The sequence below is a fragment of the Roseateles chitinivorans genome (assembly GCF_050632235.1).
GTDB lineage: Bacteria > Pseudomonadota > Gammaproteobacteria > Burkholderiales > Burkholderiaceae_C > Roseateles > Roseateles chitinivorans_A.
This window is the reverse complement of the sequence record NZ_CP192584.1, coordinates 3,052,694-3,277,937: the sequence shown is the minus strand read 5'-3', so window position 1 is coordinate 3,277,937 and position 225,244 is coordinate 3,052,694. Positions and strand designations below refer to the sequence as shown.

At 68.7% G+C, this 225,244-nt stretch carries 197 protein-coding genes, 1 tRNA gene, 1 other RNA gene, 3 pseudogenes and 2 riboswitches (2 of these 204 cut by a window edge); of the genes and pseudogenes, 82 read left to right on the top strand and 120 right to left on the bottom strand.

The window, feature by feature from the left end; genetic code table 11:
* The 32 genes and pseudogenes from nuoN to ACQ859_RS14775 form a co-directional block, all read right to left on the bottom strand.
* On the bottom strand, positions 1-815 hold the 5' portion of the coding sequence (nuoN, locus tag ACQ859_RS14930; protein WP_431266424.1) for an NADH-quinone oxidoreductase subunit NuoN. The gene continues 667 nt to the left of window position 1, outside the view; the window shows 815 of its 1,482 coding nt (coding positions 1-815); its start codon is at positions 813-815; its stop codon lies beyond the left edge, outside the window.
* Between the two features lie 12 nt (positions 816-827).
* Positions 828-2,297: an NADH-quinone oxidoreductase subunit M gene (locus ACQ859_RS14925; RefSeq protein ID WP_431266423.1), complete on the bottom strand. Its 1,470-nt coding sequence runs from the start codon at positions 2,295-2,297 to the stop codon at positions 828-830.
* 18 nt (positions 2,298-2,315) lie between these two features.
* Complete coding sequence (gene nuoL / locus ACQ859_RS14920) at positions 2,316-4,370, bottom strand: NADH-quinone oxidoreductase subunit L (protein WP_431266422.1); 2,055 nt, start codon at positions 4,368-4,370, stop codon at positions 2,316-2,318.
* 20 nt (positions 4,371-4,390) lie between these two features.
* Positions 4,391-4,702: an NADH-quinone oxidoreductase subunit NuoK gene (nuoK, locus tag ACQ859_RS14915; protein WP_067273420.1), complete on the bottom strand. Its 312-nt coding sequence runs from the start codon at positions 4,700-4,702 to the stop codon at positions 4,391-4,393.
* The gene (locus ACQ859_RS14910; RefSeq protein ID WP_431266421.1) at positions 4,702-5,343 is read right to left on the bottom strand and encodes an NADH-quinone oxidoreductase subunit J; all 642 of its coding nucleotides are present in this window, start codon (positions 5,341-5,343) and stop codon (positions 4,702-4,704) included. The genes nuoK and ACQ859_RS14910 overlap by 1 nt, the downstream gene beginning before the upstream one ends.
* A 79-nt stretch (positions 5,344-5,422) precedes the next feature.
* Complete coding sequence (gene nuoI / locus ACQ859_RS14905; protein ID WP_431257859.1) at positions 5,423-5,905, bottom strand: NADH-quinone oxidoreductase subunit NuoI; 483 nt, start codon at positions 5,903-5,905, stop codon at positions 5,423-5,425.
* A gap of 15 nt (positions 5,906-5,920) precedes the next feature.
* Positions 5,921-7,018 carry an NADH-quinone oxidoreductase subunit NuoH gene (gene nuoH / locus ACQ859_RS14900; RefSeq protein ID WP_431257860.1) on the bottom strand — a complete coding sequence of 366 codons (1,098 nt, stop codon included), beginning with the start codon at positions 7,016-7,018 and terminating at the stop codon, positions 5,921-5,923.
* A gap of 13 nt (positions 7,019-7,031) precedes the next feature.
* On the bottom strand, positions 7,032-9,377 hold the full coding sequence (nuoG, locus tag ACQ859_RS14895) for an NADH-quinone oxidoreductase subunit NuoG (RefSeq protein WP_431266420.1): 2,346 nt from the start codon (positions 9,375-9,377) through the stop codon (positions 7,032-7,034).
* Between the two features lie 21 nt (positions 9,378-9,398).
* Positions 9,399-10,796 carry an NADH-quinone oxidoreductase subunit NuoF gene (nuoF, locus tag ACQ859_RS14890; protein ID WP_431266419.1) on the bottom strand — a complete coding sequence of 466 codons (1,398 nt, stop codon included), beginning with the start codon at positions 10,794-10,796 and terminating at the stop codon, positions 9,399-9,401.
* 12 nt (positions 10,797-10,808) lie between these two features.
* Positions 10,809-11,339 carry an NADH-quinone oxidoreductase subunit NuoE gene (nuoE, locus tag ACQ859_RS14885; RefSeq protein WP_431266418.1) on the bottom strand — a complete coding sequence of 177 codons (531 nt, stop codon included), beginning with the start codon at positions 11,337-11,339 and terminating at the stop codon, positions 10,809-10,811.
* Between the two features lie 11 nt (positions 11,340-11,350).
* Complete coding sequence (locus tag ACQ859_RS14880; RefSeq protein ID WP_431266417.1) at positions 11,351-12,607, bottom strand: NADH-quinone oxidoreductase subunit D; 1,257 nt, start codon at positions 12,605-12,607, stop codon at positions 11,351-11,353.
* Positions 12,608-12,609: 2 nt separating this feature from the next.
* Complete coding sequence (locus ACQ859_RS14875) at positions 12,610-13,206, bottom strand: NADH-quinone oxidoreductase subunit C (protein WP_431266416.1); 597 nt, start codon at positions 13,204-13,206, stop codon at positions 12,610-12,612.
* Between the two features lie 20 nt (positions 13,207-13,226).
* On the bottom strand, positions 13,227-13,703 hold the full coding sequence (locus ACQ859_RS14870; protein WP_067067101.1) for a NuoB/complex I 20 kDa subunit family protein: 477 nt from the start codon (positions 13,701-13,703) through the stop codon (positions 13,227-13,229).
* 181 nt (positions 13,704-13,884) lie between these two features.
* Positions 13,885-14,244: an NADH-quinone oxidoreductase subunit A gene (locus ACQ859_RS14865; protein ID WP_088407453.1), complete on the bottom strand. Its 360-nt coding sequence runs from the start codon at positions 14,242-14,244 to the stop codon at positions 13,885-13,887.
* Between the two features lie 264 nt (positions 14,245-14,508).
* Positions 14,509-14,593: transfer RNA gene (locus tag ACQ859_RS14860), tRNA-Leu, on the bottom strand.
* A 134-nt stretch (positions 14,594-14,727) separates the two neighbouring features.
* Positions 14,728-15,120 carry a preprotein translocase subunit SecG gene (gene secG / locus ACQ859_RS14855; RefSeq protein ID WP_431266415.1) on the bottom strand — a complete coding sequence of 131 codons (393 nt, stop codon included), beginning with the start codon at positions 15,118-15,120 and terminating at the stop codon, positions 14,728-14,730.
* A 34-nt stretch (positions 15,121-15,154) separates the two neighbouring features.
* Complete coding sequence (gene tpiA / locus ACQ859_RS14850; RefSeq protein WP_431266414.1) at positions 15,155-15,895, bottom strand: triose-phosphate isomerase; 741 nt, start codon at positions 15,893-15,895, stop codon at positions 15,155-15,157.
* 49 nt (positions 15,896-15,944) lie between these two features.
* Positions 15,945-16,931: an NAD(P)H-quinone oxidoreductase gene (locus tag ACQ859_RS14845; RefSeq protein ID WP_431266413.1), complete on the bottom strand. Its 987-nt coding sequence runs from the start codon at positions 16,929-16,931 to the stop codon at positions 15,945-15,947.
* 37 nt (positions 16,932-16,968) lie between these two features.
* Positions 16,969-19,107, bottom strand: coding sequence for a polyribonucleotide nucleotidyltransferase (gene pnp / locus ACQ859_RS14840; RefSeq protein WP_431266412.1), 2,139 nt, complete (start codon positions 19,105-19,107; stop codon positions 16,969-16,971).
* A 280-nt stretch (positions 19,108-19,387) separates the two neighbouring features.
* Positions 19,388-19,657: a 30S ribosomal protein S15 gene (gene rpsO, locus ACQ859_RS14835; protein WP_088407458.1), complete on the bottom strand. Its 270-nt coding sequence runs from the start codon at positions 19,655-19,657 to the stop codon at positions 19,388-19,390.
* Positions 19,658-19,901: 244 nt separating this feature from the next.
* Positions 19,902-21,203 (bottom strand): branched-chain amino acid ABC transporter substrate-binding protein, encoded by a 1,302-nt coding sequence (locus ACQ859_RS14830; RefSeq protein WP_431266411.1) that lies wholly within the window; start codon positions 21,201-21,203, stop codon positions 19,902-19,904.
* Between the two features lie 41 nt (positions 21,204-21,244).
* Complete coding sequence (gene tsaD / locus ACQ859_RS14825; protein WP_431266410.1) at positions 21,245-22,303, bottom strand: tRNA (adenosine(37)-N6)-threonylcarbamoyltransferase complex transferase subunit TsaD; 1,059 nt, start codon at positions 22,301-22,303, stop codon at positions 21,245-21,247.
* A 33-nt stretch (positions 22,304-22,336) separates the two neighbouring features.
* Positions 22,337-22,675, bottom strand: coding sequence for an ISC system 2Fe-2S type ferredoxin (gene fdx / locus ACQ859_RS14820; RefSeq protein ID WP_067273474.1), 339 nt, complete (start codon positions 22,673-22,675; stop codon positions 22,337-22,339).
* A 58-nt stretch (positions 22,676-22,733) separates the two neighbouring features.
* On the bottom strand, positions 22,734-24,602 hold the full coding sequence (gene hscA, locus ACQ859_RS14815; RefSeq protein ID WP_431266409.1) for a Fe-S protein assembly chaperone HscA: 1,869 nt from the start codon (positions 24,600-24,602) through the stop codon (positions 22,734-22,736).
* 64 nt (positions 24,603-24,666) lie between these two features.
* The gene (hscB, locus tag ACQ859_RS14810; protein ID WP_431266408.1) at positions 24,667-25,188 is read right to left on the bottom strand and encodes a Fe-S protein assembly co-chaperone HscB; all 522 of its coding nucleotides are present in this window, start codon (positions 25,186-25,188) and stop codon (positions 24,667-24,669) included.
* A gap of 84 nt (positions 25,189-25,272) precedes the next feature.
* Positions 25,273-25,596: an iron-sulfur cluster assembly protein IscA gene (gene iscA / locus ACQ859_RS14805; RefSeq protein WP_067282339.1), complete on the bottom strand. Its 324-nt coding sequence runs from the start codon at positions 25,594-25,596 to the stop codon at positions 25,273-25,275.
* A gap of 8 nt (positions 25,597-25,604) precedes the next feature.
* Positions 25,605-26,021 (bottom strand): Fe-S cluster assembly scaffold IscU, encoded by a 417-nt coding sequence (gene iscU / locus ACQ859_RS14800; protein ID WP_088407462.1) that lies wholly within the window; start codon positions 26,019-26,021, stop codon positions 25,605-25,607.
* 63 nt (positions 26,022-26,084) lie between these two features.
* Positions 26,085-27,305 (bottom strand): IscS subfamily cysteine desulfurase, encoded by a 1,221-nt coding sequence (locus tag ACQ859_RS14795; protein ID WP_431266407.1) that lies wholly within the window; start codon positions 27,303-27,305, stop codon positions 26,085-26,087.
* Between the two features lie 55 nt (positions 27,306-27,360).
* Positions 27,361-27,894, bottom strand: a complete 534-nt coding sequence (locus ACQ859_RS14790; RefSeq protein ID WP_067273486.1) for a Fe-S cluster assembly transcription factor — start codon at positions 27,892-27,894, stop codon at positions 27,361-27,363.
* Between the two features lie 170 nt (positions 27,895-28,064).
* A pseudogene (locus ACQ859_RS14785) lies at positions 28,065-28,528 on the bottom strand (low molecular weight protein-tyrosine-phosphatase).
* Positions 28,529-28,702: 174 nt separating this feature from the next.
* Positions 28,703-29,803: an NADH:flavin oxidoreductase gene (locus ACQ859_RS14780; RefSeq protein ID WP_431266406.1), complete on the bottom strand. Its 1,101-nt coding sequence runs from the start codon at positions 29,801-29,803 to the stop codon at positions 28,703-28,705.
* Between the two features lies 1 nt (position 29,804).
* Positions 29,805-30,218, bottom strand: coding sequence for a RidA family protein (locus ACQ859_RS14775; protein ID WP_431266405.1), 414 nt, complete (start codon positions 30,216-30,218; stop codon positions 29,805-29,807).
* A gap of 132 nt (positions 30,219-30,350) precedes the next feature.
* Between ACQ859_RS14775 and ACQ859_RS14770 the strand changes: the two genes are divergently transcribed.
* The 3 genes from ACQ859_RS14770 (at position 30,351) to ACQ859_RS14760 (ending at position 34,079) form a co-directional block, all read left to right on the top strand.
* Positions 30,351-31,238 (top strand): LysR substrate-binding domain-containing protein, encoded by an 888-nt coding sequence (locus tag ACQ859_RS14770; protein ID WP_431266404.1) that lies wholly within the window; start codon positions 30,351-30,353, stop codon positions 31,236-31,238.
* A gap of 107 nt (positions 31,239-31,345) precedes the next feature.
* On the top strand, positions 31,346-32,323 hold the full coding sequence (locus ACQ859_RS14765) for an aliphatic sulfonate ABC transporter substrate-binding protein (protein WP_431266403.1): 978 nt from the start codon (positions 31,346-31,348) through the stop codon (positions 32,321-32,323).
* A gap of 49 nt (positions 32,324-32,372) precedes the next feature.
* Positions 32,373-34,079 carry a rhodanese-like domain-containing protein gene (locus tag ACQ859_RS14760; RefSeq protein WP_431266402.1) on the top strand — a complete coding sequence of 569 codons (1,707 nt, stop codon included), beginning with the start codon at positions 32,373-32,375 and terminating at the stop codon, positions 34,077-34,079.
* A gap of 117 nt (positions 34,080-34,196) precedes the next feature.
* Here the strand turns inward: ACQ859_RS14760 and uvrB are convergent, their stop codons facing one another.
* Positions 34,197-36,362 (bottom strand): excinuclease ABC subunit UvrB, encoded by a 2,166-nt coding sequence (gene uvrB / locus ACQ859_RS14755; RefSeq protein ID WP_431266401.1) that lies wholly within the window; start codon positions 36,360-36,362, stop codon positions 34,197-34,199.
* 133 nt (positions 36,363-36,495) lie between these two features.
* Between uvrB and ACQ859_RS14750 the strand changes: the two genes are divergently transcribed.
* The 8 genes from ACQ859_RS14750 to ACQ859_RS14715 all read left to right on the top strand — a co-directional run bounded on the left by ACQ859_RS14750 (position 36,496) and on the right by ACQ859_RS14715 (position 42,064).
* Positions 36,496-37,698, top strand: a complete 1,203-nt coding sequence (locus ACQ859_RS14750; protein ID WP_431266400.1) for an amino acid aminotransferase — start codon at positions 36,496-36,498, stop codon at positions 37,696-37,698.
* Between the two features lie 251 nt (positions 37,699-37,949).
* Positions 37,950-39,272: a polyhydroxyalkanoate depolymerase gene (locus ACQ859_RS14745; protein ID WP_431266399.1), complete on the top strand. Its 1,323-nt coding sequence runs from the start codon at positions 37,950-37,952 to the stop codon at positions 39,270-39,272.
* Complete coding sequence (rsxB, locus tag ACQ859_RS14740) at positions 39,269-39,967, top strand: electron transport complex subunit RsxB (protein ID WP_431266398.1); 699 nt, start codon at positions 39,269-39,271, stop codon at positions 39,965-39,967. The genes ACQ859_RS14745 and rsxB overlap by 4 nt, the downstream gene beginning before the upstream one ends.
* 48 nt (positions 39,968-40,015) lie before the next feature.
* Entirely contained in the window at positions 40,016-40,654 is a 639-nt protein-coding gene (gene nth, locus ACQ859_RS14735) for an endonuclease III (RefSeq protein WP_431266397.1), read from the top strand.
* A gap of 47 nt (positions 40,655-40,701) precedes the next feature.
* The gene (gene zapB / locus ACQ859_RS14730) at positions 40,702-40,956 is read left to right on the top strand and encodes a cell division protein ZapB (RefSeq protein WP_431266396.1); all 255 of its coding nucleotides are present in this window, start codon (positions 40,702-40,704) and stop codon (positions 40,954-40,956) included.
* On the top strand, positions 40,953-41,294 hold the full coding sequence (locus ACQ859_RS14725) for a cell division protein ZapA (protein ID WP_431266395.1): 342 nt from the start codon (positions 40,953-40,955) through the stop codon (positions 41,292-41,294). The genes zapB and ACQ859_RS14725 overlap by 4 nt, the downstream gene beginning before the upstream one ends.
* 29 nt (positions 41,295-41,323) lie before the next feature.
* A non-coding RNA gene (ssrS, locus tag ACQ859_RS14720) (6S RNA) lies at positions 41,324-41,504 on the top strand.
* Positions 41,505-41,626: 122 nt separating this feature from the next.
* Positions 41,627-42,064, top strand: a complete 438-nt coding sequence (locus ACQ859_RS14715; RefSeq protein WP_431266557.1) for an EVE domain-containing protein — start codon at positions 41,627-41,629, stop codon at positions 42,062-42,064.
* Between the two features lie 33 nt (positions 42,065-42,097).
* Here the strand turns inward: ACQ859_RS14715 and ACQ859_RS14710 are convergent, their stop codons facing one another.
* A complete protein-coding gene (locus ACQ859_RS14710; RefSeq protein WP_431266394.1) occupies positions 42,098-43,117 on the bottom strand; it encodes a GGDEF domain-containing protein in 1,020 nt (339 codons plus the stop codon).
* Positions 43,118-43,576: 459 nt separating this feature from the next.
* Between ACQ859_RS14710 and rpsU the strand changes: the two genes are divergently transcribed.
* From rpsU to ACQ859_RS14685, 5 genes are all read left to right on the top strand, one after another.
* Positions 43,577-43,789, top strand: coding sequence for a 30S ribosomal protein S21 (gene rpsU, locus ACQ859_RS14705; protein WP_012346814.1), 213 nt, complete (start codon positions 43,577-43,579; stop codon positions 43,787-43,789).
* 175 nt (positions 43,790-43,964) lie between these two features.
* The gene (locus tag ACQ859_RS14700) at positions 43,965-44,411 is read left to right on the top strand and encodes a GatB/YqeY domain-containing protein (RefSeq protein WP_431266393.1); all 447 of its coding nucleotides are present in this window, start codon (positions 43,965-43,967) and stop codon (positions 44,409-44,411) included.
* A 38-nt stretch (positions 44,412-44,449) separates the two neighbouring features.
* Entirely contained in the window at positions 44,450-44,791 is a 342-nt protein-coding gene (locus ACQ859_RS14695; RefSeq protein ID WP_088407477.1) for a TIGR01244 family sulfur transferase, read from the top strand.
* Between the two features lie 279 nt (positions 44,792-45,070).
* Entirely contained in the window at positions 45,071-45,679 is a 609-nt protein-coding gene (locus ACQ859_RS14690; protein ID WP_431266392.1) for a TRAP transporter small permease subunit, read from the top strand.
* A 25-nt stretch (positions 45,680-45,704) separates the two neighbouring features.
* Positions 45,705-47,210 carry a TRAP transporter large permease gene (locus ACQ859_RS14685; RefSeq protein WP_431266391.1) on the top strand — a complete coding sequence of 502 codons (1,506 nt, stop codon included), beginning with the start codon at positions 45,705-45,707 and terminating at the stop codon, positions 47,208-47,210.
* Here the strand turns inward: ACQ859_RS14685 and ACQ859_RS14680 are convergent.
* Positions 47,207-47,527 (bottom strand): hypothetical protein, encoded by a 321-nt coding sequence (locus tag ACQ859_RS14680; RefSeq protein WP_431266390.1) that lies wholly within the window; start codon positions 47,525-47,527, stop codon positions 47,207-47,209. The two genes, ACQ859_RS14685 and ACQ859_RS14680, sit on opposite strands and share 4 nt — an antisense overlap.
* Before the next feature lie 139 nt (positions 47,528-47,666).
* Between ACQ859_RS14680 and ACQ859_RS14675 the strand changes: the two genes are divergently transcribed.
* Positions 47,667-48,719, top strand: coding sequence for a hypothetical protein (locus ACQ859_RS14675; RefSeq protein WP_431266389.1), 1,053 nt, complete (start codon positions 47,667-47,669; stop codon positions 48,717-48,719).
* A gap of 231 nt (positions 48,720-48,950) precedes the next feature.
* Positions 48,951-49,589, top strand: coding sequence for a hypothetical protein (locus ACQ859_RS14670; RefSeq protein WP_431266388.1), 639 nt, complete (start codon positions 48,951-48,953; stop codon positions 49,587-49,589).
* Positions 49,590-49,641: 52 nt separating this feature from the next.
* Here ACQ859_RS14670 and sugE read toward each other — a convergent pair whose 3' ends face one another.
* Positions 49,642-49,962, bottom strand: coding sequence for a quaternary ammonium compound efflux SMR transporter SugE (sugE, locus tag ACQ859_RS14665; protein ID WP_431266387.1), 321 nt, complete (start codon positions 49,960-49,962; stop codon positions 49,642-49,644).
* A 136-nt stretch (positions 49,963-50,098) separates the two neighbouring features.
* On the opposite strand from sugE, the gene ACQ859_RS14660 reads away from it, so the two are divergent.
* Entirely contained in the window at positions 50,099-51,130 is a 1,032-nt protein-coding gene (locus ACQ859_RS14660) for a LysR family transcriptional regulator (RefSeq protein ID WP_431266386.1), read from the top strand.
* Here the strand turns inward: ACQ859_RS14660 and ACQ859_RS14655 are convergent.
* The 5 genes from ACQ859_RS14655 to ACQ859_RS14635 form a co-directional block, all read right to left on the bottom strand.
* Positions 51,045-52,034 (bottom strand): amino acid ABC transporter substrate-binding protein, encoded by a 990-nt coding sequence (locus ACQ859_RS14655; protein ID WP_431266385.1) that lies wholly within the window; start codon positions 52,032-52,034, stop codon positions 51,045-51,047. The genes ACQ859_RS14660 and ACQ859_RS14655 overlap by 86 nt on opposite strands.
* Before the next feature lie 3 nt (positions 52,035-52,037).
* On the bottom strand, positions 52,038-53,435 hold the full coding sequence (locus ACQ859_RS14650; protein WP_431266384.1) for a replication-associated recombination protein A: 1,398 nt from the start codon (positions 53,433-53,435) through the stop codon (positions 52,038-52,040).
* Between the two features lie 15 nt (positions 53,436-53,450).
* The gene (gene lolA, locus ACQ859_RS14645; RefSeq protein ID WP_431266383.1) at positions 53,451-54,071 is read right to left on the bottom strand and encodes an outer membrane lipoprotein chaperone LolA; all 621 of its coding nucleotides are present in this window, start codon (positions 54,069-54,071) and stop codon (positions 53,451-53,453) included.
* Positions 54,072-54,164: 93 nt separating this feature from the next.
* Positions 54,165-56,357: a DNA translocase FtsK gene (locus tag ACQ859_RS14640; RefSeq protein ID WP_431266556.1), complete on the bottom strand. Its 2,193-nt coding sequence runs from the start codon at positions 56,355-56,357 to the stop codon at positions 54,165-54,167.
* Between the two features lie 306 nt (positions 56,358-56,663).
* Positions 56,664-57,332 (bottom strand): Crp/Fnr family transcriptional regulator, encoded by a 669-nt coding sequence (locus ACQ859_RS14635; RefSeq protein ID WP_088383470.1) that lies wholly within the window; start codon positions 57,330-57,332, stop codon positions 56,664-56,666.
* A gap of 204 nt (positions 57,333-57,536) precedes the next feature.
* On the opposite strand from ACQ859_RS14635, the gene trxB reads away from it, so the two are divergent.
* From trxB to rpmG, 3 genes are all read left to right on the top strand, one after another.
* Complete coding sequence (gene trxB, locus ACQ859_RS14630) at positions 57,537-58,496, top strand: thioredoxin-disulfide reductase (protein ID WP_431266382.1); 960 nt, start codon at positions 57,537-57,539, stop codon at positions 58,494-58,496.
* Between the two features lie 252 nt (positions 58,497-58,748).
* A complete protein-coding gene (rpmB, locus tag ACQ859_RS14625) occupies positions 58,749-58,982 on the top strand; it encodes a 50S ribosomal protein L28 (RefSeq protein ID WP_088407487.1) in 234 nt (77 codons plus the stop codon).
* A 22-nt stretch (positions 58,983-59,004) separates the two neighbouring features.
* Complete coding sequence (gene rpmG / locus ACQ859_RS14620; protein WP_067273562.1) at positions 59,005-59,175, top strand: 50S ribosomal protein L33; 171 nt, start codon at positions 59,005-59,007, stop codon at positions 59,173-59,175.
* A gap of 104 nt (positions 59,176-59,279) precedes the next feature.
* Here the strand turns inward: rpmG and ACQ859_RS14615 are convergent, their stop codons facing one another.
* From ACQ859_RS14615 to ACQ859_RS14605, 3 genes are all read right to left on the bottom strand, one after another.
* Positions 59,280-59,798, bottom strand: coding sequence for a DUF3016 domain-containing protein (locus ACQ859_RS14615; protein WP_431266381.1), 519 nt, complete (start codon positions 59,796-59,798; stop codon positions 59,280-59,282).
* A 161-nt stretch (positions 59,799-59,959) separates the two neighbouring features.
* Positions 59,960-61,171, bottom strand: a complete 1,212-nt coding sequence (locus tag ACQ859_RS14610) for a DesA family fatty acid desaturase (RefSeq protein ID WP_431266380.1) — start codon at positions 61,169-61,171, stop codon at positions 59,960-59,962.
* A gap of 238 nt (positions 61,172-61,409) precedes the next feature.
* Positions 61,410-62,678 (bottom strand): RsmB/NOP family class I SAM-dependent RNA methyltransferase, encoded by a 1,269-nt coding sequence (locus ACQ859_RS14605; RefSeq protein ID WP_431266379.1) that lies wholly within the window; start codon positions 62,676-62,678, stop codon positions 61,410-61,412.
* Positions 62,679-62,749: 71 nt separating this feature from the next.
* Between ACQ859_RS14605 and ACQ859_RS14600 the strand changes: the two genes are divergently transcribed.
* On the top strand, positions 62,750-63,028 hold the full coding sequence (locus ACQ859_RS14600) for a DUF1653 domain-containing protein (protein WP_431266378.1): 279 nt from the start codon (positions 62,750-62,752) through the stop codon (positions 63,026-63,028).
* Positions 63,029-63,056: 28 nt separating this feature from the next.
* Positions 63,057-63,707 (top strand): DUF1345 domain-containing protein, encoded by a 651-nt coding sequence (locus tag ACQ859_RS14595; RefSeq protein WP_088407492.1) that lies wholly within the window; start codon positions 63,057-63,059, stop codon positions 63,705-63,707.
* 42 nt (positions 63,708-63,749) lie between these two features.
* Here the strand turns inward: ACQ859_RS14595 and purN are convergent, their stop codons facing one another.
* Entirely contained in the window at positions 63,750-64,388 is a 639-nt protein-coding gene (purN, locus tag ACQ859_RS14590) for a phosphoribosylglycinamide formyltransferase (protein WP_431266377.1), read from the bottom strand.
* A 157-nt stretch (positions 64,389-64,545) separates the two neighbouring features.
* On the opposite strand from purN, the gene trpS reads away from it, so the two are divergent.
* Genes trpS through ACQ859_RS14575 form a run of 3 tightly spaced genes read left to right on the top strand, consistent with a single transcriptional unit; the run spans position 64,546 to position 67,464 of the window.
* Complete coding sequence (trpS, locus tag ACQ859_RS14585; protein WP_431046814.1) at positions 64,546-65,562, top strand: tryptophan--tRNA ligase; 1,017 nt, start codon at positions 64,546-64,548, stop codon at positions 65,560-65,562.
* A gap of 37 nt (positions 65,563-65,599) precedes the next feature.
* Positions 65,600-66,064, top strand: coding sequence for a DUF3717 domain-containing protein (locus tag ACQ859_RS14580; protein ID WP_431266376.1), 465 nt, complete (start codon positions 65,600-65,602; stop codon positions 66,062-66,064).
* Entirely contained in the window at positions 66,061-67,464 is a 1,404-nt protein-coding gene (locus ACQ859_RS14575) for an MATE family efflux transporter (protein WP_431266375.1), read from the top strand. The genes ACQ859_RS14580 and ACQ859_RS14575 overlap by 4 nt, the downstream gene beginning before the upstream one ends.
* Positions 67,465-67,568: 104 nt before the next feature.
* Here the strand turns inward: ACQ859_RS14575 and ACQ859_RS14570 are convergent, their stop codons facing one another.
* From ACQ859_RS14570 to ettA, 5 genes are all read right to left on the bottom strand, one after another.
* Entirely contained in the window at positions 67,569-68,045 is a 477-nt protein-coding gene (locus ACQ859_RS14570; protein WP_431266374.1) for a sensor histidine kinase, read from the bottom strand.
* On the bottom strand, positions 68,003-69,082 hold the full coding sequence (locus ACQ859_RS14565; protein WP_431266373.1) for a HAMP domain-containing protein: 1,080 nt from the start codon (positions 69,080-69,082) through the stop codon (positions 68,003-68,005). Before ACQ859_RS14565 ends, ACQ859_RS14570 begins: the two co-directional genes overlap by 43 nt.
* Before the next feature lie 13 nt (positions 69,083-69,095).
* A complete protein-coding gene (locus tag ACQ859_RS14560) occupies positions 69,096-69,809 on the bottom strand; it encodes a response regulator (RefSeq protein WP_088407529.1) in 714 nt (237 codons plus the stop codon).
* Between the two features lie 94 nt (positions 69,810-69,903).
* On the bottom strand, positions 69,904-70,500 hold the full coding sequence (locus ACQ859_RS14555; RefSeq protein ID WP_431266372.1) for a Spy/CpxP family protein refolding chaperone: 597 nt from the start codon (positions 70,498-70,500) through the stop codon (positions 69,904-69,906).
* A 198-nt stretch (positions 70,501-70,698) separates the two neighbouring features.
* Positions 70,699-72,363 carry an energy-dependent translational throttle protein EttA gene (gene ettA, locus ACQ859_RS14550; RefSeq protein ID WP_088407498.1) on the bottom strand — a complete coding sequence of 555 codons (1,665 nt, stop codon included), beginning with the start codon at positions 72,361-72,363 and terminating at the stop codon, positions 70,699-70,701.
* Positions 72,364-72,538: 175 nt separating this feature from the next.
* Between ettA and ACQ859_RS14545 the strand changes: the two genes are divergently transcribed.
* On the top strand, positions 72,539-74,164 hold the full coding sequence (locus ACQ859_RS14545; protein WP_431266371.1) for an ABC transporter substrate-binding protein: 1,626 nt from the start codon (positions 72,539-72,541) through the stop codon (positions 74,162-74,164).
* 72 nt (positions 74,165-74,236) lie between these two features.
* Here ACQ859_RS14545 and ACQ859_RS14540 read toward each other — a convergent pair whose 3' ends face one another.
* Entirely contained in the window at positions 74,237-74,944 is a 708-nt protein-coding gene (locus ACQ859_RS14540; RefSeq protein WP_088408908.1) for a winged helix-turn-helix domain-containing protein, read from the bottom strand.
* A 447-nt stretch (positions 74,945-75,391) separates the two neighbouring features.
* Here ACQ859_RS14540 and ACQ859_RS14535 point away from each other — a divergent pair, with 447 nt between their 5' ends.
* The 3 genes from ACQ859_RS14535 (at position 75,392) to mnmC (ending at position 79,021) form a co-directional block, all read left to right on the top strand.
* Positions 75,392-76,966: a DEAD/DEAH box helicase gene (locus ACQ859_RS14535; protein ID WP_431266370.1), complete on the top strand. Its 1,575-nt coding sequence runs from the start codon at positions 75,392-75,394 to the stop codon at positions 76,964-76,966.
* A 119-nt stretch (positions 76,967-77,085) separates the two neighbouring features.
* A complete protein-coding gene (gene mnmD, locus ACQ859_RS14530; protein ID WP_431266369.1) occupies positions 77,086-78,186 on the top strand; it encodes a tRNA (5-methylaminomethyl-2-thiouridine)(34)-methyltransferase MnmD in 1,101 nt (366 codons plus the stop codon).
* Positions 78,086-79,021 carry an FAD-dependent 5-carboxymethylaminomethyl-2-thiouridine(34) oxidoreductase MnmC gene (gene mnmC / locus ACQ859_RS14525; RefSeq protein WP_431266368.1) on the top strand — a complete coding sequence of 312 codons (936 nt, stop codon included), beginning with the start codon at positions 78,086-78,088 and terminating at the stop codon, positions 79,019-79,021. Before mnmD ends, mnmC begins: the two co-directional genes overlap by 101 nt.
* Before the next feature lie 21 nt (positions 79,022-79,042).
* Here the strand turns inward: mnmC and ACQ859_RS14520 are convergent, their stop codons facing one another.
* Positions 79,043-79,414, bottom strand: coding sequence for a putative quinol monooxygenase (locus tag ACQ859_RS14520; protein ID WP_431266367.1), 372 nt, complete (start codon positions 79,412-79,414; stop codon positions 79,043-79,045).
* A gap of 196 nt (positions 79,415-79,610) precedes the next feature.
* Between ACQ859_RS14520 and ACQ859_RS14515 the strand changes: the two genes are divergently transcribed.
* Positions 79,611-81,161, top strand: a complete 1,551-nt coding sequence (locus ACQ859_RS14515) for a methyl-accepting chemotaxis protein (protein ID WP_431266366.1) — start codon at positions 79,611-79,613, stop codon at positions 81,159-81,161.
* A 66-nt stretch (positions 81,162-81,227) separates the two neighbouring features.
* Here the strand turns inward: ACQ859_RS14515 and rpiA are convergent, their stop codons facing one another.
* From rpiA to ACQ859_RS14490, 5 genes are all read right to left on the bottom strand, one after another.
* Complete coding sequence (rpiA, locus tag ACQ859_RS14510) at positions 81,228-81,887, bottom strand: ribose-5-phosphate isomerase RpiA (protein ID WP_377155518.1); 660 nt, start codon at positions 81,885-81,887, stop codon at positions 81,228-81,230.
* A 74-nt stretch (positions 81,888-81,961) separates the two neighbouring features.
* On the bottom strand, positions 81,962-82,390 hold the full coding sequence (locus ACQ859_RS14505) for a DUF6152 family protein (protein ID WP_431266365.1): 429 nt from the start codon (positions 82,388-82,390) through the stop codon (positions 81,962-81,964).
* A 90-nt stretch (positions 82,391-82,480) separates the two neighbouring features.
* Entirely contained in the window at positions 82,481-82,909 is a 429-nt protein-coding gene (locus ACQ859_RS14500) for a hypothetical protein (protein ID WP_431266364.1), read from the bottom strand.
* A 92-nt stretch (positions 82,910-83,001) separates the two neighbouring features.
* On the bottom strand, positions 83,002-84,135 hold the full coding sequence (locus tag ACQ859_RS14495; protein WP_431266363.1) for a 3-deoxy-7-phosphoheptulonate synthase: 1,134 nt from the start codon (positions 84,133-84,135) through the stop codon (positions 83,002-83,004).
* 52 nt (positions 84,136-84,187) lie between these two features.
* Positions 84,188-85,144 carry a DMT family transporter gene (locus ACQ859_RS14490; protein WP_431266362.1) on the bottom strand — a complete coding sequence of 319 codons (957 nt, stop codon included), beginning with the start codon at positions 85,142-85,144 and terminating at the stop codon, positions 84,188-84,190.
* 115 nt (positions 85,145-85,259) lie between these two features.
* On the opposite strand from ACQ859_RS14490, the gene ACQ859_RS14485 reads away from it, so the two are divergent.
* The 5 genes and pseudogenes from ACQ859_RS14485 to ACQ859_RS14465 all read left to right on the top strand — a co-directional run bounded on the left by ACQ859_RS14485 (position 85,260) and on the right by ACQ859_RS14465 (position 89,914).
* A complete protein-coding gene (locus ACQ859_RS14485) occupies positions 85,260-86,210 on the top strand; it encodes a LysR family transcriptional regulator (RefSeq protein WP_431266361.1) in 951 nt (316 codons plus the stop codon).
* 154 nt (positions 86,211-86,364) lie between these two features.
* On the top strand, positions 86,365-87,405 hold the full coding sequence (locus tag ACQ859_RS14480) for a quinone-dependent dihydroorotate dehydrogenase (protein ID WP_431266360.1): 1,041 nt from the start codon (positions 86,365-86,367) through the stop codon (positions 87,403-87,405).
* 174 nt (positions 87,406-87,579) lie between these two features.
* A complete protein-coding gene (locus ACQ859_RS14475) occupies positions 87,580-87,906 on the top strand; it encodes an iron uptake protein (RefSeq protein WP_431266359.1) in 327 nt (108 codons plus the stop codon).
* A 17-nt stretch (positions 87,907-87,923) separates the two neighbouring features.
* Positions 87,924-89,610, top strand: a pseudogene (locus ACQ859_RS14470) (PepSY-associated TM helix domain-containing protein).
* Positions 89,603-89,914 carry a DUF3325 domain-containing protein gene (locus tag ACQ859_RS14465; RefSeq protein ID WP_431266358.1) on the top strand — a complete coding sequence of 104 codons (312 nt, stop codon included), beginning with the start codon at positions 89,603-89,605 and terminating at the stop codon, positions 89,912-89,914. Before ACQ859_RS14470 ends, ACQ859_RS14465 begins: the two are co-directional and overlap by 8 nt.
* Positions 89,915-90,067: 153 nt before the next feature.
* Here ACQ859_RS14465 and ACQ859_RS14460 read toward each other — a convergent pair whose 3' ends face one another.
* The 5 genes from ACQ859_RS14460 to ACQ859_RS14440 form a co-directional block, all read right to left on the bottom strand.
* A complete protein-coding gene (locus tag ACQ859_RS14460) occupies positions 90,068-90,565 on the bottom strand; it encodes an FxDxF family PEP-CTERM protein (RefSeq protein WP_431266357.1) in 498 nt (165 codons plus the stop codon).
* 210 nt (positions 90,566-90,775) lie between these two features.
* Entirely contained in the window at positions 90,776-93,139 is a 2,364-nt protein-coding gene (parC, locus tag ACQ859_RS14455) for a DNA topoisomerase IV subunit A (protein ID WP_431266356.1), read from the bottom strand.
* A 90-nt stretch (positions 93,140-93,229) separates the two neighbouring features.
* Positions 93,230-93,958 carry a lytic transglycosylase domain-containing protein gene (locus tag ACQ859_RS14450; protein ID WP_431266355.1) on the bottom strand — a complete coding sequence of 243 codons (729 nt, stop codon included), beginning with the start codon at positions 93,956-93,958 and terminating at the stop codon, positions 93,230-93,232.
* Complete coding sequence (locus ACQ859_RS14445; protein ID WP_431266354.1) at positions 93,955-94,524, bottom strand: GNAT family N-acetyltransferase; 570 nt, start codon at positions 94,522-94,524, stop codon at positions 93,955-93,957. The genes ACQ859_RS14450 and ACQ859_RS14445 overlap by 4 nt, the downstream gene beginning before the upstream one ends.
* Positions 94,525-94,557: 33 nt before the next feature.
* The gene (locus tag ACQ859_RS14440) at positions 94,558-96,558 is read right to left on the bottom strand and encodes a DNA topoisomerase IV subunit B (protein WP_431266353.1); all 2,001 of its coding nucleotides are present in this window, start codon (positions 96,556-96,558) and stop codon (positions 94,558-94,560) included.
* Between the two features lie 287 nt (positions 96,559-96,845).
* Between ACQ859_RS14440 and ACQ859_RS14435 the strand changes: the two genes are divergently transcribed.
* The 7 genes from ACQ859_RS14435 (at position 96,846) to bamC (ending at position 103,371) form a co-directional block, all read left to right on the top strand.
* Positions 96,846-98,234: an amidohydrolase family protein gene (locus ACQ859_RS14435; RefSeq protein WP_431266352.1), complete on the top strand. Its 1,389-nt coding sequence runs from the start codon at positions 96,846-96,848 to the stop codon at positions 98,232-98,234.
* Between the two features lie 29 nt (positions 98,235-98,263).
* On the top strand, positions 98,264-99,499 hold the full coding sequence (locus tag ACQ859_RS14430; RefSeq protein WP_431266351.1) for an MFS transporter: 1,236 nt from the start codon (positions 98,264-98,266) through the stop codon (positions 99,497-99,499).
* A 22-nt stretch (positions 99,500-99,521) separates the two neighbouring features.
* A complete protein-coding gene (locus ACQ859_RS14425; protein WP_431266350.1) occupies positions 99,522-99,656 on the top strand; it encodes a hypothetical protein in 135 nt (44 codons plus the stop codon).
* A 91-nt stretch (positions 99,657-99,747) separates the two neighbouring features.
* The gene (locus tag ACQ859_RS14420) at positions 99,748-100,551 is read left to right on the top strand and encodes an SDR family oxidoreductase (RefSeq protein ID WP_431266349.1); all 804 of its coding nucleotides are present in this window, start codon (positions 99,748-99,750) and stop codon (positions 100,549-100,551) included.
* Complete coding sequence (locus ACQ859_RS14415; protein WP_431266348.1) at positions 100,548-101,183, top strand: class I SAM-dependent methyltransferase; 636 nt, start codon at positions 100,548-100,550, stop codon at positions 101,181-101,183. The genes ACQ859_RS14420 and ACQ859_RS14415 overlap by 4 nt, the downstream gene beginning before the upstream one ends.
* Before the next feature lie 62 nt (positions 101,184-101,245).
* Positions 101,246-102,127 carry a 4-hydroxy-tetrahydrodipicolinate synthase gene (dapA, locus tag ACQ859_RS14410; protein WP_431266347.1) on the top strand — a complete coding sequence of 294 codons (882 nt, stop codon included), beginning with the start codon at positions 101,246-101,248 and terminating at the stop codon, positions 102,125-102,127.
* An 83-nt stretch (positions 102,128-102,210) separates the two neighbouring features.
* A complete protein-coding gene (gene bamC / locus ACQ859_RS14405) occupies positions 102,211-103,371 on the top strand; it encodes an outer membrane protein assembly factor BamC (protein WP_431266346.1) in 1,161 nt (386 codons plus the stop codon).
* A gap of 258 nt (positions 103,372-103,629) precedes the next feature.
* Here the strand turns inward: bamC and ACQ859_RS14400 are convergent, their stop codons facing one another.
* The 3 genes from ACQ859_RS14400 to ACQ859_RS14390 form a co-directional block, all read right to left on the bottom strand.
* Positions 103,630-103,830, bottom strand: coding sequence for a hypothetical protein (locus tag ACQ859_RS14400; protein WP_331612821.1), 201 nt, complete (start codon positions 103,828-103,830; stop codon positions 103,630-103,632).
* 156 nt (positions 103,831-103,986) lie between these two features.
* Entirely contained in the window at positions 103,987-104,511 is a 525-nt protein-coding gene (locus tag ACQ859_RS14395; protein ID WP_431266345.1) for a hypothetical protein, read from the bottom strand.
* 50 nt (positions 104,512-104,561) lie between these two features.
* Positions 104,562-105,689: a JmjC domain-containing protein gene (locus tag ACQ859_RS14390; protein WP_431266555.1), complete on the bottom strand. Its 1,128-nt coding sequence runs from the start codon at positions 105,687-105,689 to the stop codon at positions 104,562-104,564.
* A 106-nt stretch (positions 105,690-105,795) separates the two neighbouring features.
* Here ACQ859_RS14390 and ACQ859_RS14385 point away from each other — a divergent pair, with 106 nt between their 5' ends.
* Entirely contained in the window at positions 105,796-106,329 is a 534-nt protein-coding gene (locus ACQ859_RS14385; RefSeq protein WP_431257933.1) for an FKBP-type peptidyl-prolyl cis-trans isomerase, read from the top strand.
* Between the two features lie 93 nt (positions 106,330-106,422).
* Here ACQ859_RS14385 and ACQ859_RS14380 read toward each other — a convergent pair whose 3' ends face one another.
* The 16 genes and pseudogenes from ACQ859_RS14380 to ACQ859_RS14305 all read right to left on the bottom strand — a co-directional run bounded on the left by ACQ859_RS14380 (position 106,423) and on the right by ACQ859_RS14305 (position 123,092).
* Positions 106,423-107,535, bottom strand: coding sequence for a hypothetical protein (locus ACQ859_RS14380; RefSeq protein WP_431266344.1), 1,113 nt, complete (start codon positions 107,533-107,535; stop codon positions 106,423-106,425).
* A 78-nt stretch (positions 107,536-107,613) separates the two neighbouring features.
* Positions 107,614-109,749 (bottom strand): ATP-binding protein, encoded by a 2,136-nt coding sequence (locus ACQ859_RS14375; RefSeq protein ID WP_431266343.1) that lies wholly within the window; start codon positions 109,747-109,749, stop codon positions 107,614-107,616.
* Positions 109,742-110,410 (bottom strand): response regulator, encoded by a 669-nt coding sequence (locus ACQ859_RS14370; protein ID WP_431266342.1) that lies wholly within the window; start codon positions 110,408-110,410, stop codon positions 109,742-109,744. The genes ACQ859_RS14375 and ACQ859_RS14370 overlap by 8 nt, the downstream gene beginning before the upstream one ends.
* Before the next feature lie 116 nt (positions 110,411-110,526).
* On the bottom strand, positions 110,527-110,796 hold the full coding sequence (locus ACQ859_RS14365) for a hypothetical protein (protein ID WP_431266341.1): 270 nt from the start codon (positions 110,794-110,796) through the stop codon (positions 110,527-110,529).
* 274 nt (positions 110,797-111,070) lie between these two features.
* Positions 111,071-112,219: an ABC transporter substrate-binding protein gene (locus tag ACQ859_RS14360; RefSeq protein ID WP_431266340.1), complete on the bottom strand. Its 1,149-nt coding sequence runs from the start codon at positions 112,217-112,219 to the stop codon at positions 111,071-111,073.
* A 108-nt stretch (positions 112,220-112,327) separates the two neighbouring features.
* A complete protein-coding gene (locus ACQ859_RS14355; protein ID WP_431266339.1) occupies positions 112,328-113,650 on the bottom strand; it encodes a TRZ/ATZ family hydrolase in 1,323 nt (440 codons plus the stop codon).
* A 104-nt stretch (positions 113,651-113,754) separates the two neighbouring features.
* On the bottom strand, positions 113,755-114,735 hold the full coding sequence (locus tag ACQ859_RS14350; protein ID WP_431266338.1) for a nucleoside hydrolase: 981 nt from the start codon (positions 114,733-114,735) through the stop codon (positions 113,755-113,757).
* A 19-nt stretch (positions 114,736-114,754) separates the two neighbouring features.
* Positions 114,755-115,756 carry a ribokinase gene (locus ACQ859_RS14345; protein ID WP_431266337.1) on the bottom strand — a complete coding sequence of 334 codons (1,002 nt, stop codon included), beginning with the start codon at positions 115,754-115,756 and terminating at the stop codon, positions 114,755-114,757.
* Complete coding sequence (locus tag ACQ859_RS14340) at positions 115,753-116,769, bottom strand: LacI family DNA-binding transcriptional regulator (RefSeq protein ID WP_431266336.1); 1,017 nt, start codon at positions 116,767-116,769, stop codon at positions 115,753-115,755. The genes ACQ859_RS14345 and ACQ859_RS14340 overlap by 4 nt, the downstream gene beginning before the upstream one ends.
* Positions 116,770-117,105: 336 nt before the next feature.
* Positions 117,106-118,416, bottom strand: a complete 1,311-nt coding sequence (gene gltA / locus ACQ859_RS14335) for a citrate synthase (protein WP_088408872.1) — start codon at positions 118,414-118,416, stop codon at positions 117,106-117,108.
* A 30-nt stretch (positions 118,417-118,446) separates the two neighbouring features.
* Positions 118,447-118,728 (bottom strand): succinate dehydrogenase assembly factor 2, encoded by a 282-nt coding sequence (locus ACQ859_RS14330; protein WP_377155548.1) that lies wholly within the window; start codon positions 118,726-118,728, stop codon positions 118,447-118,449.
* A gap of 40 nt (positions 118,729-118,768) precedes the next feature.
* Positions 118,769-119,473 carry a succinate dehydrogenase iron-sulfur subunit gene (locus ACQ859_RS14325; RefSeq protein ID WP_067273709.1) on the bottom strand — a complete coding sequence of 235 codons (705 nt, stop codon included), beginning with the start codon at positions 119,471-119,473 and terminating at the stop codon, positions 118,769-118,771.
* Positions 119,474-119,495: 22 nt separating this feature from the next.
* Positions 119,496-121,304: a succinate dehydrogenase flavoprotein subunit gene (gene sdhA / locus ACQ859_RS14320; RefSeq protein ID WP_431266335.1), complete on the bottom strand. Its 1,809-nt coding sequence runs from the start codon at positions 121,302-121,304 to the stop codon at positions 119,496-119,498.
* 3 nt (positions 121,305-121,307) lie between these two features.
* A complete protein-coding gene (gene sdhD / locus ACQ859_RS14315) occupies positions 121,308-121,670 on the bottom strand; it encodes a succinate dehydrogenase, hydrophobic membrane anchor protein (RefSeq protein WP_331614721.1) in 363 nt (120 codons plus the stop codon).
* Positions 121,671-121,743: 73 nt separating this feature from the next.
* Entirely contained in the window at positions 121,744-122,184 is a 441-nt protein-coding gene (gene sdhC, locus ACQ859_RS14310; protein ID WP_431257945.1) for a succinate dehydrogenase, cytochrome b556 subunit, read from the bottom strand.
* Between the two features lie 126 nt (positions 122,185-122,310).
* Positions 122,311-123,092, bottom strand: a pseudogene (locus ACQ859_RS14305) (GntR family transcriptional regulator).
* 255 nt (positions 123,093-123,347) lie between these two features.
* Between ACQ859_RS14305 and ACQ859_RS14300 the strand changes: the two are divergent.
* The 6 genes from ACQ859_RS14300 (at position 123,348) to acnB (ending at position 129,854) form a co-directional block, all read left to right on the top strand.
* The gene (locus ACQ859_RS14300; protein WP_431266334.1) at positions 123,348-124,334 is read left to right on the top strand and encodes a malate dehydrogenase; all 987 of its coding nucleotides are present in this window, start codon (positions 123,348-123,350) and stop codon (positions 124,332-124,334) included.
* Positions 124,335-124,514: 180 nt separating this feature from the next.
* Positions 124,515-125,525: an HpcH/HpaI aldolase/citrate lyase family protein gene (locus ACQ859_RS14295; RefSeq protein ID WP_431266333.1), complete on the top strand. Its 1,011-nt coding sequence runs from the start codon at positions 124,515-124,517 to the stop codon at positions 125,523-125,525.
* A gap of 180 nt (positions 125,526-125,705) precedes the next feature.
* Entirely contained in the window at positions 125,706-126,272 is a 567-nt protein-coding gene (locus ACQ859_RS14290) for a hypothetical protein (protein WP_431266332.1), read from the top strand.
* Between the two features lie 249 nt (positions 126,273-126,521).
* Positions 126,522-126,791, top strand: coding sequence for an AbrB/MazE/SpoVT family DNA-binding domain-containing protein (locus tag ACQ859_RS14285; protein ID WP_431266331.1), 270 nt, complete (start codon positions 126,522-126,524; stop codon positions 126,789-126,791).
* A 4-nt stretch (positions 126,792-126,795) separates the two neighbouring features.
* Positions 126,796-127,218, top strand: a complete 423-nt coding sequence (locus tag ACQ859_RS14280; RefSeq protein WP_431266330.1) for a type II toxin-antitoxin system VapC family toxin — start codon at positions 126,796-126,798, stop codon at positions 127,216-127,218.
* 47 nt (positions 127,219-127,265) lie between these two features.
* Positions 127,266-129,854, top strand: coding sequence for a bifunctional aconitate hydratase 2/2-methylisocitrate dehydratase (acnB, locus tag ACQ859_RS14275; protein ID WP_431266329.1), 2,589 nt, complete (start codon positions 127,266-127,268; stop codon positions 129,852-129,854).
* Positions 129,855-130,025: 171 nt separating this feature from the next.
* On the opposite strand, the gene sodC is transcribed toward acnB, so the two are convergent.
* The 5 genes from sodC to ACQ859_RS14250 form a co-directional block, all read right to left on the bottom strand.
* Positions 130,026-130,562, bottom strand: a complete 537-nt coding sequence (gene sodC, locus ACQ859_RS14270; RefSeq protein WP_431266328.1) for a superoxide dismutase [Cu-Zn] SodC — start codon at positions 130,560-130,562, stop codon at positions 130,026-130,028.
* Positions 130,563-130,643: 81 nt separating this feature from the next.
* On the bottom strand, positions 130,644-131,147 hold the full coding sequence (locus tag ACQ859_RS14265; RefSeq protein WP_431266327.1) for a tetratricopeptide repeat protein: 504 nt from the start codon (positions 131,145-131,147) through the stop codon (positions 130,644-130,646).
* Positions 131,148-131,386: 239 nt separating this feature from the next.
* Complete coding sequence (locus tag ACQ859_RS14260) at positions 131,387-131,983, bottom strand: DUF3455 domain-containing protein (RefSeq protein ID WP_431266326.1); 597 nt, start codon at positions 131,981-131,983, stop codon at positions 131,387-131,389.
* Positions 131,984-132,130: 147 nt separating this feature from the next.
* A complete protein-coding gene (locus ACQ859_RS14255; protein ID WP_431266325.1) occupies positions 132,131-133,015 on the bottom strand; it encodes a YbgC/FadM family acyl-CoA thioesterase in 885 nt (294 codons plus the stop codon).
* A complete protein-coding gene (locus ACQ859_RS14250; protein WP_431266554.1) occupies positions 133,012-134,031 on the bottom strand; it encodes an alpha/beta hydrolase in 1,020 nt (339 codons plus the stop codon). Before ACQ859_RS14250 ends, ACQ859_RS14255 begins: the two co-directional genes overlap by 4 nt.
* A 142-nt stretch (positions 134,032-134,173) precedes the next feature.
* On the opposite strand from ACQ859_RS14250, the gene ACQ859_RS14245 reads away from it, so the two are divergent.
* Together ACQ859_RS14245 and ACQ859_RS14240 are read left to right on the top strand one after the other, a co-directional pair.
* On the top strand, positions 134,174-135,334 hold the full coding sequence (locus ACQ859_RS14245) for an iron-containing alcohol dehydrogenase (protein WP_431266324.1): 1,161 nt from the start codon (positions 134,174-134,176) through the stop codon (positions 135,332-135,334).
* Positions 135,335-135,408: 74 nt separating this feature from the next.
* A complete protein-coding gene (locus ACQ859_RS14240) occupies positions 135,409-135,996 on the top strand; it encodes a TetR/AcrR family transcriptional regulator (protein ID WP_431266323.1) in 588 nt (195 codons plus the stop codon).
* A gap of 245 nt (positions 135,997-136,241) precedes the next feature.
* Here the strand turns inward: ACQ859_RS14240 and ACQ859_RS14235 are convergent, their stop codons facing one another.
* Together ACQ859_RS14235 and ACQ859_RS14230 are read right to left on the bottom strand one after the other, a co-directional pair.
* The gene (locus ACQ859_RS14235; RefSeq protein WP_431266322.1) at positions 136,242-137,969 is read right to left on the bottom strand and encodes an IlvD/Edd family dehydratase; all 1,728 of its coding nucleotides are present in this window, start codon (positions 137,967-137,969) and stop codon (positions 136,242-136,244) included.
* A 7-nt stretch (positions 137,970-137,976) separates the two neighbouring features.
* Positions 137,977-139,008 (bottom strand): Bug family tripartite tricarboxylate transporter substrate binding protein, encoded by a 1,032-nt coding sequence (locus tag ACQ859_RS14230; RefSeq protein WP_431266321.1) that lies wholly within the window; start codon positions 139,006-139,008, stop codon positions 137,977-137,979.
* A gap of 160 nt (positions 139,009-139,168) precedes the next feature.
* Between ACQ859_RS14230 and ACQ859_RS14225 the strand changes: the two genes are divergently transcribed.
* The 3 genes from ACQ859_RS14225 to ACQ859_RS14215 all read left to right on the top strand — a co-directional run bounded on the left by ACQ859_RS14225 (position 139,169) and on the right by ACQ859_RS14215 (position 142,325).
* Positions 139,169-140,089 (top strand): LysR family transcriptional regulator, encoded by a 921-nt coding sequence (locus tag ACQ859_RS14225; RefSeq protein WP_431266320.1) that lies wholly within the window; start codon positions 139,169-139,171, stop codon positions 140,087-140,089.
* A gap of 120 nt (positions 140,090-140,209) precedes the next feature.
* A complete protein-coding gene (locus ACQ859_RS14220; protein WP_431266319.1) occupies positions 140,210-141,175 on the top strand; it encodes a tripartite tricarboxylate transporter substrate-binding protein in 966 nt (321 codons plus the stop codon).
* A 133-nt stretch (positions 141,176-141,308) separates the two neighbouring features.
* On the top strand, positions 141,309-142,325 hold the full coding sequence (locus ACQ859_RS14215; protein ID WP_431266318.1) for a Bug family tripartite tricarboxylate transporter substrate binding protein: 1,017 nt from the start codon (positions 141,309-141,311) through the stop codon (positions 142,323-142,325).
* Positions 142,326-142,401: 76 nt separating this feature from the next.
* Here the strand turns inward: ACQ859_RS14215 and ACQ859_RS14210 are convergent, their stop codons facing one another.
* Positions 142,402-144,228 (bottom strand): M66 family metalloprotease, encoded by a 1,827-nt coding sequence (locus ACQ859_RS14210; protein ID WP_431266317.1) that lies wholly within the window; start codon positions 144,226-144,228, stop codon positions 142,402-142,404.
* Positions 144,229-144,941: 713 nt separating this feature from the next.
* A complete protein-coding gene (locus ACQ859_RS14205; RefSeq protein WP_431266316.1) occupies positions 144,942-147,347 on the bottom strand; it encodes a M66 family metalloprotease in 2,406 nt (801 codons plus the stop codon).
* Positions 147,348-147,490: 143 nt separating this feature from the next.
* Between ACQ859_RS14205 and ACQ859_RS14200 the strand changes: the two genes are divergently transcribed.
* The gene (locus ACQ859_RS14200; RefSeq protein ID WP_431266315.1) at positions 147,491-149,035 is read left to right on the top strand and encodes an alkaline phosphatase D family protein; all 1,545 of its coding nucleotides are present in this window, start codon (positions 147,491-147,493) and stop codon (positions 149,033-149,035) included.
* A 198-nt stretch (positions 149,036-149,233) separates the two neighbouring features.
* Here ACQ859_RS14200 and ACQ859_RS14195 read toward each other — a convergent pair whose 3' ends face one another.
* From ACQ859_RS14195 to ACQ859_RS14175, 5 genes are all read right to left on the bottom strand, one after another.
* Positions 149,234-149,593 carry a response regulator gene (locus ACQ859_RS14195; protein WP_431266553.1) on the bottom strand — a complete coding sequence of 120 codons (360 nt, stop codon included), beginning with the start codon at positions 149,591-149,593 and terminating at the stop codon, positions 149,234-149,236.
* Positions 149,594-149,661: 68 nt separating this feature from the next.
* Positions 149,662-151,989 carry a GAF domain-containing protein gene (locus ACQ859_RS14190; protein WP_431266314.1) on the bottom strand — a complete coding sequence of 776 codons (2,328 nt, stop codon included), beginning with the start codon at positions 151,987-151,989 and terminating at the stop codon, positions 149,662-149,664.
* 168 nt (positions 151,990-152,157) lie between these two features.
* Positions 152,158-152,940, bottom strand: a complete 783-nt coding sequence (locus tag ACQ859_RS14185) for a M15 family metallopeptidase (protein ID WP_431266313.1) — start codon at positions 152,938-152,940, stop codon at positions 152,158-152,160.
* A gap of 101 nt (positions 152,941-153,041) precedes the next feature.
* Complete coding sequence (locus ACQ859_RS14180; protein ID WP_431266312.1) at positions 153,042-153,689, bottom strand: GAF domain-containing protein; 648 nt, start codon at positions 153,687-153,689, stop codon at positions 153,042-153,044.
* 98 nt (positions 153,690-153,787) lie between these two features.
* Positions 153,788-154,759 (bottom strand): bifunctional helix-turn-helix transcriptional regulator/GNAT family N-acetyltransferase, encoded by a 972-nt coding sequence (locus ACQ859_RS14175; RefSeq protein ID WP_431266311.1) that lies wholly within the window; start codon positions 154,757-154,759, stop codon positions 153,788-153,790.
* Between the two features lie 292 nt (positions 154,760-155,051).
* Between ACQ859_RS14175 and ACQ859_RS14170 the strand changes: the two genes are divergently transcribed.
* Positions 155,052-156,011, top strand: a complete 960-nt coding sequence (locus ACQ859_RS14170) for a hypothetical protein (RefSeq protein WP_431266310.1) — start codon at positions 155,052-155,054, stop codon at positions 156,009-156,011.
* Positions 156,012-156,062: 51 nt separating this feature from the next.
* Here the strand turns inward: ACQ859_RS14170 and ACQ859_RS14165 are convergent, their stop codons facing one another.
* Positions 156,063-156,506 carry a response regulator gene (locus ACQ859_RS14165; RefSeq protein ID WP_431266309.1) on the bottom strand — a complete coding sequence of 148 codons (444 nt, stop codon included), beginning with the start codon at positions 156,504-156,506 and terminating at the stop codon, positions 156,063-156,065.
* A 258-nt stretch (positions 156,507-156,764) separates the two neighbouring features.
* Here ACQ859_RS14165 and ACQ859_RS14160 point away from each other — a divergent pair, with 258 nt between their 5' ends.
* Together ACQ859_RS14160 and ACQ859_RS14155 are read left to right on the top strand one after the other, a co-directional pair.
* Complete coding sequence (locus tag ACQ859_RS14160) at positions 156,765-161,954, top strand: HAMP domain-containing protein (protein WP_431266308.1); 5,190 nt, start codon at positions 156,765-156,767, stop codon at positions 161,952-161,954.
* Positions 161,945-164,353 (top strand): response regulator, encoded by a 2,409-nt coding sequence (locus ACQ859_RS14155; protein ID WP_431266307.1) that lies wholly within the window; start codon positions 161,945-161,947, stop codon positions 164,351-164,353. Before ACQ859_RS14160 ends, ACQ859_RS14155 begins: the two co-directional genes overlap by 10 nt.
* A gap of 128 nt (positions 164,354-164,481) precedes the next feature.
* On the opposite strand, the gene aceA is transcribed toward ACQ859_RS14155, so the two are convergent.
* The 4 genes from aceA to ACQ859_RS14135 all read right to left on the bottom strand — a co-directional run bounded on the left by aceA (position 164,482) and on the right by ACQ859_RS14135 (position 169,012).
* Entirely contained in the window at positions 164,482-165,780 is a 1,299-nt protein-coding gene (aceA, locus tag ACQ859_RS14150) for an isocitrate lyase (protein WP_431257980.1), read from the bottom strand.
* 329 nt (positions 165,781-166,109) lie between these two features.
* Complete coding sequence (locus ACQ859_RS14145) at positions 166,110-167,087, bottom strand: tripartite tricarboxylate transporter substrate binding protein BugE (RefSeq protein WP_431257981.1); 978 nt, start codon at positions 167,085-167,087, stop codon at positions 166,110-166,112.
* 188 nt (positions 167,088-167,275) lie between these two features.
* Positions 167,276-168,052, bottom strand: a complete 777-nt coding sequence (locus ACQ859_RS14140) for an aspartate/glutamate racemase family protein (RefSeq protein WP_431266306.1) — start codon at positions 168,050-168,052, stop codon at positions 167,276-167,278.
* Positions 168,053-168,070: 18 nt separating this feature from the next.
* The gene (locus ACQ859_RS14135; protein WP_431266552.1) at positions 168,071-169,012 is read right to left on the bottom strand and encodes an amino acid ABC transporter substrate-binding protein; all 942 of its coding nucleotides are present in this window, start codon (positions 169,010-169,012) and stop codon (positions 168,071-168,073) included.
* Positions 169,013-169,146: 134 nt separating this feature from the next.
* Here ACQ859_RS14135 and ACQ859_RS14130 point away from each other — a divergent pair, with 134 nt between their 5' ends.
* On the top strand, positions 169,147-170,028 hold the full coding sequence (locus ACQ859_RS14130; protein ID WP_431266305.1) for a LysR family transcriptional regulator: 882 nt from the start codon (positions 169,147-169,149) through the stop codon (positions 170,026-170,028).
* Here ACQ859_RS14130 and queG read toward each other — a convergent pair.
* The gene (gene queG / locus ACQ859_RS14125; RefSeq protein ID WP_431266551.1) at positions 170,006-171,121 is read right to left on the bottom strand and encodes a tRNA epoxyqueuosine(34) reductase QueG; all 1,116 of its coding nucleotides are present in this window, start codon (positions 171,119-171,121) and stop codon (positions 170,006-170,008) included. The two genes, ACQ859_RS14130 and queG, sit on opposite strands and share 23 nt — an antisense overlap.
* A gap of 95 nt (positions 171,122-171,216) precedes the next feature.
* Here queG and tsaE point away from each other — a divergent pair, with 95 nt between their 5' ends.
* A complete protein-coding gene (gene tsaE / locus ACQ859_RS14120) occupies positions 171,217-171,726 on the top strand; it encodes a tRNA (adenosine(37)-N6)-threonylcarbamoyltransferase complex ATPase subunit type 1 TsaE (protein ID WP_431266304.1) in 510 nt (169 codons plus the stop codon).
* A 37-nt stretch (positions 171,727-171,763) separates the two neighbouring features.
* Positions 171,764-173,203, top strand: coding sequence for an N-acetylmuramoyl-L-alanine amidase (locus ACQ859_RS14115; protein ID WP_431266303.1), 1,440 nt, complete (start codon positions 171,764-171,766; stop codon positions 173,201-173,203).
* 63 nt (positions 173,204-173,266) lie between these two features.
* Here ACQ859_RS14115 and ACQ859_RS14110 read toward each other — a convergent pair whose 3' ends face one another.
* The gene (locus tag ACQ859_RS14110) at positions 173,267-176,713 is read right to left on the bottom strand and encodes a S41 family peptidase (RefSeq protein ID WP_431266302.1); all 3,447 of its coding nucleotides are present in this window, start codon (positions 176,711-176,713) and stop codon (positions 173,267-173,269) included.
* Positions 176,714-176,961: 248 nt separating this feature from the next.
* The gene (locus ACQ859_RS14105; protein WP_431266301.1) at positions 176,962-177,609 is read right to left on the bottom strand and encodes a DedA family protein; all 648 of its coding nucleotides are present in this window, start codon (positions 177,607-177,609) and stop codon (positions 176,962-176,964) included.
* Positions 177,610-177,752: 143 nt separating this feature from the next.
* On the opposite strand from ACQ859_RS14105, the gene mutL reads away from it, so the two are divergent.
* From mutL to ACQ859_RS14070, 7 genes are all read left to right on the top strand, one after another.
* Positions 177,753-179,777: a DNA mismatch repair endonuclease MutL gene (gene mutL / locus ACQ859_RS14100; protein ID WP_431266300.1), complete on the top strand. Its 2,025-nt coding sequence runs from the start codon at positions 177,753-177,755 to the stop codon at positions 179,775-179,777.
* Between the two features lie 145 nt (positions 179,778-179,922).
* Complete coding sequence (locus ACQ859_RS14095; RefSeq protein ID WP_431266299.1) at positions 179,923-181,662, top strand: pseudouridine synthase; 1,740 nt, start codon at positions 179,923-179,925, stop codon at positions 181,660-181,662.
* Positions 181,659-182,897: a multidrug effflux MFS transporter gene (locus tag ACQ859_RS14090; RefSeq protein ID WP_431266298.1), complete on the top strand. Its 1,239-nt coding sequence runs from the start codon at positions 181,659-181,661 to the stop codon at positions 182,895-182,897. The genes ACQ859_RS14095 and ACQ859_RS14090 overlap by 4 nt, the downstream gene beginning before the upstream one ends.
* Positions 182,894-183,934, top strand: coding sequence for a tRNA (adenosine(37)-N6)-dimethylallyltransferase MiaA (gene miaA, locus ACQ859_RS14085; protein WP_431266297.1), 1,041 nt, complete (start codon positions 182,894-182,896; stop codon positions 183,932-183,934). The genes ACQ859_RS14090 and miaA overlap by 4 nt, the downstream gene beginning before the upstream one ends.
* 149 nt (positions 183,935-184,083) lie before the next feature.
* A complete protein-coding gene (locus tag ACQ859_RS14080; protein WP_431266296.1) occupies positions 184,084-184,743 on the top strand; it encodes an ABC transporter ATP-binding protein in 660 nt (219 codons plus the stop codon).
* A 36-nt stretch (positions 184,744-184,779) separates the two neighbouring features.
* Positions 184,780-187,449 carry an FtsX-like permease family protein gene (locus tag ACQ859_RS14075; protein WP_431266295.1) on the top strand — a complete coding sequence of 890 codons (2,670 nt, stop codon included), beginning with the start codon at positions 184,780-184,782 and terminating at the stop codon, positions 187,447-187,449.
* Positions 187,449-188,693 (top strand): lipocalin-like domain-containing protein, encoded by a 1,245-nt coding sequence (locus ACQ859_RS14070; protein WP_431266294.1) that lies wholly within the window; start codon positions 187,449-187,451, stop codon positions 188,691-188,693. Before ACQ859_RS14075 ends, ACQ859_RS14070 begins: the two co-directional genes overlap by 1 nt.
* 61 nt (positions 188,694-188,754) lie before the next feature.
* Here the strand turns inward: ACQ859_RS14070 and ACQ859_RS14065 are convergent, their stop codons facing one another.
* Positions 188,755-189,372, bottom strand: coding sequence for a GGDEF domain-containing protein (locus tag ACQ859_RS14065; protein WP_431266293.1), 618 nt, complete (start codon positions 189,370-189,372; stop codon positions 188,755-188,757).
* 179 nt (positions 189,373-189,551) lie between these two features.
* Between ACQ859_RS14065 and ACQ859_RS14060 the strand changes: the two genes are divergently transcribed.
* Both ACQ859_RS14060 and ACQ859_RS14055 read left to right on the top strand, forming a co-directional pair.
* Positions 189,552-191,753: a CHASE domain-containing protein gene (locus ACQ859_RS14060; protein ID WP_431266292.1), complete on the top strand. Its 2,202-nt coding sequence runs from the start codon at positions 189,552-189,554 to the stop codon at positions 191,751-191,753.
* A 20-nt stretch (positions 191,754-191,773) separates the two neighbouring features.
* Positions 191,774-192,346 (top strand): GNAT family N-acetyltransferase, encoded by a 573-nt coding sequence (locus ACQ859_RS14055; protein ID WP_431266291.1) that lies wholly within the window; start codon positions 191,774-191,776, stop codon positions 192,344-192,346.
* Between the two features lie 7 nt (positions 192,347-192,353).
* On the opposite strand, the gene ACQ859_RS14050 is transcribed toward ACQ859_RS14055, so the two are convergent.
* On the bottom strand, positions 192,354-192,956 hold the full coding sequence (locus tag ACQ859_RS14050; protein WP_431258008.1) for a MarC family protein: 603 nt from the start codon (positions 192,954-192,956) through the stop codon (positions 192,354-192,356).
* 126 nt (positions 192,957-193,082) lie between these two features.
* On the opposite strand from ACQ859_RS14050, the gene ACQ859_RS14045 reads away from it, so the two are divergent.
* Positions 193,083-193,595: an Lrp/AsnC family transcriptional regulator gene (locus tag ACQ859_RS14045; RefSeq protein WP_431266290.1), complete on the top strand. Its 513-nt coding sequence runs from the start codon at positions 193,083-193,085 to the stop codon at positions 193,593-193,595.
* A gap of 84 nt (positions 193,596-193,679) precedes the next feature.
* Here ACQ859_RS14045 and xerD read toward each other — a convergent pair whose 3' ends face one another.
* The 4 genes from xerD to ACQ859_RS14025 all read right to left on the bottom strand — a co-directional run bounded on the left by xerD (position 193,680) and on the right by ACQ859_RS14025 (position 198,779).
* Positions 193,680-194,618 carry a site-specific tyrosine recombinase XerD gene (gene xerD, locus ACQ859_RS14040; protein WP_431266550.1) on the bottom strand — a complete coding sequence of 313 codons (939 nt, stop codon included), beginning with the start codon at positions 194,616-194,618 and terminating at the stop codon, positions 193,680-193,682.
* Between the two features lie 214 nt (positions 194,619-194,832).
* Positions 194,833-196,449, bottom strand: a complete 1,617-nt coding sequence (locus tag ACQ859_RS14035; protein ID WP_431266289.1) for a DegQ family serine endoprotease — start codon at positions 196,447-196,449, stop codon at positions 194,833-194,835.
* 249 nt (positions 196,450-196,698) lie between these two features.
* Entirely contained in the window at positions 196,699-198,123 is a 1,425-nt protein-coding gene (locus ACQ859_RS14030) for an ATP-binding protein (RefSeq protein ID WP_431266288.1), read from the bottom strand.
* Positions 198,120-198,779 (bottom strand): response regulator, encoded by a 660-nt coding sequence (locus ACQ859_RS14025; RefSeq protein ID WP_088408195.1) that lies wholly within the window; start codon positions 198,777-198,779, stop codon positions 198,120-198,122. Before ACQ859_RS14025 ends, ACQ859_RS14030 begins: the two co-directional genes overlap by 4 nt.
* Before the next feature lie 66 nt (positions 198,780-198,845).
* Positions 198,846-198,949, top strand: a riboswitch (glycine riboswitch).
* A gap of 10 nt (positions 198,950-198,959) precedes the next feature.
* A riboswitch (glycine riboswitch) is annotated at positions 198,960-199,079 on the top strand.
* A gap of 65 nt (positions 199,080-199,144) precedes the next feature.
* On the opposite strand from ACQ859_RS14025, the gene gcvT reads away from it, so the two are divergent.
* From gcvT to ACQ859_RS14005, 4 genes are all read left to right on the top strand, one after another.
* A complete protein-coding gene (gene gcvT / locus ACQ859_RS14020) occupies positions 199,145-200,278 on the top strand; it encodes a glycine cleavage system aminomethyltransferase GcvT (protein WP_431266287.1) in 1,134 nt (377 codons plus the stop codon).
* 88 nt (positions 200,279-200,366) lie between these two features.
* On the top strand, positions 200,367-200,738 hold the full coding sequence (gcvH, locus tag ACQ859_RS14015) for a glycine cleavage system protein GcvH (protein WP_431266286.1): 372 nt from the start codon (positions 200,367-200,369) through the stop codon (positions 200,736-200,738).
* A 71-nt stretch (positions 200,739-200,809) separates the two neighbouring features.
* Complete coding sequence (gcvP, locus tag ACQ859_RS14010; protein WP_431266285.1) at positions 200,810-203,701, top strand: aminomethyl-transferring glycine dehydrogenase; 2,892 nt, start codon at positions 200,810-200,812, stop codon at positions 203,699-203,701.
* A 133-nt stretch (positions 203,702-203,834) separates the two neighbouring features.
* Positions 203,835-205,226: an L-serine ammonia-lyase gene (locus tag ACQ859_RS14005; RefSeq protein ID WP_431266284.1), complete on the top strand. Its 1,392-nt coding sequence runs from the start codon at positions 203,835-203,837 to the stop codon at positions 205,224-205,226.
* A 166-nt stretch (positions 205,227-205,392) separates the two neighbouring features.
* Here the strand turns inward: ACQ859_RS14005 and ACQ859_RS14000 are convergent, their stop codons facing one another.
* On the bottom strand, positions 205,393-205,962 hold the full coding sequence (locus ACQ859_RS14000; RefSeq protein ID WP_431047037.1) for a Csu type fimbrial protein: 570 nt from the start codon (positions 205,960-205,962) through the stop codon (positions 205,393-205,395).
* A gap of 277 nt (positions 205,963-206,239) precedes the next feature.
* Here ACQ859_RS14000 and ACQ859_RS13995 point away from each other — a divergent pair, with 277 nt between their 5' ends.
* Positions 206,240-207,679 (top strand): DHA2 family efflux MFS transporter permease subunit, encoded by a 1,440-nt coding sequence (locus tag ACQ859_RS13995; protein WP_431266549.1) that lies wholly within the window; start codon positions 206,240-206,242, stop codon positions 207,677-207,679.
* Positions 207,680-207,707: 28 nt separating this feature from the next.
* Here the strand turns inward: ACQ859_RS13995 and ACQ859_RS13990 are convergent, their stop codons facing one another.
* From ACQ859_RS13990 to ACQ859_RS13945, 10 genes are all read right to left on the bottom strand, one after another.
* Entirely contained in the window at positions 207,708-208,613 is a 906-nt protein-coding gene (locus ACQ859_RS13990) for a S1 family peptidase (RefSeq protein ID WP_431266283.1), read from the bottom strand.
* Positions 208,610-209,914, bottom strand: a complete 1,305-nt coding sequence (locus tag ACQ859_RS13985) for a GNAT family N-acetyltransferase (protein WP_431266282.1) — start codon at positions 209,912-209,914, stop codon at positions 208,610-208,612. The genes ACQ859_RS13990 and ACQ859_RS13985 overlap by 4 nt, the downstream gene beginning before the upstream one ends.
* 75 nt (positions 209,915-209,989) lie before the next feature.
* On the bottom strand, positions 209,990-212,110 hold the full coding sequence (gene prsT / locus ACQ859_RS13980) for an XrtA/PEP-CTERM system TPR-repeat protein PrsT (protein WP_431266548.1): 2,121 nt from the start codon (positions 212,108-212,110) through the stop codon (positions 209,990-209,992).
* Entirely contained in the window at positions 212,074-212,895 is an 822-nt protein-coding gene (locus ACQ859_RS13975) for a tetratricopeptide repeat protein (protein ID WP_431266281.1), read from the bottom strand. Before ACQ859_RS13975 ends, prsT begins: the two co-directional genes overlap by 37 nt.
* A gap of 44 nt (positions 212,896-212,939) precedes the next feature.
* Positions 212,940-214,307, bottom strand: coding sequence for a PEP-CTERM-box response regulator transcription factor (gene prsR / locus ACQ859_RS13970; RefSeq protein ID WP_431266280.1), 1,368 nt, complete (start codon positions 214,305-214,307; stop codon positions 212,940-212,942).
* Positions 214,204-216,363: an XrtA/PEP-CTERM system histidine kinase PrsK gene (gene prsK / locus ACQ859_RS13965; RefSeq protein ID WP_431266547.1), complete on the bottom strand. Its 2,160-nt coding sequence runs from the start codon at positions 216,361-216,363 to the stop codon at positions 214,204-214,206. The genes prsR and prsK overlap by 104 nt, the downstream gene beginning before the upstream one ends.
* The gene (locus ACQ859_RS13960; RefSeq protein WP_431266279.1) at positions 216,278-217,924 is read right to left on the bottom strand and encodes a TIGR03013 family XrtA/PEP-CTERM system glycosyltransferase; all 1,647 of its coding nucleotides are present in this window, start codon (positions 217,922-217,924) and stop codon (positions 216,278-216,280) included. The genes prsK and ACQ859_RS13960 overlap by 86 nt, the downstream gene beginning before the upstream one ends.
* 498 nt (positions 217,925-218,422) lie before the next feature.
* A complete protein-coding gene (locus tag ACQ859_RS13955; protein ID WP_331615166.1) occupies positions 218,423-219,565 on the bottom strand; it encodes a branched-chain amino acid ABC transporter substrate-binding protein in 1,143 nt (380 codons plus the stop codon).
* A 340-nt stretch (positions 219,566-219,905) separates the two neighbouring features.
* Positions 219,906-220,334, bottom strand: coding sequence for a DNA polymerase III subunit chi (locus ACQ859_RS13950; protein WP_431266278.1), 429 nt, complete (start codon positions 220,332-220,334; stop codon positions 219,906-219,908).
* A 46-nt stretch (positions 220,335-220,380) separates the two neighbouring features.
* Positions 220,381-221,841: a leucyl aminopeptidase gene (locus ACQ859_RS13945; protein ID WP_431266277.1), complete on the bottom strand. Its 1,461-nt coding sequence runs from the start codon at positions 221,839-221,841 to the stop codon at positions 220,381-220,383.
* 28 nt (positions 221,842-221,869) lie between these two features.
* Here ACQ859_RS13945 and lptF point away from each other — a divergent pair, with 28 nt between their 5' ends.
* The 4 genes from lptF to ACQ859_RS13925 form a co-directional block, all read left to right on the top strand.
* Positions 221,870-223,069, top strand: a complete 1,200-nt coding sequence (gene lptF, locus ACQ859_RS13940; protein ID WP_431266276.1) for an LPS export ABC transporter permease LptF — start codon at positions 221,870-221,872, stop codon at positions 223,067-223,069.
* On the top strand, positions 223,066-224,229 hold the full coding sequence (lptG, locus tag ACQ859_RS13935) for an LPS export ABC transporter permease LptG (RefSeq protein ID WP_431266275.1): 1,164 nt from the start codon (positions 223,066-223,068) through the stop codon (positions 224,227-224,229). The genes lptF and lptG overlap by 4 nt, the downstream gene beginning before the upstream one ends.
* Positions 224,230-224,314: 85 nt before the next feature.
* Positions 224,315-224,740, top strand: a complete 426-nt coding sequence (locus ACQ859_RS13930) for a sirohydrochlorin chelatase (RefSeq protein WP_431266274.1) — start codon at positions 224,315-224,317, stop codon at positions 224,738-224,740.
* Between the two features lie 19 nt (positions 224,741-224,759).
* On the top strand, positions 224,760-225,244 hold the 5' portion of the coding sequence (locus ACQ859_RS13925; protein ID WP_088408215.1) for a CysB family HTH-type transcriptional regulator. Its footprint extends 460 nt past the window's final position; 485 of the gene's 945 nt are visible here — the first part of the coding sequence; it begins with the start codon at positions 224,760-224,762; its stop codon lies beyond the right edge, outside the window.

Genomic DNA, 225,244 nt, shown 5'->3' with positions numbered 1-225,244 from the left:
TGCTGCCAGTCGGTCGCCAGCGGCAGCATGCCTTCCACCAGCAGACGCAGGGTCATGCCCAGCGCGGCCAGCTTGGGCGCGCCGCCGATCAGCAGCGTCGCGGCGGTCGGCGCGCCTTGATAGACGTCCGGCACCCACATGTGGAACGGCGCGGCGCCCAGCTTGAAGCCCAGGCCGGCGACGACGAAGACCACGCCCAGCACCAGCACGCCCTTGTTGACGGTGCCGGTCGAGATGACCTCGAACACGCGCGGGATCGACAGCGAACCCGTGGCGCCGTACATCATCGACAGGCCGTACAGCAGGAAGCCCGAGGCCAGCGCGCCCAGCACGAAGTACTTCATCGCGGCTTCGGTCGAGATCGTGTGATCGCGACGCAGCGCCGTCAGCGCGTACAGCGACAGGCTCATCAGCTCCAGACCCAGGTAGGTGGTCAGGAAGTTGTTGGCCGCCACCATCACGTTGACGCCCAGCAGCACCAGCAGGCTCAGCGTGAACAGCTCGCCCTTGAGGATGTCGCGCGACTCCGCGTACGGACGCGCATAGACCAGCGTGATGATCAGCGCGATCGCGCTGGTGCCGCTCAGCAGGTGGCTCAGCGGGTCGACGACCAGCATGCCCTGCATCGTCTCGGTGGGCACGTCGCCCATCGCGGCGAAGTGCATCACGCCGACCACCGCCAGGCTGAGCTGCGTCAGCCAGTAGGTCGTCGTGCGGCGCGGATCGGTGACGAACAGGTCCACCAGCGCGACCACGCAGGCCAGCGCCAGCAACAGGATTTCGGGATAGACCGCGACCCAGTTCATGTCGTTCATTGTGTTGGGCCCTTATTGGATCTTGGACACCGCGACGTGCTTGAGCAGCGCGTCGACGGATTGATGCATCACGTCGGTGAACGGCTTCGGGTACACGCCCATGTAGAGCGTCGCGATCGCCAGCACACCCAGCATCAGGAACTCACGGCCGTTGATGTCGGTCAGGTTGCGCACGTTGTCGTTGGTCACCGCGCCGAAGTAGACGCGCTTGATCATCCACAGCGTGTAGGCCGCGCCGAAGATCAGCGCCGTGGCCGCCAGCAGGCCGATCCAGAAGTTGTGGCCGACGGCGCCCAGGATCACCATCCACTCGCCCACGAAACCGGCCGTCGCCGGCAGGCCGCAGTTGGCCATGCCGAAGAACACCGCCAGCGCCGCGAACTTGGGCATCGTGTTGACGACGCCGCCGTAGTCGGCGATCTCACGCGAATGCACGCGGTCGTACAGCACGCCGATGCACAGGAACATCGCGCCCGACACGAAGCCGTGCGAGATCATCTGCACCAGGCCGCCGGCGATGCCCAGCTCGTTGAAGATGAAGAAGCCCAGGGTCACGAAGCCCATGTGGGCGACCGACGAGTAGGCCACCAGCTTCTTCATGTCGCGCTGGACCATGGCCACCAGGCCGATGTAGATCACCGCGATCAGCGACAGGCCGATGATGAACCAGTCGTAGTGACGCGCGGCGTCAGGCGCGATCGGCAGCGAGAAGCGCAGGAAGCCGTAGGCGCCCAGCTTCAGCATGATGGCCGCCAGGACCACCGAGCCGCCGGTCGGCGCCTCGACGTGGGCGTCCGGCAACCACGTATGCACCGGCCACATCGGCACCTTCACCGCGAAGGCCGCGAAGAAGGCGAAGAACAAGAGTGTCTGCGCCGACATCGGCAGCGGCAGCTTGTGCCACAGCAGGATCTCGAAGCTGCCCGACTGGCTGTACAGGTACAGCAGCGCGATCAGCATCAGCAGCGAGCCGGCCAGCGTGTACAGGAAGAACTTGAAGGCCGCGTACACGCGACGAGGTCCGCCCCAGACACCGATGATGATGTACATCGGGATCAGCGTGGCCTCGAAGAACACGTAGAACAGCATGCCGTCGAGCGCGCAGAACACGCCGATCATCAGCCCCGACAGGATCAGGAAGGCGCCCATGTACTGGTGCACCCGCGTGTCGATCACTTCCCAGGCCGCGATCACCACGATGATCGAGATGAAGGCCGTCAGCGGGACGAACCACATCGAGATGCCGTCCACGCCCAGGTGGTAGTGGATGTTGAAGCGCGGGATCCAGGACGCGACCTCGACGAACTGCATCGCCGCCGTCGAGTTGTCGAAGCCGCTGATCAGCGGCAACGTCACCAGGAAGGACAGCACGGCGCCGACCAGCGCCATCCAGCGCACCGCGCCGGCGTTGTTGTCGCGCCCGAGCGCGAGCAGGAGGCCACCACAGACGATGGGCAGCCAGATGGAGAGACTTAGCAACATTCTTATTCTCCGCCCGCGTCAGAGGCCGAACAGGGCCTTGAATTGGGGCCCCATGTAAGGCCACAGCTGCCAGGTCATCAGACCGACGACACCCAGGATCATCACCAGCGCGTACCAGTACAGGTGGCCGGTCTGGACCAGCCGCACCAGGCCGGCGAATCCGCCCACCGTGCGCGCCGAGCCGTTGATCAGCACGCCGTCGATGACGGCCTGGTCGCCGCCCTTCCACAGGCCGGATCCGAGCGCGCGCGCGCCGCGGGCCAGGACGTTCTCGTTGAACCAGTCCATGTAGTACTTGTTCTCGAGGATGGTCACGATCGGGCGGAAGATCCGCGCGAAGGCGGCCGGGATGGCCGGGCTGATCATGTAGAACCAGTAGGCGACCGCCACGCCGGCGACCGCCAGCCACAGGGGCAGCGTGCCCAGGCTGTGCTCGGCCATCGCGAAGGCGCCGTGGAACTCCTCGCCCAGTTCGGTCATCGCGTGATGGACCTCGTGGTTCACGAAGATCGCATCCTTGAAGAAGTCGCCGTGCAGCATCGGCTTGATCGTGAAGAAACCGATCAGCACCGACGGGATCGCCAGCAGCACCAGCGGCACCGTCACCACCCACTTCGACTCATGCGGCGTGTGGTCGTGACCGTCGCCGTGGTGATCATCGTCGTGATGGTCGTGCTCGCCCGGGAAGGGCTTGTGGTGGAAGTTCTCCTTGCCGTGGAAGACAAGGAAGTACATCCGGAAGCTGTAGAACGCGGTCACGAAGACGCCCACCACCACCGCGACGTACGCGAAGCTCGCGCCCGGCAGGTGCGACGCGTGGACCGCCTCGATGATCGAGTCCTTCGAGTAGAAGCCCGAGAAGAACGGCGTGCCGATCAGCGCCAGCGAGCCCAGCAGCGAGGTGATCCAGGTCACCTTCATGTACTTGCGCAGGCCGCCCATGTTGCGGATGTCCTGGTCATGGTGCATGCCGATGATCACGGAGCCCGCGCCCAGGAACAGCAGCGCCTTGAAGAACGCGTGCGTCATCAGGTGGAACACCGCGACCGAGTAGGCCGAGGCGCCCAGCGCCACCGTCATGTAGCCCAGCTGCGAGAGCGTGGAGTACGCGACGACGCGCTTGATGTCGTTCTGGATGATGCCCAGGAAGCCCATGAACAGCGCGGTGATCGCGCCGATGATCAGGACGAAGTTCAGCGCGGTGTCGCTCAGCTCGAACAGCGGGCTGAAGCGCGACACCATGAAGATGCCGGCCGTCACCATGGTCGCCGCGTGGATCAGCGCCGAGATCGGGGTCGGGCCTTCCATCGAGTCCGGCAGCCACACGTGCAGCGGGAACTGCGCCGACTTGCCCATCGCGCCGATGAACAGGCAGATGCAGGCCACGCTCAGCATCATCCACGGCTCGGCGCCGAAGGGATTGGCGAAGCCGATCTTGGCCAGTTCCGCCGACTTGGCGAAGGTCTCGGTGTAGTTCAGCGAGCCGCCGTAGGCGACCAGCAGGCCGATGCCCAGGATGAAGCCGAAGTCGCCGACCCGGTTCACCAGGAAGGCCTTCATGTTGGCGAAGATCGCCGTCGGCTTCGTGTACCAGAAGCCGATCAGCAGGTAGGACACCAGGCCCACCGCTTCCCAGCCGAAGAACAGCTGCAGCATGTTGTTGGACATCACCAGCATCAGCATGCTGAAGGTGAACAACGAGATGTAGCTGAAGAAGCGCTGGTAGCCGGGGTCTTCCTCCATGTAGCCGATGGTGTAGATGTGCACCATGAGCGAGACGAAGGTCACCACGCACATCATCATCGCGGACAGGCCGTCGATCATGAAGCCGACTTCCATCTTCAGGCCGCCCAGCACCATCCACTCGTAGACGGTCTGGTTGAAGCGCGCGCCGTCGAGCACGGCGTTGAGCGTCATCACCGAGATGATCAGCGCCACCAGCACGCCGAGGATGGTCACCACGTGGGCGCCGCGGCGGCCCACCTGCTTGCCGAACAGGCCCGCCACGATGGCGCCGGCGAGCGGCGCCAGGGGCACCGCCAGCAGCATGTTCTGAGAGAGTGTTGCAGACATTGTTTTTCTCGCTTCCCTCGTCAGCCCTTGAGGGCGTCCAGCTCTTCCACGTCGATGCTGCTGCGGTTGCGGAACAGCACGACCAGGATCGCCAGGCCGATCGCCGACTCGGCGGCCGCCACAGTGAGGATGAAGAACACGAACACCTGGCCGGCCATGTCGCCCAGGTAGTGCGAGAAGGCCACGAAGTTCATGTTGACCGCCAGCAGCATCAGCTCGATGGCCATCAGCAGCACGATCAGGTTCTTGCGGTTCAGGAAGATGCCGATCACCGACAGCGCGAACAGGAACGCGCCCAGGATCAGGAAGTGGTTCAGGCTCAGCGCACCCATCACGCGGCTCCTTCGTTCTTGTCAGCCGCCGGCAGGGACGGGGCTTCGACGGTCGGGGCGACCTTGACGATCTTCAGGCGGTCGGCCTTCTTCACGCGCACCTGCTGCGACGGATCCTGGTGGCGCGAGTCCTTGCGGCCGCGCAGCGTCAGCGCGATCGCCGCGATGATCCCCACCAGCAGCAGCACCGCGGCGATCTGCACCGGGAACAGGTAGTTGGTGTAGATCTCGATGCCCAGCAGCTTGGTGTTGCCCAGCTGCGCCATGTTGGGGATCTCCGGGGCGTTCTCGACGCCGCGGAAGCCGCCCATCAGCACGGCCGCGATCTCCAGCGCGATGACCGCGCCGACCAGGCTGGCCACCGGCAGGTGCTTCCAGATGTTCTCGCGCACGGCGGTGGACTCGAAGTCCAGCATCATCACGACGAACAGGAACAGCACCATCACGGCGCCGATGTAGACCAGCACCAGGGTGATGGCCAGGAACTCGGCCTTCAGCAGCATCCACAGGCAGGAGGCGCTGAAGAAGGACAGGATCAGGAACAGGGCCGAGTGCACGGTGCTCTTGGCCGTGATGACACGGATCGCGGAGCCCAGCAGCACGGCCGAGAAAACGTAGAAGAGCGCGGTAGTGATATCCATGCGATGTCCTGCAAGCAGGCCGCCGGTCGCGGTCCTCTCCCCTCCCCTGTCGGCGAGGTGGAGCAGACCGCCGGACCGGTCAGCGGTACTTGGCGTCGGCCTCCTTGCTGGCTGCGATCTGCGGCTCGTACCGGTCCCCCACCGCCAGGAGCATCTCCTTGGTGAAGTACAGGTCGCCGCGCTTCTCGCCGTGGTATTCGAAGATGTCGGTCTCGACGATGGAGTCGACCGGGCAGCTTTCTTCGCAGAAGCCGCAGAAGATGCACTTGGTCAGGTCGATGTCGTAGCGCGTCGTGCGGCGCGAGCCGTCTTCGCGCACGTCGGACTCGATCGTGATCGCCATGGCGGGGCACACGGCCTCGCACAGCTTGCAGGCGATGCAGCGCTCTTCACCGTTCTCGTACCGGCGCAGCGCGTGCAGACCGCGGAAGCGAGGAGACAGCGGGGTCTTCTCTTCCGGGAACTGCACCGTGATGTTCTTCGAGAGGAAATGCCGGCCGGTGAGGGCCATGCCCTTCAGCAGCTCGGTGAGCATGAAGCTCTTGACTAGGTCCTTGATCACAGCGGGTACCTCGGCTTACTTCCAGATATTGAACGGCGACTGGATCCACAGACCCACGACCACCAGCCAGATCAGCGTGATGGGGATGAAGATCTTCCAGCCCAGACGCATGATCTGGTCATAGCGATAGCGCGGGAACGTGGCACGCACCCACAGGAAGCAGGTCACGACGAAGAAGGTCTTCAGGAACAGCCAGACCCAGTTCCACAGGCCCATGGTCTGCTGGATGAAGGCCGGGGTCTCCATGCCGAACAGGCTCCAGGACACCGGGGCCGACCAGCCGCCCAGGAACATCAGCACCGCGAGGGCCGACACCAGGATCATGTTGGCGTACTCGGCCAGGAAGAACATCGCGAACGACATGCCCGAGTACTCGATCATGTGACCGGCCACGATTTCCGATTCGCCTTCGACGACGTCGAAGGGGTGGCGGTTCGTCTCGGCCAGGCCGGAGATGAAGTACACGATGAAGATCGGCAGCAGCGGCAGCCAGTTCCAGGACAGGATGTTCACGCCGTGCGACGCGAACCAGCCCTGCTCCTGGCTCATCACGATGGCGCTGACGTTCATCGAGCCCGTCACCATCAGCACGACGACCAGGCAGAAGCCCATCGCGATCTCGTACGAGACCATCTGCGCGGAGGCGCGCAGCGCGCCCAGGAAGGCGTACTTCGAGTTCGAGGCCCAGCCCGCGATGATCACGCCGTAGACCTCGAGCGAGGTGATGGCCATCAGGAACAGCAGGCCGGCGTTGACGTCGGCGATCGCGACGCCCGGGCCGAAGGGCACCACCGCCCAGGCCGCCAGCGCCGGCATGATCGTCATGATCGGGCCGAGGAAGAACAGGTTCTTGTTGGCGGCGCTCGGGATGATGATCTCCTTGAAGATCAGCTTCACGGCGTCGGCGATCGGGGTCAGCAGGCCCATCGGACCCACGCGGTTCGGACCCGGACGGATCTGCGACCAGCCGATGGCCTTGCGTTCCCACAGCGTCAGGTAGGCGACGCAGCCCAGCAGCGGCAGCAGCACGGCGACGATCTTGAGCACGCTCCAGACCACCGGCCAGACCACACCTCCCAGCAGCGAGGCGCCGGCGTTATAGAAGTTTTCCATGGTCGTCTCGTCCTCAGGCCTTGGTCACGGCGATCGCGCCGGTGAACGCGCCCAGCGCGGCGGTCTCGGGGATGCCGGCGGGGATGCGCACCACGGTCGCGGGCAGCGATGCGTCCAGCTGCGCGGCCAGCACGGCCTCGCCGCCGTTCTGGGACACGCGCACCTGCGCGCCCTTTCCATTGTTCTGGGCCAGGCCGAGTTCGGTCCACAGCGCCTGCGGCAGCGACGCGATCGCCGCGTCACGGCCGTCGCGGGTCAGCTGCAGCGAGGTGGCGCGGCGCACCAGGGCGTCGGTCGCGTAGATCGGCACGTTGGTCAGGCGTTCCAGGCCTTGCGCCGGAGCGGCAGCGGCGGCGGACTGTGCCGACACCGTGTTGCCCAGGCGGCTCGCCAGGTCCAGCGACGAACCCAGCGCCGCGGTGCGGACCTGCTCGGAGCTGTCGAAGTCGAAGCCCTGCAGGCTCAGCAGGTTGCCCAGCACGCGCAGGATCTTCCAGCCCGGACGGGTCTCGCCGCGGGCCTTGGCCACGCCGACGAAGCTCTGCAGGCGGCCTTCCGCGTTGACGAAGCTGCCCGAGGTCTCGGTGAAAGGCGCCGTCGGCAGCAGCACGTCGGCGAACTCGACCACGGGGCCGGTCTTGAAGGGGGTCAGCACGACGACCATCTCGGCCGCGTTGATCGCCTTCTTGGCGGCGGCGGCGTTGGCGCCGTCCAGCACCGGGTCGGTGTTGAGCAGCAGCAGCGCCTTGGCGGGCTGGTCGTTCAGCAGTTGGGCTGCCGTGCGGCCGCCCTGCCCCGGACGCGCGTTGACGAGCTGCGCGCCGACGCTGTTCGCGGCGGCCGACAGCACGCCGACGGTAGCGCCGGTCTGCTCGCCGATCCAGTTCGCCAGCGACAGCAGCGTCGCGGCTTGCGGATGCTGGATCGCGGCGTTGCCGATCAGCACGGCCTTGCGCTCGCCCGACAGCAGCGTGTCGGCGATCGCCTTGGCGGCGTCGGTGGCGGTGCCTTGCACCGGCGCGCTGACGCCCTTCGCCGCGCCGATGGCGGCGGCGACGTTGGCCAGTTCAGCGACCCAGGCCGACGGGGCGGCGGTGATCGCGGCGGCGACCGGCATCTTCCAGTCTTCGACCGAGCCGGCCAGCGACACGACCTGCGCGCCGCGGCGGGCGGCCTGGCGCAGGCGTTGCGCGAACAGCGGGTGGTCCTTGCGCAGCGACGAGCCGACGACGAAGGCGCGGTCCAGCTGCGACAGCGACGCGATCGCGGTGCCCAGCCACAGCGCCTTGCCGTCCGCGGCGCGCAGCGCCGGGTCGACCACGCGCAGCTGCGTGTCGATGTTCTCGCTGCCCAGGCCGCGCACCAGTTGCGCCAGCAGATGCAGTTCCTCGACGGTGCTGTGCTCGGAGCCCAGCGCGGCGATGGACGCGCCACCCTTCTCCGTCTTGACCTGCTTCAGGCCGTTGGCGACGTATTCGAGCGCGGTGGTCCAGTCGACGGACTTCCACTCGCCGCCTTGCTTGAGCATCGGCGTGGTCAGGCGTTCGTCGCCGTTGAGCGCTTCGTAGGAGAAGCGGTCGCGGTCGGCGATCCAGCACTCGTTGACGGCTTCGTTCTCCAGCGGGACGACGCGCATCACTTCGTTGTTCTTGACCTGGACGATCAGGTTCGCGCCGGTCGAGTCATGCGGGCTGACGCTCTTGCGACGCGACAGTTCCCAGGTGCGGGCGCTGTAGCGGAAGGGCTTGCTGGTCAGCGCGCCGACCGGGCAGATGTCGATCATGTTGCCCGACAGCTCCGAGTCCACGGTGCGGCCGACGAAGGTCTGGATCTCGCTGTGCTCGCCGCGGTGCGCCATGCCCAGCTCCATCACGCCGGAGATCTCCTGGCCGAAGCGGACGCAGCGCGTGCAGTGGATGCACCGGCTCATCTCTTCCATCGAGATCAGCGGGCCGACGTTCTTGTGGAACACCACGCGCTTCTCTTCCGAGTAGCGCGAGGCGCTGGCGCCGTAACCGACGGCCAGATCCTGCAGCTGGCATTCGCCGCCCTGGTCGCAGATGGGGCAGTCCAGCGGGTGATTGATCAGCAGGAACTCCATCACGCCCTGCTGGGCCTTGATGGCTTTCTCGCTCTTGGTGCGCACGATCATGCCCTGCGTCACCGGCGTGGCGCAGGCGGGCAGCGGCTTGGGCGCCTTCTCCACGTCCACCAGGCACATGCGGCAGTTGGCCGCGATGCTCAGCTTCTTGTGATAGCAGAAGTGCGGGATGTACGCGCCGGCTTTCTCGGCGGCATGCATCACCATGCTGCCTTCGGGCACTTCGACCTTCTGGCCGTCGAGTTCGATTTCAACCATAGTTCTTCTCAGCGGCTCCGATCAGGCGTGCGCCGGCGACTTCGCCATGGCGGACGGGGACGACGCGGCGGGCGCCTTGTTCTGCTGGGCCTGTTCGATCATCGCGATGAACTCGCCCTTGAAGTGCTTGAGCATCGCGCGCACCGGCATCGCCGCGGCGTCGCCCAGCGCGCAGATGGTGCGGCCCTGGATGTTGTCGGCCACGGAGTTCAGCAGGTCGATGTCCTCGACGCGGCCCTTGCCGTGGGCGATGCGCTCGATCACGCGGTGCATCCAGCCCGTGCCTTCGCGGCAGGGCGTGCACTGGCCGCAGGACTCGTGCGCGTAGAAGTAGGACAGGCGCAGCAGGCTGGTGACCATGCAGCGGGTCTCGTCCATCACGATGACCGCACCCGAGCCCAGCATGGAGCCGTTCTTGGCGATGGAGTCATAGTCCATCGTGCACTGCATCATGACGTCGGCCGGCAGCACCGGGGCGGACGAACCGCCGGGGATGACCGCCTTGAGCTTGCGGCCGCCGCGCACGCCGCCGGCGAGTTCCAGCAGCTTCTCGAACGAGGTGCCCAGGGGGATCTCGTAGTTGCCCGGACGCTCGACGTCGCCGGAGATCGAGAAGATCTTGGTGCCGCCGTTGTTGGGCTTGCCGACTTCGAGGTAGGCCTGGCCGCCGTTGCGGATGATCCAGGGCACCGCCGCGAAGGTCTCGGTGTTGTTGATGGTGGTCGGCTTGCCGTACAGGCCGAACGAGGCCGGGAACGGCGGCTTGAAGCGCGGCTGGCCCTTCTTGCCTTCGAGCGATTCCAGCAGCGCGGTTTCCTCGCCGCAGATGTAGGCGCCGAAGCCGTGGTGGCCGTGCAGCTGGAAGCTGAAGTTGCTGCCCAGGATGTTGTCGCCCAGGTAGCCGGCCGCGCGGGCCTCTTCCAGCGCGGCTTCGAAGCGTTCGTACACCTCGAAGATCTCGCCGTGGATGTAGTTGTAGCCGACCTTGATGCCCATCGCGAACGCCGCGATCGCCATGCCTTCGATGACGATGTGCGGGTTGAACATCAGGATGTCGCGGTCCTTGCAGGTCCCGGGCTCACCCTCGTCGCTGTTGCAGACCAGGTACTTCGCACCCGGGAACTGGCGCGGCATGAAGCTCCACTTCAGGCCGGTCGGGAAACCGGCGCCGCCGCGGCCGCGCAGGCCGGAGGCCTTCACTTCGGCGATGACCTGGTCGGAGGTCATGCCCTGACCCTCGCCCTGGGCGAGGATCTTGCGCAGGGCCTGGTAGCCGCCGCGCGCTTCGTAGTCCTTCAAGGACCAGTTCTTGCCATCGAGGCCCGCGTAGATCTGCGGGGTGATGTTGCGGTCGTGGAAGCAGGTTTCCTTGCCGGTGGCCTGCCACTTCGAGAGGTCGATGTTCGCGATGTTGGTCATCGTCCAGGTCCCTCAGTTCTTGTTGGCCGCATGGTGCGCTCTCAGCGCATCCACCAGCTCATCGAGACGTTCGGCGCTCATGAAGCTCAGCATCTGGCGGTCGTTCACCAGCATCACCGGCGAGTCGGCGCAGGCGCCCAGGCACTCGCTCTGCTGCACGGTGAAGACGCCGTCGGCGGTCGTGCCGCCGGCCTCGACGCCCAGCTTCGAGCAGAGGTGGTCCAGCGCCTTTTGGCCGTCGCGCAGCTGGCACGGCAGGTTGGTGCAGACGTTCAGCTTGAACAGGCCCAGCTTGCGCTGGTTGTACATGTTGTAGAAGGTCGTGACCTCGTAGACGGCGATCGCCGGCATGCCGAGGTAGGACGCGATCGCGTCTTCCGCCTCGCGGGACACGAAGCCCTGCTCCTGCTGGACGATGGACAGGCAGGCCATCACGGCCGACTGCGCCTGCTCGGCCGGGTACTTCGCGACTTCGCGCGCGAAGCGGGCCGCGGTGGCCTCGCTCAACACGAACCCGGTGCTCACAATTTCAGTGCTGCTCATGCGGTCACCACTCAACGGTCAATTTCACCGAACACGATGTCCATCGTGCCGATCACGGCCACCGCGTCGGCAATCATGTGTCCGCGGGCCATCTCGTCCAGCGCCGCCAGGTGCGAATAACCCGGCGCGCGGATCTTCAGCCGGTACGGCTTGTTGGCGCCGTCGCTGATCAGGTAGATGCCGAACTCGCCCTTCGGATGCTCGACCGACGCGTAGGCCTCGCCCTCGGGGACGCGGAAGCCTTCGGTGAACAGCTTGAAGTGGTGGATCAACTCTTCCATGCTGGTCTTCATCGCCACGCGGCTCGGGGGAGCGACCTTGTGGTTGTCGGTGATGACCGGACCCGGGTTGGCCTTCAGCCACTTCACGCACTGCTGCACGATGCGGTTGGACTGGCGCATCTCCTCGACGCGCACGCAGTAGCGGTCGTAGGTGTCGCCGTTGGTGCCGACCGGGATGTCGAAGTCCATCTTGCCGTACACGTCGTAGGGCTGCGTCTTGCGCGTGTCCCACGCGATGCCGGAGCCGCGCAGCATCGGGCCGGTCAGGCCCAGGTTGAGCGCGCGCTCGGGCGTCACGACGCCGATGCCCACCGTGCGCTGCTTCCAGATGCGGTTGTCGGTCAGCAGCGTCTCGTAGTCGTCGACGTTGGCCGGGAAGCGGTTGCAGAAGTCCTCGATGAAGTCCAGCAGCGAGCCCTGACGGTTCTCGTTGAGCTTGTCGATGGCCTTCTGGTTCTTGATCTTGCTGACCTTGTACTGCGGCATCGCGTCCGGCAGGTCGCGGTACACGCCGCCCGGACGGAAGTAGGCCGCGTGCATGCGCGCGCCCGAGACCGCCTCGTACATGTCGAAGATGTCCTCACGCTCGCGGAAGCAGTAGATGAGGATGTTCATCGCGCCGCAGTCGATGCCGTGCGCGCCCAGCCAGAGCAGGTGGTTCAGGATGCGGGTCAGCTCGGCGAACATCACGCGGATGTACTGCGCGCGCTCCGGCACTTCCAGGCCGAGCATCTTCTCGATGGCCAGGCAGTACGCGTGCTCGTTGGACATCATCGACACGTAGTCGAGGCGGTCCATGTAGGGCAGCGACTGGATGAAGGTCTTCGTTTCCGCCAGCTTCTCGGTGGCGCGGTGCAGCAGGCCGATGTGCGGGTCGGCGCGCTGGATGACTTCCCCGTCCAGCTCCAGCACCAGGCGCAGCACGCCGTGCGCGGCCGGATGCTGCGGGCCGAAGTTCAGGGTGTAGTTCTTGATTTCGGCTGGCATGCTCACAGGCCCCCGTAGTTGTCTTCGCGGATCACGCGCGGCGTGATCTCGCGCGGCTCGATGGTCACCGGCTGGTAGATCACGCGCTTCTGCTCGGGGTCGTAACGCATCTCGACATGGCCCGTCACCGGGAAGTCCTTGCGCATCGGGTGGCCGATGAAACCGTAATCGGTCAGGATGCGACGAAGGTCTTCATGGCCTTCGAAGATGATCCCGTACAGGTCGAACGCTTCGCGCTCGAACCAGTTGGCGGCGTTCCAGATCGGCGTCACGGCGGCGACCGACGGGAAGTCGTCCTCCGGCGCGAAGACCTTCAGGCGCAGGCGCCAGTTCTTGTTGATCGACAGCAGGTGGGAGACCACCGCGAAACGTGCGCCTTCGTAGGCGCCGTCCTTGTAGGCGGAGTAGTCCACGCCGCACAGGTCGATCAGCTGCTCGAAGCGCAGCTCCGAGTGGTCGCGCAGCAGCTTGGCGACGTTGAAGTAGTCCTTGGCCGCGACGGTGATCGTGATTTCACCCAGTTCGCGCTTGAACGCGACGATCTGGTCGCCCAGCACGCTGTGCAGCGCCGCCTGCAGGGTATCGAGTTTGAGGGTCATGGGAGTCAGCCTGCTTCTGCTCAGCGAGCGATGGTGTTCTCGCGACGGATCTTGGCCTGCAGCTGCAGGATGCCGTAGAGCAGCGCCTCGGCGGTCGGCGGACAGCCCGGGACATAGACGTCGACCGGGACGATGCGGTCGCAGCCGCGGACCACCGAATAGCTGTAGTGGTAGTAGCCGCCGCCGTTGGCGCAGCTGCCCATGGACAGCACCCAGCGCGGCTCGGCCATCTGGTCGTAGACCTTGCGCAGCGCCGGCGCCATCTTGTTGCACAGCGTGCCGGCCACGATCATCAGGTCGGACTGGCGCGGGCTGGGACGGAACAGCATGCCGAAACGGTCGATGTCGTAGCGGGCGGCGCCCGCGTGCATCATCTCGACCGCGCAGCAGGCGAGACCGAAGGTCATCGGCCACAACGAACCGGTCTTGGACCAGTTCACCAGCTTGTCCAGCTGGGTGGTCATGAAGCCTTCCTTCAATACGCCTTCGTTACCCATATCGAATTCCCATCTTTCGAGATCAGCGGAGAAGGCACGTCGGACTGCGGTCGCTGCGTGAGAGTCACATTAACGCCGCGCTGACGCGTTGCCCTTCCCTAACGGACACGCGCCCTGAACGGGCGCCGTGTCCTGATGCGTTCACGGATCCGGCGCGTCATCGCGGATCCGCCGTCGGTCGTCACTCCCAGTCGAGCGCGCCCTTCTTCCATTCGTAGGCGAAGCCCACGACCAGGATGCCCAGGAAGATCATCATCGCCCAGAAGCCCGTCGGACCGATCTCGCGCAGCGAGACCGCCCACGGGAACAGGAAGGCGATTTCCAGATCGAAGAGGATGAAGAGGATGGCGACGAGGTAGTAGCGCACGTCGAATTTCATGCGCGCGTCCTCGAAGGCCTCGAAGCCGCATTCGTAGGGGCTGTTCTTTGCCGCGTCAGGGCGACGCGGGCCCGCCAGGAAGCCCAGCACTTGCGGAGCGATACCCACTCCGCAACCGACCAGGATGAAAAGGATGACGGGCAGGTATTGTTCCAGGCTCACGACTTGCTCTCGTTTTATGGCCGGGAAAACCAATTCCCGACGTGTCACCGAAGATTGGCGGGCCGGGGCCGACCAACGATTCGGCAAAAGCAACGGGCGCGCCGCCAGCGATTATCCAATCGCTCACGGACCGCGCCCGCCTTGTCCTCTGGAAATTCGCACACCCGTTGTGCGCTGGAATTTCCCGAGTCCTCAACCTGCTTGATCGCTTGTCGATCCGGCTTTCCGGCTAGATCGCGAAGACCATGGCAGGCCGATTTATTCTGGTGCCGACGGCGAGACTCGAACTCGCACAGCTTTCGCCACTACCCCCTCAAGATAGCGTGTCTACCAATTTCACCACGTCGGCTTGTGATCACCTTTCAGTGACCTTGTCTTGACGGTTTGCGCTTCAGACAGCCTCGAATTCTATAGTGCTTTTCAAGCTCCAAAAGGAAACCAAAGCAATTTTGTCGAGGTGCTTGCGCTTGCCGCCCAGCCCCATCAGTTCGATGCGCCGGAAGCGGCAGCCGAAGGCGCCGCTTGAGGAGCGATCGAGGCACCCGGCAGCACCGCAGCCGAGGCCGGCGCGGCGGGGTTGGCCGCACGTTCGAGCAGCTGCTCGCCCGCCGACGGACCCGAACCGATGCCGCCTTCGCGGTGGCTGCCCATGTAGGCCAGCGCCAGCGTCGACACGAAGAAGATCGTCGCCGCGACGGCCGTCGAGCGCGACAGGAAGTTCGCGCTGCCGGTGGCGCCGAACAGCGAGCCCGAGGCGCCGCTGCCGAACGACGCGCCCATGTCGGCGCCCTTGCCGTGCTGGACCAGCACCAGGCCGATCATTGCCAGGGCTGCAATCAGTTGCAGCACCAGGACCAGATTCATCATCACTTGCATTGCTATTTTCTCCAGGAACCTTGAACGCCGGGCTTCAGCCGGCAGCGCGGCAGATCGCCGCGAAATCAACCGCCTTCAGCGCGGCGCCTCCGATGAGGCCGCCATCGATGTCCGGCTGCGCAAACAGTTGGGGGGCGTTGTCGGGCTTGACGCTGCCGCCGTACAGGATCTGCATCTGATCGGCCTTCTGCGTGGCCGCGCGCAGCTGCTGGCGCAGCAGCGCATGGACCTGCTGGGCCTGCTCCGGCGTGGCCGTCAGGCCCGTGCCGATCGCCCAGACCGGCTCGTAAGCCACCACGATCTCGCCGATGCAGTGCGTCAGCGTATGGATGACCGCCGCGAGCTGGCGCTTGACGACTTCCTCGGTGCGACCCGCCTCGCGCTCGGCCAGCGTCTCGCCGACGCAGACGATCGGCGTGACGCCGTGCGCCAGCGCGGCCTTGGCCTTGTCGGCGACCAGCTGATCGCTTTCAGCGTGGTACGCGCGGCGCTCCGAATGGCCGACGATCGCGTAGCGACAACCCAGGTCCGCCAGCATGGCCGACGACACCTCGCCGGTGTAGGCGCCCTGCTCGTGCGTGGATACATCCTGCGAACCGTACGCGACCTGCGTGCCGGTCAGCGCGAGCGCCGTGTCCGTGATGTACGGGAACGGCACGCACACGGCGACCTGGGCGTTCCACGGACCCGCTTCCTTGAGGCCCGCCAGCAGCACGGCGTTGGACGCACGGGTGCCGTGCATCTTCCAGTTGCCGACCACCAGTTTCTTGCGCATCAGATCAACTCCCTTGAATCCGAAAAATCCTGCGGATGAGCGGAACCGCTCACCAGCTCAGCACGATCTTGCCGACGTGCTCGCCCGATTCCATCAGCGCATGCGCCGCGGCGGCTTCCGACGCGGGCAATTGCCTGAAGATCACCGGCGAGATCGTCCGCGACTCGAGCAGCGGCCACACGCGCTCACGCAGCGCGCGGGCGATGCCGGCCTTGAAGGCGATCGGACGCGGACGCAGCGTGGAGCCGGTGATCGTCAGCCGGCGGCGCAAGACCTGACCCGCATCGAACTCCGCCTTCACGCCGCCCTGCACCGCGATGATCACGGCACGGCCGTCGTCGGCCAGGCACTGCACGTTGCGCGCGACATAGCTGCCGGCGACCATGTCCAGGATCACGTCGACGCCGCGACCGTTCGTCGCCGCCTTCACTTCCTCGACGAAGTCCTGGTCGCGATAGTTGATCGCGACGTCGGCGCCGAGCGCCAGGCAGGCCTTCGCCTTGTCCACGTTGCCGACGGTGACCAGCACCATCGAGCCCAGCGCCTTCGCCAGCTGGATCGCCGTCACGCCGATGCCGCTGCTGCCGCCATGGACCAGCAGGCTTTCGCCGGGCTGCAGGCGCGCGCGTTCGAAGACGTTGCTCCAGACGGTGAAGAAGGTTTCCGGCAGGCTCGCCGCCTCGACCATGCTCCAGCCCGCGGGCACCGGCAGGCACTGGGCCACCGGTGCGACGCAGAGCTCGGCATAACCACCACCCGCGACCAGCGCGCAGACCGCATCACCGACCTTCAGGCCGGCGGCGGCCAATGCCTGAGCGTCACCCGACTCGACGGTGCCCGCGACTTCCAGACCTGGAAGATCGCTGGCACCGGCCGGCGCCGGATACGCGCCCTTGCGCTGCAGCACGTCCGGGCGGTTGATGCCGTAGGCCTGCACGCGGATCAAGCAGTCGCCAACCCCGGCGACGGGGTCGGCACGCTCGACCAGTTGCAGGACCTCCGGTCCGCCGGGCTGGGTGATGGCGATCGCTTTCATGGCGCGAGGTGACGCGAGGTGCCGGAGGGCAGGACGATTACTCGCCCGAGCCTTCGCCGTGGCCCTGGTGCGGCGCCGGAGCGTCGCGGTCCAGCAGCGCCTTCATCGACAGCTTGATGCGGCCCTTCTCGTCGGTCTCGAGCACCTTGACCTTGACGATCTGACCTTCGCTCAGGAAGTCGGTGACCTTCTCGACGCGCTGGTGCGCGATCTGGCTGATGTGCAGCAGGCCGTCCTTGCCGGGCAGGATGTTGACCAGCGCGCCGAAGTCCAGGATCTTGGTGACCGGGCCTTCGTAGACCTTGCCGATCTCGGCTTCCGCGGTGATCTCGGCGATGCGCTTCTTGGCGATCTCGGCCTTGGCGCCGTCGGTCGACGCGATCGTGATCGTGCCGTCTTCGCCGATGTCGATCTGCGTGCCGGTCTCTTCGGTCAGCGCGCGGATGGTGGCGCCGCCCTTGCCGATCACGTCACGGATCTTCTCCGGATTGATCTTCATCGTGTACAGGCGGGGCGCGAACTGCGAGATCTCGGCGTTGGCCGCGCCTTGCGCGCCGACCATGGCTTCCAGGATGTGCAGACGGGCTTCCTTGGCCTGCGCCAGGGCGACCTGCATGATCTCCTTGGTGATGCCCTGGATCTTGATGTCCATCTGCAGCGCGGTGATGCCCGAGGTCGTGCCGGCCACCTTGAAGTCCATGTCGCCCAGGTGATCTTCATCGCCCAGGATGTCGGTCAGCACGGCGAAGCGGTTGGCGTCCTTGATCAGGCCCATGGCGATGCCGGCGACGTGCGCCTTCAGCGGCACGCCGGCGTCCAGCAGCGACAGGCAGCCGCCGCAGACCGACGCCATCGACGAGGAGCCGTTGGACTCGGTGATTTCCGAGACGACGCGGATCGAGTACGGGAAGTCTTCCTTGGTCGGCAGCACGGCGACGAGCGCGCGCTTGGCCAGACGGCCGTGGCCGATTTCGCGGCGCTTGGGGCTGCCCACGCGACCGGTTTCGCCGGTGGCGAACGGGGGCATGTTGTAGTGCAGCATGAAGCGCTCGGAGTACTCGCCGGCCAGCGCGTCGATGGTCTGCGCGTCGCGGTCGGTGCCCAGCGTCGCGGCGACCAGCGCCTGCGTTTCGCCGCGGGTGAACAGCGACGAGCCGTGGGCGCGCGGCAGCACGCCATTGCGGATCTCGATGGCGCGGACGGTGCGGGTGTCGCGACCGTCGATGCGCGGCTCGCCGGCCAGGATCTGGCCGCGCACGATGCGGGCTTCGATCTCGAACAGCAGGCCGTCGACTTCGACGCCGTCGAACTCGGTGCCTTCGGCCGTCAGGGCAGCCTTGACCTTCGAGTAGGCCGAGCGGCAGGCTTCGGTGCGGGCCTGCTTCGAACGGATCTGGTAGGCCGCGCGCAGCTCTTCCTCGGCCAGGGCAGTCACCTTGGCGATGAAGGCCTCATCCTTGGCCGGGGCGGCCCAGTTCCAGGACGGCTTGCCGGCGTCGCGGACCAGGTCGTTGATCGCGGCGATGGCGGTCTTGCCCTGGTCGTGACCGAAGGTCACGGCGCCCAGCATGATGTCTTCGCTGAGCTGGTCAGCTTCGGACTCGACCATCAGCACGGCGGCTTCGGTACCGGCGACGACCAGGTCCAGCTTGGAGTCGAGCAGCTGGGTCTTGCCCGGGTTCAGCACGTACTCGCCGTTGACGTAGCCCACGCGGGCGGCGCCGATCGGGCCGTTGAACGGGATGCCGGAGATGGCCAGCGCGGCGCTGGTGGCGATCAGGGCGGCGATGTCGGCCTGGACTTCAGGGTTCAGCGACACCGTGTGGACCACGACCTGGACTTCGTTGAAGAAGCCTTCCGGGAACAGCGGGCGGATCGGGCGGTCGATCAGGCGCGAGGTCAGGGTCTCGAGTTCGCTCGGACGGCCTTCACGCTTGAAGAAGCTGCCGGGGATCTTGCCGGCGGCGTAGGTCTTCTCGATGTAGTCGACGGTCAGCGGGAAGAAGTCCTGGCCGGCCTTCGGGGAGGACTTGGCGACGACGGTCGCCAACACCACGGTGTCCTCGATGTTCACCAGCACGGCGCCGGAGGATTGACGGGCGATCTCGCCGGTCTCCATCACGACTTGATGTTGGCCCCATTGGAAGGTCTTCACGACCTTGTTGAACATGCTCATTCGAGTTCTCCTCAGTTCAGGGATGCGCCGCTCACGGTGCGGCGCAGGACCGGGAGTGAAACTGGGTTTGGCGGGATGCCATTCCAGAGCGGCTGCCTGCGGCCGGTGCCGGCAAGCGCTCTGGAATGACACATCGGCGCCACGTCAGTTCAACTCCGTTGTGTGACCGGTCCGCTGACCGGTCGGGCCGCCTGCCGGAACACTCCGGCCGACGGCACGCAGAAACGACAAAGAGCCTGTTGGAGTCAGACCAATCAGGCTCTTTGCTTTCATGCGCCGATTACTTGCGCAGACCCAGCTTCTGGATCAGGGCGGTGTAACGGTCGGCGTCCTTCTTCTTCAGGTAGGCCAGCAGGCTCTTGCGCGCGTTGACCATCTTCAGCAGACCGCGACGGCCGTGGTGGTCCTTGGCGTGCAGCTTGAAGTGGGGGGTCAGTTCGTTGATGCGCGCGGTCAGCAGGGCCACTTGCACTTCCGGCGAGCCGGTGTCGTTGGCGCTGCGCGCGTTGGCCTTGACGATCTCGGCCTTGTTTTGGTCGAAGCTGGACATGATGCGTTCCTTGTTCCGGAATGATTCGGAAGGTCCGCCGGCATGCCCGTGAAGGCGTCAAGTGCGCAGACGGTTTCCGAGGTTTGACTTGCGATCACAGGTGAAACCGACCCGTGTCGTGCTGATTGCATTCCACCACTCTTGGGGACTAACCCTGGGAGCTGGCGAAAAACCCACGGAGTATATCTGATTCACCATCGCCCGGCGAACCTCGCCCGGCGCATGGCCCCTGCGGACCGAGGATTCAGCGGGGGCGCGCCATCCGGCAGACGGACGGCTGCTGCGCCTGAGCGGTATCGAAGAAGCGTAACGTGCGGAAGCCGTAGCCGGAGCCTTCGTTGTCGTGCGGCGTCCCGGCCTCGCCGGCGCGGCGCATGACGCTGACGTACAGCGGCTGCTGGAGCTGGTGGTCCGCGGGCCGCATCCAGCCCTGGTGGGCGACGCCGAGCGGCCGGCCGTCGAGCTTCAGGCCCTCCAGCGCCAGCGCGACCGCCTTCGGGTCCGTGCTGCCGGCCTTCTCCATCGCGGCGACCAGCATCTCGATCATCAATTGCATCCGCGCATGGAGATAGGCGTGCTCCGGCTTCGGAAAGCGCTGGCGGAACGCCGCGTAGAAGCGCTCCGAGTCCGCGGTGCCGACGTTGGGGTGCCACTCGGCCACCGCCAGCACGCGATCGACGCCCGCCTCGCCCAGCACGCCGGGCACGCCCAGCGCATTGCCGTAGAAGGTGTAGAAGCGCGCGTCGAGCCCGATGTCCTTCGCCGCCTTGATCAGCAGCGTCAGGTCGTTCCCCCAGTTCCCGGTGAGCACCGCCTGGGCGCCGCTGGTACGGATCTTGGTCGCGTAGGGCAGAAAATCCTTCACGCGGCCGAGCGGATGAAGCTCGTCGCCGACGATCTGCAGGTCGGGGCGTCGCTCGGCCAGCATCGCCCTCGCCTGCTCGCGCAGATGCTGGCCGAAGCTGTAGTCCTGGCCGATCAGGTAGAGGCGCTTGAGGTGCTTGTCCTGGGCGATCACCTCGACCAGCGCCGCCAGGCGCATGTCGGTGTGGGCATCGAAACGGAAGCGCCAGAAGCTGCACTGCGCGCCGGTCAGCGCCGGATCGACGGCCGCGTAGTTGAGGAACAGCGCGCGGCGGTCGGGCTCGCGGGCGTTGTGGCGCTCGAGCGCGCCGATCAGCGCGCCCGCCACGGCGGAGCTGTTGCCCTGGAGGACCACCGGGATGCGCTGGTCCGTCGCCGAGCGCAGCATCGACAGCGACTCCTCGACGGAGCCCTTGCTGTCGAAGCGCACGATCTCCAGGCGCCGCGCGCCGCCCGGCAGCTTCACGCCGCCGCGCGCGTTGACACGTTCGGTCGCCCAGACGAGGTTGCGGAACACGGCCTCGCCACCGTTGCCGAGTGGACCGGACAGGCCTTCGATCAATGCGAGCCGGATCGGCGTCGAGGAAGCGACGTCTGCGACAAGGGCCGACGAAGGATCCAGCGTCGACGTCGGAGCGGATTGTGCGAACGCGACGTCCGTCACCACGGACAGGACAGCCATCGCGGCGGTCAACGCGACCACCGCCCTCCTCGTCCAAGGCCTCACAGCTGGGCCAGGCTGGCGAGTTGCGACAGATCCCAGCGCGGCTTGACCTCGAAGCCACCGCCGCGCGTCAGGTTCGCCATGTCGCGCTGCAAGCGCAGGCCGGCCGCGAGCGCGATCATGGCGCCGTTGTCCGTGCACAGGTGCAACTCGGGATAGTGGACGCGCACGCGGCGCTTCTCGCAGGCCGCATCCAACTGTTCGCGCAGGCGCTTGTTGGCGCCGACGCCGCCCGCCACGACCAGGCGCTTCAGGCCGGTCTCCTTCAGCGCGAGCAGCGCCTTCTTGACCAGCACCTCGACGATGGCGGCCTGCGTCGAGGCTGCCAGATCGGCGCGCTGCGGCTCGGTGATGCCACCGGGTTGTGCTTCGAGCTTGCGGACCTGCGTCAGCACCGCCGTCTTCAGACCGGCGAAGCTGAAGTCCGGCTTGCCGCTGTGCATGAGCGGACGCGGCAGCGTGAAGGCCTCCGGATTCCCCAGCTCCGCCAGCTTCGACAGATGCGGGCCGCCGGGATACGGCAGGCCGAGCAGCTTGGCGGACTTGTCGAAGGCTTCGCCGGCGGCATCGTCGATGGTCTCGCCAAGCAACTCGTAGCTGCCGACGTCGTCGACACGCATCAGCTGCGTGTGGCCGCCGGATACCAGCAGTGCGACGAACGGGAACTCCGGCGGATCCGCTGAGAGGAACGGCGACAGCAGATGCCCTTCGAGGTGATGGATGCCCATCACCGGCCGATCGAGCGCCGCACCCAGCGACGCGGCGACGCCCGCGCCCACCAGCAGCGCGCCGGCAAGACCCGGCCCCTGCGTGTAGGCGACGACGTCGACATCCGCCAGCGATAGCCCGGCGGCCGCGAGCACCTCGCGGGTCAACGGCAGCACGCGGCGGATGTGGTCGCGCGAGGCCAGCTCGGGCACGACACCACCATACGCCTGGTGCATCGTGATCTGGCTGTGCAGCGCATGCGCGAGCAGCGTCGGCACGCCGTCGCCGGACGCGTCGACCAGCGCCACGCCGGTTTCGTCGCAGGAGGATTCGATGCCGAGGACGCGCATGGGATCAGTCGTTCCGCTTCGCAGGGCGAAGGCTCAATGGTTTTCTTTGGCGTGGTTGATCGAGTACTTGGGGATCTCGACCGTCACGTCCTTGTTGGACAGGATGGCTTGGCAGGACAGGCGCGAGTTGGGCTCCAGGCCCCAGGCGCGGTCCAGCATGTCTTCCTCGTTCTCTTCCATTTCGGACAGGGACGCGAAGCCCTCGCGCACGATCACGTGGCAGGTCGTGCAGGCACAGACCTGGTCGCAGGCGTGCTCGATGTCGATGTGGTTGTCGAGCATCGCCTCGCAGATCGTCGTGCCGGAGGGGGCCTCGATCGACTTGCCTTCGGGCGCGTATTCGGGATGGGGAAGGATCTTGATGACGGGCATGGGGAGGTGTCCTTGAGGCTGGCGAGCGGAGCTTTTCCGGCTGGGCGTCGGCTTGCGTTCAGACCTGGTCGATGCTGAGGCCGGTGAGGGCCTGCTGGATGCCGCGGTTCATGCGCGCGGCGGCGAAGGCCTCGGTGCCCTTGGCCAGCGCCTCGACGGCGGCGGTGATCGCGTCGGCATCCGCGACCGCGTCGTCGGCCTGCGCCTTCGCGAGCAGGTCCGTCTGCAGCGCGGCGATCTCGGCGCGTTCGGCGTCGCTGAGGAGGTCGCCGTCGGCGCGCAGCGCGGACTGGGTCGCGAGGATCATGCGCTCGGCGTCGACGCGCGCTTCGCGCAGCTTGCGGGCGACCATGTCGCCCTCGGCGCTGGCGAAGCCTTCGCGCAGCATCGTCGCGATCTGATCGTCGGAGAGGCCGTAGCTCGGCTTGACCTGCACCGCCGCCTCGACGCCCGAGCCCAGCTCGCGCGCGGAAACGCTCAGCAGGCCGTCGGCGTCGACCTGGAAGGTCACGCGGATGCGGGCGGCACCGGCCACCATCGGCGGAATGCCGCGCAGCTCGAAGCGCGCCAGCGAGCGGCACTCGCTCACCAGCTCACGCTCGCCTTGCAGCACGTGCACCGCCAGCGCGGTCTGACCGTCCTTGAAGGTGGTGAAGTCCTGCGCCTTCGCCACGGGGATGGTGGCGTTGCGCTCGATGATGCGCTCGACCAGGCCGCCCATGGTTTCCAGCCCCAGCGACAGCGGGATCACGTCCAGCAGCAGGATCTCGCCGTCCGAGCTGTTGCCGGCCAGTTGATTGGCCTGCACGGACGCGCCCAGCGCGACGACTTCGTCGGGATTCAGGTCGGTCAGGACTTCGCGGCCGAACAGCTCGCCGACGACGCGGCGCACGATCGGCATGCGCGTGGAACCGCCCACCATCACCGTGCCCTGCACCTCGTCCGCGGCGACCTTTGCGTCGCGCAGCACGCGGCGCACGGCCAGCAGTGTCTTGTTGACCAGCGGCTGGGCCAGTTCGTCGAACTGGCCGCGCGAGACCTCGACGCTCAGCGCGCCGGCGTCGAGCGTGGCGCTCAAGGTCACGCGCTCGTGGTCGGTCAGCGATTCCTTGGCTTCGCGCGCCGCGACCAGCACGCGGCGCTTGTCCGCCGCGCTGCTCACGCGCAGGCCCGCCTGCGCCAGCGCCCAGTCGGCCAGCAGGCGATCGAAGTCGTCGCCGCCGAGCTGCGCGTCGCCACCGGTGGCGACCACTTCGAACACGCCCTTCGTCAGGCGCAGCAGCGAGATGTCGAAGGTGCCGCCGCCCAGGTCGTAGACGGCATAGAGGCCCTCGTTGCCGGTGTCGAGTCCGTAGGCGATCGCGGCGGCGGTGGGCTCGTTGATCAGGCGCAGCACGTTCAGGCCCGCAAGCTGCGCGGCATCCTTGGTCGCCTGGCGCTGCGCGTCGTCGAAGTACGCGGGCACCGTGATGACGGCGCCGAACAGGTCGTCGTTGAAGGTGTCTTCGGCACGCTGGCGCAGCGTGGCCAGGATCTCCGCGCTGATCTCGACCGGCGACTTCAGGCCCTCGCGCGTGGCCACGCTCAGCATGCCGGGCGTGTCCTCGAAGCGGTACGGGAGCTTGTCGCGGTTCGCGATGTCGTCGAGGCGGCGGCCCATGAAGCGCTTCACCGAGACGATGGTGTTCTCCGGATCCTCGGCCTGCGCGGCGAGCGCGTCGTAGCCGAACTGGCGGCGGCCTTCCGGCATCACGCGCACGGCCGACGGCAGGATCACGCGGCCCTGGTCGTCCGGCAGGCACTCGGCGACGCCGTGGCGCACCGACGCCACCAGCGAATGCGTCGTGCCGAGGTCGATGCCCACCGCGATGCGGCGCTGATGGGGATCGGGCGACGCGCCGGGTTCGGAGATTTGCAGCAGGGCCATGGTGTGTTGTCTTGTTCTTCGGATGTCGATGAGGCGATCCCGGGCGCTCGTGGTCGTTCCGGCCTCAGGAATGCTCAAGCGTGTCGAGTCGATGGTCGATGTCCGAGCGGAAACGCGCCAGGAACATCAGCGCGCGCACCGACTCGGCGGCGCCGGCGGCGTTGCCCTCGTCGTCGAGCTGGCGGCCGGCCTGCGCCAGCAGCGCGCGCTCGCGGTCGGCGACCTGCTTGTCGATGGCGAGGATCGCATCGGGCGTCTTCGCCTCGTCGAGCGACTCACGCCATTCCATCTGCTCCATCAGGAACGCCGCGGGCATCCGGGTGTTCTCGTTGGCCTGGATAGGCGCGCCGCGCAGCTCGCAGAGGTAGGACGCGCGCTTGAGCGGATCGCGCAGGCGCTGGTGCGCCTCGTTGACGCGCAGCGCCCATTGCATCGCCAGGCGTTGCGACGCCGCGCCGTCGGCGGCGAAGCGGTCCGGATGCACCTTGGCCGCGAGCGCCTTCCAGCGCTCGGCAATCTCGGCGCCGTCCTGCGCGAAGCGCTGCGGCAGTCCGAAGAGGATGAAGTCGTCGTCGTCGAGTTTCATGAACTCACGCTCGGCGCGAAGCCGAATCAATCGCACGAACAAAAAAGCGCGGCACCGTGGCCGCGCCTTCTCTCGCTAGCGAACTCAGACGCGGAAGGACTCGCCGCAGCCGCAGCGATCCTTTTCGCGAGGATTGCGGAACTTGAAGCCCTCGTTCAGGCCCTCGCGGACGAAGTCCAGCTCGGTGCCATCCAGGTACGGCAAGCTCTTCGGGTCGATCAGCACCTTCACGCCATGGCCTTCGAAGATCACGTCCTCGGGGGCCACCTCGTCGGCGTACTCCAGCTTGTAGGCCAGGCCCGAGCAGCCGGTGGTCTTCACGCCCAGGCGCACGCCCACGCCACGACCGCGCTTGGCGATGTAGCGCGTGACGTGCCGCGCCGCGGCTTCGGTCAGGGTGACGGACATCATGGACCTCAGGCCGTCGCGGTCGCGCCTGCGTCGGCGTTCTGACCGTGCTTGGCGCGGTAGTCGTCCACCGCGGCCTTGATCGCATCTTCCGCCAGGATCGAGCAGTGGATCTTCACCGGCGGCAGGGCCAGTTCTTCCGCGATCTGGTTGTTCTTGATGGACAGCGCCTGATCCAGCGTCTTGCCCTTGACCCACTCGGTGACCAGCGAGCTCGACGCGATCGCCGAACCGCAGCCGTAGGTCTTGAACTTGGCGTCCTCGATCAGGCCGGTCGCGGGGTTGACCTTGATCTGGAGCTTCATCACGTCGCCGCAGGCCGGCGCGCCGACCATGCCGGTGCCGACGGACTCGTCGCCCTTGTCGAAGCCGCCCACGTTGCGGGGATTCTCGTAGTGGTCGATGACCTTGTCGCTGTATGCCATGTCGTGTTCTCCAACAACTTTGTCTTGATGAACTGCGTCGTTCGTTTCGCCGTCAGCGGACGCTCAATGCGCCGCCCACTGGATGGTGCTGATGTCGACGCCTTCCTTGTACATGTCCCACAGCGGGGACAGTTCGCGCAGCTTGGCGACCCGGTCCTTCAGCAGCGAGACGGCGTAGTCGATTTCCTCTTCGGTCGTGAAACGGCCGATCGTCATGCGCAGCGAGGAATGCGCCAACTCGTCGCTGCGACCCAGGGCGCGCAGCACGTAGCTCGGTTCCAGGCTCGCGGACGTGCAGGCCGAACCCGACGACACGGCGATGCCCTTGATGCCCATGATCAGCGACTCGCCCTCGACGTAATTGAACGAGGCGTTGACGTTGTGGGGCACGCGGCGGGTCAGGTCGCCGTTGAGGAACACCTGCTCGATGTCCTTCAGGCCGTCCAGCAGGCGCTGCTGCAGCGCCTTGATGCGGGGCAGCTCGGTGGCCATCTCCTCGCGGGCGATGCGGTAGGCTTCGCCCATGCCGACGATCTGGTGCGTCGGCAGCGTGCCCGAACGCAGGCCGCGCTCGTGACCGCCGCCGTGCATCTGCGCTTCCAGGCGCACGCGCGGCTTGCGACGCACGTACAGGGCGCCGATGCCCTTGGGGCCGTAGGACTTGTGCGAAGCCAGACTCATCAGGTCGACGGGCAGCGTGGTCAGGTCGATCTCGACCTTGCCGGTGGCCTGCGCGGCGTCGACGTGGAAGACGATGCCCTTCTCGCGGCACAGCGCGCCGATGGTCGGGATGTCCTGGATCACGCCGATCTCGTTGTTCACGAACATCACCGAGATCAGGATCGTGTCGGGGCGGATGGCCGCCTTCAGCACGTCCAGGTCGATCAGGCCGTCTTCCTTGACGTCGAGGTAGGTGACCTCGAAGCCCTGGCGCTCCAGCTCACGCGTCGTGTCGAGCACGGCCTTGTGCTCGGTCTTGATCGTGATCAGGTGCTTGCCGCGCGACTGGTAGAAGTTGGCCGCGCCCTTGATGGCGAGGTTGTTCGACTCGGTCGCGCCGGAGGTCCAGACGATCTCGCGCGGATCCGCGCCGATCAGCTTGGCGACTTCGACGCGCGCCTTCTCCACGGCCTCTTCCGCCTCCCAGCCCCACGCGTGACTGCGCGACGCCGGATTGCCGAAGTGCTCGCGCAGCCACGGAATCATCGCGTCGACGACGCGCGGGTCCACCGGCGTGGTGGCGCCGTAGTCCATGTAGATGGGGAAGTGCGGGGTCATGTCCATGGGAACGTTCTTCTTGTCGACTACTGAATGGTTGACGTGGACCGGAGGGCCGGAATCACTTGCTCATCGCATTACCGAGCGCGAACACGGAATTCGGCGCGGTGATGCGGATGGGCTTGACGACGGGGGTGCTCGAGATGGCGCGCTTGATCGGCGCTTCCTCGACGGTGACGCCCTTGGCGAGCTGGTCGTCGACGAGCTTGCGCAGCGTGACCGAGTCGAGGTACTCGATCATCTTGTTGTTGAGCGCCGTCCACAGGTCGTGCGTGATGCAGCGGCCGGTGTCGTCGCCCATGCAGTTTTCCTTGCCGCCGCAGCCGGTGGCGTCGATGGGTTCGTCGACGGCGACGATGATGTCGGCGACGGTGATCTCATCGGAGCGGCGGCCCAGCGAATAACCGCCGCCGGGACCGCGGGTGGATTCGACCAGCTGGTGGCGGCGGAGCTTGCCGAACAGCTGCTCCAGATAGGACAGCGAGATCTGCTGGCGCTGGCTGATCGCCGCCAGCGCGACGGGCCCGCCGTTTTCGCGCAGGGCCAGATCGATCATCGCGGTGACGGCAAAACGACCTTTGGTGGTGAGACGCATCGAACTTCTCCTTGGCGCCCGTGTCGGGCTACAGGACATGGAGGCGGCGGCTCGGCTGACGCCGGGTCGACTCACGGAGCAGAGGGTTAACCCCCGCTAAGTCCGACCATTTTACTCAATTAAGAAGAAGCTTGCTCGGGTTACCCCGGACAGGGACTGAGGGGGCCTGTTCAGCCCAGGCGGCTGGCCGCGATCTGGGCCAGACGACCGCATCCGGACTCCAGCAGATCGAGCACCTGCTCGAATCCGTCCGCACCGCCGTAATACGGATCTGGTACCTCGATCTCCCCGGAAGCAGGGAAATCCGGTGCTGCAGCGCAGCAGGACAGCGTCGGCGGAGTTCGCGCAGGTGGCCGCCGTCCATGGCGATCAGCAGATCAAAGCGCTCGAAATCATCGGTGCGGAGCGCGCGCGCCCGTTGATCGCCCAGCTCATAGCCCCTTTTTAGGGCGTGGTCTTGGGAGCGTTCGTCCGGGGCCTCGCCGGCATGCCAGCCCTGGACGCCGGCGGAGTCGACAAGCACGCGGTCCGCCAGGCCCAAGGCCGTCAGTTGATGGCGGAGCACGCCCTCAGCGGTTGGAGAGCGACAGATGTTTCCAGTGCAAACAAAGAGGATGGAGAGCTCGGCAGCCATGAGGGGGTATTGTGGCTTGGCCCGGGATTTGCCCTTCCACCGTTCCCAACCTTTGGAAAGCTGCCATGAGCCTCTCGCAAATCGAAACCATCCGCGTCGCCCGTTTGCAGTTGATCGACCTCGGTGACGAGAAAACCGCTGCGCTGCTGGCATGGGCCCTGGAGGACAAGGCCGTCAGCGCCCAGGACGCAGCCGATCCGCGTTCGCCAGATCCGCGATCGGCGACAGCAGCGCGCGATTGAACGCCTCCACCGGGAGGCCGTCACGGACGCGACGCGGCCAGTCCGCATGCGTCAGCGCGCCGCGACCCAGCGCGATCACGGTCGCCTCCTCGCGATCAAGCATGTCGGCCGCCCGGCCTGCGTCATGCAGCGAGCCGTTCGCGATCACCGGCACCGAGCCGTGGCGCTGCGCCAGCAACGCCAGGCTCGGCCCCTCGCCGAAGGCAGGCTGCCAGGCTTCGAACTCCGTCGTGTGGAGGTAGTCGATCGGCGTCGCCGACAGCGTGCGGAACACGGTCGCCGCGTCCGCCTCGCCGCCGCGCCACTTGTGCGCGAAATCGTTGACCTTGCCTTGCGACACCCGATAGCCCACGGCGAAGTCCACCCCTACCGCGCGACGGACAGCCTGGATCGTGTCGACGCCCAGCCTCAAGCGTGCCCTCAGATCGCCGCCGTAGCCGTCCGACCGCTGATTCGTGTGCTCGGTGAGGAACTGGTCGAGCAGGTAGCCATTCGCACCGTGGATCTCCACGCCGTCGAAGCCCACCTCCCGCGCCCGCACCGCCGCGCTCGCGAAACCGTCGATCGCCTCTGCGACCTCTTCAGCCGACATCTCCTCCGGCATCCGATACGGCCCTTCTCCGCGATAGAAGGACATCTGCGCGCCCGCCGGCTGGATCGCCGACGGCCCCTTCGCTGGCACCCGATGCGGGTTCCCTTGCGAGATCGCTCCCGCGTGCATCAACTGGGCGACGATCTTTCCGCCTGCCGCATGAACGCGGTCGACGATTGGCCGCCAAGCGTCGCGATGCGCCTCATCCGCCAATCCAGGCTGATGGAGATACCCCTGCGCGAACGCCCGATCGGTATAGATCCCTTCCGTGATCACGAGACCGAAGCCGCCCGCGGCGAATTCGGCGTAGTACTCGGCCATCCGGGGTGTCGCCCGGCCGTCCGCCAGCGCGCTGACACGCGTCATCGGGGCTACGGCCATCCGGTTGGCGATCTGGAGCGGCCCCAGCGCAGCCGGAGAGAACAGGCTTGATACGGTCATCTCAGCGCTCCTGACCGTCGGCCACGGCGGGAGCGCCTGCCACCGCGGCGATGGCTTCGATCTCGATCATTGCGTCCGGCGTGTAGAGCGCCTTGATCTCCGCGATCGTGTCGGCCGGATACGGCGCCGAGAAGAACTTGCGGCGCAGGGTCACGACATCGTCGAAGTGCCCCATGTCGGTCACGAAGATGGTGACCTTGATGACGTGCTTCAAGCTCGAGCCGCCGGCTTCGAGCGCCCGGCGCAGGTTCGCGAAGGCCTGCTCGCCCTGCGCGAGAAAGCCACCCCGGACGATCTTGCCGTCGTCGCCTGCCCCCGCCTGGCCAGAGATGAACAGAAGACCGCCCACCTTGATGCCCTGCGACAGCAGGAAGGGTTCATAGGGGTCGGGAGTCGTGATGACGCGTTCCAGCATGGTTGCATTCCTCTCATTCGTTTCGGATGACGATGTGCCGTCCGTGGGAGAACGATAGAGAGGGCGACGAGGCGCGACAAAGGTTCAATTGTCAGGCGTAAGATGAATCAATCTCATCCGTAGGGCGCATGCATGGACCGCCGGTCGCTTCCGCTTTCCGCGTTGCGTGCTTTCGAGGCGGCGGCGCGACTGGGCAGTTTCAAAGCCGCCGCGGAGGAACTCGCCGTCACGTCGACGGCAATCAGTCACCAGATCCGCGGCCTGGAAGCGCTCAGTGGCGTCTCGCTGTTCGAGCGCCAGGTGCGGCGGGTGACGCTCACCGAGGCCGGTGCACAGCTCTACCCCGTGCTGCGGGATGGACTTGACGCGTTCCAAGCTGCGTTGGAGCGTTTGACGCAACCGCGTCGACGCCCGCAGGTGGCGATCTCGGCGACGAACGCCTTCACGGTGAAATGGCTGGTGCCGCGAATGGCGGACTTCCGGCGCCTGCAACCGGGCATCGACTTGCAACTGCAGGCCTCGGACGACGTGGTCGACCTGCGCTCCACGGCCGTGGACATCGCCATCCGCTACGGACGAGGCCCCTACCCCGAGCTCACGGTCGAGCCGCTGTTCACGGATCACTTCGCGCCGGTGGCGAATCCTCGATTGGCGGTGCGATCCATCGCCGACCTGACGCGCGTGCCGCTGATCCATTTCGACTGGAAACGCGCGCAACCGGAGAACCCCACGTGGGAGCGCTGGTTTGCCGCAGCCGGCGTCGAAGGTCTGTCATCGGCGGGCCAGTTGCGCTTCTCGGACGAAGGGCATGCGATCCAGGCCGCGGTTGCCGGCCACGGCGTCGCGCTGGTGAGTCAGGCCCTGATTGCCGACGAACTCGCGGCCGGCCACCTCGTCCAGCCTTTCGGCCCGGCGATCACAGGACACACCTACCACGTGGCCCTCAGCAAGGAACGCAGACCGTCCGCCAGCGCGGAGGCCGTCGTGGCCTGGCTGAAGGCGCAGGCGGCACTCTCCTGACGCCAGCGGCGATTATCGATCCTCGCTTTGCTTCGTTCCAGCCCATGACGAGGATCCCTAGGCTGCGGTGGTCTCCTGTTTCCTCGTGATTGAGAGTTCCCCCCGCCATGTCCTCCTCCGCCGTTTCGACCTCCCGCCGCCAATGGCTGGCTCAGGCCGCCGCCCTCGCGGGCGCCACCGCCCTGCCCGCGCTCCCGGCTCTCGCCGCCGACGCCAGGACCCTGCGCATCGGCTACCAGAAGTCCAGCACGTTGACGCTGTTCCTGAAGTCGCGCGGCATCCTGGAGAAGACGCTCGCGCCGCAGCAGGTCACCGTCAGCTGGCATGAGTTCACCTCCGGGCTGCCGCTGCTGGAGGCGCTCAACATCGGCGCGCTCGACCTCAGCGCGGACGTGGCCGACGCCGTCCCGCCGTTCGCGCTCGCCGCCGGCGCCAAGCTCACCTACTACGCCATCGAGACACCCTCGCCGACCGCGCAGGCCATCGTGGTCCGCAAGGATTCGCCGATCACCAGCGTCGCGCAGTTGAAGGGCAAGAAGATCGGCTTCGCCAAGGGCGCCGGCGCGCACTACCTGCTGCTGGAAGCGCTGAGCCAGGCGGGCCTGTCCATCCGCGACATCGAGCCCGCCTACCTCAATCCCGCCGACGGCCGCTCCGCCTTCGAGAACGGTGCCATCGCCGCGTGGGTGGTCTGGGACCCGTTCCTGGCCGCCGTGCAGCGCCAATCCGGCGCCCGCATCCTGGTCGACGGCACCCGCATCGCCGCCTACCGGCGCTTCTATCTCGCGGCCACCTCGTTCGCGCAGCAGAATCCCGAGGTGCTCCAACGCGTTTACGACGAACTCCAGCGCGCCGGTGAGTGGGTGAAGAAGAACCCCGCCGCGGCCGCCGAGTGGCATGCGCCGGTGCTCGGCCTCGACGCCGCCATCGTCGCCGCTGCCAACGAGCGCCGCACGTATGCCGTCCGCCCCGTCGATGCGGAATCGCTGTCCGAGCAGCAGCGCATCGCCGACGCCTTCAGTGGCGCGCAGATCCTGCCGCGACGCGTCGCCATCCAGGAATCGCCGGTCTGGCGCCCGGCTTGAGCCGCGCCCGAACGACCGAATGATCGACCGACTGCAAGGAGTCATTGCCATGTCCGTCCTGAACTCCGACACGACGACGCCAGCCCAAGGCCTGCCCCGTCCGCCCGCGCCGAAGCACCCGACACCGCTGCCGACGCGCACGCCCGCCGACGTCCGCGCCGCACTGCTCGCGCGCGTCGAGATCGCCCTGCTCGATGTCCGCGAGGAGGCCGCCTACGCCGAAGCCCATCCCCTGTGGGCCGCCAATCTGGCGGCCTCGCGACTGGAACTCGACGCCTGGGGCCGACTCCCGCGCCGCGACGTGCCCATCGTGATCTACGACGATGGCGAGGGCGTCGCGGCACCGTCGGCGCGCAAGCTGCAGTCGCTCGGCTACACCGACGTCGCCCTGCTCGCGGGCGGCCTCAGCGCCTGGCGCGACGCCGGCCTCGAGCTCTTCCGTGACGTCAACGTCCCGAGCAAGGCCTTCGGCGAGCTCGTCGAAGCGCGCCGCCACACGCCGTCATTGCCGGCGGAAGAGGTCCAGGCGCGCCTGGCGCGCCGCGACGACATCGTGCTGCTCGACGCCCGCCGCTTCGACGAGTACCGCACGATGAGCCTGCCCGGCTCGATCAGCACGCCAGGCGGCGAGCTGGTTCGCCGCGCGCGCGACCTTGCGCCGGATCCGTCGACGACGATCGTCGTGCACTGCGCCGGACGCACCCGCAGCCTGATCGGGGCACAGTCGCTGATCGACGCGGGCATCCCGAATCCCGTCGCGGCGCTGCGCAACGGCACGATCGGCTGGACGCTCGCCGGGCTCACGCTGGCGCAGGGCCAGGGCCGTTCGCACGAGGATGTGCCGGTGGGTGATCAGAGCGCCGCAAGAGAAGGCGCCGCCGCCCTCGCCCGACGGGCACACGTGCAGCGCATCGACGCATCGGTCCTCGCGGACTGGCTGGCCGACGCGCGGCGCTCGACCTATCGCTTCGATGTCCGCAGCGCCGCCGAATATGGTCGAGGACACCGTCCCGGGTTCCGCAACGCCGCGGGTGGACAGCTCGTCCAGGAGACCGATCACCACGTGCCGGTGCGAGGCGCCCGCATCGTGCTCGCCGACGACGACGGCATCCGGGCGCCGATGGCGGCGGCCTGGCTCGCGCAGATGGGCTGGGAAGTCGCCGTACTGCCGCCCGACGCCGCCGCTCATACCGAGACCGGCCCCGACCTGCCGCCGCAACCGCTGTCGCCGACGGTCGCGACCGTCACGCCCGCCGAGTTGGCCCGCTGGCGCGCCGAAGAGGCGGATCGCGAGCAGCCCGACACTGTCGTCGTCGATGTGGCGCCTAGCATCACCTACATCGTCAGGCACATTCCGGGCGCCTGGTGGAGCCCGCGGGCGCGGCTCGCGGACGCGCTCCGGAACGTCATCCCGCATGCGCGTCGCGTCGTGCTCACCGGCAATCTGGGCGTGCTCCCGCGTTTCGTCGCCGCGGATCTCGCGGCCGAACTGGCCGCAGAAGGGCGGGAGTTGCTGGTGCTCGAAGGCGGCACGTCCGCCTGGTACGACGCGGGACTGCCGATCGAATCCGCGAACCCGCGTCTGGCCTTCCCCCGCGACGACCGCTATCGCCGCCCCTATGAGGGCACGAACCACGCGCGCGACGCGATGCAGGCCTACCTCGACTGGGAATTCGGGCTGATCGCACAACTCGAGCGTGACGGCACGCACTTCTTCCGTGTGATCGACACCGACGCCACGATCCCGAACCCGTAGTCAACGGGCCTCCGTGGGGCCGGAATGGGGCTTGGGGTTCGCGGACGCGAGGCCCCATGCCCCGTGGAGAGCCCGCGCTTGGCCGATCGACGTCGAGGGACTTCGACCGGAAGCGTCTTACTTCCCCTTGCCCGCGGTGATCGGCACGACGTTGTCGTGCACCGCCGCGCCGAACGCCTGTTCCTTGAGCTGAGAGAGCTGGTCGCGCAACCGCGCGGCCTTCTCGAACTCCAGGTTGCGCGCGTGCTCCAGCATCTGCTTCTCCAGCTGGGTGATGCGCTTGCTCAGGTCCTTCTCGCTCAGCGCCTCGACCTCGGCCGCGTCGTGGATCACCTTGGCGTCATCGCGTCCCGGCTTGTCGCTGTAGACCCCGTCGATCAGGTCGCGGATGCGCTTGACCACGCCGCGCGGCGTGATGCCGTTGGCCGTGTTGAACTCCACCTGCTTGGCGCGGCGGCGTTCGGTTTCGCCGATGGCCTTCTTCATCGACTCGGTCATGCGATCCGCGTAGAGGATCGCCTTGCCGTTCACGTTCCGCGCGGCCCGCCCGATGGTCTGGATCAGGCTGCGTTCCGCACGCAGGAAACCTTCCTTGTCCGCGTCCAGGATCGCCACCAGCGACACCTCGGGGATGTCCAGGCCCTCGCGCAGCAGGTTGATGCCCACCAGCACGTCGAAGGTGCCGAGCCGCAGGTCGCGCAGGATCTCCACCCGCTCCACCGTGTCGATGTCCGAGTGCAGGTAGCGGACCTTCACGCCGTTGTCGCTGAGGTATTCGGTCAACTGCTCGGCCATGCGCTTGGTCAGCGTCGTGATCAGCACGCGCTCGTGGATCTCGACGCGGTCGCGGATCTCCTGCAGCACGTCGTCGACCTGATGCACGGCCGGTCTCACCTCGACGACCGGATCCACCAGTCCCGTCGGTCTCACCAGCTGCTCGACCACGTTGCCGGCCTGGCGTTTCTCATAGTCGCCCGGCGTCGCGCTGACGAAGATGGCCTGGCGCATCTTGCGCTCATACTCCTCGAACTTCAGCGGCCGGTTGTCCATCGCCGACGGCAGTCTGAAGCCGTACTCGACCAGCGTGCTCTTGCGCGCCCGGTCGCCGTTGTACATGCCGCCGAACTGACCGATCAGCACGTGGCTCTCGTCCAGGAACATCAGCGCGTCGGGCGGCAGGTAGTCCACCAGCGTCGGCGGCGGATCGCCGGGCGCGGCCTGCGACAGGTGGCGCGTGTAGTTCTCGATGCCCTTGCAGTGGCCGACCTCCTGGAGCATCTCCAGGTCGAAGCGGGTGCGCTGCTCCAGCCGCTGCGCCTCGACGAGCTTGCCCTCCTTGATGAAGAAGGCGACGCGCTCGCGCAGTTCCTCCTTGATCGTCTCGATCGCGGCGACCACGCGGTCGCGCGGCGTCACGTAATGGCTCGACGGATAGACGGTGAAGCGCGGGATCTTCTGCCGGATCTGGCCGGTCAACGGATCGAAGAGCACCAGGCCTTCGACCTCGTCGTCGAAGAGTTCGATCCGCAGCGCCAGCTCCGAGTGCTCGGCCGGGAACACATCGATCGTGTCGCCGCGCACGCGGAAGTGGCCGCGGGTGAATTCCATCTCGTTGCGCGTGTACTGCATGCGCGCCAGCTGCTGGATCACGTCGCGCTGGCCGACCTTGTCGCCGACCCGCAGCGTCATCACCATCTGGTGGTAGTCGCTCGGGTTGCCGATGCCGTAGATCGCCGACACCGAGGCCACGATCACCACGTCGCGCCGCTCCAGCAGGCTCTTCGTGCAGGACAGTCTCAACTGCTCGATCTGCTCGTTGATCGCGCTGTCCTTCTCGATGAACAGGTCACGCTGCGGGACGTAGGCCTCGGGCTGGTAGTAGTCGTAGTAGCTGACGAAGTACTCGACCGCATTCTTGGGGAAGAACTCGCGGAACTCGCTGTACAGCTGCGCCGCCAGCGTCTTGTTGGGCGCGAAGACGATCGCCGGGCGTCCGAGACGCGCGATCGTGTTGGCCATGGTGAAAGTCTTGCCCGAGCCCGTCACGCCCAGCAGCGTCTGGAAGCTTTCGCCGTCGTTGACGCCGTCCACCAGCCCCTGGATGGCCGTCGGCTGGTCGCCCGCCGGCGGGTACGGCTGGAAGAGCTGGAAGGGAGAGCCTTCGAAAGAGACGAATTCGCCCTTCGGCGGCTCGCCCGCGCCGGCGGCGTCCGCCTCTGGCAGGGCAGGTTTCTCCCCCTTGGCGACGGAGGTTTCAGGCTTGGCGACGGTAGAACGGCTCATCAGGGTTTCCCAGGGGCAACGCATGTTCCCTGCCTACAATCGGCGGGCTTCGCTGGGCGCTCAGGAGGCGCCTCGGGCGTCAGGACGCGACAGCGTAGCGCAGTCCTCTCCACCGTTTGTCAGGAAAGCCTCCATGTCCTTGTTCGCCGCCGTCGCCATGGCCCCTCGCGACCCCATCCTGGGTCTGAACGAGCAATTCAACGCCGACCCGAATCCCGGCAAGGTCAACCTGGGCGTCGGCGTCTACTACGACGACAACGGCAAGCTGCCGCTGCTGGCCTGCGTGGCCGCCGCGGAAGCGCAGATGCAGGCCGCCCCCAAGCCGCGCGGCTACCTGCCCATCGACGGCATCGCCGCCTACGACCTGGCAGTCCAGGGCCTGGTCTTCGGCGCCGACAGCGACGTGCTCAAGAGCAAGCGCGTGGCGACCGTGCAGGCCATCGGCGGCACCGGCGGCCTGAAGATCGGTGCGGACTTCCTCAAGCGCCTGAACCCGGGCGCCACGGTGCTGATCTCCGATCCGTCCTGGGAAAACCACCGCGCGCTGTTCACCAACGCCGGCTTCCCGGTCGAGACCTACCCCTACTACGACGCCGCCAACCGCGGCATCAACTTTGACGGCATGCTGTCGGCGCTCAATGCCGCGCCGGCCGGCACGGTCGTCGTCCTGCACGCCTGCTGCCACAACCCGACCGGCTACGACCTGACGCCCGCGCAATGGGCGCAGGTGGTCGAGGTCGTCAAGGCCAAGAATCTCGTCGCCTTCCTCGACATGGCCTACCAAGGCTTCGGCGAAGGCATCGCCGAGGACGGCGCCGTGATCCAGCAGTTCCTGGACGCCGGCCTGGACTTCTTCGTGTCGACCAGCTTCTCCAAGAGCTTCTCGCTCTACGGCGAGCGCGTCGGCGCGCTGAGCGTGGTCTGCGCCTCCGCTGAAGAGACGGCCAAGGTCCTGAGCCAGCTCAAGATCGTCATCCGGACCAACTACTCCAACCCGCCGACGCACGGCGCGCAGGTCGTGGCCACCGTGCTGTCGACCCCGGCGCTGCGCGCCCAGTGGGAAGAGGAACTGGCCGGCATGCGCGTGCGCATCAAGCAGATGCGCGAAGCGCTCGTGACGGAACTCAAGGCCGCCGGCATCACCGACGACCTCAGCTACGTCACCCGCCAGAAGGGCATGTTCAGCTACAGCGGGTTGTCGGCCGAGCAGATGCAGCGCCTGCGTTCGGAGTTCGGCGTCTATGGCGTCGACTCGGGCCGGATCTGCGTCGCCGCGTTGAACAGCAAGAACCTGAAGCCGGTCGCCGCCGCGATCGCCGCGGTGAAGAAGGCCTGATTCCCGGCCTCCACGCCTCGACACCACACTTCGATGCGCTGATCGCACGATCGGCCTCCGAACACAGGGCCGGACCCGCCGCAAGCGGGCCGGCCCTGCGCATTTATGGCGAAATGGGGCGGTTCGAAGGCCCTGCTCCCGCCTTGCACGGAACCCCGGCGACACACACTGCAGATAGCCGGGCACTAGAATTGCTGCATTGCACAACGGGTGCCAGCCTTCGCCTCACTCCCCCTCGAGAGGTCCGCCAGATGCTCTACCAGCTTTATGAAACCCAACGCGCGCTGCTGAGCCCGTTCTCCGAATTCGCCAGCGCCACGGCCAAGCTGTACAGCCATCCGCTGTCGCCCTTCGCCCACACGCCGCTGTCGCACCGGATGTCCGCGGGCCTGGATCTGATGCACCGGCTGGCCAAGGAATACGAGAAGCCGGAGTTCGAGATCAACAGCGTCGAGGTCGACGGCGTCGACGTCGCCGTCCAGGAACTGGTCGCGCTGGAGCAGCCGTTCTGCCGCCTGCTGCGCTTCAAGCGCTACACCGACGACCAGGCCGTGCTGGCCAAGATGAAGGCGCAGCCGACCGTGCTGGTCGTGGCGCCGCTGTCGGGCCACCACAGCACGCTGCTGCGCGACACCGTCAAGCAGCTGCTGAAGGACCACAAGGTCTTCATCACCGACTGGACCGACGCCCGCATGGTGCCGATGGAAGCCGGCGCCTTCCACCTCGACGACTACATCTACTACGTCCAGGACTTCATCCGCCACGTCGGCGAGGACTGCCACGTGATCTCGGTCTGCCAGCCGACGGTGCCGGTGCTGGCCGCGATCTCGCTGATGGCCACCAAGGGCGAGACCACGCCGCGCTCGATGACGATGATGGGCGGTCCGATCGACGCCCGCCGCAGCCCGACGGCCGTCAACAACCTGGCGATGAACAAGAGCTACAGCTGGTTCGAGAACAACGTGATCTACCGCGTTCCGACCAACTTCCCGGGCGCAGGCCGTGAGGTCTATCCCGGCTTCCTGCAGCACACCGGCTTCGTGGCGATGAATCCGGACCGCCACCTGAGCTCGCACTACGACTACTTCCTGGACCTGGTCCGCGGCGACGACGACAGCGTCGACGCCCACCGGCGCTTCTACGACGAGTACAACGCCGTGCTGGACATGCCGGCGGAGTACTACCTGGACACGATCAAGACGGTGTTCCAGGACTTCGCGCTGGTGAACGGGACCTGGGAAGTGGGCGGCGATCTGGTGCGTCCGCAGGACATCACCCAGACCGCGCTGCTGACGGTCGAAGGCGAGCTGGACGACATCTCCGGCGCCGGCCAGACCAAGGCCGCGCATGAGCTGTGCAGCGGCATCGGCGCCAAGGATCAAGCCCATTACGACGCGGTCGGCGCAGGCCACTACGGCATCTTCTCGGGCCGCCGCTGGCGCGAGAAGGTCTACCCGGTGATCCGCGACTTCATTGCGAAGTACGATGCGGCCCCGTTGCACAAGCCCGCCGCGGCCAAACGTGCCGCCGCCCGTCCGGCAGCGGCACGCCGGTCGCGCAAGCCGACCGAGTGAACCCCGCCGCTTCCGCCTCCGCTGAACCGACCTCCGCCACGTTCGACGACCTCGTCGAACGCCTGAACCTGGCCCTGCCGCAGACGCAATGCACGCGCTGCGGCTATCCCGACTGCCACTCGTACGCCCACGCGATCGCGCGCGGCGAGGCGGCCGTCAACCAGTGCCCGCCCGGCGGCGCTGAAGGGATCTCCCGGTTGGCCGCCCTCACCGCGCGCGCGCCGCTGCCGCTCAACCCCGACAACGGCATCGAAGGCCCCCGCCGCCTGGCGGTCATCGACGAAGGCTGGTGCATCGGCTGCACGCTGTGCATCAAGGCCTGCCCGGTCGACGCGATCGTCGGCACCAACAAGCAGATGCACGTCGTCATCGACGCCGACTGTACCGGCTGCGAACTCTGCATTCCGGCGTGCCCGGTCGACTGCATCTCGCTGACCGATGTCACGCCCGGACGCAGCGGCTGGTCCGCATGGAGCGCCCCGCAGGCGGAACGTGCCCGCGAGCGTTACCGCTGGCACGAGATCCGCGTCGCGCGGGACCTGAGCGAGCACGACGCGCGCCTCGAAGCCAAGGCGCAGCACAAGCTCGATCACCTCGAAGAGGAAACGCGGCTCACCGACACCGCGCAGATCGACCGCAAGCGCGCCGTCATCGAAGCCGCGCTCGCGCGGGCACGCGCCAAGCGCGGCGCTTGAGCGCAACGCCGCCTCCCCAGTTCCCATCGCCAGCCATTGCCGCTCGCCATGAATCAAACGCAAGTCCGCGAATTCTTCGAGATCCTCCGCCGCGCCAATCCGTCGCCGCAGACCGAGCTCGAGTACGCCAGCGTCTTCGAACTGCTCGCCGCGGTGCTGCTGTCCGCGCAGGCCACCGACGTCGGCGTCAACAAGGCGACGAGAAGGCTGTTCGTCGTCGCCAACACCCCGCAGAAGATCCTGGACCTCGGCGAAGAGCGGCTCGCCGAGTTCATCAAGACGATCGGGCTGTACAAGACCAAGGCGAAGAACCTGTACGCGACCTGCAGCATCCTCGTCGAGCAGTACGGCGGCGCCGTGCCGCAGAGTCGCGAGGCGCTGGAGTCGCTCCCCGGCGTCGGGCGCAAGACGGCGAACGTGGTGCTCAACGTCGCCTTCGGCGAAGCGACGATGGCGGTCGACACGCACATCTTCCGGGTCGGCAACCGCACAGGCCTTGCGCCCGGCAAGAACGTGCTGGAAGTCGAGCAGCAACTGCTCAAGCGGGTGCCTGACGAGTTCCTCGTCGATGCGCACCATTGGCTGATCCTCCACGGCCGCTATGTCTGCCAGGCGCGGCGGCCGCTGTGCGAGCGCTGCGCCGTTGTCGCGCAATGTGACAGCGCGCCGATGGCTGCGGCGCGTTGAGCAAACCCCGCCCTCTACAATCTGCGCGTTCATCCGTCAGGGAAACCATGTCCAGCATCAACGACCTAGTCGACCGCGTCGAGCGCCTGCTGGTGCGTCACGAGGAACTCAAGCGCACGAACGGCCTGCTCGAACAACAGGTCCAGGCCCTCACGCTGGAGCGCGACAGCCTGCGCTCCAGACTGGCCGCGGCGCGTGCGCGCGTCGATGCCCTGCTGGACCGGCTGCCGCTGGAGGCGGCGGACCTCCTCGAGAGCGGCGACGGCGGCGACCCCTCAGATTCTCGAAAGACCGGCGCATGAAGCAAATGGAAGTCACGATCATGGGCCAGAGCTACCTGCTCGGCTGCCCCGAAGGCGGCGAGGCCGCACTGCAGAAGGCGGTGGGCCGGGTCGACAAGGAAATGTGCGCCATCCGCGACGCGGGCCGCATCAAGGCGCGCGAACGCATCGCCGTGCTGGCAGCCTTGAACCTCGCCTATTCGCTCACCGAATCGACGGCGAATGCCGCCGCAGGCGATGCAACCGATGCAACGACCGGTGACGCGCGCGGCGTTTCCGCCGATGGCGCCATACCCGATCTTGAAACGCTTATGAAGCGGCTCGATGAAGCCCTTGTCCAAGACGGGCAACTGCTGTGAACGGGCGAGCGCGGCGCGTAGAATCCACCCTGTCCACTGCGTTCGCGTGAGTTTTATATTTCCTTGAACCGATGCTTTCGCGAGCAAGGGCTTGGAACATTGCAGAGCTGGTGTGAGCGTCTCGCGTCAGATGAACCCGAAGCCCTGCTGACCTCGCCCACCTGTACCCCTAGGGTTCAGGAATGCGGCTCACGGTTCGCCGTGGACACCCTTCCCGAAACCGCGCCTGATCATTCGTCACGCGCGGTTTTTTCATGGTCGGCCGACCCGGCCATCGTCGCGAGGAATCCGCCTTGAACTCCGCAGCGAACGCCGCCCCTCAGTACTGGCTGATGAAGTCCGAGCCGGACGAAGCCTCGATCGATCATCTGCGGGCCGCGGGCGAACTGCCCTGGACCGGCGTGCGCAACTATCAGGCCCGCAACTTCATGCGCGACCAGATGCGGATCGGCGACGGCGTGCTGTTCTATCACTCGTCGTGCCCCGAACCTGGCATCGCCGGCTTTGCCGAGATCAGCAGCACCGCCTATCCGGACGAGACCCAGTTCGATCCCACGAGCCATTACTTCGACCCGAAGTCCAAGCGCGAGGAACCGCGTTGGCAGCACGTCGATGTGCGCTTCGTGCGCAAGACGCGGCTGCTGAGTCTGGCGGAAATGAAGCGCGACCCGGCGCTGGCCGACATGCGCACGCTGCAGCCGGGCAACCGCCTGTCGATCACGCCGGTGACGCCGACGGAGTGGCGGCATCTCCAGAAGCTGCTCGCCTGACCGGCGGGCGCGACCGGAGCACCTGCGGCAGCCTCAGCCGCCCATCCCGAACGGGATCGACGCCAGCACGACCTGGTTGCCGCCGCGCCGCTGCGCTTCCTTGACCGCCATCTCGGCGGCGCCCAGCAACTCTTCCTGCCGCGAGGCGGTGTGCGGGAAGCTCGCCACACCCATCGACAGCGACAGTCCGATGTCCTGCCCGTGCAGCACGACGATCTGGGAATGGCATTGGCGGCGCAACTGTTCCATCCGCGCATGGGCCGTCGCGAGACCGACGCCCGACAGCAGCACCGCGAACAGGTCATCGCCGATGCGGCAGGCCGCGTCCATCGCGCGGGTGTTGGCGCGGAGCATGCGCCCCAACCCTTCGAGCAGGCGCTGACGCGCCTCCTCGCCAAGCCCGGCTTCCGGCGCCACGGGATCCAGCGCGATCAGCACCAGCGTGAACTCGCGATGCTCGCGGGTCGAGAGATCGATCTCGCGCAGGAGCTGATCATCGAACTGCGCGCGCATGTAGAGGCCCGAGACCTCGTCACGGCCGCTGCCCTGCTGAAGCTCCCGCCGCATCTGCTCGAGCGACTTCTGCTGCTGCTCGAGCTGCTGCAGCGCACGCTGCAGGTGCGTCTCGCGGTGACGCTCCTCGGTCTTGTCGCTCCACAGCGCCATCACGTGTTCCGCGCCGAGCGGCACGCGCATGACCATGAACTCGCGGCGGCGTCCGCCGATCTCGAGCCGATGCTCGGAGCTCACGACGCCGCGCTGCGCCAGCGTGGCCTGTTCGGAGCGGCGCATCGCCTGCACTTCGTCGCCGCGCATCAACTCGGCATCGGCGGCACCGACGATCCCGGATTCGACGCGGCCGAAGAGCTCGCTCATGCCGGGACTGGCGAAGACATACCGCCCCGTGGCCATCGACTTCACGGTCAGGCAGGCGCCCGTGGGCTCCAGCATGCTGAGCAAGCCGGCCGCAACGGGCGTCTGGGGCGTTCCCGACGACTCCAGCCAGGCATCGAAACTGGCAGGCGCGGGCATCGCGGCGGCTTGTAATTCCATGGGTCGGGCCAGGCCAGGGGGACGGCCCCTCGCGGTCGAATGGTGGTGGATCGAATGTAGATGGGCGTCCGTCGCCGGGGCAAGTGCCGTCGGCAGCACAGAGGCGCCACTCCCCCTAAGCTTGGGGTGCGGCATCCTAGCTTGCCCCGGCTTGCGCCGAGAGCGATGCACTTCGCCCAGAGAGGCGGGCTTGCGCTCCGGCGGGGACAAGGCGTGAAAATGTCACATCCTCTTGCAAGGCACGCGTGGGGCCTTCATAGGGGACACCCACGCCGGGAAGCGGCGTTGTATCCGCCGCGGCGCCGTTGCGTGAAGGTGGATGGCGAACGGTCAAAAATAAGGCTAGAATCCTCGTTTTGCTGGCAAACCCTGCGCGTCGATTCGGAAGTGGAATCCGGATACTCCGCTTCGAAGGCAAGCCCTTCCTCGCGAACACCGAGCGCTATTTGAAGGAATTTCATGACCACCATTCGCGTCAAAGAAAACGAGCCGTTCGACGTGGCCCTGCGCCGCTTCAAGCGCACGATCGAAAAGCTGGGCCTGCTCACCGAGCTGCGCGCCCGCGAGTTCTACGAGAAGCCGACTGCCGAGCGCAAGCGCAAGAAGGCTGCGGCCGTCAAGCGTCACTACAAGCGCGTGCGCAGCATGCAGCTGCCCAAGAAGCTGTACTGATCGCCTGATCGGACCGCTTCGGCACCGGGGACCCGTCCACTGACGATCCCCACCGCCGGAACAGCACAGAAAGCCCGCGCAGGACGCTGCCGCGGGCTTTTCTGTTTCTGCGCGACATTACGACATCTCTCATCTCTCCCACCTCTCCCTCGAGACCACGAATCAAGGAGCCCTCATGAGCCTGAAGGAACAGATCACCGAAGACATGAAGACGGCGATGCGCGCCAAGGACAGCGAACGTCTGGGCACGATCCGCCTGCTGCTGGCCGCGGTGAAGCAGAAGGAAGTGGACGAGCGCGTCGAGGTGGACGACGTGATGCTGGTGGGCATCGTCGACAAGCTGATCAAGCAGCGCAAGGACTCGATCAGCCAGTTCACGGCCGCCGGCCGCATGGATCTGGCCGACAAGGAAACGGCCGAGCTGAAGGTGCTGGAGGTCTATCTGCCGCAGCGCCTGAGCGAGGACGAGATCAAGGCCGAAGTCGCCGCCATCGTGACCGAGCTGGGCGCCAAGGGTCCGGCCGACATGGGCAAGGTGATGGGCGCCGTGAAGGGCAAGCTGGCGGGCAAGGCCGACATGGGCCTGGTCTCGGCGGCGGTGAAGGCCGCGCTGGCGGGCTGAGCGCCCGCCTCGCCTCGATTCAACGACAGGAGTCCGCGATGGAACTGACCGTCCAACAATTGACGCCCGATTTCTGCGTCGCCCCGCAACTGACGCCGGAGGCGATGGCCGCGCTGGCCGAGGCCGGCTTCAAGTCGGTGATCAACAACCGGCCTGATTTCGAGCACGGCCCCGACCAGCCCACCAGCGAGCAGATTCGTGCCGCTGCTGAAGCCGCGGGACTGGTCTATCACCATTTGCCGGTGCAAGGCGGCTACCAGTCGCCGGAAGAGATCGCCGCCATGCGCGCGCTGCTCGACGAAGTGCCGACGCCGGTGCTGGCGTTCTGCCGCTCTGGCGCGCGTTCGACGCGCCTCTTCGCCGCCGCCACCCAACTCTGATCCGACGCGTGGTCCTCGGTGCCTCGGATCGAGGCGGCCGGGGGCCCTTTCCGGAACTTAAGGAGGGAATTTGCTTGCCGGGAGGCAAGCAAAGGAGGGAGATGGAGGAAAGGGCCCCCGGTCGCCTCGATCAACGCTCCGTCCTCGGCACGTCGGGGCTTTCCCGCAGCCCTTCCCGAATTCAGCTTTCCGACAGCCCTCGCTGGCTACAGTCCACGTCTACACACAAAAGAACCGAGCCCTCCCGTCGGGGTTCGAGATGGAGACCTGGACTCGTCGATGAAAGCCCTGCTTGCACTTGCCAAGGGCATCGACTGGCTGACGGACCGGTTCGGCACGCTTGCCGCCGGCGCTGTCCTGCTGTCGTGCTTTATCAGCGCCGCGAACGCGGCGATCCGCTACGGCCTGGACATCAGTTCCAACGCCTACCTCGAGATCCAGTGGTACCTGTTTGCCGTCTGTGTGATGGGCGGCGCGGCGCAGGTGTTGCGGCTCAATGAGCACGTGCGCGTCGACATCGTGTACACGCGACTGCGCGGCCACGGCAAGGTCTACGTCGACCTGTTCGGTCTGATTGTTTTCCTGCTTCCCGTCATGGCCTACGCGGACTGGCTGTCGTGGCAGTTCTTTCTCGTCAAGTTGCAGACGGGCATGCGTCCTGACGACAGCATCGCGACGCTGGGCCTGGCCGGCTATCTCGGAAAACTGTTCACCACCGGTGAAAGCTCCGGCAACGCCGGCGGCCTCATCCTGTGGCCCGCCGTGGCAACGCTGCCACTCGGCTTCACGCTGGTCTTTCTGCAGGGCCTGTCGGAGTTGATCAAGCGCATCGGCTACCTCACCAAGCACATCGAAATGGACACGCATTACGAGAGGCCGCTGCAATGATCACGATGGAGCAGTTTCCCCGCTGATGTTCGCGGGGCTGATCATCGTCATGCTGATCGGCTTCCCCGTGGCGTTCTCGCTGGCCGCGCTGGGGCTCGCCTGCGGGTTCTTCGCAGTGAGCCAAGGCTGGATGCCATTGGCCTTCCTGCAAGCGCTGCCGTTCAACGTCCTCGGCATCCTGTCCAACGATCTGCTGCTCGCGATCCCGTTCTTCACGTTGATGGGATCGTTGCTCGAGAAATGCGGCCTCGCGGAGGACATGCTCGATTCGATGGGGCAACTCTTCGGGCCGGTGCGCGGCGGGCTCGGCTACTCCGTGATCATCGTCGGGTTCATCCTGGGCGCAATCACCGGCACGGTGGCAGGCCAGGTGATCGCGATGGCGATGATTTCGCTGCCGGTCATGATGCGCTACGGCTACAACATGCGGTACTCGACCGGGGTATTGGCCGCGTCGGGAACGATCACGCAACTGGTGCCGCCGTCCCTTGTGCTGGTGGTGCTGGCCGACCAGCTCGGCAGGCCGGTGGGCGACATGTACAAGGGCGCGTGGGGACCATCGATCCTGCAGGTGCTGATCTTCGCGCTCTACACCTTCGCACTGTCCCGGATCAGGCCGGAGTTCGTGCCCGGCGTACCCAAGGAGGCCCGCACGCTGCAGGGCTGGGCCCTCTGGAAGAAGTGTCTGCGCGGGATCATCCCGTCGGCCATCCTGATCTTCGCTGTACTCGGGTCGATGGGCGGACTGCCGTACCAGGATCGAGCCATCTGCACGACGACCGAAGCCAGCGCGATGGGCGCCGTGGGCGCCTTCATCCTGGCGGCGCTGCACCGGCGGTTGAGCTGGTCCGTGGTCAAGGAGGCGACGCTGGGAACGATGCGCATCACGGCGATGGTCGTGTTCATCCTGATCGGCTCGCGGATCTTCTCGCTGGTGTTCCAGGGCGTCGAAGGCGGCAAGTGGATCGAACACCTGCTGTCGGACCTGCCCGGCGGCCAGATCGGCTTCCTGATCGTCGTCAACCTGTTCATCTTCTTCCTGGCGTTCTTCCTCGACTTCTTCGAGATCGCCTTCATCATCCTGCCGATGCTGGCCCCGGTCGCCGACAAGATGGGCATCGACCTGGTGTGGTTCGGCGTGATGCTGTGCGTGAACATGCAGACGAGCTTCATGCATCCGCCGTTCGGATTCGCGCTGTTCTATTTGAGGGGTATCGCCGACTCGCTGTTCAAGAACGGCGCACTGCCGCAACGGGTGAAGTCGAGCGACATCTACATGGGCTCCATCCCCTGGGTGGGCATGCAGTTGATTCTCGTGGCGATCGTCATCTTCTTCCCGCAGACGGTGACCGTCTTCCTCGACAAGCCAGTGGTCGTCGACTCCGAGAAAGCCTCCGAGCAGATCATGAACATGGACACCGGCCGCGACGAGCAGGCGACCGACCCCAATGCCGATACGAACGCGCTGTTCGGCTTGCCGGCGGAGGGGGCCTCTTCACCGGCCTCCGCGGCCTCGCAGGGAACCCCTTAGCGCGTCGAAGGGGGCATGTTCGACGCCTCCTTGATGCGATCCCAAGCGTCCTTCACGGCGGGCTTCGCCCTCGCCCATTCCAGCGAGGAACCCTGGCGCTGGTTGCCCCAGTCGCGGTGCAGTTCGGCCTCGAAGTCCTCGAACTCGCGGTCGGGGTAGCGGGCGAACGCATCAACACCGTAGGCGTACGCGGGACCGAAATCGTCGTGCGTGTCGCCTTGCTGGATATAGGGCCGCTTGGCGTAGTTGTCGCGCCAGTAACTGGCTTCCTGCTCGTGGTCGTAGGCCTTGTCGCGGGGCTTGTCGAAGTCGGGCATGGCGATCTCCAGAGTGTCTCGATGACCTTCGTCGGCAAGTGCCATGCCCTGCGGTCGCTACAGTCGAGCTCATGCGCTCACGCCCTTCCCCCTCCTCCGCTCGATCCCGGCAATCCGCCTTCACGCGTCGATCACGCTGATGCTGGCAGCGGCCCTCAGTCCGCTGGCAGCGAACGCCGCCGGGACCTGCGACAAGGGCACGTGGCGCGGCACGCTGGGCACCACGCCGGTGTCGATGGAACTCAATCCCGCCGACAACGAGCGCCCCGCCATCGGACGCTACTACTACCGCAACTCGCTTGGCGACCTCACGCTGGTACGCGACCCCAAGACCGGCGACTGGCAGGAACTCGATGCCAGAGAGAAGCCGACAGGCCGGCTGAAGCTCGCCTGCGACGCCGACACGCTGAGCGGCGAATGGCGCTCCGTCGACGGCTCGAAGACGCTGCCGATCGCCGCCGTCGCGATCAAGGAACGCGACTACAACGCGACCCGCAAGGCCGCGCTCAAGCCCACCTCCGCAAAGGCCGCGCAGATCGGAGGTCACCGCTTCGAGGTGCTCACCCTCCCCATGCCTGGAAGCACGGGCACCGCTGGCGCGAAGTCCGACACGATGCAGAGCGGCGTCCGCCTGGTCGGCACGACGCCCGCCCTCTCGACGCTGAACGCCACGTTGTGGGACAAGGCCGCGGACGCGGTCCTCGACCACATCGACTGTCTGGCACAGGGGCGGCGCGAACGCGGCCCCGAGGCCGGCTACGAGTCCTCGCAGACGCAGAAGGTCGTGGCCTGGAACGCCGCCTTCGTCGTCATCGACACCTGGAACGAGGGCTACTGCGGCGGCGCCCACCCCTGGCATGGCAACAGCGTCACCACGTATCGCCTGGACACCGGGGCGGAGGCGGATGTCGCCTCATGGCTGCGATCCGACTGGCGCAACGAGATCCCGAAGGATTCCCGACTCGGGAAGCTGCTGGTGAAGGCCTACGCTGACAACGGCGAGGAAGCCGAGTGCCGTGACGAGGTCCGCTGGATGGGCAGTTCGATCCATCCGGAAGCAAAGCAGCTTGTCTTCCATACGCAGGCCTCGTACGCGATGACGCCCTGTGCCGAAGATGTGTCGCTGCCGATCGACGCCGTCTGGCCTCATCTGACACCGGCCGGCCAGCAGGCGCTCAAGACGTTCCGCTGAGCACGGTACGGGGGGCCGAGCATGCCCCGGCACCGGCCGCGCGCTGATGCGCCGCCGCATCAACTCCCCTTCTTCCCCCGGAAAGTTCGGATTTTCCGTGTGGAAGGTCAGAAATATGCTGACTCCCTGAGGCCGCGCGCCTGGCCCGTCGCCTCGCGCTGATAGCGTGCGCGCCTCGAGTCGAGCGGGCGATCCACGTCCGCCACACCATCACCGAGGGAGAACTTCGACATGCTGATCTGGGGATCCAAAGGCGCCGTCGCCGAACTGGGCGTGCAAGCCCACCACCACTGCGCCACCTGCGAGCGCGAGCGTCCGTTCAAGCTGGCGCTGCAGTACAAGGTCCATCACATCTACTACCTGTTCCAGTGGATCTCCAGCAAGAAGTACCTGCTGGTCTGCGACGTCTGCCAGCGCGGCAGTGAACTCAAGGCCAAGGACGTCGAAGCCAAGCTCACGTCGAATCCGATCCCGGCCATGCAGCGCTACGGCTGGGTCGGCCTGCTGGTGGTGATCGCGGCGTTGATCTATGTCGGCAAGACCGCCTCCGACGACCGCGACCACCACATCAAGGACTACACCGCGTCACCCGCCGCCGGCGACCTGTATGCCATCGACCTCAACAAGCTGACCGGGGAATCGGGCTCGACCTACGGCGTGATCCGCGTGCTGAGGATCGCCGACGGCAAGCTCGAACTGCAGATGCCGCGCATGGGCTACAACAAGGTCCGCGGCGCGACGCGCGACATCAGCGACGCCGCCAAGCTCAGCCGCCCGGACTACTTCGAGGAAAAGACGATCCTCGTCCCGCTGTCGGCGGTCCAGGACTGGGCCAGCCAGGGCGCGATCCACGACATCGAGCGCCACTGAGGTCTGATCCGGTCGGTGTGACGACCTGCCAGCGCACCGACCGGCCCACCGATCATTGCGTCGAGACCATCTTCAGTCCGACGATGCCCGCCGCGATCAGGCCGATGCACGCCAGCCGTGCCAACGACGCGGACTCGCCCAGCAGCACGATGCCCGCGATCGCGGTGCCGACGGCGCCGATGCCGGTCCACACCGCGTAGGCCGTCCCGACCGGCAAGTGCTTCAAGGCCCAACCCAGCAGCACGACGCTCGTCACCATCGCGGTCACCGTGCCCACGGTCGGCCACAGCCGGGTGAAGCCCTCCGTGTATTTCAGGCCAACGGCCCAGCCGATTTCGAACAACCCGGCCAGAAACAGCACACCCCACACCATGACCCACTCCTGTTGAACTGGCCACGGCACTGGAGCGCACCGCAGCCATCGAGACGATGACGGCCACTGTATGTTTGATGGCCTGATAGTTGAAGTCAGAATCCATCAGATTCACTGACAGAGTGGCAGCCGCACCATGGCCTTCGATCTCGACAACCTCCGCGTCTTTCTCGCCGCCATCGACCACGGTTCGTTTTCCGCTGCGGCACGCGTGCTGGGACGTGTGCCGTCGACCGTCAGCATGACGATCGCGAACATGGAGGCCCAACTCGACCTCCCTCTCTTCGACCGCGTCGGCCGGGAGCCCGTCCCCACCGCGCAGGCGCTCGCGCTGGTGCCGCAGGCCCGCCGCCTGGTCGAGCAACTCGGCCAACTCAACCGCCATGCGTTGTCGATGACGCAAGGACTGGAACCTTCGCTGACGGTTGCGGTCCTGCCTGAACTCGTGGCCGCGACGCCATGGAGTGACGCGTTGAAGACGCTGTCCAGCGAGTTCCCGCTCCTGGAGGTCGAAGTGCTGACCGCGCCGCAGGCGGACGCGCTCGCGATGCTGAAGTCCGGCCGTGCGCAGCTGGCGCTGGTCTTCGAGCGCCAGGGGCTCGATCCGTCGGAACAGTTCCAGGAAGTGGCCCGGGAGACGCTGATCGCCGTTGTCGCCCCCTCGCATCCGATGCTCTCACGCGATCCATCGGCGCTCCGCGATGAGCACCTCATCGCCGAACGCCAGATCCTGGTCGCCGGCCGCGACGCCTGCGACGTCGACAAGCGGATCGCCGTCTCCCGCGTCCAGTGGCGCACCGACAGCCCGGTGGCGGCGCTGCGGATGGTGTCCGCAGGACTGGGATGGGCGTGGCTCCCTTCCGGCTTCGTACGGGCGGCACTGGCCTCGGGGGACCTGGTGCAGATCCCCGCCGGCAACTTCACGACGGCGCTGCAGCTCTACGTCGACGTGGTGTGGACGCAGACGCGTCCGCTGGGCCTCGCCGCGCGGCGTTTCGTCGCACTGCTGAATGGCCGCGACGGCTGCTCCGGCGCGGTCGCCGGCACCCGGGAAACGACCGGCATGGCGGCCACACCCGCGCTCAGCGGTAACGCTCCGGATCCGGCGAGTCCGTCGGCTGCGCGACCACGCGCCGGAAAGCGGCGTTCATCGGCAGCTTCAGGTTGATGCCCGTCGGCGGCAGCGGCGATTCGAACCAGCGCTTGTAGATCGCGTGGATCTCGCCGCTGCGGTAGAGACCGATCAGTACGTCGTCGACCATGGTCTTGAACATCGGATCGTCGCGGTTGAGTCCGATCGCATAGGGCTCCACCGTGAGCGCGCGATCGGAGATCACGTAGTCGTCGGCGGACACCGCCGCGCCCTGCTGCGCCAGGAGGGCCCGGATGATGACGTCGTCCATCATGAAGGCATCGGCGCGGCCGCTGCGCAGCAACTGGAACGCGTCCGGATCGTCCAGTCCGGCGACGATGCGGATGTTCAGGCCCTGCTGCTCGTTGACCTTGGCGAGGTGCTGGATGCTGGTCGTCCCGATCGTGCTCACCACCGGTCGACCGCGGAGGTCGAGCAGGCTCTCCACCTTTTCGCCGTGGCGCGTCATCAGCTTGGTTTCGGCCACGAAGATCGTCATCGAGAACGCCTGGCTGCGCGCACGCTCGGCCGTGTTGGTCGTGATGCCGCACTCCATGTCCAGCGTGCCGTTGCTGACCATCGGCATCCGCGTCGCCGACCCGACCGCCACGCGACGCACCTCCAGGTCAGGCAGCTTGAGCTTCACGCGGAGCGACGCGATCACGCGCTCGCAGAGGTCGACCGAATAACCCGTCGGCCGCAGCTGCGCATCGAGGTAGCTGAACGGCGCCGACGCCGGCCGGTAGCCGATGACGACGACCCCGGTCTCGCGGATGCGCGTGAGCGTCGGCCCTTCAGGCGGCTGAGCGGGGCGGGACGCGGACGTCGAGGGCGCAGCGAGCCGGGGCTTGACGGTCGCGGCGAGGGCGCACGACGTGCCGGTCGCCGACACCAGCGCCAGGATCCACGCGGTCACGACGCTGACGATCCGCGCGCCCATCGATCAGGCCTCGCCGTCGTCGCCGATGTCGGCGGCGCCGCCACCGGCGTCTTCCTGCCCGAGCACTCCGGCATCCAGGCGACGCAGTTCGTCGAGGCGCGCGCCGATCTTGATCTCCAGGCCGCGGGGCACCGGTTCGTAGAAGCGCTGGTCCTCGAGGCCGTCCGGCAGGTACTGCTCGCCGGCCACGTACGCGCCGGGGAAGTCATGGGCGTAGCGGTAGGCCTTGCCGTAGCCGAGCTCCTTCATGAGCCGCGTCGGCGCGTTGCGCAGGTGCACCGGCACCGGCCGCGAGCTGTCCTGCTTGATCAGCGCGCGTACCTGGTTGTAGGCGTTGTAGACGGCGTTCGACTTCGGCGCGATCGCGAGATAGACGACCGCCTGCGCCAGGGTGAGCTCGCCTTCCGGCGACCCGAGACGTTCGTAGGTCTCGGCCGCGTCCAGGCAGAGGCGCAGGGCGCGAGGATCGGCGTTGCCGATGTCCTCGCTCGCCATGCGGATCAGCCGTCGCGTGATGTAGCGCGCGTCGACGCCGCCGTCGAGCATCCGCACCAGCCAGTACAAGGCCGCATCCGGATTGGAGCCGCGCACCGACTTGTGCAGCGCCGAGATGACGTCGTAGAACTGGTCGCCGCCCTTGTCGTAGCGCCGCAGCTGCTCGCCGAGCGTGCGCTCCAGCAGCGCCTCGTCGATCTCCGCCGTGCCGGGCGGTGTCAGTTGCGCCACCGTCTCCAGCGTGTTCAGCAGACGCCGCGCGTCGCCGTCGGCGTAGCCGATCAGCCGCAGCGCGGCAGCCTCGTTCACCTGCGGCGCGCTGAGCGCCTCCCGTCCTCGCGCCAGCAGCTCGCGCATGTCCTGCTCGTCGAGCGACTTCAGCACGTGCACCGTCGCCCGCGACAGCAACGCGGAGTTCACCTCGAACGACGGGTTCTCGGTCGTCGCCCCGATGAAGCTGAACAGCCCCGACTCCACATGCGGCAGGAAAGCGTCCTGCTGCGCCTTGTTGAAGCGGTGGACCTCGTCCACGAACACGATCGTCCGGCGGCCCTGCCCCGCCGCGACCTGCGCGCGATCGACCGCCTCGCGGATGTCCTTGACGCCGCCCAGCACCGCGGAGATCGCGATGAACTGCGCGTCGAAGTGCTGCGTCATCAAGCGCGCCAGCGTCGTCTTGCCGACGCCTGGCGGCCCCCACAGGATCATCGAATGCGGCCTGCCGCTTTCGAGCGCCACCCGCAGCGGCATGCCGTCGCCCAGCAGATGGCGCTGGCCGACCACCTCGTCGAGCTTGTGCGGACGCAGCCGCTCGGGCAGCGGCGCGTGCTCGCTCGCCGGCGTCGCCGACGGCCGTCCGCGAGGGACAGGATCGAACTCTTCAGGAAAGAGCGACGCGTTGCTCATCGATGCAGGCGCCGCTCAGGGTTGGCGCGCGATGTCGGTGCCCGGCGGCGGATTGAAGCGAAAACGGTCCGTCGGCACCTTGGCGTTCGCTTCGATCGCGCTGAACTGCATCACCGATTGCTGGCCGAAGCCGTCGACGATCTCCAGCGCACCCAGTTCACGCCCCTTGAATCCGAGCTTCAGGCTCTGCAGCCCGCTGTCGTTGCGCTTGGGCGTGGCCTGCACCCAGTCGAGGCCGTTCGAGGCCGGCAACGCCTTCAGCGTGAAGTCCTTCGACAGGTCGCCGCCCGCCAGCAGCGACACAGGTGTCGCGCCCAGCGCCTGGTCCATGTTGCGGACGCTGGCCTGCTGCAGGTCGGGGTCGTAGATCCACACTTCCTTGCCGTCGGCCACGATCAGCTGCTCCGCCGGCTTCGCATAGCTGAAGCGGAACTGGTTGGGCCGCTGGAACTCGAAGGTGCCGGTCGTCGTCTTCTTGCGCTTGCCGTCGGGCGCGGTGACGGTCTGCGTGAAGGTCGCACGACCGCTCTTCACTTCGCTGACGAACTGCTGCAGCGCGCTCACGCCGTCGGCGTGGGCCAGGGTCGTGAAGCAGAGGGCGATCGCCGCGATGCCACGGGTCAAGGGTCGGAACATGGAGGAAGCCTCAATCATTCGTCGCGTTCATTCGTCGTGTCCGGTAGTCGCGCTCGGTGATCGCGCCTGGCCGTCGCGTCGGTGGGGCCGCCGTCAATCGTCCCGCTTGGGGACGATGATGTCGCGGTTGCCGTTGGTGGCCATCGCCGAGACGACGCCGGACTTCTCCATCTGCTCCAGCAAACGGGCGGCCCGGTTGTAGCCGATGCGCAGATGTCTCTGCACCAGCGAGATCGACGCCCGCTTGTGCTGCAGCACGATGGCCACGGCCTGGTCGTACATCGGGTCGGACTCGCCGTCGCCGCCGGCCGTCAGGCCGGGCAGTCCGTCGCCGCCGCCGTCGCCGTCGAGCACGCCGCCCTCCAGGATGCCTTCGATGTAGTTGGGCTCGCCCTGCTCCTTCAGGTACTCGACGACGCGGTGCACCTCGTCGTCGCTGACGAAGGCGCCGTGCACGCGCACCGGCAGGCCGGTGCCCGACGCCATGTAGAGCATGTCGCCCATGCCCAGCAGCGCTTCGGCGCCCATCTGGTCGAGGATGGTCCGCGAGTCGATCTTGCTCGACACCTGGAAGGACAGCCGCGTCGGGATGTTGGCCTTGATCAGGCCGGTGATCACGTCGACCGAGGGCCGCTGCGTCGCGAGGATCAGGTGGATGCCGGCCGCGCGCGCCTTCTGCGCCAGACGGGCGATCAATTCCTCGATCTTCTTGCCGACCACCATCATCAGGTCGGCCAGTTCGTCGATGACGACGACGATGTGCGGCAGACGCTCCAGCGGCTCCGGCTCTTCCGGCGTCAGGCTGAACGGGTTGGGGATCTTCTCCTCGCGCTCGGCCGCGTCGGCGATCTTCTTGTTGAAGCCCGCCAGGTTGCGCACGCCCATCTTGGACATGAGCTTGTAGCGGCGCTCCATCTCGTTGACGCACCAGTTCAACGCGTTGCTGGCCTGCTTCATGTCGGTCACGACCGGCGCCAGCAGATGCGGGATGCCTTCGTAGACGCTCATTTCCAGCATCTTCGGGTCGATCAGGATCAGGCGGACATCGCGCGCCTCGGCCTTGTAGAGCACCGACAGGATCATCGCGTTGATGCCCACCGACTTGCCCGAACCGGTCGTGCCGGCCACCAGGCAGTGCGGCATCTTGGCCAGGTCGGCCACCACCGGCAGGCCGACGATGTCCTTGCCCAGGCCCATCGTCAGCGGCGACGCGGCGTCGGCGTAGACCTGCGAGCCGAGGATCTCGGACAGGCGGATGGTCTGGCGACGCGCGTTCGGCAGCTCCAGCGCCATGTAGTTCTTGCCCGGGATGGTCTCGACCACGCGGATCGAGGTCAGGCTCAGCGAACGCGCCAGGTCCTTGGCCAGGCCCAGGATCTGGGAGCCCTTCACCCCGGTCGCCGGTTCGATCTCGTAGCGCGTGATCACCGGCCCCGGCGACGCCGCCACCACCCGCACGTCGACGCCGAAGTCCTTCAACTTCTTCTCGATCATGCGGCTGGTCATCTCCAGCGATTCGGGCGTCACCGTCTCGACGCGCGGCGGCGGCGCATCCAGCAGGTCGACCTGCGGCAGCTTGGCGTCGGTGGGATCGGTGAACAGCGTCTGCTGCCGCTCCTTGATGACGCGCGTGGACTTCGGCACCTCGGCCACCGGGGGCTCGATGACAATGGGGATGTGGTGCTCTTCCTCGACCAGGCGCTCGACCTCGACGACCGCTTCACGCTCGCGCTTGGCTTCCTTGCCGACCCGCTTGTCCTCGGCGATCTCGCGGCGCTCGGTGCGCTTCTCGATCAGGGCTTCGATCCGGGTACCGATCTGCTCGGCCACGCGCAGCCAGGAGAACTTCAGCGCGAGCGACACGCCGGCCACCAGCGCGGCGATCCACACGACGCCGGAACCGGCGAAGCCCAGCAGCTTCATGCTCAACGGGCCCAGCCAGTAGCCGAGCACCCCGCCGGCGTGCCCGCCGGGCAGGTACTCGTCCCAACGCCACAGCCGCGTCCACTCGAGCGAGCAACTCGCGGCGATCAGGAGCACGACGCCGGCGAGCGCAGGCAGGCGATCCTTGAGCGTGGGCACCGACGAGCCATCGGCGCGCAGCATGCGGGCCAGACCGCTCAGCCACGCGCGCAGCGAGATCAGCATCAGCCACCAGCACGAGTAGCCGAAGCCGAACAGCATCAGGTCGGAGATCCAGGCGCCGAGCGCGCCGACGCGGTTGTGCGCCGGGGCCGAGGTGCCCGCGGTGCTGAAGGCGGCGTCCGCGCGGTCATGGCTGACCATCGCGAGCAAGACCAGGCACCACACCAGCGCGCCGATCAGCAGCCACAGCGGCGTGCGCAGCGGACTGGGGGCGTGGGCGGGGCGGCCGGCGGCGCGGCCTTCTTGGACTTGCGTGCCGGCGCGGGGCGCTCGGTCGGGGCGGCGTCGTCACCGCCGCCCAGCAGGGAACCGGGAAAACTCATCCCTCGATTGTGACGCACAAGCCCTGCGTCCCGGACGCGGGGCTCCCCACCAAGGTGAAGAAACGTTGAAGCGCCGATCGACGTGGCGTCGACGGGCGCTTCGACGAGCGCGCCGGCAAGGTCGTCAGTCGTGCTGCAGACGTTCCTTGATGACCACGGAACCGTTCTCGAGCGTCTCGATGACACCCTTGTCCTCCAGGTCCTTCATGACGCGGCTGACCATCTCGCGCGACGCGCCGACGACCTTGGCCATGTCCTGCCTCGACACCTTGCCGCGGATGATCTTCACGCCCTTCTCTTCCTCCGCCATGTCCAGCAGCGTGCGTGCGACACGGCCGTAGACGTCGAGCAGCGCGAGCGATTCGATCTGGCGGTCCGCGTTTCTCAGGCGCGCGACCAGGCCGCGCAGGATGCCGTAGGCCAGGCTGGACGACTCCGGCAGACCGCGGCCGAAATCGGCGCGACCCAGCACCAGCATGTCGGTCTGCACCTCGGCGCGGACCGTGGCCGAGTGCGGCTCGTTGTCGATGAGGCTCATCTCGCCGACGTAGTCGCCGGGCTGCAGCACGGCGAGGATCACTTCGCGGCCGCGGCTGTCCGCGGTCAGCACGCGGGCGCGGCCGTTGAGCAGGATGAAGAGCGCGTTGGACTTGGTGCCCTGCTCGACGATCAACTCGCCGCGTTTGAAGCGCCGTTTGACGACGCTGTCCGCGATGGACTGGGCCTGGTCGGCGGTCAGCAGGGAGAACAAGGGAACCCTGCGGATCAGATCCAAGTTGGACAACATGGCCATGAAGGGATGCCTCCTGTCGGTGGTTAGGGTCAATCGTGGAACTCAGGATGGCAGAGGGACCCGCCACCTAGAATGGATGCATTGTGCCAATTTGTTCACGGCTGTTCATAGGGTCAACGCCATAGGCCGCCCGCCCGTCCGCTTAGGCTGTCGTCCCTTGCCCGGTCCCTTGCGTCCGCTGAACGCATCCCCACCTCCCCCGTCATGAGCCAAAACACCCGCCACGCCCAACTGTTGATCCTCGGTTCCGGCCCCGCCGGCTACACCGCCGCCATCTACGCGGCGCGTGCCAACTTGAAGCCGCTTCTGGTGACGGGCATGGCACAAGGGGGTCAGTTGATGACCACCACCGAAGTCGACAACTGGCCCGCCGACGTGATGGGCGTGCAGGGTCCGGAACTGATGCAGCGCTTCCAGGAACACGCCGAGCGTTTCCAGACCGAGATCGTCTTCGACCACATCAACAGCGTCGACTTCTCCAAGCGTCCGTTCACGCTCACCGGCGACAGCGCGGTCTACACGGCCGACGCGGTCGTGCTGGCCACCGGGGCGTCGGCGCAGTACCTGGGACTGCCGTCCGAAGAGTCGTTCATGGGCCGCGGGGTCAGTGCTTGCGCCACCTGCGACGGCTTCTTCTATCGCGAGCAGGAAGTCTGCGTCGTCGGCGGCGGCAACACCGCCGTCGAAGAGGCGCTGTACCTGTCCAACATCGCCAGCAAGGTGCACCTGATCCATCGTCGCGACAAGTTCCGCGCCGAGCCCATCCTGGTGGACAAGCTGATGGACAAGGTCAAGGCCGGCAAGATCGAACTGCATGTCTTCCACACGCTGGACGAGGTGCTCGGCGACGCCAGCGGGGTGACCGGCGTGCGCATCAAGAGCACGCAGGACGGCACGACGACGGACGTCAAGCTGCAAGGCTGCTTCATCGCGATCGGCCACAAGCCCAACACCGACATCTTCGAAGGCCAGATCGAGATGAAGGACGGCTACATCCGCACGAAGAGCGGCCTGGAAGGCTTCGCCACGATGACCAGCGTGCCGGGCGTGTTCGCCGCCGGCGACGTGCAGGACCACATCTATCGCCAGGCCATCACCAGCGCCGGCACGGGCTGCATGGCCGCGCTGGACGCGCAACGTTTCCTGGAGCAGGAATCGACCTGACCCTCGCGGCCTCCACGGGCATGGCGTCTTCGCAAGGCGCTCGCCAACGATCCCGACCGGCCCGCCTTTGCGCGGGCCGGTGTGTTTCTGCTACACTCTTCGTTTCCCCGCGCCATCAACCTGTGAAGGATCTTGACGCGAGGAAGATGGGATACCGCCACCCTATGGCGAGGTGAGGCCGCCGCCCGCGACTCGACAGCAAGGTCGGGACGATTGGGACGGTCGCCGGATGACAAGTATCGGAGTGTCCTCATGGCACGCGTCTGCGAAGTCACGGGCAAGAAGCCCATGGTCGGGAACAACGTTTCCCACGCCAACAACAAAACCAAGCGCCGGTTCCTCCCGAACCTGCAATACCGCCGTTTCTGGGTCGAGAGCGAAAACCGCTGGGTCCGTCTTCGCATCAGCAACGCAGGTCTGCGTCTGATCGACAAGAAGGGCATCGACGCCGTGCTGGCCGACCTGCGCTCGCGCGGTCAAGCCTAATCACTGAACCAGGAGCGACACCATGGCATCCAAAGGCGGACGCGAGAAGATCAAGCTGGAATCCACTGCCGGCACCGGTCATTTCTACACCACCAACAAGAACAAGAAGACCACGCCCCAAAAGCTGGAATTCATGAAGTTCGACCCCAAGGCACGCAAGCACGTGCTGTACAAGGAAACCAAGCTGAAGTGATTCAGCCCGGTCCTTGAAGAAGAAAACCCGCCTCTCGGCGGGTTTTTTCATGGGCGATCGATAGAGAGAGGAGACAACCCCTCCCTGCCCCGCGCCTCTCGCACTCAACGGATCGGGGCCAGACTCGTCTTGCCCAGCAGCTCGCGCGCCACCCAGTCGTCGATCATCTTCTTCTCGTAGCGCAGCGACTCGGTGTCGAAGTAGCGGTTGCCGCCGCCGTTCTGATAGTCCATGTCCTTCAGATCGGCCTTGCCGGACTTCAGGACCTGGCCGTTCTCGCTGAGCGTATAGGTGAAGCTCATGCGCGGGATCGTCACCGACCGCAGGATCCGGATGCGGTCCGTGCGCACGCGCGGTTCGACTTCACCCGCGAGATCAACGTCCGTGACATCGATCTTGAGTTGCTTGCCGGGCAACTCGCGCGCCGCGAGCGCCTTGAAATGCTCCTCCAGCTGCTTCATGGCGTTGTCGCGGTCCACACCGCCCCAGCCGATGTCGGAGAAGTTCTCCGGCTTGATGAAGTTGACTTCCGCCTGCGCCTGAGCGGCTGCGGCAATCGCGCCCAGGCTCACGCTCGTCAGGCCGAACAGCACGGCGCGCTTGAAAAAGGTCGAGGCCATCATGTCAATCTCCTTGTCTGAGAGTCCAGACAAATTATGGGCGCCGCCAAGAAAAAGGCGCCCCGTAGGGGCGCCTTTTGCATTGCTTCATGGGCCGCTCGGTGATGGCCGTCACTCTGGACGGCCCCGCCGGCCGATGAATCGACTGACGATCGAAGGTTCGATCAGACGCGCACCGTGCGCAGGCCCGTGGCAAACGCCTTCAGTTCAGCGATGCCGCTTTCCTCAGCCTTGCGGCACCAGGCTTGCAGGTCATGCACCAGCTGCTCGGCCGACACGTTCGTGCGGGTCCAGAGCTGACGCAGCTCTTCGCGCATCGTCACCAGCTTATCGAGCACCGGACTCGCCGCACGGGCGCCATCCAGCTGCGCCTGATACGCCGCCGGGATCTTCTCGGCATCGCGGTGCAGCCAACGGGTCGCCAGCTTGAACTGGTGGAACTTGACGCTGTGCTGCTCGCCAGACGCCTTCAGCTGAGTCAGCTCGGCCTTGCAGACACCGCGCAGACCGCGCGCATAACGCGCCATCACTTCGTAGCGGTTGGCGATGATGGCTTCCAGCGTGTCCTTGTCGGCCACGGCCTTCAACTCGCCCGTCTTGATCTGCGGTGCGGTCTTGCGGACCTTCGCCCAGCCGATCATCTCCATCGCGCGGATGTAGCCCCAACCGATGTCGAACTCGAACGGCTTCACCGAGAACTTGGCCGAGGTCGGATAGGTGTGGTGATTGTTGTGCAGCTCTTCGCCGCCGATGATCACGCCCCACGGCGACACGTTCGTCGACGCGTCCTGCGCCTCGAAGTTGCGATAGCCCCAGTAGTGGCCGACGCCGTTGATCACGCCCGCCGCCCAGAACGGGATCCAGGCCATCTGGATCGCCCAGACCGCCATGCCGGCCACGCCGAACAGCGCCAGGTCGATGATCATCATCAGCGACACACCCCAGACCGAACGGCCCGTGTAGACGTGACGCTCGATCCAGTCGTCCGGCACGCCGTGGCTGAACTTCTTGATCGTTTCCTCGTTCTTGGCCTCGGCGCGATACAGCTCGGCGCCGCGCGTCATCACCGTCTTGATGCCGCGGGTGACGGGGCTGTGAGGATCGTCCTCGGTCTCGCACTTCGCATGGTGCTTGCGGTGGATGGCGACCCATTCGCGGGTGACCATGCCGGTCGTCAGCCACATCCAGAAGCGGAAGAAGTGCGACGGGATCGGACCCAGGTCCAGGGCCCGGTGCGCCTGCGCGCGGTGCAGGAAGATCGTCACGCCAGCAATGGTGATATGCGTCACCACCAAGGTGAAGACGACGATCTGCCACCAGCTGGCGCCGGTGAGGCCATCGATCATCCACGCCAGGATGGCGTCATGCACAGACATCAATACGTTCATTCGGTCCTAACCCTGCTCGCGAGGAGCCAGTTGTCCACAGGAAGCCCCCATTGTAGGCGACGCACTCTAGAAATCGCCCGGATGTAAGCCGCTTTCCCGCCGGTCTTTTGACGCTTCAGGACCGGAAGGGCCTGAAGACGTGATCGAACGAACGGTACAAGCCGTTCGTATCAAAAACAAACCATGCTTCCGGCGCCGAGATCCGGTGCCGGGCGGCTCCGCTGGCTTACTTCTTCCGCTCCCAGACCGCGGCGAAGAAGCCGTCGCTCTGGTGACGATGCGGCCACAGGCGCAGATAGCCGTTCTCCGACAGCGCTGCCGCCTGGGTCGCCTCGACCTGCGCATGCGTCAGCACGTCCTGTGCCGAGATGAAGTTGAAGTCGGGGTGGGCCTCGGCGAAGGCCTCGGCGACCGACTCGTTCTCGGCATCCAGCAGCGAGCAGGTCGCGTAGACCAGGCGACCACCCGGCTTGAGCAGGCGCGAGGCGCTGTTCAGGATCGCCAGTTGCTTGGCGTGCAGTTCCTGGATGCCCTCCGGCGACTGGCGCCATTTCAGGTCCGGATTGCGGCGAAGCGTGCCCAGGCCCGAGCACGGCGCATCGACCAGCACGCGGTCGATCTTCCCGGCCAGGCGCTTCACGCGCTCGTCGCGCTCGTTGCTGATCTGCACCGGGTAGACGTTGGACAGTCCGCTGCGCGCCAGGCGCGGCTTGAGCTTGTCGAGGCGGTGCCCCGAGACATCGAACGCGTAGAGCCGACCGGTGTTGCGCATCGCGGCGCCCAGCGCCAACGTCTTGCCGCCCGCACCGGCGCAGAAGTCGACGACCATCTCGCCGCGCTTGGCTTCGGTCAGCAGGGACAGCAGTTGGCTGCCCTCATCCTGGACCTCGACCTGGCCGCTCGTGAAGAGGTCGAGCTTCTGCAGCGCCGGCTTGCCTTCGAGCCGCAGGCCCCAGGGCGAGAACGGCGTCGGCGACGACGCGAAGCCCTTCTCCTTCAGCGCGGCCTGCACGTCCTCGCGCTTGGCCTTCAACAGGTTGACGCGCAGGTCCAGCGGCGCCGGCACGTTGACGGCCTCCGCCAGTTGCCAGAACTGCTCGTCGCCCAGACGCTGCTTCAGCGGGTCGACGATCCAGTCGGGCAGGTTGTGCCGCAGCTTCGCCGGCAGCTTGGTGCGGTCGATCTTCGCCACCTGCTTGAGCCAGTGCTGCTCCTCGTCGATGAGCGCGGCGCGGAGGAAGGCCTCGCTGCCGGCCCAGGCGAGGATCGCCAGACGCCGCGACATCGGACCGCGGCCCGACTGGGCCAGATGCTGCAGCACCGGACGCAGGCGCAGCACGGCATAGGCGGTCTCGGCCACGGTGTGGCGCTCACGCTGGCCGAGCGCCTTGTGCGCGCGGAAGAAGTCGGAAACGAGGGAGTCGGCGGGCTTGTCGAACAGCAGCAGGCTGTCCACCAGTTCGGCGCAGAGTTCAAGAAGGGCATTAGGATGCATCGCCCGATTATCCCAGGCTCCGGGCCCGGGACCGCGCCCTGCCCTGTTCCCGCCGTCACGCACCCTCCTCCATGAGCGATTCCCACACGACCCAGTACCCCGCGGCGCACGGCGCCGGCGATCCGTTGCCGCCTCTGCCGGCGGCGCCCGCCGGCCGCTACCGCCATTACAAGGGCGGCGAATACGAGGTGCGCGGCGTCGTCCGCCACAGCGAGACGCTCGAGGCGCTGGTGCTCTATGCGCCGCTCTACAACGACAGCGGCCTGTGGGTGCGCCCCTACGACATGTTCTTCGGCACCGTCGAGATCGACGGCGTGGTCCAACCCCGCTTCGCCCGCATGCCGGATTGAGTCCGGACGGATCCCCGGACCAACCCCCATGCCCCTGCTGCACCAGATCAAGCGCCGCCCCCGCCTGCTGATCGGCGCGGCCACCGGCGCCCTGCTCGCGGCGGCCTGGCCGGTGGAACTCGCCTGGCACACCCGCACGCTGCTCGGCTGGAGCGCCGGCGTCTGGACCTACCTCGTGCTGATCGGCTGGATGATGTTCCGCACCGACGCGGACGACGTCGAGGAGCAGGCCCGCGCCGTCGCGGACAGCGCGCCGACGGTGTTGATCCTGGCGATCCTCGGCGGCGCCGCGAGCATGGCGGCGATCGCGCTGGAGCTGGCCCAGGTGAAGGAGTCCGGCCTCCTGCAGGCCTGGCCGCATCTGCTGGTGGCGTCGGCGACGCTGACCGGTTCGTGGCTGCTGCTGCCGGTGGAATTCGGCCTGGCGTACGCGTCGCTGTTCCACAGCGGGCCGAAGGCGCCTCACGGGCTGGAGTTCCCCGGCGACGAGGAAGCGCCCGACTACCTGGACTTCTTCTACTTCGCAGCGACCGTCGCCGCGACCTCGCAGACTTCGGACGTCGTCGTCAGCGCGAGACCGATCCGGCGGCTGGTGCTCGTGCAGGCGATCCAGGCGTTCGTGTTCAACACGGTCGTGCTGGCGCTGACGATCAACTTCCTGGCGGGCATGCTGGGCTGAACGCCTCAGCCTCGGAACCGGGGCGCCGCTGCGCCAGGACGCTCAGCTGAACATCTGCGATTCGCCGCCACGATGGAGGACGCGGGCGCCCTCGGTCGCGAGCTGATCCTCGACGAACCAGCGCACGGCGCTCGGATACATGCGGTGCTCCAGCTTGAGCACGCGCGCCGCCAGCGCCGCCTCGTCTTCGCCGTCCAGCACCGGCACCACCGCCTGCGCGACGATCGGCCCGTGGTCGAGCTCCGCCGTCACGAAGTGCACCGTCGCGCCGGCCACGCGGCAGCCCGCCTCGATGGCGCGCTGATGGGTGTGCAGGCCCGTGAAGGCCGGCAGCAGCGACGGATGGATGTTGAGCATCCGACCCGCGTAGTGGCCGGTGAAGCCCGGCGTCAGGATGCGCATGAAGCCGGCCAGCACCACCAGATCGGGCGCGAAGCCGTCGATGACGCGCTGAAGTTCCGCGTCGAACGCGACGCGCGCCGCGTCGCCCTTGCCGAAGGCCTTGTGGTCGACGACCGCGGTGGCGATGCCATGCGCCCGCGCGAATTCCAGCCCGCCGGCGTCCGGCCGGTTGCTGATCACCGCGGCGATGCGGGCCGGCCATCCGCCGGCGGCGCAGGCCTGGACGATGGCTTCCATGTTGGAGCCTCGCCCGGAGATCAGGATCACGATGTTCTTCATGGGCCGGCAGTGTAGCCAAGGGCATGGGCATGACCGGTGTCGACCGGTCCGCCGCTCCCTACAATCGCCCTCCCGCCGTTGCCGTTCCGTCGTCGTCCGACCGGCCTCCTTCCGAGACCGCCCGCCCCGGCGCGGCCACCGCCCCAGCCCTCCGCCAATGACCGACCACCCCACTCCCACCCCGCGCCAGCGCGTGCTGTCCGGCATGCGCCCGACCGGCGCACTGCACCTCGGCCACTACCACGGTGCGCTGAAGAACTGGGTGCGGCTGCAGGACGCCTACGACTGCTTCTTCTTCGTCGCCGACTGGCACGCGCTGACGACGCACTTCCAGCACCGCGAAGGCCTGGAGCAGAGCGTCTACGACATGGTCGTCGACTGGCTGGCCGCCGGCGTCGATCCGGAGCAGGCGACGCTGTTCATCCAGAGCCGCATGCCGGAACACGCCGAGCTGTTCACGCTGCTGGCGATGAGCACGCCGTCGAGCTGGCTGGAGCGGATGCCGAGCTACAAGGACCTCGTGGCCGAGAACCGCGAGCTGGCGACCTACGGTTTTCTCGGCTACCCGCTGCTGCAGGCGGCCGACATCCTGATCTACAAGGCCGCCTTCGTGCCGGTGGGCGAGGACCAGGCGCCGCACGTGGAGGTCACGCGCGAGGTCGCCCGCCGTTTCAACCACCTCTACCGGCCGCCGACGGCGCCGCTGTTCCCGGAACCGCAGGCGCTGATGACCGAGACCTCGCGGCTGCCCGGCCTGGACGGCCGCAAGATGAGCAAGACCTACGGCAACGCGATCGCGATGCGCGACGCGCCGGAGGTCGTGGCCGACAAGGTGCGCAAGATGCAGACGGACCCGCAGCGCGTGCGCCGCGGCGACCCGGGCGAGCCCGAGCGTTGCCCCGTCTGGGCGCTGCACAAGGTCTATGCCGACAGCGACACCCGCGCCTGGGTCGAGGCCGGCTGCCGCAGCGCGGGGATCGGCTGCCTGGACTGCAAGGAACCGCTGATCGAGGCCATCCACGACGAGCAGGCGCCGTGGCGCGCCCGCGCCGACGAACTGCTCGCCGACCCGAAGAAGGTCCACTGGATCGTCGAGGTCGGCACCGAACGAGCCCGTGCGGTGGCGCGCAAGACGCTGCGCGAGGTGCGCGGCGCGATGGGCATCGACTACTGAGACGACAGAAACCACAGAACCGACAGAGACGACCGAGATGGCCGGCATCCACATCACCGACCTCGAATCCGCCATCAACTGGTGGCGCCAGCGCTCGCCGGGCGACGGCGTGACGCTGGGGCCCGAGCTGCGCGCGCTGGCGGAGGTCTATGCGCTGATGGTCTTCCACCACGAGACCGAGTGCGACGAGGACTCGATGCCGCAGCGCGCGCTCGCGGCCTGGCTGCGCTGGTACGACACGACGCCGGACGCGCCCTGCATCGCGATCTGCTCGACCAGCCAGGGCGACGAGCTCTGCAAGGGCTGCGGTCGCACCTTCGACGAGGTCCAGAACTGGCCGGTACTCACGGCTGGCGAGAAGCGCGCGACCTGGCGCCGGATCACGATCGAAGGCACGGCGTGGCGCTTCAACCGGTATGCGGAGCGCGCCATCGAGCTGCGCGGTGCCAGCGCCGCGGCCGACGCCGGCGGTGCCGACACGTCCGGCAAGGACTCCGCTTGAGCACAGCGCTGCACGGCCGGCTCGCCAGCCTGCGCCAGATCCTGCCGCTCGCGTGGCCCGTGTTCATCGGGCAGCTCGCGGTGCTGGCGTATTCGACGATCGACACGCTGCTCGTCGCGCGTCATTCCGCGATCGACCTGGCGGCGCTGGCGGTGGGTTCGGCCGTCTACACCTCGGTCTTCGTCGGCCTGATGGGCGTGGTGCTGGCGATCTCGCCGGTCGCCGGGCAGCTCTTCGGCGCGAAGCGCATGGCCGAGGCCGGCGACAGCCTGCACCAGGCGGCATGGCTCGCGCTGGCGCTGACGGTCGTCGGCGAATTGATCCTGTGGTTCCCGCAGCCGTTCCTGGCGATCTCGCAGGTCAGCCCCGAGATCGCCGCCAAGATCCGCGACTACCTGCGCATGCTGGGCATCGCGCTCCCGGCCGCCTTGCTGTTCACGGCCTATCGCGGCTTCAACACGGCGGTGTCGCGACCCAAGGCCGTGATGGCGCTGCAGATCGGCGGGCTGCTGCTGAAGTTCCCGGCCAGCGCGCTGCTGATCGGCGGCTTCACGCTCGGGCCACTGCACGTGCCGGCGCTGGGCGCGGTCGGCTGCGCGATCGCCACGGCGATCGTGATGTGGAGCCAGTTGCTCATCGCGCTGGCCGTGCTGCGCCGCGATCCGTTCTATGCCGACTTCGGCTTCGCCCGCAGCGGGCTGCACCGTCCGCGCAAGGACACGCTGATGCGGCTGCTGAAGCTGGGCGTGCCGATGGGCGCGTCGGTGCTGATCGAGGTCACCGGCTTCACCTTCATGGCGATCTTCATCGCGCGCCTGGGCACGACGCCGGTGGCGGGGCATCAGCTCTGCGCCAACCTCGTCGCGATGATGTTCATGCTGCCGCTGTCGCAGGCGAACGCCTGCAGCACGCTGGTGGCGCAGGCGATGGGCGCACGCGACTACGCCGCGGCACGCCGGCTCGGCTGGCATGGCCTGGAGATCGCGCTGGCGATCGCGTTCGTGCTGGGCGGCGTGGTGTTCTCGTTGCGCGAGCAGGTGCTGGGTCTGTACACGAGCAACGCCGCCGTGATCGCCGCCGCCCTGCCCCTGCTGGGTTGGCTGTGGCTCTTCCACGTTTCCGACGCCGGCCAGACCGTGGCCGCCTTCGTGCTGCGCGCCCATCACATCGCGACCGCGCCGATGCTGATCTACGCGTTCGCGATCTGGGGGCTCGGACTGGGCGGCGGCTACTGGCTGGTCTTCGGCGACCACGCCGTCGCGCTGCCCGCGATCATGCAAGGGGCGATGGGCTTCTGGAGCGCCGCATCGGTCGGTCTGGCGGCGGCAGCAATCGGGCTCAGCATCCTGCTGGCCCTCGTGCATCGGCGAGAGGATCTCAACCTCCCTCGACGTGACTGAGCGGGGTGTGCAGGGGCTGCCAATCTAGGCGCAAAGCACAGCCGTAGCAGCGCTACGGCGAGCATTTGCAACGACGAGTGGCGGCCCCTGCGCGCCACGAGCGGTCACGTCAGCGGCAAGGTGATGACGAAGCAGCTTCCGCCGCCTTCGCGGGCGTCACAGCGCACGGTGCCCTGATGGGCCGTCGCGATCTGCTTCACCAGGCTCAGACCCAGGCCGACGCCGCCGGACACCTCGGCATGGCCGGGCAGACGGAAGAAGGCCTCGAAGATCCGCTCGCGCATCGGCTCGGGCACGCCCGGGCCGCGGTCGCAGACCTGCAGTTCGACGCGGTCCTGGCCGGCACGTCGCACCTTGAGCTCGACGACCGGTCCGCCGTAGCGGCGAGCGTTCTCCAGCAGGTTGCGCAGCGCGCGGCGCAGCAGGCGATCGTCGCCGTTCAACGGCAGGCGCTCGATGCCTTCCTCGATCTCCAGCTCGGCGTCGCCCAGCGCGGCGGACTCGGCGGCGATGGCCAGCAGATCGACCGGCTCCAGCCTCAGCGACTGCGCGCCGCCTTCGAGGCGGCTGGCCAGCAGCACTTCCTCGACCAGCGCGTCGAGCTCGACGATGTTGGTGTTGATCTCCTGCCCCAGCCGCGCGCGCTGCGCGGGGACGCATCGTCCAGCATCGAGAAGGCCATCTTCAGCCGCGCCAGCGGCGAGCGCAGCTCATGGCTCGCGTTGGCGAGCAGGCTCTTCTGCGATCTCAGCAGCGCTTCGATGCGTTCGGCGGCGAGGTTGAAGCTGGTGGCCAGCGCGGCGACCTCGTCCTTGCCGTTGTCCTGCACGCGGAAACTCAGGTCGCCGGAGCCGAACTGCTCGACCCCGGACTTCAGCGATTCCAGGCGGCGCGTGAGCCGGCGCACGACCGGATAGGCGCCGACGGCGACCGCGATGAACAGCATCGCCAGCAGCACGGCCAGGGCCTCGCCGCTCGGGCGCGGGATCCAGCCCGGCAGCCAGGAACCGTTCGCGGCATCCTCGCGACGTTGCTGCTCCAGACGGTCCAGCATGCGCTGGCGCATCTGCTCGACTTCCGGACGCGGTTCGCGCCGGATCGGCGTGCGGGCATCGTTCGGCGGCGGACCGTCGACGAACGGATCGCGACGCTCACGTTGGATCCGGTGCGGACCGCTCGCGGCGCGCGCATCGGCTTCCAGCTTGTCCTGGCCGGTCGGTCCCGAGGCGCCCGGCGGTCGAGCCAGACGCAGGAACAGCAGATGCCGGCCATCGTCCAACGGCACGCGCTGCACACGCGAACCGGGCAGGTCCTCGCGTCGCTCGAACAGCGGCGAGGCGCCGATGCGGCGCCCGCGCGAATCTTCCAAGGCCAGCGCCATGCGCAGGCGCTGACCCCAGTCCTCGACAGCATCGGCCTGCTCGTCCGTGGACGCCGTCACCGGCGGCAAGGCGCGCTGCACCAGCACCGCGAGCGCCACCAGCCGCTCCGACGCAGCTTGCTCGAAGGTGCCGCGCTCCTGCTCGATGCGCCCCTGGAAGAGCCACGCCGAGCCGAGCGCAAACGCCAGCAACACCACCACGACGGTGATGTAGATGCGCAGGTACAGCGCCTTCACCGCGTCGCAGCTTTCATTCCAGGCCTTCGGCGTCCTGCTTGCGTGCGAACACGTAACCGGCTCCGCGCACCGTCAGCACGCGGCGCGGGTTCTTGGCGTCGTCCTCGATGACCGAGCGGATGCGCGAGATGTGCACGTCGATCGACCGGTCGAAGGCTTCGAGCGGGTGGCCCTTGAGCGCGTCCATGATCTGGTCGCGCGAGAGCACGCGACCCGGACTCTGCGCCAGCACGACCAGCAGGTCGAACTGGTGGCTGGTCAGGTCGCAGGCGTTGCCGTCCAGGCGCACCTGGCGGGCCGCCAGATCGATCTCCAGACGACCGAAGCGCAGCACCTCGTCGCCCATGGCCTGCGGCTCGGTGCGGCGCAGCAACGCCTTCACGCGGGCTTGCAGCTCCCGGGGTTCGAAAGGCTTGGGCAGGTAGTCGTCCGCGCCCAGCTCCAGGCCGAGGATGCGATCCATCGGCTCGCCGCGCGCCGACAGCATGAGCACCGGCAGGCGGCGCCAGCGCTTGTCGCCGCGCAGCTGGCGGCAGAACTCGAGGCCGTCGCCGTCGGGCAGCATCAGGTCCAGGACCAGCAGCTCGAACTGGCCGGCCTCGAGCTCGGTGCGGCCTTGCGCGAGCGAGCCGGCGAAGCTGACGTCGAAGCCGGCGCTGCTGAGGTAGTCGCCCAGCATCGCGGTGAGCCGGGCGTCGTCGTCGATCAGGAGCAGTCGTGGGTTCATCGGGCGTTGCGGTGCAGCCACCGACCGGGCCGGATCGGCCAGGCCGCGCGCCGCGGACTCATCGAAAGACTGAAGCATAGCCGGCCTCGTGCGTTCAGCGGTCAGTGAAAGGCTTCGGGACCGGGTTGGCCTCGTTGGCGCCGCGGCGTTCCTTGGCGCGCTCGGCGCGGTCCTTCATGCGCTCCTTCATCTTCTCGCGCTGCTGGTTCTTCAGCTGGGCGATCTTGGCGCGCTGCTCGGGCGACAGGACCCGCGACGCGTCGATCATCGCCAGCGTGATGCGCTTGGATTCGACGTCATGGGAAGCGTGCATCTGCTGGCGCACCTGCTCGACGGCGTTGGCGTCGACGGTCGGTGCGGTGAACAGCGCCTGCATGCGGTCGTGCAGCTGGCGTTCGGTGTCGCGCTGCGACTTCAGGTCCTTGTGCGCGGCCTCGAAGATCTGCTTGATCTGTGCCTGCTGCGCGTCGGTGACGCCGGCGTCCTTCAGCAGCTTGCCGTGCATGGGGCCCATGGGGCCGAAACCGGGGCCGCCGAAGTCCGGACCGCCGCGGTGCATGCCGTGCATGCCATGCGGTGGGGGCGGCGGCGCGTCGCCGGGGGCCGGCTGGGCCTGGGCTGCCAGGGCGGCCACGCTCATCGTCGCGGCCAGGGCCAGCATCTTCAGGGGGCGGGAGAAGCTCTTGACCATCTCGGAATCTCCAAATCGTTCTGGGGTGAGGAAATGGTCGGCGGCGCGCGTCAATTGGCCGTGGGTGTCCCGTAAAGATTCGTGAAATGAATCGACCCCAATGAAAAACGCCCGCGGCGCCTCTTGAAATCGAGACATCGCGGGCGCCTGGCAAGACCTGCCACAGAGGGCCGGTCTGATGGCTGGGAGCCGAGAAGATTAAGTGATGGGCTTGAAGCGCACGCGCTTGGGACGCGCGCCTTCTTCGCCGAGGCGCTTCTTCTTGTCAGCTTCGTACTCGTGGAAGTTGCCGTCGAAGAAGAACCACTGCGAATCGCCTTCGCAGGCCAGGATGTGCGTGCAGATGCGGTCCAGGAACCAGCGATCGTGGGAGATCACCATCGCCGAGCCGGCAAACTCCAGCAGCGCCTCTTCCAGCGCGCGCAGGGTTTCGACGTCCAGGTCGTTCGACGGTTCGTCGAGCATCAGCACGTTCCCGCCCTGGGCCAGGGTCTTGGCCAGGTGCAGACGGCCGCGTTCACCGCCGGACAGCTGGCCGACCATCTTCTGCTGGTCGTTGCCCTTGAAGTTGAAACGGCCGATGTAGGCGCGCGACGGCATCACGAACTTGCCGACGATGATGTTGTCCAGACCGCCGGAGACGTCTTCCCACACGGTCTTGTTGGCGTCCAGGCTCTGGCGGCTCTGGTCGACGAAAGCCAGCTTGGCCGTCTTGCCGATCTTCACCGTGCCGCTGTCCGGCGTCTCGACGCCCTGGATCATGCGGAACAGCGTCGACTTGCCGGCGCCGTTGGGGCCGATGATGCCGACGATGGCGCCGGCCGGGACCTTGAACGACAGGTTGTCGATCAGCACGCGGTCGCCGAAGGACTTGGTCACGCCTTCGAACTCGATCACTTCATTGCCCAGGCGCTCGGCCACGGGGATGAAGATCTCGTTGGTCTCGTTGCGCTTCTGGTAGTCGACGTCGCTCAGTTCCTCGAAGCGGGCCAGACGCGCCTTGCTCTTGGCCTGGCGGCCCTTCGCGTTCGAGCGCACCCACTTCAGTTCTTCCTTCATCGCCTTGGCGCGGGCGTCCTCGGTCTTCTGTTCCTGCTCCAGGCGGCGTTCCTTTTGGTCCAGCCAGTCGGAGTAGTTGCCCTTCCAGGGGATGCCGTGACCGCGGTCCAGTTCCAGGATCCACTCGGCGGCGTTGTCCAGGAAGTAGCGATCGTGGGTGATGGCCACCACGGTGCCGGGGAAACGCTGCAGGAACTGCTCCAGCCACTCGACCGATTCGGCGTCCAAGTGGTTGGTCGGTTCGTCCAGCAGCAGCATGTCGGGCTTGGACAGCAGCAGGCGGCACAGCGCGACGCGGCGCTTCTCGCCGCCGGACAGCACGCCGATGTTGGCGTCCCACGGCGGCAGGTTCAGCGCGTCGGCGGCCAGTTCCAGCTGCAGGTCGGTGTTCTCGGAGCCGGCAGCGGCGATGATGGCCTCCAGCTCGCCCTGCTCGGCGGCCAGCGCGTCGAAGTCGGCGCCGTCCTCGGCATACGCGGCGTAGACCTCGTCCAGGCGCTTCTTGGCGGCCAGCACGCCGCCGATGCCTTCCTCGACCGCTTCACGCACGGTCTGGTCCGGATTCAGCTGCGGCTCCTGCTCGAGGTAGCCGATCTTGATGCCGGGCATCGGGATGGCCTCGCCCTCGATCTCCTTGTCGACGCCGGCCATGATCTTCAGCAGCGTGGACTTGCCCGAGCCGTTCAGGCCCAGCACGCCGATCTTGGCGCCGGGGAAGAAGGACAGCGAGACGTTCTTGAGGATGTGGCGCTTCGGAGGAACCGTCTTGTTGACGCGGTTCATCGAAAAGACGTATTGAGCCATGGCGATGGTTCTTCAGCGTTTCGTGGGTTGACCTGGGGGCCGTTCGGCGTGCGCCGGGCCCTGCGTGGGCGGCGAGGCGCCCGGGCAATAGTCGTGCATTGTCGCAGCTTCCGCCGGTGCCCATAAACTCGACGGCCCTTCTCCGCCCCTTCCGGTTTCTTCAGAGATGACCACCATGCTGTTCCGTTCCATCTCGCGCACTGTCTCCGTTCGTTCGCGAACCGTCGGCCTCCTGGCCGCGCTCCCGCTCACGATGGCGCTCATCGGGGGCAGCGCGCATGCGCAGACGCTGCGCTGGGCCAGCCAGGGCGACATGCAGACGGCCGACCCGCATTCGCAGAACGAGATCGTCACCAACGCGATGAACGGCCAGGTCTATGAGCGCCTGGTCTCGCGCGACCGCAACCTGAACCTGGTGCCGGGTCTTGCCACCGAGTGGACGCAGCTCAAGCCGACGCTGTGGCGGCTGAAGCTGCGCCAGGGGGTGAAGTTCCAGGACGGCACGCCGTTCACGGCGGACGACGTGGTGTTCTCGATCAACCGGGCCAAGGACCCGTACTCGCAGATCAGCGTGTACGCGCAGGCCGTCGGCACGCCGAAGAAGATCGACGACTTCACGGTCGAGTTCCAGCTCGACAAGGTCAATCCGATCTTCCTGCAGCACCTGGACACGCTGTTCATCATGAGCCGCAAGTGGTGCGAGCAGCACAACGTCGCCAAGCCGCAGAACTTCAAGGACAAGCAGGAGACCTACGCCGCGACGCATTCGAACGGCACCGGACCGTATGCGATGGTGGCCCGCGAGCCCGGCATCCGCACGACGTTCAAGCGCAACCCGGCCTGGTGGGGCAAGTTCGACGGCAACGTGCAGGACGCTGTCTACACGCCGATCGCCAACGACGCGACGCGCCTGGCGGCGCTTGTGTCGGGGGAGATCGACTTCGTGCTCGACCCCTCGCCGCGCGACATCCCGAAGCTGAAGCAGACGCCGCAGGTCAAGGTCCAGGAAGGCCCGGAGAACCGCATCGTCTTCATCGGCATGGACCAGTCGCGCGACAAGCTGCTGTACGGCAAGGTGCCCGGCGACAAGAACCCGTTCAAGGACCTGCGCGTGCGCCAGGCGCTGTACCAGGCGATCGACATCAACACGATGCGCACCAAGCTGATGAACGGCCTGAGCCTGCCCACGGGTGGACTGACGCCGTCACCGCTGGGCGCGTTCGGCGACCCGCAGCTGGAGACGCGCCTGCCCTTCGACCTGGCCGCGGCGCGCAAGCTGATGGCCGACGCCGGCTACGCCAACGGCTTCGAGGTGACGCTGGACTGCACCAACAACCGCTACATCAACGACGAACGCATCTGCCTGGCGCTGGCGTCGATGTGGGCGCAGCTCAAGGTGAAGGTCAGCGTCAACGCGCAGCCGCGCGTGCTGATGTTCCCCAAGCTGGAGAAGCTCGACACCAGCCTCTACCTGTACGGCTGGGGCGGCAGCATCACCGATGCGGAAGTCGCGATGACGCCGCTGATGCGCAACCGCGGCGAGAAGTCGGTCGGCCAGTACAACTTCGGCAACTGGCGCGACGACAAGTTCGATCAGCTCGCCGCCGCCTCCAGCGAGGAAGCCGATCCGAAGAAGCGCGAAGAGCTGATCAAGTCCGCGCTGCGCGAATTCCGCGCGCAGACGCACCTGATCCCGCTGCACCGCCAGATGATCCCGTGGGCGACCCGCGCCAACGTGACGGTCATCCACCGTCCCGACAACTGGTTCGAACTGCGCTGGGCCTCGGTCGCCGCAAAATGAAGAACGCCTCTCAAAGCCCCTCTCCCGCACTGCGGGAGAGGGGTTGGGGTGAGGGTCTCCCGCCCGCCACGGTCAACGCAGCGGCGGATCGAACAGATACCCGATCCCGCGCACCGTGCGGATCAACGGCGAGCTCGGATCGTCGTTGAGCTTCTGCCGCAGCCGCGAGACCATCAGGTCGACCGAGCGCTCCAGCGCGGTCACGCCATCGCCGCGCGCCAGATGCAGCAGCTCCTGCCGCTGCAGCACACTGTGCGGACGCTCCAGGAACGCCCGCAGCAGCTTGTATTCGCTCTGCGACAGCACCACGCAGAACCCGCCCGGCCCCGACAGCCGGCGCGTCATCGGTTCCAGCTTGAACCGGCCGAACATCAGCACCTCGGCCGCATCGCCCTCACGCGGCCGCAACAGCGCCTTGATGCGCGCCTGCAGCTCACGCGGCTCCCCGTCCTTGGCCAGCACCGCATCCGCCCCCCGCTCCAGCGCCAGCACGCGTTCCAGCGTGCTGTCGTGCTGCAGCAGCACGATCACCGGCATCCGCGATCGCTGTCTGAGCCGCGTCAGCGCGCCCCAGCCCGCCTCGCGGGCGTCGCTGGGATCGATGAGGGCGAGGTCCACCGGCAGCAGCGGGACGCGGTCCAGCAGGGCCGCCTCGCTGCTGTCGGTAACGCGGAAGCCCCAGGCCCGCATCAGCCCGGCGAATCGCAGGCGCGCATGCGGGTCGGGGTCCAGCAGCAGCAGATGGGTGCCAGCGGCAGGATCGGGAAACAGGGCGCTCATGACGATGGGACAAGTGGACACATTGGCGCAAGACTATGCCGCTGCAATCGCGTTTGAACCCCGATCAGGACGGGCCTCACCGCCCTTTTTACCCGCGGTTTACCGCACTGAAACACGGCTGCGGACACCGACACGCTTGCCTGAGTGAGGGCTGTCACCCAGCTTGCTGAAAGCTGTCCGGATCCCCGTTTTTCCGCAGCGCCGGTGCCGCCCATCGCCCAAGCCTCGGACCGGTGTCACTGCACGGTCGCATCGACGCCCCGAACCGATCGCTCACCAGGGTGACAGACCCCGTCAGCTACAATGGCCCCATCGCCGCGGCTCAGTCTTGCCGCGGCTTTATCTTTTGAGCTCACGCTCTCCCACGGCAGCCGAAGACTGGCGCCAGGCCCTCACCGGGTCGGCGTGCTGCACACAAAGCCCGTTCGGGCACCAACAAAGCAGCTTATGAGTTTTGACGCATTGGGGCTCTCCCAGCCCCTGCTCCGCGCGATCGCCGATGCCGGCTACTCGACCCCCACCCCCATCCAGAGCCAGGCCATCCCCGCCGTGCTCACCGGCGGCGACCTGCTGGCCGGCGCCCAGACCGGTACCGGCAAGACGGCCGGTTTCACCCTTCCCCTGCTGGAACGTCTCTCCTCTGGCAAGCCCGTGCGTGACGCCAAGGGCCGCCCCGCGATCCGCGCGCTCGTGCTGACCCCGACCCGTGAACTCGCCGCCCAGGTCGAGGAAAGCGTGCGCACCTACGGCAAGTACCTGCCGCTGACCAGCATGGTCATGTTCGGCGGCGTCGGCATGAACCCGCAGATCAGCCAGCTGCGCAAGGGCGTGGACATCCTGGTGGCGACGCCGGGCCGTCTGCTGGACCACGCGCAGCAAGGCACGCTGGACCTGTCCAAGGTCGAGATCCTGGTGCTGGACGAAGCCGACCGCATGCTCGACATGGGCTTCATCCACGACATCAAGAAGGTGCTGGCGCTGCTGCCGGCCAAGAAGCAGAGCCTGCTGTTCTCGGCGACCTTCAGCGACGAGATCAAGGCGCTGGCCGACCGCCTGCTGGACAACCCGGGCCTGATCGAGGTCGCTCGCCGCAACGCGACGGCCGACACCATCGCCCAGCGCATCCACCCGGTCGACCGCGACAAGAAGAAGGAACTGCTGGCCCATCTGATCACGAAGCACGACTGGCATCAGGTGCTGGTGTTCACGCGGATGAAGCACGGCGCCAACCGCCTGGCCGAGTACCTGGACAAGTCGGGCATCACCGCGATGGCGATCCACGGCAACAAGAGCCAGGGCGCCCGCACGAAAGCGCTGTCCGAGTTCAAGAGCGGCGACCTGAAGGTGCTGGTCGCGACCGACATCGCCGCGCGCGGCATCGACATCGACCAGCTGCCGCACGTCATCAACTACGAGCTGCCCAACGTCGCCGAGGACTACGTGCACCGCATCGGCCGCACCGGCCGCGCCGGCGCGCAAGGTGAAGCGCTGTCGCTGGTGTGCGTGGACGAGGAAGGTTTCCTGCGCGAGATCCAGAAGCTGATCAAGCGCGAGATCCCGCGCGAGGTCGTGCCGGGCTTCGAGCCGGACCCCAACGCCAAGGCCGAGCCGATCGTGCTGGGCCGCATGGTGCTGAACGGCGGGCTGGGCAAGTCCTCGGGCTCGCCGCGTCCGGCGGGCGGCGGCGGTGGTGGTGGCCGTCGCGGCGGTGGTGGCGGCGGCGGTGGCCGTTCGCAAGGCCAAGGCGGCCGTCCGCAGGGCGGCGGCCAGGGTCAAGGCCAGGGTCGTCCGGCGCAGGGCGCCCAAGGCGGCGGCCAGAGATCCGGCGGCCCGTCGCAAGGTCAAGGCGGTCAGCGCCAGGGCCAGGGCGGACAAGGCCAGGGTCAAGGCCAACGCCAGGCGCAGGGTCAAGGCGGTCAGCGCCAAGGCCAGGGTCAAGGTCAGGGCCAGGGCAGCCGTCACGGCAGCCAGGGCAACCGTCCGGCAGGTGCGGCGCTGACGCGTCCGAAGTCGAACTCCTGATCCCGGACTCCCCGTGATGCAACGGCGCCTTCACAGGCGCCGTTGTCGTTTCTGCCACCGATGCTCCGACCTTGCGCGGAGATCACGTTGGGCATACTCCCGGCCATTCCTCCCACCCCATGAAGACTGCGCCCATCCTCCCGGCCCGCGTCGATTTCTCCGGCGCCATCCCGAGCGCGCCTGATTTCGGCGACTCGTACCACGCCCCGTCCGGGGCGTTCGCGCAGGCGCGGCAGGTGTTCCTCGGCGGCAATGGCCTGCCAGAGCGGTGGGCGGGCCGACGGCGCTTCGTCGTGCTCGAGACCGGCTTCGGACTGGGCAACAACTTCCTCGCCACCTGGGCCGCCTGGCGCGACGATCCGGCGCGCTGCGGGCGGCTGGTCTTCCTCAGCATCGAGAAGCATCCGCTGACGCGCCCTGATCTCGGGCGCGCGCATGCTGCCTCGCCGGAACCTGAGCTGGCTCGACAACTGCTCGACGGCTGGCCGGCGCTCACGCCCAACCTGCACACGCTGGACTTCGAGGGCGGTCGCGTCCGGCTGATGCTGGCGTTCGGCGACGCGCACGAGTGGATGCCCGAACTGGTGGCATCCGTGGATGCGTTCTTCCTCGACGGCTTCGCACCCGCGAAGAATCCCGGGCTGTGGGACGAGGCCGTCCTCAGGCAGGTGGGCCGGCTGGCCGCGCCGGGCGCCACGGCCGCGACCTGGAGCGTCGCGCGCAGCGTGCGCGACGGCTTGACGGCGGCGGGTTTCGAGGTTGAAAAGCGACCCGGCATCGGCGGCAAGTGGCAGAACACGGTGGCGCGTTTCGCGCCACGCCACCGGCCGCCGGTCCCACCGGGCCGGACAGCCATCGCGCCGGACGCCCGGGATGTGCTGATCATCGGTGCCGGCCTGGCCGGCGCATCCTGCGCGCGCGTGCTGACACGCGAAGGCTTGCGGGTCACGGTGCTCGAAGGGGTGCGACGGCCGCGCCCCAGGCCTCCGGCAATCCGGGCGGCCTGTTCCACGGCACGCTGCACGCCGAGGACGGCCCGCACGCCCGATTCAGCCGGGCCGCGGCGCTGGCGACCGAGCGCGAACTCCGCCGTCTCGAGCCTGCCCTGCCCTGGTTGCAATGGGGATTGCTGCGCGTCGAACGGGAGTCTCAGGCCCTGGCATCGATGCAGTCACTGCTGGCGCGCAGCGGGCTGCCCGCCGACTATGTCCAGGCCCTGAGCGTCGAGGCGGCGAGCGCGAAAGCGGGTCTCGCATTGAGCCAACCCGCTTGGTTCTTCCCGGGGGAGGTGCGGTCTCGCCGCCGGCACTCGTGACGGCGTGGCTCGACGGAGCGGCCCGGTCCGACGGCTTCCAGCTGCGCCTGAACACACCCGTCGACCGCCTGCACCGCGACGAAGCGGGCGGCCGCTGGTCGGCGCTCAATGCCGCCGGCGACACCATCGCAAGTGCCGATGCCGTCGTGCTGTGCGGCGGCATCGGGAGCCCCTCGCTCGCGTCCGCCTGGGCGGCCGGCGCGCCGTGGCCATGGACGGCACAACGCGGACAGTTGAGCGTCATGCCACAAGACCTGGCACCGCCGACGCTCGCCATGCCCGTGGCGGGGCTGGGTTACGCGCTCAGTCTCCCCGACGGCGCGCTGTGCTTCGGCGCGAGCACCGATGGCGGCGACATGGATCCGGCACTTCGCTCATCAGACCACGCCCAGAACATCGATCGGCTGCGCGCACTGCTGCCGTCGGCCACGATGCCCGATACCACGCCGCTCGTGGGCCGCGTCGGCTGGCGCAGCCTCATGCCGGACCGGCTTCCCCTGGTGGGCGCCCTGCCGGCCAGGATGCCGGAGCGGCGCGCCGAACAGGCGCGCTTCTGGCCGCGTCAACCCGGTCTGATGGTGGTGGGCGCCCTCGCCTCGCGCGGGATCACCTGGGCGACGCTGTGCGCCGAGCTTGTCGCCGCGCAACTCACGGGCGCGCCCTGGCCCGTGGAGACGAGCCTCGCCGAGGCCGTCGATCCGGCCCGCTTCGCCGCGAGGGAGCGACGCGCCTCGGAGTGAGCGGGCCGCTCGTGCCGAGGGTCAGGTCTTGACGGCGTCCACCGGCTTTCCATCCGCGCCGGTGCGCACCACGTAGCTCGTCACCTCGCGTGAGACCAGCATCGGGATGATGGTGCCGAAACCCAGACGCTGGAAATGCTCGGAGGCGCGATGGTCGTCCAGGCCACTCGCGTCGGTGTACTGCTCGAGGATCACGTAACGGTCCGGATCCTGAGGCGATCGGTAGAACGCGTAGGCCAGGTTCTTGGCCTCGCGACGCGTGGCTTCGGTCAGTTCGACCAGCAACGCGCCCACCTGGTCGCCCAGGCCCGGCTTGACGTGGTAATGCGCGATCACCTGCAGGAAGCTGCCGCCAGCGGACGTCGGGGCGGTCAGGGGAGTCGTGTCGGACATGGCGGACGCCGGGAATGACCGGCAGGTCGTGACGGATGGCGCATTGTCCGGCCACCTTCGTCGAACCATTTAAGTTTGATCACGTACGCGTCGATATGGTGCGAAGGCGCCGTCAAGGTCGCTGCGCGCCCGCATGGGCGCAGGCATACGATTCCAAACGGGTCCAGACGGATCCAACATCTCGGGAGACATAGTCATGATTCATCTGGTGGCGGGCCGATCGATCGGCCAGCGGCTCGGCGTGGTGCTGGGCCTGGTGCTGCTGATCGCCTTCGTGGGCTCGGGCCTGAGCTACCTGGCCCTGGGCCGCGTGGCCGCCGAGACCGACGTGATGCTCAACCAGGACCTGGCCGCCGAGCGCGTCGCCTCCGACTGGTACCGCAACATCACCAACGGCGTGAACCGCACCAGCGCGATCGCCGTCAGCGCGGATCCCAGCCTGGCGCAGTTCTTCGCGACGACCTCGGCCGAATCGACGAAACAGTCGGGCGAACTGCAGAAGCAGCTCGACGGCTACATGGTCACGCCCGAGGAACGAAAGATGTACGAGACGCTCAGTGAAGCCCGCAAGGGTTACCTGAGCACGCGTGACGCGGTGGCCGCGGCCAAGAAGGCCGGCGACGCCGACAAGTCGCGCGAGATCTTCGACCGCGAGTTCCAGCCCGCCGCGGCCAAGTTCCAGGAAGCGATCCAGGCGATCGTGCAGCACAAACGGTCGCTGCTGGACGACGCCGCCAAGCAGGTGGACGCCACCAATGGCCGGGCACGGACCGCGCTGCTCGTGTTCTCGCTGGTCGCGCTGGGCCTGGGCGTGTGGTTCGCGGTGTCGCTGACGCGCTCGATCACGGGACCGTTGCGCGGCGCCGCTGAAGTGGCGGACGCCATCGCCCATTTCGACCTGACACAACGCGTGCCGCAAGGCGGCCGCGACGAGACGGGGCAACTGCTCGGCTCGCTGGGCGGAATGCAATCGCAACTGCTGAAGCTGATCGGCGACGTGCGCGGCTCGGCCGAAAACATCGGCACGGCCAGTGCGGAGATCGCCACCGGCAACCACGACCTGAGCGCGCGCACCGAGCAGACGGCCTCCAACCTGCAGGAAGTCGCCGCGTCGATGACGCAGCTGACGGGCACCGTGCGTCAGACGGCGGACTCGGCGATGACGGCCAACCAGCTGTCGAGCTCCGCGGCCGAGACGGCGCAGCGCGGCGGCGCGGTGATGGGCCAGGTGGTGAGCACGATGGGCGACATCAGCAACAGCTCGCGCCGCATCGCCGACATCATCGGCACCATCGACGGCATCGCGTTCCAGACCAACATCCTGGCGCTGAACGCGGCGGTCGAAGCGGCGCGCGCCGGCGAACAGGGCCGCGGCTTCGCGGTGGTCGCCAGCGAGGTCCGCTCGCTGGCGCAACGCAGCGCCGAGGCGGCCAAGGAGATCAAGACGCTGATCGGCGCCAGCGTCGAACGCGTCGAATCCGGCTCGCGGCTGGTGGAAGACGCCGGCGGCGCGATGACCGAGATCGTGGCCAGCGTGCAGCGCGTGGCGGACATCATCGGCGAGATCAGCGCCGCCTCGCGCGAGCAGAGCGACGGCATCAACCAGGTCAACGCGGCCATCGGCCAGCTGGACCAGATGACGCAGCAGAACGCGGCGCTGGTCGAGGAATCCGCCGCGGCCGCCGAGAGCCTGAAGGAACAGTCGCAACGACTGGCCACCGCGATCTCGGTGTTCCGGCTTCGCTGAGCGTTCCTGACGCACGATGACAAACGAGGCCCCGCGGGGCCTCGTTGTCGTTCCGGCAGGCGAGGTTCAGAACGTCATCGTCTTCACGCCCTGCGCCGTGCCGAGCAGGCACACCCCCGCCTTGTTGCGGGCGAAGACACCGACGGTGACCACGCCCGGCCATTGCGTGACCTCGGCCTCGAACGCGGCGGGATCCGTGATCTTCAGGCCCTTCACGTCGAGGATCTGGCAGCTGTTGTCGGTCACGCAGTCCTTGCGCAGCACCGGCTCCGCGCCCATCGCCCGGAAGCGGCGCGCGATCTGCGCGGCGGCCATCGGGATCACCTCGACCGGCAGCGGGAAGCCGCCCAGCACGTCGACCAGCTTGCTCTCGTCGGCGATGCAGACGAAGGTCTTCGCCAGGTCGGCGACGATCTTCTCGCGCGTCAGCGCGGCGCCGCCGCCCTTGACCATGTGCCCCTGACGGTCGATCTCGTCGGCGCCGTCGATGTAGACCTGCAGCGACTCGACCTCCGACGCGTCCAGCACCGGGATGCCCAGTGCCTTCATCCGTTCCGTGCTGCGCACCGAGCTCGACACCGCGCCCGAGATGCGGATGGCGCTCGCGGCCAAGGCGTCGATGAACTTGTCCACCGTCGATCCGGTGCCCACGCCCACCACCGTGTCCGGCGTCACGTACTGCAATGCGGCCTGGCCGACCAGGGTCTTCAATTCGTCTTGGGTCATGGGTGGAGCGAGCCCGGGCTCGTCGTTGAAGGCGGGAAATGAGGAAGAGGGAAAGGCGGGATTATCTCCGTCGCTCACGCCGGCGACGACCTCAGCCCATACACCTTCCCGCCGACGAACAGGTACTCCGCCCGCAGCACGGCGGCGCCTTGCTCTCCCGGCGCCGCGAAGCCGATCACCGACACCTCGGTGCCGGGTCTGATCTCCTCGACCTTCCAGGCCTCCAGCCGCGTCAGCGGCGCGAGTTCGACCTCCCAGCGCCGGTCGCGTCGCGTCGGCACCAGTGTCTTCGCGAGCAGTGCCTCGCCGTCGACGGCGGTCGTCTGCTTCGGCAGGACCCGTTGCTTCAGGTCCGCGGGCAGCACGAGCCGCTCCGGCACCTCCAGATCCAGTTCCGCGTGCGGGTTGCGCCAGGTGACCTTGGCGGCCCGGCCCTCGAGGTACAGCGGACGGTCCTGGTCGAAACCGCTCCACCCATGATGGGCGCGAACGGTGGCGGGCATCAGGGGGCGGCCGCGAGCGCGGCCAGCAACAGACGACGTTCCATCGAAGCCTCCTTGAAGGACGTGAAGGACGCGCCGGCCGGCGGAAAGTCAGACGAACGCGATCCAGCGCCCGCAGATGATGACAGCGACCCAAATCCCCAACGACAGCAGGCATTGCCAGCGCCCGAGGCGGTCCTGCGCCCGAACGCCGCCGCGCCAGTGGAACCACGCCGCGTTCAGGCCCGCCAGCGCGATCAGCGCGACCTTGATCCGCAGCGCCGGATTCACCCACAGCTCCTGCGGCTGGATCGCGAACATCGCCGCGCCCGACACCGCGCACAACGCGAAGCCGGCCAGCGCCGTGGGAATCGCCAGGCGCGCCAGTGAGGCCGGATCGAGCTCGCGTCGCGCGCCCAGCGTCCTCAGTTCGAAGACCAGCAGTCCGCCGAACAGCGCGCCGAGCCCGATCAGATGCACGACCGAGAACGCCGGGTAGGCCCACGGATGGGCCACCAGCGTCGTCATGGTGGTCCACATGCGCTCAGTCCGCCACGCGCCGGGGTGGGCCGATGGGGCGGTCGCTCATTCGCCTGACTTCGTGTGCGATTCCGGAAGGACAGGCCGTCCGCTCAGGCGCCGCGACGCTCGCGCCGTTGACGCACCGCGGCCGCCAGCGAGCGCATCAGCGGCTCGGTCTGGCTCCAGCCCAGGCAGGCGTCGGTGATCGACACGCCGGGCAGCAGGTCCGCCTTGGTCTGCCCCGTCAGGAGGTCCTGGCGGCCCGGCTGCAGGTGCGACTCGACCATCACGCCGGTGATGCGCTCGTCGCCGCCGGCGATCTGCGCGCCGACGTCGTGGCCCACGTCGATCTGGCGCTCGTACTTCTTCGACGAGTTGGCATGCGAGAAGTCGATCATCAGCTGCTCGCGCAGCCCCGCCGCCTTCAGCACCTCGGCCGCCGCCTGCACCGAGGCCGCGTCGTAGTTCGGCGCCTTGCCGCCGCGCAGGATCAGGTGGCAGTCGTCGTTGCCGCGGGTCTCGAAGATCGCGGCCAGGCCCATCTTCGTCATGCCCATGAAGGCGTGGCTCGCTCGCGCCGCCAGCACCGCGTCGGCAGCGATCTTCACCGAGCCGTCCGTGCCGTTCTTGAAGCCCACCGGACAGGACAGGCCCGACGCCAGCTGGCGGTGGCTCTGGCTCTCGGTCGTGCGCGCGCCGATGGCGCCCCAGGCGATCAGGTCGGAGATGTACTGCGGCGACAGCAGGTCCAGGAACTCGGTGCCGGCCGGCAGGCCCAGCGCCGTCACGTCCAGCAGCAGCTTGCGGGCCAGCCGCAGGCCTTCGTTCATGTGGAAGCTGCCGTCCAGGTGCGGATCGTTGATGTAGCCCTTCCAGCCGACCGTCGTGCGCGGCTTCTCGAAGTACACGCGCATCACGATCAGCAGGTCCTGCTGGAGTTCGCCGCGCAGGTCTTTCAGCAGCCGGGCGTAGTCCATCGCCTGGCCGTGGTCGTGGATGGAGCACGGCCCGACGATGCACAGCAGCCGGTCGTCGCGGCCGTGCAGCACGTCGCTGATCTCGCGCCGCGCGGCCTCGACGACCTTCAGCGAGGCCTCCGGCAGCGGCAGCTCGTCGAGCAGCAGCGCCGGCGAGATCAGCGGTCGGACCGCGTCGATGCGGGTGTCGTCGGTGCGGGTGTCGTCGCGGGTGGAATCGGCGGAACCGATCTCGCGATCGTGCTGCGGGTGGTCGAGGTGCTTCATGGCGGCGGCGGTGCGCCCTCGCGGGCGTCGAAACGCGAAATTGAACCGCCGATTATCCGCCCGACCGGGACATCGAGGCGAGTCCCACCGAGGTCGCCGACAGGACGAAGCCCGCCAGCGCCATCGCGCCGAAGTGCTCGCCGAGCAGTCCCATGCCCATCAGCGCCGACACGCCGGGGATCAGGTAGAAGAGCTTGGCGACCGCGCCGGCCTGGCCGCGCCGGATCATCACGAACATCAGGCTGAACGCGCCGATCGAGTTCACCAGGCCCAGCCAGAGCGTCGAGCCGATGAGTTCCAGGCTCCAGTCCGGCGCGCCGGGTTCGCGCCAGAGCGCCAGCGCCAGCACGGCGAGCGCCGAGATCGTCATCTGGATGCCGCTGCCGGTGCGCAGGTCCATGCCGGCGCAGAAGCGCTTCTGGTACAGCGTGCCGGCGACCAGGCCGGTCAGGCCGAGCAGCCCCGCGCCATAGGCCATCCAGGCGCCGCCGCCCAAGGGACGGTCGACGATCACCAGCGCCACGCCGGCGGCGCCCCCGAGCATGCCCAGCCACTGCGCGGCGCTCATGCGCTCGGCCAGCCACAGGTGGGCGCCCATCGCGGTGGCCAGCGGCATCATCCCGATCAGCAGCGCGGCCACGCCGGTCGGCAGGCCCCAGGCGATCGCGCAGTAGACGCCGGAGAAATGCAGCACCTGCATCAACAGGCCCACGACACCGAGGTGGATCCAGGCCCGCGCGGTCTTCGGCCATGGTGCGCGCGTCGCGACCGACACGGCCAGCAGCACCACCGCGGCAAGCCCGAAGCGCAGCGCCAGCAGCGTGAACGGCCCCGCGTGCGGCAACGCCAGCTTGCCGGCGACGTAGCCGGTGCTCCACAGCAGGATGAAGAGTGCCGGCAGGCTCAGCGCGACGAGGGCGCCGAGACGGTCCGTCCGCGCGGCTGCTGGCAGCGCGGACGTTACGGGTGGCCGATGCAGGGAGGCGTTGGTCAGGGTCGAGGTCGTCATGGCGGACTCCCAGGTGAACAGCGATGGGATGAACTCTAGAAATTGAACGCCTTGGACACAATCCACTGTCGATTCGTTTTAGAGTTTCCAGATCGAGAACAATCGGAGGATCGCCATGGGACGCCTGGAAGACCTGCAAGCCTTCGCCCGCGTCGTGGACGCGCGCAGCTTTTCCGGCGCTGCCAAGCTGCTGGGCGCGACCAAGTCCGCCGTCAGCAAGCAGGTCGCGCGGCTGGAGCAGCAGCTCGGCACGCGGTTGCTGCACCGGACCACGCGCAGCATCAGCCCCACCGCGGAGGGTCGCAGCGTCTATGAGCGCGCCCAGCGGCTGATCGAGGAGGCGCAGGCGCTCGACGCGGAGCTCGCCGGCCAGCGCGAGCAGCCGCGCGGCGTGCTCAGGCTGAGCACCTCTACCGCGTTCGGCAACCTGCAGTTCACCGGACTGATGGCGGAGTTCTGCGCAATGCATCCGCAGCTGCAGGTCGTGCTCGGGCTCAACGACCGCTACGTCGACCTGGCCGAGGAAGGCTTCGACGTCGTGATGCGGCTGACGGGACGTCCGAGTCCCGGGCTCGTCGCGCGCAAGCTGGCGGACATCCGCTTCGTGCTGTGCGCCTCGCCGGACTACCTCGCGAGGCAGGGCACGCCGACGTCGGTCGCGGATCTCGCCGGCCACCGCTGCCTGCGCTTCGGCTACCTGCACGCGCCGGAGCGCTGGCGCTTCCGCCATTCTGTGGACGGCGAGGCGGAGGTCGAGATCTCCGGCGCGCTGCGCTTCGAGAGCGGCCTCACCGCCAACAGCAGCGAGTCGCTGCGAGTGGCCGCGCTGGCCGGCATGGGTCTGGCGGTGCTGCCGACCTACGCGATCGGCCGCGACCTGCGCGAGGGCCGGCTCACCGCCCTCCTCCCGGACTGGACGCCACTGGGCGGACCGGCCGAGGCCAACGTGCTCTATGCCGTCTATCTGCCGAGCCGTTTCCCCAGCCCGAAGGTCCGGGCGCTGATCGATTTCTGTGTCGAACGGTTCGGCGACATCCCCCCGTGGGATCGCCCGGAACCCGCCTGACACCCGCATCGGCCGGCTTTCCGGCAGATCCGCCGGGCCGCTCCTCCGGGCCCCGGCCCGTTCGGGCCACGGAGAGTCCCCCATCACCGTTCGCACGCCAGGAGTAGGCACGGCGCGGGCGACTCCGGGCGCGATGAGACAATCCGCCCCCATCATGGCTCTCATCCCCTACGGCTTCGCCCGTCCCTTCCTGTTCGGTCTGGATCCCGAACACGCGCACGAACTGACCCTGGGCAGCATCGCCCGTCTGCAGAACACCCCCGCCCAGTGCGCCTGGGCGCAGACGCGGGTGTCCGATCCGGTGACCGTCGCCGGACTGCGCTTCCCCAACCGCATCGGCCTGGCCGCCGGCCTCGACAAGAACGGCCGCTGCATCGACGGCCTCGGCGCGATGGGCTTCGGCTTCATCGAGGTCGGCACCGTCACGCCCAAGGCGCAGCCGGGCAACGACAAGCCCCGCATGTTCCGCCTGCCCGCGAAGCAGGCGCTGATCAATCGCCTGGGCTTCAACAACGAAGGGCTGGACGCCTTCGTCGCCAACGTGAAGCGCTCGCACAGCTTCCGCCACCACGGCGGACTGCTCGGCCTGAACATCGGCAAGAACGCCGCGACGCCGATCGAGCGCGCCGTCGACGACTACCTGATCGGCCTGGAAGGCGTGTTCCCGCACGCTGACTACATCACCGTCAACATCTCCAGCCCGAACACCAAGAACCTGCGTCAGCTGCAGAGCGACGAGGCGCTGGACGCGCTGCTCGGGCCGCTGCAGGCGCGCCGCCTGGCGCTGCAGGACGCGAGCGGACGGCAGGTCCCGCTGTTCGTGAAGATCGCGCCCGACCTCGACGAGGAGCAGGTCGCCGTCATCGCCGCGAGCCTGAAGCGCCACGGCATCGACGGCGTCATCGCGACCAACACGACGATCTCCCGCGACGCGGTGCAGGGCCTGCCCCACGCGGGCGAAGCCGGCGGCCTGTCGGGCGCGCCTGTCTTCGAGGCCAGCAACCGCGTGATCCGCCTGCTGCGCTCGGCGCTGGGCAGCGCTTATCCGATCATCGGTGTCGGCGGCGTGCTCAGTGGGGAGGATGCCCGCGCCAAGCTGCAGGCGGGCGCGGACCTCGTCCAGCTCTACACCGGCCTGATCTACAAGGGTCCCGCGCTGGTGCCGGAGTGCGCGAAGGCGATGGCGCGGCTCTGAGCGCCCTTCCGGCGCCCCGGCGGCTCCGCCCTCTCCAAAGCGCTCCTTCGTGAGCGCTTTTTCGTTGGCGCCTTCAGCAAAGACCTGTTGATGCGGGGACGCATCCTCCCTCGGACGGGCAATCGTCAAGACGATAATGCCTCGCATTCACATTCGTCCGATGCCTTCCCGCCCATGATTGATACCGCTACCAGCCCCAACCGGGGGACGAGCCGGCCGCTGCCGCTCCAGCTCCTGTCACGCATCGGCGCGGCGATCCTCGGCGGCTACGCGTTCTGCTGGGGCTTCATCGCGATCGCGCACAGCGGGCTGTATGCGCTCGGCATGTCCTTCCACGACGCCGAGCACCTGAGCGCGATCCTGGGCGTGCTGCTCTTCCTGGTGGTGTTCCTGTGGACCTTCGCGGCACGCCGCGTCGGCCTGTGCTGGGCGGTGCTGCTGATCGGCGGCGGCGTCATGTCCGGAGCGGCCGCGCTGATCCAGCGCGCGCTGCTCGCCTGACGGGAAGGGAGCGGACCATGTTCCAGAACTTCCGGCTCTCGATGGCCTGGCTGCACACCTGGTTCGGCCTGGTGCTGGGCTTCGTGCTGATGGTGGTGTTCTTCTTCGGCGCGCTGTCGGTCTTCGACCGCGAGATCGACCGCTGGGCGATCCCGTCCTCGCGCTTCGAGCCGCAGCCGATGCCCTCCTTCGACCAGATCCTGAAGCCCGCCTTCGAGAAGATGCAGCCGGCCAAGGAGGCCGTCGCGCTGCTCGAAGGCCGCGTCAACGGGCCGCTGCCGGAGCGCTTCGACGTCGTCAGCAGCTGGGGCGCCTACACCACGCACCGCGATCCGGTGGTGTCGGTGTTCGCCGGCTACAAGGTGCCCAACGCGAAGGACCCGGACGAGACCGTCTTCGCGGTCCATGCGCTCGATCCGCGCAACGGCGCGGTGCTGCCGCAGGGGCAGCTGCGCATCGGCAGCGAGTTCTTCTATCCGCTGCACTACAGCCTGCACTTCACCTGGAAGGACCTCGGCTACTGGATCGTGGGCTTCTCGGCGCTGATGATGCTGGCGGCGCTGGTCAGCGGCGTGGTGATGCACCGCAAGATCTTCCGCGAGTTCTTCACCTTCCGCCGCAACAAGACCGTGCAGCGCAGCGCGCTGGACCTGCACAACCTGACCGGCGTGGTGGCGCTGCCCTTCCACTTCTTCTTCGCGTTCACGGGGCTGGTGATCTTCGCCGGCATCTACTTCCCCGTCGCGCACACGCAGCTGCACGACCTGCACGAGCTGTCCGAACGCGTCGAGGCGCAGCAGACCGGCCTGCCCCACGAGCGCGCCGGCGTGGCCGCGCCGCTCGCTTCGGTCGACGCGATGGTGGCCGAGGCGCAGCGACGCTGGGCGGCCAAGGGCATGGCCGGCGACGTGGGCTTCGTCAACCTGCAGCATGTCGGCGATGCCAACGCCTATGTGAGCGTCTATCGCGCCGGCACCGACCGCGTCGCGCTGACCGGCGAAGGCATCCACTTCAAGGCGTCCACCGGCGAGCTGCTGCGCGAGGACCCGCCGCGCACCGCCGTCGACAGCGTCACCGAGTTCCTCACCGGGCTGCACCTGCAGCACTTCCGGCACTGGCTCGCTGCGCTGGCTCTACGTGCTGGGCGGGTTGCTGGGCTGCGTGTGCATCGCGACGGGTTTCCTGTTCTTCGTCGAGAAGCGCAAGCAGCAGCACGCCAAGGCGGGCGGCCAGGGCAGCCGCATCGTCGACGCGCTGGCGGTGACGACCGTCACCGGCATGCTGGTCGCGACGATGGCGATGCTGATCGCCAACCGCCTGCTGCCGGAGTCGCTTGCCGACAAGGGCGAGTGGGAACGCAACGTCTTCTGGGGCACCTGGGCGCTGACGATGGCGCATGCCTTCTTCCGCGGGGGCGCGGTCGCGCGGGCGAAGATGAATCCGGCCTGGCGCGAGCAGTGCTGGGTGATCGCCGCGGGCGCCGCAGCCGCGGTGATCGCGAACGCGGTCACGACGGGCGATCACCTCGGAAAGACCTTGTCGAGCGGCTACTGGCCGGTGGCGGGTGTCGATCTGAGCCTGATCGCGACGGCGGCCATCGCCCTCTTGGCCGCCGGAAAGCTCGCTCGGCGAGCCAGCCGGTCGGCTTCAACGGCAGGCGCATCGCCGTCCGCCCTCAAGACCGCGGGAGCCCGTCATGGCTGAGCCCGTGGTTCTGCTGAGCGCCGCCGCCGCGAACGCCGTGCTGGGCTTCGGCTGGCTGGCGTTGGCCATGGACACCCACTGGGAGCAGGTCCACGGTGAAGAGGCGCCGAAGGCGGCCACCGCCCGGAATCTCCGCGCGGCAGGGATGCTGGCCTTGGCGCTGTCGCTGGGCCTGTGCCTGAAAGCGGATCACCCGTCGATGGCCGCGCTGGTGTGGCTGATGCTGCTCGCAGGCGCCGCGTCGGTCATCGCGGCCACGCTCTCTTGGCGCCCGCGATGGCTGAAGGTGTTGTGGCCGCGTTGAGCGGCTCACAAGCGGCCAAAAGACGGCCAAAAGACGGCCAGAAATGGCCAAAAATGGCCTAAAAGCGGCTGAAAGACAGCGGCTGAAATGGAAACGGCCGCGTGAGCGGCCGTGCAGGAAACGGCCGCATCGCGCGGCCAGGATCCGATCCGATCAGTCGCGGCGGCGACGGCGCGCCACGAAGCCGACGGCGGCGATGCCGGCCAGCATCAGCGCGTAGGTCGCGGGTTCTGGCACGGCAGCCGCCGCGGCGACGTTGACCGTCGTCGAGAAGACCGCGCCGCCGAAACCGGCACCGCTCAGCGAGCCGCTGGCGAGCAGCTGGTACGTGCCGGCGGCCAGATTGGCGAAATGGAAGCCGGTGGCGCTCGCGTCCAGATCCGTCACGCCGTTCAGGCCCGCGAAGCTGAAGTTCACCGACTGCAGCGGCACGGTGAAGCCGTTGCCGAAGCTGATGGTGGTCGCCGCCAGCACCGAGCCGGTGACGTCCGACGCCTGCGTCAGGGTGAAGGATCCGAGGACCACATCCGAGAAGCTGCTGCCGCTCGGGGTCACCGTCGGTGTCACGAACACCGGATCCAGGGTCGCGGCACCTGCGGCGCCAGCGATCAGCGCGGCGCCCAGCGCCAGCACGAGAGACTTCAATTTCATGGCTGCCGATCCCGTCAGTCGAGTTGATTTCGTGACGGAGTTTGCACTGCAGCATGAGTTCGTGTCCTGGACAAACTGGCGACTTTTGTTGCAGTGCGTCACAGCGGCGTCACGCCCGCAGGGGACAAGAGGCCGGTTTTGTCCCTTGTCTTGTCCCCTGCGTGCCCGTTCCGGGCACGCCGCCGATCGAACAGTCCGGACCGTTCGCGATCAGCCCGCCGTGACGCGCATCGGCTTGGTCATCACGTCGCAGGGCTTGCCCTTCTTCGCGCGCTTGCCGGCGTAAGCCGCGAGCGCGGCGTTGCGCAGCGGCTCCTCCTTCGCCTTGCCGCCACGGACCGTGCCGCTGACCATCAGCAGGTTGGTGAAGGCCGCGATGCTGACCAGCGCGTCCTTCGGGTCCAGGTCGATCAAGGTCAGGCCGCGACCACCCTTGGGCTGGTGCTTGAGCTCGTCAATCCCGAAGGTCAGCAGACGGCCGGCCATCGTCAGGCAGGCGACCTGGACGGCTGCCGCCTCTCCCTTGGCCGCGCCGCCCGGCACCACCGACGGCGGCAGCGGACGTTCCTCGCCTTCCAGGCTCAGGAAGCTCTTGCCCGCCTTCTGGCGGCCGACCAGGTCGCCGACCTCGGCCACCAGGCCGAAGCCGCCGGTGCCGGCCAGCAGCAGCTTCTGCGTCGCCGCGGCGGCGTAGTAGTGCGCGATCTGGGTGCCCGACTCCAGTTCGATCAGCGTGGTGATCGGCTGGCCGTCGCCGCGGCCGCCTGGCAGCGCCGAGACCGGCACCGAGTACGCCCGGCCGTTGGTGCCCAGCACCACCAGCGGATCGACGCTGCGGCACGGGAACACGCCGTACAGCGAGTCGCCCGACTTGAACGCCAGCGCCGCCGGATCGACCTCGTGGCCCTTGAGCGCGCGCACCCAGCCCTTCAGGCTGACGACCACCGTCACCGGCTCGTCGACGATGCGCACCTCGGCCACCGCGCGCTTGTCTTCCTTGATCTCGGTGCGGCGGTCGTCGCCGTACTGCTTGGCGTCGGCCTCGATCTCCTTGACCACCGTGCGGCGCAGCACCGACGGGTTGGACAGGATCTCCTCGAGCTTGCCGGCTTCCTCGCGCAGGGTCTTCAGCTCCTGCTCGATCTTGATGAACTCCAGCCGCGCCAGCTGGCGCAGGCGGATTTCCAGGATGTCCTCGGCCTGGCGCTCGCTCAGCTTGAAGCGCTCGATCAGCGCGGGCTTCGGTTCATCCGAATTCCGGATGAGCGCGATGACCTCGTCGATGTGCAGCAGGATCTCGTGGCGGCCTTCCAGGATGTGGATGCGGTCGCGGACCTTGTCCAGGCGATGCTGCGTGCGCCGCGTCACCGTGTTCAGGCGGAAGCCGATCCACTCGGTCAGGATCTTGCGCAGCGTCTTCTGCGTCGGCCGGCCGTCGTCGCCGACCATGGTCATGTTCAGCGGGGCAGTCGTCTCCAGGCTGGTCTGCGCGAGCAGCGTGTTGATGAAGTCCTGCTGGTCGACCGTGCGGCTCTTGGGCTCGAAGACCAGGCGCACCGGCGCGTCCTTGTTGGACTCGTCGCGGGCCTTGTCCAACACCGCCAGGATCGCGCCCTTAAGCTGCAGCTGCTCCGGCGTCAGCGTCTTCTTGCCGGTCTTGACCTTGGGGTTGGTCAGTTCCTCGATCTCCTCGAGCACCTTGGCCGTGCTGACGCCTTGCGGCAGCTCGGTCACGACCAGTTGCCACTGGCCGCGGGCGAGGTCCTCGATCTTCCAGCGGGCGCGCACCTTCAGGCTGCCGCGACCGGTGCTGTAGGCCGCGCGGATCTCGTCCGCGGAGCTGATCAGCTGGCCGCCGCCCGGATAGTCCGGGCCCTTGATCGCGCCGAAGAGCTCGTCGTCGCTCGCGTCGGGGCGCTTGAGCAGCAGCACCGCCGCTTCTGCGACTTCACGCAGGTTGTGGCTGGGGATCTCCGTGGCCATGCCGACCGCGATGCCGGAGGCGCCGTTCAGCAGCACGAAGGGCAGCCGCGCGGGCAGCTCGCGCGGCTCGCTCTCGGAGCCGTCGTAGTTGGGCTGGAAGTCGACCGTGCCCTGGTCGAGTTCATCGAGCAGCAGGCGCGAGTAGGCCGACAGCCGCGCTTCCGTGTACCGCATCGCGGCGGCGTTGTCGCCGTCGCGGCTGCCGAAGTTGCCCTGGCCGTCGACCAGCGGGTAGCGCTGGCTGAAGTCCTGCGCCATGCGCACCATCGCGTCGTACGCAGCCTGGTCGCCGTGCGGGTGGTACTTGCCGAGCACCTCGCCGACCACGCGCGCGCTCTTGACCGCCTTGGCGCCCGTCGTGCCGGTGAAGCCCAGGCCGAGCCGCTCCATCGTGAACAGGATGCGCCGCTGCACCGGCTTCTGGCCGTCGCTGTAGGACGGCAGGGCGCGGCCCTTCACGACCGACAGCGCGTACTCCAGATAGGCCTGCTGCGCGTACTGCGCCAGCGTCAGCGCGTCGCCCGACGGGGCCTGCCCGCCCGGGCCGCCGGCGCCGTTGGGATTCTCGAAATCAAAAGTCTCTTGGGTCATCTCTCTCATGCCGGCCTGCGCCGGTCGTTCGAACCTTTTCGGAAATCTGTTGAATCAGCGTCCTGGCCACTCGCCGCCTGCCGCGACCGCTCATTCGAGCGGCGCCGCGACCATCGTCAATTGCCGCGCCCGGCTGCCGAGGCTGCGCTGCAGCAGCGCCCAGTAGAGCTCCATCACCAGGTGGACGTGGGCCTGCGTCTCGTCGATGTCGGGCATGTGGCCGCCCGCGCGCCGCACCGCGCCCTCGCCGGCGTTCCAAGCCGCCAGCGCCGAATCCAGGCGACCGAAGCGCCGCGTCAGGTCCGCCAGCATGCGCGCGCCGATCAGCACATTGGTGCGCGGGTCCTGGAGGTACCCGGCGCGCCGCAATTCGTCCGGTGTCGCGTAGCGCTGCGCCGTCGCCGCGGTGATCTGCATCAGGCCGGTCGCGCCGCGCGGCGACACCGCATCGGGCTTGAAACCGGACTCGACCGCGATGATCGCCTTCAGCAGCTCCGCATCGATGCCGGTCGCGGCGGCCGCCTCGCGCAGATACGGCTGCACCGCCTTGACCTCGGGGGCGATGTCCAGCCAGGTCAGCATGCGCTGGCCGTGGTCGGTCTTGCCCGGCACGCGCCGGATGCCGCTCAGCGGCGACATCACCGGCTGGAAGCGGCTGTCCACCTGCACCGGCGCGAAATGCGCGATGCCGTCGGCGTCCACGTAGCCCCACAGCTCCGCGTGCGCCGGCGACAGCTTGGCCGCGAAGGCCACGGCGATGCTCAGCGCCAGCCGCTTGCGCAGCCAACGTCCGCCGGTAGTGGGGCGGCCGTGACTCATGCGGCCTCCAGTCCCTGCGCGGCGCGCGCGTCGTACTCGCGCCTGAGCAGCGACATCACGATCAGGTCGTCGAAGCCGGCGCTGTCGTCCACACCCACGCCTGCCGCGCTACCGCCGTCGGCATCGGCCAGCACCTCGGCCCGCACGCATTCGCGCAGCCGGCCTTCCTCGACATAGCCCTCGCTGCGATACAGCGACTGCGCCCGCGTGTTGCGGCCCTTCACGTCCAGCCAGAAGCGGTGCGCGCCCAGTTGCGTGAACGCCATCTTCTTGAGCAGCCGCACGCACAGGCGACCGACGCCCTGCCCCTTCGGGCCGAGCACGATGCGCTTGAGCTCCACCGAGCGGTTGGGGTTGCGGCAGCCCTGCAGGATCACGAAACCGGCGCGTTCGGCGTCCAGCTCCACGATGAAATGCCGCGCGTCCGGGAACCGGACGGCGCCCTCGTGCTGCGTGCGTTCCCACGGCGTGATGAAGGGCCGGTTGCCCGCGTCCTGCTCCACGCCCACGACGAAGTCCAGGTCGGACAGCATCGTGGGTCGGAGCGTGACGCGGTGGTCGAGCATGGCGTGGTCCGGGGTTGAAGGGGTTTGAGGGCCTTAGACGTCGACTTCGATGGAGTCGCCGTGCAGTTCCATCAGCTCGCGACGCGCGGCCGCCTCGCCCTTGCCCATCAGCTTGTTGATGGCGCCCTCGGTGTCGCCGAAGTCGAGCTCGCCGTACTGCACCTGCAGCAGGCGGCGCGTCTCCGGATTCAGCGTGGTGTCCCAGAGCTGCTCGGCGTTCATTTCGCCCAGGCCCTTGAAGCGGCTGATGCTCCAGCTGCCTTCGCGCGCGCCTTCCTTGCGCAGCTTGTCGAGGATGGCGGTCTGCTCGCCCTCGTCCAGCGCGTAGAGCTTGGCCGCGGGCTTCTTGCCACGGGCCGGCGCGTCCACGCGGAACAGCGGCGGCCGCGCCACGTACACGTGGCCGGTGGCGATCAGCTTGGGGAAGTGGCGGAAGAACAGCGTCAGCAGCAGCACCTGGATGTGGGCGCCGTCGACGTCCGCGTCCGACAGGATGCAGATCTTCCCGTAGCGCAGGCCGGACAGGTCCGGCTCGTCGTTCTTGCCGTGCGGGTCGACGCCGATGGCCACCGAGATGTCGTGGATCTCGTTGTTGGCGAACAGCCGGTCGCGCTCGACCTCCCAGGCGTTGAGCACCTTGCCGCGCAGCGGCAGGATGGCCTGCGTCTCCTTGTCGCGGCCCAGCTTGGCGGAGCCGCCGGCGGAGTCGCCCTCGACCAGGAACAGCTCGTTGTGCAGCAGGTCGGTGCTTTCGCAGTCGGTCAGCTTGCCGGGCAGCACGGCCACGCCGGAGCTCTTGCGCTTCTCGACCTTCTGCGCCGCGCGCTGGCGCGTCTGCGCCTGCTTGATGACGAGTTCGGCCAGCTTCTTGCCGTGCTCGACGTGCTGGTTGAGCCACAGCTCCAGCGCCGGCTTCACGAAGGCGGACACCAGCCGCAGCGCGTCGCGCGAGTTCAGCCGCTCCTTGGTCTGGCCCTGGAACTGCGGATCCAGCACCTTGGCCGACAGCACGAAGCTGGCGCGCGAGAACACGTCCTCGGCCATCAGCTTCACGCCCTTGGGCGCGAGGGCGTGCATCTCGATGAAGCCCTTGATCGCGCCGAACAGGCCGTCCTTCAGGCCGGACTCGTGCGTGCCGCCGGCCACCGTCGGGATCAGGTTCACGTAGCTCTCGCGCATGACCTGACCCTCTTCGGTGAAGGCCACGCACCAGCTGGCGCCCTCGCCCTCGGCGAAGTTCTCGCTCTCGGAGGCGGTCGCGAACTGCTCGCCCTCGAACAGCGGAATCAGCGGATCAGCCGGCAGCGCCTGCATCAGGTAGTCACGCAGGCCGCCCTTGTAGGTCCAGGTCTGGGTCTCGCCGGTCTTCTCCTGCGTCAGCGTCACCGTGACGCCGGGCATCAGCACAGCCTTGGAGCGCAGCAGGTGCACCAGTTCGCCCTTGGGCAGGTCGGCGCTCTCGAAATACTTGCCGTCCGGCCAGACGCGCACCGTCGTGCCCTGCTTGCGGTCGCCGGCCTTGAGCTCGGCCTTGCGCGTGGCCACCGGTTCGATGACGTCGCCGCCCGAGAAGGCCAGCGTCGCGACGTTGCCCTCGCGGTAGACCGTCACCTGCAGCCGCTTGGCCAGCGCGTTGGTCACCGACACGCCCACGCCGTGCAGACCGCCGGAGAAGCTGTAGGCGCCGCCCGAGCCCTTGTCGAACTTGCCGCCGGCGTGCAGCCGGGTGAAGACGATCTCGACGACCGGCACGCCCTCCTCGGGGTGCAGGCCGTAGGGAATGCCGCGGCCGTCGTCCTCGATGGTGATCGAGCCGTCGGTGTGCTGGGTGACGGCGATGCGCTTGCCGTGACCGGCCAGCGCCTCGTCGGCCGCGTTGTCGACCACCTCCTGGATGACGTGCAGGGGGTTGTCGGTGCGGGTGTACATGCCCGGGCGCTGCTTGACGGGCTCCAGTCCCTTGAGGACACGGATCGAGCCTTCGCCGTAGCTGCCCGGTGCGCTGCTGGTGGAAGTGACTGCTTTGGTTGCCATGGGGCGGGATTCTATGCAGCGTCCGCGACGCTCCCGACCGCCTGCCGGCAGGGGTCGTTCCCATGGGGGTTTCCACCCCCTTTTCGCCCCCATGGGATGGCCTTCGCGCGCATGCCGCACGCCGCAGCGGCTCCCGCACTTCCCGTTACCGATCGAGCCCCGACGGCATGGGAGCGCTGTCGTAGCATCCGCCGCTTGTCCGCACGCCTCCGCCCGACTGGTCCGATGCCGCTCCTGCCCCGCTCCCCGCGCCCGCTGCTGGCGCCCCTGGCCCCCTTGTCCTGGCCTTGTCCTCCCTCCTCGGAGCGGGAACGGCGCAGGCCGACAACTACAAGGCCAGCCCGGAGATGGCCATGGAGCTGCGCCACGCCCGCTGGTTCGACGGCGAGAAGCTGCAGAGCGGCACCCTCTACGTCGAGGACGGCCGCTTCGTCGAGAAGCGCCCCCGCAAGGTCAACCGGCTGCTGGAGCTACGCGGCCAGACGCTGGTGGCGCCGCTCGCGGACGCGCACAACCACAACCTGCAGAGCGCCTGGGGCCTGGACAAGTTCGGTCAGGATTACCTGCGCGACGGCGTGTTCTACGCGGCGATGCTGTGCGCCGATCCGGCCGCGATCGAGCCGATCCGCGCCCGCATCTCGCAACCGGAAACGCCGGACGTGCTGTTCGCCACCGCCTGCATCACCTCCTCCGACGGCCAGCCGCTGGCGATGCTGCAGTCCGGCACGCCGCCGATGGCGCTGGACCAGATCGTCGACAAGGCCGTGCTGGTCATGGACACCCCCGAGCAGGTCGGCCAGAAGTGGCCGCTGATCGCCGGCCGCCACAGCGACCTGATCAAGGTCATCATGAGCTACCACGACCGCCCGGAACTGCGCCAGGTGCCCGAGCAGCGCGGCCGGCTGGGCGTGACGCCCGAGGTCGTGGCCGAGGTGGTCCGCCGTGCGCACGCGGAAGAGCGCCGCGTCGTGGTCCACATCGAGAGCGCCGCCGACTTCGCCGCCGCCGTGCGCGCCGGCGCCGATTTCATCGCCGAGCTGCCGGGCTACTTCCCGCAGCACGGCGAGGAGCCCGAGACGCACCTGATCCCGCCGGACGTCGCCGCGCTGGCGGCCGAGAAAAAGATCGGCATCGTCACCGCGACGGTCGCGACGCGGCTGTTCCAGCCGGCGCCGGAGCTGCTGGCGCGCATCGAGGCCGTGCAGAAGCAGAACCTGGAGCGGCTCAAGTCCGCCGGCGCCCGGCTGCTGGTCGGCTCCGACCTGTTCACCGGCAACGCGCTGAGCGAGGTGCATCACCTCGACCAGTTGGGCGTGCTCGACAAGCCCGCGCTGCTGCGCCTGGCCACGGTCGAGACGCCGAAGGCCCTGTTCCCGCAGCGCAAGCTCGGCTGCTTCCAGCCCGGCTGCGAGGCGAGCTTCCTGGTGCTGATCGGCAATCCGCTGGAGGACCTCGACGCGCTGGACAAGCCGCTCCTGCGCATCAAGCAGGGCCGGGTGCTGACGCAGCTGGAGGACGTCGCCGCGACCGCCGGCGAGGAGAACAACGCACTGAACGGTGCCGCCGGCGCCGAGAAGAAGGCCTCCGGCAAGAAGTCGAACGCCAAGTCCACCACCAAGGCCACCGCCAAGAAGAAGTCATCGGGGAAACCCGCATCCAAGAGCGGCACGCGCTGAGACGCCCGGCCAGCCGGTACATTGACCGGATGAGCGCGCTCCCGATTCCCCCTTCTTCTTCCCGCACGCTGTCGATGCGACAGGTGCTGATCTGCGGCGCCGCGATCGTCACGCTGTCGATGGGCATCCGCCACGGCTTCGGCCTGTGGCTCACGCCGGTCACCATGGACCGCGGCTGGACCCGCGAGGCGTTCTCCCTCGCGCTGGCCGTGCAGAACATCGCCTGGGGCGCCGCCGGGCCGTTCGCCGGCATGCTGGCCGACCGTTTCGGCGCGCTTCGCGTGCTGATCGCGGGCGCCCTGCTCTACGCGGCGGGGCTGGCGCTGATGGCGGTGTCGACCTCGACCGCCGGTTTCCTCGGCAGCGCCGGCGTGCTGATCGGCCTGGCCCAGTCGGGCACGACCTACGCGGTCATCTACGGCGTCATCAGCCGCAATGTCTCGGCGGAGAAACGCTCCTGGGCGATGGGCGTGGCCGCGGCGGCGGGCTCCTTCGGACAGTTCCTGATGGTGCCGGTCGAGAACTGGCTGATCGGCTACAACGGCTGGCAGAACGCGCTGTTCGTACTGGCGATCGCCGCCTGCCTCATCGTGCCCCTGGCCTTCGGCCTGCGCGAGCCGGCGCGGAACGCCGCCCACGGCGCGCACCACCAGAGCATCGGCCAGGCGCTGCGCGAGGCCTTCGGCTACCGCAGCTTCCAGCTGCTGATGCTGGGCTACTTCGTCTGCGGCTTCCAGGTCGTGTTCATCGGCGTGCACATGCCGAGCTACCTGAAGGACCACGGCCTCACGCCCCAGGTCGCCACCAACGCGCTGGCGCTGATCGGCCTGTTCAACGTCTTCGGCACCTACGCCGCGGGCACGCTGGGCCAGAAATTCCCCAAGCGCTACCTGCTGTCGGGCATCTACCTGCTGCGCTCGATCGCGATCATCATCTTCCTGAACGTGCCGCTGACGGCCACGAGCGTCTACGTCTTCGCCGCGGTCATGGGCGTGCTGTGGCTGTCCACCGTGCCGCCGACCAACGCGATCGTGGCGCAGATCTTCGGCGTGCAGCACATGTCGATGCTGGGCGGTTTCGTGTTCTTCAGCCACCAGATCGGCAGCTTCCTGGGCGTGTGGCTGGGCGGCAAGCTCTACGACGCGACGGGCTCCTACGACGTCGTCTGGTACCTGGCGATCGCGCTGGGCGTGATGGCGATGCTGGCCAACCTGCCGGTGCGCGAGACGGCGATCGCGCGGCGCGCGGTGCCAGCGGCGGCCTGACAGCGAGAGGCGGAGCACGGTCATGACGATGCGGCGCGGACTCTGGCGGATCACCGCATGGCTGGGCGCCTGCGGCGTGCTGGCGGCGGTGTTCCTGGCCTACACGCAGCCCTCGCTGATGCAGCAGCTGGGTGACGCGATCTGGGCCTGCTTCTGACCCGGTGCCCGGTTCTTGCCCCGCTCTTCAATCTGACGACGGATACGACAGCGACAACAAGCGCCACGAGCGCATCGACAACGGAGACAACATGGTCGTGATCATCACCGGCGCCTCCGACGGCATCGGCGCCGAACTGGCGCGTCAATGGGCGCGGCGCGAAGGCGCCAAGCTTTCGCTCGTGCTGGCGGCGCGCAGCATCGACAAGCTCGAGAAGGTGGCGGCGGAGTGCGAGTCGCTCGGCGCCCACACCCGCGTGCAGCGCTGCGACGTCGAGTCGCAGGAGGACTGCCAGGAGCTCGTGCGCGCGACGCTGGGCGCCTTCGGCGCGATCGACGTGCTGGTCAACAACGCCGGCATGTCGGCACACGCGCTGTTCGACCAGGTCAAGGACCTGGCCTGGTACCAGCGCCTGATGCAGATCAACCTGTGGGGCTCGGCCTGGTGCACGCAGGCGGCGCTGCCGGCCCTCAAGGCCAGCCAGGGCCGCATCGTCGCGGTCTCCAGCCTGGCCGGCCTGCTGGGCATCCCGGGCCGCACCGCCTACAGCGCCAGCAAGTTCGCGATGACCGGCTTCTTCGAGGCGCTGCGCACCGAGGTCGCCGCCAGCGGCGTCAGCGTGACCATCGCCTACCCCGGCGTCGTCGACACGCAGATCCGTTACCGCGGCTTCAATGCGCAGGGCCATGCGTCGGGCCTGAGCAGTCTCGACGAGCGCGGCGCGATGCCGGTCCAGGAATGCGCCCGGCTGATCCTCGACGGCACGCTCGCCCGCGAGCGCGACATCGTCATGACCGCCAAGGGCAAGCTGGGCCGCTGGCTCAAGCTGCTGGCGCCGGCCATGGTCGACCGCATGGCGATGAAGGCCCTCAAGAAGGAACAACGGCCCGCATGAGCACGACCTCTTTCCCCAGCGACTGGGTGCTGCGCTGGGCGCAGGCCTGGCGCGACCGCGACGGCATCACCGCGCTGGACCTGGCCTGCGGCCCGGGCCGCCATCTGCGTCTGCTGGCCGGTGAAGGCGTGGCCGTCACCGGCGTCGATCGCGACGCGGCGGCGCTGGCGTCGCTCGCCGGGCTGTCCGACCAGGTCGAACTGATCCAGGCCGACATCGAGCAAGGCCCGTGGCCGCTGGCGGACCGCGCCTTCGACGTCGTGCTCGTCACCAACTACCTGTGGCGGCCACTGCTGCCGCGTGTCGTCGAAGCTGTCGCGCCCGGCGGCTGGCTGATTTACGAGACCTTTACCGATGGACAACAGACGATCGGAAGGCCCGCCAATCCGGACTTCCTGCTGCGGCCCGGCGAGCTGCTGGCGGCCGTCGACGGCCTGCGCGTGATCGCCTACGAGGACGGCTTCATCGAGTCGCCAGGCGGCGGCACGGAGGACGGCGCGGTCAACGGCCGCCATGTCCAGCGCGTTGCTGCCGTTCGCGAAAACCGTCGGGCGGGCGCCGCGACCGCGTCCGGACAGGCCGGCGACGGCGGCGCATCGCCTGGGGTCTACCCCAGATACCGGCTGCGCTGAGCGCGCAGGTCCGGAAGCGCCCCGGCGCTTCAGTAGAATCCGCCGATCCAGAGGAATCCTCAATGAACGCAATTGTTGGCAGCATCGTCGCGCTGGTCACGCCGATGCATGAAGACGGCCGCATCGACTTCGATGGGCTGCGCCGCCTGATCGACTGGCACATCGACCAGGGCACGGACGTCATCGGCGTCGTCGGCACGACCGGCGAGTCCCCCACGGTCACGATGGAAGAGAACCGCGAGGTCATCCGCGTCACCGTCGAGCACGTCAAGGGCCGCAAGCCGGTGCTCGCCGGCACCGGCGCCAACGCCACCGCCGAGGCCATCGAGCTGAGCCGCTTCGCCAAGCAGGTCGGCGCCGACGCCACGCTGTCGGTCGTCCCCTACTACAACCGTCCGTCGCAGGAAGGCATCTACCAGCACTTCAAGGCGATCGCCGAGGCGGTCGACATCCCGATGATGCTGTACAACGTGCCCGGCCGCACGGTCGCGGACATGTCGGTGGAAACGACCCTGCGCTGCGCCTCGCTGCCCGGCGTGTTCGGCATCAAGGACGCGACCGGCAACATCGAGCGCGCCGCCTGGCTGATCAAGCATGCGCCGCAAGGCTTCAGCATCTACTCCGGCGACGACGCCACCGCCATCGCGATGATGTTCATGGGCGGCCGCGGCTCCGTCAGCGTCACCGCCAACATCGCCCCGAAGGCGATGCACGAGATGTGCGCGGCCGCGATCGAAGGCCGCGTGCGCGAGGCCACCGCGCTCCACTTCCAGCTGCTGCCGCTGCACAAGCAGCTGTTCTGCGAACCCAGCCCCGCACCGGCCAAGTGGGCCCTGAACAAGCTGGGCCGCTGCCCCAACAACCTGCGCCTGCCGCTGACGCCGCTGACGCCTGCCGGCCAGGATCTGGTCGCGGGTGCCCTGCGCGACGCCGGCCTGCTCTAATCACTGCCGGCCGGCGCGCGCCGGCCGCACCTTTTTCCTTCAGCGGCCGCGGGCCGCAGCGACCTACCTCGGAGATCTCCAGCGTGACTCGTTCCCTTTCTGAATCCGGCGCGCCCACTCCGGTGCGCGTGGCCTGCCTGATGGCGCTGGCCTCGCTGACGGCGTGCAGCACGTTCGAGAGCATCACCAGCAGCGACAAGGTCGACTACCGCACCCAGGCCAAGCAGACCACCGGCCTGGACGTGCCGCCGGACCTGACGCAGCTGCCCAAGGAAAACCGCCCCACCGGCCCGATCAGCGCCGCGCAGATGGCCGCGCAACCGAATGCGCAGCGCCAGACTGCCGCCACCGCCGGCGCCCCAGTCGCACTGGACAAGGCCGGCACGATCGAATTCCACCGCCTGGGCAATGCCCGCTGGCTGCACAGCGCGCTGCCGCCCGAGCAGGTCTGGCCCCAGGTCAAGTCCTTCTGGCAGGACCGCGGCTTCACGATCGAGTCCGAGGACCAGAACGTCGGCCTGATGGAAACGAACTGGGCCGAGAACAAGGCCAAGCTGCCGCAGGACTTCATCCGCAAGACGCTGGGATCGCTGCTGGATTCGCTGTACTCCACCGGTGAGCGCGACAAGTACCGCACCCGCCTGGAGCGCAACGACCAGGGCGGCACCGACATCTACGTCACCCACCGCGGCCTGGTCGAGGTCTACACGAACTCGCAACGCGACGAGACCGGCTGGCAGCCCCGCCCGTCCGATCCGGAGCTGGAAGCCGAGATGACCTCGCGCCTGATGCTCAAGCTCGGCGGCAAGGAAGAAGACGCCAAGACGATGGTCGCCAACGCGCAGCAGCCGGCGCCGTCGTTCGCCGAAGCGCCGCGCGGCAACGCCCCGCGTTCGCTGGCGGACGTGCCGGATCAGTTGAAGATCAACGAGGACTTCGACCGCGCCTGGCGTCGCGTCGGCCAGTCGCTGGACCGCCACGGCTTCACGATCGAGGACCGGGACCGCAAGCAGGGCCTGTTCTTCCTGCGCTACGCCGACCCCAACCAGGCCGGCAAGGAAGAACCCAACTTCTTCCAGCGCCTGTTCGGCGCGACCAGCGCATCCACCGCGGTGCGCTACCGCGTCTCGGTCAAGACCGAGGGCACGACCTCGACGGTCATGGTCCTGGACGACAAGGGACAGCAGCAGACCAACGAAATGGCCAAGCGCATCCTGCAACTGCTGATGGAAGACGTGCGCTGATCCACGCGATGGCGGACGACCGTACGCCATCAGTTTGCGCAAAACAAAACGCCACCTCCGGGTGGCGTTTTTCATTGGCGGGTTGACGACCCGGCATTCAGTGCGAGCGTCGTACGCATTCGCTTCGGCCGAGCCTGACAAACTCCACTCTAATACCAGCGACCCGACAGAGACATTGATCGGCGCCGACAAAGCGCGCAGGCAAAGAAAAAGCCGCAAGGGCGAACCCTTGCGGCTTTCTCTGGACGAGTGATCGTCTTAGTTGCTGGCGGCCGAAGCGGGCGCAGCAGCGTCGGAAGCGGCAGCCGAAGCTTCCACGGCCGGGGCCGAGGCTTCAACGGCCGGAGCCGAAGCTTCCGGAGCCGGGGTCGCCACGGGAGCGACGGCTTCTTCCTTCTTGCCGCAAGCGGTCAGGGCAACAACGGCCAGCAGGGAGGCCAACAGGATCGACTTTTTCATACTTGTCCTCAAGTAACTTTTAGACGAACAATCAATTACCGGTAATTAATGAAGTCGTACCAGATGACAAGTACAACTTCAGCAGACCAAGACGTGAGAAACCTCGAGCGCTTCCCTCGCCTAGCCAATGATTATAGACGCCAGTTTGTAATCTCCTTACAACCCGAGGGTGCTGCTGGCGAACGAGTCGGCAGAACGTTGCTCAATAGCGTCAAACCACTCGCCAGCCATGGCTTCTTCGCGGGCATCGTGCAGCGACAGGGACGCCCTCGCCGGTGTCCACAGCTTCAACGTCAGCAATCCGGGTGCCAGCAGCAGGCCCATGGGCGCGGGCGTGCTGCGCTCGGCGAGGTCGGCCGGGTCGTAGGCGCGCGCCTGGACCACATGGTCGTGGGTCTGGCGCCACTGGACGAAACGAGGATGGACGCGCCGCAGCGTCTCGTAGTGGTGGGTCGACAACAGGCGCAACTTGCGATGGGGCAGCGCCCATCGATGCAGCGCCTCCAGCAGCGCGGGCTCGGACAAGGGCCAGTCGGCGAAATCCGGGGCCAGCCAACACAACTCCCGTCCGCCCTCCTCCGCGGCCCGCTGCAGCGCTTGCCGCAGCATTTGCCGGACCTCGGCCGAGGACTCGACGAGGCCGGCCTGGAGGACGGCAGGGGGCGTGGGTTCCGGCGTCATGTCGAGCTCCTCTTGACGGTGACCGTGACGGTGGCGGGCGTCCGCGTCGATCAGGCGGGCAGCACCCAGCCGTCCTCGGTCCACTGATCCAGCAAATCGCGTGCGCCCTCGCTGAGTTTCGCGACTTCGGCAGCGGACAGCTCGCGGCGGTCCGCCATCCGGCGCATCAGCGTCGCATCGCGTCCGCCTGCGCGGAACGATTGTCCGTTGATGAAGACATGCGCGGCGTCGTACATCATGCGGGTGCGTGCGCTCAGCTGCGCGCCCTGCCCTGGCGGCAGCGCCTCGCCCGGCTCGAAGAACACGCGGGGCTTGGGTTCGGTCAGCGCCTCGCCCAGTGCACGCTCCAGCGCCAACGGCTGCGAGGCGGCTCTCAGGACCGCCTCCCGCGCGAAGGCCGTGAGCGCCTCGGGAATGCGACCCGGTTCTCCCGTCGCCGCTTGGCGGGGATCCATGTACATCCGGTCGCCGCGCGGCGCCTCCTCGTCGTCGGTCAGGCGGACCAGCAGTTCGTTGGCCAGCTCGCTGCGCCACGGCGAGCGGAATCCCACCGAGGCGGTCATGCAATCGCCGCCGACCGCCACGCCATCGTGTGCCCAGCCCGGCGGCAGGTAGAGCATGTCGCCGGGCTCGAGCACGAACTCCTGCTCCGGCTCGAAGTCCGCCAGCACCTTCAACGGGACGTCCTCGCGCAGCGCGCCGGTGGTCGACACACCCAGGCGGCCGATGCGCCAGTGGCGCCGTCCGCTGACCTGGATCAGGAAGACGTCGTAGGAATCGAAATGCGGGCCGACGCCGCCGCCCTCGCTGGCATACGACAGCATCAGGTCGTCCAGCCGCGCCTCCGGGACGAACCGGAACCGGCTCAGCAGCGCGTGCGCCGGCTCGACGTGCAGGTCCAGCCCCTGGACCAGCAGCGTCCACTGAGGCTTGCTCCAGGCGGGCAGCTTGGCGATCGGCCCCTGGCGCATCGACCAGCGTCCGCCGTCCTGCTGCGAGACGAGGCGGGATTCCACCTCGTCGCTGGCGGCCAGGCGGGCCAGGCCGGCGCGATCGATCGGCGGCACCACGCCGGGCAGCGCCTGGCGCACCAGCAGCGGCTGCTTCTGCCAATGGCGCTTCATGAACTGCGCGGGGCTGAGGCCGCCGAGCAGCGGCAGCTTCGCGGCGATGTCGATGCCCGAAGCGTCGGGCGCAGCCAGGGCGCGCTTCGACGGGATCGACGAGGTCGGGGGGACTTGGACTTGGAGGTCATGGGCGCGCATTGTCTGAGAGAATTGCCCGATGCAAATCACTGCCCCCTGCGTCGTCTCCCTGACCTGGAGACTCGAGGACGCCCAAGGCCAATCCGTCGAGGTGCTGGACCCGCCGATGGAGTTCTTCTACGGCGGCCAGGACCTGTTCACCAAGGTCGAGGAAGCCTTGACCGACAAGCTCGCCGGCGACGAGGTCAGCGTGGCGCTCGAGCCCGAGGACGCGTTCGGCGACTACGACAGCGCCCTGGTCTGTTTCGAGCCGCGCGAGGTCTTCCCCGAGAACGTCGATGTCGGCATGCAGTTCGAGGGCCTGCCCGAAGGGTCGTCCACGCCGGACATGCCGGCCGACCGCATCTACACCGTGACCGAGGTCTATCCGGAACACGTGGTGCTCGACGGCAACCACCCGCTGGCCGGGGTCGGACTGCGCATCCATGTGACGGTGCACGACGTGCGCGAGGCCACCGAGGAGGAACTCGAAGCGGGTTCGCTGGGCGACTCGGGCTTCACCGTCGCGACCGGCCTGACCAGCGGCCCGGGACCGGACGAGCCGATCCACTGACGCCAACGCTGCCGCTGCATCAGGAAAGCCCCGCACAGGCGGGGCTTTGTCATTTCACGGGAGGCGCCATGCAGACCCTCACGCCGGCGCCGTTCAGTCCATCGAGCGATCCCGGGGAATCGAGGAACCGGCGGGCCGCGCCGGCATGGCCGATGAATCGCGGCCACACAGGCGCCGGTAGAGATCGAAGATCTTCGCCTCCAGTTCCTCGGGACTGCAGCAGGCGCGTGCCATGATCAGCCGCGCACGATAGTTGTGGATCTGCTCCCGCACCGCGTGCGACCAGCTCTGGTTGCCGGGCGTCAGGTCGAAGGTGCTGCTGCGCAGCACATGCAACCAGCCGATCAGCACCGGCTCCGGCAATCCCGCCAGCGTCTCGGTCAGCGTCCTCGGCGGCCGCGCGTGGCCGGCATGCAGGCGGTGGAGCATCAGCAACCGGATCACCAGCGCGGGGTCCGAGGCCGCGATCATGGCCAGGGCGTCATGCGGCGCACCATGCCGCACCAGGCGGAACATCCGCCCGAGCACGTCCAGGTCGCAACTCGGCAACGATCGCGGCGACTCCTCCTGCGGTGCCATCAGCAGGTCCCCCTGGAAATAGCGCACGCCCAATGCCTTGAGGCGCAGGTAGTCCGCCGGCTCGGTCATCCGGTCGGCGATCAGCAGGGCGCCCGCCTGGCGCGCCAGTTCCTGGACGCTCGCCCACGCGCTCACCGGCGCCAGCGACACATCCAGCTTCACGAACGACACCATCGGCAGCCAGGCCGTGCGCGGATCATCCGGCGACACCACCCCGGCCAGCGCGAAGCGATACCCCCGCGCATGCAGTTGCGCGATCCGGCGTGTCACCGCCTCCTGGACAGGGATCCCCAGGGGCAGCTGGCTCGTGCCGAGGTTCCCGCACAGGACATCCGCGATCGGACTGAGCAGCGTCGCCGCGTCCATGTCGATGAACAGGCAGCCGGGACGTCGATGGGCGAGGCCACCGTCGAGCAGGGCCTGGCTCAGCAGCAGGCTGGTCGCATAGGCGCTGGGCGGCGGCGCCCGGCGCACGCCGGCGCTCCAGCGGAAACACAACTCCTGGCCCATCGGCTCGACCGAGCCATCGATGATGGATTGACGTGCGAAACGGGAGCAGGCGGGTTCGGCTTGAATCAGCAGCCGGGCGACCGTGACGCCGCTGCGGGAGGGTCGGGAAGATTGCATGGCCATGAAGATCGTCGACAGACCCGGATGCCCGGGCGGGACGTCAGTATTTCCAGGAACGGCCGAAGGTTCGATGGCTCAGCTCAGTGGCAATGCAGCGGTTTCCGACTGGGAACAGTCGCCGACCGACTCGTTTGCTGGGTTCGGAACCCGCGATATCGTCAACGGGAGGCTCAACGAGGTTCGCGCGCCCTGCGGCGTGCGTTCGAAATGGAAGCGCGCGCCGATGCGTTCGGCGCGACGGCGCAGGCCGTCCAGGCCGGTGCCGCCGGCCAGCGGCGACACGTCGTCGCCGGAGCCCTCGCGGGCTCCCTCGCGAGAGCCCTCGGCGCCCCCTTCGAGAGCGTCACGCTGCGCCGCCCCGGACTGGCCGTTGTCCTCGATGAGCACCTCCAGTCGCTCGCCCTGCGGCACCCTCATGCGGATCAAGAGCCGGCTCGCCCGGGCGTACTTGATGGTGTTGGCGACGGATTCCTCGACGATCCGCATCACCTGCTTGGACAGGTCGGCCAGCAGGACGATCTCCGGTCCGTCAGGAATGTCGTACTCGATCTGGAAATCGGCCCGGGTCAGCGAATCGTCGAGATTGCTGCAGTAGGTGAACAGGATGTCGTGGACCGTCCGCTGCTCGTGGAGGTCCGTCACCGAGATGATCTCCCGGAGGTCCTTCAGCGCGTCCATCAGCCCGCGCTCGAGGCGGTCGTGGTCGATGTCCCGGTCGCGCACGCTGAACAGCGTCGTGACCAGCTTGGAGCCGATGCCGTCATGCAGGTCCCGGTAGATCCGGTCGCGCTCGGCCTGCGCGGCGGAGTCGGCTTCCATCTCGCGCTGCCGGTTGTAGCTGACCAGCAGCTCCCGTTCGCGCTGCTGCAAGGTGTCCGAGAGGATGCGGTTGTTGTCGCGCACGCGCTTCACGTTCGTCTGGAACTTCGTCAACAGGATCTGCGCGACGACGAACAGCAGCAGCGGCACGCTCAGGTGGCTCAGGAAGATCGGCGTCACCAGCAGGTGCGACAGCGACCAGCCGGCGTCCGGCATCGGGAACATGACGAGCTGCCGCACCGCGTTGCGGTCGCGCAGCGCGAAGACCTGCGCCAGCACGGACTGGAACAGCAGCGACAGGGCCGTGCGCGAACGCGTCCGCGCCACATGCAACGCGAGTCGCGAGCAGGCGTAGAGATGGAACACGAGCAGGACCGGCAGCCAGTACGCGTCGAGCCACTCGCGTCCGCGCGGTCCCAGCAGCGGGTATGACGCCGCCGCGAAGGCCGCCACGCCGAACAGGGCCAGCATCCCGCGCCGCCCCAGCGGTTCGCCGACGAAGGCGAAGAGGAACAGCGTCAACACCACCACGACGCCGCCGATGCAGGCGTACTGGGCCCAGAGCCACAGCGGCACCAGCGCGGCCGGCACGTACGGCAGCAGCACCAGCGAGAAGAGCACCGACCACAGCACCGTCGTCGCACCCGCATGCAGGAACACGGCGCCCTCCCGGCGGTTCGCCAGCCACGCGCCCAGCATGAACATGCCGGCCAGCAGGCAGAACACATTGGAGGCATTGGCCAGGGACGTCCCGACGAACAGGGTCAGCTCGCTGATGTAGGAGATGGTGTCGAGATCGCCGATGTACAGCGGCGCGATGTGGATCTGCCGGTCCCAGGTCGTGAGTTCGACGGTCAGCACATTGCCTTCCGGCTGCACGAGGCTGCGCGCCAGCGGCACCTGCAAGGGGCGGTACCACTTGTAGCGCGCGTCGGCCGTCGACTTCGGCAGGCCGGCGACCCAGACGCCGTTCAGATAGACGTCCATGCCGTCCAGGGCCTGGCTGATCAGCAGGCTGGTCCCGGGGATCCGCGAATCGCCGTGGAACGGCGCGCCTGCCCGCGCGGGGCAGCACGGTGGCGGCCGGGACAGGTAGCGATCCAGGTCGATCCGGAATCTCGCCCGCTTCAATCCGACCGACTGGCCGACGTCGTGGAAGTAAGGCAGCGCGAAAGCCCGCTGGTGGGCAAGGACCGGCCCCTCCAGCCGGGAGGTCTCCGGACCGGCATCGCCGGCATCGGCGCTGGCCTGGACGATCTCCAGGTCCTGGGCGCCCTCGACACGGTAGACCCGCGTCGCCAGGCTGCTGGTCGCCACCACCAGCAAGGCCAGGACGAAGAAGGTCAGCCAGAAGAACACCGTCTTCAGCGAACTGCGCCGCGGACTACTCATCGATGAGCCCGTGCAGGCGCGCCGCGTTGGCGGCCATCGCCCGCGACTTCACCCCCAGCTTGCGGTAGACGCTGCGCAGATGCTGGTTGACGGTGTGATGCGAGATGCTGAGCCGACGCCCGATCTCGACGATGGGCAATCCGTCGACGAGGTGCCGCAGCACCTCCCACTCCCGTTCACCCAGTCCGAGGTCGCGCAGCAGCTTCTGCCGGTCGACAGGGGGCCGCACGTTGTTCTCGAGCATCGTGATCCGCTCGACGACGAGTTGCGCGACCGCCGGGCTCAGCGGCGCCTGACCGTTGTGCGCGCTGACGAGCTTGTCCACCATCGCCGGCTGGATCTCGTCCTTGAGCAGGTAGCCGCTCGCCCCGGCCCGCAGGCTGCGCATCACATGCTTGCTGTCGCCGAAGGTGCTGACGACGACGCTGCGCGACTCCGGGCACTTGTCCTGGATCAACCGGATCAGTTCGACGCCGTCGACATCCGGCAGCCCCAGGTCGACGATGTACAGGTCGGCGCGATTGGCGAGGATCGCCGCCACCGCTTCGCCACGATTCTTGGCGACGCCCACCACCTCGCAAAAGCTGCTGTTTGAAATCACGTCCACCAACCTTTTCATGACGGTGGCCTCGTCCTCGATGATCACGACGGCGATACTCATTCGCGGGCTCCTTCTCACTCGTTATCCCATTACCCAAAGGCGGGCACAGTTTCGCGAGCGAGCAGAAACGAGCAATCACCGAAGCAAGTAAAGGCAAAAAGGCCAGACTACTGAATTCAGTGGTGGTCCAGGACGCGCGGCGGAGGGGGTGTCCATTCCTCGTCGATGGGCCTTGCGCCCCGACGCCATCGGCCTTTGATCCAGTCTTCCGCGCTGGCGGCCAGGCACGCGATGAACAGCATGCCGCCGCCCATCGCCAGCAGATAACCAATGACAGTAAGTTCAAATAAGGGATGGCCAGGGGTCAACGATTCGGTTCGTTCGGCCAACAGACAACCTCCACCGGAAAGCGCGAGCCCGATCGAGACCGCGTACATGTTTCTCATGGCATCCATCCATTTGCGCACTATTGATCGCAGTGTCACCGACTGCGATCAGTTTGCCAGTCACTCAAAAATGCATTTGTCGACGTCAGCGCAGCAGTTTCCAAAGATTCGAATCCCGAATTTTCTGATCGACCACTGAATCCGTATCCTCGACTGAAGTCACGGAATATCCGGAGCAGGTCGCTGCCCCGTCAGCGGCGGCCGTTGCGATGTCGAGGCAGAAAGCAGAACGGGCGCCCGAAGGCGCCCGTCGCGGGGAGATCCCGGGCCGGGATCAGCGCAGGAAGCGTCCTCGCGGATCGATGATCGCGATGTCGGCGTAGTTCGTGCCGGTATGGTCGGTCGGCGAGTAGCCCACCTCCATCCCGCCGAGGTCGTAGCGCGTCATGCTGTTGAGCACCTTCTGGATCGCGGCGCGGCTGGGATCCTTGCCGGCGCGCTTGAGCGCCTCGACCAGCACCTTGGCGGACGCGAAGCCCTCCATCATGGCCGGCGTGACCTGCCCCGCGGACTCCGTGGGGTGCGCCTTCACCAGATCGCCCAGTTCCCGGACCATCGGCACGTTGGTCGAACGCTCGCTCGGGAAGACCTGCGAGACGATGATGCCGGCAGCGTTCTGGCCCAGCAGCTGGACGAAGCCGTTGGAGGCGTTGTTGGACAGGGTGGCGCCCAGGATGCGCGAACCGGCCGCGCGCAGCGCATTGATCGTGTCGGCGGTGATCTGCTGCGACGCGACCAGCAGCACGACCTGCGGGTCCGCGGCGATCAGCTGCTTGACCACGCCGGCGATGTCCGGCTTCTCGCGCTCATAGGTGAAGTGGGCGACCGGCTTCATCTTGCGGTCGTTGAAGCCCGTCATCGCCCCGGCGATGCCGTCCGCGCCGAAGGTGTCGTTCACCTGCACCAGCGCGATGCGCGTGTTGCCCATCTCCAGCAGCAGCTGGACGGCGCGCTCGGCTTCACGCTGGTAGGTCGAGCGCACGTTGAACACGAACGGATGGACCGGCTTGTGCAGCAGCATCGCGCCGGTCGACGGCGCGATCAGCGGCACCTGACCCTTCTCCAGCAGCGGCATCACGGCCTGCGTGTGCGGCGTGCCGCGTGTCAGGAACAAGGCGACCGCGCCCTTGTCGATCAGCGTCTGCGCGTTCGCGGCGGCACGCTTGGGATCGAAGCCGTCGTCCAGCGACTGCAGGTCGATCTTCTGGCCGTTGACGCCGCCGGTGGCGTTGACCTTGTCGATGTAGAGCTTGGCGCCCAGCGTCAGTTCCTTGACGCTGGCCGACACCTGGCCGGTGAAACCGGCGGTCTGGCCGATCAGGATGTCCGCATGCGCGGCGGCGCTGAGGCCGAAGGCCACCAGTGCGGTGGCGATGGAAGCGGCGAACCGGCTCAGGGGCCGGTGCCGTGTAGGCTTGCTCATAGGTGGTCTGTCCCGCCGGCGCGCGGTGGCGGCCGGCTGTGTCTCCAGCACGCCGGCGGTCAGATCGCCGCCGGCCCCTCGGCGCCGAGACCCCCATGTTCAGGGGGATCAGCGCCCCGCGCGCATCTTAGCCACGATGTCCGCTACCCGCCCAAGCAAAGCCTGCGTGTCGAAGGTCAGAACGTTGCGATTCGACAGCACCTGGCGGCCGCCCACCCAGACATCCGTGACATGTTCACGCCCGGCGACATAAACGAGCTGCGCATCGGCGTGATACACGGGCTGGCATTCGATCGAGTCCAGCGCCACCGCGACCACGTCGGCCAGCTTGCCGGCCTCGAGCGTGCCCAGGTCGTTCGCCCGGCCCATGGCCTTGGCGGCGCGCACGGTGGCCATCTCCAGCGCGGTGCGCGCGGTGACGGTCAGCGGGTCGCCGGTGACGCCCTTGGCGAGCAGCGCCGCGGCGCGGATCTCGCTGAACATGTCCTGCCGGTTGTTGGAGGCTGCGCCGTCGGTCCCGAGGATGGTGTTGACGCCGGCCGCTTCCAGGGCCTTCACCGGCGCGACGCCGGACGCCAGCTTCAGGTTGGAGCTCGGGTTGTGGACCAGGTGCACGCCCTGCTTCGCGACGAGGTCGATCTCGTCCGGGGTCAGGTGGACCATGTGGACGGCGATCATCTTCGCGTTCAGCAGGCCCAGCTTGTTCAGGCGCGCCAGCGGACGCTCACCGTACTGCTTCACGCTGCCGTCGATCTCGTCCTGCGTCTCGTGGATGTGGCAGTGCATCTGCAGGTCGTACTTCTCGGCCAGCTCGCGCAGCTGGATGAAGGTCTCGTCCGAGACCGTGTACGGCGCATGCGGCGCGCTGGTCCAGTCCAGCAGCTTCTCGCCCTTGAACTGCTCGTAGGCGGCGAGGCCCTTGTCGATGTAGTCCTGCGCGTTGGCGGCGTAGCCGGTCGGGAAGTCGATGACGTTGATCGACACGCCGGCGCGGATGCCGCTGTCCACCGCCGCGCGAGCCATCGCGGTCGGGAAGAAGTACATGTCGTTCAGGTAGGTCACGCCGCCGCGCAGCGCTTCGGCCGCGGACAGCAGCGAGCCCTGGTAGGTCCAGTCCTCGCTGACCCACTGGCGCTCCAGCGGCCAGATGTGGTTGTTGAGCCAGTCCATCAGCGCGAGGTCGTCCGCGACGCCGCGCAGCAGCGACATCGCCGAGTGCGTGTGCGCGTTGATCAGGCCGGGGATCAGCACATGGTTCGGGAGCTCGACGCGCTCGGCGTCGGCGTAGCGCTTGAGCGCTTCCTCGCGCGGCAGGACGGCGGCGATGCGCTCGCCTTCGATGGCCAGCGCGTGCTGCTCGAGCACCGGGCTGTCCGGGGTCATGGTGATCAGCCAGCGGGGCAACAGCAGCTTCACGGCTTGGGTCGTCATTCAGGTTCTCCTTGCTCACGCCGCTCGGCGCGAGCGTGCATTGTCTTGATTCTTGGCGACGCCGTCGCGACGGCGGTGGATCACATCGTCGCGGCGGCGCGGATTCAGAAGATCTCGTCGAACAGCGCCAGCACGCGCGCCGCGTCGACCGCGACGCAGACCTGCTGCGCCGGATGGCCGCTCCAGGGCGTGCCGGCGCCGTGCTCGTTGCGCCAGTCCTGGATGGTCTGGCCGGTGGCGATGCCCTCCAGCGCCACGCGCACCGGGCCCGCACGCAGCGTGAAGGCGTCCGGCACCAGCAGGATCGCCGCGGCGCTCGCGTCGTGCGCGTAGATGCCGCCGATGCCGTCGCGCGCATCGTAGAACTGCTGGTAGTGGCGCGTGGCCTCCCAGAGCAGGTCGCCCGCGCCATCGCCACGGCCGCGCAGCTTCGCCAGGTCGGCCTCGCGCATGATCGCTTCCTGCGTCACGTCCAGGCCGACGATGGTCACCGGCCAGGCGGCGGTGAAGACCTGGTCCGCGGCTTCGGGGTCGGCCATGATGTTGGCTTCGGCCACCGGCGACACGTTGCCGCCGTGGCCCTTCAGGCCGAAGGCGCCGCCCATCACGACGACGCGCTTGACCTTGCCGGCGATCGCCGGGTCGTGCGCCAGCGCAAGCGCGAGGTTCGTGAACGGGCCGACGGCCACCAGCGTGATCTCGTCGGGCCGCTCGTTGACCAGATCGCAGATCAGTCGATGCGCAGGCCGCGGATCGAGCGGCCGTGTCGGCGCCGGCAGGCGGTGGGCGACGCCGCCGAGGCCATCATCACCGTGCACATGCGCGGCGTCCTTGCGACGGCGCTCGTCGCGCAACGGGCCTTCGGCGCCGGCGGCGACGGGCACGTCCTGGCCGTAGAGCGCGGTCAGCCCGCGCGCGTTGCGCGTGGTCGTGGCGACGGGGCCGTTGCCGAAGGCCGTCGTGACGGCCACCAGCTCGAAGCGGGGATGACAGGCCAGCAGCGCGAGCGCGAGCGCGTCGTCGATGCCGGGGTCGGTGTCGAAGAGGACCGGGATGCGGTCCGATGCGGAGATCATGCTGTCCATGGGGTACTGCGCTCCAGGGTCAGGGGTTGCCGTCGCCGGAGTGTGCCCCGTTCGCGATCAGCTCGGCGAGCTCGGGCAATTCCGGCAGTTCCGAGCGGTGCGGCATCGCCTGCTGCACGCCGGTGCGGCTGACCGCGAGCGCCGCCGCCAGTTGCCCCAGCGCGGCGGCGCGGGCGGGCACCAGGCCCTCGGCCAGGCCGACCGCGAGTCCGCCCACCAGCGTGTCGCCGGCGCCGACCGTGTCCACGGCGTCGACGCGCGAGGCGCGCAGATGCAGCCCGTCGGGATGCTCGTCGCTGAGCAGCCAGGCGCCGGCGCCGCCCAGCGTCACCAGCACATGGCGAGGTCCCAGCGTCCGCAGATGCGAGGCGGTCGCCCGTGCGATCGCGATGCCGTCGGCATCGCCGGGCAGCGCCACGTCGCGGGCCAGTTGCAGGGCTTCGGTCTCGTTGACGATCAGCCAGTCGCTCAAGGCCAGCAGCGCCGCCGGCAGGTCCTGCGCGGGCGCGGCGTTGAGCACCGTGATCACGCCGGCTTCCCGGGCGATCTCGAAGGCGCGCTGGATCGCCGGCACCGGCACTTCCAGCTGCGCCACGACGACCTTGGCCTGGCGCAGCAAGGCCCCGCCCTGCTCCACGTCGGCCGCGTCCAGGTCCGCATTGCTGCCGGGCACGACGACGATCGCGTTCTCGCCGCCCTCGCTGGCGACCATGATCACCGCCACGCCGGGCCACGCGGTCTCGTCACGGCGGATCGCCTGGACATGCACGCGTTCAGCCTCCAGCGCCTTCAGCAGGTCCTGCCCGTGCTGACGCATCCCGATACGGCCGATCAGCGCCACCTCGGCGCCCAGCCGCGACGCGGCCACCGCCTGGTTGCCGCCCTTGCCGCCCGGCGTGCCGGCGAAGGCCTCGCCGATCAGGGTCTCGCCCGGCGCGGGCAGACGCGCGGCGTGGGCCACGAGGTCCATGTTGACGCTGCCCACCACCACCACGGTGGCCGCAGCCTTTGCTGAAGTCATGAAAGCTCCGGAGACGACGGCGCCGCAGTGCTCTCGCGCAGCACGACCTGCGGCACGAGTTGCAGGTCCTTGAAGGGCGCCTGGGGATTCTCGATGCGCTCGATCAGCGCGCGGCCGGCCTCCCGGCCCAGGTCGCGGATCGAGCAGCCCACGCTGGTCAGCGCGGGATAGACATAGCTGCCGAGTTCGATGGCGTCGAAGCCCACGACCGACAGCTGACGCGGGACGTTCAAGCCGAGTTCGGCCGCGGCGCGCAGCGCGCCCATGCCCATCAGGTCGTTGCAGGTGAAGACCGCCGTCAACTCGGGCTGGCGGGTCAGCAGCGCCTTGACGGCCTCGTAGCCGCCGGCGGTGCTGAAGTCGCTCTCGGCCAGCCACTCGGCACGGGCGTCCAGACCGCGCTGCTGCATCGCATTGCGCCAGCCGGCGACCCGCTCGGTGGTCACCTCGAATTCGGCGGGGCCGCTCACGCAGCCGATGCGGCGATGACCCAGTTCCAGCAGATGGCGGACGACCTCGAAGGCGCCGAGCTGGTTGTTGACGCTGACGCGGTCCGCGCGCGCGCCGGGCACCAGTCGGTCCACGGTCACGACCGGCACGCTCGCATGGCGGAAGGTGCTGGCCAGCGTCTCGGCGTCGCCGGCGGAGCTCAGCAGCAAGCCGTCGATGCGCTTCTCCAGCAGCGTGCGCAGATACGCCTGCTGGTGTTTGGGATCGTTGTCCGAGTTGCAGAGGAAGACCGAATACCCCGCCTGCCGGCACCACTCCTCGGCGCCGACGACCAGCTCCGCGAAGAACGGGTTGCGCACGTTGGGCACCAGCACGCCGACGATCTTGGTCTCGCTGCGACGCAGCGACCGGGCCACCGCGCTGGGCAGGTAACCGATCTCGTCGACCGCCGCCAGCACCCGCGCGCGGGCCTCGGCACTCACCGGCCGCGTGTTGTTCAGCACGTGCGACACCGTGGTGAAGGACACCCCCGCCAGCGCGGCCACATCCTTGATGGTGCTCATCGGTCGATCCGGTCCTCTGCTCGTGCCAAACTGGCTGGTTCAGTCAATTGCAAACGTTTGCAAAGCATAACCCAAGGGCGACGCGCTTCCGGCCGGGGAAGCCCGCGCATCAAATATTCAAGCGCGTTTTTCGAGGGCTGCCCTACCCCGAGTCGCCAAGCGCGGGCTCTCCGCGACGCAGGGGGCATCGCGTCCGCGAACCCCCAGCATCACTCCGGCCCCACCCTCTCACGTTGACGTCGGGTCAGGTCTTGCGGCCTGCGGAAAGAAAAAGCCCCTGGCCGAGGCTCAGGGGCTTGGTGATGCGAACCGGCATTCCGGTTCGAAGTCAGCTGATCAGCGTTGCGCGATCGGCGTGACGTTGCGCGGGGTGGCGCCGACGAACAGCTGACGCGGACGGCCGATCTTGTACTCGGGGTCGCCGATCATCTCGTTCAGCTGGGCGATCCAGCCGACCGTGCGGGCCAGCGCGAAGATCGCCGTGAACAGCGGCACCGGGATGCCGATGGCGCGCTGCACGATGCCGGAGTAGAAGTCGACGTTCGGGTACAGCTTGCGGGCGACGAAGTATTCGTCTTCCAGCGCGATCTTCTCCAGCTCCATCGCCAGCTTGAACAGCGGGTCGTCGTGCAGGCCCAGTTCGTTCAGGACTTCATGGCAGGTCTCGCGCATCAGCTTGGCGCGCGGGTCGTAGTTCTTGTAGACCCGGTGGCCGAAGCCCATCAGCTTGACGTTGCTGTTCTTGTCCTTGACCTGCTTGATGAACTCGCCGATCTTGGCCACGCCACCCATCTGCTGGATGTCGTTGAGCATGTTCAGGCAGGCCTCGTTGGCGCCGCCGTGCGCCGGGCCCCACAGGCAGGCCACGCCCGCGGCGATGGCCGCGAACGGGTTGGTGCCCGACGAGCCGCACAGGCGCACGGTCGAGGTCGACGCGTTCTGCTCGTGGTCGGCATGCAGCGTGAAGATGCGGTCCATCGCGCGGACCAGCACGTCGTTGGGCTTGTACTCCTCGCACGGCGTGGCGAACATCATGCGCATGAAGTTGCCGGCGTACGAGAGATCGTTCTTCGGATAGATGTAGGGCTGGCCGATCGTGTACTTGTAGGCCATCGCCACCAGCGTCGGCATCTTCGCGATCAGGCGGATCGCGGCGATCTCGCGGTGCTCGGGATTATTGATGTCGGTGCTGTCGTGATAGAAGGCCGACAGCGCGCCCACCAGGCCCGTCATGACCGCCATCGGATGCGCGTCGCGACGGAAGCCGCGCAGGAAGAACTGCATCTGCTCGTTGACCATGGTGTGGTTGGTCACGCGATTGACGAACTCTTCCTTCTGCGACGGGCTGGGCAGCTCGCCGTACAGCAGCAGGTAGCAGGTCTCGAGGTAGTCGCAGTTGGTCGCCAGCTGTTCGATCGGGTAGCCGCGGTACAGCAGCTCGCCCTTGTCGCCGTCGATGTAGGTGATCGTGGAGTTGCACGACGCCGTCGACAGGAAGCCCGGGTCGTAGGTGAACTTGCCGGTCTGCGCGTAAAGCTTGCGGATGTCGATCACATCCGGACCGATGGTGCCCTTGTACAGGGGCAGATCCATTTGCGGGCTGCCATCGGAGAACGACAGGGTGGCTTTGACGTCAGACGGGGTCATGGGCATTCCTTATGACTTCGGGGGTTCTGGTTACTGAGGGGTCCGCAGCATCGCGAGCACGGCATGAACGTCGGGCCGGTCCAGCTCGTCGGCCGGTTCCTTGCGGGCCAGCATCAGATCGAGCAGGTCGTTGTCCGACAGGTCCATCAGCTGACGCAGGCCTTCCGCGTGGAATTCGGTCAACGCGCCTTCGTGCCGCCGGAAGAACCGCTCGATGAAAAGATCATTCTCCAACAGCCCGCGGCGGCAACGCCATTTGAGCTTGGAGAGATCCCTCTCATCGATGAGGGTGTTCGTGTCGGCGGCGTTCATGCGTGTGCGTGAGTTCGCGTGGATTCGCGTGCGAGCGGGCTCAGACGGTGCGACGCACCATCAATTCCTTGATCTTGCCGATCGCCTTCGTCGGGTTGAGACCCTTGGGGCAGACGTCGACACAGTTCATGATGGTGTGGCAGCGGAACAGGCGGTACGGGTCCTCGAGGTTGTCGAGGCGCTCCGCGGTGGCCTGGTCGCGGCTGTCGGCGATGAAGCGGTAGGCCTGCAGCAGGCCGGCGGGGCCGACGAACTTGTCGGGGTTCCACCAGAAGCTGGGGCAGCTGGTCGAGCAGCTCGCGCACAGGATGCACTCGTACAGGCCGTTGAGCTCGTCGCGCTCTTCCGGGGACTGCAGGCGCTCCTTCTCGGGCGGCGCTTCCTCGTTCACCAGGAACGGACGGATCGAGTTGTACTGCTTGAAGAACTGCGTCATGTCCACGATCAGGTCGCGGACGACGGGCAGGCCCGGCAGCGGCTTGAGGATGATGACGTCCGGCAGCGAGCGCAGGTTGGTCAGGCAGGCCAGACCGTTCTTGCCGTTGATGTTCATCGCGTCGGAGCCGCAGACGCCTTCGCGGCACGAGCGGCGGAAGGACAGCGAGGGATCCACCGCCTTGAGCTTGAGCAGGGCGTCCAGCAGCATGCGTTCGTTGCCGGCGAGCTCCAGCTCGATGGTCTGCATGTACGGCTTGGCGTCCTTGTCCGGGTCGTAGCGGTAGATCTTGAAGGTGCGCTTGATCATGTTTGAGTGCTCCTGCGGCCGGTCAGAAGGTACGGACCTTCGGGGGGACGCTATCGACGGTCAGCGGTTGCAGATTCACCGGCTTGTAGGTCAGGCTGTTGGACTTGGAGTGCCACAGCGTGTGCTTCATCCACTCCTTGTCGTTGCGGCCCAGCGGGAATTCCGCATCGTCCGCGCCGCGCTCGAAGTCGTTCACCGTGTGGGCGCCGCGGCATTCCTTGCGCGCGGCGGCGGACACGATCGTGGCCTGCGCGGCCTCGATCAGGTTGTCCACTTCCAGGGCCTCGACACGCGCGGTGTTGAAGACCTTGGACTTGTCCTTCAGCGTGATGTTCTTGACCCGCTCGCGGATCGCGGCGACGGCAGTGACGCCTTCGTCGAGCAGCTTGCTGGTGCGGAACACGCCGGCGTGCGACTGCATCGCGGCGCGCAGGTCGTCGGCGACGCCCTGGGCGTATTCGCCGCCGGTGTTGGACTCCAGGCGGTTCAGGCGCGACAGCGTCTGGTCGGCGGCGTCCTTGGGCAGCGGCTTGTGCGACTTGCCGGAGTTCTTGACGGCGTCGACGATGTGGTTGCCCGCGGCGCGACCGAAGACCAGCAGGTCCAGCAGCGAGTTGGTGCCCAGGCGGTTGGCACCGTGCACCGACACGCAGGAGCACTCGCCCACCGCGTACAGGCCGTTGACGACGTCCTTGTAGTTGTCGCCCTTGGGGGTGACGACCTGGCCGTGGACGTTGGTCGGGATGCCGCCCATCTGGTAATGGATGGTCGGCACGACGGGGATGGGTTCCTTCGTGATGTCGACGTTGGCGAAGTTGTGGCCGATCTCCAGCACCGACGGCAGGCGCTTGGCGATGGTGTCGCCGCCCAGGTGGGTCATGTCCAGCACGACGTAGTCCTTGTTGGGACCGCAGCCGCGACCTTCCTTGATCTCCTGGTCCATGCAGCGCGAGACGAAGTCGCGCGGTGCCAGGTCTTTCAGCGTCGGGGCGTAACGCTCCATGAAGCGCTCGCCGTTGGCGTTGCGCAGGATCGCGCCCTCGCCGCGGCAGCCTTCGGTCAGCAGCACGCCCGCGCCGGCCACGCCGGTCGGGTGGAACTGCCAGAACTCCATGTCCTGCAACGGGATGTCGGCGCGCGCCGCCATGCCCAGGCCGTCGCCGGTGTTGATGAAGGCGTTGGTCGACGCGGCGAAGATGCGGCCGGCACCGCCGGTGGCCAGCAGCACGGTCTTCGCTTCGAGGATGTGGACCTCGCCCGTCTCCATCTCCAGCGCGGTCACGCCGACGCAGTCGCCGTCGGCGTCGCGGATCAGGTCCAGCGCCATCCACTCGACGAAGAAGTTGGTGCGGGCCTTGACGTTCTGCTGGTACAGCGTGTGCAGCAGCGCGTGGCCGGTGCGGTCGGCCGCGGCGCAGGCGCGCTGGACCGGCTTCTCGCCGTAGTTGGCCGTGTGGCCGCCGAACGGACGCTGGTAGATCGTGCCGTCCGGGTTGCGGTCGAACGGCATGCCGAAGTGTTCGAGCTCGTAGACGACCTTGGGCGCTTCACGGCACATGAACTCGATGGCGTCCTGGTCACCCAGCCAGTCCGAGCCCTTGACGGTGTCGTAGAAGTGGTAATGCCAGTTGTCCTCGGACATGTTCCCCAGGCTGGCGCCGATGCCGCCCTGGGCGGCCACGGTGTGCGAGCGGGTGGGAAAAACCTTGGACAGGACGGCCACGTTCAGGCCGGCCAGGGACAGTTGCAGCGACGCGCGCATGCCGGAGCCGCCGGCACCGACGATCACCACATCGAATTTGCGCTTGGGCAGCGAGGTTCCGATTTGCATTTCTTACAGCCTCCAGAGCACTTGGATCGCCCAACCCGCGCAACCCGTCAACCACACCAGCGTGAACGTGTGCAGGAACAGCCGCACGCCCACCGGTTTCACGTAATCCATCCAGATGTCGCGCACGCCGACCCAGGCGTGGTACGCCAGGGACACGATCAGCGCGAAGGTCAGGAACTTCATCCACTGCTTGCTGAAGATCCCCGCCCACAGGTCGTAGCCGATCGGCTGGCTGGTGAACAGCACTTGCGCGAGCAGCACGAGGGTGAACAGCGCCATGAGCAGCGCGGTGGCGCGCTGGACCATCCAGTCGCGCAGGCCGTAATGCGCACCGGTGACGATGCGCTTGCTTCCGTAGGTTGTCATTGTTGATTTGCCTCTTGGGTCAATCGTCGGAACTCAGCCCGACCGCGCGGCGCGCCGTGCGGTCGCGGCGTGATCAGTACAGGCCGAACAGCTTGGCGCCGAGCGCCAGCGTCAGCACGACGCTCAGCACCAGCGTGACGATCGCGCTGTTCTTGCCCTGCGCCTTGCTCACGCTGTGCGTGGCGTCCATCCACAGGTGGCGCACGCCGGCGATGAAGTGGTGCAGGTAGCCCCAGATCAGGCCCAGCGTCACGAGCTTGATGAACCAGCCCGGCAGGAAGCCGATGCCGGACACGAAGGCCGCGGTGAAGGTCTCGTACGAGATCTCGGACGTGAGGCTGGTGTCGAACATCCAGATCACGAACGGGAGCAGGAAGAACATCAGCAGGCCGCTGATGCGATGCAGGATCGAGACGATGCCGGCCGGGGGCAAGCGGTACGACACGATCTGCGTGACATGGATGTTGGTGTAGACCGGTCGATTCTTCTTGGTGGCTTGGGTGGCGTCCGTCATGTCCGACCTTGTAATCAATGTGAAACCCGAAGATTTTATGGCAACGCAACACCCCTGAAGGGTGTCCTGGGCGCATCTCGTCTTCTGGCGTTGCCATGAAAACGTCAGCGCCGCAACGCGAAAGCATCAGTTCAGGCTGTTGCGATAAAAGTGGTGGGAAGTGTTGTAGAGACCGCGGCGCAACTCCACCGGCTTGTCGCCGTAGGTGAAGGAGAGCCGCTCCACGCTCAGCAGCGGACTGCCGGGCGCTACCTGCAGCAGCGCGGCGGCGTCTGCCTCCGCCGCGACCGCACGGATCTTTTCCTGCGCCCGGATCATGGGCACGTTGAATTCGGTTTCGAGCAGGCTGTAGAACGGGCCGCGATGCTCGAGCAGCCGCTCGGTCGTCAGCCCCTTGAACAGCGCGCCGGGCAGCCAGATGTCGTCGAGCACGACCGGATGACCGCCGCTGTGCAGCAGGCGGCGGATCTCGATCATCGGATCGCCGGCGCGCAGCTGCATCAGCTTGGCGATGAAGGCCGGCGCGCGCTGGCGCTTGCAGTCCAGCAGCTGGCGGCCGAGCGACGAGGCCTCCTCGGCATCCGGCGTCAGCCGCAGGAAGCGGTATTGCTGCTGCTGTTCCGCATGGGTGGCGACGAAGGTCCCCTTCCCCTGCTTGCGGACCAGCAGGTTGTCGGCGGCGAGCTCGTCGACGGCCTTGCGCACGGTGCCCTGGCTCACCCCGAAGCGGGCCGCCAGGTCCATCTCGCTGGGGATGGTCTCCCCGCCTTCCACTCGCCGGCCTGCAGCCCCTTCAGGATCAGTCCCTTGATCTGGCGATACAGCGGGCTGAACGACGGCGCGGCTTCCGCGCGCGCCAGCTCATTGAGCGGCGTCACGGGGTGGACCGGGGCGGCGGGGGGCGACATGGGGCGCGATTCGAGCACAAACCCGGAGACAGCGTCCACCCTGTAGAGGGAGTCCGACCGGATTAGTCTTATATAAGACAGAAGAGTGTCAGTTTCGCGCAATGCCGATGCGCTACTTTTGGGGGCAGCTCCCCACACCGGTGGGCGAAGAAGACCCTATCGCGATCCGTGCCGAGGCCGTGCTGTCCTACACTTGCCGCCGCTGGCGCGGACTGCGCCTCACGCATCATTCACTCGCACTTCTCGGAGACCCTGATGAGCAAGAAACCCGTTCGCGTCGCCGTCACCGGCGCCGCCGGCCAGATCGGCTATGCCCTGCTGTTCCGCATCGCTTCCGGCGAGATGCTGGGCAAGGACCAGCCCGTCATCCTGCAACTGCTGGAGATCCCCGACGAGAAGGCCCAGAACGCGCTGAAGGGCGTGATCATGGAGCTGGAAGACTGCGCCTTCCCGCTGCTGGCCGGCATCGAGGCCCACAGCGACCCGATGACCGCCTTCAAGGACACCGACTACGCGCTGCTGGTCGGCTCGCGTCCGCGCGGCCCGGGCATGGAACGCGCCGAACTGCTGTCGATCAACGGCGCCATCTTCACCACGCAGGGCAAGGCCCTGAACGCCGTGGCCTCGCGCAACGTCAAGGTGCTGGTGGTCGGCAACCCGGCCAACACCAACGCCTACATCGCGATGAAGTCGGCCCCGGACCTGCCGGCCAAGAACTTCACCGCCATGCTGCGCCTGGACCACAACCGCGCCGCCTCGCAGATCGCCGCCAAGACCGGCAAGCCGGTCGCCGGCATCGAGAAGCTGGCCGTGTGGGGCAACCACTCGCCGACGATGTACGCGGACTACCGCTTCGCCACCATCGACGGCCAGTCGGTCAAGGCCCTGATCAACGATGAAGAGTGGAACCGCACCACCTTCCTGCCGACCGTCGGCAAGCGCGGCGCCGCGATCATCGCCGCCCGCGGCCTGTCGTCGGCCGCCTCGGCCGCCAACGCCGCCATCGACCACATGCGCGACTGGGCCCTGGGCACCAACGGCAAGTGGGTCACGATGGGCATCCCGTCGGACGGCTCCTACGGCATCCCGAAGGACGTGATGTTCGGCTACCCGGTCACCGTCGAGAACGGCGAGTACAAGATCGTCCAAGGCCTGGAGATCGACGAGTTCTCGCAAGCCGCGATCAAGAAGACGCTGGACGAACTGCTCGAAGAGCAGAACGGCGTGAAGCACCTGCTCTGAACCACCCCTACCGCCTTCGGCGGCCCCTCAAGGGGCGGCTCCGAGGCCTGGCAAAGCCAGATCCTCGTGCCCCGCTTGAACAGGACCAGGCTTCGCCGGTCCGTCGCTGAAGGCAGTATCGTTGGGCCGATCTTCGCAAGAGGGTCGGCCCTTCTTCTTTCCACCTGTTCATCCCCACCCATGACCGCCCTCCTCACCCCCGCCCAGGCCCTGTTCGAAGAAGGCCAGGCGCCCGTCGTGCTGCCGGTCGTCGATCACTACTGCGGCGTCGAGGCGCGCATGCTCAAGAGCCTCGAGCTGCAGGTGCGGATGGGGCCGGTCTTCGACATCACGCTCGATTGCGAGGACGGCGCCCCGGTCGGCGGCGAGGCCGAGCACATGCTGCTCGTCCTGCACCTGCTGAACGGCTCGCTGAACGCGCACGGCCGCGTCGGTGTGCGGGTGCATCCGTTCAAGCATCCGGCCTTCGAGGCCGACGTCGAGGCAGTGATCGCCGGCGGCGGCGAGAAGCTCGCCTTCCTGATGATCCCGAAGCCCGAAGGCATCGACGATCTGAGCCGCGCTGTCGCCTTCATCGACGACAGCCTGAAGCGCCACGGCATCCGCAAGCCGCTGCCGCTGCACACGCTGATCGAGACACACGGCGCCCTGCGCGACGTGATGGCGATCGCGGCGCATCCGCGCATCGAGTCGCTCTCCTTCGGCCTGATGGATTTCGTCTCCGCGCATCGCGGCGCGATCCCGCGCTCGGCACTGACGGTCGACGGCCAGTTCACGCACCCGCTGGTGCAGCGCGCGAAGCTGGCGATCGCAGCCGCCGCGCACAGCTACGGCAAGACGCCGTCGCACTGCGTGGTCACCGAGTTCAAGAGCGAACGCGCGATCCAGCACGCCGCCGAGCGCGCCGCGCGCGAGTTCGGCTACACGCGGATGTGGAGCATCCACCCCGCCCAGATCCAGCCCATCATCGACGCCTTCGCGCCCAGCGTCGCGGAGATCGACGAGGCGATCGACATCCTGCAGGCCGCGCAGGCCGCACAGTGGGCGCCGATCCAACACCGGGACATGCTCCACGACCGCGCGAGTTACCGTCTGTTCTGGCATCTCCTGCAGCGCGCCCACGGCACCGGCCAGAACCTGCCGACAGAGGTGGCGCAGACCTGGTTCGCACCGCATCCATCGCCCCTGTGACGCCCCGCTGCCCCGTGAAGACCCTAGCAACGATCAACCGTTTGACACATTAAATCCCCGCTTCAGGGGACGCGGGCGCAGTCACAATCCTGCATCGCCGAGCTCCGGCGCTTCGTTTTTCCGGCCCTTGCTTCGGCCGGTGATTCAAGCTTTCCCAGGTCCAACTTCCACGCCCTCCCCATGCGACTGACCGCCCTCCTCCTCTCCGGCGCCGCTGCCGCCGCGCTCACGCTGACCGCCGGCATCGCCGCCGCGCAGCCCGCCGCCAACACCGGCACCGCCAAGCCCGCGGCACCGGCCAAGACGGCCAAGCCCGCCGCGAAGACGACCGCAGCCAAGAAGGCCGCCCCCGTCAAGGCGCCGCCGCCGCCCCTGCCGGAAGCGAACGAGGAACAGCTGGCCGCCGCCAAGCGGGCCTACCTCGGCCTGTACGAGTGCGAGTTCAAGCAGTCGATCACCATCGAGCCGAACGCCAAGGACGTGGGCTACATCAACGTGGCCTTCAAGAAGGACACCTTCGTGATGAAGCCCGTGCTGTCGACCACCGGCGCCCTGCGCCTGGAAGACGTCACCGGCCGCACGCTGATGGTCCAGATCGCCAACAAGTCGATGCTGCTGGACGTGAAGGCCGGTCAGCGCCTGGTCGACGACTGCATCCACCCGGAACAACGCGCCGCGATCGAAGCCGCGCGTGCCTCGTCGGCCCCGGCCGGCGGCGGCCTGGGCATCACCCCGAGCGCCCAGTAAACACCGCGCCTCGCTGGACGAAGCCGCCTCTCGAGGCGGCTTTTTCATGTCCAGCCTGCCCCGCGTCGGCGGGACGCTCCTTATCCATACTGCGCCGGTCGGGCTTCAGGCGGGGCGCTGGCTTTCACGACCCGGAAGTACGTACAATTCATGCATACTTTCTGGCTCATACCGACAGTGCGCTTGCGCACCCCGGTCATGAAAACGCCAGAGCCGTCGTCTAATCTCCCAGCACTGCCAGGAGCCCGCATGGAAGCCACCGTCGCCGAACGAGGTCAGATCACCCTGCCCAAGGCCGTCCGCGATGCGCTGGGGCTGACCAAGGGCACGACGCTCAAGGTCGAGCTCGACGGCGCGCGCATCATCCTGCGCAAGAACGTCGACGACGCCATCTCCCGCGCCCGCGGCCGCTTCAAGCTGCCGGAAGGCACCGCCACCGACGACGTGATGCGCGACCTGCGCGGCCGCGCGCCGGATGAGGCGACCGGGGAAATCGCCGACGACGGCAAGACCGCCTGATCCGATGATCGCCGTCGACAGCTCCGTCCTCATCGACCTCCTGGGCGACGCGCCCGGCGCGGACGCGGCCGAGGCCGCGCTGCGCCTGGCGCTGTCCAGCGGTCCGGTGGTGCTGTGCGACGTGGTGCTGTCCGAGGTCACCGCCGGCCTGGGCCACGGCTCCGAGGTGATGGACGCGCTGGAGGAGATGGGCCTGAGCTTCCTGGCCATCGACCAGCGCGCCGCCATCCGCGCCGGCGAGATGCAACGCAAGTTCAAGCAACGGCTGGCCGACAAGGGGGCCGACGCCGCCTCGTCGCGCGCCATGCCCGACTTCCTGGTGGGTGCGCACGCGATGCTGCAGTGCGATGGCCTGATCACCCGCGACCAGGGATTCTTCCGAGACTATTTCAAGGGCCTGAAGGTCATCGTGCCCAGCGCACCCTGACCCCGGCCCGATTTTTGACCCAAGCAGAGACAACGACTGGAGTTCGCATGCTGCAAGCCTACCGCCAACACGAAGCCGAACGCGCCGCGCTCGGCATTCCGCCGCTGCCGCTCGACGCCAAGCAGGTGGCCGAGCTGATCGAGCTCATCAAGGCCCCGCCCGCCGGTGAAGACGCCTTCCTGCTGGACCTGCTGACCCACCGCGTGCCTCCGGGCGTGGACGACGCCGCCAAGGTCAAGGCCAGCTTCCTGGCCGCCGTCGCGCACGGCGACCTGAAGGTCGGCCTGATCTCCAAGGCCAAGGCCACCGAGCTGCTGGGCACCATGGTCGGCGGCTACAACGTGCATCCGCTGATCGAGCTGCTGGACGACGCCGAAGTCGCCGGCACCGCCGCCGAGGGTCTGAAGAAGACCCTGCTGATGTTCGATTACTTCAACGACGTCGCCACCAAGGCCAAGGCGGGCAACGCCAAGGCCAAGGAAGTGATGCAGAGCTGGGCCGACGCGGAGTGGTTCACCTCGCGCCCCGAGGTGGAAAAGAAGATCACCGTCACCGTCTTCAAGGTGCCCGGCGAGACCAACACCGACGACCTGTCGCCGGCCCCGGACGCCTGGAGCCGCCCGGACATCCCGCTGCACTACCTGGCGATGCTGAAGAACACGCGTCCGGACGCCGCCTTCACCCCCGAGGAAGACGGCAAGCGCGGCCCGATGCAGTTCATCGAGGACCTGAAGAAGAAGGGCCACGTCGTGGCCTACGTCGGCGACGTCGTCGGCACGGGTTCGTCGCGCAAGTCGGCGACCAACTCGGTGATCTGGGCCACGGGCCAGGACATCCCCTTCGTCCCGAACAAGCGCTTCGGCGGCGTGACGCTGGGCGGCAAGATCGCGCCGATCTTCTTCAACACGCAGGAAGACTCGGGCTCGCTGCCGATCGAGGTCGACGTCAGCAAGCTGGAGATGGGCGACGTCATCGACGTGCTGCCGTATGAAGGCAAGCTGGTGAAGAACGGCGAGACCGTCACCGAGTTCAAGCTCAAGAGCGACGTGCTGTTCGACGAAGTCCGCGCCGGCGGCCGGATCAACCTGATCATCGGCCGCTCGCTGACCGCCAAGGCGCGCGAGTTCCTGGGCCTGCCCGCGTCGACGCTGTTCCGCCTGCCGCAGGCCCCGGCTGAAACCAAGGCCGGCTTCACGCTGGCGCAGAAGATGGTCGGCCGCGCGGTCGGTCTGCCTGAGGGTCAGGGCGTGCGCCCGGGCACCTACTGCGAACCCAAGATGACCACCGTCGGTTCGCAGGACACGACCGGCCCGATGACCCGCGACGAGCTGAAGGACCTGGCCTGCCTGGGCTTCTCGGCCGACCTGGTGATGCAGTCCTTCTGCCACACCGCCGCGTATCCGAAGCCGGTGGACGTGAAGACGCACCGCGAGCTGCCCGCCTTCATCTCCAACCGCGGCGGCGTGTCCCTGCGTCCGGGCGACGGCGTGATCCACAGCTGGCTGAACCGCCTGCTGCTGCCCGACACCGTCGGCACCGGCGGCGACTCGCACACGCGGTTCCCGATCGGCATCTCGTTCCCGGCGGGTTCGGGCCTGGTCGCCTTCGGCGCCGCCACCGGCGTGATGCCGCTGGACATGCCGGAATCGGTGCTGGTGCGCTTCAAGGGTGAGATGCAGCCGGGCGTGACCCTGCGCGACCTGGTGCACGCGATCCCGCTGTACGCGCTCAAGGCCGGTCTGCTGACCGTGGCCAAGGCCGGCAAGAAGAACATCTTCTCGGGCCGCATCCTGGAGATCGAAGGTCTGCCCGACCTGAAGGTCGAACAGGCGTTCGAGCTGTCCGACGCGTCCGCCGAGCGCTCCGCCGCCGGCTGCACGATCAAGCTGAATCCGGCGCCGATCAAGGAGTACCTGAGCTCCAACGTCGTCCTGATGAAGAACATGATCGCCGACGGCTACGCCGACGCGAAGACGCTGCAGCGCCGCATCGAGAAGGTCGAAGCCTGGCTGGCCAAGCCCGACCTGCTGGAAGCGGACAAGGACGCTGAATACGCAGCCGTGATCGAGATCGACCTGGCCGACATCACCGAGCCGATCGTCTGCTGCCCGAACGACCCGGACGATGCCAAGGTGCTGTCCGAAGTCGCCGGCACCAAGATCGACGAGGCCTTCATCGGCTCGTGCATGACCAACATCGGTCACTTCCGCGCGGCGGCCAAGCTGCTGGGCGGCCAGCGCGACATCCCGGTCAAGCTGTGGGTCGCGCCGCCGACCAAGATGGACCAGAGCGAGCTGATCAAGGAAGGCCACTACGCCGCCTTCGGCACGGCCGGTGCGCGCACCGAGATGCCGGGCTGCTCGCTGTGCATGGGCAACCAGGCGCAGGTCCGCGAGGGCGCGACGGTGATCTCCACCTCCACGCGCAACTTCCCCAACCGTCTGGGCAAGAACACCAACGTGTTCCTGGGCTCGGCGGAACTGGCCGCGATCGCCTCGCGTCTGGGCCGCCTGCCGACCAAGGAGGAGTACCTCAAGGAGATGGGCGTGATCGACGCCGACAAGGCCAGCGTCTACCGCTACATGAACTTCGACCAGATCGAGGAATACGCGGAGACGGCCAAGACGGTCGCGTGATGCGACGGGCGACCTGACGGTCGCTCGATCTCGAGATCGGCGGGGGATGTTGAGTCCCCTGCCCCTCGCCAAGGAACAAGGGCCCGGAGGTGCGAACCTCCGGGCCCTTTGCATTGGCGATCGCGAATAGTGCGTCGCCGCGGCACGGGCATGGCGCCCGCGCCGGAATGCTCAGCCGCCGATAACGCCGCAGGCGACACGCGCTCCGCCACCGCCCAGCGGCGCGGGATGGTCGGAGTGGTTGTCACCGCCCATGTGGACCATCAGCGCATGGCCCTTCACCTCGTCGATCTTCTTCAGGCGTGGCGACAGCACCGGGTTCGTCGACTGGCCGTCATGCCCCACGTACAGCGGCGGCAGATCGCCGAGGTGGCCGTCGCCCCACGGCTCGCCGTGGTGCTTGCTGCCCAGCGGATCGAAGTGGCCGCCGGCGGCGCCGGCCGGCGTCACCGTGCCGTTGGCCGTGGACGGCGCGCACGAGGGGTTCTCATGCACGTGGAAGCCATGCACGCCGTGCGGCAGGCCGGTCAGCTGCGGATAGAACGCCAGGCCGTAGGGCGTCTCGACGATGCGCACCGTGCCGGCCGAGGCGCCGGGGCCGTCGGGCTGCGCCATGGACAGATTGACGGTCAGCTCGGCCGCGTGAGCAGCCGACAGGGCGGCGCCGGAGACGAGCAGGCCCAGGCACAACGACTTCACGAGATTCATTCAAGGCTCCTTGCGGGGGAACAGGAAAGAGGGAATCGGGGGAGAAAACGGGAGAAGGCACTGGCGTGCGCGAACCGCGGCTTACCAGCCGCCCTTGGCCACGTACTTGTTGCCGTTGGCCTGATAACGGGCGATGGCGTCCTTGAGTTCCGTGTGCTGCTCGCAGGACGACTTGCACTCGGTGGCCAGCGACGCGAGGCGAGCCTGCGCCTTCGCCAGGTCGCCCTTCATCAGGTAGAGCTCGCCGGAGTACTCCAGCGTGTTGCGGTGATGCGGATCGATGCGCAGCGCCTCGTCGTAGTAGCGCTCCGACGCGGCCAGATCGGGGCTGGCGGCCTTGCGCAACACGTAGCCCATCAGGTTGTTCCAGTCCGCGCTGCGGCGGTCGTCGACGCGCTTCAGTTCGTCGCGGGCGGCCTCCCACTGACGGGCTTCGATCAGCTGACGCGCGGTGGCCAGGCGGTTCACGGCCGGGGCGGGCGCGGCGGACGGCGGCGGCGCCGTGTCGGCGGCCTGGACGGATGACATGGCACCGGCCAGTGCCCAGACGGCGGCCATCAGGGACAGCAGTTTCAAAGTCTTCATGGGTTGCTCCTCAAGCTCAAACGTGATGCAGGACATCCTGCTCTCTGACGTACGGGTCTGACGTGAAAGCGGACGCACCGGCTTGCAAAAATCGTTGTAACGGTTCGTCCGAAGGGCTCCGCGGCAAGCCGCTTCACGAGGTCCTCGGCGGATCGTCACCACACCTTGACGCGGACGCCTTCAACACGGCTGTCGCGGGCGTCCGCGGCGCGGGAAAGGATGATCGGCGAAGACGTCGCTCACCGCGACGGGGCGACCGCCCAGAAGAGGTAGTCGGCGGTGTAGCCGACGCGCTCGATCCGTCCCGATGCCGCGGTGGTGCACGCCGCGGGCGCAGGCGCGACGCCGCCGACGGTGTTGATGCGCTGCACCGCGTCGACGGGGTCCAGTGCGCCCGAGCCGGTCCGCGACGTCACCGTCAGCAGCAGCCAGGGGATCGCCCCTGTCGTCGGCGCCGGGACCGATGCCTTGGCTTGTCCGACGATGCGGGAGCCGTCCGCCAGACGCCAGAACGGACCGGCGCCGTGGTCGCCGATCTTCGCGCCGCGCGCGTCGAACAGCGCCGCCTCAGGGCCGCGGAATTTCCACTCCCAGGCGCTGTTCGCGCCCTGCGCGCATTCATAGATCTGGACGCCGACGGCGTGGACCTGGAGCAGCTGGCGCGAGCCATCCGCCGGGCGCAGCGCGGTGGGGACTTCCGGGTCCTTCACGGCGACTGCGGTCGTGGGGTCGTCGGGCAGTCGGGACAACTCGTCCGCGGACGGACGGGTGGCCTGCGCGCTCGCACAGGCGGCGAGGGCAAGAGCGGAAAAGAGAGCGGGGCTCAGACGCATCATGGCGATCTCCTGGGTCGGATGGGAAACGGGCGGCGTCGGTGCCGCACATCAGCCACTTACGGAGCAGCGTCCAGGATGGATGCAAACGCGAGGGATGCCACGGCGATGAAGCCGCCGCGACGGAGCCACCACGAGGAGGCAGGCGCCTCAGAGCCCCCGCACCATCTCCACGTGCGCGATCCCGGCCTCCTCGAACACCGGCCCTCGCCGCTGGAACCCCGCGCGCGTGTAGAACCCTTCGGCGCTGAGCTGCGCGTGCAGCAGCACCTCGCGGTAGCCCTGCTCCCGCCCGGCCTGCATCAGCGCATCCAGCACCTGGCGGCCGACGCGGCTGCCGCGCATCGGCGACAGCACCGCCATCCGCCCGATCTTGGCCACGCCCGGCACGTGCTCCAGCAGCCGGCCCGTGGCCAGCGGCCGGCCCAGCCGGTTGTAGGCCACCGCGTGCGTGCAGCTCTCGTCGGCGGCGTCCCATTCCATCTCGGCGGGGATCTTCTGCTCCTCGACGAACACGGCCTGACGGATGCGGTGCGCGTCCTCGCCCACCGTCGCCCAGTTGCCCACGCGGGCCTCGGTCATCGCCTCGCCGCGCTCGAAGCCCAGCAGCAGGTCGCGCAGCGCCTGCGGGACCGCCTTGGGCACGCGCACGGCGGGATCGGCGAAGACGTAGACCAGCTCGCCGTGCACCAGGCACTCGTCGCCGCGGAACACCGCGCAGCTCACCGTCATCGACGTCGTGCCGACGCGCTCGGTGCGCACGCCGATGTCGAGCAGCTCGTCGTAATGCGCCGAGCCCAGGTACTCGATCGTCGACTTGCGGACGAAGAGATCGCCTTCCAGCGACTGCATCGTCGGCGCGTAGGGCAGCGCCAGCGCGCGCCAGTAGCCGCCGACCGCCGTGTCGAAGTAGGTCAGGTAGTGGCCGTTGAAGACGATCTGCTGCGCGTCGATCTCGGCCCAGCGCACGCGCAGGCGTTCGAAGAAGCGGAAGCGGTCGCGGCTCATGCCGGCGTCGGTGGCGGTGGTGCTCATGCGGAAGCCCCGGTGGGGGTCGAGGGAGTCGTCGTCCCCGCAGCGGGAACGGATACAGGAACGGGCGCCGGCAGGCCGAAGGCCGTCCTGAGCGCATCCGCGCAGTCGTCGAGCGCCTGCTCGGCTTCCGGGATGCTGCGGCCCATCTTGATGAAGTCGTGCGTCACGCCGCGGTACAGCTCCAGCCGCACCTCGTTGCCGTTGGCGCGCAGCAGGTCGGCGTAGGCGATGCCTTCGTCGATCAGCGGATCGGCCTCGGCCAGGATGACGGTGGCGGGCGCCAGGCCTTCGTGGTCCTCGGCCTCCAGCGGCGCGAAGCGCCAGTCGTCCCGCTGATCCGTCGGGATGTACTGGTTGAAGAACCACGCGATGGTGTCGGCGTCCAGCAGGTGCCCCTTGGCGAAGCGGCGGTGCGAGTCGGTGTCCGCATGCGCCGTCGCGCCCGGCGTGATCAGCAGCTGCATCACGAGCGAGAGGCCCAGGCGGTCGCGGATGTCGCGCGCATGCAGCGCCGTCACCGCGGCCAGCGTGCCGCCGGCGCTGTCGCCGCCGACGGCGATGCGCGCACGGTCCAGGCCCAGACCGGCCGCCGCGGCCGCCAGCCATTCGAGCGCGGCCCAGCAGTCGTCGACGGCACCGGGGAACGGATGGTCGGGCGCGAGCCGGTAATCGACCGCGATCACCGCGCAGCCCGTGCGCAAGGCCAGTTGGCGGCACAGGCTGTCGTGGGTCTCGAGGCTGCCGATCACGAAGCCGCCGCCGTGGAAGTACAGCAGCACCGGCAGGCCGCGCGCGTCCCGCCCTGCGGCGTCCTCGCGCGTGAGCGGGGCGTACAGGCGAGCGGGGATGTCGCCGGCGGGACCCGGGATGGCCAGATTCTCGATGCGCGGCAGCGGCGCCCGCGGCAGGTCCAGGATCTCGGCGCCCATCAGGTAGGCGATGCGGGCCTGCCTGGGCGTGAGGCTGTGGAAGGACGGGCGGTTGGCGCGGTGGATGCGCTCGAGCACCGCGGCCATCCGCGGTGTCAACAAGGTGCTACTCAACGGGAACTCCAGGACGTAGGCTCGGCTGCTGCCAAGCCCCAATCGCGGGATTCTCCCAGACCCCGCGGGCCCGCGCCGCCGCGGCCCGCCAACACCCAGGCAAAGGACATCGCCCATGGCCCTGATCCAGTACCTCACCCACATCCACCTGGAGGCCGGCGCGCGCCGGCTGATCGGCGCGGAATGCGTGCGCGCCGGCATCGGCAAGCCGTTGATCGTCACCGACCGGGGCGTGCGCGCCGCCGGCGTGCTGGACCTGGTCCTGGAGGCCTGGGCCGCGTCGCCGATCGAGGCAGCCGCCCTGCCCGTCTATGACGGCACGCCGCCCAACCCGACCGAGGCCGCCGTGCGCGAGGCCGTCGAGGTCTTCCGCGCCCACGGCTGCGACGGGCTGATCGCGATCGGCGGCGGCTCGAGCATCGACCTGGCCAAGGGCGTCGCGATCGCCGCGACCCACGAGGGCCCGCTGACGGCGTACGCCACCATCCTCGGTGGCGCCGGGAACATCACCGCCCGGGCCGTGCCGCTGATCGCGGTGCCGACGACGGCGGGCACCGGCTCCGAGGTCGCGCGCGGCGCGATCATCATCGTGGACGACGGCCGCAAGCTCGGCTTCCACAACTGGGAGCTGATGCCCAAGTCGGCCGTCTGCGATCCGGAGCTGACGCGCAAGCTGCCGGCTTCGTTGACGGCGGCGACAGGCATGGACGCGATCGCGCATTGCATGGAGACCTTCATGTCGTCGGCCTTCAATCCGCCGGCCGACGGCATCGCGCTCGAAGGCCTGCGCCGCGGCTGGCGCCAGATCGAGCGCGCCACCACCCATCCCGACGACCTCGACGCGCGCCTGGACATGATGGCCGCGAGCACGATGGGCGCCCTTGCCTTCCAGAAGGGCCTGGGCTGCGTCCACTCGCTGAGTCATGCGCTCGGCGGACTGATGCCCAAGCTGCACCACGGCACCTTGAACGCGGTGTTCCTGCCGGCGGTGATCCGCTTCAACGGGATGCACGACTCGATGCGCCGCGACGACAAGATCGCCCGCATGGGCCACGCGATGAACCTGCAGGAGGGCACGCCGGCCGACGAGCTCGCCGGCGCGGTCAAGGCGATGAACCAGCGGCTGGGACTGCCCGCCGGGCTCGGCGCGATGGGCGTGACGGTCGACCTCCACGAGCAGATCGTCGAGCGCGCGCTGCACGACCACACCCACAAGACCAATCCACGCGAGGCCTCGGCGAGCGACTACCGGAAGATGCTGGACGAGTCGATGTGAGCCGGCTGGCGGCGGCGTCTACCAACTAGTAGACAACCGGTAGAATGGGGCCTCGTTCATCCGGATCGGGCCCCATGACCGTCGAGCTCTCCCCCAAGGCCGCCGAGATCGTCGCGCACACGCGAGCGCTGCTGGTCTCGGGCGGCTACAACAGCTTCAGCTATGCCGACCTGGCCGAGCGGGTCAAGATCACCAAGGCGAGCATCCACCACCACTTCCCGAGCAAGGCGGTGCTGGTCCAGCGCGTGGTGGCGCTCTACCGCGAAGAGGCCCGTCACGGGCTGGCGGGCATGGAGCGACAGATCGGCGATCCGACCTCCGTGCTCAACGCCTACGCGAACTACTGGGCCGGCTGCATCCGCAGCGGCGAGCATCCGTTCTGCATCTGCGCGATGCTCGCGACGGAGATGCCGACCATTCCGGAGGAAGTGGCGGTCGAGGTCCGAGCGCATTTCAATGACCTGAACGCCTGGCTCGCCGGCGTGCTCAAGCGCGGCGCGGCCGCCGGCCAGTTCCACCTCGGAGGCACTCCGGCGAACTCGGCACGCGCGTTCATGGCGGTCGTGCACGGCGCGATGCTGGTAGCCCGCGCCGTCGATGACCCGAAGGCGTTCGGCGCGATCGTGCAACCGGCGATCGTCAAGCTGACACAGCCGGGCTGACTGCCCTGACCCCGCGCGCTGCGCGCGCCCCTCACCCCCACCCTCTCCCGCAAGCGGGCGAGGGAGCCCGACCAGCGTCCTTCTTACTTCTCTTCCGCTTGCGGAAGAGGGAGCCCCGCCGGAGCCTTTCTTACTTCTCTCCCGCAAGCGGGAGAGAGCGCCCGACCAGCGCCCTTCTTACTCCCTCTCCCGCTTGCGGGAGAGGGCGGGGGTGAGGGCCAGCAGCGGTGGAAGTGCAGAAGCGCTCAGCGGTCTTCGGGGGCCTTGCCCGTCGTCTTCACCGCGCGCAGGAAGTCGAAGTCGACGCCCTGGTCCGCCTGCGTGACCGTCTGCAGGAACAGCTTGCGATAGCCGCGTTCCGCCGTCGGCTCGACGACCGGGTTCTCCGCGGCGCGCTTCGCGAGTTCCTCGTCGGAGACCAGCAGCGCGATCTCGCGATCCTTCACGCTCAGCCGGATGCGGTCGCCGTTGCGCACGTGGGCGAGCGGACCGCCCACCGCTGCCTCCGGCGTCACGTGCAGCACGATGGTGCCGAAGGCCGTGCCGCTCATGCGGCCGTCGGACACGCGCACGATGTCCTTCACCCCCGCCCGCGCCAGCTTGCGCGGGATCGGGATGTAGCCCGCCTCGGGCATGCCCGGCGCGCCCTTCGGTCCGATGTTCTTCAGCACCAGGATATCGTCGGCGGTGACATCGAGCTCATCGCTGTCGATGCGCGCGGCGAGGTCCGCGCTGTTCTCGAAGACCACCGCCCTGCCCTCGTGCTCCATCAGCTTCGGATCCGCCGCCGACTGCTTGATGATCGCGCCGCCCGGCGCCAGATTCCCGCGCAGCACGGCCAGGCCGCCTTGCGGATAGAGGGGCCGGTCGAAGGGGCGCACGACGTCCTGCTTGAAACCGTCGCCGTTGCGTTCGATCTCCTCGCCCAGCGTCCGGCCGGTGACCGTCAGCGCCTCCAGGCGCAGCAGCGGCTTGAGCTCGCGCAACAGCGTCGCCATGCCGCCCGCGTGGTGGAAGTCCTCCATGTAGTGCTGGCCCGACGGCTTGAGGTCGAGCAGCACGGGCGTCTCGCGCCCGAGGCGATCGAGACCGGCGAGATCGATGTCGATGCCCATCCGACCGGCGATCGCGGTCAGGTGCACGATGCCGTTGGTCGAGCCGCCGATCGCGAGCAGCACGCGCAGCGCATTCTCGAACGCGGCCGGCGTGAGGATCTTGTCGATCGTGAGCCCCTTGCGGGCGAGCTCGACCGCCTGCGCACCGGTCTGCTCGGCGATGCGGATGCGATCGGCCGTGACGGCCGGCGGCGACGCGCCACCCGGCACCGTCATGCCGAGCGCTTCCGCCACGCAGGCCATCGTGGAGGCCGTGCCCATCACCGAGCAGGTGCCCACGCTGGCGACGAGCTGGTTGTTGACGTCGGCGATCTCCTGATCGTCGATCTCGTCCGCGCGGTACTTGCCCCAGTAGCGGCGGCAGTCGGTGCAGGCGCCGACGCGCTCGCTTCGATGACTGCCGGTGAGCATCGATCCGGTGATCAGCTGGATCGCCGGGATGCCCGCCGAGGCCGCGCCCATCAGCTGCGCCGGCACCGTCTTGTCGCAGCCGCCGATCAGCACCACCGCGTCCATCGGCTGCGCGCGCACCAGCTCCTCGGTGTCCATCGACATCAGGTTGCGCAGGTACATGCTGGTCGGCGCCGAGAAGCTCTCGTGCACCGAGATCGTCGGGAAGTCCATCGGCAGGCCGCCGGCAAGCATGATCCCGCGCTTCACCGCCTCCAGCAACTGCGGCATGTTGCCGTGGCACGGGTTGTAGCTGCTGCCGGTGTTGGTGATGCCGATGACCGGCCGGTCCAGCGCGTCGTCGGTGTAGCCCGCGCCCTTGATGAAGGCCTTGCGCAGGAACAGCGAGAAGCCCTGGTCGCCGTAATTGGTCAGGCCCTTCTTCAGGCCCTTGGGTTGATCGCTCACAGCTGCCTCACTCGTCTGCCTTGATGTTGGCCTCAGCGATGACCTTGGCCCATTTCGTCACTTCGCCCTTGAGGCGCTCCTGCGCGGCGGCCGGCGTCAGCGGCGCCTGCGCCACCACGCCCTGCTGGGCCAACTGTGCCAGCACCTCGGGCTTGCGCAGCGCCTTGTAGATCTCCGCGTTCAGGCGCGACACGACGTCGGCCGGCGTGCCCGCCGGCACCAGCACGCCGAAGGTCGAGGTCACCAGGAGGTTGGGGAATCCCGCCTCGGCCGTCGTCGGCACGTCGGGCAGGCTCGGATCCCGCGCGGACGCCGCCACGGCCAGCGGCGTCAGCTTGCCGCCCTTGATGAACTGCAGCACCGCCGGCACGGTCTCGGCCATGAACTGGAGCTGGCCCGCGATCAGGTCGGTGACGGCGGGGCCGCTGCCGCGGTAGGGGATGTTCTCGGTGGCGAGCTTGCCCTGCAGCTTCAGCATCTCGGAGGCCATGCGCTGCGGCGCGCCGGCGCCGGACGAGCCGAAAGACACCTTGCCCGGATTGGCCTGGATGTAGGTCACGAGTTCCTTCAGCGACTTCGCCGGCACCGAGGTGTTGGCCACGAAGACCAGCGGCACGCTGCCGACGACGGCGGCGGTCTGGAAATCCTTGACGAGGTCGTAGCGGACCTTGCCCTTCTCCAGCGTCGCGATGGTCGAGTGCGAGGTCATCGCGCCCATCAGGAGCGTGTAGCCGTCCGGCGCGGCCTTGGCGACCACCTGCGCGCCAAGGTTGCCGCCCGCGCCGGCGCGGTTCTCGACGATGACCTGCTTGCCCAGCCCCATGGAGAGCTCGGCCGCGAGGATCCGGCCGATGATGTCGGTGGCGCCGCCCGGCGAGAACGGCACGATCATCGTGATGACCTTGTCCGGCCACGCGGCGGCAGCGGCGGGGCCGCCGAGGGCGAGCGAGGACGCGGCCACGGCGGCGGCGGCGGTCAGGACCTGGCGGCGATCGACGCCGGGGTGCCGGCGCGGAGGACGGATCGGGGAACGGGGCATGTTGTCTCCTGGCTGTGGTCAGCGGGGTTGTTCTGGGTCGTTATGGGTGGCCATGGTCAGCCAAACGCGACCTGAGAACAATTTGCTTCCCATTGCTTCAGAGCAAAAAATTCCTTATGTTCCGGAGCCCCTTGGTCGGAGCGATGGAAGAAGGCCTCAAATGGATCTGCGCTACGTTCAAAGCTTCGTGACGACGGTGGAATGCGGCTCCATCGCGGAGGCCGCGCGCCGGCTCGACCTCACCGCGCCGGCGGTCGCCGCGCGGCTGAAGGCGCTGGAGGACGACCTCGGCACACCGCTGATCCGGCGCTCCGGGCGCTCGGTGAAGCCGACGGCGGCGGGGCTCAACATCTTCGACCGCGCCCGCAACATGCTCCGCGAGGAGCGCGACCTGCGCGCGCTCGCCAACGAGAAGGTGCAGCTGGGCGAGCTGCGGCTCGGCGCCTTCGTCTCGGCGCTGACGACGGTGCTGCCGCCGGTGCTGCGACGCCTGTACGCGAGCCATCCCGACCTCTCGGTCTCGGTGGTCTCGAACGCGTCGACGGAACTGGTCCGGATGGTGGCGTCCGGCGACCTCGACGCCGCGGTCGTCGTGGAGCCGCAGTTCGCGATCCCCAAGACCTGCGAGTGGCGCGAGCTGATGACGGAACCGCTCGTCGTCGTGGCGCCCAAGGCGCTCGCCCGGCGGGACGCGCACGACCTGCTCCGCACCGAGCCCTTCATCCAGTACGACCGCTCGGTGCTCGGCGGGCAGTTGGCGGACCGCTACCTGCGCCAGCAAGGCCTGACCCCGCGACGCCGGCTGGAGATCAACGGCCTGATGTCGATCGCCGCGATGGTGGACCAGGGACTCGGCATTTCGCTGCTGCCGGACTGGTCGGCGCTGTGGTCCAGCGGGCTGTCCATCCAGAAGGTGTCGCTGCCCGGCACGGCACCGGTCCGCAAGAGCGGTTTCGTCTGGAGCGCGCAAAGCCCGCGCGCGCCGCTGGCGCAGATGTTCCTGGAGCAGGCGGAGGCGCTGTTCGCGCGCCCAAGGCGAAGCGGAAACGCTGAAGCCCTCAGCCATGCCGCCCCGGCATAACAGCTAGCGCCCTTCCGGCATTGGTGTCGGCAGGGTCACCGACCAGAATGCGCGCGGGCGGATCCTCCCGGTCCGACCCTCCGCGCGCCGTCCCCGGCGCCGATTCCCCACAAGGTTCCCATGAAGAGACAAGCATTCCTCTGGGCCGGCGCCGCCCTGGCGTTCGCCGCTCCGCTCGCGTTCGCCCAGGCCCTCCCGCCCGGTCCCGTCAAGATCGTCGTCGGCTACTCCGCCGGCGGCGCCGTGGACGTGGTCGCCCGCGCCGTCGCCGTGCGGCTGCAGACCGAGCTGAAGCAGCCGGTCATCGTCGACAACAAGCCCGGCGGCGGCAGCAACATCGCCGCCCGCACCGTCGTCTCCGCGGCCGCCGACGGCGCCACGCTGCTGATGGCGGCCAACGCCGTCGCGGCCAACATGGCCCTCTACCAGCCGCCGCCCTACGACGTCGAGAAAGACCTGGCCCCGGTCGCCCTGATCGGCCGCGTGCCGGTCATCATCGCGGTCAACCCCGAGTCGCCGTACAAGACGCTCGCCCAGCTGATCGAGGCCGCCAAGGCCAAACCCGAGTCCGTCGGCTACGCGACGCCCGGCAACGGCTCCACGCCGCACCTGGCCGTCGAGCTGTTCGCCAGCGCCGCGAAGATCAACCTGATGCACGTGCCCTACAAGGGCGGCGCCCAGGCGCTCACCGACGTCATCGGCGGCCAGGTGCCGGTCGTGGCGCTCAACGCACTGGAGATCCTGCCGCACTGGAAGAGCGGCAAGCTGCGCCCGCTCGCGGTGCTGAGCGCCAAACGCTCCGCCCTGTTCCCCGACGTGCCGACGATCGCGGAGTCCGGATTCCCCGGCTTCGAGGCCTCGGTCTGGTACGGCCTGATGGCGCCGGCCAGCACGCCCAAGCCGGTGCTGGCCGCGCTGAGCGCCGCCGCCGTCAAGGCCGCTCAATCGTCCGAAGTGAAGGAACGCCTGGCCCAGGCCGGCGGCGAGAGCACGCCCGGCGACGCCGCGGCCTTCGCCAAGCACCTGCATGCGGAACGCGAGCGCTACACGAAGCTGATCACCGCCGCCAAGATCAAGCCGGATTGACGGACGGGCGAGGCGCGCGCGCCTTGCCCGGCAACGGGCGATCTGCGCGTGCGCTGCGCGGGCTGGCCGGGTAATCACGCTCGCGACTCGCGGGGAATCGACGTCTCATCGATCCACAAGATCAGGAGACACCATGTCCATTCCCCGTTTTGCCCTTCGCTCCCAGCGCCCGACCCCGTCGCGCCGCGCGATCGTCATCGCTGCCGCCACGGCCGCGCTCGGCGCGTTCGGCGCCCTGCCCGCCATGGCGCAGGACTTCCCCTCGAAACCGATCCGCTTCATCGTGCCCTACGCCGCCGGCGGCACGACCGACCTGGTCGCCCGCACGGTCGGCGCGCACATGGCGCAGACGCTGGGACAGGCCGTCGTCATCGAGAACCGCGGCGGCGCCGGCGGCAATCTCGGCATGGACGCGGTCGCCAAGTCCGCACCGGACGGCTACACGGTCGGGATGGGCGCCATCTCGACCAACGCGCTTAACCCGCACATCTACAAGAAGATGGCCTTCGACCCGCGCAAGGACTTCAGCGCGATCGGGCTGCTCGGGAACTCGACGATCGTGCTGGAGGTGTCGCCGTCCGTGCCGGTCAAGACCGTCGCCGAGCTGCGCGCGCATGCCGCGAAGAACCCCGGCATGCCGTTCGGGACGGCCGGCGCGGGCACCTCGATGCATCTGGCCGGCGTGCTGTTCGGCCAGCTCAGCCATACCGAGTGGGTGCACGTGCCCTACAAGGGCAGCGCGCCCTTGATCACGGACCTCATCGGCGGCCAGATCCCCGTCGCCTTCGACAACCTGCCCGCCTCGCTGCCGCACATCCAGGCCGGCAAGCTGCGCGCGCTGGCGGTGGCCGGCTCGCAGCGCAATCCCGCGCTGCCGGATGTGCCGACGCTGGCCGAGGCCGGGCTGCCGGGTTACGCGATCGAGCCGTGGTTCGGCGTGTACGGACCCGCCGGACTGCCGGCCCCGGTCGTGCAGCGGCTGGAGCAGGCGCTGAAGGCCGCGCTCACCGATCCCGGCGTGAAGGAGAAGCTGGTCGCCGCCGGCTTCTCTCCGAAGTCGTCGACGGCCGCGGAACTGGCCAAGCTGTCGGCGCAGGAGTACGAGCGGCTCGGCAAGGTGGCGCGCAGCGCCAGCATGTCGGCGGACTGAACCTCACCCATCGCCTTCCGCGGCCTGATCATCGCTGAGCAGGCCGGAGGGACCACGAAGCATCCCTCGACCTTGCTCAGCGCGTGGGGCGCTTCACCGCGGCGCCGGCCTTGCACGACGCCACGTCGAACTGCGTCGTGCCCGACGCGCCGCGGCCGCCGGTGCTGCCGTCCGCCGGCGTCCACTCGTTCACCAGCGGCAGGCTGCCGCCGAAGTCCGCGGCGTTCATCGCGGTGAAGCGCGTCTGCCACTGCGAGCCGTGCGGCGTGCTGAACAGCTGCAGCTTCGTCAGGCCGCCGCGGCCCGTCGGCAGGTTCACCGCGAAGGTCGCGAAGTTGTCGCCGCTGGTCGCGTCCTTGGCGCCGCGCTTGTAGCCGGTCGCGTCGTTGGGCCGGTTGAAGTCGCGATAGCCGATCGGCAGCAGGTGCCGCAGCACGGTGCCGTCCGCGTAGGTCGCGACGAGCGTGTAGTCGCAGCCGCTGTACACGCAGTAGTAGCCGCTCCAGCCGCCCGGCTTGTCGCTCAGGATGCGGTCGACGTCGGCCTGCACCGTCGGGTCCATGCGCTGCGGCAGGTTGCCGGTCCAGGCCGGCGTCACCACCATCGTGCTGGCCGTCGGCGCCTGGTTGAAGTGGGACACGGTGCCGATCACCGTCTGCACCTGCTGGTCGAGCTGCAGCACGTCCACGCCCGCCCGGGCGCGGTCGTCGTTGGAAACCTTCTCGAACGCACCCGTCGTGCGGTTCCAGCGCTTGTAGCCGCCGTCGAAGGTCGTGTCCGGGAACAGCTTGTCCAGGAAGCCCTGCTGCATGATCGCGGCCTGGTAGTCCGAGAACGCGTTCCAGCGGTAGACCGGCGCGTTGCGGTCGTCGTCGCCGCCGGACATCGGCGTGCGCTGATAGCAGACGCCGTTGACGGTGCGCGCGCCGCAGTCCTGGCCGCTGAACTCGCGCGTCGTCAGCAGCTGCTGCTTGACGCTGTCGAAGCCCCAGCTCGAGCCGCTCTTCGTGCCCATCGGGTACGGATCGTCGCCCGCGTCGGCCGCGGCATCGGCGTGCGGCAGTCCGTAGGCATGGCCCATCTCGTGGTTGAAGATCGCCGAGTAGATCGTGTCGGGCCGGTAGTCGCCGCCGGACACGGCCACGCCGCCGCCGCCCAGGCCGCCGCCGGTCGAGGCCGCGACCTGCTTGCCGCCGCTGATCGTCTGGACGAAGCCGTAGAAGCCCGCCGCGAACGAACCGTCTCGGTTGCCCGTCCAGCCGCGCATGTCGCCGAGGATGCGCAGCATGCGCGCGTTGGTGTCACCGTCGATCGCGCGGTAGTCGGCCCACGAGGAGACCGTCATCGCGGGATAGCAGAACTTGTCGTCGTTGCGGCCGGGCACCGCCAGCTGGTCGATCGTGACCGCGCCGGCGATGCGCGTGTCGAGCTTCGCGACCGGCAGCTTCTCCCGGTACTCGACGTCGATCGCATAACCCGCGGTCGACGCGGCGCCCAGCTTGAAGTCCGCGACGACGGACTGCGCCGCGCGCGCGCCGAAGAGGTACATCGGCACCGTGTGGTGCTTCAGCGTCGTGGCCGGGGTGACCGCCAGCGCGATCGTGCGCGGCGAGGAGAAGTCGACGTTGCCGACTTCCAGCTTCGCGCCGATCTGCAGCCACTCCTTGGGCAGCAGCGCGCTGTACTTGACCGTCGAATACGCGGCGCCGCCGCCGTCCGCCGCGGGCAGCTTGGCCGGCGCATTCATCGTCAGGGGGCCGAGCGTGCGGCCGTCCGCCAGCTTCGCGCGCACGACCAGCGTGTTCACGCCGCTCGCCGGCTCCAGCATCAGCAGCGCCGAGCGGTCGGCCACCAGCTGCAGCTTGCGGCTGGTGTTGTTCTTGACCTCGTTGGGCGATTGCATCGTCCGGCCGCCGGCCGGGATCACATGGGTCTGGGCGAGCTCGACGCCACGCAGTTCGGGCGTCGGTGCCGGTGCAGGGGCCGGAGTCGGACCTGCTGCCGGCGCGGGTGCGGGCGCAGGCGTGGGACCGGGCGCGGGTGCCGGTGACGGGCCAGGCGCGGGGGCAGGCGCAGGTGATGGCGCGGGCGACGGTGCAGGCGCGGGCGACGGTGCAGGCGCGGGAGAAGGCGCAGGCGACGCCGCCGGAGGCGCCGCAGGATCGTTCGGAGGAACGGGAGCAGGTGCAGGTGCAGGTGCAGGTGCAGGCGCGGGAGCGGGAGCGGGTCCCGGTGCCGCGCCGCCGCCGTCGCCCGGCGTGGCGCCTTGGGTCGGCGTGGGCGTCGTCGCGGTGTCCTTGTCACCGTCGCCACCGCCGCAGGCCGCCAGGGCGGCAGAGGCGATCAGCGCGAGGACGAAGGGAAAGACATTCGGGCGAGGACGGTTCATCACGGGCGAGGAGCAAATCAGATCGGGCCGCGATGATCGTGGATCAGGCTTGAAAGCGCATTCATGCCTGACCAACTCTTACACCTGATGCAGCCGCGGCACAGTCGTCCACTGGTTTGCGGGATTGCTGGTGTCAGGTATTGCGCCCCGGCGCAGGCCGCTCCGGCGGACGCCGGCATCGGTCGGCTCGGCTCGGCCCCGTTCGAGGCGAGCGGATCGGCGAGGGCTCAGCGCGCAGGCCGCTTCACCGCCGCGCCGACCTTGCACGACGCCGTGTCGAACTGCGTCGTGCCGGGCGCGCCCTTGCCGCCGGTGGTGCCGTCCGCGGGCGTCCACTCGTTCACCAGCGGCAGGCTGCCGCCGAGGTCCGCGGCATTCATCACCGTGAAGCGCGTCTGCCACAACGAGCCATGCGGCGTGCTGAACAGCTGCACCTTCACCAGGCCGCCGCGTCCGGTCGGCAGGTTCACCGCATAGGTGGAGAAGTTGTCCGCGCTGGTCGCATCCTTGGCGCCGCGCTTGTAGCCCGTCGCGTCGTTGGGCTTGTTCCAGTCGCGGTAGCCGATCGGCAGCAGGTGACGCAGCACCGAGCCGTCCGCATAGGTGGCCACCAGCGTGTAGTCGCAGCCGTGGGTCACGCAGTAGTAGCCGTTCCAGCCGCCGGGCTTGTCGCTCAGGAGGCGGTCCACGTCGGTCTGCACCGTCGGGTCGAGGCGTTGCGGCAGGTTGCCGGTCCACGCCGGCGTCACCACCATCGTGCTGGCGGTCGGGGCCGCGTTGAAATGCGAGACCGTGCCGATGACCGTCTGCACCTGCTGGTCGAGCTGCAGCACGTCGGTGCCCGAGCGCGCGCGGTCGTCGGCCGCGACCTTCTCGAACGCGCCCGTCGTGCGGTTCCAGCGCTTGTAACCCCCGTCGAAGCTCGCGTCGGGGAAGAGCTTGTCCAGGAAGCCTTGCTGCAGGATCGCGGCCTGGTAGTCCGAGAACGCGTTCCAGCGATAGCTCAGGGGATTGCGGTCGTCGTCGCCGCCCGACATCGGCGTGCGCTGGTAGCAGACGCCGTCGACGGTGCGCGTGTCGCAGGACTGGCCGCTGAATTCGCGCGTCGTCAGCAGCTGCTGCTTGACGCTGTCGAAGCCCCAGCTCGAACCGCTCTTCGTGCCCAGCTTGTACGGGTCGTCGCCCGCCTCGGCCGCGGCATCCGCATGCGGCAGACCGTAGGCATGGCCCATCTCGTGGTTGAAGATGGCCGAATAGATCGTGTCGGGACGGAGGTCCGCGCCGGACACGGCCACGCCGTTGCCGCCCAGTCCGCCGCCGGTCGGCACCGCGACCTGCTTGCCCGCGCTGGTGGTCTGGATGAAGCCGTAGAAGCCCGCCGCGAACGCCTGGTCGCGGTTGGCCGTCCAGCCGCGCATGTCGCGCAGCACGCGCAGCATCCGGGCATTGGCATCGCCGTCGATCGCGCGGAAGTCGGTCCACGAGGAGACCGTCATCGCGGGATAGCAGAACTTGTCGTCGTTGCGGCCGGGCACGGCCAGCTGATCGATCGTGACCGCGCCCGCGACGCGTGTGTCGAGCTTGGCGACGGGGAGCTTCTCGCGGTACTCGGCGTCGATCGGATAACCCGCCGTCGACGCCGCGCCGAGATTGAAGTCCGACACCACCGACTGCGCGGCGCGCGCGCCGAACAGGTAGATCGGCACCGTGTGATGCTTGAGCGTGGTGGCCGGGGTGACCGTCAGCGCGATCGTCCGGGGCGACGAGAAATCGGTCTTGCCGACCTCCAGGATCGCGCCGATCTGCACCCATTCCTTGGGCAGCAGCGCGCTGTACTTGACCGACGAGTACGCGACACCGCCGCCGTCGGACGTCGGCAGCCGGGCCGGCGCGTTCATCGTCAACGGACCGAGCGTGCGGCCGTCCGCGAGCCTGGCGCGGACCAGCAGCGTGCCGGCCGTGCCGTCGCCGGTCGACGGCTGCAGCATCAGCAGCGCCGCGCGGTCGGCCACCAGCTGCAGCTTGCGGTTCTTGTTGAGCTTGGCCTCGTTGGGCGACTGCATCGTGCGGCCGCCGGGCGGGATCACATGGGTCTGGGCCAGTTCGACGCCCATCAGCTCCGGCGTGACGACCGGCGCGGTCACCACCACCGGGGCGGAGACGGGCGCGGGCGCGGGCGCCGGTGCCGGGGTGGGCGCGGGCGCCGGGGAAGGCGACGGTGCCGGAGAAGGCGACGGCGAGGCGAACGGTCCCGGCAGGTAGAGGGCCATCGCGCGCGCTGGCGCCGTCGTGACGGTGACGTCCTGCGGGGTCGTCGTCCCCGCGGAGGCGAAACGCATCGGCACGGCCGGGTTGGCCTTGGCCGTCACGGGCGCCGGCGGTGCGATCACCGGCGGCGGCGTCGGCACGGCGCCGGTCGCGGCGAACTTCGGCTTGCGGGCGACCGGCACGGGGGCTTCCGGCAGCCGCACCGGGCCCATGGCCATCGGCACGGGACCCGCAGTGGCGCCCTGCGAAGGCTTGGCCGGACCCGGCTCAGGCTGGGCGTTGCCCCCCACCTTGTAGGCGGCGAATGACGCTGCGGCGATGAACGCGGCAACGGAGACGACCGCTTTGGGGTAAGGCACCAGCATGAGTTCGATGGATGAATTGAAAAGGCGGCGAATGATCAACGATCCTTCCACCTTCCCAGCCCGATCCTGACCAACTCTTACACCTGATTCAGCCGAGCGACAGGTCACGTCGACGTCAGTTTTCAAGGCTACGCTCCGGGGTCATGACTTGCCTCTGGACCCCCTCGAGACGCGGCCTGCTGCAGGCCGCCCTGGCCGCCGGCTGCGCGCCGGCCCTGCTCCGCCATGCCGACGCGGCGGGCGCCTCCGGCGCGCCGCTGTTCGCGCTCGGCGTCGCGTCCGGCAGCCCACGCGCGGAGCGCGTTGTGCTGTGGACGCGCTTGACCGGCGACACGCTGCCGGCGGAGGTGCCGGTGCAGTGGGAGCTGGCGGAGGACGAGGTCTTCAAGAGGATCGTCGCGCGCGGCACCGAGCGGGCCGAGCCCGGCACCGCCCACAGCGTGCACGCCGAACCCGCTGGCCTGCGTCCCGATCGCTGGTACTGGTATCGCTTCCGCGCGCTGGGCCAGCAGAGCCCGGTGGGCCGCACGCGGACCGCGCCGGCGACGGGCGCGGTGGCCGGTCCGCTGCGCTTCGCCATCGCGTCCTGCCAGCGCTACGACCACGGCGAGTACGCCGCCTGGGGCGACATGGCCAAGCAGGACCTCGACCTCGTGCTGTTCCTCGGCGACTACATCTACGAATCCGCCACCGCGTCCGGCAGCAAGGCGCCGCGCCAGCACCGCGGCGGCGAGTGCCGGACCCTGGACGACTATCGCCAGCGCTACGCCCAGTACAAGGCCGATCCGCAGCTCCAGGCGATGCACGCCAACGCGCCGTGGATCCTCACCTGGGACGACCACGAGGTCCAGAACGACTGGGCGGGCGACGTCTCGCAAGACCTGGCCCCCGACTTCCACCAGCGCCGCATCGCCGCCGCGCAGGCCTACTGGGAGCACCAGCCTTTCCCGAAGCAGATGCGCCCGCGCGGCGCCGACATGACGCTGGCCCAGCGCTACGACTGGGGCGGCCTGGCGCGGCTCGTCACGATCGACGACCGCTCGTGGCGCGATCCGCAGGTCTGCCCGAAACCGGGCCGCGGCGGCTCCAACACGGTGGACCTGAAAGCGTGCCCGTCGCTGCGCAACCCGCAGCGCACGCTGCTGGGCGCGCCGCAGGAGCAGTGGCTGCGCGACAGCTGGGATGCCACGCGCCCGTGGAACCTGCTGGCCCAGCAGACGCTGATGGCGCGCTTCAATTCGCAGGAGCCGGACCAGGGGCCGGGCCGCTACTGGACCGACGGCTGGGACGGGTATCCCTTCGCCCGCGAGCGGCTGCTGCGCGACCTGGAGGCGCGGCGCGTGCCGAATGCGGTGGTGCTCGGCGGCGACGTGCACGCGAACTACGTCGCCGACCTCAAGCTGGACTGGGAGGACCCCACGGCGCCGGTGCTGGCGAGCGAGTTCTGCGGCACGTCCATCTCCAGCAACGGCATGGCGCAGTCGCACCTGGACAAGGCCCTGCCTCTCAATCCGCACATCCGCTACGGCCGCAGCGATCAGCGCGGCTACATGCGCTTCGAGCTGCGCGCCGAGCGGCTGGAGGCCGAGTTGCGCAGCGTGCAGACGCCGTGGGATGCGAAGAGCGCGGTGTTCACCGCAGCGCGCTTCGCGGTGGAAGCGGGACGACCGGGAGCGCAGGCGGCCTGACGCCTCTGTCGGTGTACTGCCAAGGCTGCTGGCCCTCACCCCTGCCCTCTCCCGCAAGCGGGAGAGGGAGCAACGTCCACCGCTGAATGCGCTTGAAACGATTGCTCTCCAGCGAGCGGGAAAGGGTGTAGGCAGGGCGCCGGTCGGACTCCCTCTCCCGCTTGCGGGAGAGGGTGGGGGTGAGGGCCAGCGGCCGTGTCAGGACAGCCCCATCTCCTGGATCGCGCGCACCAGCGCGGGAAACTCCACCGGCTTGCGGAAGTGGGCCCGGAAGCCGGCCTCGAGCGCCTGGCGCCGGTCGGTCTCGCGGGCGAAGGCGGTCAGCGCGATCGCGGGCACCTCACCGCCCTGCCCCGCCGGCAACGCGCGGACGTGGGCCAGCAGCTCGAAGCCGGTCATCTCCGGCATGCCCAGGTCGGAAATCAGCAGGTTCACGTCCGAGTTCGGCAGCAGCGCGAGCGCCTCCGCGCCGCTGCCCGCCGCCACCACCTGCGCGCCCTGCAGACCGAGCGCGCGCACCACCATCTCGCGCACGGACTCGTCGTCGTCGACGACCAGGATGCGCGCGCCCTTCAGCGAGACGCGCTCGACCGCGCCCGCAGGGGTTCCCGCACCATTCCCCGCATTCAGCCCGCCCCCGCTCCGGCGTCCGGCATGGCACCGTCCAACCCGCGGTCGCCGGCCACCGGCAGCGTCACCGTGAAGCGCGCGCCGCGTCCTTCGCCGTCGCTCTCGGCGCGCACGCTGCCGCGGTGCAGCTCGACGAGGTTCCTCACGATCGACAGCCCCAGCCCGAGGCCACCGTGCCGTCGCGTCATCGACCCGTCGGCCTGCCGGAAGCGCTCGAACACGAACGGCAGGAAGGCCGCCGGGATGCCGATGCCGGAGTCCTCGACGACGAGCTCCGTGGCCGCGGGCCCGCCGCGCAGCAGCACCCGCACCTCGCCGCCTCGCGGGGTGAACTTGATCGCGTTGGCGATGAGGTTGGCCGCGACCTGCTGCAGCCGCGCGGCGTCGCCCATCACCGTCGCGCCGGGATCCGCATCCACCTCGACGCCCAGGCGCACGCCGGCACGTTCGGCCGCCGGGGCCAGCAGATCCACCGCGGCCAGCGTGAAGCCGGCCGCCGAGACCGGCGCGATCTCCAGGCTCAGCTTGCCGGTCGTGATGCGGCTCATGTCGAGCAGGTCCTCGATCAGCTGCGCCTGCGCCTTGGCGCTGCGCTCGATCACGTCGATGCCCTTCTTCAGGTCGGGCGGCTCATCGCCGAACTTGCGCCGCAGGATGTGGACCCAGCCGGTGATCGCGCTCAGCGGCGTGCGCAGCTCGTGCGACAGCGTCGCCAGGAATTCGTCCTTGACCAGCCCGGCCTGCTCGGCCGCCAGGCGCGCGGTGCGCTCGCTCTCCAGCAGCCGCGTGCGCTCCACCATCGCCTCGCGCGAGGCCGCGTAGAGCCGCGCGTTGTCGATCGCGATTGCGGCCTGGCTGGCGATGCCCTCGGCCAGCCGCTCGCTGCGTTCGGTGAAGACGGCGACGTCCTCATGGCCGAAGAACAGCCCGCCCAGCACCTGGCCCGAACGGCTGATCACCGGCACCGCGAGATAGCTGCGCACCGGCAGGTGTCCGGGCGGCTTGCCGTGGTGCGGCCCCCATTGCCCGTAGCGCGGATCGGCCATCACGTCGTCCAGCCGGATCGTGGGCTCGCCGCGGAAGGTGGGACCGAACAGCGCGGTCGGCCGCGGATGGCCGAGCTGGTCGAAATGCCGGCGGTCCGCGCCGGACAGCGAATACAGCAGGTAGGCCTCGCCCTGGTCGTCGACGCCGTTGTAGAAGAACGCGCCGAAGCGCGCGCCGGTGAGCTCGGTCGCCGCGTCGGTCACGCGCTGCACCAGCGCGCCGATGTCGAGCTCCGCCGCGAGCGCCGCGCCGGTGCGGTTCAAGGTCTCCAGCGTGCGGGCCTCCTCGCGCAGCGCGGCCTCGGCGCGGGTACGCTCCAGCGCCTCCCAGCAGCGCGCGACGACCACCTTCACCAGCGCGATCTCCTCGTCGGTCCAGTGGCGCGGCTCGCGCTGGTGCACCGCCATCGCGGCCACGAAGCGGCCGTCCTTGTGCAGCGGCACGCAGATCACCGACTGGATGCTGGTGCGCGCATAGGCCGTGCGGTCCGAGCCGGCCGTGACCGGATCGCGGTCCACGTCGTGGTTCACGAACGCCTGCTCGGCGCGCATCAGCCGCAGCACCTCCTGGCCGAAGTCGCCGAAGCGGTAGGTGCCGACGATGCTGGCGACGCCGTCGTTGTAGTCGCCGATGACGTCGAAGGTGTCCTCGTCGGCGCGCACCGTCGCATAGGCGCAGCGGTTGACGCCCAGATGCCGGCCCAGCCGCTCCGCGGTCACCCGCATCACGTCGGCCGGATCGGTCAGCCCGCGCGTGGCCTGCGCCAGTCCGTCCAGGAAGGCCAGCCGGCGCGACAGCAGCACCTTCTCGGTGGTCTCGGCGAAGGTCACCAGCACGCCGGCCGCCCGTCCGGCGTCGTCGCGCACGGCGCTGTAGGAGAAGTTGAAGTAGACGTCCTCGGGATAGCCGAAGCGGGCGATCGTCAGCTTGAAGTCGTCGAAGCCGAGCGGCTCGCCGTCCAGGACCTGGCGCCACATCGGGCCGATCGTGGGCCAGATCTCGGCCCAGGTGTCGGGCGCCCGGCCGCCGAGCGCGGCCTCGGCCTTGTCGCCCAGGATGGGCCGGTAGGCGTCGTTGAAGATCTGGACGAGGTCGTCGCCCCAGGCCAGGTACATCGGCAGCTGGCACTCCAGCATCGTCGCGACCACGGCCCGCAGCGAGGCGGGCCAGCGCCCGATGGCGCCCAGCGGCGTGGTCTCCCACGGGAACGCCCGCACGCGGGCGGCCATGTCGCCGCGAATGGGGGCCATCGCGAGGATGGCGGATGAGTCGTCCATGGAGCTCCAACGGTCAACCGCCGACGCGGGCACGCAGGTGCCCGGACCGGTTGCAACGCGGGAGTGTAGGCCGCGGCGTCCCGTCGCGACGCCGGGACGATCCCGCGAATGGAGGCGGCAGCGGAGGATCGTGGCGGCCGACCGGCCGACCGGGCCGGATCGCCGGGATCAGTCCCGGACGTTCGGCGTCCTGAACGTGCCGCCCGCTCGTGCGGCCTGCGCCTTGGGCTCGTCGAACTCCCAGTGCCAGGGTTCCTTGCTCACTGTGCGGACGAAGCCGAACGAGGTCGCCCGGCGCTTGAGCCACTCGTAGGTCGGGTTGCCGTCGCCGCCGGCGACGGAGAGGTCGAAGGCGATGCCGTTCTGATGCTTCGAGAAGCCGGGCTTGGCCGCCGTGTTGAACCCCGGCAGACCGCGCACGAAACCGTCGTGCAGCAGCTTCTGCTCCGGATAGGAGCGGAAGCCGCTGTTGAGCGTGATCCTGACGCCGTCGTCCTTGGCGGCCGCCACCAGCGCGGCGAAGGGGGCGATGGTCTTCATCGCGAGCCGTTCGATCTCGAGGGTCGAGTCCACGATCGCGACGAGGTCGAGCTGCTCGAGGAACTGCCCGTCGGCCCAGGCGGCGTTCGGCCCGAAGCGGGTGGCGCCCGGCTCGGGCGGCACCCGGCCGATCGTCTCGTTCATGAAGCTGCCCGCGAGGTTGCGCGTGGACGTCCAGCCGAGCGTCGCGCCGCCACCGGCCGCCGCGGCGCGACCGAAGACGATGCGCTTCTTGCTGCCGGCCTCCTCGAGCCTGACCTCGACGATGGACACCGACGTGCCTCTCGCGATCGTCCTGAAGCCGCCGCCCGGCGCGGCGACGAAGGCCATCAGGTCGTCATCGCGCCGGATGCGGGCATCGGGGTCGTCGACGACGAAGGTCCTGTCGCGGAAGCTTTCTTCGAGGCTCACGGCGGGCTCCAGCAGTGGAGCCGTCAGCGTAAGCCCGGCCCTCGGCCCGGCGCGTCATCAAAAGGGATGATGCCGCGCCGGCACCATCGCCCTTCAGACGTTCAGACGTTCAGCGCCGCCACCGGCCGTGCGATGAGGCCGCCGGACAGCGTGAGCGCCACGGCGATCACCAGCGCCAGTTCGTCGCCGCCGAAGAAATCCTGGTCGAAGGCTTCGGAGTCCAGGATGCCGACGACCCGCCGATCGGCGTCGAACAGCGGCAGGCAGGCCTCGGCCTTCACCTTCGGATCGCAGGTGTAGTAGCCGCCGCCCTCGGCCACGAAGGCGGCCACGTCGTTGATCAGGCGCGCGCGGCCGCTCAGGCCCACGGCGCTGTTGTTGCTGCCCTGCGCGAAGGCCTCGGTCAGCGGGAACTCGGCCCGGCTCTCGGCGCCGAAGTAGGCCAGTTTCACCAGCACCGACTCGTCGGCGGACTTGCGCCGCGCCTGGTAGACGCCGAACCAGTGGCTGCGGCTGTGCTCGCGGTAGTAGCGCGTGACGACCGTGGCCTCGGCCAGCAGGCGCTGGTTGTCGGCGCCCTGCCCGCCCAGGATGCCGGCAAGCTCGTACGGCAGCTCGGCGAGCTGTCCGAACAGGGAGCAGGCGCCGCCTTCGCCGAGTTCGGGCACGCGGAAGCGCCAGGCCACGGGCGTGGCCGCGAGCGTCTCCGGCGTCAGCAGCGCTTGCAGCGCCGTCTGGTGCCGGCGCACGGACTCCGCGAACGAGGGGAAGCCGCGGCCTCGGCGAGGTCGCCGCGCAGGCCGGTCCAGTCAAGGTACAGGTCGAGATTCATGGGCAGGGAAGGAAGTCAGGCGGTCGCCTGGAGATCGAGTTCCCAAGTTTCGCCGACAAGGTCCAACCCGAATCCCTGGAAGAGCTCTGTCCCGACGTGCCGGTACCCCGCCTTGCGATAGATGTGCTTGGCGGCATCGAGCTGGCTGTTGGTCCACAGCCGCACGCGCCGGTAGCCGGCGTCGCGCGCGAAGCGGTGGCATTCGGCGACGAGCCGGTCGCCCAGTCCGAGCCCGCGCGCGGCCGGCTCGACGAGCAGCAGCCGCAGCTGCGCGACACCGTCGATCGGCGCGTCCGTCGCCTCGTCGCGCGCCTGCACCAGCGCCACGCTGCCGATGTTCACGCCGTCGCGCTCGGCGATCCAGCACGCCTCGCGGCGGGCGTCGAAACGCTCGATGAAGTCGGCGGCGATGCGCGCGACGAGCGCCTCGAAGCGCTGGTCGAACTGGTACTCCCGCGCATACAGCGCGCCGTGCCGCGACACGATCCAGCCCATGTCGCCGGGCCGGTGCGGTCGCAGGATGAAGCCCTGCTTCGCGGGCTTGTCGTCGGGGGCTTCCAGCAGACTCTGCACGCGGCGGAAGGCCTGCAGCAGCTCGGTCTGCTGCGCCTCGCCGAGCTGGTCGAGCAGTTCGCCGACCTGCTCCTGCGAGCGCCGCTCCAGCGGCTTGAACGCCTTGCGCCCCGCCGGACTCAGCTGCAGCAACGACTGGCGCGCATCGACCGCGCTGCGCGTCGCGCGCACCAGGTCGCGCTCCTTGAGGTCGCGCAGCAGGCGGCTCAGGTAGCCGCCGTCGAGGTCGAGCAACCGACCCAGGTCGGTGGCCGTGAGGCCCTCCCCGTTCTCGAGATGCGCGAGCTCGAAGAGGATGCGCCCCTCGGTCAGGTTGAACGGGGAGTCGAGCAGCCCCTCGTTGAGCACGCCGATACGGCGCGTGTAGAAGCGGTTGAAGCGGCGGACGGCTTCGATGCGGTCAGGATCAGGCATGACGGGATGCTCCGTCAATTGATTGCTTTTGGCAAGTAATTGCTTGCCAAATTGAGCGACAAACGCCCACGATACCCAGCACGCGGAAATCGAACATCCTTGAGCGGGATGAGTACTCAGTCGCGACCCCGCCGGATCGCTCGGCGGGAATGGCGGCGCGCCGTGCTTCAATCCGCGCTCTTCAAGAACGACACCATGGAGCGAAGGAATGTTCCGGACCTTCCCACCCCTTTGTGCATGGGCCTTGTGGGCGACTCTTCTGACGGCGCCGGCACAGACGGCCTTCGCGGCCGTGCCGCTGCTGGACGAGGTCGAGCAGTCCGTGCGCCAGGATGGCACCTTCATGCGCAACCGCAGCCTGGAGGGCATCGCGGAGATCCGCCGCCGTGATGCAGCGGGCGAAGCCATTCCCTCCCATCAGCTCGCCGGTCTGATCGGCACGATCACGCTGGAGTGCGAGAAGGACGTCGGCCGCGAACCCGAACGCGCGCTACGCAAGATCACCCTCGGTCTGCGGCTGATCGACGCGTGGCAGGACCGGCTGGCGCAGGGAGCATCGACCGTCTCGACCCACCAGGTCACGCTCCTCATGCTGCGCTGGTTCCTGCGCGGCGATGCGGCCGATCAGCAACGCGCGCATCAGATCGTCGAGGCCCTGGACCGCTCGGTCACCGATCCGAAGGAACAGGGCCGGGCCACCTACCGCCTGGCCGCCGATTACGAAGACCTGGCCAGAATGGCCCGCACAGCGGGTCGCGGCCGCGAGCAGCAGATCGCCCTGCTGCGTGATGGCATCGCGCTCAACAAGGCCGGTCGCGCGCGTTATCCGGCGTACGACTCGATGGTCGGACTGAACGCCCTTTACGGAAAACTCCAGTTCGTGAGCGGCGGCTCGGCGCTCCCGGCCTATCTGGATGAATGGCTCTCGTATCTGAAGACCCTGCCCGCCGAGAGCCAAGCCAAGTCAGGCCAGAGCATTTCAGGCGCACTGTTCCAGCAAGGCCGCGACGACGAAGCCGTCGAATGGCTGACGCGCTACTTCGACTACTGGGAATCGGCACCAATGCCGCCGGCGCTCCAGACGCGATTCCGCGAAAGCCGTTGCGTGCACCTGGGCGGCGACGACGACTTCGCCGCCTTTGAGCAGCGCGCTCCGTCGCGGGCCGCCCCGATCCGCGAGCGCGCCTGCGCCGGCGTCAAGCTGGAGTTCGACGTCCAGCAGGCGGTTGACGCTCTGACCAGCAAGGACTGAAGCGCGGATCGAACCGGCGGTTGATGGCCGGCCGGCGCGCCGCCGCCACACTCAATGCTTGGTCGTGCGATTGCCGTATGTCGGCCGCGCCGGCCGGATCGCCGGGGCGTTGTTGCCCGCCGCGTAGTTGCCCGGTCTTGCCGCCAGCAATACCGCCAGAAGATCCGTCACATTCAGCGGCTTGTAGAGCAGCCGGTTGAAGCCCGCCGCGCCGGCGGATTCGTCCGTGATCTCCGGACCGCCACCGGTCAGGCACACGTACATGGTGTGGCGGCCGGCCTCGGCGTCGATGAGCTTGGCCTCTGACACGACCTCCAGGCCGTTCATGTCCGGCATGTCGAAGTCGACGAACACCAGCTCCGGCTTGAACAGCTTCAACAGACGCAGGCCCACCCGGCCGCTGTAGGCGACCGAGGTCGCGCAGCCGTAGCAGCGGAACAGATCGCTCAGGCTGCGCGCGCCCTCCGGATCGTCGTCGATCACGAGGACCCTCAACGCGTGCGGCGATGGCGACGACGCGTGGGGGGCTCGTGAGGCGATGTATCGGACATCGAAGTCTTCTCCCTGAATGCAACACGACGCAACAGCGGTCCGCGCGCGGCCAAGCGCGGGCGACCTCCGCCGTCCGTCCACCACCCCTCTCGGCAAGCTGCGTGCCCGACCCCGCCCTCCTAAACCCAGCCCCCGCCAGCGTTGTCGTACGGCTAAAGTCCCTCGGTTGAGCCGCGATCAGACGGCCGTCGGGAGTCCTCTATGAGCGTCTTGGAAGAAGCGGTGGCCGTGGTCCCGGCCGAGCACCTGAATGCGATGCTGATGGCGCTCCATGCGCTGCGCCGCGGGGACCCGGACGTGCGGCTGCCCTTCCACTGGACCGGCGTCGCCGGCAAGCTCGCCGACGCGTTCAACGAGGTGGTCGAACAGAACGCCTCGATGGCCGCGGAACTCTCCCGGCTGCGCCAGGTCGTCGGCCGCGAAGGCCGCCTCAAGCAGCGCGCCACGCTGCCCGAACTGCGCGGTTTCTGGGGCCAGCAGATCGACTGCATCAACGCGCTCATCGACGACCTCGTCCACCCGACCAGCGAAGCCGCGCGCGTGATCGGCGCGGTGGCCGAAGGCGACCTCACCAAGTCCATGGCGCTGGAGGTCGACAGCCGGCCGCTGCAGGGCGAGTTCCTCCACACCGCCAAGACCATCAACCGGATGGTGGAGCAGCTCGGCGACTTCTCCGCCGAGGTGACCCGCGTCGCGCGCGAGGTCGGCACCGAAGGCAAGCTCGGCGGCCAGGCCGAGGTCAAGGGCGTGGCCGGCACCTGGAAGGACCTGACCGACTCCGTCAACTCCATGGCCGGCAACCTGACCGACCAGGTCCGCAACATCGCCGACGTCACCACCGCCGTCGCGCAGGGCGACCTGTCCAAGAAGATCGAGGTCGACGTCAAGGGCGAGTTCCTGACGCTGAAGAACACCATCAACACGATGGTGGACCAGCTGCGCTCGTTCGCGTCGGAAGTGACCCGCGTTGCGCGCGAGGTCGGCACCGAAGGCTCGCTGGGCGGGCAGGCCCGCGTGGAGGGCGTGTCGGGGACCTGGAAGGACCTGACCGACTCCGTCAACTCGATGGCCGGCAACCTGACCTCGCAGGTGCGCAACATCGCCGACGTGACCAAGGCCGTGGCCGCGGGCGACCTGTCCAAGAAGATCACCGTCGACGTGAAGGGCGAGATCCTGGAGCTCAAGAACACCGTCAACACGATGGTGGACCAGTTGCGCTCCTTCGCCGCGGAAGTGACCCGCGTCGCGCGCGAGGTGGGCACCGAAGGCAAGCTCGGCGGCCAGGCCGACGTGCAGGGCGTGGCCGGCACCTGGAAGGACCTGACCGAGTCGGTGAACTTCATGGCCGGCAACCTGACCTCCCAGGTGCGCAACATCGCCGAAGTGACCACCGCGGTGGCCGCGGGCGACCTCTCCAAGAAGATCACCGTCGACGTGAAGGGCGAGATCCTGGAGCTCAAGAACACCGTCAACACGATGGTGGACCAGCTCCGCTCCTTCGCCGCGGAAGTGACCCGCGTGGCGCGCGAGGTCGGCACCGAAGGCAAGCTCGGCGGCCAGGCCGACGTGCAGGGCGTGGCCGGGACCTGGAAGGACCTGACCGACTCCGTCAACTCGATGGCGTCCAACCTGACCTCGCAGGTGCGCAACATCGCCGACGTGACCAAGGCCGTGGCCGCGGGCGACCTCTCCAAGAAGATCACCGTCGACGTGCTCGGCGAAATCCTTGAGCTGAAGACCACCATCAACACGATGGTGGACCAGCTCTCCTCCTTCGCCGCGGAAGTGACCCGCGTGGCGCGCGAGGTCGGCACCGAGGGCCGCCTGGGCGGCCAGGCGACGGTGCGCGGCGTGTCGGGGACCTGGAAGGACCTGACCGACAACGTGAACTTCATGGCCGGCAACCTGACCGGCCAGGTGCGCGGCATCGCCAAGGTGGTGACCGCGGTGGCCAACGGCGACCTCGCGCAGAAGCTGACCGTGGAGGCCAAGGGCGAGATCGCCGCGCTGGCCGACACCATCAACTCGATGACGGACACGCTGGCGATCTTCGCCGACCAGGTGACCACCGTCGCGCGTGAGGTGGGCGTCGAGGGCAAGCTCGGCGGCCAGGCCAAGGTGCCGGGCGCGTCCGGCACCTGGAAAGGCCTGACGGAGAACGTCAACGAGCTCGCCGCCAACCTGACCACGCAGGTGCGCGCGATCGCGGAGGTCGCCACCGCCGTGACGCAGGGCGACCTGACACGCTCGATCACCGTCGAGACGCAGGGCGAGGTCGCGTCCCTCAAGGACACGATCAACGAGATGATCCGCAACCTGAAGGACACGACGCAGAAGAACACCGAGCAGGACTGGCTCAAGACCAACCTGGCCAAGTTCACGCGGATGCTGCAGGGCCAGAAGGACCTGGTGACCGTCGGCCAGCTGATCCTGAGCGAGCTCGCGCCCGTCGTCGGCGTGCAGCAGGCCGAGTTCTTCGTGCTCAACATGCGCGGCGAGATGCCCCGCCTGAAGCTGATCGCCAGCTACGCCTCCGGCGGCCTGGCCACGCACGGCAAGGAACTGGCGCTGGGCCAGGGGCTGGTCGGCCAGTGCGCGCTGGACCAGGAGAAGATCCTGCTGACCAACGTGCCGGGCACGGCCTTCCGCATCGCCTCGGGCCTCAGCGAGACCGCCGCGATGGAAGTGCTGGTGCTGCCCGTGGTCTTCGAAGGCCGCGTGCGCGGCGTGCTGGAGCTGGCCTCGCTGGAACGCTTCAGTTCCACCCACCAGGCCTTCCTCGACCAGCTGACCGAATCCATCGGCATCGTGATCAACACGATCGAGGCCAGCACGCGGACGGAAGACCTGCTGATCCAGTCGCAGTCGCTGGCCGAAGAACTGCAGCGCCGGCAGCAGGAACTGCAGCAGACCAACGGCGAGCTGCAGGAGAAGGCGCAGCTGCTGGCCCATCAGAACCAGGAAGTCGAACGCAAGAACACCGAGGTCGAGCAGGCCCGCCAGGCGCTGGAGGAAAAGGCCGAGCAGCTGGCGCTGACCTCGAAGTACAAGTCCGAGTTCCTCGCCAACATGTCGCACGAGCTGCGCACGCCGCTGAACTCGCTGCTGATCCTGTCCGACCAGCTCTGCAAGAACAGCGAAGGCAACCTCACGCTCAAGCAGGTCGAGTTCTCCAAGACCATCCATGCGTCCGGCAACGACCTGCTGATGCTGATCAACGACATCCTGGACCTGTCCAAGATCGAGTCGGGCACGGTAGCCGTCGATGTCAGCGAGCTGCGGCTGGACGAGCTGCAGCGCTCGGTGGAACGCAGCTTCCGCCACTTCGCGGAATCCAAGCACGTCGGCTTCGCCGTCGAGATGGATCAGCCGCTGCCCAAGTCGCTGGTCACCGACGTCAAGCGGCTGCAGCAGATCATCAAGAACCTGCTGTCCAACGCCTTCAAGTTCACGCACCAGGGCCAGGTCACCTTCAGCGTCAGCGCGGCGGCCGAGGGCTGGTCGGTCGACAACGAGGCGCTCAACCACGCCGGCCAGGTGATCGCCTTCGCGGTCGCGGACACCGGCATCGGCATCTCCGCGGACAAGCAGCAGATCATTTTCGAGGCCTTCCAGCAGGCCGACGGCTCGACCTCGCGCAAGTACGGCGGCACCGGCCTGGGCCTGGCCATCAGCCGCGAACTCGCGCGGCTGCTGGGCGGCGAGATCCGGCTCGTCAGCGCGCCGGGCCGCGGCTCGACCTTCACGCTCTACCTGCCGCAGCACTACGCGCCAGCGCGCAATGCGCGGCCGCGCAACGCGCCCGGCACGCCGGCCAAGTCCGGGACCTCCGGCGGCTCGAACGGCACCGTGGCGACGGACGAGGAGCGCGACGACCTGCCCACCCACTCCCCGGCGGCGATCACCGCCGCTGAACTCGCCGAGGCCGCCGTGCAGCGCGCGGCCGCGCGGCGGGCGCCGTCGGCCCGGACGGGCGATGGCCATGACAACGGGAACGGCAAAGCCAATGGCAGGGCCAACGGCAACGGCAACAGCACCGGCGATAACGGCAGCGACAGCGGCATGACCCCGCTGGACGCGCACCGCGTCCAGATGGACACGCCGCCCGACAGCATCGTCTTCGCCAACGTCGCCAAGGACGATCGCGACGACATCGGCAGCGGCGACCGCGTGCTGCTGATCGTCGAGAACGACCTCGCCTTCGCCAGTGTCCTGCTCGAGGCGGCGCGCCAGGGCGGCATGAAGGGCCTGGTGGCGACGACCGGCGCGGGCGCGCTCGCGATGGCGCAGGAGTTCCGCCCCAGCCTGATCACGCTGGACATCTTCCTGCCCGACATGCAGGGCTGGCGCGTGCTGGACCGGCTCAAGTCCGACCCCGACATGCGCCACCTGCCGGTGTGCGTCGTCTCCACCGACGACGCCCGCGATCGCGCGCTGCAGGCCGGCGCGCTAGGCTTCCTGGCCAAGCCGCTGCAGTCGCGCGACGACGTCGAGGTCGCGCTGCGCGATCTGCAGCGCTACCTGGACCGTCCGCGACGACGCCTGGCGGTAGCGATGCCCGAGGGCGCGGAGCGGCTCGCGCTGCTGACGCCGCTGGCTGGCGACGTCGAGACGGTGTTTGTGCAGACCGCGGCGCAGGCGCGCGAGGTGCTGCCCGGCGTCGATGCGCTGCTGGTCGATGCGGTCGCGAGCGCCTTCGGTCCGCAGGACGTGCTGGATGCGCTGGAGCAGCGGCCCGGCACGCTGCCGCTGCCGGTGGTCGCATGGAACGCCGCGGCCGGTACGGGGACGGCCGGTACCGCGGGGACGACAGCGGGGACTGCGGGCACGACCGAATCGTCTGAAGACCTTGCCGCCGCACGTCGCTGGACGCGCCCGCACGGCCTGCCGGTGCGCACGGCCACCGGGACCGATGCCGCGATCGCGGCGATGGCGCTGGCCCTGCACCGCGCGCCGGCCGACATGGGCGACGGCGAGCGTCAGGCCTTGCACGACGCGCAGGAGGTCAGCTGCCCGCTGGTCGGCAAGAAGGCGCTGATCGTCGACGACGACATGCGCAACATCTTCGCGCTGGCCACCGTGCTGGACTCGCACGGGATGGTGATCGTCTCCGCCGACAACGGCCGCGAGGCGATCCGGATCGTGCAGGAGGACCCGTCCATCGACATCGTGCTGATGGACATCATGATGCCGGAGATGGACGGCCTGGAGACCATGCAGCAGATCCGCCGCCTGCCGCGCGGGCGCGAGCTGCCGATGGTCGCCGTCACCGCCAAGGCGATGAAGGGCGACCGCCAGAAGTGCATCGAGGCCGGCGCCTGGGACTACCTGTCCAAGCCCGTGGATCCCGCCAACATGCTGACCGTGCTGCGGGGCTGGCTATGCCGCTGAGCGCCCTCTTCGACGGCTACGCCACGCCCGACGCGGCGGAGCGCGCCAGCATCCTCATCGTCGACGACCTGCCGGAGAAGCTGCTCGTCTTCGAGACCATCCTGGCCGACCTCGACCAGCACCTGGTCATCGCGCGCTCGGGCAGCGAGGCGCTGCGCGAGGTGCTGCGCCAGCAGTTCGCGGTGATCCTGATGGACGTCAACATGCCGGGCATCGACGGCCTGGAGACGGCCCGGCTGATCCGCGGCTACCGGCGCTCGGCGCACACGCCCATCATCTTCGTCACCGCCTATGCGGACGAGCTGCAGACGGCGCAGGGCTACTCGCTGGGCGCGGTCGACTACATCCTCTCGCCGGTCATCCCCGACGTGCTACGCAGCAAGGTGCGGGTCTTCGTCGACCTGTTCATCATGCAGCAGCGGCTGCGGCAGCAGGCGCTGGAGCGCATCGCGATCGCGCGCGCCGAAGCCGCGCAACGCGCCGCCGAGGAGAACACCCGGCGCTCGATCTTCCTGGCGCAGGCGGGCCGCGAGCTGGCCGATTCGCTGGACGCGGACGTCGCGATGCGGCGCGTGCTGACCCTGCTGGTGCCGAACTTCGCCTCGCGCGCGCTGCTCTGGCTGCGCGACGCGGGCCACGGCCACGAGCGGGTGCTGCGCTGCGACGCGCCGGTCGCCGCCGGTGATCCGCCGCTGTTCCTCGAGGGCCGCGAGCAGATGCTGTCCGAGGTGCTCTACAACGCCACGCGCAACGCGCTCGATCAGATGGTGCCGACGGCATCGGACGCTGCCCTCCCCGCGCCGTCGACCTTTGCGCCGTCTGCGTTCGCGCCCTCGGGCCTGGCCGACGACGATGAGTCGCCGCCGCGCGCGCTGCTGCGCCGCGACACGGCCAGCGGTGTCGTGCTGCCACTGGTGGCGGGTGAGCGCCTGCTCGGCGGCCTGCTGCTGGCCGAGCCGCACCAGCCGCCCGACTGGCCGACGCTGGAGGAACTGACGGGCCGCGCCGCCATCGCCTTCGAGAACGCGCGGCTGTACGGCGCGCTGCAGGCCGAGATCGTCGAACGCCGCCAGGCCGAGGCCGATCTGCTCGAGGCGAGCCGGCGCAAGGACGAGTTCCTCGCCATGCTGTCGCACGAACTGCGCAACCCGCTCGCGCCGATCCGCAGCGCGATCGAGGTCATGCGTGCCCTGTCCGCCGCGCCCGCCGACCCGCCTTCGCGCGACGACGACGCGCGGGACCGCGACCGTCGCCTGGGCGAGGCGGTCGCGGTGACGGACCGCCAGGCCCGGCACCTGACGCGGCTGGTGGACGAGCTCCTCGACGTGGCGCGGATCAGCCAGGGCAAGATCGTGCTGAAGACCGAGCGGCTCGACCTGTGCGACATCGTGCGCCACGGCCTGGAGCCGGTGCAGTCGCTGATCGACGCGCAGGGCCAGCAGCTCCGCCTGCAGCTGCCCGACCGTCCGGCGCACGTGCGCGGCGACGCGGCGCGGCTGATCCAGGTCGTCACCAACCTGCTGCACAACGCGAGCAAGTACACCGCCGCCGGCGGCCTCATCGAACTGACGCTGGCGCGGACGGACGTGGCCCCCACCGGCCGCGATGTCCATGGCGGCCACGACGGCACCTTCGTGCTCACCGTGCGCGACAACGGACGCGGCATCGCCGCGTCGCTGCTGCCGCATGTGTTCGACCTGTTCGAGCAGGGCCCCCGCGGCCTCGACCGCAACCAGGGCGGCCTGGGCGTCGGATTGACGCTGGTGCAACGCCTGGTGCAGCTCCATCACGGCCAGGTGGAGGCCCGCAGCGACGGTCCCGGTGAAGGCTCTGAATTCGAGGTGCGCCTGCCCGCCGCGGTGGACGAGGAATCGCCGACGTCACCGGGCACCACATCCCCGGAGCCCCACGCACCCGCCCGCGCCGAGGCGACGGTCGGCCAGGACATGCCCGATGACGGCTGCGGCGATCCTGGTGAACGCCAAGACCAGGAGGGCCCGTGCCGCGTGATGGTCGTCGACGACAACCGCGACGCGGCGGAATCGATGGCGGTGTTCCTCGAGCTCGCGGGCTTCGAGACCGCCGTGCAGCTCGACGGTCCCAGCGCCCTGGAGGCCGCGACCGCGCAGGCACCGCACGTGGTGCTGCTGGACATCGGCCTGCCCGGCCTGGATGGTTACGAGGTCGCGCGCCGGTTCCGCACGCTGCCCGGCGGCGCGGACTGCCTGCTGATCGCGCTCACCGGCTACGGCCAGCAGGACGATCGCCGGCGCGCGCACGAGGCCGGCTTCGACGTGCACCTGGTCAAGCCGGCCGATCCGGACGGCGTGGTCGACCTGATCCAGGATTGGCGGCAGCGCGACGGCGTCGCGACGCGCCCGGAGACGGCGACGCGCTGAGCGCCGCACGCCGAGTACGCCGAGCACGCCGGGCAAGCGCCAAGGCTGCCCGGACGAAAAAGGGGCTGCTCCCCAGCAGCCCCTTCCGGTTCACCGGCCCCGCCTCGACAGGGCCTTCGGCGCGGCGATCAGCCGTGCTTCGCGTCGAAGAACTGTTCGTCCTCCGTGGAACCCTTCAGCGCCGCGGTCGACGCCTGCGCTTCGATCGTGGTGGTGACCGCGTCGAAGTAACCCGTGCCCACTTCGCGCTGGTGCTTCACGGCGGTGAAGCCCTTCTCGGCGGCGGCGAACTCGGCCTCCTGCAGCTCCACGAACGCGCTCATGTTGTTGCGCGCATAGCCGTAGGCCAGGTTGAACATCGAGTAGTTCAGGCTGTGGAAGCCGGCCAGCGTGATGAACTGGAACTTGTAGCCCATCGCGCCCAGCTCGCGCTGGAACTTGGCGATGGTGGCGTCGTCCAGGTTCTTCTTCCAGTTGAAGCTCGGCGAGCAGTTGTAGGCCAGCAGCTTGCCGGGGAACTTCGCATGGATCGCCTCGGCGAAGGCCTTGGCGAAGGCCAGGTCGGGCTTGCCGGTCTCGCACCAGATCATGTCGGCGTAAGGAGCGTAGGCCAGGCCGCGGCTGATGGCCTGGTCCAGGCCGTTGCGGGTGCGGAAGAAGCCTTCGACGGTGCGCTCGCCGGTGCAGAAGGGCTTGTCGTTGTCGTCGATGTCGCTGGTGACCAGGTCGCCGGCCTCGGCGTCGGTGCGGGCCAGCAGCACGGTGGGCACGCCCATGGTGTCGGCCGCCAGGCGCGCCGCGACCAGCTTGGCCACCGCTTCACGCGAGGGCACCAGCACCTTGCCGCCCATGTGGCCGCACTTCTTCGCGGCGGCCAGCTGGTCTTCGAAGTGGACGCCGGACGCGCCCGCCTCGATCATGGCCTTCATCAGTTCGAAAGCGTTCAGCACGCCGCCGAAGCCGGCTTCCGCGTCCGCGACGATGGGCGCGAAGTAGTCGATGTCGCTCTTGCCTTCGCTCCACTGGATCTCGTCGGCGCGCTTGAAGGTGGCGTTGATCTTCTTGACCACCTTCGGCACCGAGTCCACCGAGTACAGCGACTGGTCGGGGTACATCTCGCCGTTGCTGTTCGCGTCGCCGGCCACCTGCCAGCCCGACAGGTAGATCGCCTTCAGGCCGGCCTTGACCTGCTGCATCGCCTGGTTGCCGGTGAGCGCGCCCAGCGAGTTGATGAAGGGCTCGGTGTTCACCAGGTTCCAGAGCTTCTCCGCGCCGCGCTTGGCCAGCGTGTGCTCGATGTGGATGGAGCCGCGCAGGCGGACCACGTCGGCGGCGGTGTAGCCGCGCTGGATGCCCTTCCACCGGGGGTTTTCGGCCCAGTCTTTTTCGAGGGCGGCAATCTGTTGTTCGCGGGTCGAGGTCGTCATCGTGAGCTCCTGGTGGATCAAGTGAGAGTTGCAAAACCGATGACTCAAATCTAGTCGTCCCGCCTTCCGGCGTGGCGTTCAATGTCTTATATAAGACTGAATTTTTAAACCTTTCAAATCAACGACTTGCAAATCAAAAACCGGATCGTGAGAGTGAGTCTTCCATGATGAGAAATCTTGCGGCGCTGCAGCACGCCGGTTTTTTGCATCCCGGCAAGTTCTTTTCATGATTTGAAATCTGCACCCTCCGACGGCCTTGACGTCGGCGCGCAGGGACGAAAAAACGGGCGTCCTTGCGGACACCCGTCTCTGCGCGGAGGGGCGCGAAATCAGTCGAGCTTGAGCTTCTGCTGCTCGACGACCTTCTTGTAGACCGCGTACTCGGCCTTGATCTGCTCGGTGAACTGCTCGGGCGTATTGCCGATCACGATCGAGCCGGTCTCCTCGATGCGCTTCTTGACCTCGGGCATCTCGACGGTCTTGCGGGCGGCCTCGTTGATCTTGGCGACGACTTCCTTGGGCAGGTTCTTCGGGCCCAGGATGCCGTAGTAGGCCATGCGGTTCACGGGCTCGAGGCCGAGTTCCTTGAAGGTCGGCACGTTGGGCAGCACGGCCAGGCGCTGCGGCGCGGCGACGGCGATCGCGACCAGGCGGCCGTCCTTGATGAAGGGCAGCGCGGACGGCAGGTTGTCGAAGATCATCGGCACCTGGCCGGCGACGGTGTCGTTCAGCGCCGGGCCCGCGCCGCGGTACGGGATGTGGGTGACGAAGACGCCGGTCAGGCTCTTGTACAGCTCCATCTGCAGATGGCCGATGCCGCCGGTGCCGGAGGTCGAGTAGCTGTACTTGCCGGGGTTCTTCTTCAGCTCGGCCACGAAGGCCTTGTAGTCCTTCGCCGGGAAGGACGGATGCACGGCGATCACGTTGGGCGTGGCCGCGAGGTTGATGATGGGCGTGAAGTCCGTCAGCGGGTTGTACGGCGTCTTGGGATTGATCGCGGGGTTGGTGGCCGTGGTGGACACGGTGGCCACGCCCAGCGAGTAACCGTCGGGCTGGGACTTGGCGGTGTCGTTGGCGCCGATGATGCCGCCGCCGCCGGCCTTGTTCTCGACGATCATCGTCTGGCCCAGCGGACCGTTGATGTGCTGCGCGACGACGCGGGCCACGATGTCGGTCGTGCCGCCCGGCGCGAACGGGACCACCAGCTTCACCGGCTTGGTCGGATAGGACTGGGCCAGCGCCGCGGCGCAGGACAGCGACAGCGTGCTCAGCAGCAGGCCGTGTTGGAGGATCGAGCGACGGTTCATTGGGCTCCTCGTCTTTTGAACAATGGGTAACGTGATCGAAACAGCTTAAGTATGTCCCCTTGGAGCCCGGCCTAGCGGAACTACGTAGAGCCCCCGTCGCAGGGGCGGGAAACCCCTGGCGTGGCCTGAGGACAGGTTCGGGAGTTCCGATGCGAGGCCGGACTGTCCGAGGCGCGGGACGCGGTCGATCAGGCGACGTCGTCCGGCACCTCGCTCCGCCTTGCCCATTCGACGGCCCGCCGTGCCAGCGCCGCCGTCGCGTCGATCACCGGCAGTCCCGCCGACGCCGCGTCCAGCACCAGGGGAATCTCGGTGCATCCCAGCACCAGGGCCCCGGCGCCGCGGGCGCGCAGACGCGCCGCGGCCGCGGCCAGCCGCGACGCGGCCGTCGCGAGCTGCCCCGCCTTGACCGCCGCGATGCCGGGCTCGATCAGGTCGATCATCTCGCTCGCGGTCGGCAGCAGCCATTGCACCGCCCTGCCCCTCGGCGGCCTGCGGTTCAGATAGAGCCCCGACGCCAGCGTCGCGTCGGTCGCCAGCAGGCCGACCTTGCCGCCTTCGGGCACGAGGTCGAGCGACTCGGCGATCGCCGCATCCACGAGGTGGATCATCGGCAGGCCCAGCGCCTGTTCGAGGTCATCGAACCACAGGTGCGCGGTGTTGCAGGGCACGACGACCACGCCCGCACCCGCCGCGGCCAGGCGCCGGCCGCTGACGATCATCGCGGCGAGCGGCGACTCGCCCTCGCCGCGGAAGGCCGCGGTGCGGTCGGGCACCTGCGGGATGCTGCTGACGACGACGGGGATGTGCTCCTGGTCCGTGGCCGCCGGCGTCGCGTCGAGCAGCTTGCGCATGAAGTCGACCGTCGCCAGCGGGCCCATGCCGCCGAGGATGCCGACGATGCCCGGCGCGGCGGGCAAGGCTCCGCCCGCGCCGCGCGCCGGGCGCGGTGTGATGTGCGTCATGACGGGATCAGTGCGTGATCAACGCGCGGGCTTGTCCGACAGCGCCTGCAGGTTCTCCTGCAACTCGCGGCTCATCGGCGCGCCCAGCGTGATCCCCTTGGGCGGGATCGGCGTCTGGAACCACTTCTTGTAGAGCGTCTCGAACTCGCCGCTCTTCATCAACCCGGCCAGCGTCGCGTCGACCAGCTTCTTGAACGCCGCATCGTCCTTGCGGACCATGATCGCGTAGGGTTCGACCTGCACGGGCTCGCCGACGACGGCGAGGTCCGCCGGATTGAGCGCCCCGGCGCGCAGCCCGTACAGCAGGATGTCGTCCATCGCGAAGGCGTCGGCCCGGCCCGACTGCACCAGCAGCGCCGCATCGGCATGGTCCTTGGCGCTGATCAGCTCGAAGCCCAGGTTCTGCTCCTGGTTCATCCGGCGCATCACCTGGAAGTTGGTCGTGCCGGTGGTGGACACGACCTTCTTCCCCTTCAGGTCGGCGAAGCCCTTGATGGGAGAGTTCGCCTTCACCAGCAGCCGTGTGCCGGTGTAGAAGTAGTTGATCGCGAAGTCCACCTGCTTCGCCCGATCGCTGTTGTTGGTGGTGGAGCCGCACTCGATGTCGATGGTGCCGTTGTCCAGCAGCGGGATGCGGTTCTGCGAGGTCACGGACTGCGTGGCCACCTTCAGGTCCGCGCGGCCGACGGCCTTCTTCACCTGCTCGACGACCTTGCCGCAGATCTCCCAGCCGAAGCCCGTCGGCTGCCCTTCGGCGCCGAGGTAGGAGAACGGGATCGAGGAATCCCGGTACGCGACGGTGATGACGCCGGAGGCCTTCACCTTCTCGAGCGTGCCCGCGGGCTGCGCCGCGGCGGGCCCGGCGATCAGGGCGGTCAGGGCACACGCGCCGATCGAGGCGATCGAGGCGATCGAGGCGATCGAGGCGAAGGACACGGCGACGGCACGGGGAGCGGGCATCTTCATGGCGGTTTCCTTGGTCGGGAGAAGTGAAGTTTGCATGGGCTCGACGATAGAGACCATCGGCGTTGTCGAGCATCGGCATTGCACCGCTTCGTATAAGCTGGGCTTATGTACGTCGACCGCCCCCGCCCATGCGCCTGAAGCACATCGAGGTCTTCCACGCGGTCATGCTGACGGGCTCCGTGAGCGCGGCCTCGAAGCTGCTGCATGTGACACAGCCGGCGGTGACGCAGTCGCTGCAGCTGGCCGAGTTGCAGCTGGGCTACGCGCTGTTCACGCGGCAACGCCGACGGCTGATGCCGACGCGCGAGGCGCAGGCGCTCTACCCCGAGGTGCAGGCGCTGATGTCGCAGCTCGAATCGGTGCGTCGCATGGCGACCGCGCTGGGCACCGGCGAGGGCCAAGGCTTCCGCATCCTGATCGTGCCCTCGCTGGCGGTGAAGGCGCTGCCCCAGGCGCTGAAGGCCTTCCGCAGGCGCTATCGCGACCTGCCGATCAGCGTGCGGACGCTGCATTCGAACGACATCGCGCGGGCGATGCTGCTGCAGGAAGGCGACGTCGGCATCGTGTACGGACGCCCGTCCCACGCCGCGCTGTCCGATGAACTCGTGGCCACCGGGCGGCTCGTGTGCGCCTCGCCGAAGGGCAAGGCGGGCGCGGACCGGCGCACGACTGTCGCGCTGCAGGACCTGCTGCGGGAGCCCTTCATCCGCATCGACGAGCGCGACCCGCTGGGCGCCGTGCTGGCGGACCAGTGGGCGCGCCTGTCGCTGTCGCCACGCGCCGGCATCACGGTGCAGACGCACCACATCGCGATGGTGATGGCCGAGCAGGGATTCGGGCCGGCCATCATCGATTCCTTCACCGCGCAGGCCAGTGGCGGCGACCTGCACATCCGCACGCTGCTGCCTGAGGTGCCGGTCGAGGTCCGCGCGGTTCAGCCGCAAGGCCTGCGCTCGCCCCAGCCGGTCTCGGACTTCATCGCGGCGTTCAGGCAGGCGATCGAGGAATGAGGGGGATGACGGCCCGCGGCACGTCCCGAGGCAAGGCGTCCTGCGCCATCGCCCAGCCGATGTGCTCGGCCACGACAGGCGTCGCACTGGGCAGCGCGGCGTTCAGCGCCGCCAGCAGGTCGGCACGCAGCGTTGGCGCCAGGTCCTGCCTCAGCGCGTTCCCGATCGCCACGGCGATGTTGCGCTGCCAGCGCGCATGGCCGATGCGGCGGATCGCCGAGCCTTCGGTGCGCTTGAGGAAGGTCGCCTCATCCCAGGCGAAGAGCGTCAGCAGCGACGCGTGTCCCAGCGGCTCGCGCCAGTCGAAGTCCGGCAGCGCGTTCCTGCGCGCGAACTTGTTCCACGGGCAGGCGAGCTGGCAATCGTCGCAGCCGTAGATGCGGTTGCCGATCGCCTCGCGGAACTCGATCGGGATCGGCCCGTCCTGCTCGATCGTCAGGTAGCTGATGCAGCGCCGGGCGTCGAGCCGGTACGGGGCGATGATCGCCCCGGTCGGGCAGGCGTCCAGACAGGCGCGGCACTGGCCGCAATGCGCGGTCACGGGCTCGCTGGCCGGCAGCGGCAGGTCCAGATAGATCTCGCCGAGGAAGAACATCGAGCCGCTGTCGCGATGCAGCGTCAGCGTGTGCTTGCCGCGCCACCCGATGCCGGAGCGGCTCGCGAGCTCGACCTCCAGCACCGGCGCGGAGTCGGTGAACACCCGGTGCCCCATCGGGCCGACGCGCTCCTGGATGCGATCGGCCAGCTGCTGCAGCCGATTGCGCAGCACCTTGTGATAGTCCCGGCCCCGCGCATACAGCGAGACCTGCGCGCGGAACGGGTCGCGCATCGCGGCCCATTCGCGGTCCTGCCAGTCGTCGCCGGCGGCCTCGGGCAGGTAGTCCATGCGGGCGGTCAGGATGCTGATGGTGCCGGGCACCAGCTCGGCGGGCCGGGCGCGCTTGAGGCCGTGGGCGGCCATGTACTGCATCTCGCCATGGAAACCGGCGTCCAGCCAGGCCTGCAGACCGGCTTCCGCATCGCTCAGATCGACGTGAGCCACCCCAATCTGTGAGAATCCGGACTCAAGCGCCCAGGCGCGGACCTCGACCATCAGCGCTCGCAGCGCGTCGGGGTCTCGGGAGGGGCCGGCCGCGTCTTGGGAGGACGCGTCGGGCCGTGGGGTGTTGACCAGGGAATTCATCGCAGTTGAGCATTCTAGAAACCCGCCCGTACCGTTGGCCCGACGAGGCCGCCTGCGAACGTTTCGCACAGGCGTTGGCCCGCTGTCCGCAGATCGCGGACCTGAGCATCGAACTCGACGGCGGCCTGGGGGCCGGCAAGACCAGCCTGGTGCGGCATCTGCTGCGCGCGCTCGGCGTCACCGGCCGCATCAAGAGCCCGAGCTACGCGGTGGTCGAAGACTACGCCCCGCCGGGGCTGTCCGGTCTCCCGGCCCATCATTTCGATTTCTACCGCTTCAGCGATCCGCGCGAGTGGGAGGACGCCGGCTTCCGCGACCTGTTCGCCGCGCCGGGGCTCAAGCTCAGCGAATGGCCCGAAAAGGCGGCCGGCATGCTGCCGACGCCGGACCTGCGCCTGCTGCTCCAGGTCAACGAGGACGACAGCCGCGACGTTCGTGCGGAAGCCCGCACGGTGCGGGGTCAGGATTTGCTGGCCGAGCTGGATCGACAACTGACCGCCGCCGCGTCCGACTGATGACCACGCGACCGCTTCCCTTCACATGCGCACAGACATGAACGGAGACATGAACGACATCCCGTCACGCGGCCGCCGCAAGGCGCTGGGCCGCATGGGCGCGACGGTGCTGAGCTTCCCGGTGCTGCCCGCCGTGCCGGCGCTGGCCGCGAGCGCCGCCAACATCGTCGCGGTGCGGGTCTGGCCCGCCAGCGACTACACCCGCGTGACCATCGAGTCGGACCGCCAACTGGCGGCCAAGAGCTTCATGGCGGCGAATCCGGACCGGCTCGTGATCGACATCGACGGGCTGGAGCTGAATGCGGGCCTGAAGGAGCTGCTGGGCAAGGTCAAGCCGGACGACCCGTTCATCGCCGGCGTGCGCGTGGGCCAGAACCAGCCGCGCGTGGTGCGCATCGTCCTCGACCTGAAGCAGACCGTGGCGCCGCAGGTGTTCACGATCGAGCCGGTGGCGGCCTACCAGAACCGCCTGGTGCTGGACCTGTATCCGACGCGCGAGCGCGATCCGCTGCTGGACCTGGTGCGCGGCAAGGAAGCCGCCGAGACCGCCGCGGCGCAGTCGGTCAACGACGCGCTGGGCGAGCTGATCGGTCGCATCGACCGGCCGCTGACGGCGGCCTCGTCGGCGGAGCAGGCCGCGAGCGCCGCGGCGACGCCGTCCCGCCCGGCGAGCGCCACGGCGATCGCGAAGATCGACACCCCGCCACCGCCCGCGCCGCCGCTGAAGGAGGTGGCGCCGGAGATGAGCCAGACCAAGCTGGACCGGCTGATCGTGATCGCGATCGACCCTGGCCACGGCGGCGAGGATCCGGGCGCGATTGGCCCGTCGGGCCTGAGAGAGAAGGATGTGGTGCTGGCGATCGGCAAGAAGCTGCGCGACCGGCTGAACACGAACCCGCGCATCCGCGTGATGATGACGCGCGACGCGGACTTCTTCGTTCCGCTGAACGAGCGGGTGCGCAAGGCGCGTCGGGTGCAGGCCGACCTGTTCGTGTCCATCCACGCGGACGCCTTCATCACGCCGAAGGCGCGGGGTGCGTCGGTCTTCGCGCTGTCGACCAGCGGCGCCAGCTCGACCAACGCGCGCTGGATGGCGGACAAGGAGAACGCCGCCGACGTGATCGGCGGCGTCAACACCAAGGTGGTGAAGGACGCCGGCGTGCTGCGCGCGATGCTGGACATGAGCACTTCGGCGCAGATCAAGGACAGCCTGAAGCTGGGCGGCGAAGTCCTGGGACAGATCGGCAAGCTGGCCAAGCTGCACAAGGGCAGCGTCGAGCAGGCCGGCTTCGCGGTGCTGAAGGCGCCGGACGTGCCGTCCATCCTGGTGGAGACGGCCTTCATCTCCAACCCCGAGGAAGAAGCCAGACTGCGCGATCCGGACTACCAGGACGACCTGGTCAAGGCGCTGGCGACCGGCATCGCGCGCTACTTCGCGAAGAATCCGCCGCTGGCGGCGAGGCATCGGGCGTTGTGAGCGCCGCACCCGCCATGAAAAACGGGGCCTAGGCCCCGTTTTGCGTCACATCAGCGAACTGCCTTACTTGCCGACCTGCGTCGGCATCGCCGGCGCCGTCGTGCGCTGGATCGGCTTCCAGGTCTTCAGGCGTTCGAGCACGTTCGCCACACCCGCTTCCAGCTGCACATCGCGGCCGGCGTTGACCGCCACCGGATCCAGATCGACGTCGATGTCCGGCGCGACGCCTTCGTTCTCGATGCGCCACTCGCCTTCCGGCGTGAAGAAGCGGAAGAACGGCACCACCAGGAAGCCGCCGTCGATCAGGCTCGGGTTCGCCGAGATGCCGATCAGGCCGCCCCAGGTCCGCTTGCCGATCAGCGGGCCCAGGCCCGTGCGCTTGAACGCATACGGCATGAAGTCGCCGCCCGATCCCGCGTCCTGGTCGATCAGCATCGCCTTCGGGCCGTAGATCGCGCCCGCGGGCGTGTCGTAGATCAGGCCGTCACGGTCCTTCCAGCTGCCCAGGTAGGCGCGGTTCAGCAGCTCCGTCACGTAGTTCGCCGCCTGGCCGCCGCCATTGCGGCGGTCGTCGACGATCAGGCCGGCCTTGTCGACCTGCCCGAAGAACATCCGGTTGAAATGCTGGAAGCCAGGGCCCGCCGTGTCCGGCATGTAGACGTAGGCGATCTTGCCGCCGCTCAGGCGATCCACTTCCTCGCGGTTGTGGTCGATCCAGGCCCACTGGCGCAGCCGGCCCTCGGTCGAGATCGGCTCGACGGTCACGCGACGCGCGCCCTGCCCGTTCGCGTTGGCCGACACCGTCAGCTGCACCTGCTTGCCGACCGTGTTCTCGAGCTGCTGGTACAGGTTGTGCGCGCCGTCCACCGGCTGGCCGTTGACCGCCAGCAGGTAGTCACCTTCCTTGACACCCAGGCCCGGTGCCGCCAGCGGCGCCTTCAGGTAGGGATCCCAGCGGTCGCCCTTGAAGATCGTCTTGATGCGGTACTTGCCGTTCTCGACGCTGAAGTCCGCGCCGAGCAGGCCCACCGCGACACGCGGCTCCTGATGCACGTCGCCGCCGCCCACGCGGTTGTGGCCGACCTGCAGCTCGCCGATCATCTCGACGAGCAGGTCGTTCAGGTCCTCGCGGCGCTGCACGCCCGCCACCAGCGGCAAGTAGCGCTGATAGACGCCGTTCCAATCGAGGCCGTGCAGCTTCGGGTCGTAGAAGAACTCCTTCTCCATCCACCAGGTCTCGTCGAAGATCTGGCGCCATTCGGCGCGCGGATCGACGCGGGTCTTCAGGCCCGAGAGATCGATGCTCTTGGTGTCGATCTTCTCCTTGGCATCGGCGATCTCCAGGCGGCCGGCGCCCGGATTCAGCAGGATCTTCTTGCCGTCCGGACTCAGGCTGTAGCCCTCGATCTGCGGCTTGACCAGCTTCGCCTTCTTCTCCTCGAAGTCGAAGCGGTACAGGTCGCCCTTGCCACCGTTGCCGCCCTCGGCATCGATGGACACGCCAGGCTGCTTGCGCTCGACGTAGAACAGCGCGCCGTCGTCCGCCACCGCGAGGTCGTCATACCGCGCGGTCGCCACCGGCAGACCCACGATGCGGTCCTTCAGGCCGGCGAAGTCGATGCGCACCGGCTTGACCTTGGGCTTGACGTCCTTGCCGTCGTCCTTCTTGTCGGACTTCTTGTCGTCCTTCGCGTCCTTGTCGGCCTTCTCCGATTTGTCCGACTTGTCGGCCTTGTCGTCCTTCTTGTCCTCGTCCGCCTTCTTGTCCTTGCTGTCCTCGTCGCCGGCCTTGGGCTCGAGCGGCGATTTGCCGTCCGCGCGCAGCACCGCCGCGTACAGGCCCATGCGCACCGAGCGCTCCTGCGTGGACATGTCCAGGCCCACCTGCGCCGGACCCGAGTTGATCGACGCGGCGAAGAACAGCACGTCGCCCTTGGTCGAGAACGCCGGCAGGTTGGCGTGACTCAGGCCGTCGGTGACCGTGTGCTGCTGACCGGTCTGGAAGTCGGCGATGCGGATCTGGCTGAAGAAGTTCTTGCCGACCACCGTGTAGGCCAGGTAGCGGCCGTCCGGCGAGAAGCCGACGTCGAAACCGGCACGGCGCTCGCTGGTGTCGATCTTCGCCAGCTTGCCCGACTGCGCACCATTCAACGGCAGCTGGTACAGGTTCAGGTGGTTGTCCTGCAGCACCAGCCGCGCGCCGTCGGGCGACCACGCCAGCAGCGTGTAATAGCCGGCTTCCGGCAGCAGCAGCTTGCGCGTGGCCTTGTTGGCGGCCTGGTCGCCGAGCTGGTCTCGGATCACGACCTGGTGGCGCATGCCGGGCTCGTCGGAGACATAGGCGACCTGCTGGCCGTCGGGGCTCCACAGCGCATCCTTCTCACGCACGCCGGAGGTCTGCGTCAGGTTGCGCACCACGCCGTCCTTCACCGGCACGGAGAAGACCTCGCCGCGCGCGCTGACGACGACGCGCTTGCCGGTCGCCGACAGCGACGCGCCGGTGATGGTCTTCGCGGCGTCCTTCCACTGCACGCGCGCCTCGTTGCTCGGCTCGTTGAGCGCGACGCTCAGGATCCGCGCCGTGCCGCCGTCGAGGCCGACTTCCTTCAGTTGTCCGCCCGCCTCGTAGACGATGCGGCCGTCACGGCCGTCGGCGCTGCGGACGTCCCAGACGGTTTCCTTCGTCAGCTGGCGCAGCGCCTTGGTCTTGGTGTTGAACGCGAAGAGGTTGGCCGCGCCGTCGTTGCGGTCGGAGATGAAGACGACCTCGTCGCCCATCCAGATCGGGTTGCTGTCCGTCCCGTTGACGTGCGGGATCTGCTCCCAGGTCTTGCCCTTGGGATCGAGGATCCAGATCGGCGGCGTGGAGCCGCCACGGCTCTGGCGCCAGCCGCTCGGGCCGGAGTACGCGGCACCGTTGGGCCGGTAGGCCAGGCGCGTGCCGTCGGGCGACCACACGCCCTCGTAGGCGACGGCCTCCATCACCTTCTGCTCGAAGCCGCCGTCCACCGGCACCTCGAACAGCTGCTTGCTGCGCGTGTTCAGCACCTCGCGGTTGGAGGCGAACAGCACGCGCTTGCCGTCGGGGCTCCAGCCGGTCACCTGGTCGGCGGCCGGGTGCCAGGTCAGGCGGCGCGGCTGACCGCCAGTCGCGGCAATCACGTAGACATCGGTGTTGCCGTCGTAGCCGGCGGAGAACGCGATCCACTGGCCGTCGGGGGAGAAGCGCGGCGCGAATTCACCGGCGGCATGGCCGGCCAGCCGGCGCGGCTGGCTGCCGTCGCGGTTGGCGATCCACAGGTCGCCGCCGTAGACGAAGGCCAGATGGCGCGCGGACACCGCGGGATCGCGCAGCAGCATCGTCACGACAGGCGCCGGCGCGGCGGCGGAAGTGGCGGAGGCGGAGGCGGTCGTGGTCGCGGCCTGTTGGGCCTGCGTGGGAGCCGCCGCGATGACGGCGGTCAAGCTCAGGGCCACGGTGATGGCCTTGCTGAGGATGCTGTGTTGCATGGGCGATGTCGGCGGTGAAAACAGCGGGCGAGAATAGCCCTGCGAGGTCACCGTGACGAAGCTCACCCCCGGGGTTTGCGCGCTCTGCGGGTCGGTGTTTTCCCTTTGCCGGACGCTGGCATGCGACGGCCGGGGCGTTGGCCGCTGGGGCATGGGGCCACAGGCGTCAAGCGCCTGAACCCCAAGCCCCACCGTCCCCAACCGGTCGTGGTGTACGCCGCGTGGAAGGGCTCGTGACGTTCGTCGTATCAGACCGCGGGCTTCGCGCGGGAAGCGCGCCATCCGCCGTACAGCGCGATCAGGCCCGGGATCAGGATCATGGCCCAGATGATCTTGCTGAGATGGGTCTGCACGAAGGGGATGTTGCCGAAGAGGTAGCCCGCCATCGTCAGGCCCACGACCCAGATCACGCCGCCGGCGACGTTGTAGGCGGTGAAGCGGCTGCGGGTCATCGCGGCGACGCCGGCCACGAAAGGCGCGAAGGTGCGGATGAAGGGCATGAAGCGCGCGAGGATGATGGTGACGCCGCCGTGCTTCTCGTAGAACTCGTGCGCGGCGTCGAAGGCGCGCTTGTTGAAGAAGCGCGACTGCTCCCACTGGAAGACCTTGGGCCCGAAGTAGCGCCCGATCGTGTAGTTGCACTGGTCGCCCAGGATCGCGGCGACGAGCAGCACGGCGATCGCCAGCGGCAGGCTCATCATCCCCGTCCCGCACAGCGCGCCGACGACGAACAGCAGCGAGTCGCCCGGCAGGAAGGGCATCACCACGAGGCCGGTCTCGACGAACACGATCAGGAACAGGAGCGCGTACACCCACATCCCGTAGGCGGCCACGAACTCGGCGAGGTGCTTGTCGACGTGCAGGATGAAGTCGACGAGGAAGTGCATCAGATCCATGGGCGCGGATTATGGCGGGCGCTTCCTTATCGGCTGATGAAGAAACGGCAGCGCGTCCGGCCCGGAATTGCTGTGTGCCCCACCGAACAGAGCCGCTCCCGCCCGCCCGGGGGTGGAATCGCCGTACCTTCTACAATCGCCGCATGGACGACACCCTCGCCCCGACGGCGACTGCCGCGGCCGCTTTCGACACCGCCGCCCCCGCGGGCCGGCGCGCGATCCGCGAACTCCCCGATGAACTGATTTCCCAGATCGCCGCCGGCGAGGTGGTCGAGCGCCCGGCGTCCGTCGTCCGCGAACTGGTCGACAACGCGCTGGACGCCGGCGCCGGCCAGATCCAGCTCAAGCTGATCGCCGGCGGCATCCGCAGCCTGATCGTCGAGGACGACGGCCACGGCATCCCCGACGGCGAGCTGCCGCTGGCCATCAAGCGCCACGCCACCAGCAAGATCGGCACCCTCGACGACCTCGAGGCCGTCGCCACGATGGGCTTCCGCGGCGAGGCGCTCGCCGCCGTGTCCTCGATCGCCGAACTGGCCCTGGTGTCCCGCTACACCGGCGCCGCCCACGCCTGGCGCCTCGAAGCCCGCACCGGCGAGCTCAGCCCCGCCGCCCGCGCCAGAGGCACCTCCGTCGAGGTGCGCGAGCTGTTCTTCAACACGCCCGCCCGCCGCAAGTTCCTGAAGAGCGAGAGCACCGAGCTCGCCCACTGCCTCGAGGCGCTGCGCCGCCATGCGCTGGCCCGCCCCGATGTCGGCTTCGCCGTCTGGCACGAGGGCAAGCTGGTCGACCAGTGGCGCGCCGCCCCGCTGCCGCAGCGGATCGCCGAAGTGCTCAACGAGGAGTTCATCGCGCAGAGCCGCGAGGTCTTCGCCGAGGTCGGCCCGATGCGCATCCACGGCCGCGTCGGCCTGCCCGAGGCTGCCCGCAGCCGCGCCGACATGCAGTACGTCTACGTCAACGGCCGCTACGTGCGCGACAAGCTGATCGCCCATGCGATCCGCTCGGCGTTCGACGACGTGCTGCACGGCCACCGCCAGCCGAGCTACGTGCTGTTCATCGACGTCCAGCCCGAGCTGGTCGACGTCAACGTCCACCCGACCAAGATCGAGGTCCGCTTCCGCGACGGCCGCGAGATCCACCAGCAGGTGCGCCGCGCCGTCGTGGCCGCGCTGGCGCTGTCGCGCAGCAGCGAGGACGGCATGCCCGCCGCGGACGGTCCGGCCTCGACCGACGCCGCCGCCCCGTCCGGCCGTCAGCGCTGGACCGGCACGCCGGCCTGGGAGCAAGGCGGCATGGGCGGGGCATCGGGTGCCGATGGCCAGACGGCCAACGCCTCCTCCGGCCAGACCGCTTATGAGCCCCCGGCGGCCTACGCCGCCCCCTCCGCCCGGTTCGCCGGTCCCGAGGGCTGGCGCGCGCCGATCCCGACCCGCGCCCAGACCGCGCTCGCGCTGGAGCAGGCTGAAGCGCTCTATGCCTCCACGCCCCGCGGCGGCCTGCCGACCGCGCCGGCGGCGGCTTCCGCACTGTCGGCGCTGGGCGCCGCCCCTGCCGGTCCGCTGCCGTCGAGCCAGGCCGGCGAATGGCCGCTGGGCCGCGCGATCGCGCAGATCCAGGGCGTCTACGTGCTGGCCGAGAACGCGCAGGGCCTGATCATCATCGACATGCACGCCGCCCACGAGCGCGTCGTCTACGAGCGGCTGAAGACCGCGCTCGGCGAGCGGCGCATCGACTCGCAGCCGCTGCTGATCCCGGTGACCTTCGCCGCGACGCCGGCCGAGATCGCGACCGCCGAGGCGCAGGCCGAGACGCTGCAGCGCCTGGGCCTCGACATCTCGCCGCTGTCCGCCAAGGTGCTGGCCGTGCGCGAACGTCCGGCGCTGCTGGCCGGCGGCGACGTCGTCGAACTCGCCCGCGGCGTGCTGGCCGAACTGGCGCAGTTCGACGCCAGCCATGCGATCGAACGCGCGCAGCACGAGATCCTCGCCACGATGGCCTGCCACGGCGCGGTGCGCGCCAACCGCCAGCTGACGATCGACGAGATGAACGCGCTGCTGCGCGACATGGAACGCACCGAACGCGCCGACCAGTGCAACCACGGACGCCCGACCTGGCGTCAACTGACCCTGCGCGACCTGGACGCGCTGTTCCTGCGCGGGCGCTGAGGGCCGGCGCCGCGCCGGCGCCTTCCCGTTTCTGCCGTCCCGCTTTCTGCTTTCCCGTTTTCCAGTTTTCCCGTTTCCCTGCTGTCCCGCCTTCCCGCATTCCGTTCGCACCGCCGATCCCTCATTCACCAGAAGCAGTACCGACATGGCCACGCTCAAGCTCAACAAGAACAAACCGGCCGATGCCAAGTCGGCGGACGACAAGGGGCCGCGCCGCGCGCCGCTGCGCGGCAAGGGCGTCAACAAGCCGCGCCCGACGCTGGCACAGGCCCAGACCGACCGCGCCGAACGCGAGGCCGCGTTCCAGCGGCGCCTGGCCGAGGAAGGCCGCCAGCGCCATGACCCGCGTCGGGACCCGCGCCGCGAAGATCGCGGCCAGGATGCCCGCGGCCCGCAGGGACGCGACGACCGCCGCGGTGGTCCCGGCCGTCCGCCGCGTGAAGGCGGCTACGGCGAGCGGCCCGATCGGGGCCCGCGTGGGGACGATCGGGGTGGTCCGCGCGGTCAGGGCGGTCAGGGTGATCGCCCCGGCTTCTCCGGCCGCCCTGACGGCGGAGATCGTCGCCCGTACGGCGACCGCCCGCGTTCCGACGACCGTCCCCGCTTCGAGGGCGACCGCCCCCGCCGCGACGACCGGTACGGCGACCGCCCGGCCCGCCCGCAGGGGGATCGACCTTACGGCGACCGCCCGCCGCGGGACCGTGCCTATGGCGACCGGCCTCAAGGCGACCGTCCCCGAGGCGATCGACCCTACGGGGATCGCCCCCAAGGCAACCGGTCTTACGGCGATCGCCCGCAGGGCTACGGTGATCGCCCGCAAGGGGAGCGCTCCTACGGCGACCGCCCGCGCGATGACCGCGGCGGTGATCGCGGCGGTGACCGGTATGCCCGCGGCAACGAAGGCTCGCGCTACGGCAACGGACCGGGCAACGGTCCCGGCAACGGACCGGGCGCCCGCTACGGCGACGACCGCCCCCGCCGCGCGCCCTATGGCGACCGCGATGCGGGCCATCCGTCCGACGTCCATGCCCGCGCCGAACGCGAGGAACGCGCCGAGCGCACCGACCGTCCGCGCCAGCCGGACGCGCCGCGCCAGCCCGCGCCGGTGCGCCTCGCCGAGCAGGATGCCGGCGAGCGCCTGTCCAAGCGCATGAGCGAGCTGGGCCTGGCCTCGCGTCGCGAAGCCGACGAGTGGATCGAGTCCGGCTGGGTGACCGTTGACGGCCAGCTCGCCACGCTGGGCCAGCGCGTCGGCCCGGACGCGAAGATCGAGGTCGACCCCGCCGCCCGTGAACAGCAGGCGCAGCGCGTGACCATCCTGCTGCACAAGCCGATCGGCTACGTCTCCGGCCAGGCCGAGGACGGCTACGAGCCCGCCTCGGTGCTGGTCAAGGCCGACACCCACTGGGGCGAGGACCCGTCCAAGATCCACTGGGCGCCGGGCCACGGCCGCGGCCTCGCGCCGGCCGGCCGCCTGGACATCGATTCCACCGGCCTGCTGGTGCTGACGCAGGACGGCCGCATCGCGCGCCACCTGATCGGCGAGGACTCCGACGTCGAGAAGGAGTACCTGGTCCGCGTCGCGGTCGAGAACGGCGATCCGGCGCTGCATCCGCAGCAGGCGCTGGATCCGCGCGCGGTCGCGATGCTGATGCACGGCCTGGAACTGGACGGCGTGCAGCTGAAGCCGGCCAAGGTCAGCTGGGCCAACGAAGACCAGCTCCGCTTCGTCCTGCGCGAGGGCCGCAAGCGCCAGATCCGCCGGATGTGCGAACTGGTCGGCCTGCGGGTGCTGGGCCTGAAGCGCGTGCGCATCGGCCGCATCCCGCTGGGTCAGCTGCCGCCCGGACAGTGGCGCTACCTCGCGCCCTGGGAGCGCTTTTGAGCGTTCCGTCGCCGGCGGACGTCGATCGCGGCGCGCGTCCCGCGCCCGCGCTCCAGGTCGTCGCGCTGGCGATGCTGCTGGGCCTGCAGCCGGTCACCACCGACCTCTACCTGCCCGCCCTGCCCGGCCTGCGCGCCGATCTGCACGCGGGCATGGGCGCGACGCAGCTGACGCTGTCCGTGCTGATGCTGGCCTTCGGACTCTCCCAGCTGCTGCTGGGCCCGCTGGCTGACCGCTTCGGCCGCCGGCCGGTGCTGCTGGGCGGACTGTCGCTGTACGTCGCCGCCGCGATCGGCGCGGCGCTGGCCGCGACGATCGAGGGCCTCGTCGCCTGCCGCGCGCTGCAGGGCCTGGGCCTGGCGGCGTCGGTCGTCGTCGCCCGCGCCATGCTGCGCGACTGGTTCGAGCCCCAGGAAGGCGCGCGGATGATGGCCAAGGCGCTGTCGGGCCTCGGCGTGATCGCACTGGCCTCGCCGCTGATCGGCGGCGTGCTCGCGGCCGGCCTCGGGTGGCGCTGGGCGATCCTGGCCACGGCCGTCGCGGGGGCCGCGACGCTGGCGATGATCGCGCTGCGCATCCCCGAGAGCCTGCCGCGCCCCGATCCCGCCGCGCTGCGTCCCTCGGGCCTCGTCGCCAACTGGCGAACCGTGCTCTCGAACCCGACCTTCCGCGCCTACGCGCTGCTCACCGCGCTGGCCTACGCGACGCTGTACGCGTTCCTCGCCGGCTCCAGCTTCGTGTTCATCGAGGTCCTGGGGCTGGGCCACCACGCGTACGGCGCGCTGGTCGCCGGCGGCGCCGCGCTCTACGTCACCGGCACGCTGATCTGCCGCCGCTGGCTGCGCACGCTGAGCGTCGCCGACACCGCCGCGCGTGGCGCCGGCTTCACCGCGCTGGGCGCGCTGGGCATGGGCCTGGCGGCCTTCGTGCTGCCGCCGTCGCCATGGGCGCTGATGATCCCGCACGTCGGCATCATGCTGGGCCACGGCGTGCTGCAGCCCTGCGGCCAGGCCGGCGCCGTCGGTCCCTTCCCGCGCCAGGCCGGCGCGGCGGCGGCGCTGTCGGGCTTCGCGATCGCGCTGGTCGCCTTCGCCGTCGGCGCCTGGCTCAGCGCCAGCCTCGACGGCACCGTGACGCCGCTCGCCGCCACCATGATGGTCCTGGGCCTGTGCACCGCCACCTGCGCCTGGACGCTGGTCCGCCGGCACGGCCAGCCGCAACGTCGTTCCGCATGAACAAGCTTCACTCGTCCGACGCCGGCCTCGGTGTCGAGTCCGCCGCCATCGACGCGGCGGCTGGAACCGCCGCCGCGACGCACGCCGCCGTCGGCGCCTCGGGGCACGACCTGACCCCGCTCTGCATCGCCGGTCCGACCGGCTGCGGCAAGACCGCCGCGGCGCTCGCGATCGCGCGCCGCCAGCCGGTCGAGATCATCAGCGTCGACTCGGCGCTGGTGTACCGCGGCATGGACATCGGCACGGCCAAGCCGACGCCGGAGGAACTCGCGTCGGTGCCGCACCACCTGATCGACATCCTCGAACCGACGGAGAGTTATTCCGCCGCGCAGTTCGTCCGTGATGCGACGCGCCTCGTGCCGGAGATCCAGTCCCGCGGCGCCCGTCCGCTGCTCGTGGGCGGGACGATGCTGTACTTCAAGGCGCTCTTCGACGGCCTGTCCGAGCTGCCCCAGGCCGATCCGGCGCTGCGGGCGCAGCTCGACGCGGACGCGGCGCGCGACGGCTGGCCCGCGATGCACGCGCGCCTGGCCGCGCTCGATCCGGAGACGGCGGCGCGCCTGGCGCCGCTGGATTCGCAACGGATCCAGCGCGCGCTGGAGGTGTGCCTGCTCAGCGGCGAACCGATGTCGGCGCTCTACCGGCGGCAGCGCTCGTCGGGCGTCGACTGGCCCCTGATCTCGCTCGAGCCCTCGGACGAGGCCCGCGCCTGGCTGCATGCGCGGCTCGGCCAACGTTTCGCGCTGATGCTCGAGCAAGGCTTCATCGACGAGGTGCGCCGCCTGCGCGCGCGCGGCGACCTGCATCCGGGCCTGCCGTCGATGCGCTGCGTCGGCTACCGGCAGGCGTGGGAGCTGCTCGACGCGAACGAGGCCACGCCCGACCTCGCCGCGCTGCAGGACCTCGGCACCGCCGCGACGCGGCAGCTCGCCAAGCGGCAGATCACCTGGCTGCGCAGCATGCCGGCACGCCGCATCGTGCCGGCCGAGGCGCCGGACGCGCTCGACCGGCTGATCGCACACCTCGACGGGATCTGAGCGGGATCGTGGCGGGACAGGCGCCACAATTCATCGATCGACCCGCCGCCTCCCGGCCTGCCGCTGCTCCAAGACGATGTCCCAAGGCGCTTGATTCACGGCGCTTCTTCACGACGTTTCTCCCCGACGATTGGAAGATGGTTTCGACGATGGAAGTCCCGCTCCTCACCGCCACCGGCCTGACCAAGCGCTACGGCGCGCAGACGCTGTTCGAGCACCTGTCGCTCACGCTGCATCGCGGGGAGATGCTCGCGCTGCTCGGCGAATCCGGCAGCGGCAAGTCCACGCTGCTGAACGGCCTGGCCGCGCTGGAGCCGCTGGACCGGGGTCAGGTCGTGCTGCTGGGCCGCGACATCCTGTCGCTGGACGAGTCCGGCCAGGCGCAACTGCGCCGCGAGCAGCTGGGCTTCGTGTTCCAGGCCTTCCATGTGCTGCCGCATCTGAACGTCCACGACAACGTCGCGCTGCCACTCCTGCTGCAGGGCAAGCCCGATCCGAAGCGGGTCGCCGAGATGCTCGACGCGGTCGGCCTGTCCGCGCAGGCCCGGCATCTGCCGCGGCAGCTGTCCGGCGGTCAGCTGCAGCGCGTCGCGATCGCCCGCGCGCTGGTGCACCGGCCCGTGCTGGTGCTGGCCGACGAACCCACCGGCAACCTCGACCCGTCGCATGCCGACCAGGTCATGCGGCTGCTTCGGCAGCAGCTGCTGGAGCAGAACGCGGCCTGTCTGCTGGTGACGCACTCGGCGCATGCGGCCGAACTCGCGGACCGCCGGCTGCGGCTCGAGAACGGCCACCTCGTCGAGGCGTGAGTCCTCGATGAACCGGCAACCCCGAATGATCTCGCGATGACCGCGCCTCCAAGTACCTCCGCCGTCGACGGCCTGCGCCGCGCCTGGGGCTGGTGGTGGCAGCTGTCGTGGCCGGCCTTGCGCCTGCAGTGGGGCCGGCAGCTCGCCGCGCTGCTGACGATCGCGCTGGGCCTGGCGCTCGCCGGCGCGGTGCACTGGATCAACGCCTCGGCGCTGGCGCAGTTCGAGTCCGCCGCGCGCCAGAGCAGCGCCCAGGCCGACACCGAGCTCAGTCCCGCGCCCGGCGCCGCGCCGCTGTCCGACCGCTACTTCGGCGAACTCGCCGCGCGCGACGACATCGCCGCGCTCGCGCCCCGGCTCGACGCCAGCATCCGGCTGCAAGGCCGCGACGGGACCTGGCAGCGCGTGCGGCTGATCGGGCTGGACCTGGTGCAGCTCGGGGCCTTCCATCCGCAATGGTTCCCGCGCCTTGACGGCGCCGATCTCGGACGCGCGCTGCGCGAGCCGGCGCTGCTGGTCAGCGATGCGGCGTGGACGAGACTCGGTTTCGACATCGCCGCCAGTGCAGGCCCGGGCATGGGCGCGGGCGCCAGCACGCCACGATCCACCACGCCGCCAGCCACCTCGGCCTCGGGGACCGTCGCGCGCCCGACCTTGCCGACGACGCTGCGCGTGGACCTGCCGGACGAGCCGGCCCCGCTGCCCGTCGCCGGCCGCGTGCCGGACCGCCAGCAGCCGCTGGTGATCATCGACATCGCCTGGGCGCAGCAGCTTCTGCATCGCCCCGGTCAGCTCGACGCGATCCTGCTGCGCATGGCGCCGGGCCGCGCGGTGCCCGCCGACTGGCCGGCCGGCATCCAGGCCCAGGCGCCTGCGGACCAGGCCCGCCAGCAGGCCGACGAGGCGCGCCGCCTCACGCGCGCCTACCGCCTCAACCTCGGCGTGCTGTCGCTGATGGCGCTCTTCGTCGGCGCGTTCATGGTCTTCGCGGTGCACAGCCTGTCGGTGGCGCAGCGGCTGCCGCAACTCGCGCTGCTGGGCGTGCTCGGCATGAGCGCGCGGCAACGGCTGGCGCTGCTGGTGTCGGAAGCGCTGGTGCTCGGACTCGCCGGCGCGGTGCTGGGACTGGGGCTGGCCATCGCGCTCGCGGAACTCGGCCTGCATGCGCTGGGCGGCGATCTCGGCAGCGGGCTGACCGGCCTGAGCGGCGGGCGGCCCGAGTTGCAGCTCTCGGCCGCGTCGATCGCGGGGCTGCTCGCGCTGGGACCGCTGGTGAGCCTGGGCGCGGCCGCCCTGCCCTTGGCACGGCTGCGCGGGCTGCCGGTCGCGCAGGTGCTCAAGGGCCTGGGCAGCGGCGGCGACGCCGGCCGCTGGTGGTGGCTGGGCCCCGTGCTGCTGGCCGCGGCCCTGCCGCTGACCTGGCTGCCCTCGGTCTTCGGACTGCCGCTCGGCACCTACGCCGCGATGGTGGCGCTGCTGCTGGGCGCGCTGGGCACGGTGCCCTTCGTGCTGCGCGCGATCACCGGCCTGTTGCGCGGCTGGGCGGCGCGGCGCGCGCTGCCGCTGCTGGCCGTCGAGCGCGCCCGCGACCAGGCCGGCGAAGCCGGCCGGCTGATCGCCGGCGTGCTGGTCGCGCTGGCGCTCGCGGTGGCCATGCTGGTGATGGTCGCGAGCTTCCGCAATTCGCTGGACCAGTGGCTCAGCGACATGCTGCCCGCCGACCTCTACCTGCGTCAGACCGCCCGCGACAGCGCCCAGCAGGGCCAGCCGATGCCGCCGGGCCTGGCCGCGTCGGCGGCCGCGCTGCCGGGCGTCGAGCGCGTGGCGGCGCAGCGCACCCGCGCCATCGGCCTCCGCGTGCGCGGCATGACCGGCGGCACGACGCTGCTGGCGCGGCCGCTCGATCACCGCCTGCCGCTGCAGGGCGAGGCCGCGACGCTGCCCGAAGGCCTGCAGCCGGTCTACATCAACGAGGCGATGCGCGACGAGCTCCGGCTCGCGCCGGGCGACCGCTTCATGCTCCGGCTCGACGGCCGCCAGCTGCCGGTCGGCGTCAAGGCGATCTGGCGCGACTACAGCCGCCAGAGCGGCGCGGTGCTGATGGAACGCCGCGATTGGGAGCGGCTCAGCGGCGATGCCGCGATCACCGAGCTCGCGCTGTGGCTGAAGCCCGATGCCGATCCGGTGGCCGTGCAACAGGCGCTGCGCGCGGCCTCCGGCGCGCCGGAGTCGCTGGAGATCGCCTCGGCCGGCGAGCTGCGGCGCTTCTCGCTCGCGATCTTCGACCGCAGTTTCGCGATCACCTACTGGCTGCAGGCGGTGGGGCTTGGACTGGGGCTGTTCGGCGTGGCGGCCAGCCTGTCGGCGCAACTGCTGGCGCGCCGGCGCGAATTCGGCCTGCTGCTGCACCTCGGCCTGACGCGCGCGATGCTGCGCCGGCTGGTGCTCGCCGAGACGCTGCTGCAGGCGCTTGCCGGCGCGGCCATGGGGCTGCTGGTCGGCCTGGCCATCAGCGCGGTGCTGGTGTTCCGGCTCAATCCGCAGAGTTTCCACTGGAGCATGGACTGGTCGATCCCGGGTTGGCGCGTCGCGGCGCTGCTGGCGGCCAGCCTGCTCGCCACCGGCGCGACCGCCGCCTGGGCCAGCGCCCGCGCGCTGCGCGCCGGCCGCGGCGAGGCCTTGCGCGCCGTGCGGGAGGATTGGTGATGATCGGACGACGCCCGTTGCTGAACGGCCTGGGACTCGCGGCGCTCGCCGGGTCGACGCCGTCCGTGTTCGCCCGGGACCGTGCGCGTGCGTCCGGTGCTGCGACAGCGTCGGCATCGGCATCGGGGCGGACGTCGACGCCGCCCCCGGCCTCGGAGACGCTGTCCGCCGCGCCGCTGCGTTTCCCGCGCGACCACGGCGCGCACCCCGAGACCCGCGTCGAATGGTGGTACGTGACCGGCGTCCTGCATGCGGCATCGGGGGCAGCCGCGCCGGCCGGCAATGCCAGCGCCGGGACGCGACCCGACTTCGGTTTCCAGCTGACCTTCTTCCGTGTCCGTAACGACCTGAAGCGTCCGTTGTCATCGGCCTTCTCGCCGGACCAGATGATGCTGGGCCATGCCGCGATCTCGGACCTGGGCCGGCAACGCCTGCTGCACGACCAGCAGGTCTTGCGCCACGGTTTCGCGAACGCGCGGACCGAGCTCGACGACACCCGCGTGCGCCTGGGCGGCTGGCAGTTGCGCCGCGTCGACGGTCCCGGGGGCCGCAGCCGCTACGCGTTGCTGATGGCGAGCGAGTCCGCCGGCTTCGCCCTCGAGCTGACGCTGGATGCGCCGCAGGCGCCGCTGCTGCAGGGGCGTGCCGGCTGGTCGCGCAAGGGACCGGACGCGCAGCAGGCGAGCCGCTACGTCAGCGAGCCGCAGCTGTCCGGCTCGGGCCGGCTCTCGTTGCGCGAGGGCGGTTCGCACGGGACGCGCGAGCTGCGGGCCTGCGCCTGGCTCGATCACGAATGGAGCAACCAGTACCTCGGCCGCGGCGCCGACGCGGCGCCGGACCGCGCGGTCGGCTGGGACTGGCTGGGACTGAACCTCGACGACGGCGCGTCGCTGACGCTGTTCCGGATGCGGGGTCAGGACGGCACGGTGATCTGGACCGGCGGCAGCTGGCGCGCGGCAACGGGCGGCACGCCGGTCGACTTCGAGCAGCAGGTGCAGTTCGAGCCGCAGGCATTCTGGAAGAGCCCCGTCAGCCTCGCGACCTACCCGGTGCGCTGGCGCATCCGCACGCCGCGCGGCGTGTTCCTGGTCGAGGCCGCGTACGCCGCACAGGAGATCGACACCCGCCGCAGCACCGGCTTCCCGTACTGGGAAGGCGTGGCGCGCGTGAGCGACGAGGCCGGCCGGCCGCTGGGCTGGGGCTACCTCGAGATGACGGGCTACGCAGGCCGGGTGCCGCTGTAGCGGCACGCCTTGCACGCCGGGCGCGCCGGCTCGGCTCGGCTCGGCTCGGTGCGGTGCCCTGCTAGGCCGGCCGCGTCCCGCTGTAGCGGTTGCGTCCCGACGGGATCGCCGCATAGGCGCGCACGCAGTTGCAGCCGGCGCCACGCGCCATCGCCAGCGCCTGGCGGGCCTGCTGCAGCAGCTGGTCCGCGCCCTGCTGCGGCTCACGCCGCCAGTCCTGCCAATGGGCCAGGCCCAGGCTCGCGCTCAAGGGCAGCGCCTGCCCCTGCCAGCGGTAGTCCAGCGTCGCGACGCGGGCGCGCACCCGGTCGGCGGCGTCCAGCGCGCCCAGCGGATCGGTGCACGGCAGGTAGGCGGCCCAGACGCCCCGCGGCAGCGGCAGCAGCCAGTCGCCGCCGCGCAGTTGTTGCCGCACGAGCTGGTCGAGGCGCTCGTCCAGCGCGAGGATGCATTCGTCGCCGTACTGCTGCTGCAGACGCGCCCAGGGATCGAGTTCCAGCAGCATCAGCACGCCGTCGTGGCGGTGTCGCTGCGCGCGGGCGGCCTCGCGTTTGAGGTCGTCCATCAGCTGCGCCTCGTCGGCGGCGGCGATCCGCGCCGGCGGCTCGCGACGAGCCTGCCAACGCCGCCGCAGGAATGTCCACCAGGCCCCGGGGCCCCTGTCCGAGTCTTGAGCCATGCCGCCCACCTTCGCCGGAGATGAGGATTGATTGCAGCACAGGAGCAAGCCGCGCGCCGCCCCCTTGAGCGAGGGAGGATAGGCGCTTGCGCCACGCCGCGTGGCATCAGTTGTAACGAATCCGGGCGCGCCGCAAGGACGCATGCAGGCGGCCCGCGCCTGCTCTACAGTCGACGGCTGTGTCCAGCGCCCGCGGCCTGACCGCCCTGCCCGTGCACGTCACCCCAGAGCCACCTCCGCAGGATCCGCGGGATCCACGGGATTCCACCTTCCACGAGACCGTCGCGCCGCCGCCCGACGACCTGCCGATGCCTGCCGTCGTGGCCGCGCTGCTGGTGCTGCTGGTGGGTCTGGCGCTGACGCTCAGCGCGATGCTGTGGAACCGCAACCGCGTCGTCGCCGAAGGTCACCGCGTCCTCGACGCGCAGATGGAGCGACTGCAGCACGACATCGTCCAGCGCTTCACGCAACCGGTCTACGGCCTGAAGGGCGCGCGCGGCACGATCGCCGCCCTGCACGGCCGCATGAGCCGGGGCGCGTTCCGCGCCTACGTCGAATCGCGCGACCTGCCGCGCGAGTTCCCCGGCGTGCGCGGCTTCGGTTTCGTCCCGCGCGTGATGCGGGCGGATCTCCCCGCGTTCATCGCCGCCGAGCGGGCCGACGGCGCGCCGCAGTTCTCGGTGCGCGGTTTCGGCAATACCGCGCCGGACCTCTTCGTCGTCGCGCACATCGAGCCGCTGTCGCAGAACTACCCGGCCTGGGGATTCGACCTGGGGTCGGAGGCGATCCGCCGCCGCGCCATCGAGCGGTCCATCACCACCGGCGAGGCGACGCTGTCCGCGCCGGTGCCGCTGGTGCAGGACCGCGCCCACGGGCCCGGCATGCTGCTGCTGGTGCCGGTCTTCCGCGACGGCGCCGATCCGACGACGCCCGAGCAGCGGCGCCAGGCCTTGCTGGGCGTGCTCTACGCGCCGCTGGTGGCGCAGGAGATCCTGCACGGCCTCAAGGAAGGCCTGGCGGCCGCGCCCATGGATTTCCGGCTGCTGGTCGACGACCACACGCCGACCGAGGACCTGCTGCTGGACTCCGCCACCGGCATCCAGCCGCTGGACGCGCCGCCGACCGCGCGCAGTGGCTTCGACAGCCGCGTCGTCCGGGACGAGCGCCAGCTCGAGATCTCCGGCCGCGCCTTCCGCGTCGAGGCCGCGCTGACGACCGCCTACGAACGCGCCGTCATCGACGCCGCCGGCTGGGGGCCGGGGCTGATCGGCCTGCTGCTGACGGCGCTGCTGGCGGCGACGAGCTACCTGCTGGCGGCCGGCCGCGCCCGCGCGCAGGCGCTCGCCGACGCGATGACCGAGGACCTGCGCCGCCTGACGCTGGACCAGCAGGCGATGCTGGACACCGAGGTCATCGCCATGGCCAAGCTGCGCGGCCGGCGCATCGTCTGGAAGAACGGCGCGCTGGAACGGCTGTTCGCCTACGGCCGCGACGAGATGCTCGGGCTGCCGGTGCGCGACCTCTACATCGACGAGGACACCTTCGTCGCGCTCGGCCAGAACGCCTATCCGGTGCTGCGGCGCGGCGGGCATTACCGCAGCCAGCAGCAGATGCGGCGCAAGGACGGCAGCCTCGTCTGGGTGGACCTGAACGGCGTCGCGCTGCCGGGCGAGCGCGACGAGGAGACCACGCTCTGGATGATGGTCGACATCACGCAGAGCAAGGCCTACGAGGCGCGCGTCGAACGCGCGGCCTTCCACGACGCGCTCACCGGCCTGCCCAACCGCGTGCTGCTCGCCGACCGGCTCCGCCAGGCGATCGCCTCGGCGCAACGGCTGAAGCAGGCGGTGGCGGTGGCCTACCTGGACCTGGACGGCTTCAAGGCCGTCAACGACACCCACGGCCACGACGCGGGCGACGAGGTGCTGAAGGCGGTCTCGCAACGGCTGGCGGCCGGGATCCGGGCGACGGACACCGCCGCGCGCCTGGGCGGGGACGAGTTCGTCGTGCTGCTGACCCCACTGCCCTCGCCCAGCGACAGCCGCCCCGTGTGCGAGCGGCTGCTGCGCGCGATCCTGGCGCCGGTGCCGTTGAGCTCGGGCGCGGTGGTCCAGGTCGGCGCCAGCTTCGGCGTCGCGCACTACCCGCTCGACGGCGTCGATGCGGAGGTGTTGATGAGCCGCGCGGACCAGACCATGTTCGAGTCCAAGCGCGCCGGGCGCTGCCGGATCCGCTGGCTCAACGGGGCGCAGCCGCCGCAGGAGATCGACCTGTCGGCGTTGCGGCAGCCGGCGGCCGCATCCGCAGGCGCGGCTTCGAGCCCGCCTTCGACCCCGCCGGACGCCGGCACCCGCGAAGGTGACCACAGTCACGCGCGCTGAGCGCGTCGTACAGTCGGGCGATGACGATCCTGACCACCCCTCGGCTCCGTCTCGAGCCGATGACCGACGCCCACCTGGACGGGCTGTTCGAGATGAACCGCGACCCCGAGGTGATGCGCTACATCACCGGCAAGCCCGACACGCTCGCGGACACGCAAGCCATGATCGACCGGGTCAAGAAGCGCTGGGGCGACTGGGGCTTCAGCTGGTGGACCTTCTTCGAGATCGAGACCGGCGAGATCGTCGGCGCCGGCTGCATCCAGCACCTGCGCGGCGAGACCACGAATCCGCACGAGATCGGCTGGCGCCTGCGCCGCGATCGCTGGAGCCGGGGCTACGGCTCGGAGGCGGCGCGCCGGATGGCCGCCTTCGCGTTCGACACGCTGAACGCGCCGGAGATCGTCGCGGTCTGCGAGCCGGAGAACGAGGGCTCGGCGCACATCATGAAGAAGCTCGGCATGAGCTACCGCGAGACGCAGCGCTGGCACGAGGCGGACATCGCGGTCTACGGCATGACGGTGGACGAGTGGCGCCACTCGCCGTCCGCCGCCAAGGCGGCGCAAGAGATGTCCCCAACGCCCCGCGGCGTCTGACGCGTCGTCACAACCCGCCGACGAAGTAGCGCTTCAGGCCGGACAGGATCATCTCGACCGCGATGGCGGTCAGCACCAGGCCCATCAGCTTCTCGATCGCGGAGACGACCGAGTCCCCCAGCAGCTTGCGGATCCGGTCCGCCAGGATCAGCGCGAGGAACGAGATCACCATCGCGGTGAACAGCGCGCCAATCCATTCCGCGACGCGGTCGGGCTGGCGCGAGGCCAGCAGCAGCACCGTCGCCATCGCCGACGGACCGGCCAGCAGCGGCACGGCCAGCGGGAAGATGAACGGCTCGCGGCCGGTCTCCACGCCGTAAGCGGATTCGCCGGCGTGGCTGAAGATCATCCGGATCGCGATGATGATCAGGATCACCCCGCCGGCCACCTCGAGCGACCGCTCGGACAGGTGCATCAGGCGCAGGAAGCCCTCGCCCAGGAACATGAACGCGAGCAGCACGAAGAAGGCGATGCCGACCTCGCGCAGCGCGACCTTCAGCCGGCGCTCACGCGGCACGGCCCGCATGATCGGGATGAAGATCGGCAGGCTGCCCAGCGGGTCGAGCACCAGCAGCAGCAGGATGAGGGCGGAGAGGAAACTGTGATCCATGGGGCCGGATTCTCGCCGATGGCGGGCCGTCGGGCACCTGGCGTTGGCGTGCCGCCACGCACGCTTCGTTCATCTGGATCATTAGAATCGCAACAATTCCTCGCCAAGGCATCGTTGACGAACAAGATGAACGACAGATCGGAGAAGAAACCGACCCCTGCCCGGCCGACGGGACCGGTGGCGCTGGACGCGATCGACCTGCGGATCCTGGAGGCTTTGCAGCGCGACGGCCGGATGTCCAACGTCGACTTGGCGACGCAGGTCCACCTGTCGGCGCCGCAGTGCTTCCGCCGCGTGCGCGCGCTGGAAGAGCGCGGCGTGCTGCGGGGTTACCGCGCCGACGTGGCCCCGCTGGCGCTGGGGCTGAGCGTCACCGCCTACGTCAGCCTGAACATCACCGCGCAGGCCTTCGTCCGCGTGCGGGAGATCGAGTCGCTGATCCGCGACTTCCCCGAGATCCTGGAGTGCCACACCGTGTCGGGCGACTCCGATTACCTGCTGAAGGTGGTCGCGCGCGACCTGCAGGCGCTGTCGAAGTTCCTCACCGACAAGCTGATGCAGCTCGACGGCGTGGCCGACGTACGGTCGATGATCTGCCTGGAGGAGATCAAGCCGCCTGCCGGTCTGCCGGTGGCTTGATCGGCGCGGTCAGGACGCCCTCCCCGGCCACGGCCACGATCAGGACGACGGCCACGGATCCGAGGCCTCGCGCCGCGCGTCGCTTCACCCGCGCGGATGGTGTGCCGCGTGCAAGGCCTTGAGGCGCTCCCGCGCCACGTGCGTGTAGATCTGCGTCGTCGACAGGTCCGCGTGGCCAAGCAGCAGCTGGACCGCGCGCAGATCCGCGCCGTGGTTGAGCAGATGCGTCGCGAACGCATGCCGCAGCGTGTGCGGCGAGATCGGGCTGGTGATGCCGGCGATGACGGCGTACTTCTTGACGATCCGCCAGAAGCTCTCCCGCGTCATCGCCTGTCCGAAGCGGCTGAGGAAGAGGTCGTCGGTGTTGCGCGCGCTGAGCAGCTGCGTGCGCGCTTCCCCCAGGTAGCGCATCAGCCAGACATGCGCCTCCTCGCCGAACGGCACCATCCGCTCCTTGTCGCCCTTGCCGGTCACGCGCAGCACGGCCTCGCGCAGGCCCACGTGCACGCTCTTGAGCGTGACCAGCTCGGTCACGCGCAGGCCGCTGGCGTACATCAGCTCCAGCATCGCGCGATCGCGCAGGCCCTGCGCGGTGCCCACGTCGGGCGCGTCGAGCAGCGCCTCGACCTGAAGCTGCGACAAGGTCTTGGGCACGCGCATCGGCTGCTTGGCGGTGATCAGCTTGAGCGTGGGGTCGCGCTCGATGCGGCGCTCGCGCAGCGCCCATCGGAAGTAGCGCTTGAAGACCGAGAGCCGCCGGTTCGCCGAACTCGCCTTGCCGCCGTCGTGGCGCGCGGTCGCATAGCCCATCAGGTCGAGTTCCTCGACCTGGTCGAGCGTCCGGTCCCGCTCCATGGCCACCCACTCGGCCAGCAGCTGGAGGTCGCGCCGGTAGGCCAGCTGGGTGTTGCGGGACAGGCCCTCCTCGATCCAGAGCGACTCGATGAAGGCGTCGATCGCGCGTGCGCTGCGCTCACGCGCGGCGGAAGGAGCGGCGGAAGGGGGACGGAAGGAGCGGCAGATTCGGAGCTGGACGGCAACTTCGGCAATGGCGACGGCATGCCGCGCATGATGCCAGCGCGCGATCGGCGCCTCCGTCCCGCCTGATCAAAAAGGGCCCGCGCCACCACGCGCGGGCCCCACGGAGCAACCGCCACAGGCAGCGGTTGGTTGGGACTGGCGCCGACCCGGAGGCCGGCGTGAAGGAAAGGAACCGAGGACGCCGGAACGCGCGCGGTCAGCCGATGCGCACCGGCACGAAGATCTTGTCGCCGCCGCGCTGCACCAGCAGCGCGACCGACTTCTCCGCGCCCTTGACCGCGCTGCGGACCTGGTCCAGCGACTGCACCGGCGTGCCGTTGACCGCCAGCAGCACGTCGCCGGGACGGACGCCCGCGCGCGCCGCCGCGCTGCCGTCGCCGACCTCCTGGATCAGCAGGCCGTCGCGGGTGCCGAGCTGGCGGCGCTCCTCGGATTGCAGCGGCCGCAGGGTCAGGCCCAGCTTGGCGTGATCGGCATCCGCCTCGCCGCCGCCCTTGGCCAGCTTGGCGCCCTTCTCGTTGGCATCGCCGAGGGTGGCGGTGACCGTCTCGCGCTTGCCGCTGCGCCAGACGTCGATGTCGACCTTGTCGCCAGGCAGGGACTGGTCCACCAGCGCCGGCAGATCGCCGCTGGACACGATGCGCTGGCCCTTGAAGCCGAGGATCACGTCACCCGAGCGCAGGCCCGCCTTGGCGGCCGGACCGTTGTCCTCGACGTTGGCGACCAGCGCGCCTTCCGGACGGTCCAGCTTGAAGGAGTCGGCGAAGCCCTGGTTGACCTCCTGCACCATCACGCCGAGCTTGGCGTGCTGCACCTTGCCGCCCTTCTCGATCTGCTGGCGGACCTTGGTGGCCACCTCGACCGGGATCGCGAACGACAGGCCCTGATAGCCGCCCGAGGCGCTGTAGATCTGCGAGTTGATGCCGACCACCTCGCCCCGCGCGTTGAACAGCGGGCCGCCGGAGTTGCCGGGGTTGATCGCGACGTCGGTCTGCAGGAAGGGGACGCGGCTCTCGTCCGGGCCCAGCGAGCGGCCCTTGGCGCTGATCACGCCGGCGCTGACGCTGTTCTCGAAACCGAAGGGCGAGCCGATCGCCAGCACCCATTCGCCCACGCGCAGGTCCTTGGTCGCGCCCAGGCGGACGGTCGGCAGGTTCTTGGCCTCGATCTTCAGGACCGCGACGTCGGTCGACTTGTCGCTGCCCAGCACCTTGGCGCGGTACTCGCGACGGTCGGTCAGCTTGACGACCACCTCCTGCGCGTCCTGCACGACGTGGGCGTTGGTCAGGATCACGCCGTCGGCGCTGACGATGAAGCCGGAACCCTGGCCGCGGATCTCGCGGCTGCCGCCTTCACCGCCGCCGTTGGGGCCGCCAGGCATGCCCGGCACGCCGAAGCGCCGGAAGAATTCGTAGAAGGGATCGTCGGGATCGATCTGCGGGGCGCGCGCGGCACGCGTCTTGACCGTGCCCGACACGCTGATGTTGACCACCGCCGGGCCTTGCGCCGCGGCGATCTGCGCGAAGTCGGGCATGCCCGACGGCGGCGGCGTGAAGGTCGCGGCCGGCGCCGCGGCATTCGCGGTGGCCGTCGCACCGCCGGTACTGGTCAGCGGGGTCGTGGCCGCGGCCACCTGGGTGTCGCCGCCCGACGTCGCGGCCGCGTCGGCCGTCGCCTGTGTCGAGCCATCCGCCACCGGCATCAGCTTCGCATTGCGCATGGCGAGCGCACCGCCCGCCGCCCCCAGCACGCCAGCCGCGGCCAGCGCCCACACGAGTTTCTTCACCGGAATCATCTTCTCCACTTGAGTCATGTGAACCTCCAGATTCGCTGAGCCTCGTCGGGGATGGGCCCCGGCGGCGACTCGATGACTGGAAGTGTGAGCACCTTCGCTTAGGTCGCTCTTAATGCGTGGGAGAGGGGCGGTGAAGGGGCGGTAAAGCGGGGACAGACGCCGCTGGACTCCGGTTGGCCAGGCGCGGGCTCTCCACGAGGCAGGGGGCATCGCGTCCGCGAACCCCCAGCCTCATTCCGGCCCCATCGAGACTCGCTGACCTCGGAGTCAGGTGGGCGGGAGCGCCGGAGGTGGTGCGGTCGGCTGCAGCAGCGGCGGCGGCACGGGCTGCGGCGCGCGGGAGAGCGGCATCGACAGCTCGACGCGCAGGCCGCCCAGCGCGGTGCTATGGCCCAGCCGCAGCGTCGCGCCGTGGTCGTCGGCGATGCTGCGCACCAGGGCCAGGCCGAGGCCGCTGCCCGGCGCCTGCTGGGCCTGCGACTCGGAACGGTAGAAGCGGTCGAACACGCGGCCGCGCTCGGCGTCGGGAATGCCGGGGCCGTCGTCCTCGACCACCAGCAAGGCCTGACCCCCGCTGCGCTCCAGGCTCAGGTCCACGCGGCTGCGGCCGTACTTGATGCCGTTGTCGAGCAGGTTGCGCAGCAGCATCGTCAGCGCCTCGCGATGACCGTCGACCAGCACGGCGTCGCAGCGCTCCATGCCGAGGTCGATGCCGCGCGCCTGGGCCAGCGTCGCGCCGTCGATGACGGCATCGCGACACAGGACGTCGAGGGCGATGGGCTGCGCCGGCGCCTGCACCTTGGCGCTGTCCTGGCGTGCCAGCGCCAGCAGCTGTTCGATGAGGTGGGACGCCCGGTCGATGCCCAGGCCGAGCTTCTCCAGCGCCTGGCCGCGGGCGGCTTCGTCGGGCGCGCGGCGCAGCGATTGCAACTGGAGCTTCAGGGCCGCCAGCGGCGAGCGCAGTTCATGGGCGGCATCGGCGACGAAGTGCTGCTGCTGCTCGAAGGCCTGGCGCACGCGGTCCAGCAGCGCGTTGAGTTCGGTGACCAGCGGCTGGACCTCGGCGGGCACGTCCTCCTCGTCGACGGGGGCCAGGTCCTGCGCCGCGCGGCGCGACAGCTGCTGGCGCACCCGCTCCAGCGGCGCCAGCGAGTGCGACACCACCCACCACACGACGAGCGCCAGCATCGGCAGCATGAAGGCGGTCGGCAGCACGGTGCGCCAGGCCAGCTGTCCGGCCATGCGCTGTCGGACCGCGATGTCCTGCGCCACCTGCACGACCTGGAAGCGGCCCTGGACGGCGAAGACACGGTAGCGCTTGCCGCGCAGGGCGACGTTGGAGAAGCCCAGCACCGCGCGCTGCGGCAGCCAGTCCGGGCCGGCCGAGCGGTAGAGCGGCGTGCCGTCCAGGCCCCAGACCTGGACGATCAGGTCGATGCTCTGCTCTTCGCCGAGCGGCAGCGGCAGGCCCGTGCCCATGCCCGCGCGCAGGGACAAGGCCACCTGCTGCATCTGGTAGTCGAAGATCTCGTCGGTCTCCATCAGCGCGTTGCGGTAGGCGCTCATGCCCTGGACGAGCGCGCCGGTCAGCACCGCCCCCAGCAGGAACATCAGCAGGCGGTAGCGCAGCGAGCGCGGCAGCAGCGTCAGGCGGCCGCGGCGACCCGCGCCGGATCCGGCGTCCGCCGTCATTCCTTGGGCACGCGATAGCCGACGCCGCGCACGTTCTGGATCAGTTCCGCGCCGAGCTTCTTGCGCAGGCCGTGGATGTAGACCTCGACGGCATTGCTGCTGATCTCGTCCTTCCAGCCGTAGAGCTTCTCTTCGAGCTGCTGGCGGGAGAGCACCATGCCCGGGCGTGCCAGCAACGGCTCCAGCACCGCCCATTCGCGTTGCGACAGCGTGACCGGGTGGCCGTTGGCGGTGACCTCGCGCGTGGCGGGATTGATGCTGACACCCATGTGCTCGTAGACGGGCTCGGCCCGGCCGGCGGCGCGGCGCAGCAGCGCGCGGATGCGGGCGAGGAGCTCGTCGAGCTCGAAGGGCTTGAGCACGTAGTCGTCCGCGCCGGCATCCAGCCCGGCCACCCGCTGGGCGGTCGCGTCGCGCGCGGTGGCGATCAGCACCGGCACCGCCTGCTTGCGGCCGCGCAGGGCCTGCAGCACGCTCATGCCGTCGCGCTTGGGCAGGCCCAGGTCCAGGATCACCAGGTCGTAGGTCTGGGACTGCAGCGCGGTGTCGGCGATCTCGCCGTCCCGCACCCAGTCCACGGCATAACCTTCGGCGCGCAGCAGCTCGAGCAGCTGCTCGCCGATCATGAGGTCGTCTTCCACCAGCAGGAGTCGCATGGCCGCGATTGTGCACGTGGGTCCCCGGGGTTTCATCGGACCGCCCCCGGATTCCATGACTACAATGCGCCCCTGTCAGGAGAGAGCTCCCTCGCGGGAGCCGCCGAAGGCGCAGTGGCACTGGTGATCCCACGCTGCGAACGCTCAGGCAAAAGGACTGACGAAACGCTCGAGACATCGGGCGTCCTCACTGGAGAGAGACGGGGCGGACCTTGCGGTCGAGCCCGTCCACCGAAGGGGCAAGCCGCCGGTCAAACGCCGACGGCCAATCTCTCAGGTAAAGCGGACAGCGAGGGCATCTCCCCCACCTTGACGTGACCGGTTCACGGTCGGGGTGGTCATGACGAATGCCCTCGGAGCCAGACATGTCCGCCGATCAAGCCCTGAACACGTCCCTGCACAAGACCCCGCTGCACGCGCTCCACGTCGAACTCGGCGCCAAGATGGTGCCGTTCGCCGGCTACGACATGCCGGTGCAGTACCCCGCCGGCGTGATGGCGGAACACAAGCATGCGCGCGCCCAGGCCGGCCTGTTCGACGTGTCGCACATGGGCCAGGTGCTGCTGGTCGGCGATGACGCCGCCGCCGCGCTGGAGACGCTGGTCCCCGTCGACATCGTCGACCTCGGGATGTTCAAGCAGCGCTACGCCCTCTTCACCGCCGACGACGGCGGCATCCTCGACGACCTGATGGTCGCGCGCCGCACCGACGGCCTGTTCGTCGTGGTCAACGCCGGCTGCCGCGACCAGGACATCGCCCACATGCAGAAGCACCTGTCAGGCCGCTGCGAGGTGCGTCCGCTGCCGGACCAGGCGCTGCTGGCGCTGCAGGGCCCGCAGGCGGTGACGGCGCTGTCGCGCCTGAACGCCGACGTCGCCAAGCTCGTGTTCATGACCGGCGGTTTCTTCGAGCTGGACGGCATCCCCACCTTCGTGACCCGTTCGGGCTACACCGGCGAGGACGGCTATGAAATCTCGGTGCCCGCCGACCGCTCGGTGGAACTGGCCCGCAAGCTGCTGGCCCAGCCCGAAGTGATGCCCATCGGCCTGGGCGCGCGCGACTCGCTGCGCCTGGAAGCCGGCCTGTGCCTGTACGGCCATGACATCGACACGACCACCACGCCCGTCGAAGCCTCGCTGACCTGGGCGATCCAGAAGGTGCGCCGCGCCGGCGGCGCCCGCGCGGGCGGCTATCCGGGTGCGGCGGTCATCGACAAGCAGTTCGCCGAAGGCGCCGCGCGCAAGCGCGTGGGCCTGGTGAGCTCGGAACGCATGCCGGTGCGCGAGGGCGCCAAGCTCGTCAACGCCGACGGCGCCGAGATCGGCGTCGTCACCAGCGGCACGCTGGGCCCCACGGTCGGCAGGCCGGTCGCGCTGGCCTATGTGCAGACGCCGTACGCGGCGCTGGGCACGGAACTCTTCGCCGAAGTGCGCGGCAAGCGCACCCCGATGACGGTCTCTTCCACGCCGTTCACGCCCAACGGATACTTCCGCGGCTGATCCGCGACGCCGGGGCGCCCCGGCTCGCGCGGCATCACGTTTCCCCCTTTCAACCTTCAGCAACCATCAGGTAGCACGGAGCCTCTCCATGAGCATCAAGTACACGTCCGACCACGAGTGGGTCGACACCACCGACGGCATCGCCACCGTGGGCATCACGGTCCATGCGCAGGACGCGCTGGGCGACGTCGTGTTCGTGGACCTGCCCGACGTCGGCAAGTCCTTCGCCGCCAAGGAAGTGGCCGGCGTGGTCGAGTCGGTCAAGGCCGCCGCCGACGTCTACGCGCCGGTCTCCGGCGAGATCGTGGAAGTCAACGAGGCCCTGCGCGACGACCCGTCGCTGGCCAACTCCGACCCGCTGAAGACCGGCTGGTTCTTCAAGGTCAAGCTGTCGGATCCCTCGGAGCTGGATGCCCTGATGGACACCACCGCCTACGACGAGCTGGTCAAGAACAGCTAATCGCTTGAGCGATGCACGCAGGGCCTGAGGGCCCTGCGGCAATGAATTCTTCTCTCCAGGATCGCCCCGCCATGTCCGCCTTGCCCTCGTTCGCCGAACTTGAAAACGCTTCCGAGTTCCACGCCCGTCACATCGGTCCCGACGCCCATGACGAGACGCTGATGCTGTCGGCCATCGGCGCCGCGTCGCGCGCCGCGCTGATCGATGCCATCGTCCCGGCCGCCATCAAGCGCGCCGCGAAGATGGACCTGCCGGACGCCGTGACCGAAGCGCAGGCGCTGGCCGAGCTCAAGGGCATCGCGGGCAAGAACCAGATCCTGAAGAGCTTCATCGGCCAGGGTTACCACGGCACCCTCACGCCGGGCGTGATCCTGCGCAACATCCTCGAGAACCCCGCCTGGTACACCGCGTACACGCCCTACCAGGCCGAGATCTCGCAGGGCCGCATGGAAGCGCTGGTCAACTTCCAGACCATGGTCTGCGACCTGACCGGCATGGCCATCGCCAACGCGTCGATGCTGGACGAGGCCACCGCCGCGGCCGAAGGCATGACGCTGGCCGCCCGCATGGGCAAGAGCAAGAGCCAGGTGTTCTTCGTCGCCGACGACGTGCTGCCGCAGACGCTGGAAGTCGTGCGCACCCGCGCCGAGCCGCTGGGCATCACCGTCCAGGTCGGCCCCGCCGAGGACGCCGGCAAGACCGAATGCTTCGGCGCGCTGGTGCAGTACCCCGGCGTGACCGGCGTGGTGCGCCCGCTGCAGGCAATCGCCGACGCGGTGCACGCGCAGGGCGGCCTGCTGGTCGCCGCCGCCGACCTGCTGGCGCTGACGCTGATCGCGTCGCCGGGCGAGCAAGGCGCCGACATCGCCGTGGGCACCACGCAGCGCTTCGGCATGCCCATGGGCGCCGGCGGCCCGCACGCCGCCTACATGGCCTGCCGCGACGAGTTCAAGCGCTCGCTGCCGGGCCGCCTGGTCGGCGTGTCCGTCGACTCGCACGGCAAGCCCGCGTATCGCCTGTCGCTGCAGACCCGCGAGCAGCACATCCGCCGCGAGAAGGCCACTTCCAACATCTGTACCGCGCAGGTGCTGCCGGCCGTCGTGGCCAGCATGTACGTCGTCTATCACGGCCCGCAAGGCCTGAAGCGCATCGCGCAACGCGTCGCCGCCTACGCCGCCGTGCTGGCGCGGGGCCTGAAGGCGCTGGGCCTGACGCTGGTCCACGAGACCTCGTTCGACACGCTGCACGTGAAGACCGGCGCGCACACCGGCCCGGTGCTGGCCGCCGCCGTCGCCGCCGGCATGAACCTGCGCCAGGCCAGCGACGACAGCATCAGCCTGACGCTCGACGAGACGACCACCCGCGCCGACCTGCAGGCGCTGCTGACGGTCTTCGCCGAAGGCAAGCCGGTCGCGGACGCGTTCGCCGGCGCGTCGGCCTCGACGCTGATTCCCGCCGCGCTGTCGCGCACCAGCGCCTACCTGACGCACCCGATCTTCAACATCCACCACTCCGAGACGGAGATGCTGCGCTACATCCGCCTGCTCTCCGACAAGGACCTGGCGCTGGACCGCAGCATGATCCCGCTGGGCTCGTGCACGATGAAGCTGAACGCGACCAGCGAGATGATCCCCATCACCTGGCCCGAGTTCGCGCAGGTGCATCCGTTCGCGCCGCAGAGCCAGCTGCAGGGCTACGCCCAGCTCGACCAGCAGCTGACCGCCTGGCTGTGCCAGGCGACCGGCTACGCGGGCGTCTCGCTGCAGCCCAACGCCGGCTCGCAGGGCGAGTACGCCGGCCTGCTGATCATCAAGGCCTGGCACGAGTCGCGCGGCGACGCGCACCGCAAGATCTGCCTGATCCCGGAATCGGCGCACGGCACCAACCCGGCCTCCGCCCAGATGGTGGGCATGCAGGTCGTCGTCACCAAGTGCGACAAGGAAGGCAACATCGACCTGGCCGACCTGAAGGCCAAGTGCGAGCAGCACAGCGCCAACCTGGCCGCGATCATGATCACCTACCCCTCGACGTACGGCGTGTTCGACACGCACGTCAAGGAGATCTGCGCGCTGGTGCATGAACACGGCGGTCGCGTGTACGTCGACGGCGCCAACATGAACGCGCTGGTCGGCATCGCCGCGCCGGGCCAGTTCGGCGGCGACGTGTCCCACCTGAACCTGCACAAGACCTTCTGCATCCCGCACGGCGGCGGCGGCCCGGGCGTCGGCCCGGTCTGCGTGGTCGAGGACCTCGTGCCCTTCCTGCCGGCGCACCGCGCGGCCGGCCTGGGCGAGAAGACCGCCATCGGCGCCGTGTCCGCCGCGCCGCTGGGCAACGCGGCGGTGCTGCCGATCTCGTGGATGTACATCCGCATGATGGGCGAGGTCGGCCTCAAGGCCGCGACCGAAACGGCGATCCTGTCGGCCAACTATGTGGCCGCGCGCCTGTCCGACCACTACGACATCCACTTCAGCGGCAACATCGACGGCGTCAAGGGCGGCGGCGTGGCCCACGAGTGCATCCTGGACCTGCGTCCGCTGAAGGACAGCTCGGGCATCTCCGCCGAGGACGTCGCCAAGCGCCTGATCGACTACGGCTTCCATGCGCCGACGCTGTCGTTCCCGGTCGCGGGCACGCTGATGGTCGAGCCGACCGAGAGCGAATCGAAGTTCGAGCTGGACCGCTTCATCGCCGCGATGATCCAGATCCGCGAAGAGATCGCGAAGGTGGAGTCCGGCGCGTGGTCCAAGACGGACAACCCGCTGGTCAATGCGCCGCACACCGCCGAGAGCCTGCTCAAGACCGAGTGGACCCACGGCTACAGCCGCGACGACGCCGCCTACCCGGTGCCGGCGCTGCGCCACGTGAAGTACTGGTCGCCGGTCGGCCGCGTGGACAACGTCTACGGCGACCGCAATCTGGTCTGCAGCTGCCCGCCGCTGTCGGCCTACGCCGACGAGTGATCAGGGTGATCGAGGAAGGCCGCTGACGCGGCCTTCTTTTGGCCTAGTTTCCATCCAGGCCGTCCGGCCCCGCGCGTCACGAGCGACGCGGGCGGACGCTCCACATCCGCAAGAGCCACCCACGAGGTCCGCCATGGCAGTCTCCGTCTTCGACCTGTTCAAGATCGGCATCGGGCCGTCGAGCTCGCATACCGTCGGTCCGATGCGCGCGGCGCGCATGTTCGTGCAACGCCTGCGACATGAGGGCGTGCTTGATCGCACCGTGCGCGTCGCCACGGCGCTGTACGGCTCGCTCGGCGCGACCGGCAAAGGCCACGGCTCCGACAAGGCCGTGCTGCTCGGCCTGGCCGGGCATGAGCCCGACACCGTCGACATCGAGTCGATTCCCGGGATCCTGGAGAGCATCCGCAACGACAAGCGCATCGCGCTGGGCGGCGACCACGTCGTGGCCTTCGACGAAGCGCGCGACCTCGTCATGTACCGCCGCCAGAGCCTGCCGCTGCATGCCAACGGCATGCGGCTGATCGCCTACGACGCCGAAGGCATCGAGATCCAGAACCGGGTGTACTACTCGGTGGGCGGCGGCTTCGTCGTCAGCGAGGAAGTGCTGGCCGACGGCAGCAAGCAGAAGCAGATCGCGCCGGACACCACCGTCCTGCCCTATCCCTTCAAGTCGGGCGCTGAGCTGCTGGAACTGACGGAGAAGGAAGGCTGCTCGATCGCGGAGATCATGCGCCGCAACGAGCGCCACTGGCGCACGGACGAGGAGACCCGCGCCGGCCTGCTGAAGATCTGGCAGGTGATGCAGGAATGCGTGCAGCGCGGTTGCCGCACCGAGGGCATCCTGCCCGGCGGCTTCAAGGTGAAGCGCCGCTCGGCCGCGCTCTACCGCGACCTGGTCGCCCATCCTGAGGCTGCGCTGCGCGATCCGCTGCAGGTGATGGACTGGGTCAACCTCTACGCGCTGGCGGTCAACGAGGAGAACGCCGCCGGCGGACGCGTCGTGACCGCGCCGACCAACGGCGCGGCCGGCATCGTGCCGGCGGTGCTGCACTACTACGCGCGCTTCGTCCATTCCGCCAACGAGGACGGCATCGTCGACTTCCTGCTGACGGCCGCGGCGATCGGCATCCTCTACAAGGAGAACGCGTCGATCTCGGGCGCCGAAGTCGGCTGCCAGGGCGAGGTGGGCGTGGCCTGCTCGATGGCGGCGGCCGCGCTCTGCGCGGTGATGGGCGGCACGCCGGCGCAGACCGAGAACGCGGCCGAGATCGGCATGGAGCACCACCTCGGGCTGACCTGCGATCCGGTCGGCGGCCTGGTGCAGATCCCCTGCATCGAGCGCAACGCGATCGCGTCGGTGAAGGCCATCAACGCGGCGCGGATGGCGCTGCGCGGCGACGGCACGCACCACGTGAGTCTCGACAAGGTCATCAAGACCATGCGCGAGACCGGCGCCGACATGATGACCAAATACAAGGAGACCGCCCGGGGCGGTCTCGCGGTGAACATTGTCGAGTGCTGACACGCCGCCGACGTGTCAGAGGGGGAGGCCGATTCGCGTGCCCCGGCGGTACTGCTGGCCGGAATCAATCGCGAGTCAGGCGGCGAAAACTGTCAGCACTCGAGCAAACGGTCGGTCCTGAGTTCTGCCTCGAAGGCACAAGACCAGGACCGGGATCGGATCAGCGTCAGTAGCTGATCGTCACGGTGACGGTGTCGGTGTAGCTGCCCGGCACGACGCTGGCCAGCGACGGGATGCGGCCGTAGACCGACAGCGACTGGGCCGAACCCGTGCCGGTGCCGTTCTTGGCGGTGGACGACGAGGTGCCGTCGCCCCAGACCGAGCTGCGGCCCGAATCCAGGTAGAGCTGATAACCCAGCGTGTCGGAGCCGCTCTTCATCGTGCGGCTCGTGAAGTTGGTCGCGCCGCCCGCATTCGCGCCGGCGTTCAGCGCCACGGTGTAGGGCGTCGTGTTGGAGCAGGTGACGGTCAGCGTGGACGTGGCGTCCAGCGGCGTGCCGGCGACCAGCGGGTCGATCGCGGAACCGAAGTTCAGGTTGGAGCCGGACACCGTGCAGGAGCTCGTGATCGTGGCCGTCACCGGGAAGGTGTTGGTCACCGGCGTGGCGCCGCGGGCTTCCTGGACCGCGCTGAACAGCAGGCCGGCGCCGATGGCCAGGCTGCTGAGCAGCATCGCGCTCTTGAAGCCGCTGTTGCGTTCCGCCCGGATCGCTTTGAGGTACTTGGTGGTGCTCATGTGGTGTCCCCCTGTTGATGGAACGAATCTTCCGTTTCAGGGCGTTTCCGCGGCAGACAGAGTTGCCGCATCGCGCGGTACAGCGATTTCCGCAGGCCGTGTAGGCAATCGACCGACAGCTGACAGCCGGTGGCGGCACGGCGCGCCAGACCGGCGAACGGCACTGGCGAGCCCCCTCGCCCGCTGCTACAAACGCGTCCGTGTCGATTTCACGAAGGCCCGCCCGTCGTGGGGAAAGACACCCTCCGATCGACCACGAACCCCTTGATTCCATGACATCCCCCTTGATCCGAAACGGCGTCGCTGGCTGGCCCTGGGCGTGCTGTGCCTGGGCGTGCTGATGATCGTGCTGGACACGACCATCGTGAACGTGGCCCTGCCCTCGATCCGCGCCGACCTGCAGTTCACCGAGACCTCGCTGGTCTGGGTCGTCAACGCCTACATGCTGACCTTCGGCGGTTTCATGCTGCTGGGCGGGCGGCTGGGCGACCTGTACGGCCACCGGCGCATGTTCCTAGCCGGGCTGGCGCTGTTCACGGTCGCCTCGGCGGCCTGCGGCCTGGCGCACACGCAGGCCCTGCTCATCGCGGCGCGCGCCGTGCAGGGGCTGGGCGGCGCGGTGGTGTCGGCGATCTCGCTGTCGCTGATCATGAACATGTTCACGGAGCCCGGCGAGCGCGCCAAGGCCATGGGTGTCTACGGCTTCGTCTGCGCGGGCGGCGGCAGCATCGGCGTGCTGCTGGGCGGTCTGCTGACCAGCGCGCTGAGCTGGCACTGGATCTTCCTGGTGAACCTGCCGATCGGCGCGGTCGTGATCGGCCTGTGCCTCTGGCTGATCGACCGCGGCGGTCCGACGGCGCCGGACGAGACGCTGGACTGGGCCGGCGCCCTGACGGTCACGCTGTCGCTGATGCTGGCGGTGTACGCGGTGGTCAACGGCAACGAGGCGGGCTGGTTGTCGCCGAGCACCCTGGGACTGCTCGGAGCCGCCGTGGCGCTGCTGATCGTCTTCCTGGTGCTGGAGACGAAGGTCGCGCATCCGCTGATGCCGCTGTCGCTGTTCCGGCTGCGCTCGGTGGCGGTGTCCAACGTGATCGGCGTGCTGTGGGCGGCGGCGATGTTCGCGTGGTTCTTCCTGTCGGCGCTGTACATGCAGCTCGTGCTGGGCTACGACGCGATGCACGTGGGCCTGGGCTTCCTGCCGGCCAACCTGATCATGGCGGCCTTCTCGGTGGGCCTGTCGGCGAAGCTCGTCATGAAGCTGGGCCTGCGCAAGCCCTTGTGCGGGGGACTGCTGCTGGCGGCATTGGGGCTGGCGCTGTTCGCGCGCGCGCCAGCGGACGGCGGCTTCTGGATCGACGTGCTGCCGGGGATGCTGCTGCTGGGGCTGGGCGCGGGCGTCGCGTTCAACCCGGTGCTGCTGGCAGCGATGAGCGAGGTCGCGCCCAGCGAGTCCGGCCTGGCCTCAGGCGTCGTGAACACGTCCTTCATGATGGGCGGCTCGCTCGGGCTGGCGGTACTGGCCAGCCTGGCGGCGGCGCGCACGGCGGAACTGGGCGCGCTGGGCTCGGCGATGCCGGTGGCGCTGGCGGGCGGCTACCGCGTGGCGTTCGCGGTCGGCGCGGTGTTCGCGGCGTCGGGCGGGTTGCTGGCGCTGCTGCTGCGCGAGTCCGCGCCGCAGGCTGGCGCGGCCGCGCCGGTGGCGCATCCGGGCTGAGGCCTCCTCGGCCCGGTGGCCACCGCGATCACTTCTCCAGCAACGGCCACACGTATTTCACCGGCACCGCGTAAGTGATGCCGCTCGGCGCGCTGAGCGCCGACTCGCGCGTGCCCTTGAGCACGACCATGTTGATCACGCCCACGACCTTGCCGGTGCGGATGTCCAGCAGCGGACCGCCGCTGTTGCCCGGGTAAGCCGTCGCGTCGAGCTGCAGGAATTCCATCGGGCCTTCGCGGAGCTGGCGCACCGCGCGCTCGGACAGCGTGTTCGACGTCGGCGCCGGCAGCGCCGCGCGCGTGATCGCCGCCACCGTGCCCCGGTGCGTCGCCATCGTCACGCCCAGCGCCGTGCCGATCGGGTACCCCATCAACGCCACCGCAGCGCCCTCGCGCACCACCGGCTGCTCGCCGGCGACCTCCGACAGCGACAGGACGTCGACGAGCGCGCCCTTGTCGTCGGCCAGTTCCAGGATCGCCAGGTCGCGCGCCGTGTCACGGCGCAGCAGCTTCACAGGTCGCAGCTGGGGCTGACCGGATGCATGGCCCGCCGCGGGAACGGTGATCGCCAGATCCTTCTCGATCGGGTTCGGGATCACATGCGCGCAGGTCACGATGCGGCGCCCGTCGCCGACCACGAAACCGGTGCCGCGGAAACCGAAACGCGGGTTGTCCGTCGCCGCGAACGTCCCCACCGCCACCACCGCCTGACGGCTGCGGTCGATCAGGTCGGGCAAGGTGTTGGACATCTCCTGCGCCCGCGCCGGCCTCGCGGCCCCAAGCAGACCCGCGCCACCCAGGAGACCGAGGGTGCTGAACGCCAGCACGTCGCGGCGACGAGGAAGCAGGCGATCCGCCAGCGCGGCCTCCTGCGGCGGCATCGCGCCGGTGCCCTCCAGGATCGTCGAACGGGTGCTGCGGGCACTGCGGGTCATGCGGCCAGGTCCTTCGTCGTGGTGCCCATCTCCAGCGTGGAGACGAAGCTGCGCCAATGGCGGTCGGGTTCGTCGATGCGGAAGCCGTAGAAGCTTCCCTGCTCGGTGTCCTTGCGACGCACCGCGCGTGCGGTGACATGCGCGATCTCGTTGTGGCCGAGTTCGATCTCCACCGTGCCGTCCTGGTTCAACGGCAGGTCGTGGTCGCACTCGGCCTGGAAGCCATGCGCCGACACCTCGATCACGTCCAGGTCGAAATGGCCCAGCTGGCTGTCGTTGGCGGCGCGGATGTCGAGGTGGCCGGGGCACCGGATCGAGTAGCGCGGATATTGCCGCAACGAACGCCCCAGGTCCTGTCCGCCCCCGCTGAGCATCGGCAGCACCTCGCGGAACTGGGCGTCGTCGCGGTACACCGACCACAGCAGCGCCTTCTTGCGATCGTCCATCGTCGGGAACACCGGCACGACGTGGTTGAAGAAGTGGTCGAGCAGCGCCGGCGTCATGACCGGGTCGTTGGTCGTGTGGAAGCGGCGCTCGGGCAGCCGGATGTTGGGCAGGCGGTGACGGAAGAAGTAGTGGTGCAGGTTCTTCTCCGGCCGCCGGCCGCGGTAGCGCTTCTCGAACAGCGCATCGGCCTCGTGCAGGTCCAGCGTCGCGCCGACCGCCGGCGCGCCGTTGGCGAAGTCGTACTCCGACACCGTCTGCTCGCGCAGTCTCGTGAAGGACAGCAGCGCCTCGTAGAGCTCGATCTTGTCGGGGTTCACGGCGATCACCAGGTGCCGGGTGTCGAAGTACTCGGTGCAGTACTGGTGCATGAACTTCATCAGCGGGAACAGGATCGCCCCGCCGGTCTTGCGGAAGGCCGGCGCGACCGCCAGCGCCGAGATCTCCGCGATCTTGCCGCCCTTGGCCCGCACGCCCTCGAGATCGAAGACCGACTGGAGCGGGAAGCCGAACACGCCTTCGCGCACCATCGAGATGGTGCCCACCACCACGCCGTCGTACTTGGCGCACAGCGTCGTGGTCGTGGGCAGCGCGTGATAGATGGTCACGCGCATGCCGCTGGGATCGGGCTTCATGAAGCCGCTGCCGACGTAGGCGTCGTGCAGGATGCGGAAGCAGGCGTCGAGCTCCTCCTGCGTGTCCGCGACCTTGAGCTCCAGACGCTGCGATGGCGCCGGGTCGCAGTCCACCATGCGCCGGTACACCGCGAAGCGCATCGGCTTGGGCAGCGACGAGAACAGGCGCCGCAGCCCCTGGTGGAGCCGCTTGCGCAGGCTGGATCGTCGAATCTGGCTCATGACCGTCCCCTCCCCGGGCGCGGTGGTGCCACCGTCACGCGGTCCGCGCGGCGATCGACCTCAGGGTCGGACGCCTCAACGGATCGCGGCCTGCAGCTTGCGCACCTCGGCTTGTTGCTCGACATTCGGTCCCAGGTCCGCCAGGCGCTTGAGTTCCGCCTCGGCCTCGCCCTTGTTGCCCCCAGCCACGTACAGCTGCGCCAGGCGCAGGCGGTACGCAGGCACGGTCGGCGCCTGCTTCACAGCGTCCTTCTGCACCTCGATGGCCTTGGCGTTCTGGCCCTTGGCGGCGAGCGCCTCGGCCAGCGTGTCCATGTACGGCGGCACATTGGGACGGAGCTTGTTCGCTTGCTCGGCAAATTTCAAGCCCTCGTCCGCCTTGCCGGCCCGCAGGCGCAGCCAGGCGACGTTGTTGGTCGCCGCCGCGTTGTCCGGATTGGCCGTCAGCACCGCCTGGTAACGCTGTTCGGCCTCAGCATAACGGCCGGCGTTCAGCGCCACGTCGCCGAGGTGATAGGCGAACAGCTCGTCCGACTTCACGCGCGCGAGATAGGACGCCGCCCAGCGGTCCGCCTCGTCCTTCTTGCCGGACTGGATCAACGCGCTGTGCAGCGCGATCGCCAGTTCGGTGTTGGGCACCATCGCGCCGGCGTCGCCCGCCAGCTGATCGGCCTTGCGGTAGGCCGCGATCGCCGCCGGCAGGTCCTTGCGCGCGCGGGCAACGTCGCCTTCGAGCTTCCAGCCCAGACCGAATTTCGGTTGCGCCGTCTGCAGGCCCTTGGCCGTCGTCGACGCCAGATCCGGCAGGCCGAGTTGCAGGCTCTTCTCCACCACCTTGCGGGCCAGTTCCCCGTCGCCAGGGGCGATGGCCTGGGCGCGCTTGAGCGCCGCGGCCGCCGAGGCCTTGTCGCCCGCCTGTGCATAGGCGTCCGCGAGACGCAGCGGCCCCAGCGGCGAACGCGGCTGCAAGGTCGCGACCTTGTTGAAGCTGCTGATGGCCTGCTGCCGGTCGCCGGTGGCGATCTGCACCTGCCCCAGCAGATCGACCAGCGCGGGGTTGTCCGGGCTCGCCGTCACGCCTTCCTGGGCCATCGACAACGCCCCCTTGAAGTCCTTCTTCTCCATCAGCAGGCCGACCGCCGCCTGGCGCGGCGTCGCATCGTCCGGGTACTGCTTGGCGAGTTCCGTCAGGCGCTTGGCCGCCACGTCCTTGTCGATCAGCTGATGGGTCAGCTTCAGGCCCAGGATGGCCATCTCGGCGCGCAGGTTCTTGGGATCGGCCTTCAGCACGGTCTCATAGCGCTTGACGGCGTCCGCGACCTTGCGATCCTGCAGGTCCTGCGCCGCGAGGCTGTTCGCCGCGGTCATCGAGCCCGGATCGCGCTTGACGGCGTCCTCGAAACTGGCGCGCGCGGCCGCACGGTCCCCGCGCAGCAGCGCCAGGCGGCCGCGCAATTCGGCCGGCGTCGCCGACTTGGGATCCTTCTTCTCCAGCGCGACGATCGCCTGCGATGCGCCTTCGCCGTCCTTCTTGCGCGCCAGCACGCTGATCAGCGCGATGTCGGCCATGGTGCCCTTGTCCTCGGCGGCCAGCTGGCGCAGCGCGGCCAGACCGGCCGCTTCCTGGCCCTTCGCGATCTGGTTGAGCGCCAGGCCGACGCGGCTGCGCACGTCGTTCGGGTTGGCTTCGGCGGCACGCGCCAGGAAGCGCTCGGCCTCGGCGCCCTGACCCTGCTTGAGGCGGATCTCGGCGGCCAGCGCGAGCGCCTCCGACGAGGTGGACTTCGCGTCGAGCGCCGGTTGCAGCGTGGCCATCGCCTGGTCGGCGTCGCCGCCGCGCAGTTGCAGCTGCGCCAGGGCGACGCGCGCCGGCTGCGTCTCGGGCGAGGCCTGGATGATCTTGCTGTACTGCGTCTCGGCCTGGCGGAAGTCGCCGTTGGCCTGCGCCACGCGGCCGGCCAGGAAGAGCGCGCGATCGTTGTTCGGCGCCGCCTTCAGCAGCGCCTGCGTGAGGTCGGTGGCTTCCTTGACCTGGCCCGCGTCCATCGCGAACACGGCGGCGTAGTAGAAGGTCTGCGGATGCTGCGGTGCAGCCGCCTTCATCGCGGCGACGGCCTCCTTGGCCGCGGCCTTGTCACCGGCACGCATCAGCAGGTTGATCAGGCCGGCATGCGCGCCGACGAGCTTCTTGTCGATCTCCAGCGCCTTGCGGAAACTCGCGACGGCCTCCGTCGAGGGGCATCGGACAGCACCTGCAACTCGCCCTTGAGCTGCCAGGCCTCGCCCGACCGCGGCGACTTGGTCAGTACCCGCTCGACCTCGGCGAGCGCCTGCGGCAGCTTGCCCTCGCTGCTGAGGAGCCGCACGTTGACCAGGCCCGCCGCCGCATTGTCGGGCGCCGCGCGCAGCGCGGCGTCCGCCGCCTGGCGCGCCTCGGGCAGCTTCTGCTTCGCGACGAAGGCCGTGACCAGCGCCATCTGGAGATCGGCCTCGTCGGTCAGCGTCTGCAGATGGGTGCTGCCGTACTGGCCGAGCAATTCGTCGACCTTGCCCTGCATCAGCAGGAGCCGCGCCTGCAGCGCGACCAGCGCGTCGCCGCCGAAGCCCTGCGTCTTCGCCTTCTCGGCCTCGATCGCCGCGCCGGCGACGTCGCCGCTGTCCAACAGCGCCTTGGCGAGCAGGAAACGCGCCTCGGCCAGCGTCTCGTCCTTCTGCAGCGCGTTCTTGAGCTGGATGATCGCGGCCTTGTTGTCGCGCTTCTCCAGGTGGCCCTTGGCGGACTTCACCAGGTCCTGCGCCGACTCGCCGAAGCAGCCCGCCAGCAGCAGCACCGATCCCAGCGCCAGCGCGGTCGCGCCGCTTCTCAGCGCGCGGGGACCGGGACGATCGCGGCGATCGCCGCGGGGATGGCGGGCGTCCTCCGCGCCAAGCGTCACAGGCAGGGGGCCGGACATCTGGGTGTTCTCAGGCTTGCGGGACATGCGTCGTCTCTTTCGCTGTCGGGTTATCCGTGGAAGGTCACTCGTCAGGCCTTGACGCCGAGGCGGGCCATCAGATCGTACAGAGTCGGCCGGCTGACCCCCAGCAGGTCGGCGGCCTTGGCGATGTTGCCGTCGGTGCGGGCCAGCGCGGCCACCACGGCCTGGCGCTCGGCACGCTCGCGCACCGTGCGCAGATCGAGGTCGTTGCCGTCCGCCGGCACCTCGCCGCCGGCGGGCACCGGCAGGTTGAGGTCATCGGCCGTGATGCGCTCGCCGTCGGCCATGATCGACGCGCGCTTCATGACGTTCTGCAGTTCGCGCACGTTGCCGGGCCAGCGGTGGGCCTCGACGGCACGGATCGCGTCGTCGGCCAGGCGCAGGATGGGGCGGCGCTGCTCCGACGAGAAGCGGCGCAGGAAGGCATGGCTCAGCAGCACCGCGTCGCCGGCGCGGTCCCGCAGCGGCGGGATGTCGACGACGATTTCCGCCAGGCGGTAGAACAGGTCTTCGCGGAACAGCCCCTGCTCGATCTTGCTTTTCAGGTCCTGGTGCGTCGCGCCGACGATGCGCACGTCGACCGCGATCTCCTGGCGGCCGCCGAGGCGCTCGATGCTCCGCTCCTGCAGGAAGCGCAGCAGCTTGGCCTGCAGCGGCATCGGCAGATCGCCGATCTCGTCGAGCATCAGCGTGCCGCCGTGCGCGGTTTCGATCTTGCCGACCGTCGTCTTGGTCGCGCCGGTGAAGGCGCCGCGCTCGTAACCGAACAGCTCGCTCTCGAGCAGCGCCTCGGGGATCGCCGCGCAGTTGATGGCGACGAAACGGCCCTTGCGCTTGGACGCGTCGTGCAGCGACTGCGCCAGCACTTCCTTGCCGGTGCCACTCTCGCCGAGCAGCAGCACGGTGGCGTCGCTGCCGGACACACGCTCGACGGTGCGGCAGATGCGCTGCATCTGCGCGTCGCGCGTGAGCAGCTTGCCGGTGGGTTCGCCGTCCTGCTGGGTGAGCAGCCGCTGGTTCTCCTGCTGCAGCTCATGCAGGCGCATCGCGCGTTCGACCGTCAGCACCAGCACGTCCGGATCGACCGGCTTGGCCAGGAAGTCGTAGGCGCCCATGCGGATCGCGCGCAGCGCGTTGCCCTGGTCGTTCTGGCCGGTCAGCACGATGACCTTGGTGCCGGGCTCGAGCTCGATCAGCTTCTCGAGCAGCTTGAAGCCTTCGGAGGTCGAGTCCTGATCGGGTGGCAGCCCGAGGTCCATCGTGACGACCGGCGGCTTGTGCCGGCGGAACTGCAGCACGGCGCTGGCGACGTCATCGGCGGTCACGGACTCGAAGCGGTCCATCGACCACTTCAATTGCTTCTGAAGGGCCAGGTCGTCCTCGACGATCAGCAGTGAAGGCGGTTGAGCACTCATCGCGCCTCCACCAGGCCGGCGTCGCTGCCCGACTGGGCAAAAACAGCGGCAGCAGGATGGTGACCTTGGTGCCTTGTCCGGGCGCGCTTTCCACGTTGATCTTCCCTCCGAGTTCCTGCAGGTACTGGTAGCTCTCGTAGGCGCCGATGCCCATGCCCGCCGCCTTCGTCGTCTGGAACGGCTTGAACAGCCGTTGATCGATGAACTCCTGCGACATGCCGCAGCCAGTATCTTCCACTTCCACCTGCGCGTGGCTGCCCACGCGCTGCAATCGCAGCGTCACGCGGCCGTCGATCGGCGTCGCGTCCAGCGCGTTCTGCACCACGTGACCGAGCACGCGCTCGATGCGTTCCTCATGGCCGCGCGCGCTGACCTCGTCGCGCAGCTCCAGTTCCAGCGCGCGCCCCTTGCTCACGGCGGCCGCGGCCAACCGCCGCGCGATCGCCATCAGCGCAACACCGCCGGCGCTGCCGTGGTGCGGCTTGTCGCCCTCGCGCAATTGCAGCATCAGCTGGCGCATCTTCTCCAGCGAGTTTTCCACCGTGTCCAGCATGTCCTGCTGGAACTCGGGGTTGTCCCGCAGGCGTTTGGCGTTCTTCATCATCAGCGACAGCTGCGTGACGATGTTCTTGAGGTCGTGCACGACGAAGGCCGACATGCGGTTGAAGGCCTCGAACTTGCGCGCCTCGAGCAAGGCCTCGGCGGCCTGCATCTGCGCGAGATAGCTGGCCGCCTGCTGCGCGGCGGTGCGCAGCAGGTCGCGCACTTCCCAGTTCAATTCCAGACGCGTGCGCGGCTGGCCCAGGATCACCCAGCCCGTCAGCACGCCCGCGTTGAGCAGCGGGATCAGCAGCCAATGGCGCGCATCGCCGGCGATCGCCTCGGGCAACGGCGCCCGTTCATAGGCGGCCGGATCGCGGCGCCACTCGTCAAGGTCGACGATCCAGGCGCGCTCCTGCAGCAGTCGCATCAGCGGCTCGTCGGCGGTCAGCGGCTGGCGGTCGTCGTTGAGGTTCCAGCGCGCGGCCTGCTGGTACTCCGAAGCGCTCGCCGTCGCGGGGGCGCGGCGCAGCCACAGCGCGCCGGCCGGACTTTCCACCAGATGGGCCAGACCGCGGATCACGGACTCGCCCAGCTCCGCCGGCGACGCGCTGGCCGACAACATCGCGGTGAAACGCAGCCATTCCTGCCGGTAGTCGTAGCGGTAGCTGAAGAAATGCTTGCTGATGTAGACCCGCAGCTTCGCGCGCAGCGAGCCCGACAGTCCCATCGTCAGCAGGGCCAGCACGCCCACCGAGAGCAGCACCTGCTGCAGCGCACGGCCCCATTCGCCGCCGGTGTAGCGCACGTAGTAGCCGATGCCGGACACGCCGAGCAGGTACACGCCGACGATCAGCAGCGTCGCCGAGTGGAAGGCCGCGGTGCGCGAGACATGGAGCTTGTCCAGCCACTTCTTGTGCCGGCGGCTGGCCAGCCACAGCAGCGGCACGGCCAGGCTGTGCACGGCGGCGCGCACGCTGAGGGCGTCGCCGTCGAACTGCGCGAACAGCGACGCCTGCGAGAACACGAACACGTCGAAGGCGAAGACCGCGCCCAGGGCCAGGCTGACCGGCTTGGCGTTCCAGCGCGCGTCGCTGTCGATGTTGCGCAGCATCTGCTCGATCAGCACCAGCCCGAACACGCCCAGGCCCATCCAGGCCATCGTGATCGGACGCTGCATCGACATCAGCGACTCGTCGCCCCAGTAGCGCCACAGCGGCAGGGCGACAGCCGCGGCCACGCCCGCCCACGCGAGCCATTGCAGCGGCCGTGCGACGCCGGCGCTGCGCGCGCGGCCATCGTCGTCGCGCGATTCGATCAGCGCCAGGATGAAGGAGAACCAGGCGCCGTAGCGCAACGCGTCGCAGATGGGCAGGAGCACCAGCGCGGGCCATCCGTGGGCACCGAGCCAGCCCTGCTCGACCGCCGCGTCAAGACCCGCCCACAGGGCCGTCAGCAGCAGCGCGGCCTGCAGCCGCAGCGCGCGGCGCCGGTGCTGGCCGAACTGGGGCAGCACCACGACCGCCAGGGCCAGATGCGCGAATACCGCGACGATCCCCGACGCGGCGCCGAGGCTCAGGGTGTTGGCCCACATGGATCAAAGTCCCGGCGCGCGGGCCGCGATCAGGAATGGGCGCGGCGACCGGCGCAGCAACGGGCGCACAGACAGGACGCCAGGAGCGGGTCGCTCCGCCGTCGCGCTCAGCGCGCCCCCGGCCCGTCAGGACCACGGCCACCGTCTCGAGCATGATCAACAGGTCGAGGAACAGCGTGTGGTTCTTGACGTAATACAGGTCGTACTGGAGCTTCTCCAGCGAGTCCTCGATGGTCGAGCCGTATTCGTAGCGGACTTGCGCCCAGCCGGTCACGCCCGGCTTCACGCTGTGGCGCACGGCGTAATACGGGATCTGCGCGACCAACTCGTCCACGAAGAACGGACGCTCGGGACGCGGACCGACCATGCTCATCTCGCCGCGCAGCACGTTGAGCAGCTGCGGCAGCTCGTCGATGCGCACCTTGCGGATGAAGTTGCCGACGCGCGTCACGCGGGCGTCGTTCTTGGTCGCCCACTGGGGGCGGCCGTCCTTCTCGGCGTCGTTGCGCATGCTGCGGAACTTGATCACCTTGAAGGTCGCGCCGTTCAGGCCGACGCGTTCCTGCGTGTAGAAGATCCCGCCGGGCGATTCCAGCTTGATGAGCAGCGCGGTGACGGCCATGATCGGCGCGGTCGCGACCAGCAGCAGCAGCGAGGACACCAGGTCGAAGGCGCGCTTGACGGCGCTGCGCAGCACGCCCTGGTTGAAGCCGTCGCCGAAGATCAGCCAGCCGGCATGGACGTGGCTGATCTTGATCTGCGCCAGCGTCTTCTCGAAGTAGGTGGCCAGGTCCACGACGCGGATGCCGTAGAGCTTGCAGTCCAGCAGCTGACGCAGCGGCATGCTGCCGCCACGACGCTCGGACAGCGCCACGACGATCTCGTCCACGCCCAGGCGCATGGCAGCATCGGTCAGGCTCTCGGCGGCCAGCAGCTCATGCGCGGGCACTTGCGGGTCGACCTCGTTCGGGCCAGGCAGGAAACCGACGATCTGCGCATGCGGGTCGGCGGCGCGCAGGCTCTCGCTGACGGCCAGCGCGGCGTGGCCGCTGCCGAAGATCAGGATCTTGGTCCGGCCGGCGCCCTGCGCGCCGGAGTGCGCGGCGTACACGCGGTGCACCATGACCAGCGCGACGGCCAGCATGGCGGTCGTGGTCAGCAGGTCGCGGTGGGAGACGGTGGCGGGGATCAGGCTGAACAGGCCATAGGCCAGCGGCAGGCCGATCAGCAGCGCGAAGAGCGCGCGGGCGCAGGACTGCGTCAGCGAGCGCTTGTGGGATTGGGAGTAGAGGCCGGACGCGGAGTTGATGACGAACATGCCGCCGGCGAGCGAGAGGCCGTAGGACGCGGCGAAGCTCACCATGTGCTCGCTGCTGCCTTGGCTCAATGCGACCGCAAACACCGCCGCGACGATCAGGCCCAGGTCGAAGAGCACCTGGACCAGGGTACGACGATGGAGGTAATGGTTAAAAATTCGAATCATGCCCGTCCCCAAAGCTGGTCACGGCATCCTCTTGGGATGCAGTCGCCGACCCGGGTGAACCTCTCAGGACCGCTCGTCGCGAACACGCCCTCCGCCAGAGGAGGCCCTGTTCGCTGCGGGGGGCATCATGCCTCCCGCCCCCAGGCTTGAAAGCCCCCTGTTTGCAGGGGCGATCGCCTTGCAATCCGGCTCGGTTGAACCCGTCTCGCCGTCCGCCGCCGGATCCCCGAATCGACCCTGCGGCGCGCTGACGGAGGCCATTGTCTGTAGCCCCTGTTAGGTGCAAACCCCTGACTGAATGCTTTGAGGGGCTCTCGTGCGGGAATGCACGTGAGTGAGGGGGTGATCCCCGAACCGGGGACAGTCCGATGTCGTCCCGACGTGACCCTGTCAGAGAGGGAACGTGAAGGAATGACTACACCCGCCGCGGGCGAAAAAAACGCCCACCGAAGTGGGCGTTCCGTGGTCTGGGTGACCTTGGTGACTGGCGTCCCAGGATCAGCGCACGACGGCGAGCTGCTCGCGGTTGCCACCCTTGTAGGTGTACAGCGTCAGCGCGCCGTTCTTGATGTCGCCCTTGGCGTCGAACGCGATCGTGCCGGTCACGCCCTTGTAGTCGGCCGTCTTGGCCAGCACCGGCAGGTAGACCTTCGGATCGGCGGACTTGGCCTTGACCATGGCGTCGACCATCACGTTGACCGCGTCATACACGTACGGGGCGTAGATCTGCACCTCGACCTTGTACTTGTCCTTGAACTTGGTCTTGAAGGCGTCCAGCGACTTCTTCGACTCGCCTTCCACGCCGCCCGCTTCCGCGCAGACGACCTGGCTGTCGGAGATCGTGCCGGCGGACAGCTTGGGCAGTTCGGCCGTGCAGATGCCGTCGCCGCCCATGAACTTGGCTTCGATGCCCAGCTGCTTCATCTGGCGCAGCATCGGGCCGGCGACGGCGTCCATGCCGCCGAAGAAGACGACGTCGGGCTTCTTGCCCTTCAGGGAGGTCAGGATGGCGGTGAAGTCCGTGGCCTTGTCGTTGGTGAATTCACGACCGACGACCTTGCCGCCCGCGGCCTTGACGCCCTTCTCGAATTCGTCGGCGACGCCCTGGCCGTAGGCGGTGCGGTCGTCGATGACGGCGATGGACTTGCCCTTCAGCGAGGTCACCGCGTACTTGCCCAGCGTGCCGCCCAGGTGCACGTCGTCGGCCACGACGCGGAATGCCGTCTTGTAGCCGTTGCGGGTGTACTTGGGGTTGGTCGCCGAGGGCGAGATCTGCGGGATGCCGGCGTCGCTGTAGATCTTGGACGCGGGGATGGTCGTGCCGGAGTTCAGGTGGCCGATGACGCCGTTGACCTTGGAGTCGACCAGCTTCTGGGCGGCCGCGGTGCCTTGCTTCGGATCGCCGGCGTCGTCTTCGGCCAGCAGTTCGAACTTGACCTTCTTGCCGCCGATCGTCACGCCCTTGGCGTTCAGCTCGTCGATGGCCATCTTGGCGCCCAGTTCGTTGTCCTTGCCCAGGTGCGCGATGGCGCCGCTGGTGGGACCCACGTGGCCGATCTTGACCACCGCATCCTGCGCCAGGGCGGCGCCGCTTGCGGCAATGGCGATTGCGCCCACGATCACATTCAGCTTGGATTGCATCTAGGAACCTCCGACTCGGGATATGTGGAATGACGTTGAGTTCTCAACGCGAGCGACCATACCCCGAAAGACGGCAGCGTTTCCCTAGTGAAAATGCTGTGAACGCAGTCACGGCGCAGGCGTTGTCGCGCCCCTGTCACCGGGGCAAACCCGGATGGTTTTCGCAGGAGTGCGACAGCGTGCACACGGGTGGCACGCGGAGTGCGGTTTTCCGCCCAATCGAACGCCTGACCAGGCGATTCGCGCCCTGTCCATGGGCTTTGCGGCACCACGGCGGCGCGGGCCGGCACCCGGTTGGCGCGACCATCGTCCGGCGATGAAATGACGGGAAACGGTCGGCTCAGGCCGACATCACGTGGTGATTCAGCGTCAGTCCGAGCGCCTTGTAGGCCTTGAATCGTCCGCGTCCCGCGGCGACCTGGTCGGCGTCGGTGGAGACCAGCTCCAGCACGCGCTCGAAACGCTCGAGCCCGGGCGGCACGCCCGGTTCGAAATTGAGCAAGACCTGGCACCCGGCCAGCGCATCGAGCTGGTCCGACAGCAGGATCGGCGTGCGCTCCCGCAGCGGCGACGGGGTGTCGCCGCGCAGCAGCAGATGCGGGAGGAACTCACCGGGTTCGAAGGTCCAGAGCGTCTGGTCCAGCCGCTCCAGCAATCTCATCGGCCCCCAGATCCCGACGGTCAGTCCCGCCGCCTGCGTCTTGCGCAGCAGGCGGCAGGCGTAGACCTGCCGGTCGGGCACGCCGGTATAGAAGTTGACCTCCGTCACCGGACCCGCCCTTCCTCTTTCAGTTTCCGGAGAACGCCGCCGGCGTTCAGCGGACCTGCGACAGCACGAAGTGCGTCAGCAGGCCGACCGGACGGCCGGTCGCGCCCTTGGCGCCGCCGCCCTTCCAGGCGGTCCCGGCGATGTCCAGGTGACCCCAGCGGTACTTGGAGGCGAAACGCTGCAGGAACTTCGCGGCGGTGATGGAACCGCCCTCGCGGCCGGCGACGTTGGCGACGTCGGCGAAGTTGGTCTTCAGGCCGTCGGCGTAGTCGTCGTCCAGCGGCAGGCGCCAGCAAGGATCCAGCGCCGTCTCGCCGGCGGCGCTCAGTGCGGCCGCCAGTTCGTCGTCGCTCGCGTACATGCCCGAACGCACGCCGCCCAGCGCGATCACGCAGGCACCGGTCAGCGTCGCGACGTCGACGACGGCCGCGGGCTTGAAGCGCTCGGCGTAGGTCAGCGCGTCGCACAGGATCAGACGGCCTTCGGCGTCGGTGTTCAGGATCTCGATCGTCTGGCCCGACATCGAGGTGACCACGTCACCCGGCTTGACCGCGCGGGCGCTGGGCATGTTCTCGCAGGCGGCGATCAGCACGACCAGGTTGATCTTGGGCTTGAGCTCGACCACGGCGCGCAGCGTGCCCAGCACGGAGGCGGCGCCGCCCATGTCGAACTTCATCTCGTCCATACCGGCACCCGGCTTCAGCGAGATGCCGCCCGAGTCGAAGGTGATGCCCTTGCCGACCAGCACCACCGGCGCCTGCGTCTTGGCGGCGCCTTCGTACTTGGCGACGATGAAACGCGGCGGCACGTCGGAGCCCTTGGCCACGGACAGGAAGGAGCCCATGCCCAGCTTCTCGATGCCCTTCTGGTCCAGGACCTCGACCTTGATGCCATGGCTCTTGGCCAGCGCCTTGGTCTGGTCGGCCAGGTAGGCCGGCGTGGCGACGTTGGGCGGCAGGTTGGCGCATTCGCGGGCGACGGCGATGCCGGCGCCGATGGCCTGGCCGCGCGTCAGGCCGGCCTTGACCGCCTTGACGTCGTCCTTGCCGTGCAGCAGGGCGATCTTCGTCAGCTTGGACGCCGCAGGAGCGCTCGGCTTGGTCTCGCGGTAGATGTAGGTGGCTTCCAGCGCGGCGAGCACGGTCTGCTCGGCCAGGGACTCGGTCAGGTCGGCACCGAAACCGGCGTAGGCCACCGAGGCGCCCGTGGCGCCCTTGCCCTTGAGCTGGCCCAGCGCCGCGCCCAGCGCGCTGCGGGCGGCCTTCAGCGACGCGCCGCTGGCGGCGACGACCAGTCTGGGGGCCTTCAGGCCGGCCGGACGGACCAGGGACAAGACCTGACCCGCCTTCAGCTCGAAGTCGCCGAGCTTGATGGCGTCCTTGACCAGGGCGGTGACGGTCTTGTCGAGCGACGCCGGCAGGCTGTCGCCCGCGACGACCAGCACGAGGGCGTCGGCGCCGTGCGACGAGAGCGCGTCGAGGGTCGCGAGCTGAGAGCGGAAGTCCATAATGCCGAGAAGTAGATAAAGTGCCCGGATGTTATTCGATTCAACCGTACGCAAGGAACTGGCCCGCAGTTTCGGACTGGCCTTCGTGGTCATCCTGACCATCGTCGTGACGATGCTGCTGGTGCGCTCGCTCGGCATGGCGGCCAAGGGGACGGTGGCCCCGCAGCACGTGCTGCTGTCGCTGGGATATCTGGCCCTCGCCCAGCTGCCGGTGATGCTGAGCCTGTCGCTGTTCGTCGCCGTCGTCATGTCGCTGGGGCGCATGTACAAGGAATCGGAGATGACCATCTGGTTCGCCAGCGGCCTGGGCCTGACGCGCTTCGTCCGGCCGGTGCTGACGATGGCCTCGCCGGTGCTGGTCGTCGTCGCGGTGCTGATGACCATCGTCTGGCCCTGGAGCAACGACAACAGCGCCCAGCTGCGCGCGCAGTTCGAGCAGCGCAGCGACCTGTCCCGCGTCGCGCCGGGCCAGTTCCAGACCTCCAACGACGGCTCGCGCGTGTTCTTCATCGAACGCGACCCGACCGATGAGGCCGCCGCGCGCAACGTCTTCATCATGAACAACACCGAGCACCTGGAGTCGGTGACGACCTCGGCGCGCGGCGCGCTGCAGTACAAGGACAACCAGCGCGTGCTGGTGCTGGACCATGGCCAGCGCAACGACGTCGACCAGCGCAACGGCGACAAGTCGGTGGCGCGCTTCCAGCAGTACCAGGTCGTGGTCGACGAGGAGGTGATGCGCGCCGGCGGCACGCGCCCGCCCAAGACACGCCCGACGCTGGACCTGCTGGTCGACCGCTCGCCGCAGAACGACGGCGAGCTGGCCTGGCGCTTCGGCATGATCCTGGGCTGCGTCAACCTGGTGCTGCTGGGGATCGGCATCTCGGCGACGAACCCGCGCCGCGCCAGCAACTGGAACCTGCTCTTCGCGCTGCTGGCCTTCATCGTCTACTTCAACCTGATCAACCTGACCCAGACCTGGGTGGTGGCCAGCAAGATGAAGCTGGGCCCGGCGCTGCTGGCCCTGCACGGCGGCGCCTTCCTGGTGACGCTGCTGCTGCTGCTCTGGCGTGAACAGGGCGCGCGGCTGGGCGCGCCGCGCAGCGGCGTGCTCCCGGCCCCGCCCGAGAAGCCGGGCTATGACGAGACCGTCTTCGCCGCGCCGCCGGCCGGCGTGGTGATCGCACCCGCGACGATGTCCGGTTCCACGCCGGGAGTGCCCACATGAGAACCGTCCGGCGGCTGCTGTACCGCGACATCCTGAGCTCCTTCACCCTGGTCATGGCCGGGTTCCTGGCGCTGTTCTTCTTCCTGGACTTCATCGACGACCTGGACCGCTTCCAGCGCCTGGGACTGGGCATCGGGCTGGCGGTCTGGTCCAGCGTGCTGAAGCTGCCGGGCCGCTTCTACGAGCTGATGCCGATCGCGGTGCTGATCGGCACGATCTTCAGCATGGCGCGGCTGGCGCAGTCCAGCGAGTTCACCATCCTGCGCACCGGCGGCCTCGGCCCGCAGCGTGCGCTGGGCCTGCTGAGCGTGATGGCACTGGCCTTCGCGGTGCTGGCCTTCGTCGTGGGCGACTTCGTCAACCCCTGGGCGGACCGGCAGGCGCAACTGCTCAAGTCCAGCGCCAGCGGCGGCGTCACCAACGCCCAGGGCGCGTGGATGAAGGACCGCCTCGGCGATTACAGCTATGCGGTGCATGTCGGCCGGGCCCGGGCCAACGGCGCGATGGAGGACGTGCTGGTCTTCGAGTTCGACAGCAAGGGCGCGATGGCCACCCGGCTGACCGCGAAGAACGCGACGGTCGACCCGACCGGCCGCTGGATGATGAACGACGTGCGCCTGATGCAATGGTCGCGCACGCCGACGCCGCTGAACCAGCCCGCCCTGGCCGCGCCGCAGCCTGCGGACCCGGCGGCGCCGCAGGACAAGCTCGCCGAGAACCCGGCGGTGCGCGAGATCCTGCTGCCCAAGTACGAATGGCAGAGCCAGCTGCCGTCGGGCGTCGTGGCCGCGGCGGTGCAGCCAACCTGGAACATGTCGACGCTGGAGCTCTACCGCTACACGCGCCACCTGTCCTCGCAGGAACAGTCCTCGGCGCAGCCGGAGATCCAGTTCTGGCGCAAGGCCTTCTATCCGTTCGCCTGCATGGTGATGGTGGCGCTGGCGCTGCCGTTCGCGTATCTGCACTTCCGCTCGGGCGGCATCAGCGTGAAGGTCTTCGGCGGCATCATGCTGGGCATCAGCTTCGTGGTGCTGAACGCGATCACCGGCCACCTCGGCCTGCTGCGCGACTGGACCCCGTGGCTCGTGGCCTCGGCGCCCAGCCTGCTGTACCTCGGCATCTCGATGGGCGCGTTCTACTGGCTGGTGCGGTATCGATGAGCGGCGAAAACGCCGCCTGTCTGGCCGCCTGCCGGGCCGACCATCGGTCCGGGTCACCGACGTGTCGCCCGAGGGAGGACTGCTGATGGACGGTCTGCTGCTCTTCGCCCATGGGGCCCGCGACCCGGCCTGGGCGGGGCCGTTCCAGGCCATCGCCGCCGAACTGCAGACGCAGCGTCCGGACCTGCCGATCGCCCTCGCCTACCTGGAGCTGATGGCGCCCGACCTGGCCACCGCCGCCGGTGCGCTGGTCGCGGTCGGCTGCACCCGCGTCCAGATCGTCCCGATGTTCCTCGGCGCCAGCGGCCATGTGCGCCGCGACGTGCCGCCGCTGGTGGAGACGCTGCGCGCTGCCCACCCGCGCGTGCTCTTCGTCCTGCACGACGCCATCGGCGAACAGCCCTCGGTGATCCGCGCGATGGCGGGCGCGACGCTGGACCTGATCACCGCCGTCACGCTCCCCGCCGACCCCCTCGACCCCGCCACGCCGACCGTGCTTCCCGAGTCTTGAACCCTGCGATGAACCTGCCATGAATCTGCACCAGTTCCGCTTCGTCCAAGAGGCCGCGCGCCGCAACCTCAACCTGACCGAGACGGCCAAGGCGCTGTACACCTCGCAGCCGGGCGTCTCCAAGGCGATCCTGGAGCTCGAGGAAGAGCTCGGCGTCGACATCTTCTCGCGCCACGGCAAGCGGCTGCGCAGCATCACCGAGCCCGGCCGGCAGGTGCTCAAGTCCATCGAGATCATCATGCGCGAGGTCGGCAACCTCAAGCGCATCGGCGAGGAGTACTCCAAGCAGGACGTCGGCACTCTGTCGATCGCGACCACGCACACGCAGGCGAGATACGTGCTGCCCGGCCCGGTCACGCAGCTGCGCAAGCAGTTCCCGCAGGTCAACATCGGCCTGCACCAGGGCAGCCCGGACCAGGTCGCGAAGATGCTGATCGACGAGACCGCCGACGTCGGCCTGGCGACCGAATCGCTGTCGCAGTTCGAGGAGCTCGTCACCCTGCC

What these genes read in the sequence shown, in the direction of transcription:
- ACQ859_RS14925 (WP_431266423.1), bottom strand. Translation starts at nt 2,297, where the DNA reads ATGTTGCTAAGTCTCTCCATCTGGCTGCCCATCGTCTGTGGTGGCCTC.
- nuoL (WP_431266422.1), bottom strand. Translation starts at nt 4,370, where the DNA reads ATGTCTGCAACACTCTCTCAGAACATGCTGCTGGCGGTGCCCCTGGCG.
- nuoK (WP_067273420.1), bottom strand. Translation starts at nt 4,702, where the DNA reads ATGGGTGCGCTGAGCCTGAACCACTTCCTGATCCTGGGCGCGTTCCTG.
- ACQ859_RS14910 (WP_431266421.1), bottom strand. Translation starts at nt 5,343, where the DNA reads ATGGATATCACTACCGCGCTCTTCTACGTTTTCTCGGCCGTGCTGCTG.
- nuoH (WP_431257860.1), bottom strand. Translation starts at nt 7,018, where the DNA reads ATGGAAAACTTCTATAACGCCGGCGCCTCGCTGCTGGGAGGTGTGGTC.
- nuoG (WP_431266420.1), bottom strand. Translation starts at nt 9,377, where the DNA reads ATGGTTGAAATCGAACTCGACGGCCAGAAGGTCGAAGTGCCCGAAGGC.
- nuoF (WP_431266419.1), bottom strand. Translation starts at nt 10,796, where the DNA reads ATGACCAACATCGCGAACATCGACCTCTCGAAGTGGCAGGCCACCGGC.
- nuoE (WP_431266418.1), bottom strand. Translation starts at nt 11,339, where the DNA reads ATGAGCAGCACTGAAATTGTGAGCACCGGGTTCGTGTTGAGCGAGGCC.
- ACQ859_RS14880 (WP_431266417.1), bottom strand. Translation starts at nt 12,607, where the DNA reads ATGCCAGCCGAAATCAAGAACTACACCCTGAACTTCGGCCCGCAGCAT.
- ACQ859_RS14875 (WP_431266416.1), bottom strand. Translation starts at nt 13,206, where the DNA reads ATGACCCTCAAACTCGATACCCTGCAGGCGGCGCTGCACAGCGTGCTG.
- ACQ859_RS14870 (WP_067067101.1), bottom strand. Translation starts at nt 13,703, where the DNA reads ATGGGTAACGAAGGCGTATTGAAGGAAGGCTTCATGACCACCCAGCTG.
- secG (WP_431266415.1), bottom strand. Translation starts at nt 15,120, where the DNA reads ATGCAAGTGATGATGAATCTGGTCCTGGTGCTGCAACTGATTGCAGCC.
- tpiA (WP_431266414.1), bottom strand. Translation starts at nt 15,895, where the DNA reads ATGCGCAAGAAACTGGTGGTCGGCAACTGGAAGATGCACGGCACCCGT.
- ACQ859_RS14845 (WP_431266413.1), bottom strand. Translation starts at nt 16,931, where the DNA reads ATGAAAGCGATCGCCATCACCCAGCCCGGCGGACCGGAGGTCCTGCAA.
- pnp (WP_431266412.1), bottom strand. Translation starts at nt 19,107, where the DNA reads ATGAGCATGTTCAACAAGGTCGTGAAGACCTTCCAATGGGGCCAACAT.
- rpsO (WP_088407458.1), bottom strand. Translation starts at nt 19,657, where the DNA reads ATGTCCAGCTTCGACCAAAACAAGGCCGAGATCGTCAAGGCCAACGCG.
- ACQ859_RS14830 (WP_431266411.1), bottom strand. Translation starts at nt 21,203, where the DNA reads ATGGCTGTCCTGTCCGTGGTGACGGACGTCGCGTTCGCACAATCCGCT.
- tsaD (WP_431266410.1), bottom strand. Translation starts at nt 22,303, where the DNA reads ATGCGCGTCCTCGGCATCGAATCCTCCTGCGACGAAACCGGCGTGGCG.
- fdx (WP_067273474.1), bottom strand. Translation starts at nt 22,675, where the DNA reads ATGCCCGTCATCAAGATCCTTCCCCATCCCGAATACGCGCCCGAAGGC.
- hscA (WP_431266409.1), bottom strand. Translation starts at nt 24,602, where the DNA reads ATGGCCCTGCTGCAAATCTCCGAACCCGGCGCGTCGCCCGATCCCCAT.
- hscB (WP_431266408.1), bottom strand. Translation starts at nt 25,188, where the DNA reads ATGAAACTCGACGACGACGACTTCATCCTCTTCGGACTGCCGCAGCGC.
- iscA (WP_067282339.1), bottom strand. Translation starts at nt 25,596, where the DNA reads ATGTCCGTCACCCTGACCGAAGCCGCGGCGCGGCACGTCACGCGCTAC.
- iscU (WP_088407462.1), bottom strand. Translation starts at nt 26,021, where the DNA reads ATGGCATACAGCGACAAGGTCATCGACCACTACGAGAATCCCCGCAAC.
- ACQ859_RS14795 (WP_431266407.1), bottom strand. Translation starts at nt 27,305, where the DNA reads ATGGACATGACCCCGCACTTCCCCATCTACATGGACTACGGCGCCACC.
- ACQ859_RS14790 (WP_067273486.1), bottom strand. Translation starts at nt 27,894, where the DNA reads ATGCGTCTCACCACCAAAGGTCGTTTTGCCGTCACCGCGATGATCGAT.
- ACQ859_RS14780 (WP_431266406.1), bottom strand. Translation starts at nt 29,803, where the DNA reads ATGACCGTATCAAGCCTGTTCTCTCCGGCTGCGCTGGGGCCGCTCCAG.
- ACQ859_RS14775 (WP_431266405.1), bottom strand. Translation starts at nt 30,218, where the DNA reads ATGCTGGAACGCGTCATCACGACTCCCGACCCCTATGAACCCTTCCTG.
- ACQ859_RS14770 (WP_431266404.1), top strand. Translation starts at nt 30,351, where the DNA reads ATGGACCGCCGGTCGCTTCCGCTTTCCGCGTTGCGTGCTTTCGAGGCG.
- ACQ859_RS14765 (WP_431266403.1), top strand. Translation starts at nt 31,346, where the DNA reads ATGTCCTCCTCCGCCGTTTCGACCTCCCGCCGCCAATGGCTGGCTCAG.
- ACQ859_RS14760 (WP_431266402.1), top strand. Translation starts at nt 32,373, where the DNA reads ATGTCCGTCCTGAACTCCGACACGACGACGCCAGCCCAAGGCCTGCCC.
- uvrB (WP_431266401.1), bottom strand. Translation starts at nt 36,362, where the DNA reads ATGAGCCGTTCTACCGTCGCCAAGCCTGAAACCTCCGTCGCCAAGGGG.
- ACQ859_RS14750 (WP_431266400.1), top strand. Translation starts at nt 36,496, where the DNA reads ATGTCCTTGTTCGCCGCCGTCGCCATGGCCCCTCGCGACCCCATCCTG.
- ACQ859_RS14745 (WP_431266399.1), top strand. Translation starts at nt 37,950, where the DNA reads ATGCTCTACCAGCTTTATGAAACCCAACGCGCGCTGCTGAGCCCGTTC.
- nth (WP_431266397.1), top strand. Translation starts at nt 40,016, where the DNA reads ATGAATCAAACGCAAGTCCGCGAATTCTTCGAGATCCTCCGCCGCGCC.
- zapB (WP_431266396.1), top strand. Translation starts at nt 40,702, where the DNA reads ATGTCCAGCATCAACGACCTAGTCGACCGCGTCGAGCGCCTGCTGGTG.
- ACQ859_RS14725 (WP_431266395.1), top strand. Translation starts at nt 40,953, where the DNA reads ATGAAGCAAATGGAAGTCACGATCATGGGCCAGAGCTACCTGCTCGGC.
- ACQ859_RS14715 (WP_431266557.1), top strand. Translation starts at nt 41,627, where the DNA reads ATGAAGTCCGAGCCGGACGAAGCCTCGATCGATCATCTGCGGGCCGCG.
- ACQ859_RS14710 (WP_431266394.1), bottom strand. Translation starts at nt 43,117, where the DNA reads ATGGAATTACAAGCCGCCGCGATGCCCGCGCCTGCCAGTTTCGATGCC.
- rpsU (WP_012346814.1), top strand. Translation starts at nt 43,577, where the DNA reads ATGACCACCATTCGCGTCAAAGAAAACGAGCCGTTCGACGTGGCCCTG.
- ACQ859_RS14700 (WP_431266393.1), top strand. Translation starts at nt 43,965, where the DNA reads ATGAGCCTGAAGGAACAGATCACCGAAGACATGAAGACGGCGATGCGC.
- ACQ859_RS14695 (WP_088407477.1), top strand. Translation starts at nt 44,450, where the DNA reads ATGGAACTGACCGTCCAACAATTGACGCCCGATTTCTGCGTCGCCCCG.
- ACQ859_RS14690 (WP_431266392.1), top strand. Translation starts at nt 45,071, where the DNA reads ATGAAAGCCCTGCTTGCACTTGCCAAGGGCATCGACTGGCTGACGGAC.
- ACQ859_RS14685 (WP_431266391.1), top strand. Translation starts at nt 45,705, where the DNA reads ATGTTCGCGGGGCTGATCATCGTCATGCTGATCGGCTTCCCCGTGGCG.
- ACQ859_RS14680 (WP_431266390.1), bottom strand. Translation starts at nt 47,527, where the DNA reads ATGCCCGACTTCGACAAGCCCCGCGACAAGGCCTACGACCACGAGCAG.
- ACQ859_RS14675 (WP_431266389.1), top strand. Translation starts at nt 47,667, where the DNA reads ATGCTGGCAGCGGCCCTCAGTCCGCTGGCAGCGAACGCCGCCGGGACC.
- ACQ859_RS14670 (WP_431266388.1), top strand. Translation starts at nt 48,951, where the DNA reads ATGCTGATCTGGGGATCCAAAGGCGCCGTCGCCGAACTGGGCGTGCAA.
- sugE (WP_431266387.1), bottom strand. Translation starts at nt 49,962, where the DNA reads ATGGTGTGGGGTGTGCTGTTTCTGGCCGGGTTGTTCGAAATCGGCTGG.
- ACQ859_RS14660 (WP_431266386.1), top strand. Translation starts at nt 50,099, where the DNA reads ATGGCCTTCGATCTCGACAACCTCCGCGTCTTTCTCGCCGCCATCGAC.
- ACQ859_RS14655 (WP_431266385.1), bottom strand. Translation starts at nt 52,034, where the DNA reads ATGGGCGCGCGGATCGTCAGCGTCGTGACCGCGTGGATCCTGGCGCTG.
- ACQ859_RS14650 (WP_431266384.1), bottom strand. Translation starts at nt 53,435, where the DNA reads ATGAGCAACGCGTCGCTCTTTCCTGAAGAGTTCGATCCTGTCCCTCGC.
- lolA (WP_431266383.1), bottom strand. Translation starts at nt 54,071, where the DNA reads ATGTTCCGACCCTTGACCCGTGGCATCGCGGCGATCGCCCTCTGCTTC.
- ACQ859_RS14640 (WP_431266556.1), bottom strand. Translation starts at nt 56,357, where the DNA reads ATGGTCAGCCATGACCGCGCGGACGCCGCCTTCAGCACCGCGGGCACC.
- ACQ859_RS14635 (WP_088383470.1), bottom strand. Translation starts at nt 57,332, where the DNA reads ATGGCCATGTTGTCCAACTTGGATCTGATCCGCAGGGTTCCCTTGTTC.
- trxB (WP_431266382.1), top strand. Translation starts at nt 57,537, where the DNA reads ATGAGCCAAAACACCCGCCACGCCCAACTGTTGATCCTCGGTTCCGGC.
- rpmB (WP_088407487.1), top strand. Translation starts at nt 58,749, where the DNA reads ATGGCACGCGTCTGCGAAGTCACGGGCAAGAAGCCCATGGTCGGGAAC.
- rpmG (WP_067273562.1), top strand. Translation starts at nt 59,005, where the DNA reads ATGGCATCCAAAGGCGGACGCGAGAAGATCAAGCTGGAATCCACTGCC.
- ACQ859_RS14615 (WP_431266381.1), bottom strand. Translation starts at nt 59,798, where the DNA reads ATGATGGCCTCGACCTTTTTCAAGCGCGCCGTGCTGTTCGGCCTGACG.
- ACQ859_RS14610 (WP_431266380.1), bottom strand. Translation starts at nt 61,171, where the DNA reads ATGTCTGTGCATGACGCCATCCTGGCGTGGATGATCGATGGCCTCACC.
- ACQ859_RS14605 (WP_431266379.1), bottom strand. Translation starts at nt 62,678, where the DNA reads ATGCATCCTAATGCCCTTCTTGAACTCTGCGCCGAACTGGTGGACAGC.
- ACQ859_RS14600 (WP_431266378.1), top strand. Translation starts at nt 62,750, where the DNA reads ATGAGCGATTCCCACACGACCCAGTACCCCGCGGCGCACGGCGCCGGC.
- ACQ859_RS14595 (WP_088407492.1), top strand. Translation starts at nt 63,057, where the DNA reads ATGCCCCTGCTGCACCAGATCAAGCGCCGCCCCCGCCTGCTGATCGGC.
- purN (WP_431266377.1), bottom strand. Translation starts at nt 64,388, where the DNA reads ATGAAGAACATCGTGATCCTGATCTCCGGGCGAGGCTCCAACATGGAA.
- trpS (WP_431046814.1), top strand. Translation starts at nt 64,546, where the DNA reads ATGACCGACCACCCCACTCCCACCCCGCGCCAGCGCGTGCTGTCCGGC.
- ACQ859_RS14580 (WP_431266376.1), top strand. Translation starts at nt 65,600, where the DNA reads ATGGCCGGCATCCACATCACCGACCTCGAATCCGCCATCAACTGGTGG.
- ACQ859_RS14560 (WP_088407529.1), bottom strand. Translation starts at nt 69,809, where the DNA reads ATGAACCCACGACTGCTCCTGATCGACGACGACGCCCGGCTCACCGCG.
- ACQ859_RS14555 (WP_431266372.1), bottom strand. Translation starts at nt 70,500, where the DNA reads ATGGTCAAGAGCTTCTCCCGCCCCCTGAAGATGCTGGCCCTGGCCGCG.
- ettA (WP_088407498.1), bottom strand. Translation starts at nt 72,363, where the DNA reads ATGGCTCAATACGTCTTTTCGATGAACCGCGTCAACAAGACGGTTCCT.
- ACQ859_RS14545 (WP_431266371.1), top strand. Translation starts at nt 72,539, where the DNA reads ATGCTGTTCCGTTCCATCTCGCGCACTGTCTCCGTTCGTTCGCGAACC.
- ACQ859_RS14540 (WP_088408908.1), bottom strand. Translation starts at nt 74,944, where the DNA reads ATGAGCGCCCTGTTTCCCGATCCTGCCGCTGGCACCCATCTGCTGCTG.
- ACQ859_RS14535 (WP_431266370.1), top strand. Translation starts at nt 75,392, where the DNA reads ATGAGTTTTGACGCATTGGGGCTCTCCCAGCCCCTGCTCCGCGCGATC.
- mnmD (WP_431266369.1), top strand. Translation starts at nt 77,086, where the DNA reads ATGAAGACTGCGCCCATCCTCCCGGCCCGCGTCGATTTCTCCGGCGCC.
- mnmC (WP_431266368.1), top strand. Translation starts at nt 78,086, where the DNA reads ATGGGGATTGCTGCGCGTCGAACGGGAGTCTCAGGCCCTGGCATCGAT.
- ACQ859_RS14520 (WP_431266367.1), bottom strand. Translation starts at nt 79,414, where the DNA reads ATGTCCGACACGACTCCCCTGACCGCCCCGACGTCCGCTGGCGGCAGC.
- ACQ859_RS14515 (WP_431266366.1), top strand. Translation starts at nt 79,611, where the DNA reads ATGATTCATCTGGTGGCGGGCCGATCGATCGGCCAGCGGCTCGGCGTG.
- rpiA (WP_377155518.1), bottom strand. Translation starts at nt 81,887, where the DNA reads ATGACCCAAGACGAATTGAAGACCCTGGTCGGCCAGGCCGCATTGCAG.
- ACQ859_RS14505 (WP_431266365.1), bottom strand. Translation starts at nt 82,390, where the DNA reads ATGCCCGCCACCGTTCGCGCCCATCATGGGTGGAGCGGTTTCGACCAG.
- ACQ859_RS14500 (WP_431266364.1), bottom strand. Translation starts at nt 82,909, where the DNA reads ATGTGGACCACCATGACGACGCTGGTGGCCCATCCGTGGGCCTACCCG.
- ACQ859_RS14495 (WP_431266363.1), bottom strand. Translation starts at nt 84,135, where the DNA reads ATGAAGCACCTCGACCACCCGCAGCACGATCGCGAGATCGGTTCCGCC.
- ACQ859_RS14490 (WP_431266362.1), bottom strand. Translation starts at nt 85,144, where the DNA reads ATGACGACCTCGACCCTGACCAACGCCTCCCTGCATCGGCCACCCGTA.
- ACQ859_RS14485 (WP_431266361.1), top strand. Translation starts at nt 85,260, where the DNA reads ATGGGACGCCTGGAAGACCTGCAAGCCTTCGCCCGCGTCGTGGACGCG.
- ACQ859_RS14480 (WP_431266360.1), top strand. Translation starts at nt 86,365, where the DNA reads ATGGCTCTCATCCCCTACGGCTTCGCCCGTCCCTTCCTGTTCGGTCTG.
- ACQ859_RS14475 (WP_431266359.1), top strand. Translation starts at nt 87,580, where the DNA reads ATGATTGATACCGCTACCAGCCCCAACCGGGGGACGAGCCGGCCGCTG.
- ACQ859_RS14465 (WP_431266358.1), top strand. Translation starts at nt 89,603, where the DNA reads ATGGCTGAGCCCGTGGTTCTGCTGAGCGCCGCCGCCGCGAACGCCGTG.
- ACQ859_RS14460 (WP_431266357.1), bottom strand. Translation starts at nt 90,565, where the DNA reads ATGAAATTGAAGTCTCTCGTGCTGGCGCTGGGCGCCGCGCTGATCGCT.
- parC (WP_431266356.1), bottom strand. Translation starts at nt 93,139, where the DNA reads ATGACCCAAGAGACTTTTGATTTCGAGAATCCCAACGGCGCCGGCGGC.
- ACQ859_RS14450 (WP_431266355.1), bottom strand. Translation starts at nt 93,958, where the DNA reads ATGAGTCACGGCCGCCCCACTACCGGCGGACGTTGGCTGCGCAAGCGG.
- ACQ859_RS14445 (WP_431266354.1), bottom strand. Translation starts at nt 94,524, where the DNA reads ATGCTCGACCACCGCGTCACGCTCCGACCCACGATGCTGTCCGACCTG.
- ACQ859_RS14440 (WP_431266353.1), bottom strand. Translation starts at nt 96,558, where the DNA reads ATGGCAACCAAAGCAGTCACTTCCACCAGCAGCGCACCGGGCAGCTAC.
- ACQ859_RS14430 (WP_431266351.1), top strand. Translation starts at nt 98,264, where the DNA reads ATGAGCGCGCTCCCGATTCCCCCTTCTTCTTCCCGCACGCTGTCGATG.
- ACQ859_RS14425 (WP_431266350.1), top strand. Translation starts at nt 99,522, where the DNA reads ATGACGATGCGGCGCGGACTCTGGCGGATCACCGCATGGCTGGGCGCC.
- ACQ859_RS14420 (WP_431266349.1), top strand. Translation starts at nt 99,748, where the DNA reads ATGGTCGTGATCATCACCGGCGCCTCCGACGGCATCGGCGCCGAACTG.
- ACQ859_RS14415 (WP_431266348.1), top strand. Translation starts at nt 100,548, where the DNA reads ATGAGCACGACCTCTTTCCCCAGCGACTGGGTGCTGCGCTGGGCGCAG.
- dapA (WP_431266347.1), top strand. Translation starts at nt 101,246, where the DNA reads ATGAACGCAATTGTTGGCAGCATCGTCGCGCTGGTCACGCCGATGCAT.
- ACQ859_RS14400 (WP_331612821.1), bottom strand. Translation starts at nt 103,830, where the DNA reads ATGAAAAAGTCGATCCTGTTGGCCTCCCTGCTGGCCGTTGTTGCCCTG.
- ACQ859_RS14395 (WP_431266345.1), bottom strand. Translation starts at nt 104,511, where the DNA reads ATGACGCCGGAACCCACGCCCCCTGCCGTCCTCCAGGCCGGCCTCGTC.
- ACQ859_RS14385 (WP_431257933.1), top strand. Translation starts at nt 105,796, where the DNA reads ATGCAAATCACTGCCCCCTGCGTCGTCTCCCTGACCTGGAGACTCGAG.
- ACQ859_RS14380 (WP_431266344.1), bottom strand. Translation starts at nt 107,535, where the DNA reads ATGCAATCTTCCCGACCCTCCCGCAGCGGCGTCACGGTCGCCCGGCTG.
- ACQ859_RS14375 (WP_431266343.1), bottom strand. Translation starts at nt 109,749, where the DNA reads ATGAGTAGTCCGCGGCGCAGTTCGCTGAAGACGGTGTTCTTCTGGCTG.
- ACQ859_RS14370 (WP_431266342.1), bottom strand. Translation starts at nt 110,410, where the DNA reads ATGAGTATCGCCGTCGTGATCATCGAGGACGAGGCCACCGTCATGAAA.
- ACQ859_RS14365 (WP_431266341.1), bottom strand. Translation starts at nt 110,796, where the DNA reads ATGAGAAACATGTACGCGGTCTCGATCGGGCTCGCGCTTTCCGGTGGA.
- ACQ859_RS14360 (WP_431266340.1), bottom strand. Translation starts at nt 112,219, where the DNA reads ATGAGCAAGCCTACACGGCACCGGCCCCTGAGCCGGTTCGCCGCTTCC.
- ACQ859_RS14355 (WP_431266339.1), bottom strand. Translation starts at nt 113,650, where the DNA reads ATGACGACCCAAGCCGTGAAGCTGCTGTTGCCCCGCTGGCTGATCACC.
- ACQ859_RS14350 (WP_431266338.1), bottom strand. Translation starts at nt 114,735, where the DNA reads ATGGACAGCATGATCTCCGCATCGGACCGCATCCCGGTCCTCTTCGAC.
- ACQ859_RS14345 (WP_431266337.1), bottom strand. Translation starts at nt 115,756, where the DNA reads ATGACTTCAGCAAAGGCTGCGGCCACCGTGGTGGTGGTGGGCAGCGTC.
- ACQ859_RS14340 (WP_431266336.1), bottom strand. Translation starts at nt 116,769, where the DNA reads ATGAGCACCATCAAGGATGTGGCCGCGCTGGCGGGGGTGTCCTTCACC.
- gltA (WP_088408872.1), bottom strand. Translation starts at nt 118,416, where the DNA reads ATGACCCCGTCTGACGTCAAAGCCACCCTGTCGTTCTCCGATGGCAGC.
- ACQ859_RS14330 (WP_377155548.1), bottom strand. Translation starts at nt 118,728, where the DNA reads ATGAACGCCGCCGACACGAACACCCTCATCGATGAGAGGGATCTCTCC.
- ACQ859_RS14325 (WP_067273709.1), bottom strand. Translation starts at nt 119,473, where the DNA reads ATGATCAAGCGCACCTTCAAGATCTACCGCTACGACCCGGACAAGGAC.
- sdhA (WP_431266335.1), bottom strand. Translation starts at nt 121,304, where the DNA reads ATGCAAATCGGAACCTCGCTGCCCAAGCGCAAATTCGATGTGGTGATC.
- sdhD (WP_331614721.1), bottom strand. Translation starts at nt 121,670, where the DNA reads ATGACAACCTACGGAAGCAAGCGCATCGTCACCGGTGCGCATTACGGC.
- sdhC (WP_431257945.1), bottom strand. Translation starts at nt 122,184, where the DNA reads ATGACGGACGCCACCCAAGCCACCAAGAAGAATCGACCGGTCTACACC.
- ACQ859_RS14300 (WP_431266334.1), top strand. Translation starts at nt 123,348, where the DNA reads ATGAGCAAGAAACCCGTTCGCGTCGCCGTCACCGGCGCCGCCGGCCAG.
- ACQ859_RS14295 (WP_431266333.1), top strand. Translation starts at nt 124,515, where the DNA reads ATGACCGCCCTCCTCACCCCCGCCCAGGCCCTGTTCGAAGAAGGCCAG.
- ACQ859_RS14290 (WP_431266332.1), top strand. Translation starts at nt 125,706, where the DNA reads ATGCGACTGACCGCCCTCCTCCTCTCCGGCGCCGCTGCCGCCGCGCTC.
- ACQ859_RS14285 (WP_431266331.1), top strand. Translation starts at nt 126,522, where the DNA reads ATGGAAGCCACCGTCGCCGAACGAGGTCAGATCACCCTGCCCAAGGCC.
- ACQ859_RS14280 (WP_431266330.1), top strand. Translation starts at nt 126,796, where the DNA reads ATGATCGCCGTCGACAGCTCCGTCCTCATCGACCTCCTGGGCGACGCG.
- acnB (WP_431266329.1), top strand. Translation starts at nt 127,266, where the DNA reads ATGCTGCAAGCCTACCGCCAACACGAAGCCGAACGCGCCGCGCTCGGC.
- sodC (WP_431266328.1), bottom strand. Translation starts at nt 130,562, where the DNA reads ATGAATCTCGTGAAGTCGTTGTGCCTGGGCCTGCTCGTCTCCGGCGCC.
- ACQ859_RS14265 (WP_431266327.1), bottom strand. Translation starts at nt 131,147, where the DNA reads ATGAAGACTTTGAAACTGCTGTCCCTGATGGCCGCCGTCTGGGCACTG.
- ACQ859_RS14260 (WP_431266326.1), bottom strand. Translation starts at nt 131,983, where the DNA reads ATGATGCGTCTGAGCCCCGCTCTCTTTTCCGCTCTTGCCCTCGCCGCC.
- ACQ859_RS14255 (WP_431266325.1), bottom strand. Translation starts at nt 133,015, where the DNA reads ATGAGCACCACCGCCACCGACGCCGGCATGAGCCGCGACCGCTTCCGC.
- ACQ859_RS14250 (WP_431266554.1), bottom strand. Translation starts at nt 134,031, where the DNA reads ATGGCCGCGGTGCTCGAGCGCATCCACCGCGCCAACCGCCCGTCCTTC.
- ACQ859_RS14245 (WP_431266324.1), top strand. Translation starts at nt 134,174, where the DNA reads ATGGCCCTGATCCAGTACCTCACCCACATCCACCTGGAGGCCGGCGCG.
- ACQ859_RS14240 (WP_431266323.1), top strand. Translation starts at nt 135,409, where the DNA reads ATGACCGTCGAGCTCTCCCCCAAGGCCGCCGAGATCGTCGCGCACACG.
- ACQ859_RS14230 (WP_431266321.1), bottom strand. Translation starts at nt 139,008, where the DNA reads ATGCCCCGTTCCCCGATCCGTCCTCCGCGCCGGCACCCCGGCGTCGAT.
- ACQ859_RS14225 (WP_431266320.1), top strand. Translation starts at nt 139,169, where the DNA reads ATGGATCTGCGCTACGTTCAAAGCTTCGTGACGACGGTGGAATGCGGC.
- ACQ859_RS14220 (WP_431266319.1), top strand. Translation starts at nt 140,210, where the DNA reads ATGAAGAGACAAGCATTCCTCTGGGCCGGCGCCGCCCTGGCGTTCGCC.
- ACQ859_RS14215 (WP_431266318.1), top strand. Translation starts at nt 141,309, where the DNA reads ATGTCCATTCCCCGTTTTGCCCTTCGCTCCCAGCGCCCGACCCCGTCG.
- ACQ859_RS14210 (WP_431266317.1), bottom strand. Translation starts at nt 144,228, where the DNA reads ATGCAATCGCCCAACGAGGTCAAGAACAACACCAGCCGCAAGCTGCAG.
- ACQ859_RS14205 (WP_431266316.1), bottom strand. Translation starts at nt 147,347, where the DNA reads ATGCTGGTGCCTTACCCCAAAGCGGTCGTCTCCGTTGCCGCGTTCATC.
- ACQ859_RS14200 (WP_431266315.1), top strand. Translation starts at nt 147,491, where the DNA reads ATGACTTGCCTCTGGACCCCCTCGAGACGCGGCCTGCTGCAGGCCGCC.
- ACQ859_RS14190 (WP_431266314.1), bottom strand. Translation starts at nt 151,989, where the DNA reads ATGGACGACTCATCCGCCATCCTCGCGATGGCCCCCATTCGCGGCGAC.
- ACQ859_RS14175 (WP_431266311.1), bottom strand. Translation starts at nt 154,759, where the DNA reads ATGCCTGATCCTGACCGCATCGAAGCCGTCCGCCGCTTCAACCGCTTC.
- ACQ859_RS14160 (WP_431266308.1), top strand. Translation starts at nt 156,765, where the DNA reads ATGAGCGTCTTGGAAGAAGCGGTGGCCGTGGTCCCGGCCGAGCACCTG.
- ACQ859_RS14155 (WP_431266307.1), top strand. Translation starts at nt 161,945, where the DNA reads ATGCCGCTGAGCGCCCTCTTCGACGGCTACGCCACGCCCGACGCGGCG.
- aceA (WP_431257980.1), bottom strand. Translation starts at nt 165,780, where the DNA reads ATGACGACCTCGACCCGCGAACAACAGATTGCCGCCCTCGAAAAAGAC.
- ACQ859_RS14145 (WP_431257981.1), bottom strand. Translation starts at nt 167,087, where the DNA reads ATGAACCGTCGCTCGATCCTCCAACACGGCCTGCTGCTGAGCACGCTG.
- ACQ859_RS14140 (WP_431266306.1), bottom strand. Translation starts at nt 168,052, where the DNA reads ATGACGCACATCACACCGCGCCCGGCGCGCGGCGCGGGCGGAGCCTTG.
- ACQ859_RS14135 (WP_431266552.1), bottom strand. Translation starts at nt 169,012, where the DNA reads ATGCCCGCTCCCCGTGCCGTCGCCGTGTCCTTCGCCTCGATCGCCTCG.
- ACQ859_RS14130 (WP_431266305.1), top strand. Translation starts at nt 169,147, where the DNA reads ATGCGCCTGAAGCACATCGAGGTCTTCCACGCGGTCATGCTGACGGGC.
- queG (WP_431266551.1), bottom strand. Translation starts at nt 171,121, where the DNA reads ATGGTCGAGGTCCGCGCCTGGGCGCTTGAGTCCGGATTCTCACAGATT.
- ACQ859_RS14115 (WP_431266303.1), top strand. Translation starts at nt 171,764, where the DNA reads ATGAACGGAGACATGAACGACATCCCGTCACGCGGCCGCCGCAAGGCG.
- ACQ859_RS14110 (WP_431266302.1), bottom strand. Translation starts at nt 176,713, where the DNA reads ATGCAACACAGCATCCTCAGCAAGGCCATCACCGTGGCCCTGAGCTTG.
- ACQ859_RS14105 (WP_431266301.1), bottom strand. Translation starts at nt 177,609, where the DNA reads ATGGATCTGATGCACTTCCTCGTCGACTTCATCCTGCACGTCGACAAG.
- mutL (WP_431266300.1), top strand. Translation starts at nt 177,753, where the DNA reads ATGGACGACACCCTCGCCCCGACGGCGACTGCCGCGGCCGCTTTCGAC.
- ACQ859_RS14095 (WP_431266299.1), top strand. Translation starts at nt 179,923, where the DNA reads ATGGCCACGCTCAAGCTCAACAAGAACAAACCGGCCGATGCCAAGTCG.
- miaA (WP_431266297.1), top strand. Translation starts at nt 182,894, where the DNA reads ATGAACAAGCTTCACTCGTCCGACGCCGGCCTCGGTGTCGAGTCCGCC.
- ACQ859_RS14080 (WP_431266296.1), top strand. Translation starts at nt 184,084, where the DNA reads ATGGAAGTCCCGCTCCTCACCGCCACCGGCCTGACCAAGCGCTACGGC.
- ACQ859_RS14075 (WP_431266295.1), top strand. Translation starts at nt 184,780, where the DNA reads ATGACCGCGCCTCCAAGTACCTCCGCCGTCGACGGCCTGCGCCGCGCC.
- ACQ859_RS14070 (WP_431266294.1), top strand. Translation starts at nt 187,449, where the DNA reads ATGATCGGACGACGCCCGTTGCTGAACGGCCTGGGACTCGCGGCGCTC.
- ACQ859_RS14065 (WP_431266293.1), bottom strand. Translation starts at nt 189,372, where the DNA reads ATGGCTCAAGACTCGGACAGGGGCCCCGGGGCCTGGTGGACATTCCTG.
- ACQ859_RS14055 (WP_431266291.1), top strand. Translation starts at nt 191,774, where the DNA reads ATGACGATCCTGACCACCCCTCGGCTCCGTCTCGAGCCGATGACCGAC.
- ACQ859_RS14050 (WP_431258008.1), bottom strand. Translation starts at nt 192,956, where the DNA reads ATGGATCACAGTTTCCTCTCCGCCCTCATCCTGCTGCTGCTGGTGCTC.
- ACQ859_RS14045 (WP_431266290.1), top strand. Translation starts at nt 193,083, where the DNA reads ATGAACGACAGATCGGAGAAGAAACCGACCCCTGCCCGGCCGACGGGA.
- ACQ859_RS14035 (WP_431266289.1), bottom strand. Translation starts at nt 196,449, where the DNA reads ATGACTCAAGTGGAGAAGATGATTCCGGTGAAGAAACTCGTGTGGGCG.
- ACQ859_RS14030 (WP_431266288.1), bottom strand. Translation starts at nt 198,123, where the DNA reads ATGACGGCGGACGCCGGATCCGGCGCGGGTCGCCGCGGCCGCCTGACG.
- ACQ859_RS14025 (WP_088408195.1), bottom strand. Translation starts at nt 198,779, where the DNA reads ATGCGACTCCTGCTGGTGGAAGACGACCTCATGATCGGCGAGCAGCTG.
- gcvT (WP_431266287.1), top strand. Translation starts at nt 199,145, where the DNA reads ATGTCCGCCGATCAAGCCCTGAACACGTCCCTGCACAAGACCCCGCTG.
- gcvH (WP_431266286.1), top strand. Translation starts at nt 200,367, where the DNA reads ATGAGCATCAAGTACACGTCCGACCACGAGTGGGTCGACACCACCGAC.
- gcvP (WP_431266285.1), top strand. Translation starts at nt 200,810, where the DNA reads ATGTCCGCCTTGCCCTCGTTCGCCGAACTTGAAAACGCTTCCGAGTTC.
- ACQ859_RS14005 (WP_431266284.1), top strand. Translation starts at nt 203,835, where the DNA reads ATGGCAGTCTCCGTCTTCGACCTGTTCAAGATCGGCATCGGGCCGTCG.
- ACQ859_RS14000 (WP_431047037.1), bottom strand. Translation starts at nt 205,962, where the DNA reads ATGAGCACCACCAAGTACCTCAAAGCGATCCGGGCGGAACGCAACAGC.
- ACQ859_RS13990 (WP_431266283.1), bottom strand. Translation starts at nt 208,613, where the DNA reads ATGACCCGCAGTGCCCGCAGCACCCGTTCGACGATCCTGGAGGGCACC.
- ACQ859_RS13985 (WP_431266282.1), bottom strand. Translation starts at nt 209,914, where the DNA reads ATGAGCCAGATTCGACGATCCAGCCTGCGCAAGCGGCTCCACCAGGGG.
- ACQ859_RS13975 (WP_431266281.1), bottom strand. Translation starts at nt 212,895, where the DNA reads ATGTCCCGCAAGCCTGAGAACACCCAGATGTCCGGCCCCCTGCCTGTG.
- prsR (WP_431266280.1), bottom strand. Translation starts at nt 214,307, where the DNA reads ATGAGTGCTCAACCGCCTTCACTGCTGATCGTCGAGGACGACCTGGCC.
- ACQ859_RS13960 (WP_431266279.1), bottom strand. Translation starts at nt 217,924, where the DNA reads ATGATTCGAATTTTTAACCATTACCTCCATCGTCGTACCCTGGTCCAG.
- ACQ859_RS13955 (WP_331615166.1), bottom strand. Translation starts at nt 219,565, where the DNA reads ATGCAATCCAAGCTGAATGTGATCGTGGGCGCAATCGCCATTGCCGCA.
- ACQ859_RS13945 (WP_431266277.1), bottom strand. Translation starts at nt 221,841, where the DNA reads ATGGACTTCCGCTCTCAGCTCGCGACCCTCGACGCGCTCTCGTCGCAC.
- lptF (WP_431266276.1), top strand. Translation starts at nt 221,870, where the DNA reads ATGTTATTCGATTCAACCGTACGCAAGGAACTGGCCCGCAGTTTCGGA.
- lptG (WP_431266275.1), top strand. Translation starts at nt 223,066, where the DNA reads ATGAGAACCGTCCGGCGGCTGCTGTACCGCGACATCCTGAGCTCCTTC.
- ACQ859_RS13930 (WP_431266274.1), top strand. Translation starts at nt 224,315, where the DNA reads ATGGACGGTCTGCTGCTCTTCGCCCATGGGGCCCGCGACCCGGCCTGG.